Below are 229,512 nucleotides of genomic sequence, written 5' to 3' on the forward strand. Positions count from 1 at the left end.
AGCCTGATGCGTGCCTGCGATGGCGCCGAGCACGGCGGCACGGTTTTGCCCGACGCCAAGATCGCCAGCTTCTCGGCCAGCATTGTCGCGTCGGGTAAGCCCTTCGCCGTGATCAACGGCACCGGCAGGCCGATCGGCGAGGTGACGCCGCAATCGGTGATCGAGTTGCTGGCCGGTATCGAGCATACGAGAGCTGGCGCATGACGGTCACGGCAAGCGCCAGCGAAACGAGGCCGCCGGTTCAGCGCTGGCTGCTGATCTGGGCGCTGGCGCTGGCCGCCGTGCTGGTGGTATTCCTGCTGCAGGAGAGGCTGCCATGGGCGGTCGACTATCCGGCCGATGCGGTCGTTCCCGTCGCTGACTGGGTCAGTGCGCTGATGCGCTGGATCAAGTCGAACTTGTCCTGGCTGACCCGCTCGATCACCGCGGTGCTCGGCGTTCCCCTCGATTTCGCGCTCGACCTGCTGGCCAAGAATTTCAAGATTGGTCACGGTGCCGATGCCTATGTCCTGCCGCGCCTGTCCTGGATCGGCGTCTGCGTAGCCGCCTTCATCGCCGGGCACGCTGTGGGCGGTAGAAAACTCGGCATGCTGGTCGGCGGCTGCTTCCTCTACACCGCGCTGTTCGGCCAATGGACCAGCGCCATGCTGACACTGGCACTGATTTCCATCGCGGTGCCGTTCTGCATCGTCACCGGCCTGTTCGCCGGCATCTGGGCGTGGCGCAAGCCATGGGCCGAGCGGCTGATCATCTCCCCTGCCCTCGATTTGATGCAGACCATCCCGACCTTCGCCTATCTCATCCCGATGCTGCTCCTGTTCGGCAACAGCCCGGTCTCGGCGATGATCGCCACCGCCATCTTCGCCACGCCGCCCATGGTGCGAGCAACGATGCTGGGTCTGTCGCGGGTGCCCTCCGAGATCGACGATTTCTCAGAGATGGCCGGCTGCACGGCGCGGCAGAAATTGTGGCGCGTGCTGCTGCCGTCGGCGCGGCCGACACTGATGATCGGCGTCAACCAGGTGATCATGCTGGCGCTGAACATGGTGATCATCGCCTCGATGATCGGCGCCGGCGGCCTCGGCTATGATGTGCTGCTGGCTCTGCGTGCGCTGAAGGTCGGCGAAGCGATGGAAGCCGGGCTCGCCATTGTGGCGCTCGCAATCGCGCTCGACCGGCTGAGCCAGGCGATCGCGCATAAGCAGGCAAAAGGCCATGTTCAACAGCAGGCGAACCAGAGCTTTTGGCGGCGCTATCCCAATCTGTCGCTGGCCATCGCCATCCTGGTCGTGACGACGCTGCTCGGCCCGTTCGTACCGGCGTTCGCAGCGGTGCCCAAGGAGATCACCTTCACCACCGCGCCACTGTGGAAGGCGGCGGTGAGCTGGGTGACGATCAACTTCTTCGACGTGATCGAAGCGTTTCGCGTGGCGCTCATCCTCAATGTACTGAACCCGCTGCGCGCCTTCTGCGAAGGCTTTCCGTGGCTCGGCGCGGTGGCCCTGCTCGGCCTCGCCGGCTACCAGCTCGGTGGCCTGCGTCTCGCCGCCCTCGTCGCCGCGCTGACCGCCTTCTGCGCCGTCACCGGCCTGTGGGAAAAGACTATGGCGACGGTTTATCTCTGCGGCATCTCGGCCTTCATCGCTTGCCTGATCGGCATCCCGATTGGCCTGATGGCCGCGCGCAGCGACCGCTTCGAAAAGATCGTCACGCCCATCATCGACACGCTGCAGGTGCTGCCGTCCTTCTGCTTCATCATTCCGGTCGTGATGCTGTTCCGGGTTGGCGACGTCACGGCCATGATCGCCACGATCGCCTTCGCCGTGGTGCCGGCGATCCGCTACACCAATCACGGCATTCGCCAGGTGCAGCCGGCATTGATCGAGGCTGCCAAGGTTTCCGGCTGCACGCCGCGCCAGACGTTCTTTCGCGTGCAATTGCCGCTGGCGCTCCCCGAGATCATGCTCGGCGTCAACCAGACCATCCTGATGGCATTGGCGATGATCATCATCTGCGCCATGGTCGGCACGCGCGATCTCGGCCAGGAAGTGTTCATCGCGCTGTCGAAAGCCGATTCCGGCCGCGGCATTGTCGCGGGTCTCGCCATCGCTTTCATCGGCATCGTCGCAGACCGGCTGTTCAATGCCTGGACGGCGAAGGCGCGGGCAAGACTAGGATAATTGTTGAATGTCCAATCCCGGCGAACCGCCTTTTGCCGTACTCGTCTTCGACATGGCCAAGACCGGCCAGCCGGACGGGGAGCACGTAGTTTCGGGGTTTGAGACGCTGGGGGCGGCGACGTCCTACGCCATTGCGCGGGTTCGCGCCTCGGTGGAGGAGTTGCGCAAGCCCGGCATCGCCACTGCTGAGCTTCGCCAGCTCTGGCACCTCTATGGCGAAGACTGTTCGGTGCTGAACGCCGGAGTGCGCGGCAGCGATCTACTCGACGATTTCATTGCGACGCCGTCGATGCCGGCCGAATGCAACTGGCAGGCGCTGGCACCCAGGCTGCGCCGCTTCCGCGCCTCGCTGCTGATCTCAAACGGCAACAACGAATCCGTCTGGGCCGGCGGCTTCTTTCGCTCGACCTACAGGCTGACGCGAGACGGCCTGCTCGAGCGCTTTGGCGACGACGCCATAGCCGCCTTCAAGGCCAAGGGGATCGAGCCGGCGGAGCCGACGAAGCTCATGGTCGCCAATTATTTCGAGCTGCCCGACCCACCCTATCCACCGCCGGGCGCGGCACTGCGATCCTGGAAGGTCGAGGTCGGTTTTGTCTGCCACGACGTGAAGTTCGGTGGCGACGCCGCCGGAATCTTCGCCTGGCCGCGAGAGCCGACCGACTGGGCGCTCAGAAGCATGCAGTTCCTGCTGATGGCCGACATGATGGCCATGCGCGGCGATGGCCCCGACTGGGCCAACGACTGCGAGATACTAACCGCCAAGGTGACGGAGACGGAGGCGCCTCCCGACTATCCGCTGGATTGAAGTGATGATCATCACCTGCCCCGTGGCCGGCACACGCGATCTCGGCCAGGAAGTGTTGATCGCACTGTCGAAAGTCGCGGCATTGTCGCGGGCTGGCAACAACCTGCCATCGACATCATCGCGGTCGGTCTTCGACCCCTGAGCCGCGAAAGCTCAAGCACGGCTCGGATAGACGGTTTCGCCTCTTCTGGAGTTCGCCTCTTCTGGAAATGGCAGGCCGCGCTCCAGCTCTTGACTTTGACGCATTTTCGCGCGGAAAGCTGCTTCATCCTCGACCAGCCTGAGCTTGCTGCCGAATGCCCGATCAGCGCGAACCGCCTTTTACTGTCGTCGTCTTCGACATGGCCAAGACCGGCGAGCATGTGGTTTCGGGGTTTGAGACGTTGGATGCGGCTACGTCCTACGCGATTGCTCGGGTTCGCGCCTCGGTGGAAGAGCTGCGCAAGCCTGGCATCGCAGCAGCCGAGCTCCGGCGGCACTGGCATATCCATGGTGAGGATTGCACGGTGCTGAACGCCAATGTGCGCGGCAGCGATCTGCTTGACGATTTCATCGCAACGCCGGGGACACCGGCCGAATGCGACTGGCGGGCGCTGGCGCCACGACTGCGCCGTTTCTACGCCGCTGTGAACGTCTTCAACAACGATGGCAAATCTATCCGGGTCAGCGGCTTTTTCCGCGCGACCTACCGGTTATGGCACGCTGGCCTGCTCGCACGATTTGGCGACGACGCCATCGCCTCCTTCAAAGCCAAAGGCATCACGCCGGCAGTGCCGACGAGAGTCTCGGTCGACCATCACTTCGAGCAGCCCGATCCGCCGCGCCCGCCGCTCAGCGATATCAGGCCGTTGCTGTCGTGGAAGGTCGAGATCGATTTCGGATGCACCGATGTGAGGTTCGGCGCCAAAACCGACGGCATCTTCGCCTGGCCCGAGGAGCCGACCGGCCGGGCACTCAACGATATGACCCATCTGCTGATGGCTGACAGGCTGTCTATGTACGGCACCGGCCCGGAGGGCGCCTATTATAGCGAATTGGTCTGGGTCAAGGTGACGGAGACCGATGCGGCTCCCGACTACCCTCTGAATTGAAACTGGGCCGGTGCCGGCGCATTGTTTTGCATCACGCCGACCTATTCCGCCGCCACGCCCTTCACCTGGAGATAGCTTTCCATCGAGTCGTCCAGCGCCTGCAGCCAGGGCGTATGGTGCAATGGCGCCATGGTGCCTGTCATCAGCGAGCGGTAGGCGTGGTCGCGGAAGCTCATAATGTCTTCCGCCTTGTGGTGCTCCCACTCCATGAAGGTCTGGTTGACCGCCTCGACGTCGAAGCCGGGATAGTCGGTCTGGTCCATCAATTCCTTGGTGTAGTCGCCCTGGAACCAGATCATCTGCTCGGCGTCTTCCAGCGTCTCTTCGCGTGCCCGCCACTTGGCGCCGTGCTCGGCCATCGCCTGTACCGACGGCAGCTTGATACGGCCCATGATGACGTCGCGGGCGAACCAGGCCTGGGCGTCGAACATGTTGAAAGTGTAGAACTGGTCCTGCATGCCGATATAGGACAGTTTCGGGTTCTTCTCCCACACGACGCCCTCATAGAGCCCGTCCGGCCACATGCGATTGGCGGTCTTCAGTTTCAGCTCTTCCGTGAGGAACGGGAAGGAATGCAGGTAGCCGGTGCACAGGATGATGGCGTCGACGTCCTTGGTGGTGCCATCCTTGAAGTGCGCCGTCTTGCCGACGACCTTCTGCAGCAGCGGTACTTCCTTCCAGTTCTCCGGCCATTTGAACCCCATCGGTTTGGAGCGGTAGCTGGAAGTGATCGATCTGGCGCCGTATTTGTAGCACTGCGAGCCGATGTCCTCGGCAGAATAGGAGCGGCCGATGATCAGTATGTCCTTGCCCTTGAACTCCATGGCGTCGCGGAAATCATGGCTGTGCAGGATACGGCCGTTGAACGTCGAAAAGCCTTCGAAATAAGGAACATTGGGAACCGAGAAATGCCCTGAGGCAACGACGACATTGTCGAACTCCTCGGAGTAGGTGACGTCGTTGGTGCGGTCATGCGCCGTGACGGTGAATTTCCTCGTCTCGTCGGAGAAAGTCACCATGCGCACCGGGCTGTTGAAGCGTACCCATTCGCGCAGGCCTGATTTCTCGACGCGACCCTTGATGTAATCCCACAGCACCGCGCGCGGCGGGTAGGATCCGATCGGGCGGCCGAAATGCTCCTCGAACGTGTAGTCGGCGAATTCCAGGCACTCCTTCGGTCCGTTCGACCAGAGGTAGCGGTACATCGAGCCGTGGACGGGATCGCCGTGCTCGTCGAGGCCGGTGCGCCAGGTGTAGTTCCACAGGCCGCCCCAGTCGGACTGCTTTTCGAAGCACACGATTTCGGGTATCTCGGCGCCCTTGTCGGCAGCCGACTTGAAGGCCCTGAGCTGGGCCAGACCGGATGGCCCCGCTCCAATGACGGCAACGCGCGTTTTCATGGAAGGCCTCCCGGGATGATTTCGACTTTGACGCAGTTCCTATGGGAAAACCGCTTCACGCTTTTCTTAGGATTGCTCTTACGAAACAAATTTCACTCACAGTGACAGTAATTGCCTCTTCGATGCTGTCAACTGGGCTTATGGCGAAACCGCATTTCGCCCCACCAGATTTCCAGCAGAAACTGATGACAGCGCAAATCCTGAGCGGACACCATTCGACTTAAGGGCTTGCTGTCGCGGTTGCGTTTCTGTATCGGCACCGAATATGTTCACCTGGAGTGAAATAAATCACAGGGATTCGGTGGCGAGATGGCGAAGACAAGTTCCGACTCCAAGGCTGGTCCCGCTTCGGCAAAAGCAAAGCCGCTGCCGAAGACCTCCGCTGATGGGAAGGCCATCCGCGCGCCGCTGACGCAGAATCCGCACGCCATTCGCGACAAGCGCGAAAAAGTGCTGGAGGTGGCGATCGGGCGCGAGGTGCGCGCCTTCCGCAAGAAGCTCGGCATCACCGTCGCCGATCTCGCCGTCGCCACCGATATTTCGCTGGGCATGCTGTCGAAGATCGAGAACGGCATCACCTCGCCGTCGCTGACCACACTGCAGGCGCTGTCGAGGGCGCTCGGCGTTCCCGTCACCGCCTTCTTCCGCCGATTCGAGGAAGAGCGCAGCGCCGTCTTCGTCAAGGCCGGCGAAGGGCTAGATGTCGAACGCCGCGGCACCCGCGCCGGCCATCAATACAATCTGCTCGGCCATATCGGCTCCAACACCAGCGGCGTCGTCGTCGAGCCCTATCTGATTACGCTGACCGAGGATTCGGATGTGTTCCCGACCTTCCAGCATGAGGGCATGGAATTCCTCTATATGCTGGAGGGCGAGGTGGTGTACCGGCACGGCAGCAACCTCTATCCGATGAAGCCGGGCGACAGCCTGTTCTTCGACGCCGACGCGCCGCACGGGCCGGAGCAACTGACGAAACTTCCGATGCGGTATCTGTCGATTATTTGCTATCCGCAGAGCGCGGGGTAGTCGGACCGCCGCAGCCCGCTCACCCGGATTGCCCCGAGGGGAGAGGAGTCTGGCGTCAGCGCTGGCGATCTCTTCTCCGCTCGGGGAGAAGGTGGCCGCGCAGCGGCCGGATGAGGGGGCCTTTAGTCCGGCCCGAACCCCGGTGACGTCGCACTGCCATCATCCAGCTTCGACAGCCATTCCACCAATGTCGGCCGATACCGCGTCAGGCCCTTGTAGGTGGCCAGCTCTTCCGGCAAATCCCGGATCACCCGGTGCAGTCGCCTTGCCCATTTCGGCTGTGTCACCAGTTCGTCCATCTTGATCAGATAGCAGCGGATCGGGAAGACGATGCCGTTCGAGCGCGGCAGGCGCCAGAAGCTTTGCAGTTCGACGCGCAGATGCACCTTGTCGCCGACATTTTCGGGCGTCACCGTCGCGCGGTCCGGGCCCCATTTGTGGTAATTCTCCGGACTGGTGTCGAGGCGCGGGTTGATGGTCATCGTCCAGTTGAGACGCCGCGCCGGCTTGCCCTGCTGGATGTTGGTGAGGAACTTCAGCGCCCTGACGAAAATCCCCTTCTCATGCGCCAGCGGCACCGGCGCGTGCCATTCGAAGAAATTCATGCCGATGTCGAAATCGAGCGACCAGTCGGCCTGAGTGGTGACCATGCCGGCGTCCATCCAAAGATTGCCGTCGCGCTGATCGAGAATGCAGAAATCACCCTGGCTCTGGCGGGTGATGTACTCCATCGGCCCGTAAGGCAGTGTCGAGGTGTCGCCGAAGGTGAAGGTGTCGTCGATGCCGAGCGGCCGGTTGATCCAGCGCCAGCGGTCGCCGTCGCGGGTCAGGGTGAAATGCTCGGGATAGCCAAGTGCCTGTTGCTCCATCAAAAGTTCGAGCAGGTCCCAGCCGGCCAGCGTCATATGCGGCAGCGACTGGCAGCGCAGCGGATCGTCGGCCAGCACCAGTGCACGGTCCTGCATCTCGGCGACATAGTGCTCGTCGACGTCGATCAGGTTTTCCAGAACGCTGCCCTTGGGGCCAACCACATGCGGCTCGATGTTGACCGCATACATGTAGGCGTCTTCGTGGAACGGGAACGGAAACCGCCTGATGTGTTCCGGGCTGTTCCTGAAGGTGAAATCGTCGCGAAACGTTTCCTTGCGAAAGGTGATGCCCAAGCTGGCCTCCTATCTTTCCAGGACCAGCGACTTGCCTTCGAAGCGCGACACGCACGGCATGATCTTGCAGCCGGAACGATGGTCTTCCTCGCTGAGCCAGTGGTCGTTGTGGATGAACTTGCCGTCATACGAGACGACGTTGGTCTCGCACTGGCCGCAGACACCGCCGCGGCAGAGATAGGGCGGATCGACGCCGGCGGCCTCGATCGCTTCGAGCAGGCTCTGCTGCTCGCCGACGCGGATGGTCTTGCCGCTAACGGCAAGTGTGACGTCGAACGGCAGGCCGGGCTGGGGTGCCGCGAAATGCTCGTAGTGCACGGTCTCCGCCGGCCAGCCGAGAGCCGCAGCGCGCTCGCGCACCCAGTTGATCATGCCGGCCGGGCCGCAGACATAGAGATGGGTGCCGAGCGGCTGCGAGGACAAGAGACGGTCGAGTTCGATGCGCTCGTCGCGGTCGTCGTGATAGAGCCGGACGCGACGGCCATAGCGCTCCTGCAGCACATCGGCATAGGTGCCGAGCGAGGCGGTGCGGCAGGTGTAGTGCAGCTCGAAATTGCCGCCGGACCCGGCGAGCTGCGCGGTCTGCGCCATGAACGGCGTGATCCCGATGCCGCCGGCAAGCATCAGATGCTTCTTTGCCCTGAGGTCGAGCGAGAACAGATTGACGGGGTAGCTGACCACCATCTCCAGGCCAGGCTTGACGCTCCGGTGCATGAACAACGAGCCGCCGCGGCCGACATCGTCGCGGCGCACCGAGATGGTGTATTCGCGGGTGTCGAGCGGCGATCCCATCAGCGAATAGGGATTGAGCCTTGTGCGGTCGCCATCGCGCATCTCGACCACGACATGGGCGCCGCCGGAAAAGGTCGGCAAAAGCTCACCGTCACGGCGGCGGAAATGGAAGCGCGTCACCAGTTCGTTGACCGGGACGACGTCGCTGACGACGACATCGAGCTTGGTGGTGCCGGTGCTCATGGGAAGACCTCCTCTATGGGAGGGATCTCCGAGCGATCCTCGGCATTTATGCAGACGCCCTGGAATGCTGCCAGCCGTCGCGAATAATGATCGCGCACCAGAAGCAGCAGGCCGCAATGCGCGCAGGTGGCCGGCTGCGTCGTCACATTTTCGGTGATGCCTTTGCAATGCACGCACTGCATGCGCCGCGCCAATGAGCCGCGATGCTCGGTCTGCATGGAGGTATGATCGATGCCGGCTTCGAGCGCCACCTGCATGGCCTGGCCGATCAGCCCTTCGGTGCCGGCGAGATAGAGGCGCAGGCCCATATGCGCGTTGGCAAGCGTCTGCTTCAGCCGGGGCAGCAGGCTGGCGAAGGTTGGCGCGACATGAAATTGCGCGGACTTCAGTGCCTCAAGAGCGGCAACGTGCTTGCCGTCGGCCCCGGGAATGAAGACGATTTCGGCGCCGTCGAAGAAGCCGGGGCGCGACGTCCTTGCCATATCGACGATCGCCAGCGCGCCTTCCGCATCCGCCACGAAAAGATGATGCTTGCCGGGCTGCGGGGACAGGGTTCCGTAAATGGGCCGGCTGATGATCGTTTTGGCTGCCATTCTCTACTTCGTACCTCGAAACCCTCGCTGTCGATTGTGCCTCAGCCTTTCGCCGTGCGCTTGGTCTTTTTGGGATCGTCGAAGGGCAGAGGCTGCGCCGTCGCCCTGATCGAACCGCTCTTGTTGCGGATCTCGAGCTTGGTGTCCTTGACCGCGCAGTCGACGTCGAGGCGGGCGATTCCCATCGATTTCTCGACCAGCGGCGAATACATGGCGCAGGTGACCACGCCGACCTTTTTGCCGTCGCGATAGACCGGCGCGCCCTCATCCGCGGGTTGCTTGCCGTCGAGCAGCACGCCGTAGATCTTGAAGCGCTCCTTGCCCTTGAGGCGGTAATGCTCTTCGGCGCCACGAAAGCCGGTCTTGCCGGGGCTGACGGTGAAGTCGAGGCCGAGCTCCCACAGCGTGTCGCCGGGGCCTTCGTTCTCGAACGGATATTTCTGCGAGTTGTCATAGGGATAAAACAGCAAACAACTTTCGACGCGCAGCATATCGAGCGTGGTGAAGCGGCACGGAATGATGCCGGCGCTCTTGCCCTCGTCGAGGATCCTGTCCCAGATCGTGCCGGCGTCCTGACCGCGGCAGAATATCTCGTAGCCGCGCTCGCCGGTATAGCCGGTGCGCGAGATCATGACGGGAAGGCCGAACAGCTGCGTCTGCATATGATGGAAATAGTTGAGGTCGCGAATGCCCGGCACATGCTTTGAGAGATAGTCGACCGCGGTCGGCCCCTGCAGCGACAGATCGTGCAGATTGTCGTCGAAGCGCAGCGATACGTCGCGGCCGACGGAAGCGCGCTGCAATTCCTCATGGCCGGTGCCGGAGCCGTGCACCACCATCCAGGCGTTCGGCCCGGTGCGGTAGAGGATGCAGTCGTCGGTGAATTTGCCGGCCTCGTTCAGCATGCAGGCATAGGCCGACTTGCCGGGATAGATCTTCTCCACGTCGCGCGTCGTTGCCAGGTCGATGAGGTGTGAGGCGTGCGGCCCGGTGATGTGAACCTTCTTCAGGCCCGACACATCCATCAGCCCGGCCCTGGTGCGGATGGCGGTGTATTCCTCGTCGGCGTCCTTGTCGTAGGTCCAGGCGGTGCCCATGCCGCTCCAGTCTTCGAGCTTCGAGCCTAACGCGCGATGGCGATCCGCCAGGGTCGAAAATCTCCAGGATGCCGTCATCCGCAAATCCTCCGTTCGAAAATTCTATTGTGTTCCCGGCTCCCTGCGCGAGGCGGGAGCATTTGGTCGAATATTGATCGCAAACGTCCTGATGCCGCAATACCCGGAAGCAAATAATTTCATTGTCAGGCAAAATTCGCGGCTGGGGACAAACGGTTAACCCAACGTAAAATCACCTTGACAATTGCTGGATTCGGCCCGAATTTATGAAAAAAATTTCACTCTGTTGAAAGAGGGCAGCGGGCGGCCAATTCGGGGTCGGGCGCTGGAAAAGGGGAAACCGATGTCAGACCTGCAGCAGCGCATCGAAGCGCTGTACCGTTCCGACCTGCGCGGATCCGCGCTCCTGATCATCTGCCTTTGGGCGACGATCCTCTTCGTGCTTGTCATGACATGGCCCTACATCCCGGACACCGGGATCAAGATCGTCGTCGCTATCGCTGCCGCCGCCGTGCTGATCTTTAATACGGCCGCCATCCTGGCGATGGTCAATCACTACAAGGAAGACAAGGACTTCATCTACGGTCTCGACATCAAGAACGCCGACGCGGCCCGCAACCGCAAGTCCTGAAAACAGAACGTCCTGAGGGGTAGAAGTCATGTCGCGCTACACGCCGCCGGAACAAGGCAAGGCCGGGCAGATTTTCGATATCGTGGTCGTCGTGGTCGCCATTTTCGTGGCGCTGTGGCTGCCATTGAAACTCGGCCTGGCGGGTGCGGCGAAATCCATCGACGCGCTCGATGCCAAAACCTGGGAAGCGTTGGGACAGAACCCGACCATGGCCTCGATCTGGGAAAAGCTCGGCTATACGCCGGAGACCGCGCACGACATCATCCAGAACCGCTTCCACTACATCATCGACTGGCCGACGCTGATCATCATGGCGGCGGTGCTGATCGGCTATTTCGTCTTCCTGTTCCGCGCCTCCGACCGCGAATATCGCGACGTCATCAACGAAAAGTTCGACGACAAGTAACGCCAGAGATTTTGGGGAAGCACGCTCATGTGGGTCGCACTCTCTTACGCATCGTGGGGCATCTCGGTCGTGCTTGCGCTGTGGATGCTCTACGACTGGTTCAAGATCGACACGACCTATTCCGAGGAGGTGCTGACTTCCTCGCGCGAAGGCGAGCTTGAAGCCGCTTCCGAAAAACACCGGATCTGAGTGGGGATTGAACAATGACGATCACGCTTGAACCGGCAATACACGGCGACAGGGTTTCACTGCTACGCGTGCTCGGCCCGGCCCATGTCTGGGCGCTTGGCGTCGGCATCGTGCTGGTCGGCGAATTCACCGGCTGGAATTTCTCGGCCGACAAGGGCGGCGCACTGGCGGCGCTGATCGTCTGCTGGGTGGTCGGGCTCTTGTATACTTCGGTCGCCATGATCGACTCCGAGGTGACATCGACGGTTGCCGCCGCCGGCGGCCAATACGCGCAGGCCAAGCACATTGTCGGGCCGCTGATGGCCTTCAACGTCGCGCTGTTCCTGGTCTTTGCCTACACCATGCTGGAGGTTTCGGACGCCATCCTGCTCGGCGACACCATCGTCGCCAAGGCCGGCGTCGAAGGGCTCACCCACAACTCCTTCATTGCCGCCACCATCGTCGTGCTGGCATGGCTGAACTATCGCGGCGTGCTGATGACGCTCAACGTCAACTTCGTCATCACGGCGATAGCCTATGTCTCGATCGTTATCCTGTTCTTCTCGGTCAGCCCCTGGACGCAGGGTGCTGTGCTGAAGCTCAACGAACTGGTCACCCCCGGCAATGCGCTGCCCTATGGCTGGATCGGCGTCATCGCGGCCTTCCAGTTCGGCATCTGGTACTATCTCGGCATCGAAGGCACCACGCAGGCCGCCGAGGAAGTGCGCTCGCCGGCGCGTTCGCTGCCTTACGGCACCATGGCCGGCATGATCACGCTTTTGATCGCCGCCGCCATGACCTGGTATGTCTGCGCCTCGCTGATGCCCTGGGAGTACCTCGGTATCACCTATTATCCCTTGTGGGACGCCGGCAAGCTGACCGGCAGCCCGCTGCTGGAAAACCTGTTGTTCGTCGCCACGCTGCTCGCGGCACTGGCGTCGGCCAATGGCTGTATCAACGATGCGGCCCGCGCGTGGTTCTCGCTTGGACGCGACCGCTATCTGCCGACATGGTTCTCGGCCGTGCACCCGAAATACCGCACGCCCTATCGCTCGATCCTGTTCCTGTTGCCGATCGCGCTCGCCTTCGCCTTCATCGCCGACCTCAACCAGGCGATCACCTTCTCAATCCTGTCGGGCGTGCTGCAATACACCTTCATGAGCATAAACATCATGATGTTCCGCAAAAAGTGGCCGCTGGGCACGATCCGCCGCGGCTATACGCACCCGTTCCACCCGATCCCGGCGATCGTGCTGTTTTGCCTCTGCGTGGTGACCTTCTTTGCGATCTTCCTCGGCTACGGCACGCAGCTGATCGCCATGGTCGCCTTCTACTTCCTGATCTCGCTGTGGTTCCACTTCTACCGTTACCGCTATGTGCGCCGCGGCGACCAGTTCACCATGCCGTGGCCGAAGCCGCAGGGCTATTGACAGGAGAGGGCCTGCCGGTCTGGGCGGGCATGGCGTGACGAGGTGTCTGACGTGACGACAGCATTGCTGGCCGGGGCGGTCGCCGTGGCTCTCGTCCTGCACCTCGCCTGGCATACGCGCGCCAGCCGCAAAAAGGCCAAGGCTGATCTTGCAGCCGAGGCAGCCAGCATCCGGACCGTCATCACAGATGCCGTTGATGTCTCCGATGGCACAGCCGGCGTTGTCACCTGGGCCGGCACATGGAACGGACAGCGCGTGCAGCTGCGCACCATCGTCGACACGCTGGCAACGCGAAAGCTACCGGCGCGATGGTTGAGTGTCACGATCACAGAGCCGGTTGCGGTGCCGGCGACCTTCGACATGATGATGCGGCCGGGTTCGCCGACGACCTTCTCCAATTTCGATCATCTTCAGCATACGCTGCCGAAGGCTCCGGGATTTCCGGCTGAAGCCGTGCTGCGAACCGACCTCAGGGCGGCGCGCTTTCCGCAGAACCTGATCGCCAGCCATCTCGACATCTTTGCCGAAGGCCGCGCCAAGGAACTCTTGATCACCCCGAACGGCGTGCGCATCGTCTGGCTGCTGGCCGAGGCCGAGCGGGCGCGCTACGGCGTGTTCCGGCAGGCCGCATTCGGCGGCGCAAGGCTGGATCCAACGCTGGTCGAGAGACTGCTGACCTCGGCCTCAGTGCTGCGCGATGCCATCAACCGACAGGAAAGGCAGGTCGCATGAGCGCACCCGCACCGACAAACCCGTATCTGGTGCTCGGCGCTGCCATCGTCTTACCGGCCAGCGGCCACGTCATTCTGGGCGTGCCCGTGCGCGGCCTGCAGTTCCTGTTCTTCATGGTGATCCTCGCCTGGGTGACGGCCAAGATCGCGCCGGCCGATGCCAGCTTCGTCGGCCGCCACGCCGGCGGCTTCCTGATCTATGCGCTGTCGATCCTCGATGCCTACAGAATAGCCCGCATCCGCACCGCCACATGGATTCACAGCGCCCGCGACGGCGGCGATAGTTCACAAGGCCGCATCGAGCCGGATACGTAACTACAGGAATATTTTTTTCATACGATTGAATTCGCACGACGCATTCGATACATCATCGTCTAGTGGTAACGTCGGGAGGCTGACATGTGTGGAATCGTCGGACTTTTTCTGAAAGACAAGTCGCTTGAGCCGCAGCTCGGCTCGATGCTGTCGCAGATGCTGATATCGCTCAGCGATCGCGGCCCCGACAGCGCCGGCATTGCCATCTATGGCGCGCCTTCCAGGAATGAAGCCAAGATCACCATCCAGTCCGCGAAGCCCGAGCGCGATTTCCGCGGCCTCGACGCCGAACTCGCGAAGGCCATCGGCGCGCCGGTGAGCATAGCGGTGAAGTCCACCCATGCAGTGTTGAGAACCGCGCCCGACAAGGTCGATGCCGCGCGCGAAGCGCTGCAGTCAATCCGCCCCGACGTGCGCATCATGGGCGCCGGCGAAGCGGTGGAAATCTACAAGGAAGTCGGTCTGCCGGAAGCGGTCGTCGACCGCTTCGACGTCCGCTCGATGACCGGCACGCATGGCATCGGCCATACCCGCATGGCGACGGAATCGGCCGTCACCACGATGGGCGCGCATCCGTTCTCGACCGGCGCCGACCAGTGCCTGGTGCACAATGGCTCGCTGTCCAACCACAACAATGTGCGGCGTGAGCTGGTGCGGGAGGGCATGAAATTCGAGACCGAGAACGACACCGAGGTCGCCGCCGCCTATCTCTCCTCGCAGATGGCGCATGGCAAGAACCTCGGCGAGGCGCTGGAAGGCACGCTGTCCGACCTCGACGGCTTCTTCACCTTCGTCGTCGGCACCAAGAACGGTTTCGGCGTGGTGCGCGATCCGATCGCCTGCAAGCCCGCCGTCATGGCCGAGACCGACCAGTATGTCGCCTTTGGCTCGGAATATCGGGCGCTGACCAAGCTGCCCGGCATAGACAATGCGAGGGTCTGGGAGCCGGAACCCGCAACCGTCTATTTCTGGGAGCATTGAGCCCATGCCGGCAACCAAACTTTCGAAGGCGGCGCAAGACCAGGCGTCCCGGGTCTTCGATCTTGATGTGTCGTCGCTGCGCGAGCTCAACCAGGCGCTTCACAATCTGACGCCCGGCTCCAACGAAACGGCGTGGGAAGTGCTGCACCCGAAGGGCAGCCATTCGGTTGCGGTCGGCGTCGACCAGCCTGTCAGCATCGATGTGCGCGGCAGCGTCGGCTACTACTGCGCCGGGATGAATGACGGCGCTGCCATCACCGTGCACGGCTCGGCCGGACCTGGCGTCGGCGAAAACATGATGTCGGGCTCGATCGTCATCAAGGGCGACGCCAGCCAGTATGCCGGCGCCACCGGCAAGGGCGGGCTGCTCGTCATCGAGGGCAACGCATCCTCACGCTGCGGCATCTCGATGAAGGGCATCGACATCGTCGTGCACGGCAATATCGGCCACATGTCGGCCTTCATGGCGCAGTCCGGCAATCTGGTGGTGCTGGGCGATGCCGGCGACGCACTTGGCGATTCCATCTACGAAGCGCGGCTGTTCGTGCGCGGCAAGGTCGAAAGCCTGGGCGCCGACTGCATCGCCAAGGAGATGCGGCCCGAGCATATCGAACTGCTGCAGGGACTGCTCGACCGCGCCGGCGTCACCGGCGTCAAGCCGTCGGAATTCAAGCGCTACGGCTCGGCGCGCACGCTCTACAATTTCAATATCGACAACGCCGACGCGTATTGAGGCAGCATGACCTACAAGAACCCGCCGACGACGCCGCGCAAATCCGCGACCTTCGACGACTACACGCTTTCCGAAATCCGCCGCGCCGCGGCGACCGGCATCTATGACATCAGGGGCGCCGGGGCCAAGCGCAAGCTGCCGCATTTCGACGACCTTTTGTTCCTCGGCGCCTCGATCTCGCGCTATCCGCTGGAAGGCTATCGCGAGCGGTGCGACACGTCGGTCGTGCTGGGCTCGCGCTATGCCAAGAAGCCGATCGAGCTGAAAATCCCGATCACCGTTGCCGGCATGAGCTTCGGGTCGCTGTCCGGCCCGGCCAAGGAAGCGCTCGGCCGTGGCGCTACGCTCTCAGGCACGTCGACCACCACGGGCGACGGCGGCATGACCGAGGAAGAGCGCGGCCATTCCAAGCAACTGGTCTACCAGTACCTGCCGTCACGCTACGGCATGAACCCCAGGGATTTGCGCCGTGCCGACGCCATCGAAGTCGTTGTCGGCCAGGGCGCCAAGCCCGGCGGCGGCGGCATGCTGTTGGGACAAAAGATTTCCGACCGCGTCGCCGAAATGCGCACGCTGCCGAAGGGCATCGACCAGCGCTCGGCCTCACGCCATCCCGACTGGACCGGGCCGGACGATCTCGAGATCAAGATCCTCGAGCTGCGCGAGATCACCGACTGGGAAAAGCCGATCTACGTCAAGGTCGGCGGCGCCCGCCCCTATTACGACACAGCACTTGCGGTGAAGGCCGGCGCCGATGTCGTCGTCGTCGACGGCATGCAGGGCGGCACGGCGGCCACCCAGGAAGTATTCATCGAAAATGTCGGCCAGCCGACGCTTGCCTGCATCAGGCCGGCGGTGCAGGCGCTGCAGGATCTCGGCATGCACCGCAAGGTGCAGCTGATCGTGTCGGGCGGCATCCGCAATGGCGCCGACGTCGCCAAGGCGCTGGCGCTCGGCGTCGACGCGGTGTCGATCGGCACGGCAGCGCTCGTCGCGCTCGGCGACAACGACCCGCGCTGGGAGGCCGAATACAATGCGCTCGGCACCACCGCCGGCGCCTATGACGACTGGCACGAGGGTCGCGACCCCGCGGGCATCACCACGCAGGACCCCGAACTGATGAAGCGGGTCGATCCGATCGCCGCCGGACGGCGGCTGGCGAACTACCTCAAGGTGATAACGCTGGAGGCGCAGACCATTGCGCGTGCCTGCGGCAAGAACAGCCTGCACAATCTCGAGCCCGAGGATCTCGTAGCCCTCACCATCGAAGCCGCCGCCATGGCTGGCGTGCCGCTGGCCGGCACCAACTGGATACCGGGGAAAAACGGCTTCTAAAAAACACATCAAAATAAGCGAGGAACTATAATGGGGAACGATCTCGCCGCATTCGCCAAAGAGAACGGCGTCAAATATTTCATGATTTCCTACACCGACCTGTTCGGCGGCCAGCGCGCCAAGCTGGTGCCGGCGCAGGCGATCGCCGACATGCAGAAGGACGGCGCCGGCTTCGCCGGTTTCGCCACTTGGCTCGACCTCACGCCGGCGCATCCTGATATGCTGGCGGTGCCGGATCCGGATTCGGTGATCCAGCTGCCGTGGAAGCCCGATGTCGCCTGGGTCGCCGCCAACTGCATCATGGACGACAAGGAGGTCGAGCAGGCGCCGCGCAACACGCTGCGCCGGCTGATCGCGGAAGCCGCCACCGACGGCATGCATGTCAAGACCGGCGTCGAGGCCGAGTTCTTCCTGATCTCGCCAGACGGCAGTGTCATCTCCGACAAATACGACACCGCATCGAAGCCTTGCTACGACCAGCAAGCGGTGATGCGCCGTTACGATGTCATCGCCGAGATTTGCGACCACATGCTGGCGCTGGGCTGGAGCCCCTACCAGAATGACCATGAAGACGCCAACGGCCAGTTCGAGATGAACTGGGCCTTCGACGATGTGCTGGCGACCGCCGACAAGCACTCGTTCTTCAAGTTTATGGTCAAGTCGGTAGCGGAAAAGCACGGCCTGCGCGCGACCTTCATGCCGAAGCCCTTCCAGGGCCTGACCGGCAATGGCTGCCACGCCCATATTTCGGTGTGGGACAAGGCCGGCAAGGTCAACGTCTTTGCCGATAATGCGATGGAGCTCGGCCTGTCGGCCAAGGGCAAGAATTTCCTCGGCGGCATCATGAAACATGCCTCGGCGCTGGCCGCCATCACCAACCCGACGGTGAACTCCTACAAACGCATCAACGCGCCGCGCACCATTTCGGGCGCCACCTGGGCTCCGAACACGGTGACCTGGACCGGAAACAACCGCACCCACATGGTGCGCGTGCCCGGCCCCGGCCGCTTCGAGCTGCGGTTGCCGGACGGCGCCGCAAACCCTTATCTGCTGCAGGCCGTCATCATTGCCGCCGGTCTCGACGGCATCCGCTCCAAGGCCGATCCCGGCAAGCGCTACGACATCGACATGTACCAGAACGGCCACACGGTGAAAGGCGCGCCGAAGCTGCCGCTCAATCTGCTCGACGCGCTTCGCGAATACGACAAGGACAAATCGCTCAAGGCGGCGCTGGGTGAGGAATTCTCGTCGGCTTATCTAAAGCTGAAGCACCAGGAATGGAATTCCTATGCTTCGCACTTCACGCAATGGGAGCGCGACCACACGCTGGACATATAATCGTCCCCGCTGTGCGAGCGACCTCGGAATGACCTGATGAAATATTCGATCTTCTCGCTCGCCCGTGCTGCCCTTTCCGGCCACAAGAATTGGCAGCGCACCTGGCGCGATGCGGCGCCCAAGGACCACTACGATGTGGTGATCATCGGCGGCGGCGGCCATGGGCTCGCCACCGCCTGGTTCCTCGCCAGCGAGTTCGGCATCAGAAACGTCGCCGTGCTGGAAAAGGGCTGGATCGGCTCCGGCAATGCCGGCCGCAACACCACCATCATCCGTTCCAATTACGGCCTGCCCGGCAATACCGGCTTCTACGAGCTTTCGATGAAGCTTTGGGAGCGGATGGAGCAGGACCTCAACTATAACGCCATGGTCAGCCAGCGCGGCGTCCTCAACCTCTATCATTCCGATGCGCAGCGCGACGCTTATGCGCGGCGCGGCAACACCATGCGCATCAATGGCATCGATGCCGAACTGCTCGACCAGGCGGCGCTGAAGAAGATGCTGCCGTTCCTGAATTTCGACCATGCGCGCTTTCCCGTGCAGGGCGGCCTCCTGCAGCGCCGCGGCGGCACCGCGCGGCATGACGCGGTGGTCTGGGGCTATGCCCATGCGGCGAGCGAACTCGGCGTCGACATCATCCAGAACTGCGAGGTCACCGGCTTTGTCCGGGACGGCAACGGCAAGGTGACTGGCGTCGAGACGTCGCGCGGCAAGATCGGCGCCGGCAAGGTCGGCATGGCAGTCGCCGGGTCATCGTCGCGTGTCGCAGCGATGGCGGGCATGCGCCTGCCGATCGAAAGCCATGTGCTGCAAGCTTTCGTCTCGGAGGCGATCAAGCCGCTCATTCCTGGCGTCATGACCTTCGGCGCCGGGCATTTCTATGTCAGCCAGTCCGACAAGGGCGGGCTGGTCTTCGGCGGCGACATCGACGGCTATAATTCCTACGCCCAGCGCGGCAATCTGCCTGTCATGGAAGATGTCTGCGAGGGCGGCATGGCGCTGATCCCGATGATCGGCCGCGTGCGGCTTCTGCGCCAGTGGGGCGGCATCATGGACATGTCGATGGATGGCTCGCCGATCATCGACAAGACGCCGGTCGACGGGCTCTACCTCAATGCCGGCTGGTGCTATGGCGGCTTCAAGGCGACGCCGGGATCGGGCTTCGTCTTTGCCCATCTTCTGGCGCGTGACGAAACGCACAAGGAGGCGGCGCTGTTTCGGCTCGACCGCTTCCAGCGCGGCGCCATGATCGACGAAAAGGGCCAAGGCGCCCAACCGAACCTGCATTGAGGCGGCCGGAACAAGATGCGTATCACCTGTCCTTTCTGCGGCGAACGCGAACTCGGCGAGTTCAGCTATCTCGGCGATGCCAAGCCTGTACGGCCGGCGGCGGGTGCCGGCGAGGATGCTGTCTACGACTACGTCTATCTGCGCGACAATGTCGCCGGCGTGATGGCTGAGAACTGGTATCACGGCGGTGGCTGCCGGGCCTGGCTGAAGGTCACCCGCAACACGCTGACGCACGAGATCTCGGCGGTGGAACCGGCGGCGGGGGCTGGTGCGAGGCAGGTGGCGAAATGAGCTATCCTGTCGAAATCGTAGCCGTCGCGAAAAGCGCCAGCCCCCTACCTCCCCCTTGTGGGGAGGTCGGACCGCAGGTCCGGGTGGGGGTCGGTGCCGCACCCCCACCCCGCTGCTGCGCAGCGACCCTCCCCACAAGGGGGAGGGTGAAGAGCGCGACGGTCCCGCCTGGCATTGGATCGATGAGAGGCCGGCCATCGTGAGTTCCAGCCAATCCCATCGTCTCACATCCGGCGGTCTCATCGACCGTTCCACCCCCCTCACCTTCCGCTTCGACGGCATGACATTTTCCGGCTTCCAGGGCGACACGCTGGCGTCGGCGCTGGTCGCCAATGGCGTCAAGCTGGTCGGCCGCTCGTTCAAATACCATCGTCCGCGCGGCATTCTGACTGCGGGCTCGGAAGAACCCAACGCGCTGGTCGAACTGCGCACCGGCGCACGGCGCGAGGCCAACACCAAGGCCACGACGGCCGAACTGTATGAAGGCCTCGAAGCGGCAAGCCAGAACCGCTGGCCCTCGCTGCGCCACGATGTGATGTCGGTGAACCAGCTGTTCGCACCGATCTTCGTCGCCGGCTTCTACTACAAGACCTTCATGTGGCCGGCAAAATTCTGGGAAATGGTCTACGAGCCGGCGATCCGACGCGCCGCGGGTCTGGGTCGCGCGGCGGTCACCCCCGATCCGGATCACTACGACAAGGCCTGGGCGCATTGCGATGTGGTGATCGCCGGCTCCGGTCCGGCCGGTCTCGCCGCCGCACTCGCTGCAGGCCGCAGCGGTGCGCGCGTCATCCTGTGCGAAGAAGATTTTGCGCCCGGCGGCCGTCTGTTGTCGGATGGCGGCACGATCGACGGTCTGCCGGCCGCGGAGTGGCTGTCGCGCACACTGGCCGAACTCAGCTCAATGCCTGACGTTCGCATCATGACGCGCACGACGCTGTTCGGCGTCTATGACGGCGGCACCTATGGCGCGATCGAACGCGTCAACGATCATCTGCCGGTTCCGCCCGAGCATCAGGTGCGACAGCGGCTGTGGCGCATCGTGGCCAAGCGCTGTGTTGTGGCTGCAGGCGCGATCGAGCGTCCCATCGTCTTTGCCGGCAACGATACGCCCGGCGTGATGATGGCGTCGGCGATGCGGACCTATGTCGCGCGTTATGCCGCGACGCCGGCAAAGCGTGTTGCGCTGTTCACCAACAATGAGGATGGCTGGCGCACGGTCGAGACCGCGCTCACAGCCGGACTGCAGGTCGCGGCGGTGATCGATGCGCGGACTGACGTCTCGCCTGCCCATCGTTCCCTCGCCTCCAGGAACGGCTTCACCGTGCTGCATGGTTCGGTCAGCGGCGTCGACGGCGGCAAGGACGGCGTAAGAAAAATAGCGGTGTCGCTGACCGGCGGCGCGCGCGCCGAGGTCGAGGCCGACGGGCTTGCCGTTTCCGGCGGCTGGAATCCGGCGGTCGGGCTCACCTCTTACCATCGCGGCCGGCCGAAATGGCGAGACGACATCGCCGCCTTCGTGCCGGACGGCGCGCCGCCCGGTATGGTCGCCGCAGGTGCGGCTAACGGCGACTTCGGGCTAGGCGCCTGCCTGCGCGCAGGTTTCGAGGCCGGCGCCGCAGCGGCGCGGGACGCGGGACGCAATGGCAATCCGGGCTCTGCAGCTGTTGCCGGCGACGAGTCCTTCTCACTGACCCCGCTCTGGCACGTCGCCGGCAAAGGCAAGGCCTTTGTAGACCAGCAGCATGACGTCACCGCGTCCGACATCGAGCTGGCGCAGCGCGAGGGTTTTGAATCGGTCGAGCATCTGAAGCGCTACACCACGCTCGGCATGGCGACCGACCAGGGCAAGACGTCCAATGTCGCCGGCCTCGCCATCATGGCGGCGGTGTCGGGCAAATCCATTCCCGAGACCGGCACGACCATCTATCGCCCGCCGTACGTGCCGGTCGCCATCGGCGCCTTTGCCGGCCACCATCGCGACGAAAATTTCCATGCGACGCGGCTGACGCCGTCGCATCACTGGGCGGCCGAACAAGGCGCGATCTTTGTCGACACCGGCCTGTGGAAGCGCGCGCAATGGTATCCGCGCGCGGGCGAGAAGGACTGGCTGGAATCGGTCACCCGCGAGGTCAAGGCGGTGCGCTCGGGCGTCGGCTTCTGCGATGTCTCGACGCTGGGCAAGATCGATGTGCACGGCCCCGATGCCGGCGCCTTCCTCGACCGCGTCTACATCAACACCTTCTCAAACCTTGCCGTGGGAAAAGCCCGCTACGGGCTGATGCTGCGCGAGGACGGCCTCGTCTATGATGACGGCACGACCTCGCGGCTGGCCGAGGACCATTATTTCCTCACCACGACCACGGCGAAGGCCGGGCTGGTGATGCAGCATCTCGAATTCTGCCGGCAGGTGCTATTCCCCGAACTCGACGTGCAACTGACCTCGGTCTCCGACCAGTGGGCGCAGTTCTCGATTGCCGGGCCAAGGACGCGAGACCTGTTGAAGGAAATCGTCGACCCTGCCGAGGACCTTTCGAACGAAGGTTTTCCCTTCATGGGCGTGCGCGAAGTCGCTTTGCGCGGCGGCATCAAGGCGCGGCTGTTCCGCATCTCCTTCTCCGGCGAGATGGCGTTCGAGATTTCGGTGCCGGCGCGTTACGGTGAAGCGATGGCACGCAATTTGATGCTGGCGGGAAAACCGTTCGGCGTGACGCCGTATGGCACAGAAGCCCTCGGCGTCATGCGCGTTGAAAAGGGCCATGTCGCCGAACCGGAACTGAGCGGCATGACGACCGCCGCCGATCTCGGCCTCGGCAAGATGATGTCGACCAAGAAGGATTTCATCGGTCGCGTCATGGCCGGCCGCGAGGCGCTGGTGGCGCCGGACCGGCAGGTCGTGGTCGGCATCAAGCCGATCGACAAGGCGCGCCGCCTGCGCTCCGGCGCGCACATCATCCCGAAGGGCCAGACGCCCGGGCCTGATAACGACCAAGGCTACGTCACCTCGGTCTGCTTCTCGCCGACGCTCGACCAGTGGATCGGTCTCGGCCTTGTCGAGCGCGGCCGCGAACGCATCGGCGAGATCGTCCACGCGCATGATCCGCTGCGCGGTGAAGACTATGATGTCGAACTCTGCAATCCCGTCTTCTACGATCCCGATGGAGGGCGCCAGCGTGGCTGATTTTTCCTGGGATGTTCGTAGCCCGCTCGAGCGCGCGCTCGCTCCTGGCGCTTACGGCGTGCAAGGCGATGCCGGTGTGTCGCTGACCGAGATCCGCAATTTCGACCTCGTCCAGGTGATGGCACGGCGCGGCAAGGCGGGTGATTTGGCCGAGGCCGCGAACGCTCGTTTCGGCGTCGCGGCTCCGGAAACGCCGAAGGCGGTTGGCACCGCGGATGCGACGCTGATCTGGTCGGGACCGGATCAGTTTTTTGTCCTGTCGAAGGGTGGCAGGACTGAGGTGCTCGCTCAGACCTTTGCATCTTCCGCTTCGCTATCCGACCAATCGCATGCACGCGTGCTGATCAGCATCTGCGGCCCCAAGGCGCGCGCCATGCTGGCGAAACTGTCGTCGATTGATTTGCATCCCGATGCGTTTCCGGTTGGCGCTGCTGCCGCGACCTCGATGGATCACACCAGCGTCACGCTCTGGCGTGGTGGTGACAAGGCGGATGGGCAGGCGGTGTTCAACCTCCTGGTGTTTGCGACGTTTGCCGAAAGTCTGTGGCACACGATGTTGGATTCGGCTGCGGAGTATGGTGTGGCTATCGGGCATTCCGAGGAGCTTTAGCTCGATAGTTTCAGGTGTTGGCGCCGCCCTGCCGGGCATTTCTCCCCGTATAGTGACGGGGAGAAAGAAGCTGGCCGCAGCCTCGGCGCTCATCCTGCAACGTTGGCGATTGGCGAAGCCGGCGACGACAGCTTCGCCCGTTTACGGGGAGAAGATGGCGGCAGCCAGATGAGGGGCGGCGCTGGCGTTCGGAAGATGGGTTTGATTGGAAGGGTCTAAACTGCAGCGACCGCGTCGAGAACGCCACCTCCACCTTGCCAAACCCAACCGCGCTGCTATTCTTGCTGCTAAAATAATTTTACACACAGGCAAACTTGTTTCTGTAACCGCAAGGCTGAGATGAGCCAGTCGCCCTACCCTTCAGTGACAGCCGGGCCGCCGCGGCCGAGCCTCATCCTGAGGCCCGGCCAGATCGCGCTGCCGCCGGGCATGGAGCGCCATACTATCCTGGGGAATGGCGCGGTGCTGATCGAGGTCGAGGCCGGCGATACGTTCACCGTGCGCAATGTCGAGGGCGGGCAGGCTTGCGAGTTGCTGGCCTGGGACAGGACCGGCGCCACGGATCCTTCCATCCTCGGCGAAAAGTCCAACAGCAATGCCGCCGGGATCAAGGCGCTTCTGGCCGAGGGCGATGACAGCCTGGCTTCCGTCCGTCGTGGCCTTGAGCGCCGCCAGGTGCAGCTCGACGAGCCCAAGGCGGTGCGTGTGTTCGGTGGCGCAACGCCTGCCGGCACCGAGCAGGCATTCACGGTCACGCGCGACGGCGCGATGCTGATTGCCGCACCCGGCGGGCCGATGCTCGTCGACGGCCATGATACGGCAACGCCGCTCACCGTCCTCGTGCGGCGCAACACCATCCGGCTGAAAACGAAGTCGGAGCTTGCCGATCCGCTCGCCGATCCGGTGCTAGACCTGCGCGTCCATTCGGCGACGGCCGAATCCTATTTCGTCAAGGCGGGCGACTACCTGCAGATCATCGATGTCGACGGCCGCCAGTGCACCGATTTCCAGTGCTTCTCGGCGCGCAAGCTGGACAAGGGGCTGGACCATCCGCTCGACGTAACGACGACGCGCACGCTGATGGGGTCGAGCTACCCGATGCCCGGCCTTCACTCGAAATATTACGACCAGGACATGGAGCCGTTGGTCGAGGTTATCCAGGACACATGCGGCCGGCATGACGCGTTCGCGCTGGCGTGTGCCGCCAAATATTACGACGACATCGGCTATCCCGGCCACACCAACTGCTCGGAGAATTTCAACCGCGCGCTGGCCGACAAGGGTGTCACCCCACGTGCCGGCTGGATGGCGATCAACTTCTTCTTCAACACGGCGATCGACGCCCATGGCGTCATGGTGTCGGATGAGCCGTGGTCGCGCGCCGGCGACTATGTCCTGCTCAGGGCGCTCACCGACATCGTCTGCGTCTCCTCCGCCTGTCCCGACGACACGACACCGGCCAATGGCTGGAACCCGACCGACATCCATGTGCGAACCTATTCCGGCCAGCACAAATTCTCGCGAGCGATCGCCAGACGCATGACGCCCGATTCGGAACCGAAAATGACCCGCGAGACCGCCTTCCATTCAAGCTTCGCCAAGCACACCCGCAACTTCGTGGAATACCGGGGTTATTGGCTGGCCAATTCTTTCGCCAAAGAGGGGCCGATCGCCGAGTACTGGGCCTGCCGGCAGGACGCGGTGATCATGGACCTGTCGCCGCTGCGCAAGTTCGAGGTCACCGGTCCCGATTCCGAAGCGCTGCTGCAATACACGCTGACCCGCGACGTCAAGAAGCTCGGCGTCGGCCAGGTCGTCTATTCCGCCATGTGCTACGAGCATGGCGGCATGATCGACGACGGCACGCTGCTGCGGCTCGGCAAGGACAATTTCCGCTGGGTCGGCGGCGATGACCTGTCCGGCGAATGGCTGCGCGAGACGGCAAAGAAGCTTGGCCTCAACGTGCTGGTGCGCTCGTCCACCGACCAGATGCACAATGTCGCTGTCCAAGGGCCGAAGAGCCGTGACATTTTGCGAGAGGTGGTCTGGACCTCGCCGCTGCAACCGTCGATCGACGAACTCGAATGGTTCCGCTTCGCTGTCGCGCGCATCGGCGGCGGCAATGGCATTCCGGTCGTGGTGTCGCGCACCGGTTATACCGGCGAGCTCGGCTACGAAATCTGGTGCCACCCACGCGACGCCGAAAAAGTGTTCGATGCCATCTGGGAGGCCGGCCAGCCGCACGGGCTGAAGCCGATGGGCCTGCAGGCACTCGACATGGTGCGCATCGAAGCCGGGCTGATCTTCGCCGGTTACGAATTCTCCGACCAGACCGACCCGTTCGAGGCGGGCATTGGCTTCACCGTACCGTTGAAGGCCAAGACCGACGATTTCATCGGCCGCGAGGCTCTGATAAGGCGCAAGGAACATCCGCAGCACAAGCTCGTTGGCCTCGACATCGACAGCAATGTCGCCGTCGGCCATGGGGATTGCGTCCATATCGGCCGCGCCCAGATCGGTGTCGTCACCTCGGGCATGCGCTCGCCGGTGCTGAACAAAAACATCGCTCTGGCGAGGCTTGACGTCACCCACGCGGCAATCGGCACAGAGGTGGAGATCGGCAAGCTCGACGGTCATGCCAAGCGGCTGCCGGCGCGGGTGGTGGCCTTCGCTCACTACGATCCGCAAAAGACCAGGCCGCGATCCTGAGGGTTGCACCCCCGGCCCTTCGCAGGCTCAGGGCGTTCGAAGCTCGAAAGCAATTGGCTTTCCGTCCGCTACCGCGGACCGCTTCTCACCCCACAAGGGGAGAAGGACAAAGCGAGCGTTTCGCAACCGTGATGTGCACGACGCCACAAATCACTTGACGTGAAAGCGCGCCGGATCAATCTTCACTGTTAAGAAAAAAATACGACTGAGTGGAAACACTGGAGTCGTGCGGTCATGTACCGGGGAACAAGCTTCGCGAAGCCGAGGCATCACCGGCCGGGAACACAAAATGGGGAATTCAGACAGATGAGCACGATTACCACTGCCCTGGAGCAGCCCGCTGAAGGCAAGCTGCTCCGCAACATCGACTGGCGCGGCGCCTTCTGGGTGGCGAGCGGCGTTCCTGCCCTTGTCCTGTTTTCGATCGGCGGCATTGCCGGAACGACGGGAACGCTGGCCTTCGGGATCTGGATCGCTTCCATGATCATGGGCTTCCTGCAATCCTTCACCTATGCCGAGATCGCCGGCCTGTTCCCGAACAAGTCGGGCGGCGCCTCGATCTACGGCGCCACCGCCTGGCTGCGTTATTCCAAGTTCATCGCGCCGCTGTCGGTGTGGTGCAACTGGTTCGCCTGGTCGCCGGTGCTGTCGCTGGGCTGCTCGATCGCCGCCGCCTATATTCTCAACGCGCTGGCGCCGGTGCCGCTGTTCACCGAGGCGTCGCCGGACGTCGTCGCCTATATCGCGGCGCATGCCGGAACGGTGCCTGCCGACGCCATCGCCGCGGTGACCGCGGCGGCCACGCCGGCGATCCGCAACTGGACGCTGTTCAGCCACACGCTAGGTCCTGTCTCCTTCACCCTCAATGCCACTTTCTTCATCGGCGCGGTGCTGATGCTGATCATCTTCTCGATCCAGCATCGCGGCATTCTCGGCACCGCCAATGTGCAGAAGTATATCGGCCTCCTGGTCATCATCCCGATGCTGATCGTCGGTGTCGTGCCGATCGTCACCGGCCAGATCAACTGGGCGAACTTTTCGCCGCTGGTGCCGCTGGCGGCGGCTTACGCGCCGGAGCCCGGCTCGTGGAACATTGCCGGCTGGACGCTGGTGCTGGGCGGCATGTTCATCGCCGCATGGTCGACCTATGGTTTTGAGACCGCCGTCTGCTACACATCGGAGTTCAAGAACCCGGGGACCGACACGTTCAAGGCGATTTTCTATTCCGGCCTGCTCTGCATGCTTCTGTTCATCCTGGTGCCCTTCACCTTCCAGGGCGTGCTGGGCCTCAACGGCATGCTGGCGACGCCGATCGTCGACGGCTCGGGTGTCGCCGATGCACTGGCCGGCATGGTCGGGGGTGGCGCATTGATCCACAGCCTCTTGGTGATGCTGATGATCCTGGCGCTGGTGCTGTGCATCATGACGGCAATGGCCGGCTCGTCGCGCACGCTCTACCAGGGCTCGGTCGATGGCTGGCTGCCGCGCTATCTCAGCCACGTCAACGAGCATGGCGCGCCGACGCGCGCCATGTGGACCGATCTCGTCTTCAACCTGATCGTGCTGGCCATCGCCTCGGCCGACGCGACGAGCTTCTTCTTCATCCTCGCCGTGTCGAACTGCGGCTACATCATCTTCAACTTCCTCAACCTCAATGCCGGCTGGATCCACCGCATCGACAACGGCCACATCAACCGGCCTTGGAAGGCGCCGAGCTGGCTGCTCGGCCTCGGCGCCATCTTCGCCTATGTAAACGCCATCTTCATGGGCGCCGGCGCCAAGGTGTGGAACCCGATGGCGCTCTGGGCCGGCCTGATCACAGCCGCCTTGATCATCCCGGTGTTCTGCTACCGGCACTACGTCCAAGACAAGGGCAAGTTCCCCGACCACATGCTGGCCGACCTCGGCATGACGGGCGCAGACCTCTCGGTCAAAAAGGCAGGCATGCTGCCCTACCTGACGCTGGTCGCCGGCCTGGTGGTGATGCTGCTCGCCAACTGGTACTTCGTCATCTGAAAGTGATGGCTTGAAAAGAATGGGCGCGCTTCGGCGCGCCTGTTTCTTTTTATGGCAGGACGTCAGCCGGCCTTGCGAATGGCCCCTTCGGAGCCTTTGAAGAACCGGTTCGGCGGACGCTTCAGGCCGAGATTCTCGCGCAAGGTGGTGCCCTCATACTCGCGCCGGAAGAGCTTTCGCCGCTGCAGCTCGGGCACCACCTTCTCGGCGAAGTCGTCGAGCCCGGCAGGCAGATAGGGGAACATGACGTTGAAGCCGTCTGACCCCTCGGCAAGCAACCATTCCTCCATCGCGTCGGCGATGGTTTTAGGCGTGCCGACGAAGGCAAGGCCGGAATAGCCGCCGAGCCGCTGCGCCAGCTGGCGGACGGTCAAATTCTCCCGGCGCGCCAGCTCGATGACGCGCTCGCGGCCGCTCTTCGAGGCATTGGTTTCGGGGATTTCGGGCAAGGGCGCGTCGGGATCAAAGCCGGATGCGTCGTGCCCCAGCGCGATCGATAGCGAGGCAATGCCGCTCTCGTAATAGACCAGGCTGTCGAGCTTGGCGCGTTTGGCCTGTGCTTCCTCGACACTGTCGCCGACGATGACGAAGGCGCCGGGCAGGATCTTGATGTCGTCGCGCGAACGGCCAAGCTTCTCGGCCCTGCCTTTGACATCGGCGAAGAAGCGCTGTCCGGCTGCGAGATCGGAGTGGGCGGCGAAGATCACCTCCGCCGTTTCGGCTGCCAGCTGCCGCCCGGCCTCAGACGCGCCGGCCTGGACGATGACCGGCCAGCCCTGCACGGGGCGCGCAATGTTGAGCGGGCCGCGCACCGAGAGATGCTCACCCTTATGGTCGAGCACATGCAGCCTCGCGGGATCGAAATAGAGCCCGCTCTCGGGGTCGCGGATGAAGGCGTCGTCGGCAAAGCTGTCCCAGAGGCCGGTCACCACATCGTAGAATTCCCGCGCATTGTGATAGCGCTCGTCGTGCTCGACATGCTCGTCGAGGCCGAAGTTCAGCGCGGCGTCGGGATTGGATGTGGTGACGATGTTCCAGCCGGCGCGGCCGCCGCTGATATGGTCGAGCGAGGCGAAGCGGCGGGCAATGTGATAGGGCGCGTCGAAGGTTGTCGATGCGGTGGCGACAAGGCCGATATGATCAGTGACGGCGGCGAGCGCCGACAGCAGCGTGAACGGCTCGAACGAGGTCACCGTGTGGCTGCGCCGTAGCGCCTCGATCGGCATGTTGAGAACGGCCAGATGGTCGGCCATGAAGAAGGCGTCGAACTTCGCCGCCTCAAGCGTCTGCGCGAAGCGCTTCAGATGGGCGAAGTTGAAGTTGGCATCGGGATATGAGCCGGGATAGCGCCAGGCCCCGGTGTGAAGACTGACCGGACGCATGAAGGCGCCGAGCCGCAATTGCTTGTTGTCTGCCATGGGATGATCACCTGATGCGAATGAGCGTTGCCGCTCCGATATGTAAGCAGGATCGGACGGCTTTGCCGTCCAGGAAAGGAATTCTGTTTTGCAAAACCGGCGCCGCGAAGCATTTTCATACAGGTGGCCGTTCAACCTATTTTGATGAACCCGCCTGGTGTTGAGATACTTGCCTGGGTGCTCGGTGCCACCGGCAAGGAGAAAGCCAGAACGCCGCACGTCAAGCGTACGGCGTTCCAGCCTTTTCCAAGGTGCATCCTGTGCGCCGGCAGCGCCTACTCGGCGGCCAGCGCGAGTGGCGGCCTGTCATTGTCCTGCACCGCCTCATCAGCCGGCTTCCTGCCTTTCTTCGGCTCGCGGCCGAAGAACAGCGCGTAGCCTGCCGGCAGCACCAGGATGGTGAGTACGGTGGCGACGAGGATGCCGCCCATCATGGCGTAGGCGAGCGGTCCCCAGAACACCGCACGCGAGATCGGGATCAGCGCCAGCACCGCCGTCATCGCCGTCAGCACGATCGGCCGGAAACGGCGCACGGCCGAGCCGATGATGGCCTCCGATCGGTCCATCCCCCTGGCGATGTCCTGATCGATCTGGTCGACCAGGATGATCGAGTTGCGCATGATGATGCCGAGCAGCGCGATGACACCGAGGATGGCGACGAAGCCGAACGGCGCGCCGCTGATCAACAGAGCCGCCGCCGCACCGATGATGCCGAGCGGACCGGTGGCCAGCACGAGCATCGCCTTGCCGAAATGCTGCAGCTGGATCATCAGGAGCACGACGATGACGGCCAGCATGATCGGCGCCTTGGCGGCAATCGAGGCCTGGCTTTCGGCGGAATCTTCCGCACCGCCCTGGATCTCGATCTTGTAGCCGGGCGCCAGGCCGGCGCGCATGCCCTGCATGTCATTGTAGAGCTTGGTGACGACATCGTTCGACTGCACGCCATCCGGCAGCGTGGCGCGCACCGAGATGGTCGGCAGGCGGTCGCGCCGCCATTCGACGCCCTGCTCGAGCACCGGCACCACCTTGGCCACCTGCGACAGCGGCACGAAGCCGCCGAAATCGGTCGGGATATAGACCGAGTCGACCGAGGACAGCAGGCTGCGGCTGGCGTCCGGTTCGCGGGCGACGATGGAAACCGTCTCCTCGCCATCACGGAAGTCATCGAGCGGCGCGCCGGACATCGCTGCCTGCAGCATCTGGCGGATGCGTTGCGAGGTGACGCCAAGCGCACGGGCGCGGTCCTGGTCGATGACCAGCTTCATCGCCGGTACCGGCTCCAGCCAGTCGTCATGGACGGCGCCGAGCAGCGGATTTTCGGCGAATTTCGCCTTCACCTGGTCGGCGATGCGGCGCACCTCCTGGCGGTCCGGACCCATGATGCGCATCTGCACCGGCCAGCCGGTCGGCGGGCCGAGGAACAGACGGTCGACCTTGGAACGGATCGAGGGGAAATCCTGCGCCAGGACTGAGCGCAGCTTGAGGATCAGCCGCTCACGTGCCGGCTCGTCATTGGCCATCACCAGAAGCTGCGCATAGTTCGGATTGCGCAATTGCTGGTCGAGCGGCAGGAAGAAGCGCGGCGCGCCTTCGCCGATATAGGTGGCGATGAAGCGCTTGTCCTTGTCGTCCATCATCCGGGCTTCCAGCGCCTTGGCCTGCGTCTCGACCTCCTTGATCGAGGTTCCCTCAGGCAACCAGAGATCGACGAGGATTTCCGGCCGCGAGGATTGCGGGAAGAAGTTTTGTGGGATGAACTGGAACGCCCACAGGCTGGTGGCGAAGGTGACCAGCGTCATCACCAGAACGATGATGCGGTGGCGCACCGCCCAGCCGACCGTGGCGCGCAGCCGCCGGTAGAAGCCGGTGTCGAAGGCGTCATGATGGTTGCCGGCATGCTTGCGCTGCTTGAGGATCATGTAGCCCAGCCACGGCGTGAAATAGACGGCGACGAACCACGACACGACGAGCGCGATGCCGACGACATAGAACAGCGTGCGCACATATTCGCCTGCGGTCGAGGCGGCGAAGCCGACCGGGATGAAGCCGGCGATGGTGATCAGCGTGCCGCTCAGCATCGGGAAGGCGGTCGAGGAATAGGCGAAGCTCGCCGCCTCGATCTTGACCAGCCCCTCCTCCAGCTTGCGCTCCATCATCTCGACGACGATCATGGCGTCGTCGACCAACAGCCCGAGCGCGATGATCAGGGCGCCGAGCGAAATGCGCTGCAGATCGATGCCGAGCTCGTACATGATGGCGAAGGTGGCGGCCAGCACCAGCGGAATGGCGATGGCGATGACCAGGCCGGAACGCCAGCCGATCGACAGCAGCGAGACAGCAAGCACGATCAGCAGCGCCTCGCCGAGCGCCTCCATGAACTCGTTGACGGCGTCCTTGACAACCTCGGGCTGGTTGGAGATCTGGTCAACCGCAACGCCGTAGGGCAGCGCTTCCTCGAAGCGCTTGTAGGTCGCCTCGACATCCGTGCCGACGTCCCTGACGTTGAAACCCTTGGCCATGACGACGCCGACCTGGACGCTTTCGTGGCCGTTGAAGCGGTACTTGCGCTGATAGGGATCTTCGAGACCGGAACTCACGGTGGCAATATCGCCAAGACGTGTCACCTGACCACCGGCGCGCAGGCGCAATTCCCTGATGTCGGCAGCCCTGGTGACATCGCCTTCGACCGAGATGCGCACCGAGCGCAGGCCGGTGTCGACGGAGCCCGCCGGATCGACATTGTTCTGGCCCTTGATGGCGTTCTGCAGGTCGGTCAGCGTCAGGCCGCGTTCGGCCAAGGCCTTGGACGAGACGTCGATATAAAGCTTCTCCGGCTGGTCGCCGATGATGACGGCCTTCTCGACGCCCGGCGTCGTCAGCAGCATGTCGCGAGCCTGGGTGGCGAATTTCTTCAGCTCCGGATAGCTGTAGCCATCGCCGCCGATCGAGTGCAGGGTGATGAAGGTGTCGCCGAACTCGTCGTTGAAATAGGGCCCGAGCAGGCCTTGCGGCAGGTCGCCGGAGATGTCGCCAACCTTCTTGCGCACCTGGTAGAAGGCGTCCTTCACCTCCTCTGCATTGGTGTCGCCCTTGATCTGGACGGTGATGATGGCGCTGCCGGCGCGGGTGTAGGAACGGACGAAGTCGAGGTGCGGCGTTTCCTGCAGCTTGCGCTCGATCTTGTTGACGACCTGGTCTTCCATCTCCTGGATCGAGGAGCCCGGCCAGATCGCCTGGACGACCATGACGCGGAAAGTGAAATCGGGGTCTTCCTTCTGGCCCATGCGCATCAGGCCGAGCGCGCCGGCAATGATGATCAGACCGAACAGGAAGCGCGCGATCGAGGGATGGCCGATGGCCCAGCGCGAAAGATTGAAAGGCTGCTTTTCAGTGCTGTCGGTGGTGGTCATCGGCGTCAGTCCAATTCGTTGATCGTGCGCGCATGCGCTTTGCATGCAGCTAAAATATTCCGATGCTGGCTTCCGGGCGGCGAGGCTTTCCGAGCGGAGAGACACTCATCGCGGTGGGACGCGCGGATCGATGCGGGGGAACTCGATCTTGGCGTCTCGACCATCGGGCGCTCGCCGCCCGGAAACCCTGAATTCGCTTGCCCAGCCCTTTCGCCGAAGCGACGATCAAGCCGGCTTCATGCCTGCGGTCAGCGCAGGGCCTTTGCGGCATCGCCTTCCGCAGAGGCGGCCTGGACCGCATCGCCGGTCAGCTTGACCTTGAGATTCTCGGTCATGAACTGGGTGCCGGCGGCAACGACGACATCCCCCGGCTTGAGCCCGTCGGCGACGCTGACGCCGTCGGAGGTGAACTCCGCAACCTTGACCAGGCGCTCGTGCACCGTCTCGCCGGCGCGGTCGACGGTCCAGACAATCTTGCGACCATCCTTTTCCGCAAGCGCGCTGAGCGGGATCGACACCATCTCCTGCTTCTTGGCCACCGAGGCCTCGATCTTGGCGGTCATGCCAAGCAGCACGCGCGGGTCGTCGGGCAGCGAGACGCGGACGGCAAAGGTGCGCGACTGCTGGTCGGCGCTGCCGGCGACTTCACGCACTTTGCCGGAGAGCGCCAGCGCGTCATCGGACCAGAAGCTGGCCTTGACGTCCTTTCCCGGCTTGAAGGCGGCGATGTCCATTTCGGGAACCGCGATCAGCACTTCCTTTTCGCCGTCGACGGCAACGGTCATCACAGGCGTTCCGGCGCCGACCACCTGGCCGACATCGGCCGAGACCGCCGTGACGATGCCGTTCTCGCTCGCCTTGAGATCGGTGTAGACGACCTGGTTCTGCGCCTGGGCAAGTGTAGAGCGGGCGGCATCGCGCGTCGCTACCGCCTGGTTGTAGCTCAGCGTCGCCTGTTCGAGCTGCGACTTGGAGGTGAAGTTCTTGGCAAAAAGCTGTTCGGCGCGCTTGCGGGACAGATCGACCGTCTCGACCTGCCGCTCGGCGGCGTCGAGGCTAGCCTTGGCGCTCTTGACCGACAACTCATAGTCCGTGGGATCGATACGGGCTAGCACATCGCCTGTCGTCACATGCTGGCCGATGTCGACCAGGCGCTCAGTGACCTTGCCCGAGATGCGAAAGCCGAGGTTCATTTCGGTACGGGCTCGCACCGAGCCGGAATAGGTGAGTTCGCGACTCTTTTCGGCCTGGCCGATCTCGACCACCTTGACCGGACGGATGATGTCCTGGACCTCGGTCTTCTCCTGGCTGCAGGCGGCGAGCCCGAGCGTGGCGACGATCAGGCCGGCGACCGGCAGCTTGCGGATGATGGAACTGGACAAAGACACTTTCGTACTCCCGACTGGAGATGAACGGTCGACACCGGCGCCCGGCGGGCGGCGGCTATTACTTCAGAGCCTTGATCGCGTAATCGATGAGATCGTCGGGCATCGCCCGATTGGTCTTGGCAAGGCACTGCGCCACCATTTGCGGGTGGCACAGAATGACGGTGGCGGCGCCGAAGCAGCGCGATGCGGTGACCGGATCCTGGTCGGCAAACTCGCCGGCCTCGATGCCCTCGCGGATGACCTCGGCAAACAGGTCGTGAATGCTGTCGATATGCTTGTCGATGACGCCCCAGTCGCGCTCGAGCGCGACGATGACCATTTCGTGGACCTTCTGGTCGTCGAGCATGACTTCCAGCGTCATCTTGTACTGCGCATGCACGTAGCGGCGCAGCCGCTCCTCGGCGCTGATCGGCAACCGGGAAATCTCGTAGGCCATGTTGTAGCTGGCGAGGAGCATGCGGCCGCAGACGGCCTGGTGGATTTCGACCTTGGAGGCGAAGAAACGGTAGATATTGGCCGGCGACATGCCGAGTTCGCGGGCGATGTCGGCGACATTGGTCTTGCCGTAACCATAGTGCCGGAACAGGCGTTCGGCACAGTCGAGAATGCGGGTGACATTCTCCTGGCGGGTGGAGTCGGCCATTATGCTGGCGGCTTCGGACATGGCTCTCTGTCGATTTATGAGTGACGAATTTCAACTTTCGTCAGTCGTAAATCGAAAAGAGGGAAGTGTCAATGCGAATTCGACGTACGCGTATAATTTGGTGACAGAGGGTGTGCGCGAACTCGACCTTGCGCGTGCCGTTGCGCTCTGGAACTAAGATCCCTTCGCCATTTCCCGCAGCTGAAACTTCTGGATCTTCCCCGTCGATGTCTTCGGGATCTCGGCAAAAATCACCGCCTTCGGCACCTTGAAGCGGGCGAGCAGCGCGCGGCAGTGTTCGATGATCTCGGCCTCGCTTGCCACCTTGCCGGGCTTCAGCTCGACATAGGCGACCGGCACCTCGCCCCATTTGTCGTCTGCCTTGGCGACGACGCCGCAGGACGCCACGGACGGGTGTTTGTAGAGGGCTTCCTCGACCTCGATCGATGAAATGTTCTCGCCGCCGGAGATGATGATGTCCTTGGAGCGGTCCTTGAGCTGGATGTAGCCGTCGGGATGCATGACGCCGAGGTCGCCGGAGTGGAACCAGCCGCCGGCGAAAGCCTCGTCGGTCGCCTTCCTGTTCTTCAGATAGCCCTTCATGACAATGTTGCCGCGGAACATGACCTCGCCGATGGTCTCGCCGTCGGCCGGCGTCTTCTGCATCGTCTCCGCGTCCATCACCGTCAGGCCTTCGAGTGCGGCATAGCGCACGCCCTGCCTGGCCTTTCTGGCGCTGCGTTCGCCCTTGTCGAGACCGTCCCAGGCGGTGTGCCATTCGTTGACGACCGCCGGGCCATAGGTCTCGGTCAGGCCGTAGAGATGGGTGACGGCAAAGCCGGCATCGGCCATGCCTGACAGCACGGCTTCCGGCGGCGGCGCGGCAGCGGTGTTGAAGGTAACGGTCTGCGGGAAGTGGCGCTTGTCCTCATCGCTGGCGTTGATGAGCACCGACATGACGACCGGCGCACCGCAAAGATGTGTGACGCCGTGGTCGGCGATGGCATCGTAGATCGGCTTCGACCGAACCCAGCGCAGGCAGACATGGGTGCCGGCCTGGACGGCCATTGTCCATGGGAAGCACCAACCATTGCAGTGGAACATTGGCAGCGTCCACAGATAGACGGCGTGCTTGGCCATGCCGGCATGGATGGTGTTGGTGTAAGCCATCAGGGCCGCGCCGCGATGGTGGTAGACGACGCCCTTCGGGTTGCCTGTCGTGCCCGAGGTGTAGTTGAGTGAGATGGCGTCCCATTCGTCGTCGGGCATCGACCAGGCGTAGCCCTCGTCACCGCCGGCGACGAACCCCTCATAGTCGATCGCGCCGATGCGCTCGCCCTTGGGATAGGGTGCATCGCTGGCATAGTCGGGATCGTCATAGTCGATGACCAGCGGCTTCACCTTGGCCAGTGCCAGTGCCTGTTTGACGACAGCGGAAAATTCGCGGTCGACGACGAGCACCTTGGTCTCGGCATGGTCGAGCTGGAACGCAATGACGGCAGCATCGAGCCTTGTGTTGAGCGAATGCAGCACCGCTTTGGTCATCGGCACGCCGAAATGCGCCTCCAGCATCGGCGGCGTGTTCGACAGCATCACCGTGACGGTATCGCCCTTGCCGATGCCGCGCTTCGACAGCGCCGACGCCAGCCTGAGCGAGCGCTTCCAGAAGGTGCGATAGTCTATGCGCTGGCTGCCATGGATGATGGCGATATGATTGGGATAGGTGCTTGCCGCCCGCTCCAGATAGGTGAGCGGCGTCAGCGGCTGATGGTTGGCTGCGTTCTTGCCGAGATCCTGCTCGTAGGGACTGCCCATCCCGTGCTCCCCGAATTTTCATTGTTGAGAACTTCTAACCACAGGTTCCCGCCACGTCACCATCGGCGATTCCCGACCGGGCACATTTGGCGCAATGATCGTCCAGATTCGATGGGCAAAGAGGTATCGTGTACCCACGCCAGTTTGACTTTTGTCGAGAGCCGTGAATAATGTCAGCCGAGGAGACGGCATGGCGATCCGACCGGCAGAACAGCTTATCCACAAGGCCGCATGGCTCTATTATGCCCATGGCCTGCGCCAGGACCAGGTCGCCAGCCAGCTTAACATCTCCCGCGCCTCGGTCGCCATGTATTTGCGCAAGGCGCGCGAGACCGGCATCGTCAACATCTCGACCTCGACGCAGCTGTTCACCGACGACGTGCTTGCGCGCCAGCTCGAGGACGCGCTCAAGCTTTATGCGGTGTGGATCGCGCCGGAGAATGCCTATGTCGTCGACCCTTCGACGGACGTTGCGGTGCTGGCGGCGGGCGTCTTTCTCGAACTGGTCAAGAAGGGCGACCGGATCGGCGTCGCCTGGGGCCGCACCGTCTACACCATCGCCGACGTCATGTCCTATGCCGACCTGCAGGACGTCACCGTTGTGCAGCTCTGCGGCAATCTCGGCGCGCCCTACTCCTACCGTCCCGACCAGTGCACGATGGAGATCGCCCGGCGGCTCAACGCCAAGGGCCTCAATTTCTACGCGCCGCTGGTGCTGACGACGGAATTGCTGGCGCATGGGCTGCGCGCCGAACCGGTGATCCGCGAACAACTGGCCGATATTGCCAACTGCGATCTGGCGCTCTATTCGGTCGGCACCGTCGATGGCGACAGCCATGTCGTCAAATGCGGCGCGCTCAGCCCCGGCGAGATGGGGCTGTTGCGCGAAGCGGGCGCCGCCGGCGTCGTTGCCGGCCAGATCATCGATGCCACCGGCAAGGCGCTCGACTGCAGCTACAACCGCCGCGTCATCTCGGCCTCGCTGTCGTCACTGCGCCAGATCGAAAAGCGGCTGATGGTGGTGCAGGAAGACAGCAAGTTCGAACCGCTGCTCGCCGCGCTCGCCGGCGGACTCTGCACGCATCTCGTCGTCGGCGCCAGCATGGCGCGGCGGCTGCTCGACCATGCCGGAGCCAGTGCGGGGGCAAAAAAGGCTTCCTGACCAACGAAATCCCAGCAGCAGGCGCATTGTCATCAAGGCGTCGCGGCACTCCTGTTCACAGCAACATCAAAGACAGCAAAGCGGACATAGCGACATGAAGAACCTTTGGAATGACGGCGACGCGGAAAGACTGGTTGCCGACTATGCGAAAAAGGGCGTTGCCCGCGACCTCGCGCTGCGCGTCTACACGACCCGGCTGCTCGGCGGCGAGCCGCGGCTGGTGCTGCATGGCGGCGGCAACACCTCCTGCAAGACCAAGGCCACCGATCTCGTCGGCGACGAATGGGATGTGCTGTGCGTCAAGGGCAGCGGCTGGGACATGGGTGTGATCGAGCCGCAAGGCCTGCCGGCGGTCAAGCTCGGCGCGCTGCTGAAGGCGCGTGCGCTGGCCAGCCTCGCCGACGAGGACATGGTGGCGCTGCAGCGGGCGAACCTCATCGACCCCGCCTCCCCCAATCCATCGGTCGAGACGCTGCTGCACGCCTTCCTGCCGCATAAATTCGTCGACCACACGCATTCGACCGCGATCCTCGCCATCGTCGACCAGGCGGACAGCAAGCCGCTGATCAAGACCGTGTTCGGCGACAAGATGGGGTACGTGCCCTACATCAAGCCGGGCTTCGACCTCGCCAAGGTGGCCGCCGATGTCTACGACGCCGACCCCAGCGTCGAAGGCCTGATCCTCGACAAGCATGGCATCTTCACCTTCGGCGACGCTGCGAAGCAGGCCTATGACCGCATGATCCATTATGTGAACGTGGCCGAAGACTATGTGGCGAAGAACGGCAAGCCGAAGGCAGCGAAAGCCGCACTGCCGGCCAAGCTCGCAACGCCGGCAGCGATCGCGCCGATGCTGCGTGGCGCGGTGGCGGTATCGCGTGGCGAAGGCCGCTTCGATCGCATGATCAGCGACTTCCGCACCTCGGATGCCATTGTCGATTTCATCAATTCGGCCGGCATCGCCGACTATGCCGCACGCGGTGTGTCGACGCCGGACCTGTCGATCCGCATCAAGACCGGGCCGATGGCGGTTCCGGCGCCAGACGCCGACAAGGCCGGCGACTACAAGGCCGTCATCAAGAGCCAGGTCGACGCCTTTGCCAACGACTATCGCGCCTATTTCGAAACCAATGACGCGCTGGACGACGTCGAGCGCACCATGCTCGACCCGATGCCGCGGCTGACGCTGGTGCCGGGCCTCGGCATGTTCGGCCATGGCCGCACGCTGAAGGATGCGAAGATCGCATCTGATGTCGGCGAGATGTGGATCGAGGCGGTGCGCGGCGCCGAGGCCGTCGGCAGTTTCCATCCTCTATCGAAGGCCGATCTCTTCCCGCTGGAGTACTGGTCGCTTGAGCAGGCCAAGCTCGCCTCCAACAAGCCGAAGCCGCTGACCGGCCAGGTGGTGCTGATCACTGGCGGCGCCGGCGCGATCGGTGCTGCGACGGCAAAACTGTTCGCCGCCAATGGCGCGCATGCCGTCGTCGTCGATCTCGATGCGGCCAGGGCGGCCGAGGCGGCAAAGGCAGCCGGCAACAATTCGATCGGCGTCGGCGCCGACATCACCAACCCGGCCGAGATGCGCGCCGCCTTCGACAAAGCTGTCGCTGTCTATGGCGGCGTCGACATTCTGGTCTCCAACGCCGGTGCCGCCTGGGAAGGCCGCATCGGCGAGCTCGACGACGCGCTGCTGCGCAAGAGTTTCGAGCTCAACTTCTTCGCTCACCAGTCGGCGGCGCAGAACGCGGTGCGCATCATGCTGGAACAGGGCACCGGCGGTGTGTTGTTGTTCAACACCTCCAAGCAGGCGGTCAACCCGGGTCCGAAATTCGGCGCCTATGGTGTGCCGAAGGCGGCGACGCTGTTCCTGTCCCGGCAATATGCGCTCGACTACGGCGCGCACGGCATTCGCTCCAATGCGGTCAACGCCGACCGCATCCGCTCCGGCCTGTTGACCGACGCCATGATCGCCAGCCGTTCCGGCGCGCGCGGCGTGTCGGAGAAGGAATACATGTCGGGCAATCTGCTCGGACAGGAGGTGACGGCAGAAGACGTGGCGCAGGCCTTCCTGCACCAAGCATTGGCCGAACGCACCACCGCCGATGTGACGACGGTCGACGGTGGCAACATCGCCGCAGCGCTGCGCTAGACATAGACCTGGAGCGGTTCATCGTTCACCAAAACGACGAACCGCTCTCCCGCCTGAAGGACTCCAGGCGGAGAACTGCTTTTGCAGGTCGTGCTGAAAAACTGCTCGAACTGGTCAAAATCCACTCCAATCCTTGGCCTATTGCTCGACCACTTTAGGGCCCACCTTGTGTTTCGCATGCGAGCTCCGACCCTGATCCTTGGTGGAGTTGTCGATGGCTGCGAAGAGACTTCGTGTCGGCTTGCTGTTCGACGGGCGCTCCGCCGAGCATGAGGTGTCGCTGCTTTCGGCAACCAATGTCATAGCCGCGCTGGACCCGGCGAAATACGACGCCGTTCCCATCTTCGTCACCCGCGAAGGCCAATGGCTGCTGAGCAATTTCAAGGACGGCGCGCTGGCGACACCGTCTGATGGGACGCAGCTTTGCCTGGCGCCGGGCGGGCATGGGCGGATGCTGGCGATCCCCGCCAAGGGTGCGCCGCACGACCTGCCTGCCATCGAATATGGTGTTCCGGGTGCTGCACGCCTGCATGGCGAGGACGGCGCGGTGGCTGGTGCGCGTCGGGCGGTCATGATGCAGGGGCAGATTCCTAACAGATATTGTTAGATCTTGTTGGATGCATTATAACGTTGGTATGAAAAACGAACCTATGCGCACCCTCACCATATCCCTTACCGCGCAGCAGATAGCTCGCCTGCAAAGCGCTATCGAAGGTGGCGGTTATGCTTCAAACAGCGAGATTGTCCGCGACGCCCTGCGCTTATGGGAGCAGCGCGAGGAATTGCGCACGCTCGAACTCCAGCACTTGAAGCGGGCCTATGCCGACGGGATGGCCAGCGGCGAGCCAGTGGCTGTCGACCACACCGAGTTCATTCGCAGCCTGAAGGCAGAACGCCGCGCCCGTGGCTAGCCATCGGCTCACACCGCGCGCTTCGCAGGATTTGCGAGACATCTGGCACACCATCGCCGCCGACAATGAAAAGGCAGCAGACAGACTGTTGATGCGCATTTTCGAAAGACTGGAGCTGGCGGCGCAGCACCCCAAGATGGGCAGCGCACGGCCCGAGTTAAGCGCAACGGCCCGCGTGCTCGTCGAAGACCGCTAAATCATCATCTACGAGCCGCAGCCCGATGGTGTTATCGCTGTGGCGATTGTCCACGGGATGCGCGATCCAGACCATTGGTTGTAGGCCGGCAGGCTTACCATCAATATGAAAAGAGCGGCCCATAGCCGCCCTTCGCATCTATCAGACGACCGATCCTACTTCGCGTTCGGGTTCGGCATCCAGGCCGGCATGGCGACATCGGCATGGGCGAATTGCGGCAGCTTGGCCGACAAGTCCTCCATGTTCTTGATGTCCTTGTCGATCAGGTCCTTCTGGGTGATCAGCGTCGGCGGCACGATGACGTTGTGGCCGGGATCTTCACCGGCGAGCAACTGCGCCAGCGCGCGCACCGAGACCTGGCCGACGACGGCAGGGTTGGTGGCGGCGGTGGCGGCCCAGGCGCTGTCGGTCTCGCGCATGGCCGCGATGTCCGAGGTAGAGATGTCGGCGGAGTAGATCTTGATCTTCTTGTTCAGCCCCGCCTCGTCGACGGCGATCTTCACACCCTTGGCGAACTCGTCATAGGGCGCGAACATCACATTGATGTCGGGATGCGCCTGCAGCACCGAGCGCGCCTGGTTGGCGACCGAGTTGGCGATCGGGTTGTCGAGCGTGCCGAACATCGCGACTTCCTTGATGCCGGCATGTTTCTTCTTCACGTCGACCCAGGTCTCGTTGCGGCGGTCGAGCGGCGCGATGCCAGCGACATAGACATAGCCGGCGTTCCAGTTCTCGCCATTGTCCTTGACCGCCTGCTCGAGCGCCAGGCGCGCAAGGTCCTTGTCGGACTGTTCGATCTGCGGGATTTTTGGATTTTCGACATTGACGTCGAAGGCGACGACCTTGATGCCGGCATCGACCGCGCGCTGGGCGGCGTCCTTCATCGATTCCGTCAGGCCGTGCTGGATGATGATGCCCTGCACGCCGAGTGCGATGGCCTGGTCGACCATGTCGGATTGAAGGGCGGCGTCCTGGCGGCTGTCGAGCACGCGCAGATCGATGCCGAGCGCCTTGGACTGGGACTCGACGCCCGAGAGATAGGCCTGGAAGAAATCGCCGGTCGAGAGATAGCGCACCAGCGCGATCTTGACGCCGGGCTTGTCGAACGGCGCCGGCTTGTCGGCGGCAAAGGCCGGGACCTGCATCAGCATTGTTGCGCCGGCCAATCCGAGCGCGACCTTCCCCAAAAGTCGTCTTGTGATGTTCACGTTCTTTCCTCCGTTTGTTGAACCCAAAACTGTCCCGGCAGCCATTCTATCTCCTGCCCCGGCCGGAAAGGGCGAAGGTAAAGACAAGGGCGACGACGAGAACCACGCCCTTGACGAAATCCTGCGTGTAGTAAGGCGCGTTCATCATCGTCAGGCCTTGCAGCAGGATGCCGACGAACAGCGCGCCGATGGCGGTGCCGAAGGCGTTCGGCTTGGCGGCGCCGAGCACCGCGTAGCCGATCAGCGCCGCGGCAACCGCATCGAGCAGCAGATTATTACCCGACGCGATGTCACCGCGTCCAAGCCGTGCGGCCAGCAAAATCCCGCCGATCGAGGCAAAAACTCCTGAAATGACGTAGGCCCAGATTTTGTATGCCTTGACAGGCGCGCCGGCGAGTTCGGCGGCCCGTTCATTGCTGCCCACGGCATACATCATGCGGCCGAAGCGTGTGTATTCGAGGAAGAACCAGATCAGCACGGCGAGCACGATCAGCACGACCACCGAGACCGGAATGAGGTTCGGGATGAAGAAGTCGAAGCGGTGGCGGCCGAGCGCCAGGAAGGCGTCGGAGAATTTGCCGTTGGCGACCGAGCCGTCCGGCATTGTCATACCGGTGGCGATGGAGCGTCCTTCAGTCGGGATGCGCTGGAGGCCGACGAGCAGGAACATCATGCCGAGCGTCGCCAGCAGATCGGGCACGCGCATATAGACGATCAGCCAGCCATTGATGAGGCCGACAAGGGCGCCGATGAGCAGGCAGATGAGGACAGCGACGACAACGTTCTGCTCCAGCACCACCATGACATAGGCAGCCGCCATCATGGCCGATGTGGCAACCGAGCCGATCGAGAGATCGAAGCCGCCGACAACCAGTGTGGCGGTGACGCCCAGCGCCAGCACGCCGGTGATGGCGACCGACTGGAAAATGAAGACGGCACTTTGCGGCGAGACGAACCCGTCGGCGGCGATGGCGAAATACGCGATCAGCCCGAACAGAAGCACGATGAACCCATAGCGGATGGCGTAATCGCGCAGCGTCATTCAGCGCCCGCCGTCAATACCCAACTCAAACCCGTGCACTCCATTCCAACCCTCAGTTCTTCAATCATCGTGGCTCAGGCCGCACTGTGCAACGGCCCGCCCGCGACTTCGGCCAGCAGACGGTCGAGATCGACATCGGCGTTGCGGTGTTCGCCGACCATGGTCTGCTCGGACATCACCAATATGCGATCGGCCGTCTCCAGTGCCTCGTCGAGTTCGGTGACGAACAGCAGCGTGGCGCGGCCATTGGCGCTGGCCCTCAGCTTGGCGGCGATGTCGCGCCTGGCGGAGATATCGACGCCCTGGAACGGTTCGTCGAGAATGAACAATCGGGCGTCCTGCGCCATCCAGCGGGCCACCATCACCTTCTGCTGGTTGCCGCCCGACAGAGTGGTCATCTCGTCCTTCTCCGAGCGGCAGACGATGCCGAGATCCTCGATCTGCCGGCGGGCAATAGTGCGTTCAAGGCCGCGTTTGAGAACTGAAAAACGCGACATGCGCTTGTGGAAGGGCAGGCTGATGTTTTCCTGGATGTTGAAGCCGCCGACGATGCCGTTTTCGCCACGGTCCTTGGCGACCAGAAACACGCCGGCGGCGACGGCTTCGCCGGTCGACGCGGGCGCATAGGGCTTGCCATATAAAGTCATCGTGCCGGACAGCGGTTTGCGCAAGCCGAACAGCGTCTCGGCGAGCGCGGTCTTGCCGACGCCAACGAGGCCGGTGATGGCAACGACCTCGCCGTCGCCGAGCGTCAGCGAGAATGGCCGGGCACCAGGGGCGATGCGCAAGGCATCGACGGTCAGGATCGGCTTGGCAGAACTCCTGGCTTCGATGCGGTCAAGATGGATCTTGCGGCCGAGCATGGCGTTAACGGCACCCTCATAGTCGAGAGGCTTGCTGTCGAAGACGCCTGAGATGACGCCATCGCGCATCGAGACGATGCGGTCGGCCAGCCGCCTGATATCCGACATGCGATGCGAGATGTAGAGGATGGCGACGCCCTGCTCGCGCAAGCGGTCGAGCAGCGCAAACAGCCGGTCGGCCTCGGCGCTGGACAGCGACGAGGTCGGCTCGTCGAGGATCAGCACTTTCGGCTGGTGCGCCATGGCGCGCGCGATGGCCACCATCTGGCGATCGGCCAGCGACAGGTCGCTGATGCGGGCCTTGAGGTCGATGGCGAGCCCCATGCGGTCGGCCACCGCTTTGGCTTCGCGGCGCACCCGGCCGGGGTTGAACAGCAGCGGCGCGCCCTTGCCGCTCAGCCGGTCGAGCGTCAGATTGGTGGCGACATCGAGATCGGCGACGACGCCGTCATTGATGTTTTGGTGCACGGTAACGACACCGGCGCGGATCGCCTCTGCCGGCGTGTTCGGCGCAAAGTTGCCGCCAGCGAGGTGCATGATGCCGCCGTCATGGTCGTAGACGCCGCTGATGATTTTGACGAGGGTGGACTTGCCGGCGCCATTGGCGCCCATCAGCACAGTGATCTCACCGGCATGCAATTCGAGCGAGACGCCGCCAAGCACCTCGATATGGCCGAAGGATTTCCTCAGCCCGTCCACGCGGAACACGGCATCATTGCCCATTCGTTCCTCCCTGACGATGACGCTATGGGCTACGTCATCAATTGTCAACTCGATTGACAATTGCCAGTCAGCTTCCTAGCTTGGCCTCACCGCCATCGCTCCACTATGATTGGAGCGAGCAAGCGGGAGGGTGAGGAATGACTGCGAAATTGCCGTTTGAAGCACTGTCGGTGGAGACGCTTGCAACGCGCCTCGGTACGAACGAAGCGCTGTGCGCCAAAATCGGCAAGGGCCCTTGGAAGGTGCGCGAGGTCGGCGACGGCAATCTGAACCTCGTCTTCATCGTCGAAGGCGGCTCGGGTGCGGCGGTCGTCAAGCAAGCCCTGCCCTATGTTCGCCTCGTCGGCGACAGCTGGCCGCTGCCCTTGAAACGTTCCTTCTTCGAATATCACGCGCTGACGCGGCAAGAGGCGCGCGCGCCGGGTTCGGTGCCGGCGATCCTCCATTTCGACGAAGCCCAGGCGCTGATCATCATGGAATATCTGGCGCCGCCGCACATCATCCTGCGCCGTGCCCTGATCGACGGCCGCGAGTTGCCAAATATCGCCCGCGACATCGGCCTGTTCATGGCCCGCACTTTGTTCCGCGGCTCTGATCTCTCCATGCCGACCAAGGACCGCAAGGCAGACCTGGCGCTGTTTGCCGACAATGTCGAACTCTGCGGCATCACCGAAGACCTGGTGTTTTCCGATCCCTATTTCGACGCCAAGCTGAACCGGCACACCTCGCCGCAGCTCGACGGTCTGGTTGCCGAACTGCGTGCCGACCGCGACCTCAAGGTCGAAGCGCAGCGGCTGAAGCATATCTTCGCCGCCAATGCCGAGACGCTGCTGCATGGCGACCTGCATTCGGGCTCGATCATGGTCACCGACACCGAGACGCGGATGATCGATCCGGAGTTCGCCTTCTACGGTCCGATGGCCTTCGATGTAGGCATGCTGCTCGCCAATTTCTGGATGTCCTACTTCTCGCAGCGCGGCCATGAACAGAAGGGCAAGCGTGACGCCATGCGTGCCTATCTGCTCGGGGTGACCAACGACACCTGGACGGTGTTCCGCGCCGAGTTCTCGCATCTATGGCGCACCGAGCGCACCGGCATGCTTTACCAGAAGAGCCTGTTCGAGGATCAGGGCGACATTCTCGCCTCGGAGCAGGCGCTCGACCATGTGCTGCACCAGATCTGGACCGACCTCTTGGGCTTTGCCGGCATCGAGGTGCACCGGCGCATCCTCGGCCTCGCCCACAATGCCGATTTCGAGACCATCGAGGACGAGGATCTGCGAGCCTCCTGCGAGGCCAAGGCGCTGAAATTCGGCCGTCACATCGCCGTCAACCGGCGCCAGATTCACGGCATGGACGAGGTCAATAATCTGGCCGCTTTGATCGAACGGGAGAGCAGGATTTGAACGTCGGCGAGCGCCACTACCGCACCATCTGGCTGAGCGACGACCAGCGTTCGGTCGAGATCATCGACCAGCGCTGGCTGCCGCACGAGTTCCGGGTCGAGACGATCGGGAGCGTTGCCGGCATCGCCACCGCGATCCGTGACATGTGGGTTCGTGGCGCGCCGCTGATCGGCGTCACCGCGGCCTACGGCGTCGCCATCCAGATGGCGGACGATCCGTCTGACGAAGCGCTCGACGCGGTCTGGGAGACGCTGCACAAGACGCGGCCGACTGCGATCAATCTACGCTGGGCACTGGACGAGATGCGGCGGTTCCTCAGGCCGATCGTATTGGGACAGCGCGCGGAGGCGGCCTATAAGCGCGCCGCGGAAATCGCCGACGAGGATGTCGATCTCAATCGCGCCATCGGCGAGAACGGGCTTGCCATCATCAAGGAGATCGCGGCACGCAAGAAGCCGGGCGAGCCGGTCAACATCCTCACCCATTGCAACGCCGGTTGGCTGGCGACGGTCGATTACGGCACCGCCACGTCGCCGATCTATCTCGCCGTCGAGGCCGGCATTCCGGTCCATGTCTATGTCGACGAGACGCGCCCGCGCAACCAGGGCGCCCAGCTGACCGCTTGGGAGATGGCCGGCCACGGCGTGCCGCACACGCTGATCGTCGACAATGCCGGCGGCCATCTGATGCAGCGTGGCGCGGTCGACATGGTGATCGTGGGCACCGACCGCACCACGGCCAATGGCGACGTCTGCAACAAGATCGGCACCTATCTCAAGGCGCTCGCCGCCTCCGATAATGAGGTGCCCTTCTACGTCGCTCTGCCCTCGCCGACCATCGACTGGACGGTGGGTGATGGGCTGACCGAAATCCCGATCGAGGAACGCTCCGGCGACGAGGTGTCGCTGGTCTGGGGCAAGACGGCGGACGGCAAGATCGCGCAGGTGCGGGTTTCGCCCGAAGCGACGCCGGCGGCAAATCCGGCATTTGACGTGACGCCGGCACGGTTGGTGACAGGGCTGATCACCGAGCGCGGTGTGGCCAAGGCTTCGCGCGAAGGGTTGAAGGCGATGTTCCCCGAACGCGGATAATCTCCCCCCTTGAGGGGGAGATGTCGCCAAAGGCGACAGAGGGGGTCGGCGCGTCCTGACGCGACCTCCCAGCACCGACAGATGATGCTAGCGCTCCAGTCGAACCGACCCCCTCTGGCCTGCCGGCCATCTCCCCCTCAATGGGGGAGATTAGCGCCTCACCGGCTGGCTACCGGATTTCAGCCCTGCAACAAGAATTGCGGCCACGATGGCCGCTGACGGTTGCGGTTCTGGCGAAATCCGGCCAGAAGCATCTAGGCCGGCAACCGGCCGGCCCGCGACGTTGCGCTTGAAACCAGATACGGGAGACTATTGGGTGGCTCGCATAACACTGAGACAATTGCTCGACCACGCCGCCGAATACGGCTACGGCGTACCCGCCTTCAACATGAACAATATGGAACAGGGCCTCGCCATCATGGAGGCGGCCGAGGAGACCAAGTCGCCGGTCATCCTGCAGGCCAGCCGCGGCGCCCGCGCCTACGCCAATGATGTGGTGCTGGCCAAGCTGATCGACGCGCTGGTCGAAATCCACCCCGACATCCCGGTCTGCATGCATCTCGACCATGGCAACAACGAAGCCACCTGCGTCACCGCCATCCAGTACGGCTTCACCTCGGTGATGATGGACGGCTCGCTGAAAGAGGACGGCAAGACGCCGGCCGACTATGCCTACAATTCCGGCATCACCCGGCGCGTCGTCGACATGGCGCATTGGGGCGGCGTGTCGGTGGAAGGCGAGATCGGTGTGCTCGGTTCGCTTGAGAGCGGCGGCGGCGAGCAGGAAGACGGCCACGGCGTCGAAGGCGCCATCAGCCACGACCAGCTCTTGACCGATCCGGAACAGGCGGTCGAGTTCGTCAAGGACACCCATGTCGATGCGCTGGCTGTCGCCATGGGCACCAGCCACGGCGCCTACAAATTTTCGCGCAAGCCGGACGGCGCGGTGCTGGCGATGAATGTCATCGAGGAAATCCACCGCCGCCTGCCCAACATGCATCTGGTCATGCACGGCTCGTCCTCGGTGCCCGAGGACCTGCAGGAGATCATCAACAAATATGGGGGCCAGATGAAGCCGACCTGGGGCGTGCCGGTGGAAGAGATCCAGCGCGGCATCAAGCACGGCGTGCGCAAGATCAACATTGACACCGACAACCGCATGGCGCTGACCGGCGCCATCCGCAAGGTGCTGACCGAAAACCCGAGCGAGTTCGATCCGCGCAAATATCTGACGCCGGCGATGGCGGCGATGCGCAAGCTGTGCAAGGAGCGCTTCGAGCAGTTCGGCACCGCCGGCAATGCCCAGAAGATCAAGCCGCTGCCGGTGGCTGAGATGGCCAAGCGGTACAAGTCGGGCAGCCTTGATCCGAAGTTTGGGTGAAGTACCTGGCGCCTCTTCCTTCTCCCCTTGTGGGGAAGAAAGAAGAGCTCTTGACACAAAAAAAGGCCGGGCGCGAAAGCGGCCCGGCCAAAAGAAGGTCAAGAACCTTCAGAGGGGAACACCGCTCGGTGGAATGGGAGGAAACCGCCAAACGATAATTCCTATATGCGCGTATTCGCGGCATATGGCGACGAACGGCTTTCTAAAACAACGCGGGATGCGGAAATTTCGTTCTTGTCTTCCAAGATTTCAGCCGGCTGAGGCGCCGGTTTCCAGGAGATCGGCGTAGTGCCGGCGCGCCACGTCGGGATGCGAGCGCAGGCGGCTCTTCAGCACATTGGTGCCGACATTGCGAAACAGCGGATTGTCGGGATCGCTGGCCGGACCCCGCGCCTCGGCCGCCAGATCCTCGGGCAGGTTGAGCAGCGGGATCGTGGCGTCGAGCCGGGCGCTGAAGAAGAAGGGCACCGAAATCCGCTCGACACCGGCCGGTGGCGTTACCACGCGGTGGACCGTTGCTCTCAGATACCCGTTGGAGGCCAGCTCGAGCAGTTCGCCGATGTTGACCACCAGCGTGTCGGGCAGCGGATCGACGTCGGCCCAGGCACCGTCATATTCGACCTGCAGCCCCTTGCTCTCGTCCTGCAACAGAAGCGTCAGGAAACCGCCATCCTTGTGCGCGCCGACGCCCTGGTTGTCGCCGGTGGCGTGGCGGCCGGGGTAGCGCACGATCTTCATGCGATGGTTGGGCTCGGCCCGGTAGACGGGATCGAAGGCGTCCTCGGCCTGATCGAGCGACAAAGCGAAGGCCCGGAGCAGCCGGATCGCCACCGCCGTCGCCTTGGCCTGCCATGCGAGTAGCGCCGGCTTCAGCTCGGGCAGCGTGGCCGGCCACTGGTTGGGCCCTTGCAGCCGCGTCCAGGCGGGCACGCCGGGGCCTTGTTCGATGGCCGCGCGTTCGACGCCGATGTCGAGCTGTTCGCGCCAGTCGGCCTTGCCTTTGGTCAGCTCGCCGCCGGCGCGCGTGTAGCCGCGGAACTGCGAGGACTTGACCATTTCAATTGCCAGTTTGTCGGCTTCCGGCAGGGCAAAGAAGCGGCGCGACGCGTCGAGCACTTCTGCGGTATCCGCAGCCGATATGCCGTGGCCGGTCAAATAGAAGAAGCCGACATCGCGCGCGGCCGTGCGCAGGTCGAAGAGAAACGTTCGCCGTTCCGAAGCGCCCTGCTCGAGGCGGCCGAGATCAAGCACGGGTACGATCCTGGGCATGGTCAAGCTCCTTGTTTCGCTGTCACGGTGGCACGCAGGCCGGTCCGATCAAAGCAACGCGCAATCCAATCTCGGCGCCGATAGAGAAAGCCGACGCTGCGTTTGGCAGCCTGCCGGCAAATAACGTTCGTGGCCGCTCATCCGCGCCGGTCCAGCCTGGCGACCAGCCGGTCGCCGACCCACTGGATGCCGCAAACGAGAATGATCAGCACAATGACCACGGCGACCATGACGCTGGTCTCAAAACGCTGGTAGCCATAGCGGATGGCGAGATCGCCGAGCCCGCCGGCACCGATGGCGCCGGCCATGGCCGAAGCGCCGATCAGCGTTACCAGCGTCACCGTGAAACCGGCGACGATGCCGGGCAAAGCTTCGGGCACCAGCACCTCGCGGATGATCGTCCAGCGGTTGCCGCCCATGGCGCGCGCCGCCTCGATCAGGCCGCGATCGACCTCGCGCAGCGACACTTCGGCGATGCGGGCATAATAGGGCGTCGCCGCAATCGACAACGGCACGATTGCCGCCCAGGTGCCGATCGAGGTGCCGACGATCAGCCGCGTCACCGGGATCAGCGCCACCAGAAGGATGATGAACGGCACCGAGCGGAAGCCGTTGATGACGGCGCCGAGCGCGCGGTTCACCCACAGGCTTTCGGCAATGCCGCCGCGCTCGGTGGCAATCAATGCCAGGCCGAGCGGCAGCCCGAAGACGAGCGAGATGAGGCCCGATGCCGCCGTCATCAGGACCGTCTCCCAGATCGAACGCAGCAGAAGTTCAAACAGAACCGGCGACATGGCCAAGCACCTCCACCCGCGCGTCGCGGGCCTTCAGGAATGCGATTACTTTCGACAGATGTTTCGGATCGTTGCCCGCGACCGCAAGGAACAGCGTGCCGACCGGCTGCTGCTGGACATGGTCGATGCCACCATGGACGAGGCGGAACCGTCCCGGCACGGCCACCGCAAGATCGGACAGCAGCGGACCGCGCGCGGCCTCACCTGCGACGTCGACCCTGAGGATGAGCTCGGCGCCGCCTCCGGGAGCAAGCCGGCCGGCAATCTCGGCCGGCAGTTGCGGGCGGATGCCGCCGAGCAGGCTCCTGGTGATTTCGGAACGCGGCTCGGCAAAGACCGACCACACCGGGCCTTGTTCGACGATGCGCCCGGCATCGATCACCGCGACGCGGTCGGCGATCGAGCGGATCACCTCCATCTCGTGGGTGATGAGCAGGATGGTGAGGCCGAGCTGCCGGTTGATGTCTTTCAGCAAGGCCAGGATGGAGCGCGTCGTCTCCGGATCGAGCGCTGAGGTCGCCTCGTCGGACAGCAGCAGCGCCGGCCGCGCGGCCAGCGCCCTGGCGATGCCGACGCGCTGCTTCTGGCCGCCCGACAGCGAGGACGGATAGGCCTTCGCCTTCTCCGACAGGCCGACGAGGTCGAGCAATTCGGCGGCGCGCGCCAGCCGTTCGGCCTTTGGGCGGCCCTCGATCTTCAGCGGCAGCGCGACATTGTCCTCCACGGTCTTGGCCGACAGCAGATTGAAGTGCTGGAAGATCATGCCGATGCGACGCCGCAGCGGCTGCAATTCACGCTCGCCGAGCCGGCCGATCTCGCGGCCCTCGATGAAGACGTCGCCGGAGTCCGGCCGCTCCAGCCCGTTGAGGCAGCGGATCAGCGTCGACTTGCCGGCGCCGCTGCGGCCGATGATGCCGAGGATCTCGCCCTTCTTCACCGTCAGCGAGACGCCGTCGAGCGCAGGCGTCGCGCCGAAGCGGCGCTTGAGGTCGACCAGGCGTACGACATCTTCCTGCCCGGCCGATATATTGACCGGACCGGATGCTTCGGCCGTGACGTGCTGGTTCATCTCACTGTCCGTTTCAACGCTCGACAAATGCGACAGCGGCCCGCTCAACAGCGGGCCGCCTGCTCCTGACAACCAGGCGCCAATCAATAGGCGCTGATCCCGGTGCCCTTGTAGACCTTGTCGAACTCGGCCTTGACCGCCTCGTTCTGGTAGGACGCGACCAGCGTCTTCACCCACGCCTCGTTCTCGTTGCCGGATTTCACGGCGATGAAGTTGCGGTAGGGGTTGTCGGCCACCGGCTCCTGGGCGATGCGGTTGTCCGGGCCGAGACCGCTCTTCAGCGCCCAGTCGGTGTTGACGACAGCCGCGTCGAGATCCTCGACCGAGCGGCCGACAATGCCGGCGTCCAGTTCCTTGATGACGACCTTCTTAGGGTTCTCGGCAATGTCGGCGGTGGTCGCCAGGATGCCGGTGCCGTCCTTCAGCTTGATCACGCCTTCGTTCTGCAGAACGCGCAACGCGCGGCCCTCATTCGAGGGGTCGTTCGGCAAGCCGATGACGGCGCCTTCGGGCAGGTCGGCAACCTTGGTGTATTTCTTGGAGTAGAGGCCGATCGGCCAGACGCCGGTGTAGCCGACGCGCACGATGTGGTACCCTTGGGTCTTGATCTGGTTGTCGAGATAGGGCTGGTGCTGGAAGGCGTTGGCGTCGATCTCGCCGCGCTCGAGCGCCTCGTTGGGCTGGGTGTAGTCGTTGAACACCACGGTCTCGACGGTCAGGCCTTTTTCGGCGGCCTGGGCGACGACGACGCGCCAGACATCCTCATCCTCGCCGCTGATGATGCCGACCTTGATAGACTTCTTGTCCTCGGCGAAGGACGGCGTCGGCTGAGCCAGACCGGCAAGCGTGACGGCCGAGGCAAAAAGTGCCGCAAGGGCAGCTCGCCGGCTGATGGCTGAAAAAAGAAGAGAGCTGGAAGCGTTTCCGCGTTCGGACATTGTCGATCCCTCGTAATCCTGAAGTCATTGCGGCGAGGTGGAATACCAAGCCTTGACGACATCATCGGCAATGCTGCTTGCCGGATCAAAGAACCGCATTTCTTCTCAAACACGAAGCCGGGAATATTCTCTCAAAGATTTCGCAATTGCGAGAACGGTCACGCCGGACCGGTCAGAATGTCTCGACAAAGGGCCGCAGCTCGACCTCGAAGCTCCAGGCGCTGCGATGCTGGCGATGGGTCGCGAGATAGGTCTGCGCGATCGCATCGGGCGACAGCTGGCTGTCCGGTCGCTCGGGCTTCGTCCCGACCGGCTCGATCTGGCCGTCGATAATGAAATGGGCGACATGGATGTTCTTCGGGAAGAGTTCGCGCGCCATCGACTGAGCCAGACCGCGCAGGCCGAATTTCGGCATGGCAAAGCCGGCGGAGTTGGGAAAGCCCTTGATGCTGGCGGAGGCGCCGGTGAAAAGAATCGAACCGGAGCCGCGCGCAAGCAGCCGCCGCGCCGCTTGCTGGCCGACCAGGAAGCCGCCATAGGCGCCGACAAGCAAGGCTTGTTTGACCGCATCGGGATCGACCTCGGCGATCGGGCCGCGCGTGCGGCCGCTGGCATTGAAGACGGCAAGGGCCAGCGGGCCTTGCTTGTCGGCGGCGTCAAACAGGCCGGCGACGGAGGCCGGATCGGCGACGTCGGTTTCGACGGCCAGCGCGCCGGTTTCCCCGACCAGCGCCGCGAGTTTGGCCGTGTTGCGGGCGGCCAGCACCACACGATAGCCTTCCGTGGTGAGAAGGCGTGCCAAAGAGGCGCTCAGGCCCGCACCCGCGCCGGCGATCACTGCGACTTCGGATGCCATGTCGTTTCTCCTTGGCGATGACGTGTTCGTCTCATAGCTGGCGTCTTGAGCGGCGAGACGCAAGAACGGCGTTGCTCGATTTTCGCTGTTCGGTGAAAAACTCTGCCGGCAGGTTCGGAGCAATCGACCGCGGCCAGGGTCTTGCCTGGCGAGACAATCCGTCCGACAGGTGATTGCGTTGGAATCGCAAACGGTGTCGCAAGGGAGTCGACCGTGGAACCAATCTGGGCCGTCGGCCTGATGACCGGCACCGTGCTTGACGGCAATATCGACGTGGCGCTGATCAAGACCGATGGCGAGCGGATCGCCGATTTCGGCACCTATACGCTGGCCCCCTACCCCGCAGCGATCCGTGCCTTGCTGGAGGAGACGCTGCGTCAGGCCCGGGTGTGGAATTTCGACGGGCCGGAGCCGGCGATCTTTGCCGAAGCCGAGGAGGCGCTGACGCGGGCGCAGTCGGCGGCGGTGAAGGACCTTGTCGAAAGCTACGGCCTAACCATAGGCGATATCGGCGTGGTCGGTTTTCACGGCCAAACCGTGCTGCATCGTGCCCCGCAACCCGGGCGGCGCGGCGATACGCGCCAGTTGGGCGATGGCGCGCTGATGCATTCCATTTTGGGCGCCAAGGTCGCCTATGATTTCCGCTCGGACGATGTGCGCGCTGGCGGCCAGGGCGCACCACTGGCGGCTGCCTACCACGCGGCGCTTTTGAGGGAAGCCGACGCCAGCGGGGACACCGCTGTGCTCAATCTCGGCGGTGTCGGCAACGTCACTTGGTGGGACGGCAAGGACAACATCGTCGCCTTCGACACTGGCCCGGCCAACGCGCCGCTCAACGATTTCATCAAGGCAAACGGCCTCGGCGAGATGGACCGCGACGGCGCACTGGGCGCGGCCGGCACCGTCGATGAAGTGCGGCTGGCCAAATTGCTCCAGCATCCGTATCTGACCAAGCCCTATCCGAAATCGCTCGACCGTTTCGACTTCGGCGCCGCCATGGCCGACGGCCTCAGCGCAGAGGATGGGGCGGCGACGCTGACGGCCTTCACCGTCTCGGCCGTCGGCAAGGCGCTCGATTTGTTGCCGCGCCGGCCGAAGCGCCTAGCGGTCAGTGGCGGCGGCCGCCGCAACCCGACGATGATGGCGATGCTGGCGAGGCGCGCCAACGTCGAGGTGGTGCAGGCCGAGACACTGGGCTGGAAAGGCGATGCGGTGGAGGCCGAATGCTTTGCCTTCCTTGCCGTGCGCGTGCTGCGCGGCCTGCCGATCAGCTTTCCCAGCACCACCGGCGTGCCGCGGCCGATGCAAGGCGGGCGGCTGGCAGGTTAGAGCTTCTTCTGCAGGAAGATGCGGCTGCGGCCGATGGGAAAGTCAGGCAGCTCGCCGAAACGCCGGTAGCCTTGCCGCTCATAGACTTTGGCCGCTGTCGGATTGAACGTGTCGATCCAGGCGGTCTGGCAGCCCCGGGCGACTGCTTCGCGCTCGGCAGCGTCCAGCATGTCGCCGGCCATATGCTGGCCGCGCAGGCGTTCGTCGACCCACAGCCATTGCACATAGAGCCAGCCCCAGGCGGTGTATCCCGAAATGCCGGCGACGACAGCGCCGTGCTCGTCACGAACGAAGACCGCGATCGGCTTGCGGCCGGAGGGGCCGACATCGCCGTCATTGAACGCCGTCAGCCGCTCGGCCAGGAAGGCGAGGTCGTCTGACGAGGGGTCGGCAGTGGTTTCAAGCGTCGTCTTCATCCGGGCGGGGCTCGCATGGCAAGCCAAGCTCTAGCGAAGGACGGGATGAGGACGCAAGCTTTACGGCTTGATGGGCGGCGGCGACCGCCATGACCCCGCTGCTGCCGCAACCAGCATCAGCACGGCGGCAACGATCGCGCAGATGGCAAAGCCGAATGTCGAATAAAGCGGCCCGAAGCTGGTGGTGCCGATGAAGACGGCGAGGTAGGTGACCGAGCTGTTCAGGCCCATGATGGTGCCGCGGCGCGACGGATCGAGCGCGGTAAGGCGCATCACCAGCACGTTCAGGCCGAAATGATTGGCAAGGCCCCAGATGGCGATCATAGCCAGGATCAGCACGAAATTGCTGCTTGCGAGCGCGATCGCGACATAGACGACGGCGACCAGCAGATAGGCGAAAGGCATGACGCGCCGTGCGCCGATGCGGTCGATGACGCCGTCGAGGAAGGCCGCGGCGCCGAAGCCGGCGCCATAGGCGAGCGCGGCCAGCGCATTGGCGCTGACGGGCTCGCCCAGATCCTGGTGCAGATGATCGCCGAGAAAGCCGTAGACGCCGTAAAAAGCGGTCATGAAGGCGGTGCAGGCGATGAGCAGCGGCACGATCCCCGGAATGGCCAGCGCAACGAACGGCGACGGCGCCGGGCCGCCCTTCCTGACGTCGCTGAGCGAGGTCATCGACAAGGCAGCAAGCGCAATGGCGGAAAGCACCGCGACGGCGGCGAAGACGGCGCGCCAGTGCACGAGATCGGCAAGCACGGCCGACAGCGACACGCCGGCCACCATGGAGACCGTCCAGCCGGTCAGCACGACGCCGATCGTGCCGCTTTCACGGCCGGGCGGCGCAATTGCCGCTGCACTGGTATAGATGGCCGGCATGGCGACGCCCGCGGCGATGCCGGCGACGGCCTGGGCCGCGACCAGCATGATCACCGTCGGCGCCAGCGCGCTGGCGAGAAGGCCGACCGCCAGCAACAGCAGAGCGCCCTGCAGCATGCGGCGGGCGCCGACGCCGTCGATATAGCGGGCGAGGAACAACGCGCTGGCGGAAGTGCCGAGGCCGAAGGCGGCCGACGCGGCCATCACCGCCGGCACGCTGGTGCCGAAGGATGCGGCGACTGCCGGAGCAATTGGACCCAGGACCAGCGAGTTCGAGCCGATGACGGCGATGCAGCCGGTCAGGAGGTAGGCCAGCGCCGGGATCGGCTGATGGAGCGTTGCAGCTTGATTCGCGTTCGTCATCGGGTCATAATGGCCGAACTGAATTCCGCGACAACAAGGAATTTCGATATGGACGAAGAAACAGATGGGGTTCTGCAGAACAAGGTAGCTCCCCGCGAGCTCGACGCAATCGACCGAAAAATATTAGGCGTGCTGGTCGAGGATGCGACGATCAGCTACGCCGAACTTGGCGAACGCGTCTGCCTTTCGCCGCCGGCGGCGCATGAGCGGGTCAAGCGCCTGCGGCGCAGCGGCGCCATCCGCGGCACGGCTGTGATCATCGACCCGAAGGCGGTGAAGAAGCCGCTGCTCACCTTCGTGCATATCGATACCAAGGGCTGGGGCAAGACACCGGAGCTGATGGCCGTCTCCCAATATCCTGAGGTCGAGGAAATCCATTCGGTGGCCGGCGACACCTGCATGCTTCTCAAGGTCCGCACCGAGGACACCAGGGCGCTCGAAGGCCTGCTGGCGCGTCTCTACGAAACGCCCGGCGTCACCTCGACGCGAAGCTATGTCGTGCTGTCGACCTATCTCGAGCGCCCGGTGCAGCCCGAGATCACGGCGCAATGGCCGACGCCCCGGCATATGGCCACGCCGCTGTACTGATCTGCGCTATCTTCGTCTTGCCGGGGCCACAACAATCCTTCACAAACGGCACCCTATATTGATGCCAGGCATTGATTTGGGGTGACGAGAGGCGCGGCTTGGAATTCGAACTGAAAACCATCGAGGCGCTGGCCCCCGATCAGGCGTCGCTAAGCGCCGCCTCGAAGCTCACCAAGCGCTCGAACTGGCCGCGGCTGGAGAAGAACGAGCAGCAGGCGCTGATCTGGGGCGAATGCCAGGGCTCGGGATCCAACCCCTATCGCACCGTCGTCGACACCGGCGACCACGGCTACAAATGCACCTGCCCGTCGCGAAAATTTCCCTGCAAGCACACGCTGGCGCTGATGTGGATCGCCGCCACGGCGCCGGCCAGCTTCACATCAGCCGAAACAACGCCGGAATGGGTCAATGACTGGCTTGGCCGGCGCAGGAAGACTGCGCCCCCGCCGGTCGACGCAAAGGCTGGCAGGGGCGCGTCTGGCAAGAGCATTGGCGAGGCCTCGCAGGCGGAGGAAAGCACCGTCGATGACGCCGCCGCGACGGAGCGCCGCGAGACGGCGCAGCGCAAGCGGGCGGAAGATACGCGCACCGCGGTGGCAGGCGCGCTGGACGAACTCGACCAGTGGATTGCCGACCAGCTGCGGCTCGGCCTTTCCGCCTTTGCCGACGCCAGCAGCGAGCGCTGCCGCCGCATTGCCGCGCGGCTTGTCGACATGAAGGCGACGGCGCTTGCCGGACGCATCGACGAAATCCCGGCCCGGCTAATGGCGCTGCGCAGCGAGGAACGGCCGGACGCGGCGATCCGCGAACTCGGCAAGCTGGTGCTGCTGGCCAAAGCCTGGCGCTCGGCGCCCGACGATCCCGAGCTGAAGCGACTGGTGTCGGCGTCCGAAACCCGCGACCAGGTTCTGTCCAGTCCCGACGCGAATCAGGTCGACAGCCATTGGGAGGTCGTCGGCGAGAAGATCGAGACCCGCCGCGACGGTCTCGTCAGCCATTCGACCTGGCTGCTCGATCTGAAAAGCCCGACGCCGCAGTTTGCGCTGCTGCTCGATTTCTTTCCGGCTTCGGCCGGCCGCCGCTCGGCGGCGTTCACGCCCGGTGACCGGTTCCACGCCCGCCTGGTATTCTACCCGTCGCGCCAGCCACTGCGGGCCTTGGTGGCGGAGCGCAAGGGCGACGTCGTGTCGGGCGCCTGGCCGGATTTCGGCCCCGACGCTGTCAAGGACCGGCTCGCGGCGCATGCGGCGCACCAGGACGCAGCGCCCTGGTCGACCGATAGCCCGCTGATGCTGCCTGCCGGCGCGATCCTGCTCGATGAGCGCGGCACCGCCTGGTGGCAAGCGGCGCACGACCCGCAAGGGATCGCCCTGCCTGTTAGCGGGACCGTCGATCAGACCGTGCTTGGCCTCGACCTCGCGGCCACGGCAGCGCTTTGGAACGGCGCGCGGCTCGATCTGCTGGCCGCGCAAAGCGGCTTCGGGAGGCTCGATCTGTCATGAACGAGCTCGAACTAACCGGCCTGGCGACGATGCGCGACTGCTGGATCACCGGCGGAACCGCGTTCGATCTGGCGCCAACCGCATGGAAGGAGATCGCGGATAGCGCAAGCCCAGACGAACGGGAGCGACGTCTGCTGGCGATCGCGGCGCAGGCGCTCGATGTCGGCCTGCGGCCGTCGGCGCCGAAGACGCTGAAGCGGCGCCCGCCGCTGCCGAGGCTTGGCCTGCCGCTGCTGCCGGAGCGGTTGCGGCCGCTGTTGCGGGCGGCCCTGAAGAACGCCGCCGATGCGCAGCGCAAGTCGCGTGTCGCGACGCTCGTCGCCAGCCGCGGCTACGTGCTGCATCCGATGGACTGGATGCCGTCGGCATCAGACCAGAACAGCCCTGACATCTATGCGCCGTGGATCGACTGGCAGGCCAGCGTCGAGGGGCTGAAGATTGCCCCGCAGGAGCAGCTGACGGCGCAGAACTGGGATGACTTTTACCCCGCCGCGCGCCGTATCGCGTTGGCCGAGATGCGCCGTCGCGATCCGGCCACGGCCCGCAGCCTGATGGAAGCCAAGGCGACGGGCGAGCCGGCTGAAGTCCGGCTGGCGCTCATCGAACTCATGCATTTCAACCTGACGCCCACGGACGCGCCATTCCTGAAAAGCCTGGCCACCGACCGCTCCGGCAAGGTGCGGGAGCTGGCGGGCCGGCTGCTGGCAAGGCTGGGCGAGCATGGCCGGCCGGGCAACGACGGAGCCGACGACCCCGTTGCCGAACTCGCCGCCTTCATCACAGAAGGCAAATCCGGCTTGATCCGCCGCCGCACCACCTACACGCCGGCAAAGCTCAAATCGCCGGCGCAGGAAAAGCGCCGCGCCGAATTGTTCGAGACCTGCAACCTGGTCGACCTCGCTTCCCGATTTGGGGTCAGCGAACCCGATTTCATTGCAGCCTGGCAATTCGGTGCCGACAAAAATGCGGACATCCAGATCTCACGAATGGTCGCAGCGTCGGGCAGCGACGCTGCCGTAACGCAGATGGCCGACACACTAGTCGCCGGGGGAGGCAAGCCGGCACTATTCGTGCTGCACCTGACACCGCGCCTGGATAGCCGCAGGAAGCGTGTCCTTGTCAGACTGATCCTGAAAGATACGCCGCAGTATATTGGCGCGCTCACCCTTGCCGAGGGCTTCGAAGCCAACTGGCTGGAATGGCCCGACCTGACGAACGGCCAGGGCTTGGCGGCATTGCGTTCGGCTGTCGCCGGCGATGATGACGCTATGAAGCGAACCGCCGACGACCTGCTGGAAACGATGGGCTTTCTGGCCACTGCGGCGACAGCGGAAAAATTGATCGAGCATGTCGTTGCGGCTGGCATGCCGCCGGCGGCAGCCTCGCTCCCTTTCCTGCGCCTCAACGCGGCCCTGACGGGAACCAACACATGACAATCCGGAGAACAGCACCATGAACGCAGCCATCCGCCTCCCTGTCGAGCAGGCCTATGCCGCTGAACTGCAGGCGCTGGCGCGCAATGACGAACGCCAGAAGCCGGCCGGATGGAGCCTGTCGCCGAAGGCCGTGCTGACCTATCTGCTCGGCGGCAAGGCAAGCGACGGCACCGTGATATCGCCGAAATATGTTGGCCGCCGCCGGCTGATGGAAACCGCGGTGGCGACACTCGCTACCGACCGCGCGCTGCTGTTGCTCGGCGTTCCCGGCACCGCTAAGTCCTGGGTGTCGGAACATCTCGCCGCCGCCATCATGGGCAACTCGACGCTAATCGTGCAGTGCACGGCCGGCACCGACGAGAACCAGGTCCGCTACGGCTGGAACTATGCGCAGCTTTTGGCCAAAGGGCCGAGCCAGGAGGCGCTGGTGCCGACGCCGCTCTACCGCGCCATGGAGAGCGGCAAGCTATGCCGCCTGGAAGAGTTGACGCGCATGGGCTCCGATATACAGGATACGCTGATCACCGTGCTGTCGGAAAAGATGATGCCGATCCCGGAACTCAACACGTCGCTGTATGCCCAGCGCGGCTTCAACATCATCGCCACCACAAACAACCGCGACAAGGGCGTCAACGAGCTGTCCTCGGCGCTGAAACGCCGCTTCAATGTGGTGGTGCTGCCGCTGCCCGAGGACATGGCGGAAGAGGTGGCGATCGTCTCCAAGCGGGTCGACGAGATGGCCGGCGGGCTCGACCTGCCGGTGCCGAAAAATGTCGGCGAGGAGATCGCTCGCGTGTTGACCATTTTCCGCGAGCTGCGCTCGGGCGCAACCGCCGACGGCAAGGTGACGCTAAAGACGCCTTCGGGTTCGCTCTCGACCGCCGAGGCGATCGCCACCATGGTCGGCGGCCTCAGCCAGGCGGCGTGGTTCGACAGCGGCAAGCTCGGCGCCGAAGGCCTCGCCGCCAGCCTTGTCGGCGCCATCGTCAAGGACCCGGTGCAGGACAAGGTGGTGCTGGAGGAATATCTCGAAACGGTGCTCAAGAAGCGGCCGGACTATGCCGGCTATTACGCGGCGCTGAACGCAGCGATCTGAGGTCATGAGCGACGTCGCCTATTTCGGCATCCGCCATCACGGGCCGGGCTCCGCCGACAGCCTGGTGCAGGCGCTGCGGGACTTGCAGCCGGTCGCGGTGCTGATCGAAGGGCCGAGCGACGCGTCCGCCCTGCTGCCATTGCTGGCGCGCCCGCAGATGCAGCCGCCGGTGGCGCTGCTCTGCTACCCCGAGGACGATCCGGCCGCGACAAGTTTCTGGCCGTTCGCCGAGTTCTCGCCGGAATACCAGGCGGCGGTGTGGGCGGTGGAGAACAAGGCGGCATTGCGGTTCATCGACCTGCCGTCATCGGCACGGTTCGCGGCACCGGCAACCGACGACACCGACAAAACGGCTGACGCCGACAAGCCCGAACCCAAGGACGAAACCGGTGAGGATGGCGAGCCCGCATCGCATCGCGACCCGATCGGCACGCTGGCTGCGGCCGCCGGCTATGAAGATGGCGAAAGCTGGTGGGCCGACATTATCGAGCAGAATCCGCAGCCGGGTCCAATCTTCGCTGCCATCACCGATGCGATGACGACGCTGCGCGACGGCGAAGGTGCGATCGCGCCGTTCGAGGCCAAGCGTGAAGCGCATATGCGATTGGAAATCGCCGCCGCGCGCAAGGAATTCGCCGGACCGATCGCCGTCGTCTGCGGCGCATGGCATGTGCCGGCCCTGCAGGCCGCGCACACGCAGAAGAACGACCAGGCGCTGATCAAGGGAATTGCCCGGCGCAAAAGCATCATGACATGGGCGCCATGGACCGGGCCGCGTCTTGCGCTGGGCTATGGTTATGGCGCTGGCGTCGTCGCGCCCGGCTGGTGCAAACATCTGTGGCGCACACGAGGGCGGCGCGACGCCGCGACGCTGTGGCTGGCGACGATCGCGGCGGTGCTGCGGGCGAAGGGCCATCTGGTGTCGACCGCGTCGCTGATCGAGGCCGAGCGGCTTGCGCGCACACTGGCTGCCATTCGCGAGCGGCCGAAGCCCGGCTTCGAGGAATTGCGCGATGCCGCGATCGCGGCGCTGTTCAACGGCGAAGCGGTGCTGTGGGCGCTGGTCGAGGCCGAGCTGCTTTTGGGCGCGGATGTCGGCGAGATTCCGCCCGACACGCCGCTGGCGCCGCTGATCGAGGACCTGCAGCGCAACCAGAAGGCGGCGCGGCTGAAGCCGGAGGCGCTGGAACGCGAGCTGTCGGTCGATCTGCGCAGCGAAAGCGGACTGTTTCGTTCGACATTGCTGCACCGGCTGAACGTGCTTGGCGTGCAATGGGGCAGGCTGGCCGACGCCGGCCGCAGCCGCGGCACCTTTCGCGAAAAATGGACGCTGGCCTGGGAGCCGGAATATGCCGTGCGCCTGGTCGAGAACCTGATCTACGGCCCGACTATCGAAAAGGCCGCCAATGGCCGCCTGATCCAGATGCTCGGTGCGGCCGCGAGCCTCGACACGCTTGCCGCCCTTGTCCAGAGCGCCATTACGGCGGATCTGTCGGAGGCCGCGAGCGCCGGCCTTGTAGCGTTGGAGGCGCGCGCAGCGCACAGCAGCGAATGCCTGGAGATGCTGGCCTCGGTGCCGCCGCTTGCCGACATCATCCGTTACGGCGAGGCGCGCAAGACCGAAACCAACCGGCTGTGCGGTTTGTTGGAACGGTTGATCGTCGAGGGCGCGATCGCGCTGCCCTATGCGGTGCGCGACCTGGACGAGCAGGCCGCCACCACGCTGGTCGGTGCTGTGCGCAAGGCCGACACGGCGATCCGGCTGGTCGAGCCCGGCGAAGGCGTGCTCGATGCCTGGCGCAACGGCCTGACCGGCGTGCTGGAAGGTCCGCGCTCGACGGCGCTGCTCGCCGGCTGCGCCGCGCATCTGCTCTATGAAGCCGGCCAACTGTCGGCAGAGGACGCCGCCGGGCTGCTCGGACGCAGGCTGTCGCCGGGGACGCCGGTCGCCCAGGCAGCGGGGTTCTTCGAAGGTTTCTTCAGCACTGCCGGCCAGCGGCTGATCTATGACGAGGGCCTGCGCGGCGCCGTCGATGGGTGGCTGAAATCGCTCGACGAGGACGCTTTCATCGCGCATCTGCCATTGCTGCGCCGCGTCTTCTCCAATCTGGACTCGATGGAGCGGCGGCGGTTGATCGAGGCCGTGCTCGGCCGCACCGCAAGGTTGCCGGCCGGCCTGACGCCGGCGCCGGATGGCGGCGAGGGCTGGCGCCGTCACCTGGAGCGGCTTGGGCCATTGCTGGCGGGCGGAGTGTGACAATGGATGACGAAGCCGAAGTGCCCGAACCCGGCCCGGCATCCTCCGATAGCGGGCGCGAGCGCCGCTGGCGGCTGGCGATCGGCGCCGATGACGAGGCTTCCTCCGCCCTTTCCAGTGATGACAAAAAACTGTCTTCGGCGCTCGATGCGCTTTACGGCGACGGCGCCAATGCCGATGCCGACCCGCGCAAGCGGCGCGGCGGGCTCGGCCGCTCGGCGCCACGCGTGGCGCAATGGATGGGCGATATCCGCTCCTTCTTTCCCGCCCAGGTGGTCCAGATCGTCCAGAAGGATGCCTTTGAGCGGCTGAACCTGAAGCAGATGCTGATGGAGCCGGAATTCCTCAAGGCGATCGAGGCCGACGTCAACCTCGTCGCCGACCTGATCTCGCTGCGTTCGGTGATGCCGGCCAAGACCAAGGACATCGCCCGCACCATCATCGCCGACATCGTTGCCAAGCTGATGCAGCGGCTGGAGCAGAAGACCGCCGAGGCGATCCGTGGCGCGCTCGACAAGTCGCGACGCACCAACCGGCCGCGCCAACGCGACATCGACTGGCCGCGCACCATCTCGGCCAATCTTCGCCACTACCAGCCTGGGCACAAAACCGTCGTGCCGGAAAAACTGGTCGGCTTCATGCGCAAGCAACGCCGGCTGGTCGATCTCGACGAAGTGGTGCTGTGCGTCGACCAGTCCGGCTCGATGGCGAGCTCGGTGATCTACGCCTCGATTTTCGCCGCGGTGATGGCGTCGCTGCCGGTCGTGCGCACCAAGCTGGTCTGTTTCGACACGGCCATCGTCGACCTGACCGAAGAGCTCAGCGACCCGGTCGAGGTGCTGTTTGGCGTGCAGCTCGGCGGCGGCACCGACATCAACCAGGCGGTCGCCTATTGCGCCGACCGCATCGAGCGGCCGACCAAATCCCACTTCGTGCTGATCACCGACCTCTATGAGGGCGGCAACGGCCAGGACTTGCTGCGGCGGCTTGCGGCGCTGGTCCGGTCCGGCGTCAATGTCATCGTGCTGTTGGCGCTGACCGATCAGGGCCGGCCGGGCTATGATCCGGCGATGTCGGCTTCGGTCGCGGCACTTGGCATACCGGTCTTCGCCTGCACGCCGGACCTGTTTCCCGACATGATGGCGGCGGCGTTGCGGCGCGAGGATATCGGCGCCTGGGCAGCCGGCGCCGACATCAAGCTGATCCGCGCCGAGACGGAGCCGAGCAGTCAGGCCTGACTACTCGAACGAATAGGCAAACCCGTCAGTGGAAGCGCTGACGGTCACCTTGGTCATCTTCTCGCCGTCGAGCGACCGGTTCAGCACGCCGCGGCTGAGTTCCGGCAACAGCGTGTTGGTGAGGATGGCGTCGATCATGCGGCCACCGGACTCGATTTCGGTGCAGCGCGCCTTGACCAGCGCCATGACGCCGTCGCCGATCACCAGTTCGGCGTCGTGGCTGGCGCGCAGCCGCCGCGCGATCTTGCCGAACTGATGGCGCGTGATGGCCTCGATCATCGAATCCGAGAGCGGATAGTAAGGGATGGTCACGACGCGGCCGAGGAACGCTGCCGGAAAGACTTTCAGCAGTGGAGCGCGCAAGGCTGCATCGAGGCCGTCGAGCCCCGCCCTCACCGTGCCGTTTTGCGTCCGCTCCATGATGACTTCGGACCCGACATTCGATGTCAGCAGGATCAGCGTGTTCTTGAAGTCGATGCGCCTACCCTCGCTGTCATCCATCATGCCCTTGTCGAAGACCTGGAAAAAGATCTCGTGGACGTCGGGATGGGCCTTCTCGACCTCGTCGAGCAGGATCACCGAATAGGGTTTTCGGCGCACGGCCTCGGTGAGAATGCCACCCTTGCCGTAGCCGACATAGCCGGGCGGTGCGCCCTTGAGCGTCGAGACGGTGTGCGCCTCCTGGAATTCGGACATGTTGATCGAGATCAGGTTCTGCTCGCCGCCATAGAGCGTCTCGGCCAGCGCCAGGGCCGTCTCGGTCTTGCCGACTCCCGAGGGGCCGCAGAGCAGGAACACGCCGACCGGCTTTTCCGGCGCTCCGAGCCCGGCGCGGCTGGTCTGCACGCGCTTGGCAATCATCTCCATGGCGTGATCCTGGCCGACGACACGTTCGGACAGCGTGGTGGCCAGCTTGAGCGCCTTTTCGGTCTGGCTGGACAGCATCCGTCCCGTCGGGATGCCGGTCCAGTCCTGGACCACGGCAGCGACCGCATTGCGGTCGACCGACGGCAGGATCAGCGGCGTCTCGCCTTGCGCGGTGGCAAGCTCGGCCATGAGTTCACGCAGCCGCGCCAGATCGGCGACAGGATCTGACGGCGCAGCTTCGGCAGCCGGCGCTTCGGTCTCGAACGCTTTGGCCTTCGGCGTTTCAGGCTCGGACGTTTCGGCCTTGGGCGGTTCAGCCTTGGGCACCTTGGTCTTTTCTTCGTCCGGCGCTGCTGGTTCGGCATCGGTCTCGGCTGTCGCCACCGCATCGAGCGGCACGCCGTCGCCGCGCAGCCGCGCGCGCAGTTCGAGGATCTCGGCAACCAGCGCCTTTTCGCGCTCCCAGCGCTCCTCGGCGGCGGCGAGCATGGTCCCGGCCTCAGTGAGCCCGGCCTCGACCCGCGCCTGCCGGTCAGTTACTTCGATGCCGATCGCGGCCTCGCGGCCGATGATGCCGCTTTCGACTTCCAACGCCTGGCGGCGCCGCAAAATGTCCTCGACCTCGGCCGGCGTCGCATGCTGCGAGATCGCGACCCTGGCGCAAGCGGTGTCGAGCAGGCTGACCGCCTTGTCGGGCAATTGCCGCGCCGGGATGTAGCGATGCGACAGGCCGACCGCCGCCTCGATCGCCTCGTCCAGAATCTGCACCTCGTGATGCTGTTCGAGCACGCCGGCGACACCGCGCAGCATGAGCACGGCGACCGCTTCCGACGGCTCGTCGATCTTGACCACCTGGAAACGGCGGGTCAGCGCCGGGTCCTTTTCGATGTGCTGCTTGTACTCGGCCCAGGTCGTTGCCGCGATGGTGCGCAGTTCGCCGCGCGCCAGCGCCGGCTTCAAGAGATTGGCGGCATCGCCGGTTCCCGCCGCACCGCCGGCGCCGATCAGCGTGTGTGCCTCGTCGATGAACAGGATGACCGGCGTTTCGGATGACTGAACTTCGTCGATGACCGCCTTCAGGCGCTTTTCGAACTCGCCTTTGACGCTGGCGCCGGCCTGCATCAGGCCGATGTCGAGCATGCGTACGCTGATACCCTGGAGTGGCGGCGGCACGTCGCCCTGGGCGATGCGCAGGGCAAAGCCCTCGACCACCGCAGTCTTGCCGACGCCGGCCTCGCCGGTCAGGATCGGGTTGTTCTGCCGGCGCCGCATCAGGATATCGATGATCTGCCGGATTTCCGGATCGCGGCCGACGACCGGATCGATCTTGCCGTCATGGGCGCGCTGGGTCAGGTCGGTGGCGTATTTGGCGAGGGCCGAATCCCCGCCCGGAACCCGCCGCGGCGCCTCGGCAGTGGGAGCCGCGGCGGCAGTGGCGCCGGCTTCGAGCGAGCCCTCCACCACCTCGGCAAAGCGGGCGATGACCGCGTCGGCGTCGATCTTGTCGAATTCGCCGCTGATCTTCGACACCAGGCCTTCCAGCACCGGCGTCTTCAGGCAGGCGAGCACGATATAGGCGCTGCGGACCTCCTCCATGCGGAATTCCAGCGTCGCCAGGTTCCAGGCTTCCTGGATGGCGTGGAAGATGTGGTCGGAAAACTCCTCGATCGAGGTGGCGCCGTAGGGCAGCTTGTCGACGGCGCGGGTCATGTCGCTGGTAAGCCGGCTGGCATCCAGCCCGGCATCGGCAAGGATCATCTGCACATCCGAGCGCTCGGACAGCACCAGCTGCTCGATGAAATGGACGAGTTCGACGTAAGGATTGCCGCGCAGCTTGGCGCTGTCGGCGGCGGCCTTGAAGGCGCGCAGGCAGACCGGATTGAGCTTGCCAACCAGTTCCTTGCGTTTGAAACCCTGCGACGACCGGCGCTGTTCCATCGAACGTGCTCCTGCAATCTGCCCGTCGACAGCCTGCCACATAAGCAGCCGCTTGACAAAGCGCTTGATGCAGCCGGCCTTTTCCCTTTGTGGAGAGTCCCGCGCCGCCAAATGCAGACAACCACGATTTTTTCTAATCCTATGCGATGCGCTTCACATACGAGGTTGGCCAAGCACGCCATGAATTGCGCCATCCGAGACGCAGTTGCACCGACATTCATTAGCGCTCGTTAACTTTTGAGCGGATGGCGAATTGTGGGAATATGCAACCGTGTGCTAACGTTGGGTCACGTACGGTTTTAGAGCCGGTCGCCGGGGGTATCTGTGATCGATCTCGCACTCTGGCTTGCTCCGCTGGACGGTGAAAATCCGTCAGGCGAAGACTTGCGCAACGATCCGGCTTTTCATGAGCTGGAGCGGCTCACGGAGCCGCAGGTCAAGGTCGTCCATGACGGGCGCAACAAGCCAGCCGCGCAATCGACCATTCCGGTCGACTGGCCTGCCGTGCTCGGCAAGGCCGAGGAGTTGCGTTCGCATGGCCGCGACCTGCGCCTGCTTGTCATTGTCGCCCGGGCGCTGGCCAATGAAGAGGGATTGGCCGGACTGGCACAGGGCCTGACCCTGATTGCAAGGACCTTCGAGACGCATTGGGAGACGATGCACCCGGCGCTGCGGGCCAGCCCCCAACCACGCGAGGCCGCCCTGCGCCGCCTCAACGCGCTGGCCGACCTGCAGAACGGCCAGGAAGGCCTGCTGGCGAACCTCAGGCAGATGGTCTTCTTCGCGCCGCGTCCCATCGGGCCGATCAGTGGACGCGATCTCGAACAGGGTGCGCTCGACGATCGCGTCATGCTTCAGGAAGCGGCGTCGGGATTGAATGCCACGGAGAAGGCAGCGCTGGTCAGCGCGCACGGACAGCTCCTGAACCGGGTGGGCAGCGGTTGTGCCGCCTATCAGGACCATGCCGGTGAACAGATGACGGCGCTCATCGCCGGGGCGCACGCAGCGATCGAGGCGCTCGACGCAGTCGATGCGGCGCTGAATGCCCGCCTCGACAGCAACGGGGCTGCCGTCCCGGACCTGAAGCGGTTTTTGCAGCGCGTGCTGACGACGCTGGAACGCAATACGGCGGTCGAGACCACGGAAGAGGCAGCGACGAAGGGGGCGGCCAGCCCGGCTGCTCCCCCGGCAAGCCCGGCCGCGCCGGTCAGAAACGGTCATGGAGCCGAGACGATGGCAAGCTACGCGGAGACCGGTGCGGGGCTCCCGGACAGGATTTCCTCGCGCGACGATGTGGTGAAGTGCCTCGACCTTGTGGTCGCGTTCTACGACCGCACTGAGCCGTCGAGTCCGATCCCGCATCTCGCCCGCCGGGTGCGCAGGATGGTGCACATGGATTTCGTTGAACTGATGGAAGACCTCGCCCCGTCGGGGCTCAAGGAATTCCGGCTGCTCGCCGGCGTTCCCGACGCCAAGAAGACTGCCCAGAAGGATGAAAGGTAGCAACACATGCCAGCCGAAAGCAAAGCGAAGGTCATCGAGCGAAATCGCGCCCCGCGCGTGCAGATCGCCTACGATGTCGAAACCTACGGCAGCCCGACGACGATCGAACTGCCGTTCGTCATGGGCGTGATGGCCGACCTGTCGGGCGCATCGCAGACCAGGGAAGCGTCCAAGACGGTGCTCGACCGTTCCTTTGTCGAGACCGATGCCAACCGCTTCCCCAAATTCATGGAAGCGCTGGGGCCCAGGGTCAAGGCGCGGGTGAAGAACACGCTGCCGCAGGCCGAGGGACAGGAGCGCGACGAAGAACTGGCGCTCGACCTGACCTTCACCAAGATGGGCGATTTCGCCCCCGACAAGATCGCCGAACAGGTCCCGCAACTGGCCGAAATCCTGAAGATGCGGCGCCAGCTCGAGGAGCTGCTCGGCTTCATGGACGGCCGCGTCGATGCCGAAAAGCGCATCGCCCAATTGCTGAACAACCAGCCGCTGCTTGGCCAGATCGCCGCCCAGGCGCTGTCCGACGACAAGGGTGAGGAATAGATCATGGCCGAACAGCAAAAGACCGCAGCATCCGTCGCCGAGGCCGAGGCCGTCGATCTCGGCGAATTCAGCCAGCTCTTGGAGAAGGACTTCAAGGTCAAGAAGGACGACAGCGAGAAGCTGCAGCAGCTGGTTCGCAACCTGGCTCTGGCGGCGCAGTCGCGCTCCGAGACGACGACGATTTCGTCCAACTCGATCAAGTCGATCAAGTCGTTGATCGCCGGCATCGACAAGATGCTGACGACCCAGGTCAACGAAATCCTGCACGCGCCGGAAGTGCGGCAGATGGAAGGCACCTGGCGCGGCCTCTGGTACCTCATCAACAACACCGAGACGGATCAGAAGCTGAAGATCCGGGTGATGAACATTTCCAAGGAGCAGCTGGCCGATACGCTCGAAGACTATGAAGGCCAGATGTGGGACCAGAGCCCGATCTTCAAGAAAGTCTACACCGACGAGTATTCGATGCTCGGCGGCGAACCGATCGGCTGCGTCATCGGCGCCTACGAGTTCTCCAACCACCCGCGCGACGTCGGCCTGTTGCGCAACATCTCCGGCATCTGCGCCTCGGCGCACACGCCGTTCATCGCCGCCGCCTCGCCACGGCTGTTCCGCATGGACAGCTGGCAGGAACTGCCCAACCCGCAGGACCTGCAGCAGATCGTCTCCAACCCGGCCTACGCCTCGTGGCAATCGCTGCGCGAGAGCGAGGATGCGCGCTATATCGGGCTGACCATGCCGCGCGTGCTGGCGCGGCTGCCCTACGGCTCGGAGACAGTCCCGGTCAAGGGCTTCTCCTTCGAGGAGGAAGTGCAGGGCGATCACAACAAATATGTCTGGATGAACGCTGCCTTCCCGATGGGCGTCAACATCAACCGCAGCCACAAGCTCTATGGCTGGGGCACCCAGATCCGCGGCGTCGAAAATGGCGGCACTGTGCTTAACCTGCCGGTGCACTCCTTCCCGACCGATGACGGCTCGATCGCGATGAAATGCCCGACGGAAGTCGCCATCGACGACCGGCGCGAGGCGGAACTGGCCAAGCTCGGGCTGATGCCGATCCTGCACCGCAAGAACACCGATCTCGCGGCCTTTATCGGCGCCCATTCGCTGCAGGATGACGAGACGCGGGCGGGCCGCCTGGTCGACCCCGACGCCCAGTCCAACGAGCGGCTCTCCGCCAACCTGCCCTATCTGTTCCCGGTCTCGCGCTTCGCCCACTACCTCAAGGCGATTGCGCGCGACAAGGTCGGCTCGTTCAAGGAACGCACCGACATGCAGATCTGGTTGACCGAATGGATCAACCGGTACGTGCTGGCCAACCCGGCCTTCGCCGACGACAAGGCGCGCGCCAAGCGTCCGCTTGCCGCCGCCGAGGTGCAGGTCGACAGCGTGGAGGGCCGGCCGGGCTACTACAACGCCCGCTTCTATCTGCGCCCGCACTACCAGCTGGAGGGCATCAACGCCTCGCTTAGGCTGGTGTCGGAATTGCCGTCCGTGAAGACCTGATTGCAGCAACCAAACCTTTGTTTGAAAGCGGTGGAGAACGAAAATGCCCACAATGAAGATCGACGGTTTTCTGAAAGTTCCGGATATCAAGGGGCCCAGCACACGCGACGGCCATGACGACGAGATCGAAATCCATGGCGTCGATTACAAGATGGTCGCGCCCTACGACCCCAATTCCCTCTCGCGCCGAGGCCGCGTGTCGATGGGCATGATCAAGTTCACCAAGCACTATGACAAGGCCTCACCCTATCTGGCCAAGGCCCTGTTCGAAAACAAGGCGCTGGACGAGGTCAAATTCTCCGCGCGGCGGACCATCGACGGCGAGAGCAAGGACTATCTGGTCGTTACCCTGACCGACGCCTCGATCATGGAATACGACATGTCGCAGGCCGATGATGAAGCCGACCTGATCCAGGAGGAAGTCTCCTTCGCCTACAAGAAGATCAAGTTCGTCTATGACGACAATGACGAAGCCGAAATGGATGTCTATGTCGGCAAGTGACGGGCGAGCAAAGCGCCCTGCCGCCGACAAGGTACAGGCGGGCGGTTCACGGGCCAAGCGCGAGGCGGTACAGCCTTCGCTGTGGGACCGCCTCGTCAACGACCTGCCGGGCCTGAGCTCGGAGATAGACGGGCTCAGGCAGGCTCTGCAGGAGGAGCTTGGCGCAGAGCGCCTGGACGAGCTGCTGGCAGACGGACCGAGGCGCATCGACGCCGATGACGCATTGAACCCCGATCAGAAGCGCCGGCTGCACCGGCTGGCGTTTCAGAACCGGCACCGTGGCGAGCTTGAAAGCCGAGGCATCGTGGTGTCGCCCGATGTGCTGCGCGAGGCCGTGCGGCGCGACATCGAGGCGCTGTTCAACACCGAGCGTTTCGAATCCGCGCCGCTGCTATCCGATCTCGAGGCCGAGCAGATGACCGACAGTCCGACATCGCTGGCCGACTTTCCGGAGGTGCGCCGCAGCGTTGTCAATTATGGCGTGCCGTCCTTCTCCGGCCGGTCGTCGCGCGACTTCGATCGCGATGTTCTGGCACGCGAGATCCGCGCCGTGCTCGCCGCATTCGAGCCGCGGCTGAAGGAGAGCGCGACGAAAGTCACGGTCAACCTCGGCGACAAGACCGGCCTGAAGATCGAGATCGACGCCGTGCTGATCATGACGCCGACGCCCGAGCGCATGCGCCTGCGCACGACGATCAATCTCGACAACGGACTGGCGCGCACCGAGTTCAGGGAAGCCTGAGAGATGGACCGGGTCTTCGTAGAATATTACGAGGAGGAACTGTCCCACATACGCGGGCTGGCGGCGGAGTTCGCCGACATGCATCCGGCGGTTGCCCGCAATTTGTCGCTGGATACGGTGCCGTGTCCCGACCCCTATGTCGAGCGGCTGCTCGACGGCGTCGCCTTCCTCGCCGCGCGCACGCGCCTGAAGGTGGATGCCGAGCGCTCGCGGTTTTCGCGCAGCATCCTCGACGTGCTTTATCCCGATCTCGTCACGCCGGCGCCGGCAACCGCCATGGTGGTGCTGAAGCCCGGCCAGCAGGTGCAGACAATGCTTGCCGGCCACGTCGTCAAGCGCGGCACGCGGCTGGTCTCCAGCCTGCAGGCCGGCCTGTCGACACGCTGCACCTTCACCACCGCGCAGGACATGACGCTGTTTCCGATCGCGATCAGTTCGGTCGGCTATTTCCAGGACCGCAGCGCGCTTGCCGCCGCCGGCATCGGCCCGATCGCCGGCAAGGCCGGCGAAGCGGCACTTCGCATCACGCTGGCGCGGACCGGCAAAGGCAAGCTCGACGAACTGGCGCTCGACCGGCTCGACTTCTATTTCGCCAACCGCACCAAGGCGCCGCTGATCTTCGACGCCATCTTCGGAGTCTGCTCTGGTGTCGGCGCTCGACCGGAAGGCAAGACCAATCCATTGTCGCCGCTACCGCCGCCGGAGATGGTCGGCATTGCCGATGCCGAGGCGCTGATGCCGCGCACGCGGCCGACCTTCGAAGGCTACCGCCTGCTGCGCGAATATTTCATGATGCCCGAGCGCTTCCATTATGGGCGCGTCACCGGCTTGCTGCCGGTCGTGCGCAAATGCCAGGCCGGGCTCGAAATCATCTTCCTGTTCCGGCGTCCGGTGCCCGAACTCGCCGATCTGACGCCGGCGGATTTCGATCTCTTCGCCACCCCGATCATCAATCTCTTCGAGCGCGAGTGCAACATCGTCGAGCTCGACCAGCGCAAGACGCGCCAGGTGCTGCATGCCGACCGCACGCGGGCGCGCGACTTTGAAATCTACCGCGTCATCCGCGTCGAAGACGCCGATGCCGAGGGACCCGACGCGGAGATACCGGAACTCTTCAGCCTTGGGCAAAATCGCGGCAGCGGCTGGGTCTATTCGACGGAGCGGCGGCCGCGCCGGCCGACCGAGGACGAGCGGCGCCAGGGCGTGACGCGGACCTCCTATGCCGGCGACGACGTCTTCCTGGCGGTTTCGCGCCCAGTCAACAGTCAGGCCAACCGGCCGCTCAAGCGCGTCGATATCATGGCGCTTTGCACCAATCGCGACCTGGCCATCCTCGACGACACGCCGACCCTGACGCTGGAAGCCGGCGACCCTGTGGAGACGGTCCGGCTGCTCGGCGCATTGCGTTCGCCGCAGCCGGCGATCCCGGCAGCGCTGCCGACCGGCGCCGACGGCGAGTCGCGCGCCGACGACCTGGCCTGGCGGCTGGTGTCACAGCTGGCGCTCAACTTCCTCAGCCTGGCCAAGGAAGGCCGCGGCGTCGATCCGCTGCACGCGCTGCTCGATCTCTATGCCGAGCGCGGCGACCCCGGGCTCGCCCGCAATGTGCGCTCGATCGTGCGCATCGACTCGCGCGCGGTGATCGAAAGGCTGGCGATCGAAGGGCCGATGTGCTTCGGCCGCGGCACGGAAGTGACGCTGCATGTCGACCAGTCGGTGCTGGCGGGACAGAGCACTCTGCTGCTGTCGGGCCTGCTGTCGCGGCTGTTTGCCCGCCATGCCGGCATTAACGGGTTCGTGCGCACGCGCACGCGGTTGCTCCAGAAACAGGAGGATGTGCCATGGCCGATGACGCCCGGCAATCGCTACCTGATCTAGAGCGAGCCGCAACCCTGTCCGAGAGTTTCGACTTTTTCGAACTGCTGCGCCGGCTCGAACGGCAAGGCGGCCTGTTCGGCCATTCCGGCCGGCCGGACCGCGAGCCGGCAAGGCTCGGCCAGAATGTGCGGCTGTCCTTCGCAGTGCAGGACGTGGTGGATTTCCGCGAGCCGACGGACAAGTCGCCGGCACGCGTCACGGTCAACAATCTCGGCCTGCTCGGACCCGAAGGGCCGATGCCACTGCATCTGACGCGCTGGGTGCTCGATCGCCTGTCGCAACGCTGGTATGCCGGCGCCGAGGCGCGGCAGACGAGCGACACGACCTTCGTCGATTTTGTCAATATCCTGCAGCACAGGATGATCGCGCTCTACTATCGGGCCTGGGCGGATGCGCATCCGGCCGTGCAGGTCGAACGCGGTGTCGGCGGCCGCGTCCGTTCCATGCTGGAAGCGATGGCCGGCATCGGGCTGCCGGGCACGCAGGATGCCGAACTCGATACAGTAAAACTTCGCCAGGCCGCCTCGCTCGCTGCCCAAGTCGACGGCCCCGAGCGACTGACGCTGTTCCTGGCCGAAGCCTTCAAAGTGCCGGTGGTGCTGAAGGAGTTCGTCGCGGCCTGGATGACCATCCCCAAGGCGCTGCAGACGCGGCTTGCCGGCAGCTATGCCACGCTCGGCCGCAGCGCCACCATCGGCCCGCGCAGCTTCAGCCGGCAGAGCCGCATCGAGCTGCGCATCGGCGCGCTCAGCTATATCGATTACAAGGCCTTCCTGCCGGGCGGTGAGCGGCTGAAGCTGTTGAAGCAGGCGGTGCGCGACCTGATCGGCGAGACCATCGATGTCGATCTCAGGATCGTGCTTGCGGCAAAGGCAGTGCCGCCGGCGAAGCTCGGCACCGTCCAGCTTGCCCGCACCACCTGGCTGGCGCGACCGGTCGAAAAGGGGGACGCCGACGACATGCGGTTGCGGACCATCGTCGGCTGGCGGGAAGAGGTGGCGGCATGAGCCTGCTTCTGATTCTCGAACAGGGACCACGCGCGCAAGTCACGCGGCAGGCGCGGCTGGACGAGGGCGAGCTGGTAATCGGCCGCAGCGCCGACGCCGACTGGCAGATCAACGATCCCGACATGTTCGTCTCGCGCGCCCACTGCAAGATCACCAGCAAGCAGGGCGGCTATTTCGTCACCGATACCTCCAGCAGCGGGTTGTTCATCGACGATGCCGCCAGCCCGCTCGGCGCGGGAAATACCGCGCGCCTGCAAAGCGGCATGCGACTGCGACTGGGCGACTATGTGGTGTGGGTCGATTTGCAGACGGCGAAGACCGAGGCGCCGGCCTCCAGGCCTTCAGCGCCTGCCAGTAAGCCGGCGGCGTCGCGGGCGCCGGTCAGCCTCGGCGGCGACGATTTCTTTTCGTCCACCACGGAAGAAGAGCCGGGACGGCCACGCCCTGCCAACCTGCCCGATCCATTCGAAAAGCCGGTGCCCGGCGCATTCGCGCGTGCGCGGTCCGATGAACGCAGCTCGCAGGCGTTCGACGATCCGTTCAGCCTCGACCCTGTGGCAACGCCGGTGGCCGAGCCCACTGACAGAAACGGCGCCAAGCCATCGTTCGACGATCCCTTCGGCCTCGACTCCGCGCCGCGGTCGAGAGAGCCGAGCAGATCCAATCCTGAGAAGCTGCCGGCCTACGATGACGGGTTTGGTTTCGGCCCTGCCGGGTCCACCAGCCTCGACGCCGGCGTGACGGATGGCGGTGCAACCGATGCGCCCTCGCCTGCCCCCTCTGCAGCGCCCTGGGATCTGCCAGTCCGCGCGGTCGAGCCATCGCCACCGCAGCCACCGCCTCCCCCGTCTCCACCGCCACCACGCGCTCCTGTCCGCCAATCCGCGGCGCGGCCGTCAGCCGGACCGTCGGACGCGGAATTGCGCGCCGCTTTCCTGCGCGGCATGGGCATGGACGAGGCCGATTTTCCCGGCGGCGATCCGGTGGCCGACATGGAAAAATTCGGCCGCGAGTACCGGCTGATGATGGAAGGGCTGATGCAGCTTTTGCGCAAGCGCGCCGAAGAGAAGGGCAACGCTCGCGTCGCTCAAACGGTGGTTGGCGCATCCGAAGTCAACCCGCTCAAATTCCTGCCCTCGGTCGACGATGCGCTGGTAACCATCCTGGCCGAGCGCAGCCCCGGTTTCCTCGGCGCCGAGGCGGCGATCAAGGACGCGGTGCGCGATCTGGCGCAGCATCACGTTCGCGCCTGGCGCGGCGTGCAAGGCGCGCTCAAGCGCATGATCGACCGCTTCGATCCGGCGGCGATCGAGCAGGAACTGAAGTCGAGTTCGGCGATCGGCAATCTGCTGACCGGCGGGCGCGGAGCCAAGCTCTGGGAGTTGTACCAGAAACGCCACCGTGAAATCGCTCACAGCGCCGAGACGCGTTTTCTGGGCGAGATCGGCGCTGATTTTCGTGATGCATATGAGGAGGACTGAGACATGATCGACAGACGCGAATTTATCCTTGCCATCGGGGCGACGGGACTGCTGACGGCTTGCCAGAGCGGCCCGCCGAAACCATCCGTCATCACAGTGAATCTTGCCGGCGGCGCCGGCATGAACCCGGGACCGGGCGGCGGCGACAGGCCGGTGACGGTGATGATCTTGCGCCTGAAGAGCACCGGCGCCTTCAACTCGGCCGACTATTTCGCCCTGCAGGGCGGTGCCGGCGCGGCACTTGGCGGCGATCTCATCGGCTCCGACACGGTTTCCGTCGGACCCGGCAAGACCGCATCGAAGACCATCACGGTCGAGCCAGAAGTGGCAGCACTCGGCTTCGTCGCGCTGATCAGGGAACCCGGCGGACGCAACTGGCGCACGACCAAATCGGTTTCGCCGGGATCGAAGTTCACGGTCAATGTGAAGCTCGGCAGCGGCGGGATTTCCGCCTAAAGCGCGTCGCGTTTGAACGGATTCAGGCGACGCGCTTTAGATCTTTATTTTTATGCATGTCGTTCTCTCAAAACCGTGACCACTTTTGAGCGACATGCATGGGCGGCAAAAGTCCGCAAGCCGCGCAACATGATGAGCAGGAAGCAGAGAGTGCCGGCATGAGCGATGCAAACAGGGTGCTGTGGTCGGAGGGACTGTTCCTCCGCACCCAGCATTTCCAGCAACAGGACCGCTTCTTCGAAGCGACGGTGCGCGGCGCCTTGCAGGCCGGGCATCTGCATACGTTCGGCTTTCGAACGCTGACGCTCGATCAGGCACAGCTCGATGCCGGCCAGATCTCGGTGCTCTCGGCACGCGGCATCTTTCCAGACGGGACGCCGTTCGCGATCCCCGAGACGATGGATGCGCCGCGGCCGCTGGCGGTGACGCCGGAGATGGGCGCTGGACCGGTGCTGATAGCGCTGCCGCTCGAACCGCCAGGCGGCGTCGGCTTCGACCCCGCTCACGCCGAGCCGTCCGGCGCGCGCTATCGCGGCCGGATCGTCTCGGTGCGCGACGCCGTGCATGGCGGCTCCGACCCCGAGGAAATCGAGATTGCGCGGCCGCAGGCGCTGTTGCTGACGCCGGGCACGGCCGTCGGCGGTTACACCGCGCTGCCGGTGGCCGAACTCAAGGGCGTGCGCGCCGATGGCGGCGTGGCCTTGGACGACACCTTCCTGCCGCCGACCTTGGTCATCGGCGCGGCGTCCTGGTACAGCCGCCTGCTGCAGGAAGTGGTCACCGGCGTCGACCAGATCGCCGAGGCGCATGGCAAGATGGTGCTGGGCGGCCCCGGGCGCAGCGTCGAGGATCTTCTGATCCTGAACCTGGTCAACGCCGCGCGGCCGCGGCTGGCGCACATGCTGGCGCAGGACGTGTTCCATCCGGCCGAGGTCTACATGGAACTTGCCGGCCTTGCCGGCTCGATGGCGACCTACGGCTCGAGCGCAAGGCGGCTCGGCGAACTGCCCGTCTATGACCACATGGCACCGGGCCCCGCCTATTCGGCGCTGGCCGACGCGCTGCGTTCGCTGATCCTCAGCCTGCGCTACATCGAGCCGAAATCGCGCGCGCTGCCGGTCATGCGCCATGCCACCAATGTGTGGAAGATCCGCATCGACAACCCGAAACTTCTGGTGGCGAGCCGCATCGTGGTGCGGATCGGCTCCGAACTGTCGGAGGATGCCTTGCGCAAGATTTTCGTCAACCAGGCGACCGTCGGCTCGGCCAGCGAATTCGAAGGGCTGTGGAAATCACGCCTGCCCGGCATTCCGCTAAAGCCACTGCATTCGCAGCCGCGCGAAATTCCCTATGACGGCGACCGGCTGTGCCTCGAACTCGACCAGAAAAGCGAGCACTGGGCTTCGCTTCTCGAAGCGCCCGGTTTTGTGATCGGCGTTTCGGGCGTGCTGCCCAGCGAACCGCAGGTCGACTGCTACTCGGTCAACAGGTGAGATGATGAGCAGGGACGATCCATTCGGACTGTCCGAGGATCGGGAGCGGACGCGCATTCGGCTGAGCGGAGCGCCAACGCCGCGCGCCATGCCGCTGCCGGCGTCGGGCGTCACCGCGAAGCGCTCCGCGCGCGCGCATCCGAACGTGCTCGTCAATGCGTTCTCGCCGCTGCTGGAGTTTGCACCCGAACTGGAAAACGCGCAGCCGCCGGAGAACCCGGAAGCCCTGCGCACCAGGCTGCTGGAGGAACTCGTGCGCTGCCGCGACGCCACGATGGTGCAGGGCTCCTCGCTCGAGCGAGCCGACCAGGCGGCATGGCTGGTGGCTGCGTTGCTCGACGATCTGGCGCTGAATACGCCGTGGGGCGGAGCCAGCGCATGGCCACGCCAGCCGCTGGTGGTGATGCTGCGCGGCGACGTCGATGCCGGCGCGCAGTTCTTCGCCCGGCTCGAAGAGCTTGAACGCCATCCCAATCGCGACCGCGAAATGCTGGAGTTGCAATATCATTGCATGGCGCTCGGCTTCCGCGGCAAATATCGCGTGCCTGGCCGCTCCGGCGACCGTTCGCTCAATGCGGTGCGGGTGGCCGCGGCGCGTTTCCTGCGCGACAGCGACGCCGAAGGCGCACCGCTTTCGCCCAACTGGAAAGGCGTGATCGCCTCCGACGAACCGCAGCGCTTCATCGTGCCGATCTGGGTGATGGTTGCGGCGGCGGCGGTGATCGCGACAGCCATCCATATCGGCCTGTCGATGAGCCTGAGCAGCCAGGCGGTCGAGCTTTCGGCGCTGGTGCGCGCACTGCCGCCGCCGACGCGTACGGATGTCACCCGCGCTTCGCCGAAGGTCGACGCGCCGCCGCCGGTGGCGGTCGATTTCGCGCTGCTGCCGGAATTCCAGGCGGCGGCGCCGGATGAGCTCAAGAGAGCGCTGAGCGGCACGGAGAGCGTGTCGCTGGCGCGGCTGGTCATCCAGGCCTCCAATCCCGAACTCTTCCAGTCGTCGCGAGCACAGCTGACAGACGGCTTCGATCCGCTCATCGCCTCGGTCGCCAAGGTGATCCTCGAGAATCAGGAGTTGATCGGCGATATCACCGTGGTCGGCCACACCGACGGCGTTCCCTTGCAAAAGACCAACCCACTGTCCACCAACCAGCGGCTGTCTGAAGCCCGCGCCGCGGAAATTGCCGATATCCTAGTTCAGAACGGCGTGCCTAAGGAGCGCGTGCGCTCCGAAGGCCGGGCCGCCACCGATCCGGTGGCCGACGACGGCACACGCGAAGGGCGGGCCTTGAACCGCCGCGTCGAAGTGCTGGTCGAAAAGAGGCTGTGACATGTTCATCCTGCGCTTCCTCTGGGCGGTCCTGACTTCGCGTTTCCTGTGGACGCTGATCGGCCTGGCGCTGCTGTCGCTGATCATCTGGGTATTCGGCCCGATCGTACGGGTCGGCGACTATGTGCCGATGGCGTCGGAGACGGTGCGCATCGTCATCATCGCTCTTCTGGTGATCTTCTGGCTGATCTGGCTGATCGTCGCGCAGCGCCGCGCAATCCGCGCCAACCGCATGTTCGTCGCCGAGATTTCCGCCCCGGTCGAGGAAAAGCGGCTCAGCCCGGGCGAGGAAAACGTCGCCGCGGTCGGCGCCAAGTTCCAGGACGTCATGGTCGAGTTGAAGCGCCGCAAGCTCGGCGGCCGCAAGTTCCTGCGCGAGATGCCGTGGTATGTGATCGTCGGCCCCCCGGCGACCGGCAAGACGACGGCCTTGCGCCAATCCGGCCTCAACTTTCCGATCGACCTGACCGACGATCTGCAGGGCATCGGCGGTACCCGCAACTGCGACTGGTTCTTCTCCGAAAACGCAGTGATGATCGACACCGCCGGGCGCTATGTCCAGCAGGAAAGCCAGCCCGATGTCGACGCCGTGGAATGGCTGGGTTTCCTCGATCTGTTGAAGAAGCATCGTGGCCGTCGTGCGCTGAACGGCGTCATCGTTGCGCTTGGGATCGACGCGCTGTCCGAGGGCGACGAAGCCGTCAAGGCGCATGGCCGCAAGATCCGCAGGCGCCTGGCCGAGCTCGAAGAGCGGCTGGAAATCCGCCTGCCAGTCTATCTGATGCTGACCAAGGCCGATCTGATCAGAGGCTTCGAGGCTTTCTTCGGCGGCCTGTCGACGGCGGCGCGCGAACAGGTATGGGGGACGACCTTCCCGCTCGATGCACGCGTCGACGCCAAGATGATCGCGGGCGAAATCACGACGCTGTCGAGGGAGCTGGAAAAGCGGCTGGTGCCGCGGCTGGAGGATGAGGACAAGCTGGCCGAACGGGCCGAGATCTTCCGCTTTCCCGCACAGCTGCAAAGCCTGTCCGAGCCGATCCAGGTGCTGGTCGAGGCGATGTTCGGCGAGAGCCGCTACGAGGAGGCAGCCTGGCTGCGCGGCCTCTATCTCACCTCGGCGACCCAGGAAGGCGCGCCGATCGACCGGCTGACCGCGGCGCTCGCCTCCTCCTTCGGCCTGCCGGCACGACGCACGATGCCAACGCAGCGCTTCGAGAAGCGCAGCTTCTTCCTCAAGAACCTTTTGACCGAGGTGATCTTCAAGGAGGCCGGGCTCGGCACCTTCGATCCGCTGGCGCAGCGCCGCCGCAGCTGGATCTGGCGCGGTGCCGCCGCTGCCAGCGCGGCTGCGGCCATACTCGCCGGCGGCCTGTTCACCTGGTCCTACTACGACAATCGCAACGCCATCGCCGCGCAAGCCGGCCAGTTCGAAGCACTGCAGGCGCCGCTGACGTCGACCGCCGCGACGCCCGCCTCGGTGCTGCAGCCGGCTATGGACGTTGCCCTGACCGCCATGGACGAAGTCGCCAATGCCAGGACTGCGCCTCCCAACAAGGCACAGGACCTGCTCGGACCATCGGCTTCGGCCGAGATGATGCGGGCGCAGACCGACACCTATGACCACGCTCTGCGCAACGTGCTGGAGCCGCGGATGGTGGCGTTGCTCGAAGCGACCATGTGGCGGCAGATCCGCGATCCGGACTTCATGCTGGGGGCGCTCAAGACCTACCGCATGATGACCGGCCTGTCTCAGATGGACTCCGACTTCGTCGAGAATTGGTGGGTGAACGACCTGCCCGAATTCGCGCCGGCCGCGCCCTTCCCGACCGCCGATGCGGAAGAACACCAGTTGGCCGCGATCCGGCGCATGGCGGTCGACGACAGCTACATCGCGCCCGACCAGGCGCTGGTCGCCGAAGCGCTGAAAACGGTCTGCACGATCTCGCTGCCGGCGCGGGCCTACAAGCAATTGCTGGCCGATCCGGCGGTGGCCGGATTGAAGGAATGGATCCCCGCCAATTTCGCCGGGCCGAACGGCGCCAAGGTGTTTTCGCGACGCTCCGACAAGACGCTGCGCGTCGGCATATCAGGCGCCTTCACCTATGACGGCTTCCACGACGCGATCCTCGACCGGGTCGAGGATGTGGCCGCCCAGGCGGCACTCGACCGCGCGGTGTTTGCCGGCGGTTGCTCGGAAAATTCCGAGACCTCGGTGTCGGCGCTGTCGGAAGATATCCTGAAGCTCTACTATGACGATTACATCGCGCAGTGGGACAGTTTTTTGCGCGACATGCGGCTGGCGCCGCTCAGCGACCTCAACATTGCCAGCGAGAATCTGAAAGACCTTTCCAGCGCCGATTCCGCGCTGAAGCGGCTGCTGACGGCGGTGGTCCAGGAGGTCGACCTCACCCGCTCGGACGAGGCGCCGACCGACGACAAGGCGGCGGCGAAGGGCGGCTCGAAACTGCTGGGCAAACTCGGCAAACTGGGCAAGATCGTCAAGACTGGCGCCAAGCTGCTGCCGCGCGCAGGATCGGCCAGCGAAGTCGACCTGACCGGCACGCTGGTGGCCGAACACTTCAAGCCGCTCAAGAGCACGATTGCCGAGGTCGACGGCCAGCCGCCGGCGCTCGATGCCGCGGTCGTTGCGCTGACGGCGCTGTCCAATGTGCTGCAAACGGTGACCGCCAATCCCGACCCGCAGGACGCGATCAAGAAACAGGGCGGGCTGGCCGAACTGACCGGCGCCGTCGCCCGCCAGGCACAGATCCTGCCCGACCCGGTCAACACCTGGCTGAGCGGCATTGCCGGCGACACCAGCGGGTTGACGCAGAAGGCCGTGGCCTCCGAGCTCAACGCCATCTGGCGCGCCGATATCCTGCCCTTCTGCCAGGCCGCGCTCAACGACCGCTATCCGTTCAGCCCAGACAGCGCCGTCGACGTCAATGTGCGCGACTTCGCCCGCCTGTTCGGACCGGCAGGGATGATCGACGGCTTCATCAACGACCATCTGATCAGCTATGTGGACACCTCGGCGCAGCCTTGGAAATGGCGTGCCGATTTCGGCCTCGACCCATCGGCGCTCGCCGCCTTCGAGCAGGCGCGGCGCATCCGCGACGATCTCTTTCCCGGCGGTCAGGGCCCGGTGATGGCGTTCACGCTGGAGCCGACCGACCTGTCGCCCAACGTCACCCGCGTGACGCTCAACCTCGACGGCCAGAACCTGGTCTATTTCAACAATGCGACGCGACCTCAGCCGATGACGTGGCCCGGCAAGGACGGCACCGGCGTCATCTCGCTCGCCTTCCAGCCGATCGACGGCTCGCCCGAAATCATGCTCAACGAGACCGGCAGCTGGGCGTGGCTGAGGATGCTGCGCGGCGGCCGCTTCACCGGGACGTCGCTGTCCGATGTCTACAGCCTGCGGCTGGGGACGAAAGGCATGTACGCCGATTTCAAGCTCAAGGCGGCGAGTGTCGAAAATCCCTACAACCTCCAGATGTTCAAGAAATTCTCATGTCCGCCGCAGATCTGATCCTGCCTGGCTTCTACGGCAAAATGCCCGCCACCGGCGACTTCGTCAGCCGGCGGCTGACGGGCGAGTTCGTGCGGCTTTGGGACCGCTGGCTGGCGCAGCATCTGGTGCCGCTGTTTGGCCAGGACATCTGGCCGCCGGCCACGGCGCTGCGGTTTCTGGCCGGCCCGAACTCCTTCGGCGCGTCGGCGGGCATCATCCTGCAGAGCGCCGACAAGGTGGGCCGGAAATTCCCCTTGAGCGTCGTTGCCCTGCTACCCGAAGCGCCTGTCGCGCTGACGCATGCCGAGGCATGGTTTGCCGGAATCGAGGAGGCCGCCACCGCCGCCCAGCAGGGCGAGCTGACGCCCGAAGAACTGGATGCAGCTTTGACGGCACTGCCGATGCCACAGGCCGAGCCGGGCGAAGAGCTGATCGCCGACATGGTGATGTGGACGGCGCACTCCGACATTTTCGACATCGGTCCGCACGCGCCGCAACCGACGCTGGAGACAATCCTCGCCGGCAGCTGGGAGACCAGCTGATGGGAGCGCAACTCTGATGTTCGTCAGCCAGAACACCACCCCGTTTCTCGCCGAGACTTTTCCCTATCAGGACAAGCATTGCGTGAAGTTCTGCGTCGCGGTCGTTCGCGCGACATACGATGTCGATGAGCAAGGCAACTGCACGCCCAGCACGACGCAGTCACCCTTCGTCTACGCCGATACCCACTACGGCGATCCCGAGACAACGTCGGTACGCGTCGAAAGTGATTTCGTTCCGGTCAAGCCAAAATGCGAAGTGCTGCTCGACGCCCAGGCGGTCGCACCAATCGGCCGTCCAATGGAATCGATGGAAGTTGCGCTGATCGGGCCCGGCATCGACAAACGCGCCATCCTCACCGGGCAAAGACGCTGGTTCAAGACAGGTCTGGGTGTGCAGGCCTCACGGACTACGCCCTTTGTCAGCATGCCTCTCGCGTGGCATCTCACTTTCGGGGGAACTGACAGGACAGATCCCGAGAAGCCGCACGGCGATGGCGTGAACCCTATCGGCACCGGCTTCCTGGTGAGCCAAGCCAATCCCGAGGGTGTCCTTTTGCCGTGCGTGGAGCACCCGCAATCACGTGTCCGCATCTGGAACGACCGCGTGAAGCCGATCGGCTTCGGCCCGGTGCCGCGCTTCGCCAAACAGCGCGCGCAATATGCGGGCACCTATGACAAGAACTGGCTCGACAATATTTTTCCCTACTTGCCGACGGATTTTGATGATCGCTATTTCCAGGCGGCGCCACAAGATCAGTGGCTTGATCTGCTCAGTGAAGGGATGGTTTTCGGCTGCCTGGGGATGACTGAAAGAGGGCGCTTCGCGGCTAGGTTGCCAAGGCTCTCCGTGCCCGTCCGGTTTGTCTACGAAGACCGCATTGAGCGCAAGACCCTCGTTCCCGACACGTTGAACATCGTGCCGCACGAAGGCAAAATCGTGTTAGTGGGCCGGGTGAGCACGAAGGTTCCGCGCAAATTCGTGAAACTGCAGCAGGTGGAGATTGGCGTTAATCTCATCCCGGATGATGATGACAAGCCACACTACGCTGGACTGGGCGTGGCAATTGAAGCCCTGAAAAACCAACGGCGCCTGTCATGAGTTGGGTCTCCTGCATCAGCCTAGTGACACCGGTTGGCTACAGCGCCGCCAGTTCGATCGCGGCCATGCGGGGAAAAATAGCCGCATTCAACGAGCTGAGCTATCATGATGCGGAAGGCGAGCCGATCATCGGCGCAACAGTCGACGCCTTGCCGCTCAAGCTGCGAGGTCGCGAGCGCATCTCGGCGCTGGTCAAACTCGCATTCGAGCAACTCGATGCCGACACCGTGACCGGTCTGCCTTGGGGGCAGATGCCCCTTCTGTTGTGCACGCGTGAGAACGAAATGCCTGGTGGCAGGCTCAAAGGAATTCTGGCGGGAATAACACTACCGGACGGACGCGGGCTGACGGGACCGAAGCTGCTGCATATCGCGGGCGGCCCTGTCGCGGTTTTCACCGCATTGTCCCATGCCGAGACGCTTTTGAAGAGCGAAGGATATCCCGCATGCATCATCGTCGCCGTCGATAGCCTGGTGGATGCGCGCACATTGTCGTGGCTTGATCTACATCAGCGATTGAAAACCAGTGCAGTCACCGACGGACTGGTTCCTGGTGAAGCTGCCGGGATCCTGGTGGTGACGCGCGATGCCGCTTCTTTGACCGCGATCAGCATTCTCGGCATCGGTTTTGGCGTCGAGGGGTCGACCTTGTTCAACGAGACGCCCTTCCGAGCCGACGGCTTGAGCGCCGCCCTGAAGGCCGCGCTTGCCGATGCCGGCGTGCCTATGCACAAAGTCTCGTTTCGCCTGTCCGACGTTGCGGGTGAAAGCTACGCTTTCGAAGAGTTGGTGCTGGCACAGATGCGCAATATGCGTGAAGTCCGGCCCTGCCAAGACGTTTGGCACGCAGCGGATTGCATTGGCGACAGCGGCGCCGCCGCCGGCATCATCCAGTTCGCCTGGGCCGAGCAAGCCTATGCGCGCAACTATGCGCCGGGAAAGCTCGCCGCGCTTCACGCAAGCTCTTGCTTCGGCCCAAAGGCCGCAGCAATTGTGGCACCCAGAAGGCCTAGTTGACCGATGACAAAGGACGTCTTCGCCGAGAAGTGGGAAATCGCCGGCAAGAACGGCATGAACAAGTCATTGGCGCGCTTTCCCGACGTGTGTCTGTCACCGCCTTCGCCGCCAGCCGGGCCTATCCCGGTTCCTTATCCTGACACGTCGTTTTCGAAAGACCTCCAAGAAGGGTCCGAGACGGTCAATATCGGCGGCAAACCCGCCGCGCTCGCCCAAAAGTCCTATTACAAATCGTCGCCTTTGGGCAACGAGGCGGCCACCCGGAGCTTTGGCGCGTCTGTCGTCACCCACCAAATCACCGGCAAGACCTACTTCCAAGCCTGGGCGATGACGGTGAAGTTCGAGGGCAAGAACGTTTGCCGGCATATCGACATAACAACAAGCAATCACGCCTCGCAGATCGGCGCAACGCCACCGGCGCCTACGAATGAAACCCAGGACATGAAACAGGCCAAGGCGGCCATCCAAGCCGGCAAATGTCCCTGTTGCGGCAACCCTTTGCATAAGTGGCAGAAGGACCCCAAGACCAAGAGACCGTATCGGGTGATGACGGCGGGCGCCTTCTGGCGAAAGCAGATCAGCTTGATCAAAGTGCCGGACAAGCAGGCCGAGAAAGATACACTAACTGAGACCCTCGAGCGGATGAACAGAAGAAAGACCAGGCAGCGCAAGAAAAGAAAGGACGGCCAGCCGAGTTGCCCAAATGTCCAGACGAAGGAGAACCAGGGCTGCGCACTCCATTTCGACATACCTCAGCATCGCGATAAGATTACGCGACATCGTCCGACCGTGAAGCGACCACTTGGTCCAACAGCGGCCCAGGCAGCGGGCGACGCCTTCAGCTCGAAGAAGAAGAGCGCGGTTCTGAGTATCTGGAGCAAGATGAACCCGACGAATCCGATTCCCGCTGCTTATCCCCCTCCAAACAAGCCACCACCTAGCAAACTAAACCACAAGACGCCGCGCATGGCAGGTGGTTGCAACGATCAAGGAAACGTCGTTCCCCAGCACTACATGAACACCAAGGCGTGCAACGATATCGAAGATGACCAGAGCGAACTGGAAAAGGTCGCGAGCCTAATTTATTGAGTAGACATGGAACACTATCCAAAGATCGCCAACACCGCATTCGAGGAACTCAGCTATGGGTTTCATCCCAAGTCGTTCGACCTCTATGCGTTGGACCTAGCCCGCCTCGAAACGAGCACACGCGCATGGGAGCGGATAGCAGCGGTTCTGCTAGGATGCACGCGCGGAAACTTTTCAAGGCTTCCGGAACTCGGCCCGTTGATGCGAGACAATCCGCTTTACCTACTTTGGCATGCGATCGCCAACATTTCCGGTTATGCCGGCACACTTCAGTCGGTGCGGCAGACTTTCGATCATATCGAGGACAAAAGCGGAGACAATTTCCTCTATTTCCTGGCAATTGCACTGGGAGCTACATCCAACCTCTCTGCGGTCGACTACCTTATGGAAGCGCACAAACGAGCTGGGGACATCGAGCCGCTAAGACAGATCGAGCAGGAAATATCCTTCCTTCTTGAAGCCGAGGATGGCCCATTGATGGCGGGTTCCATGGAGGAAGTCTTGACGGACGAGGGCTGGGTCGAGAGAGCTAACCGCGAGAGATATTTCGACCAAGTGAAGCAGGCGCGCGATGCGGTGCTAGAGCGCGTAGGCTCCAAGGATATTCCGATCTATGGAGGCGAGGCGATCGACATCGCCAAGATTGCGAAGCGCATGTATCGCAACTTGAAACAGGACGAGGAGCGGGAGCAAAGGCTGGCACGGGAAGCGACGCTGTTCGAGGCTACCACAGGCATCAATTGCTCGAAAATGTTCGATAGAAACGGCAACTTGAAATCGTTGCAGGCTGCCGGAATCCTCGAGACATTTTTCGACAGCGATGAGATCGGGGGCTTCAAGGCGGGGCAGAGATATTTTTTCGGTCACCCGATAGGGATCTGAGCAGTTCCACGCGTGTGCGGAGAGATCGCTGCTGCAAGGTTGGCCCTATCCGAAAAATCCACTCGCCTTGGCCCACTCCATGACTTTGTCAGCCAGCGGGATTTTTTGCTCGCCATATTCGAAGCGGTGGACAAATTCCAAACCGGCTTCGGCTGGGTCAATGGTGAACAAATCATCTTCTTGCGCAGCGTCGGGGAAGAGCTCCAGAAAAGCCGCACCCGCTGCGGCGGCCATCGCGGGTTCGCGCATGCGATCGACGAGCCAGTTGAGTTGGGTCTTGTCGTTGAGCATCCCAACTGCGCGGACAGCCGCCGGGTTCGCGGCGCGCATCAGACCTCCCAGCCAGGACCGGACTTCCCTCGACTGCGTTGTATTGATCAAAGTACGCAGCGCGGTGAGTGCGTTAGCGTCGTCTGATGCGGCTACGGCCTCAAGATCGGGCCTAACCCGCTCCCCAAATCCAAGCTCTGCGAGTGCGACACCGGCCCAGAAGCGTACCTGGGCATCGCGATCATCGAGCAGCGCCGCGACAACCTGGACAAGCTCGATATGTCGAAGTCTCGCCGTGAGCCTAAGACCGATACACCGCGTCTCTGCGCCAGAGTCCTTTAGCAAACGCAAAAGCGTTCTGCCGGGGTCCATCTTGTGCACGTCGATCGCGTGAGCGGCAAGTTGCCGCTTAACGGGATCCTCGTGCGACACCCACTGTCTGACCCACCTCGCGATCTTGTCCGCTCGATGGATTTCCAACGCGCCAACAAAGCCGTAGGCTGCGTTCCTTTCAGCGCGGAAGAATTCAATCGACTCGTTCAGGCTTTTTTCGTCTTCCAGCTCAATTGCCAGCCATGCACACGTGAAAAGTTCGCCTTTGTCGGGAAAATCGGCCCATTGTTCGATGGCAAATGGCCAAGCCGCCGCGCCGGCGATCCGCAGCGCGTCTAGATGCACCTCAAGCCGGTCGCCAAAGCTCTTTGCCACCTGAACGTCCGGCGGGTCTGCATTCAGCAGCGTATCTCTTTGCGCCCAAAGGAATGCCACCAATTCGACATGCTGACGGAGCACGTCATCAGCCACCCTGTTGGGCCGCGCCTGCGTTGTGACCTGTGGCCCAGTCATCAGTTCAGATTCACGGAGCCACCGCGGATATTGTTCGCACCGCTAGCATGGCTCACGATGTATTTTCCGCGAAGCGAGATATGTCCATCACTGTCAAGTATGAGACTGGACTTTCCGCAGCGAAGTTCGATCCTCTTCGAGGCCTTCAGTCGGACATATTCACCATCGCTGATAACGCGCTGGGCCGCGCGCTTGCGGGCTGGTTCGATGATCGGTCCCATGATGAGCGGACGTCTCGGGTCGCCGTCCTGAAACAGCAACGCCACTTCTGATCCTATCATAGCCTGATTGAGCTCAACCAGGCTTCTGGCCCTCAGCGCCACATCCTCGGGATTGCCGGGAAATACAACCAGCGGACCCTGATCGTCGAAACCAAGGAACAGCCCGATGACCACCCCATAGATACGCTCGACAACTTTGCTCATCGCGACCTCAATTCTCGTTGATCTTCGAGCCCTTCAGGATGATGTCACCCGAGGCCTTGGCGTTGATCTTACCAGATGCCTTCAAGAAAATGTCCTTTCCCTCCACAACGATCGTGCCATCCTTTTTCATGACAACCTTCGAACTTCCGCATGTTAGGGTGATGTCGTCCGCCGCTTCGATCGACAGGCTTTTGCCAGACTTTGTAACCGAGTCTTCCTTGATGTCGGTAAGGCTACCCTTTGCAATCTTGAGCATGAACCCGCCACCAACTTCAGTGGAGTCATTCGACGTGATTTTGGCTGTGCGCGAAGCGCCTACATCGGTGGCCTGTGACGCGGCGATCGCGACGGTCTGGCCAGCACCGATGCTGATGCTCTGATCGGCGCCGATGGTCCAGGTATCGCTCGTGCCTATGTTGTGCGTCTGGCTGATGCCCACGGTCATTGAGCGTGTCGCGCCGATGGTATTGGTCTGCACCGCACCCACGGTTCGGGTCTCGGAGGCCCCAACGGTATCGACCCGCGCCGCGCCAACAGTCACCGTCTGCACGATCGCCACGGTCTGCGTGTGATTAGCGCCGATCGTCTCGGTCGAGTTGGAGCCGATGCTTATCGTCTCGTTCGAACCCACCGTCAGCGAGCGGTTGACGCCGACGGTCTCGGTGTCGTTGTTGCCGATATTGGTGGTCTGGTCGACGCCGACCTTGACCGTCTTGTTGTTGCCGACGTCCTCGTCGAGGTTGTGACCGACGGAGTGCTTGGCGTCGTGGTCTATGCGGTCGGACTGGTCGTGCTGGACCAGCTTCTGGCGATCATTCTTGATCAGAAGGTGATGGTCCTTCTGCGCCTGGAAATTGACCAGTTCGGAGCCGGCCTTGTCCTCGAACATCAGCTCGTTGTAGCCGCCACCGCCCTTCGACGAGTTGGATTTCCAGCCCGACTGCGTGGCGTTGCCGGGCAGCCCGTAGGGCGGCATCTGCGAGGCGTTGTAGACCCGGCCGGTGATGATCGGCAGATCCGGATTGCCTTCGATGAAATCGACGATCACTTCCTGGCCGATGCGGGGAATCTGGATGAAGCCCCAGCCGCTGCCGGCCCAGGTCTGCGACACGCGCACGAAGCAGGAGCTCTTCTGGTCCTTCTTGCCCAGGCGGTCCCAGTGGAACTGCACCTTCACCCTGGCATATTTGTCGGTGAAGATTTCCTCGCCGGACGGACCGACGACCGTCGCCGTCTGTGGCCCGCGCATGATCGGCCGCGTCGTGATGCGCGGTGGCCGATAGGCGACTGAAGTCGGCGCCACGCCGAGCACGACCTTGAAATTCTCGCCATCGGTGTCGACGCCGGCGCGGTAGCCCGGATCGAACAGCCGGTATTCGGCGCTGACGACCAGATACTCCTTGTTCTGGTCTTTGCGCGGAAAGCCGTCGAGCTTGAAGGTGCAGCCGGAGAACAGGCCGCGCACGGTGCCGACGGCGGCAATGCGCATATGCGCCGCCTGGATTTCTTCGCGCCTGATCGCCGCCAGGCTGTCGCCGCGGCCGACTTCCAGATGCGCGCCGGGGTGGCGATAGTTCTCGCCGGCAGCCTGCTTGTGGCCGAAGGGCTGTGCCGACTTCGCCATCAAATCGGCGGCGGGCTTCTCGAAATCATAGTCGGTGTGGGCATAGGCGCCGGGGCGCACCGCGCTGCCTGGAATCCAGTCGGTGATGTACTCGACGTCGCGGCGCGAGCCCTGCCCTTCGAACTGATAGAGCACCGTCTCATAGCCCGGCGCTGGCTTCAGCTTGCTCATGGCGTCGGCCAGGATCAGTGTGTGCTCACCCTCGGCATGCTCGAAGAAGTACATTATGCCTTCATGCTCGAGCAGCCGCTGCACGAAATCGAGGTCGCTCTCGTCGTACTGCACGCAATATTCGCGCGGCGGATAGGAGCCCTGCAAGCGCTTCTCGAACTTGGCGATGCCGCCATATTTGGAGAAAATCTCCTCCACGATCTCGACGGCAGTCTTGTCCTGGAAGATGCGGCAGTCGGTGGTATTGCCGAGGAACCACAGCCACGGCCTGACGACCGCCTCATAGTGAGCCAGCCGATCTTCGATGCGGGTAAGGCGAAACTCGGCGATGAGGCCGCTGAACCAGCGCTTGGGGTCGGCCTCCCCTTCGATCGAAACGGTGCCGCCCAGCATCTTCAGCGGGTCGACATCGGCATTGGTCGAGACAAATCCAACGGTGTAGGCAAGGCAGCGGCTGATCTCGTCGCGGCCGACGAGATGCGTAAAGGTCAACAGCTCGGCGCCGACCGGCGTCTGCACAAGCGCGGCGCGTTGTTCACTCGGCATGGGTCGTGCCCCTCCTGAGCGCTAGTGTGGCAGGTTCGAAGCCCTTCTTGTGTTAACGACCTCACGTTCAGGGATATTTCGCAACTTGCCACCCAAGCCATGTTGAGCCTACCACATGTTCTATGGCAGACCAAAGAGGACAAGCGGCAGGCCGTTGCTGTTTGCGCCGCTTTCGCCAGTGTGAAACGCCGCTCTCCCGCTGTGCCCGCAAGCTGCTAGACTGTGGCACATCGGATCAATGGAAACGGCAGCGGTCGACGGTCCATAGCGCATGTTCATCAGTCTGCAGATCAGCAATGTCGATGTCCTGCCTGCCGGGCTGCCGCCCGGATACGCATCGCGCGACCGCGGCTTCGAGATTGGGCGGGAGAACTGTGCCTGGACCTTGCCCGATCCGGACAAGTTCATCTCCGGCCGGCATTGCGAAATCCGCTACGAAGGCGGCGCTTTTTTTCTCCACGACGTCTCGCGCAACGGCACATTCGTCAACGGGTCGAGCCAGCGCCTGACCGACCCGCACCGGTTGGCGCAAGGTGACCGGCTCCGGATCGGCCGCTATATCGTCTCGGTATCGATCGATGACGGGAACCCAGCCTTCGGTGGCCATGGTTCGACGCAACGGCAGATGCCCGTTGGATCCTTTCCAGACCATGCCGCATCGCCACGGTCACCGACCGCGCCGCCCGCTTCGCTCTCCAGCCGGCCGCAGCAAGCCGACGAGATCCTGCGCGCGATTGCCGCCGGCGCCGGCATTCCGCCAGAGGTGCTTTTGCTGCGCCAGCCGCAGGAGGTGGCCGGCGAGATCGGCGCGGTGCTGCGCATCGTCGTCGACGAACTGGTGCTGCTGTTGAAGGCGCGCGCCGCCGCGAAAGTCCTGGCCAAGACCAGCGACCGGACCATGATCAATTCCGCCGACAACAATCCGCTGAAGTTCGTGCCCGGGACAGACGAAATCCTCGACATCATGTTCGCGCGGCGTAGATCCGGCTATCTCGATGCCCGGCACAGCATCGAAGACGCTTTCCACGACCTCAAGACGCATGAATTCGCAACCTTCGCCGCCATGCAGGCGGCGCTGTCGCGGTTGCTTGACGATCTGTCGCCCGAGGCGATTGCGAAAAAACTGCCGCCATCCTCCTTTGCCTCGAAGAAGACGCGCGCCTGGGACGCACTGGTCGCGACCTGGCGGGCCAAGGAGGAAGCGCACGAGAACGGCATGCTGGACATATTCCTCACCTATTTCAGCGAAGCCTATGCCAAGGCCGCCAAGCAGAAGACCGGCAAGGGCTAAGCCCGCGCACTTCTGAAGACACCGTGAAGGCCGACCCGGGCACCGGCCGGCGACCAAAATTGCGCCGGGTTTCCATCGCAACCTTCTGAGACTACGATCACATACGACGATTGAGCACGCGGGTACGGTTGGTCGACCTCGGGGGTCTGCGGCACATGTCATGTCACGGCGAGATAGCGTCCTGCGGTCCGCGTTTGCGCGGACATGGCGCTGTGCGTCGCGGCGCGCGGGCGTAGAGGCAGGGATCGGCGATGAGCTCGAAGGATGATCCTTTCGATCCGACCGGCAAAACCGTCATCCGCCCCAGCCGCCCCAATCCCGGCCGCAAGCAAAAGACGGTTCTCGCCCGCGATGCGCCGGCCCCCGGCAGTACGGTGATCGCCCCTGCCAGCGTCCCCGAACCCACGGTTTTCGATCCCAACGCCGGCCGCCAGCCGCCGTCCGACGTCACGGGGACGGTGATCTATCAGGGAACGCCCTTCGCCAACGCGCCGGCCGATCCGCCCGTTCACGGCTCAGCCGGGACGGCGGGGAAAACGCCATGGGATGCGCTGCTCGGCGCCAGCGATGCCGTCGATTATGGCGCGGCCAACCCGATCGTCGCTGCCGCGGCGCCCTTGCTGATACTGCTTGGGCATCTGCGGCTGATGGCTGTCGAAAGACCGGCCGAGCCGCTGGCGCAGCATGTCGCCGGCCTGATCGAGGATTTCGACCGCAAGATCGCCAGGACCGATACCTCGGAAGAGGATGCGCGCATCGCCAGCTATGTGCTTTGCGAAACCGCCGACGATATCGTCGCCAATCTGCCCGGTTCCAGCCGGGATGCGTGGGCGCAGCACGCCATGCTGCAGCGCTTCTTCCAGGTCAAACCCACCGGCGCCGGTTTTTTCCAGGCGCTGAACACGGTGCTGGCGACGCCGGAACCTCATCGTAATCCCATCGAGCTGATGCATGTCTGCCTGTCGCTTGGCTTCGAAGGCCAGTATCGCGGCCAGCCGCGCGAGAGCCTCGAACGGGTCCGCCGCGACGTCTACGAGACATCAGCCTATTTCCGCGTCCTCGGTGACGACGACATCTCGCCGCGCTGGCAAGGCTTGTCGGTCACATCGGCGCAAGGCTCCAGGCGGGTTCCGCTCTGGGCCATAGCCGCTGCAACCGCGGCAGTTTTGACCGCAGCCTTTTTCACGCTGCGCGTGCTCATCACCAATGATGGCGAGGCTGTTGCCGGCGAGTTGCTGGCGCTCAATCCGGCGACGCCGGTCACCATCGAGCGCACCGGTTTCGTGCCGCTGACCGAGGAGGTGAAAGTCGTCGCAGCGCCAACGACGATTGCGCAGGTCGATCGCATCCGCACTGCCTTGGCCAAGGAGATCGAAGGCGGCGGCGTCAGCGTCGGCACCAAGGGTGATTTCATCATCGTGGAAATCAGCAACGCCCTGCTGTTCCAGTCGGGACGAGCCGAGGTCAAGCCGGAGTTCGAGCCGGTGGCCGCCAGCATCGCGGCGGCTCTCGACGCGGAGCGCGGGCCGATCCGGATCGTCGGCCACACCGACAACGTCAAACCGAAGAAGACCAGCGTCTTCAAATCGAATTTCGACCTCTCCGTCGCACGTGCCCAGTCGGTGGAAAAGATGATCGCAGCGCATTTCAGCGATCCGTCGCGGACAAAGGTCGAGGGCAAGGGCGAGGACGAGCCCATCGCCGACAATGCAACGCCGGACGGCCGCGCCAAAAACCGCCGTGTCGATGTAATGATCCCGCGGGAGGAGATGCTGTGACCGGCTGGCTGCTGCGCATCTTCAGCGCGCTCGCGCTCGCCGGCTTTGCCGCCGCGGTCTGGTACGCCGGCCCGTTAATCCGCTTTGCCGGCGCCCGGCCGTTGGATCCCATCTGGCTTCGGGCAGCGATCATCGGCATCGTCGTCGGAACGGTGGCGATCATCTATGCAATCCGGTTCTGGCGCAGGCGCAAGGCGCAGAAGGCGCTGGAGGCCGCCATGGCCAGCGCCGAGGATGACGGCAGCGATGCAAAGGTGCTGGAAGCTCGCATGAACGAAGCAGTCGCGACGCTCAGGCAGTCGAGCGGCAAGCGCAACTTCCTCTACGACGTCCCCTGGTACATCGTCATCGGCCCGCCGGGCGCCGGCAAGACCACCGCGCTGGTCAATTCCGGCCTGAACTTTCCGCTTGCCGGGTCGGGCCAGGCGCAGCCGGTGGCGGGTGTCGGCGGTACGCGCAATTGCGATTGGTGGTTCACCGACGAGGCGGTGCTGATCGACACGGCCGGGCGCTACACGACGCAGGATTCCCATGCATGGACCGACAGCAAAAGCTGGCTGGCGTTCCTGTCGCTGCTCAAGCGGCACCGGACGCGTCAGCCGATCAATGGCGTCATCCTGGCGATCAGCCTTGCCGATCTGATGGCGGACGGCGAGCAGGCGGCCCGTGTCGCCAAGATCCGCAGCCGCCTGCAGGAAATCCACGAGGTCCTGAAGGTCCGCTTTCCCGTCTACGTGCTGTTCACCAAGGCCGACCTGGTCTCCGGATTCATGGAATATTTCGGCGGTTTCGACGAAGCACGCCGGAGCAAGGTGTGGGGCGCGACCTTCCAGACCGCCGAGCGCGGCCTGAACATGGTCGCAGAAGCGCCAGCCGAATTCGACGCGCTGGTGAAGCGCCTGACCGAAGAGATGAGCGAGCGGCTGCAGGCGGAGACCGATCCGGTCGCGCGCATCGCCATTTTCGGCTTCGCCGCGCAGCTCGGTGCGCTGAAAGGCCGGATCGTGAATTTCCTCGAGGGCGTTTTCGAGCCGACGCGCAAGCAGCTGAACGCCCCCCTGCGCGGCCTGTATTTTTCTTCCGGCACGCAGGAAGGCACGCCGATCGACCAGTTGCTGGGCAGCATAGGCCGCAGTTTCGGCAGGAATGCCCAGGCGCATCTTTCCGGCACCGGCAAAAGCTTCTTCCTGCACGATCTGTTGAGCCGCGTCATTTTCGCCGAGTCCGGCTGGGTGTCCTATGACAGGGCGGCCGACAGGCGCGTTGCGATCGCCCGCTACGCCGGCCTGACAGCGATCGCGGCCATAGCGATCGCCGCGCTTGGCGTTCTCGGCCTGAGCTTTACGACCAACAAATCGCTGGTCGCCGCGACCGGCCAGGCGGCAGGCCAATACCGCGCGACAGCCGCGCCGCTGCTGGCCAGCACGACGGTGTTGGATGCCGACCTCGAAACCGTCATCGGCGCGCTCGATGCGCTGCGCGGCCTGCCGGCCGGCTACGATACGAGAGACCAGCCCACCCCGGCCACGGCGACGTTCGGCCTCAGCCAGCGTGAGCGTATCCTTTCGGCTTCCGAGACTGCCTACCGGCAAGGGCTGGAGCGGATGTTCCGCTCGCGCCTGCTGTTCCAGCTCGAACGCACGATCGAGGCCAGGATGGCCGATCCGATGGCGCTGTACGAGCCGTTGAAGATTTACCTGATGCTGGGCGGCAAGGCGCCGAAAGTGGATGACGAGCTGGTCGTCACCTGGCTGAAGCGGGACTGGGAACAGAACCGCTATCCCGGCGCCCACAATCGCGACGGCCGGGCGCAACTGGAGAAGCATTTGCGCGCCATGCTGGCGCTCGACGATGACCAGGATCCCTCGTTCGAACTCAACCGCGCGCTGGTCGAATCCGCCCAGCGCTCGCTCGGCCGCATGAGCCTTGCCGATCGCGCCACCGCGCTCATCCAGTCGGCCACCTATGCGGCGGCGCTGGACGATTTTTCGGTGTCATCGCAAGCCGGCGCGGAGGCGCCGATGCTGTTCGAGCGCAATGACGGAAACGATCTCGCCGGCCTTCGCGTCCCCGGTCTCTACACCCATGCCGGCTTCGACTTCTATCTGGCGCAACTTGCCAGGAGCGCGCAGGCGCTGGTCGACGATCAATGGGTGATCGGCTCGAGCGGCGAGCAAGGCGGTTTCGACCAGGAATTGCTCAAGCTCGGCCCGGAGCTGCTCGATCGCTATGGCAAGGGCTTTGCGGCGGCGTGGAACGAGGTGCTCGACAGGTTGAAGTTCAAGGAAATGGCCGCCGACAAACCGCAATATCTGGCGCTGTCCGCAGCGGGATCACCGAGTTCGCCGCTGATGCAGCTGTTCGAGGCGATCGCGCGCGAAACAGCTTTGACGCAAGAGCGCAATCCGGCTGCGCCGTCTCAAGACAGTGGCCAGGAAATCGCGGCACGCGCCAAGGGCCTCGCCCGCATCGGCATCGAGCTTGCAGCGCGCAAATCGCAGAGCAGGGCCGGGACCGCCTTTGTCAGTACGCAGAACCAGGATCCCGGCGCCAACATCGAAGCCCAGTTCCGGTCTTTCCAGGCTTTGGTGGCCGGGGCGCCGGGGCAGCGGCCGCTCGACGCCCTCACCCAGAATTTCCGCGAAATCTATCAGAGCGTGCGGCTGGCCGCCGATGTCCCCGCCCAGACGGACCAGGCCAACGCCAATCTGCAGCTGCAGATCTCGACGTTACGCGCCAATGCTTCGCGGCTGCCGAAGGCGCTGGCCAGGATGGTGAGCGCGGCGGCGGACGATTTCGAGGGCACCGTCGCCGAAACGTCGACCACGCGTCTCAACGAGATGCTGGAGGAGACCGTCGGCCGTCCGTGCGAAGAGGTGATTGCCGGGCGCTTTCCATTCGCCCCCGCCGGCACCGACGATGTCGCCATGGCGGATTTTGCCAGATTGTTTTCTCCGGGTGGGGTTCTCGACCGGTTTTTCGCGCAGAACCTGGCGTCGCTGGTCGACATGAGCGGCCAGGACTGGGACTGGAAACAGGACACCAGGTTCGGCCGCAATCTGGCGAAATCGACGCTGAAGAACTTTCAGCTCGCGGCACAAATCCGCGCGGCTTTCTTTCCGCTCGGCGGGCCGGTGCCGTCGATCAACATCACCTTCACGCCGCTGTCGCTGCATGGCGATGCCGACATGGCGCTGCTCAATATCGACGGCCAGGTGCTGCAGGCCACCCAAGCCGGCAACACGCCGGGCCTGATTCCGTGGCCGGGCAAGACCGGTTCGGCCAGTCTCAGCCTGACGCCGGAGCTGCCCGGCCGCGAGTCCGCAATCAAGTTCGACGGTCCCTGGGCGTTGAAACGATTGCTGGACAAGGGGCAGGTCACCGCCAATGGCGACAGTCTCGAAGCGCATTTCCTCATCGGCGGGCGCGATGTCGCCTACACGATCAAGACCGGGGAGGACGGTAATCCGTTCACGCTGCCGGCGCTCTCCGCGTTCAGCTGTCCGAAGGCTTTCTGATTGCATGGCAGGACCAAAGATTGCAGGACGCAGAGACAGCGGCGGCACCACACCGTCCGTCATCAGCGGCTTAGATTTCGATACTCTAATGAATGGGGCTGTGGCAGACTGGCCAGGCACGTCAGCCAAGGCGTTGCGGAGCGTAGGCAAGTGAACGATGCCGCCTTTGAGAGCTACGGCGTGAGCCACAAGGGCTGCGTGCGCGACCACAATGAGGACAGCTTTCTGGTCGAGCCGCAGATCGGCCTCTGGGTGGTGGCCGACGGCATGGGCGGGCACGAGGCCGGAGAAGTCGCTTCGGCAAGCATTGTCGAGCATCTGGCGACGATCGGCATCGCCAGTTCGGCGCCGGATCTGCGCGCCCGCTTTGAGGATCGGCTGAACCGGGCGCATGCCGAGATTCGCCGGATTTCGCGCTCACGCGGCGTGACCATCGGCTCCACCGTTGCCGCACTGCTGGCCATGGACGGCAGGTTCGCCTGCCTGTGGTCGGGCGACAGCCGCGTCTATCTCGTGCGCAACGCCGCGATCTCGCAGATTTCGCGCGACCACACCGAGGTGCAGGAACTGCTCGACAGCGGCGCGATCAGCGCAGCCGAAGCGGAGAACTGGCCGCGCCGCAACGTCATCACCCGCGCCATCGGCGTCAACGACGAAATCGCCATCGACTTCCAGCAGGGAGAGACCCTTGCCGGCGACATCTTCATCCTCAGCACGGACGGGCTGACGGCGCATGTCAGTGACGCGGAAATTGCGGCAGCAGTGCTCTCGGCAGCGCCGCAGGCTGCCTGCGAAAAGCTGCTTTCCATGGTGCTTGAGCGCGGCGGCACCGACAACGTCACCATCGTTCTGGTCAAGATCAGAGACAAAGGCAATGGCCTGTCCCGAGCAGGAGGCCACGACCGATGAGCTCCGACGACAAGACCCGGCTATTGCCCAACATGGCGGATACCAGCGTCGGCACGCAGCTCAGCGGCATCTACGAGCTCGACGAACGCATCGCGTCGGGCGGCATGGGCGAAGTCTATCGCGGCCACAACATCCAGACCGGCGATCATGTCGCGATCAAGATCGTGCTGCCGGAATTCGCCCGCGATCAGACGATCCTGTCGCTGTTTCGCAAGGAAGCCTCGATCCTCAACCATCTGTCGCATGACGCGGTCGTGCGCTACCACGTCTTCACCATAGATCCCGGCATCGGGCGGCCCTATCTGGCGATGGAATTCGTCGACGGCCAGTCGCTCTACGACATCATGCGCGGCGGGGCGATGGCGACTCCGGATGTGCGCAAACTGTGCCACCGGCTGGCCTCGGGCCTGAGCGCCGTGCACCAGGCCGGCGCCATCCACCGCGATCTTTCGCCCGACAACATCATCCTGCCGGGAGGCCGGGTCGAGCGGGCAAAAATCATCGATTTCGGCATTGCGCGATCGGCCGCGGTCGGTGGCGAGACGCTGATCGGCGGCAAGTTCGCCGGAAAATACAACTATGTTTCTCCCGAGCAGCTCGGGCTCTATGGCGGCGAGGTCAGCGAACAGTCCGACATCTACAGCCTGGGGCTGGTGCTGGCGGCGGCGCTGCGCGGCAAGCCGATCGACATGGGCGGCTCGCAATACGAGATCGTCGAAAAACGGCGGACCGTGCCTGATCTCTCCGGCATCGATGCCGATTTCAGGGACATTGTCGAAGCGATGCTGCAGCCTGACCCGGATGATCGACCGGCCAGCATGGCCGAAATCGCCCGGTTGACGCGCGACGACAGCGACGCGACCTTGCCGCCGGCCTCGCTTGCGCCCCGGCCCGGCCTGCCGCGAACCGGGCAAACCGCCGGGCCTGTTTCGAAGATCGGGGACTCGCCGGCCCAAGGCTTCGGTTCGGCCCCGCCAAGCGGCACGGCGGAGCCGTCTTTCGTGCCGCACGTGCGCCCAGCGCACCTGTCGCAGCCGAAACCGGCTGCTGAAACTCCCAGACGAGCAAGCACACCGCCGAAGCGTGCTACTACAGGCAGAAATCTGACGATCGCGGTGCTGTCGGCGGTGGCCGTGGTATCGCTTGGAGGGCTCTATGCATCGGGTATCGTGGGATTCGGAGACCGGCCTCGCGTCACCGACACCGGCAAGCCGCTCCAACCCGAACTGACAAAGCCGATCGTCGCTGACAAGCCCGTTCCGGACACTGCGCCGGTCGAGAAGACGGTGCCAAAGACGCAACCAGCGGAGACTGCGGCTGAAGATCAGGCCAAAGCGCCGGTCGAGCCGCAGCCGACGCCACCAGTCGCGTCGAGCGCTACGGCCCCGCAGCCGGCCGAACCGACCGACAAGACCGTCGCGCTGCAACCGCCATCCGGCCCGTCGAAGCCCGATGCCGCGAAGAACCCGGAGCCTGTCAGCACGCCGGTAGAGCCCAAGGCGACAGCCCCAGAGCCAGCCACGCAAACACCTGAACCGACGGCCGAGGCCCCCAAACCCACAGCACCGACGCCGCAACCCACCGCTCAACCGCCCGAGCCCAAGGCGCAGGCGCCTGAACCGACCGCGCAGGAGCCCAAGCCGGACATGCAGGCGCCTGAACCGACCGCGGAGCCTAAGCCGAGCCAGCCCGATATTGCCAGCGGCGAGCAGGCCGACAAGCCGGCAGAGCCCGTTGCCATGAACGTGCCCAAGCCGGAGGTGCCGCCACCGGCCGATGCGGCCGCGGAGCGGGTCACCTGGGTACGCGCCTTCAATGGTGGTGACTGTTTTTTTGCGACGGTGACGTCGGCCGCCGACAAGGGTGTCGCGATCGAGGGCTTCGGCACGTCGGTGCCACCCTTCGAACAGTTGCTTGGGGAATTCCAGGCGAAGTTCCATGTCGAGCCGGATATCAGCGTCCGCCTTATCCAGCCCCCGCAATGCGGGATCACCGGCTTCCTGCGTTTCATGGGCGCGAGCACGGCCGACAGGCCGCAGCTTGTCCTCGACCAGACATCGGTGCCGGACGGCTCGCCGATCGACGGCACGCTGGTGACGCATGGCGGGCTGGTGTCGAGCGTGTTCCTGATCGACCACAGGGGCATCGCCTTCAACCTCGACGACCATGTTGTCGTACAAGCCGACAAGGCGACCTTCTCGATCCCGATCGGGCTCGGCGCCGCCGACAAGGCGGCTGGCAAGGCGTTGCCGCAGATCATCATGGTGATCACCGGGCCGCAGGACATTAAGGCGGCGGACTTCACAACGCCGACGCCGGCCTCGGTGCTGTTGCCCAGGATACTCGACGAGATCGGCGCCAGGAGTTCGGCATTTTCGGCGACCGCCAAATATTTCCGCCTCGGCGGCTAGCACGACGCCGATGCAACGTCGTCGCCGAGATCCCGTCCTGCTTGCCCGGAACGTGCGGGTGAAGCTCGCCGCGAGCGCGGTCGCGACGCTGTTGCTGGCGCTTCTTTCCACCGGGCAAGCGCGCGCCGAATTCACCGTCTGCAACCAGACGCTCGACGTCGTCAATCTTGCCGTCGGCCAGAAGGTCGACGATGCCGACCAGACCGATGGCTGGTGGACCATCGGCGCCAATCAATGCGTCAACGTCATCCGCGAGGAGCTGACCAACCGCTACATCTACATCTACGCGACGGATGTGTTCGGCCACGCCATTCTGGCAGGCTCCACCGACATGTGCATCGAGCGGCGGCGGTTCTCGATCCGCGGCATCGATGAATGCTGGCAGCGCGGCCATATCGCGGCGAAGTTTCTCGAAGTCGACACCCAGGAACAGGTGCGCTGGACCTTCTTCCTGACCGGAAGCGCGCCGTGACGCACAGCATCGACACCAGCTTCAAAGCAAAGAAGCAGGCGCGCGCCGCGCTGCGCAGGCGCAGGATCTGGCTCGGGCTGGCGGCTGGCCTGGCGACAATCGTCCTCGCCGCGATCGCCACCGGCTTTTATCTTACCGCCGACTACTGGTCGTTCGGCGACGAAGACGAGGAACTGCACGCCGTCGAAGGCTCGGACGACGTGCCGGCCGACGCATCGGTCTACGTGCCGGCCATCATCGACCTTGCCGGCGACCCGATGTGGATCACACTGGCGCCGGAGGCGGGCGCTGCCAAGAGCCGCGGGATGCCGCGCCCGGCGGAGCTCGACCAGGCCGGCATCTCCCCTCAGATCATGGTTCTCTCCGACGTGATGCTGAGCGCCAGCGAAAAATTCATGACGACGATCCCCTCGACGCAAGAGGATTTCGCTTTCTTTCAGGCGCAGCGGAAGACTGCGGTCGCGCCACCCGCCGAACCCAGCGATCCGCAGAATGACCTGCAGAACGATCTTCAACCATCGCCCGGCGCGGACGGGGCTCCGGCGGCCTCCGGCCCAGCTCCTGACCCGCAGGTCGCTCCGGGTGCATCGGCGGCGGCCGATGACCCCGAGGCCGGCTGGGGCGAGACCATCGATGAGGGCGAAGCAGCACTCCCCGCCTTTCAGAAGACACCGGTCGAAAACAACACCAGCGTTGCCACCGTCAGCTCGGAATACCAGCGCTTCGAGGCGACCGAGGACATTTTCGTGAAAATCCTCAACGACCGCAGCCTGGACAGCGTGGCGCTCGATGCGCATTTTTCCGCCGACGACGCAAAGCTTGCCGGCGAGGGGCTGAAGGCGCTGTTCGACAAGGACGGCCTGCAGCCTGGCTATGTCGTGGCGATGCGCGGCTTCAGGCCGACGCGCGAGACCACGACGATGTCGCTGATGCAGGTCTCGATCTACGCCAGGAACGTCTTTGTAGGCACGCTGACACGCAACGCGGCCGGCGCCTTCGTGTCGGGCGTCGACCCGTGGGTGCGCGAGGACCTGTTCAATTATTCGGGCGCCGAGACCGAAGGCACGCAGAAACGGCAATACCGCCTGCTCGACGCGATCTACTCGACGGCGGCCCGCAACAATGTGCCGAGCGGCGTCATCGGCGAAGCCATCATGTATCTGTCGCGCGGACAGGATCTGGATGCTTTCGCCAGCGAGGACCAGCGCCTTGTGCTGATCTATTCGCAGACGCCGCGTGGCAAGAACGAGACCGACGGACGGGTGCTCTATGTCGGCATCCAAGGCACGCAAAAGAGCCTCGATTGTTTCGTTTTCCAGCAGAGCGACGGCCAGTTTTCCTGCGTCTCGGGCGATGACCAGGTGCGCTCGCTGACGGTGGCCAACGGCATGGTGACGCCGGTCAACGGAGTCATGACGTCGACCTTCGGGCCGCGCAAGCATCCGATCCTGGGCGTTGTTCGCATCCACAAAGGCGTCGACTGGGCAGCACCCGTGGGGACCCCGATCGCCGCAGCCTTCGACGGCGAGATCATCTTCCAGGGCGACGGCGGCGGCTACGGCAATGTGGTCAAGATCGCCCATGGCGGCGGCCGCGAGACGCGCTACGCGCATATGTCGAAATTCGCCATTGCCAGCGGTGTCGGCACCAAGGTGAAGGCCGGCGACATCATCGGCTATATCGGCACCACCGGCCTGTCGACCGGGCCACATTTGCATTTCGAACTCTACCAGAGCGGTCAGGCGATCGATCCCCTCGGAACAGTGACCGCTGCAATCGCCGTCACTTCCAGCGATCCCGCCGTCGAAACGCTGACCGACCGTATCGTCCACGTCGAATCGGGCGGTAGCGCGCGGGCCAAGAACCCGCTGTCTTCGGCGACAGGCGCCGGCCAGTTCATATCCAAGACCTGGATCCGGATGATGAACACCTATCGTCCCGAACTCGCGCGATCGCTGTCGACCGCAGACCTGCTCGCTTTGCGCTACGACGCCACCATCTCGCGTGAGATGGTGCGCAATCTGGCGCGCGAGGGCGAAGCCTATCTCAAGGCGCGTGGCCACCAGATCACCGCCGGCCGGCTCTATCTCTGCCATTTCCTCGGTATGGAAGGCGCCCATCAGGTGCTGGCGTCGCCGGGATCGGCGCAGTTGAGCGCCGTGCTCGGCTCGTCCGTTATCCAGGCCAACCCGTTTCTTGCCGGCAAGACCGCCAGCTACGTCGTCGACTGGGCGGAACGGAAGATGGGCCGCAAATTGCCGACGCCCGCCACCACCGATGCGGGCCAGCAGACGACGACGGAAGTCCGCCAGACATCGCCGGAGTTCGAAAAATACAAGCAGGCGATAACGGCACTGGTCGGCTCGATCCAAAATGCTCTTGAGCCGGGCTAGAGCTGGCAGTTCGCCCCGGCTTTCGCCAAGCCGATTGGTTCTGAGGCCGGCGAATGGTATGTTTGCGGATATTTGGGAAGGTTTTTGGGTCCTTGTGAACCAAAACTGTGGCTGGGATCACATACGCCCAACAGCCATTTTGGCAGAAGCGATACACTCGCTGGTGAAATTTAGCATGCGCAGCCATCAATAACGCGCCCCATTGGGGCGGAGGGCCGATCCCATGAAAGCGTTTGCCGTCCTTTTGAGCGGAATTGTTCTGTTAGTGCTGACCGCGCTTGGCACCGTCCAGGCGGCGGCGCCGGATGCCGGTGGCGTCAAACGCGTCGCGCTGGTCATCGGCAACAGCAAATACGTCCATGCCGTCGAATTGCCCAATCCGGCCAATGACGCGCATCTCATCGCATCGACGCTGCGCAATGCCGGCTTCGAGGTGATCGAGGGTGTCGACCAGGACAATGCCGGCATGCACAGCCTGATCAGCAAATTCACCGAGCGGTCCTACGATGCCGACCTCGCCGTAATCTTCTACGCCGGCCACGGCATGCAGGTGGACGGCAAGAACTTTTTGATCCCGGTCGACGCCGAACTGACGTCACCTGCCTATCTCAAGACCCGCACCGTCCAGATCGACGACTTCATGGCCGCATTGCCACCCGACCCGGCGGTCGGCGTCATCATCCTCGATGCCTGCCGCGACAATCCGCTGGCACGCACACTGGCGGCCGCGATGCCGAAGACCCGCTCCACCGCGCTGGGCACCGGCCTGGCGCCGATCGACCCTAAATCAGAGGGCGTCGGCACCGGCGGCATCCTGATTGCCTATGCCACCGACCCGGGCGCCATCGCCTTTGACGGCAACGGCGTCGACAGCCCCTACTCGACCGCGCTCGCCAGGCACCTGACCGAACCCGGCGTCGAGATCCAGAGCGCGCTGACGCGGGTGCGCGGCGAAGTGGCCGAGACCACGCAAGGCCGCCAGCGGCCATGGCACAACGCATCGCTGGGCCGCGAGGTCTTCCTTGGCAAACCGGCCGCCCAAGCCGCGCCGATGGTAAGACCGGCCGCCGATGACGCGAACGCCGCGGCAGCGCCCGCCCCTGCTCTCGTCACCAGCGAACCGCCTTCGTGGGAAGTCGAGCAGCGGCTTTGGGACGAGGCCTCGAAGCGCAACACCGCGCCATTCTACGAAGCCTATCTCGAACAGTTCCCGAATGGCCGCTTCGCGACGGTGGCGCGGCTCAACATCGACTCGCTGAACGATCCGAAAGCCCAGGAACGGGAAGTCGCCGCGCTTGCTGCCGAAGAAGCGAACTCGGGTTCTGCCGTACGCACCTCGGTCGGCATTTCGGACGACATGAAGAAGGTGCTGGGCACCGAGGCGACGGAGAACGCGATCGGTCTCGATCGCCAGGGCCGCATCGACCTGCAATTGCGCGTCGAGGCGCTGGGCAACGAGCTTGGCCGCGTCGACGGCAATATCGGCGCCAAGACCCGGCAAGCGATCGGCGACTGGCAAGAGGGGAACGGGCTGCCTCCGACCACCTTCCTGACGCGCGAGCAACTGGCGTTCCTGGTTGTCCAGACGGATCCGATGATGGAGGCCGTTCGTGCCAAGCACGAGGCCGACCAGGCCGGCGTGGACAAGCAGAAGAAACAGGTGGTGCAGAAGGCCCGCACGCTGAAGCCGGTGGCGGAAAAGCCACGCAAGAAGCAGTACGCCCAGAAGCCGCGCCGGCAACAGCAGTTCGTGCAGAAAAGGCGCAACCGCGAGGTCGTGCGCGAGGATGAACCGCCGCCGCGGGACAACAATGATTTCCTGACCAAGGCGCTGATCTTCGGCACCGGCGTAGCGGTCGGCGGCGTGCTCAAGAACTGATCGATCATGTCAAACAATAAAAGCGCCGCGTGTCCGTTGGACGCGCGGCGTTGTGTTTGACGACGGCCGGAAGACGCACCCGCGAAGCTACTGCGCCTTGATCCGCATCTCGACCCGCCGGTTGACGGGATCGTAGGGATCGGGATTGCGTGGATTGGCCTCGCCGAGACCGACCGCCTTGATGCGGGTGGATTCGATGCCGTTGGATTCGAGGAAGGCGGTGACCGATTGCGCCCTGCGCTGCGACAGGCCTTCATTGTAGGTCGCCGAGCCGGATGCGTCGGTATAGCCTTCGACGACGAAGGACAGCTTGCTCAGCCGATCGTCCTTCAGCGCCTTGGCGAATTCGTCGAGTTCGCTGCGCGCCTTGGCGTCGAGCTCGGACGAATCCAGGCTGAAATTGATCAGCATATCGAGGCCGGTCTTCTCCGGAGGCTTTTCTTTCTGGCTGGTCTTGCTCTTGCACTCGTCCTCGGTGCCGACACAAATCCCGCGTGCCGCGCCGTGATCGATAGCGCCGGCAAAGAACTTCACGATGTCTTCCGATTTCTGAAGTGGGTCGGCATAGACGTGCGTCGAGAAAAGCACGGTCGCCAATGCCAAGACTGAAATGTGCCGCTGCATAACGGTTACTCCCGTTTCGAGCATCCGATTTTCACTCAGGCCCGATCCATGGATCCGGGCCAACTCTTCCTGTTCGACAATGATCTGTCGAGATCACGGTCGGCTGTGGAATATACCAAACCGTGAGGCGTTTGTCTGTGAACAACGTCATGGACATGTGGTGGTCGACAGCCTTGACCCGCGCCTCGCAGGCGGGTTGAGTGAGGGCTGGGGGAGGATAACAGCAGCGATGGTCAACGGGCTTCGATTCCAGACCGCACGCGATCTCTTCGCCGCGAACACGGCTGTCGCCCGGGACATGACGGCTGTTCCGACCGACCAACCCTCGCTCGAGTTCTGCCGCCGGCTGATGGCCGGGCGCATCCCGGAGGAAGCGATTACCTTTTGCGCCTATCTCCTGCCTGACCGGGCCGCAATCTGGTGGGGCCATGAGTGCCTGGGGCATCTGACCGAGCTGCTCGAAGAGCAGGACCTCGCAACGCTGGCACTGATCCAGGAGTGGGTCGGCGACCCCAACAATGCAACCCGCCGGGAGGCTGTCGCCGGGGCGGCGATGACGCAGCAGCACACGCCTGCCGGCTGGATCGCGCTAGCGGCGCAACGGCACATCAATGGCCTGACGCCGCAGACCAACGGGTCGAGGCTGCGGCCGCTGCCGGCTGCGCATGCCGTCAATGCCGGCATACTGGCCGGACTGGCGCGGGTTGCGGTGGCGGACCGTTTCTCCGTGCTCACCGCCTTTGTCGAGATGGGCATCCATCTGGCCGAAACCGAGGCGCTGCGCCGAGCCTGATTGCTCCTAGATCATGACGAGATTTAGTTGAAATCTGATCTTTGATCTAAAATCGGTACCCGTTTTTTGGGTCATGCTCTAAATTAACTTGCGGCGGTTTCATTTGCAGCCGTTTTGCGCCCATTTGCCGAGCGCCACCTTGAAGCGCGTGCCCAGCGGGTGTTGCAGGCGCAACACCGAGACGTCATTGGTGACGTAGGTCTTGGCCTGGTCGCACAGCCGCTCCTCGGTCCATTGATGACAGTTGCTGCACTGGTTGTCCCAGACGGATTTTTCCAGGCCCTCGACGGGACTGAAGTGCGGCTTTCCCTGAATGAGCTGGGCGATGCTCTTGCCGTCGATCGCCGGGTCGCCAAAATTGACCGGAACGTCGAAAAGGACTGGCGCGTCCGAGCCCAGCTTCGGAATTTCCTCACGCAGCTGTTCCAGCGCCTGCTCGCCGGCGTCCGTACCCGGCGGATTGGCGGCCGCGCCGGTGCGCGCCTGCGTATCGCCTTCGGGCGCAGCCGCGCCGGAATCGCCGACGATCAGCGGCGCCTTGAGATCGACCTTGTGAAGCACGACATCGGTGGTCAGCGAAACGTTGACCCAGGGCTGCTGGCGTCCGGCTGTGGCCTTGAACACATCCGACGTAACCCGGTTCATCGCTTCGGTGATCGAGACGTTGACCTCGCCGATATGGGCAAGCAGCGCCGCCGAAAATGGCGAGTGCTCGCCCGGTCCGTCATAGGCGAGCTGGTTGGGACTGGCAGCGAAGGCGACCAGCGTGCCGGCGCCGCCATTCTCGATCGGTACTTCGGCAAGGCCGCTGCTTGCCGTGCTGTCGCCGCCAGTCTCCTTGGCAAGCACATCGGCGAGCGGGTTGTCGCGGCAGGCGTCGAGGAACACCAGCCTGATGCTGGTCTCGCGCGACATCTGCCGCAGGATGAAGTCCACCTGCACGGCTTCGAAGTCGAGCGAGGTCTCGTCCTCCAGCGCCGCATCGACAGGCAGCAGGTAATTCCTGCCCGAGACCTGCAGGCCATGACCGGCATAGAAGAACAGCGCGATATCGGCGCCACGCACCTGCCGCGCGAATTGCGCGATCTTTTCCTGCGTCTGCGCCTTGGTGAGATCGAGGCCGGAGACGATTTCGAAGCCCAGCCCCTTCAGGCGATCGGACATTGCCTGCGCATCGTTCACCGGATTGGGCAGCACCGGCGCGTTCCGGTAATGGGAATTGCCGAGCACCAGGGCGATGCGGCGTTCGGCACTGGCCGCGGTCATGGTAATGGTCATGGTCAACGCAAGCGCCAGCACGGCGAGGCCGATGCCGCGCATGAAGTTGCCGCAACTTGCAATCATGTCCAAACGCACCGGATTCCTTTTCGGTTGACGGGCCTTCTCAGTTAAGGACCGGCTCAGTTGGAGAGCGGCGTGGCGGAGAACTCGATCCGCCGGTTCAGCGCCTTGTTCTTCGGCGTATCGTTCGGCGCCACCGGCTTTTCCTCGCCATAGCCGGAAGCCGTGATCTGCGCCGATGGAATGCCCGCAGCGATGATCGCGTCGGCGACCGCCTTGGCGCGCCGTTCCGACAGGTTCTTGTTGGCCGTCGGCGAGCCGTCGGAATCGGTATGGCCCGAAACCTCGACCTTCAGTTTCGGACATTTGCCGACGACGCCGACCACCTCGGCCAGCAGTGGGCGGCTCTTTTCATCGAGCCGAGCGCTGGCTGGGCGAAAATAGACGGCGCCGGTGCGCGACAGCACCTCGAACCTGTTCAGGCATTCATCGTCGCTGAAGGACGTCTTGCCTGCATCTGTGGCGACCGGCCCGGCATCGGCTGGGGCTGCGGCGGCGACGGCAGGCGCCGCCGCCGGCTTGGCCCCATCAGCGGTGAAGACGAAGTCGAACGACACCGAAGCCGTCGGGACGATGCTGCTGACATTGGCCGCCTGCTGGAGTTTTTCGATGTTGGGCAACAGGCCGAAATCCTCGACATGCACGGCGACCGGCGCCTCCGAGGCGATCGACACCATGCTGTCGGTGATCATGGTGACCACGACATTGGCCTCAAGGTCCTTGTCGACGCCGTGCAGGCTCAGGCGAAACGGGATATGCGCGCTCATGCGCCGTTTGGTGGCGAGATCGGCAAAAGCGGCGGGATCGACTTTCGCCGTCACTTCCGCCGTCGGGAATTTGAAGGTTTCGAAGAACAGGAAGCGCATGCGGACATTGCGAAGGTCGATACCGGTGTCGACCGAGTTGAGGTCGAACGTGACCTTGGCGGCGCCATCCGATGTCAGCGTGCCCGAGAGGTTCCTGATCTTGTTGGTTTCGACAATGGTGTTCTTCTTCACCGATTGATAGGTAAGTGTCGAATTCGCCGGATCGAGCGTCCAGTTCAGCTGCGCGTTGGCCGCGTGCGGCGCAAGCAGCAACAGACCGAACACCACGACCACCAGAGCGGGCGGACGCCAGCGCTGCGACGGCTTTCCATGCCTTACTAATCCGACGACCCCGAACATGCATGTCCCCCGTGACAACACATTTCAGTTGCGATGACGGCGGTCGAACGCCGTGACCTCAGCCAGCATAGAGCGTTAGCCGCGGCTTAGCGAGTAGCGGAGGCGTGATATCGCCGTTGCTTGCTCGGACAGGCCCCGGTTACCGGCTGGCCCACAGCACCCCACGCTCGAAGATGGTGCGCATTTGCGGGACGGAAAACTCATCCGCGGTGTGGCCGAGCGCGCTGAAGAAGACGCGGCCCTTGCCGTAGCGGCGCTTCCAGACCACGGGCATGACGACGCCGTCGATGAAGTCGAGATGCTCACCGCTGAACGTCGTCGTCGCCAGCACCTCGTTGCTCGGGTCGACATGCATGTAATACTGCTCGGAATGGTAGGCGAAACCCTCGATACCCCTGACGATCGGATCGTCGCTGATGATGTCGACACGGTAGTCGATGATGTCGCCGGGGTGCGCGACCCATTGGCCGCCGGTCATGAACTGATAGTTCGGCTCGTTGCGAAAACTGTCGCCCATTGTGCCGTGGAAGCCGGCAAGGCCGGTTCCGCCGCTGACGGCGGCGGTGAGGTTTTGCAGCTCCGGTTTCTCGATCGTCGACATGGTGATCACCGGCACGATCAGATCGATGACCGGGAGCTGCGGATCGGCGAGCGCGGATGTGCCCTCTTCTATCCGCACCTCGAAGCCATGCCCGGTCAATATCTCGCTGACGACAGCGGCGCTGCGGGCCGGCGTGTGACCCTCCCATCCGCCCCAGAAAATCAGTGCCGTCTTGCTCATGCTCGTCTCTCCTTTGGTCGGCAATATTGATAGGCAAGCGGAACGCTTTTGTCTTCCCTTCCATGATGGGCATTCTGGGGCGGGCATTTCTGGTCGGAAATCACGACCCGGCGATGAATTCCGTGGATGAGGACCGATTGGCCGCGCTGGCGTCTTGTTTCAATGCCGGGCTGCACTCAAATCAGCTGTCTTCGCGTTTGCGCAGACATCGGTCCGATCCGCCGCAACCAGCCGGAGCCTTCCGGGGAGACCGCTCTATGAGTTTCGACCAGACGACTGTCGCCGCTTATCTGGAAGTCATCACCATCAACCTTGTGCTGTCTGGCGACAATGTCGTGGTGATCGGCATGGCGGCCGCAGGCCTTGCCAAGGCGTTGCGGCAGAAGGCGATCGTCGCCGGCATTGCCGCGGCGGCGGTGATCCGCATCGTCTTTGCGGTGATCGCGGTGCAGCTGCTTGAAATTCCGGGCATCATGCTGGTCGGCGGCATGCTTTTGTTCTGGGTGTGCTGGAACATGTTCCAGGAGTTGCGCTCGGCCGGCGACGGCGAGGACGTCGACACTGAAGCCGCAGCACTTGCGACGGCGCGGCCGGCCAAGGCGCTGCGCACCGCGATCCTGCAGATCGTCGTCGCCGATGTCTCGATGTCGCTGGACAATGTGCTGGCCGTGGCGGGCGCCGCCGCCCACGACATGAATGCGCTGGTGTTCGGTCTCATCCTGTCGGTGGTTCTGATGGCGGTCGCCTCGACGCTGGTGGCGGCGCTGCTTGCCAGGTATCGCTGGATCGGCTGGCTCGGTCTGGCGATCATCGTCTATGTCGCGGGAAATATGACTCTGGACGGCATCGAGCAGATGAGAACGGTCGACTTCCACGCGCTGCTCTCGCCAGCTGCAAGTTAGATCCCTCCTGGCGATCGAACGATATCGAAAATCCGCCCGGGATTGAGGATGTTGTGCGGATCGAACGCCGCCTTCAGCCGGCGCATGGCCGATATCTCGGCGTCGCTGCGCACGAGGTTCAGCCATTTCTTCTTGTCGAGGCCGATGCCGTGCTCGGCCGAGACGGCGCCACCGCATGCCGCCACGCCGCGATAGATAATCTCATAGGCGGCCGCCGGTTCCGTGGTGTCGACCTGATAGTGCAGATTGCCGTCGCCGAGATGGCCGAAGACGTAGATCTCGGCGCTGCTGTCGACGGCGTGGATCGCGGCTTCGGCGTTGCGCAGGAAATCCGCCATGGTCGCCAACGGGATGCTGATGTCGACGCCGATCATGCCCTCGATCGCAAACAGGAAGCGGTTGGCCTCTTCGCGCACATCCCATAGCGCACGGAATTCGCGCGGCGACTGCGAGACGACCACGTCGGCGACGATGCCGTCTTCGACCGCCTGCATCAGCACCGAAGCGAAACGCTCGCCGTCCAGCTCGGCCTGGTTGCCCTGGATCTCGGCCAGCACGTAAACCGGCGCGCCGGCCGGCAGCGGCGCCGGCGCCGCCATGCCGGCAATCATGGAGCCGTAGAGCGGCGAGAAATTCACCTCATAGGCTGACAGCAAGGGACCGAGCCGCTGCTTGAGCAGGTCGAGCAGCGCAATGGCCGCCCCCAGCGAGCCAAGCGCGCAGAATGCGGCAACCTCGGTGGCGGGCTTGGGATGCAGCCGCAGGCAGGCGCGAGTAACCACGCCCAGCGTGCCTTCGGTGCCAATGAAAAGCTGGTTGAGATCGTATCCCGAATTGTCCTTGGCCAGGCCACGCAACGAAGTCAGGATCGAGCCGTCGGCAAGCACGGCCTCCAGCCCCAGAACCTGGGCGCGGTACATGCCGTAGCGCAGCACGCGAATGCCGCCGGCATTCGTGGCGATGTTGCCGCCGACCGTCGCCGTGCCGCGCGCGCCGATATCGACGCCGAACATCAGGCCGGCTGCATCGGCCGCTTCCTGCACCATTTGCAGCGGCGCGCCGGCCTCTGCCATGATGGTTGCCGCGGCGCGGTCGGGCGCTTCGACCGCGGTCATGCGCTCCAGCGACAGCACCGCTTCGCCCGGCTGCACGCGCGCGCCGCCGGCCAGCCCGGTGCGGCCGCCATGGACGACCAGCTTCTGGCCGATACCACTGCATAGGCGCAGGATTTCGGCGACGTCGGCGGCGTTGCGCGGACGCAAGACCAGTTCGGGCTGGCCGCCGCCCTTGCCGGAGAGGTCGTCGCCATAGCGCGGATCGATAGCATCGCCGATCACAATCGCGGCGGCATCGAGCCGACGATATAGCTGGGAAAGAAGCCGATCGATCTGTTGTGTCATGGTGCCTGGACTTTTCAGCGCTCTTTGTGACCGAGACTTTGATGCGCGACAATTTTCGCGTCAATTGAACAAATTTACGCACGGTATAATCTGTCATTGCGCGTTGAACCCACTGACGTTTCCTGTAAATTTCGTCTGCCGTTGCGTGGCGGACGCGCCGGCTGCAGGACCGTGGGCAGCGTCAAGGGATGACCGAGGTTCTGGCGCGTGCCAGACGAGGATTGAATGCCAATGACGCACAAGACGATGGAGGATTTCGCCCGCTCCTGCGGCGTCTCCAGGCCGACGCTGTCGAAATATTTCGACGATCCGACCAGCGTCAAGCCGGCAACGCGCAAGCGCATCGAAGAGGCGTTGCGGTCGTCCGACTACCAGCCCAATCTGTTTGCCCGCAACCTCAACCGCAAGCGCACCCGCGCCATCGGCATTGTCGTACCGACGGTCACCGATCCCTTCTATTCCGAAATGGTCAGCCGCATCGAGCTCAGGCTGCGCGACGAGGGCTACTGGCCGATCGTCATCTCCTCGCATGGCTCAACCGAGCTCGAAATGGAGGCGACACGTACCATCCTGTCGCTGAAAGTTTCGGGCGCGCTGATCGCGCCGCTCGGCTTGCGTTCGGACCGGCGCACGCTGGAGAAGCTGACCCAGACAATGCCGGTCGTCTATTTCGATACCTATCTTGAAGGCGGCACGCCCTTTGTCGGCAACAACAATGCCCAGAGCGTCTCGACCATCGTCGACTATCTCTGCCGCTCCGGCGACGCCCCGATCTATTTCGACATCCCGCATGTCAATCACAATTCGCCGGAGCGCCTGAACAGTTACGTCGCCGCGATGCGTCAGCTTGGCCAGGAGCCGGTGGTTATCGGCAACACCCGAGACTACACATGGGATTTCGAGCGCATCGGCTACGAGCAGATGGAACAGATGCTCGGGGCCAGCGGCCTGCCGGGCAAGACCAGAGGTCTGCCCGGCAAGACCGGGGGTCTGCCCGGCAAGACCATACTGTGTGCGAATGACCGCCTGGCCTTCGGCGTGATGGCGGCAGCCTTCGCGAAAGGGCTGAAGATCGGCCGCAAGGCCGATTGCGACCTGCGTATCGCCGCCCATGACGACCATCCGCTGAGCCGCTACACCTGCCCCGCACTGACCACCATCGCGCAGGATTTTGCCGCCATGGCGGGGCGCAGCGTCGAGACACTGCTCGCTTTGCTCAACGAGGATACGGCAAACGTCGCGCCGAAGGTCAGCCTCGACGCCGCCCTGGTGATGCGTCAGTCCGCTTGAGCCTTTCCAAAGGCAGGATCGAAGCTTCGCCACGCGGCAATGGCGGCGGCAACCGCCTGTCTCGCTGCCGGGCCGTGACGGCCCATCGAGACGAAGCCGTGGATCTGACCGGGCCAGTGTTCCAGCACGACCGGCACGCCGGCCTGCTGCAGACGCCTGGCATAGGCCTCGCCTTCGTCGGCGAGGATGTCGTGACCGGCGATGGCGATGAAGGTGGGCGGCGCACCGGCGAGGCTTTCCGCCTTCAGCGGTGAGGTACGCCAGTCGCCGATGTCGGCGGCATTGCGGATATAATGGTCGCGGAACCAGGCCATGGTCGAGGCGGTCAGGCCAAAGCCTGCGGCGAAGCGGCGATAGCTGTCGGCCGTCTGCCCGGCATCGGTGTTGGGATAAAACAGAAGCTGCGCTGCCGGCGGATTTTTGTCCCCCCGCGTGAGCAGGCCGAGCACCGTGGCGAGATTGCCGCCGGCGCTGTCGCCGGCAACCGCGATGCGGGCAGCGTCGATGCTGAGTTCGTCCGCGGCGCTTTGCATGAAGGCAAGTGCCGCTCGGCAATCCTCTATTGCCGCCGGGAATTTGTGTTCCGGCGCCAGCCGGTAGTCGACGGAAACGACGACAGCGCCTGCCTCGTTGGCGAACCAGCGGCAGATCTCGTCATGCGAGTCGAGATTGCCGATTACCCAGCCGCCGCCATGGAGATAAAGCAGCGCCGGAGCGCCTGCCGAAGGCGCGCCCTGCCCGCGATAGATCCTGAGCCTCAGCGGACCGCCGGGTCCTGCAATGATGCGCTCGCTGATCGACGCGACCAGCTCGCGCTCGCCTTGCAGGGTCGGGAAGCCTTCATTGTAGGCGCGGCGCGCCTGCTCAGGCGTTCCCGTTTCGAACGGCGGCGCGCCGGCCTGGCTGCCGAGCTCGAGCACATGCCGGGCCTCCGGATCTAGGGGCGACGGGGACGGTGGCGATGGCGTCACGGGCGAACCTCCGTCAGGCAAGCAGGGTTGCGGCTTCGTCTTCGCCAAGCAGCGGCGGCTGGTCGACCGTGCCGTTGACGGCAACCGAGCCACGGCTTTCGCCCGAAGCCAGGATCGCCTCCATGATCTCAAGCACATGCAGCGCCAGCTCACCGGAGGCGCGCGGCTTTCTGCCCGTGGCCAGCGCGCGCGCCAGATCGGCGACGCCGAGCATGCGGTAATTGGCGCGGTCGGGCGCGGAATAGGGCCAGTTGCGGGCGCCGTAGAGTTCGCTCTCGCTGGCGAAAACGGCCCAGTCGGCGCCACGTTCCGACAGCGAGACCGTGCCGCCGAACGTGTCGGGATCGGGCAGCCTGAGCGAGCCTTCGGTGCCGTGCAGTTCGATCGGATGGTTGGAGTGTTTGAACACATCCCATGAGGCGCCGAAGGTGACGGTGGCGCCCGAGCGGAATTCGAGCAGCGACATTATGTTGGTCGGCGTGCCGACCTTGAATGTCGTGTTCTTGAACGGCCCGTCGGCCGTGATCAGCCTCTCCTCCTGGCCGCGCGTCGCCATCGCCATGACGCGCTCGACCGGCCCGAGCAGATTGACCAGCACGGTCAGGTAATAGGGACCCATGTCGAACACCGGACCGCCGCCGGGCTGATAATAGAATTGCGGATTGGGATGCCAGTGCTCCATGCCCCGTCCCATCATGAAAGCGGTGCCGGTCACCGGCTTGCCGATCGCGCCGTCATCCATCAGCCGGCGCGCGCGGCGGCCGGCTGCACCCAGGAATGTGTCCGGCGCCGAGCCGATCAGCAGGCCGCGCTTCGCGGCCTCGGCGACAAGGCGGCGGCCGTCGGCGGCAGAGGTTGCCAGCGGCTTTTCGGTGAAGACATGCTTGCCCGCCGAGAGCGCTGACAACGAAATATCGAAATGCGCCGCGGGGATTGTCAGGTTCAGCACGAGGTCGATATCGGGGTCGGCCAGCAGCGCGTCATCGCCCAGGGCACGGATGCCGTATTCCCTGGCGCGCAGCTCAGCCATGTCAGCGGAAATGTCGGCGCAGGCGCGTAGCTCGACACCACCGAAGAGCGCTGCATTGCGCAGATAGATCATCGAGATGTTGCCGCAGCCGATGACACCGATGCCGAGCTTTGTCTCTGATCTTCCGTGCATTTCCAGCTTTCCTCCCAAGCCAAGGGCATGCTGCGCAACCGTTGCAGTTCCCACGACCCCCCGCAATCCGCTATACAGGACTTTAAATGTTGACGCGCGTAAAATTTTTATAGAGCATGTGAGAGTTCTGGCGCAGGATTGGGAGGCCGCCAGCGTGAGGAGGAGAACATGACCGGCATGAAAAACGGCCGACGGCCGCTGCGAAGCCCGTGGGTCATGCGCGCTTTCCGTCGCGCATCAGAGACCGGGATGGGTTCAGGCATAGATCACCTTGGCCCCGATCCTATCAAGCTCGCTGCGTATTGGACCGGGCAGGCCATCGTCGGTGATCACCACATCGACGGCCGACAGCGAAAATGCCTTGGACGTCCCGCTGACGCCCCATTTGCTCGAATCGGCGAGCAGGACAACGCGCCGGGCCATGCGAACGAGGTTTCGCTTCGTTCGCGCCATGTCTTCGTTCACGTCGACCACATCCAGTGACGAGTCTATCGCATGCGCTCCAACAAAGACCTGATGCGCTACCAGGCCGCCGAGAGCCGTATCGGCATCGGTGATCAGCGTGCTCACCGTGTCGGGATAGACCCGGCCGCCGATCATATGAACGTCGAGCCCGGGACGATGCATAAGATGCTGCACGATATTCATGGCCGTGGCCGCGACCACGACATTGCTGAGCGGCGGTAACTGCATGGCAAGCTGCATCAAGGTCGAGCCACCGTCGAAGATGATCGACTGGTTGTCCTCGAAAAGGTCGAGCGCCGCCCGGGCGATGCGCTTCTTTGCGTCGAGGTTCGTTTGCATCCGCCGCGCGAACGCGGCCGTCGTCGAATCGGTGGTCCGGGTCACCGCTCCTCCACGGGTCTTGGTCAGCAGTCCCTTGCGGTCCAGTATTTCGAGGTCGGAGCGCACCGTGACCTCCGACACGCCAAACCCGTCCGACAGGTCCTTGATGCGAACCTGTCCGCTGCGTTGCACCTCGCCCAGGATCGATTGGCGTCTCTGCTCCGACAACATTGCCCTGCCCTTGCCTGCCTGCGCCGAGCAATCGCGCCGGCCTCGGCTCACCTTACCGGAAATATGCAGATTCGAAAGCTTTCGAAAGATTGTTTTTCTTTTTTCTTTCGGAAACACTGGATCGAGCATTTTTAAATCAACCGATCAGGGAATTTTGGACTCATGAGCCTAGGAACCAAGGTGCGCCTCGCGCGCCTCTTCTCGCATCCATCGGGGAACCTTTTTGGCGGCGCGGTCGACCACTTCGTCGGCTATGGCGACGTGCGCAAAGGCGGCCTTGCCGACCTGCCGGGTGCGCTCGCACGCGTCATGGCGGGCAAACCCGACTACGTCAGCATCCAGCCTGGCACCGCGCGCCATCTGTGGCCGCAATATGCGGGCAAAGCTTCCCTGGTGATTCAGGCGGGCTGCTTCACTGCGGACGATCGCATCAGCGAGTTGATCGCAACGCCCGAGGACGCGGTGCGCGCGGGGGCCGATGCGTTGGCCGTGGCCATTCCGGTGCGCGGCGCGACGGAGGGCAAATACATACGCTGGCTGACCGATTCGGTGAATGCGGCGGCCCGCTACGGCATGCCTGTGGTGGCGCATATCTACCCTCGCGATTTCACCGACGGGGCAAAGATCGTCTTCACGCCCGACGAGATCGCCTATGCGGCGCGCATCGGTTACGAGTCCGGCGTCGACGTGATCAAAATCGGCTACACCGGCGATTTCGAGTCGTTCCGGGAGACCGTCCGGACCTGCCCGGTGCCGGTTGTCATCGCGGGCGGTCCAAAGACCGATACGCTGCTCGGCGCGCTTCAGCAGACGGCGGACGCCATCCGTGCCGGCGCGCGCGGCGCCGTGGTCGGCCGCAATCTCTGGGGGCACGGCGATCCGGAGAAGGCAGCGCTTGCCTTTCGCGGCGTCATCCATGACGGCCTTTCGGCGCAAGACGCCCTGGCGAAGGCGGGCGCCTGAACGATGCCCACCATCCCCTCAATCCTCGGCTTCGGCGCTATTGCGATCGACGACATCGTCTACGTCGATCAGCCATTGTCGGCGGGCAAGGGTAAGGTTCTGCAAAGTACCCGCGCCTTCGGGGGAAATGTCGCGACGGCGCTGGCCGCCGTCGCGCGGCTCGGCGGAACCGCCGGGTTCGTCGGATGGCTGGCCAGTGCCGCGGACAACGCGGTGCAGCTCGATCTCGTGGCGAGCGGTATTGAAACCGCATTCGCGCCGCGCCATCCCGACGCGCGCCCGGTGCACTCGCGGATCACCGTCGGCTCGGACGGGGAAAGGTTCATCGCGTATGACGACGATGCGATGCTGGGCACCGCTCCGGACTTTCCGGACGATATCCTCAGCCGCGCAACCGTCCTGATCGTAGATAGCTATGCGACCGGGTCTCTGGATGTCGTGGCTCGGGCTCGCGATCTCGGCCTTGCGATCCTCGGCGATATCGAATGGAGCAGCGGCCCCGCCACGGAGCGGCTGATCGCGCTCTGCGACCATCTCATTCTTCCACTTAGCTTTGCACGGACTGCCACGGGGCGCCGATCGCCTGCCGAGATGCTCGATGCCTTGTGGTTGCCGTCGCGGTCCGCGGTGGTTCTGACCGATGGCGGCAGGGGTGTGTACTATCGCGGCCGTGAAGAGACAGGTCTCTGGCACCTGCCCCCGCACCGGGTTGCGGTCGTCGACTCCACAGGCGCGGGTGACTGCTTTCATGGCGCCTATGCCCATGCGTTGACGCGCGGAGCCGACACCGCGGGCCGGATCGCATTCGCGGCCGCGGCGGCGGCCGTTTCGATAACGGGGCGTGGCGGGCGCGAGGCGCTTCCGACCGAGGAGCAGGTCACGCAACTCCTGGCATCGGCGAACGCGCCGTCAGCAGTCGACCTGAAAAATGCGCATGTGGATGCTGGAGCATGACCTGAAACGATCCGACGAAACATTTCGCAGGCGAACACAAGCCCAGGAGAATCATAAAAATCAGGGCTTATACTTGTGGAGGGAGGAATATGGCAGAAGTCATTCTTGAGAAGATCTGCAAAACCTACGGGAACAGTTTTCGCGCAATCGACCAGTTGAACCTGTCGGTCAAGGACGGCGAGTTCTTGATCCTCGTCGGGCCTTCCGGCTGCGGCAAATCCACGGCGTTGCGAATGATCGCGGGGTTGGAAGACATCACCAGCGGCAGCCTTCGGATCGGCGGGGTCGACGTCGTCGACATGCCGCCCAAGGACCGCGACATCGCGATGGTGTTCCAGAGCTACGCGCTCTACCCGCATATGACGGTATCCGAAAACATCGCCTTTTCGATGCGGCTGGCAGGCAAGCCGAAGGCCGAGCGCAAGAAGCGCGTGGACGAGATCGCCAAAACTCTTCAGCTGACGTCTTTGCTGGACAGCAAACCCGCGAACCTGTCAGGCGGGCAGCGTCAACGGGTTGCCATGGGCCGCGCCATGGTGCGCGAGCCGGCCGCCTTTCTCATGGACGAGCCGCTTTCCAATCTGGATGCGAAACTGCGTGTGCAAATGCGCGCCGAAATCACCAGCCTGCAAAAGCAGCTCGGCGTCACGACCATTTACGTGACCCACGATCAGATCGAAGCGATGACGATGGGCGACAGAGTCGCGGTGTTGAAAGGCGGTGTGCTGCAGCAGGTCGACACACCCAAGAGGCTCTATGAATCGCCGGTTAACGCCTTCGTTGCCGGCTTCATCGGCTCTCCTTCGATGAACCTTTTCGAGGCGACCCTGAAGGGCGGCGAGCTCGCTTTTCGCGACTTCGCCGTCCGGCTGCAGGATGCAGCCTTCGTGCGCAGGCCGGCCTTGAGGTCGTATGCGGGGCGCAAGGTCGTGTTCGGGATCAGACCGGAGGATCTTTATGACAGCAGCCTTGAATCCGGTCGCAAGTATCAGACGATACCGGCCAGGGTGACCTCGATCGAGGAACTCGGCTCCGAACAGATCGTCCACATGAACATCGACGCGGTCCGGGTGGACTCCGGCGATCCGGATGCGGTGGACGATTTCGGCCTGGCGTCGAACGCGGTGGCGAGGTTCGAGCCGATCAGCGCCGTCCGCTCCGGCTCGGAGATCCGGTTGGCCGTGGATGATGCCAAGTTCCATTTCTTCGATCCCGAAACGCATCTGGCGATCTGAAGATCTGCGGAAGACCGCGGGCGGGAGCGAGGTGCCTGCGGAAGATACAAGAAGGCTTCTGAATGAACAGACGATCGTCCGCATTGTGCGGCCGATCTTGAAGAAGGAGGAGAAAATGATGTTTCGGATACGACCCGCGATGCTGAAAATAGCCGCGGCCGCATGGTTGCTTGGTGCAACCGGCGCCATGGCGGACACGACGCTGGAATTCACCCAATGGTGGGAGCCCGAATTGCCGGCCGGATCGCTCAGGGCAATCATGAACGACTTCGAGGCTGCAAACCCCGGCATCAAGGTGACGCTGGTCAGCGGTCCCTATGCGACCACGCGAGACCAGATCTCGGTCGGCGCCGCAACCGGAACGCTTAGCGACGTCGTCGGTCTCGACGGCGCCTGGGTGAACAATCTGAACGCGCAGGGTGCGCTGGCCGACATGAACCCGATGATGGATGCGAGCGGGTTCGACAAGACCCAGGTCGCGGATATCATCAAGGTGGACGGCAAGGCGGTGATGTTTCCCGTGGCTTCGTTCGTCTATCCGGTCTTCGTCAATCTGGACCTCGCCGCCCAGGCAGGCGTCACCAAGCTGCCGTCGACCCGCGCGGAGTTTCTCGAAGCCGCCAAGAAGATGACCCATGCCGACAAGAACCAGTATGGCTGGGTGCTGCCGCTGTCGCTGCAAACGCCGTCCGGTGTCCAGAACGACCTGATGTCGTGGGTCTGGGCCTCGGGTCAATCGATGATGGTTGAAGGCAAGCCGGCTCTCGAGGGCAAGCCGGTCGTCGATATGCTCACCTTCGTCAAATCGCTGAACGACGCCGGCGTCATCTCGCCCGGCATTGCCACCAAGACCGAGCAGGAAAAGGTCGAGGAATTCGTCAACGATCGGGCCGGAATGATGATCGACTCGCTTGCGCATGTGAACCTCATCCGCAAACGCAATCCCAAGCTGAACTTCGACCTCATCCCGGTCCCAGTAGTGGCGGACTACAACGGCAAGCGCGGCCTTCCCTATGCCTCCTGGGGCATCGGCATCTCCGCCGCCTCGAAACATCAGGATGAAGCCTGGAAGCTCGTCCAATATCTGATGAGCGAGAAGGTGAATGCCAAGCTCGTGTCGCTTGCAAACGCCTTCCCGGGGAACGTCAACGCCAAGCCCGATTTCGTGACCTCGGACAAGGCTTTCGCCAAGGCTTTCGAAATCTTCAAGACCGGCTATCTCGCCAACGAGTTCACGGGCCTGCCGGTGGCTGAAGACCTGATGACCCAGTTCGACGTGGAGGCTCAGAAGATGCTTGCCGGCGAGCAGTCTCCGGAACAAGCCGCAACCAACGCTCAAAAGGGCTGGATGGCGAAATTCTGAGCGGCCCATTGCCCGTTTGCTATCTTCCACCGGGTGTCCCGGCCTCGGCCAGGCCACCCGTCAACAACGGATCGGCAATTTGAGATGGACCTGTTTTTGAAGCGCACCTTCCTCCTGAAGGCACATCCCAGGGGTCGCACATGACCGGGCAGCAGCGCTCCCACCATCGACTGAAACGAGCGGTCGCACCCTATCTCTATCTGTCACCATCGCTCCTCATAATCGGCCTTCTGATGCTGCTGCCGATGGTGACGGTGATTGGCTATTCGTTCCAGAACAGCGCGGTGCTGCGTCGCGATCCGTCCTTTGCCGGACTGAAACACTACCAGGCGATCTTTGCCGATCCGGTGTTCTGGGCCTCGCTGTGGCACACGCTCTACTTCACCTGCATGAGTGTCGTCTTCCATATGACCATCGGCATGGTCTTCGCACTCATGCTGAACAGCGACCGCATCAATCCGACGCTGCGCAACATCCTGCGCGTGCTGTACATACTGCCCTGGCTGTTCACCGCGGTGATTATCGCGGTGATCTGGCGCCTGCTGCTTGAGCCGAATGGTGTCGTGAACAGTGTTCTCATGCAGATCGGCATCATCGGTTCCAAGGTCGAGTGGTTTTCCTCGCCCGCGACCGCGCTGCACGCCGTCACCTTCGCCAATATCTGGGCGGGCTACCCGCTTTTCATGGTCAGCCTGCTCGCAGGCTTGCAGGGCATTCCCAAGGATTTCTACGAGGCCGCCGATATCGACGGCGCGAAGGCCTACCAGAAGCTGATCTTCATCACCATTCCGCAGCTGATGCCGATCATCATCAGCATCTCGCTGCTCGACTTCATCTGGACCATGCAGGTCTTTCCATTGATCTGGATAACGACGGGTGGCGGTCCGATCTACTCGACCGAGGTCCTCAGCACCTACACGTACAAGCTGGCGTTTTCGAGCTACAACCTGTCGCAGGCCTCGGCGAGCGCCGTGGTCATCCTGCTGATCTCTCTCGGCCTGACGCTATTCTACATCCGCTATCAAAAGGCTCGGTAGTCACATGAGGAAAAGACACACACCGAAAGACAGGCTGATCACCGCCGCGCTCCATGTCGCGCTTGCCGCAGGCCTCTTGTTCGCGGCCTTCCCGATCTACTGGATGCTGAGCAGCTCGTTCAAGTCGAATACCGAAATCTTCGCCCTGCCGCCAACCGTCCTGCCGAAGGCCTTCACGCTGGAAGCGTATGCGGCCATCCTTGGTGATCCGGTAAAGCTGCGCTTCTTCTTCAACAGCTACTTCGTCGCCGGAGCGGTGACCGTGCTGACGGTGCTGATCGCCTTGCTGGCAGCCTATGGGTTCAGCCGTTTCAATTTCCGCGGCAAGGGCAGCCTCAACACTCTCATCATCAGCACGCAGACGATCCCGCCGATCACGCTTTTGATCCCCTTTTTCGGGCTTGTCGTCTCGTATGGCATCTTCGACACCTATGTCGCGCTGATCCTGACCTATCTGGTGTTTACGCTGCCCTATGCGATCCTGCTGATGACGGGATATCTGAACACCTTGCCCCGCGACCTCGATGAAGCGGTGGCTGTCGACGGCGGCACCAGTTGGACCGCGCTGTGGCGGGTGATCGTGCCGATTTCACTGCCCGGTATCGTGGCGACGTCGGTCTACACCTTCCTGTTGTGCTGGAACGAATTTCTCTTTGCGCTGACGCTGACGAAGTCAACGTCCATGCGCACCGTCCCGATCGGCATCCAGCTGTTGATGGGACAACACGCCTTCGAATGGAACCAGATGATGGCGATGAGCGTGCTCGGCTCGCTGCCGCTCCTGGTCATCTACCTGGTTGCCCAGAGGTTCTTCCTCGCCGGCATGACCGCAGGGTCGGTCAAATAGGATGTCCCTCCAACGGAGAGTGGAATCAAGAAACGAAAGGATGACCGTGAAAGACCTGAAAGTCGGTTGCCAGACCTTTACCTGGGAAATGCTCGGCGACCGTTTTGCCGGCAGCCCGGACGATCTGCTCAAGGCGATCGCCCATGGCGGCTATGCCGGCATCGAGATCACCGACACGATGATCGGCCGCTATGCCGGCAAGCCAACGGAGTTCGCCGCCGCGCTGAAGTCATCCGGGCTGACGCTCGTCTCCTTCGCCTTCGGCTCCAAGAGCGGTTTCACGCTTAGGGATGAGATCGGCGCCGACCTGGAGACCGCCAAACGCTGGATCGACTTCGCCGCCGCCTTTCCCGGCGCGCTGGTGTCGATGGGCTCGGCCACGATCGTTTCCGACGGGCCGCGCGACGACAAGTTTGCCATCGCCGCCGAGGTCTACAACAAAGCCGGCGAGCTCGGGCGCGAGGCCGGCGTCCAGGTCGCGGTGCATCCAAGCTCGCATCACAACACGCTGCTGTTCGACCGCGCCGACTATGATCGCATCTTCGGGCTGGTCGACGCCTCGCTGGTCGGCTGGGTGCCGGACACCGGCCACATCTTGCGCGGCGGCCAGGACATGGCGGATACGCTCACCACTTATCGCGACCGCATCCGCTATGTGCATCTGAAGGATGTCGACGCGAATGGAACCTGGGCGATGCTCGGCAAGGGCGTCTGTGACACGGCGAAGGTGATCGAGATCGCTGGTGCTGCACCCAATTTCAACGGCTGGCTGGTGCTGGAGGAAGAGTCCGAAACGGCCGCCGCCGACCCTGCCGGCGCCGTCAAAACCAACCGCCAGACAATGCGCGGCTACGGAGCCTGAGACGATGACGACGAACAAGCCCCTGTCCGGCCCCGCCGCAATTGCCGCCCTGCCGCGCAACCGGCTTATCGGCGAGTTTTCGCTGTGGTCGGCCGACCTCGCCAATATGGAGCGCGATTTGAAGCGCATCGAGACCCATGCCGATGTCCATCATATCGACGTCGCCGATGCCCGCTTCACCCCTGGCTTCCTGTTCTTCCCGGACCTGGTGGCGCACATCGCCAAGCTCACCGCAAAGCCTATCCATGTCCATTTGATGGTCGAAGCCGAGATCGTCGAGGAACAGACGCGCCAGTTCATCGAGGCCGGCGCCGACCTGATCAGTGTGCACGCCGAAAACGGCGAGACCGGTCTGCGCGCCGTGAAACTGGCGCGTGAACTCGGGGCCGAGGCCGGCGTGGTGCTGCGGCTGGAAACACCGGTCGCGGCCGTCACGCCCTTCCTGCCGGAAGTGGCGTTCGTGACGCTGCTCGGCACTTCCATCGGCGTCAAGGGCCAGAGCCTGTCCGATCAAGCGTGTCCGCGCCTGATCGAGGCGCGCGCGCTGATGCGCAAAGCCGGCCGCGAGGCCGACATCGTGCTCGCCGCCGATGGCGGCATCCGCCATGAGACAGTGCCTTTGCTGCGCGCCGCAGGTGCGCAGACCGTGGTGCTGGGCTCGCTGGCCTTCGGCGATCCCGACCTTGCCCGGCGCATGGCCTGGCTGCACGGGCTGGAGGTCGCCGCCTGATGAACAAGATTGCGCTCGCCTTCGATCTCGGCGGCACGGCGCTGCGCGGTGCGCTGGTCGAAAGCGATGGCAATATCGTCGCCCATGCTTCAGCGCCGACGCTTGCCGGTGCGGGATCGGAGGCGGTGATCGGCCAGATCGTCGCTCTGGCAGGCACGCTGCTTAGGGAACACCCGCAGGCAAAGGTCGCCGGCATCGGCGTCGGAGCACCGGGACCGCTCGACCCCAAGGCGGGGATCGTGATTGCGCCGCCGACGCTGGCCGGCTGGCACGACGTGCCGCTGATCGACATTCTGGGGCAGCATTTCGGCTTGCCGGTGCGGCTGGAGAATGACGCCAATGCGGCGGCGCTCGGCGAATGGCGTTTTGGCGCCGGACGTGGCAGCGGATCGCTGGTGTTCGTGACCGTATCGACCGGCATTGGCGGCGGCGTCGTCGCCGATGGCCACATCTATCACGGCAGGCGCGGACTGGCGGCCGAGATCGGCCACATGACCATCACCGGTGAAGGCGACCGCTGCTTTTGCGGCGCCATCGGCTGCTTCGAGGCCGTTGCCTCCGGAACCGCGCTCGGCCGCCGCGCCACGCGACTGACCGCGCCGGGCGACGGCTCGCTCTTACGACGGCTGTCAAATGACGGCGACGTCTCGGCCAGGCATGTCGTAGAGGCTGCCAAGGCCGGCGACGCCAACGCTCTCGACCTGATCGAGGCGGAAGCACAATGGCTGGGCATCGGCTTCACCAACCTGCTTCATCTCTATTCGCCCGATCTGATTGTCATGGGAGGCGGCCTTTCCAACGGGTTCGACCTTCTGGCACCGTCGATCAGAGCGGTCATCCAGCAGCGGGCGATGCCGGCCTATCGCGACGTGCCGATCGTGCAGGCTGAACTCGGCGACCGGGCCGGGCTGATCGGCGCCGCCAGCCTGATCCTGTGGGAAGGCGAACCGGGTGCGCCGCTGGCGATGGCGCAGGACGACAAGGACAGAGGCGCGACAGCCGATGCCACGGAGGCACGCCATGGCTGAACTCGAGCTGCGCGGCGCGCGCGAAGATGGTGAATGGTCCAGTTTGAATGCAGCGCCAAGGTCCCCGAAGAGGACCCCTACCCTTCGCGATTCCAGCTGGCGTATTTTCGGATCGTTTGCCGCTTGTCTTCCGACAAGCCAACAAGGAGATTCTCCTCGAGATAACCTTGCCGGATGAGATTGGCGAAGACCTGTATTAGCTGTGAATAGCGATAGTCGAACATCTGGTTGATCTTCCGTCGCTGCTGCCGCAGAAAGTCTTCGACATCCCATATTTGGGAAGGCGTTGCCGCAACGTGGGCCCTGCTCTTGAGTTCAGCCAACGTCTTGTCGAGCGCCACCTTCAGCGCTGCGTCATAGGCAGTGCGGGCGACTTTCTTTTCGGACGGAGACCATTTCTCACCAGCGGTCATCGACTGTCTCTATCGTGTTCGCGGCGGCCGTCATCCGGTAACCCTGGGACGCAGGACCCCGCCTTTGGGACCAATCTACTTTCCGCAATGGTGATCGTTGACCTTGTTCAGCGCATTCGCGTCCGGCCCGACCCGGTCGTAAGAGCACGGGCCGGCCGCCGTGGTGATCAGCATTTTGTCATAGTAGCGCGGGCCGCCGAACAGGGCGTAGATGAGGTCGCGATGGGCGGGGACGTAGCGTTCGGGTTCTGGCTGACGATGGCGATGCTTGTCTTTGGCGACAGCCGCTGTGGACAGGCTGCAGCCGACAGCGAGAGCGAGCATGCAGGTCGCAAAGATCTTGGTGGTCATCGGCAGTACCCCTTCTGACGGTTCGGAATCGCAGCATATCCAAAAGCGCCTGCCGAACAAAGGTTCCCTCGCCGGCATTGCCGGCCGGTGCCGAAATCAGCCCGCACTGCGCGCGCGCCGCCGTTCGGCTGCAACCAGGAGGTCGACGAAAGCGCGCACCTTGGCCGGCCTGAAGCGCGCCGGCGGGAAGACGGCATGGATGCCACCGGACGGCAAGGTCCAGTCCGCGAACACCCGCACCAGCCGGCCGCGCGCAATGTCGTCGGCGACACTGTAATCCGGAAAGATGCCGAGGCCGATGCCGGCCAGCACGCAGGACAGCACGCCTGGTGTCTTGTCGCAGCTGACGACGGGGTTGAGTTCGGCCAGCACCGTTTCCGTGCCCCTCGAGAACAGCCATTGGCCGACCCCGCGCAACTGGGCGTTGCCGACCCAGGGCAGCGACTTCGCCTGCCTGGGGCTGGCTTCCCCAGGCAGCCTGGCGGCCAGTTCCGGGCTGGCGACGACGAATTGCTGCAGGCTGCCCAGCCGCCGCGCCAGATTGCTGGAATCGGCAAGCCAGCCGACGCGGATGCCAAGATCGATCTGCTCGTCGACCAGGTTGCTGACCGCATCGTCGAAGATCGTCTCGACCCGCATTTTCGGGTATTTTCTGATGTAGGCGGCGATGGTCGGCGCCACGACCTTCTCGCCATAATCGAGCGGCGCCGTCAGCCGCAGCGTCCCCGTCGGCTGCGCCGCTCGCTGCGAAATGTCGCCATAGGCTGCCTCCGCCTCGCGCAGGATGATCGCGGTCCGGTCATAGAACAGACGACCCTCTTCGGTCGCCGTCACGCGCCGGGTCGTGCGCCGCAACAGCGTAGCGCCAAGCTCTTCTTCGAGCTTGCCGACCTGATGGCTGACCACAGCCTTGGCAACATCGAGACGGTCGGCAGCGGCCGTGAACGAGCCGGTCTCCACCACGGTGGCGAAGTAGACGAGCCGGTTGAGATTGAGGAGTTCGGTCACAGGCCGCTCATTGTCTGATTTTATCAGACAGTTTGTATGATTGATCGCTATTTTTCGCAAGCGGTCCAGCTGTCATCTATCGGGCAACAGAATGAGGCCGCCATGACCAATGCAACCCTAACCTATCTTTTCGACCCGCTCTGCGGTTGGTGCTATGGCGCCACGCCGATGCTGGATCGACTGGCCGCCGGCGGGGCCGCACTCGATCTGTTGCCGGTGGGGCTTTTCTCCGGTGCGGGCGCGCGGCCGCTGGATGCAGGTTTTGCCGCCCATGCCTGGGACAATGACCAGCGCATCGCGCGGCTGAGCGGACAGCGCTTCAGTCAGGCCTATCTCGACAATGTGCTCAATGTCAGCGGCACCTTGCTCGATTCTTCCGCTGCCACCATGGGCATCAACGCCGCCGGACTGGACGACTGGCGCCAGCGATTTGCGGCACTGAAGGCGATCCAGCATGCCCGCTACGTCGACGGCCGCGATATTGTGACGGTTGACGGCGTCGCCGCGGTACTGGCCGACGCCGGCATGAGCGACGCGGCAAAGCTTTTGAAAGCGCCGACGCAGGCGTTTCTGGCGAAGCATGACGACCTGGTCAGCCGCGGGCGGGCATTGTTCCAGCGGCTGCATGCCAATGGCGTTCCCGCGCTCGCGGTGATCGGCCAAACGGCGCCGCGCCTGATCGGCGCCAACGCGCTGTTCGGCAGCTACGACAATCTCGTCGCTCACATCGAGGCGGCGTAGTCCCAGAAATTCTCCCCAGACGAAATTCTCCCCAGACGAAAGGAAAATCCCCATGAAAATCGCACTTATCGGCGCGTCCGGCCAGGTCGGCTCGCGCCTGCTCAAGGAACTCTCCGATCGCGGTCACAGCATCACCGCCATTGCCCGGCATCCAGACAAGATCGCGGCACTTCCGGGCGTGATTGCCAAGAAGGGCGACGTCTTCGACAAGGATGGCCTTGCCGCCCTGATCAAGGGTCATGACGCGGTGATCTCCTCGGTGCATTTCCTCGACAGCGATCCCGATACGCTCATCGCAGCCGTGCGTGCTTCCGGCGTCAAACGCTACCTCGTCGTCGGCGGCGCCGGCAGCCTTGAGGTTGCGCCCGGCAAGCGCCTGGTCGACACGCCGACCTTCCCTGATATCTACAAGGCCGAGGCGCAGAAGGGCGCCGACTTCCTCGACACGCTGCGGACGGTCGACGATCTCGACTGGACCTTGCTGTCGCCTTCGGCGCTGTTCGTCGCCGGCGAGCGCACCGGCAAATACCGCATCGGCAAGGACACGCTGCTGACGTCAGACAAAGGCAGCAGCATTTCCTTCGAGGACTATGCCATCGTCATGGCCGACGAGATCGAAAAGCCGGCGCATATCAAGCAGCGCTTTACCGTCGGCTACTGAGCGCACTTCATTGACAGGCGGGCCACTCGACGGAGTGGCCGGCGCCGGTTCCTATCGACGATAGTGCCATCGGAGCCTCCGATGGCACTATCGCTTTCTTCCGTTTCCACTCCTGCCGCCGGTCTGCGAACTCTCGCCCGGAGCGGTTCAGGACAGGAACGGAAACATGGCAGACATCGCAAAATCGAAAATCATTATCGTTGGCGGCAGCTCCGGAATGGGGCTGGCGTTGGCAAGGCGGTGCCTGGTCTCAGGCGCCGAAGTCATCATCGTCGGCCGCAGTGAAGCCAGGCTCAAGCGTGCCGGCGAGGCGCTGCAGAACCCTTCCGCTTTGAGCGCCGTCGCGGCCGATATCGCCAGGGAGGATCAGGTCGCTGACCTGTTCAAGCGAATTGGCCGGCTCGACCATATCGTCAGCACCGCCGCCGACATCGAAGGCGCCTATGAGCTATTGCCTTCAGTCGACCTGAAGGCGGCGCAGCGGGTCGTCGAAAGCAAATTCTACGGGCCGCTGCTGCTCGCCAAGCATGGCGCGCCGCAGCTTTCGGCCAACGGCTCCATCACCTTCACCTCAGGCATTGCCGCCTACCGGCCGGCGGCGCGCGGCTCGGTCGTTGCCGCCGTCAACGCTGCGCTGGAAGGGTTGGTGCGGGCGCTGGCGGTCGAGCTGGCGCCGGTCCGTGTCAACGCCGTCTCGCCGGGCTGGGTCGACACGCCGATCTGGAGTTTTGTGGCCGGCGACAAGAAGCACGAGACGCTCGATGCAATGGCCAGGCGCCTGCCGGTCGGCCGCGTCGGACAGCCGGACGACATTGCCGATGCCATCGCCTTTCTGATGGGCAACGGTTTTACGACAGGGACGGTTCTGCATGTCGAGGGCGGTCACCGGCTGATCTGAGCGCAGCGAAATTCCTGGCCGCGGCCGCCAGCAGCAGTTTCAGCGCCGGCGGCTGGACGCGCCGGCGGCGCCAGATCATGACCAGCGACGCCGTGCGGGCCGGACCCGGCCATGGCAATTCGACGATCTCGCCGCGATCGAGCGCGTCGGCAACGGCCAGCCGCGGCACCAGGCTCACGCCGACACCAGTCGCCACCAGGCCCCCAATGGCGCCGATGCTGCCGACTTCGGCGGCAAGTTCTGGCGCTGCAATCTCGGCAAAGGCAGTGTCGAACAGATGCCGGTAGACGCATCCGGTTTCCGTCACCACGAAACTCATCGCGGCGAGCGCGGTTAGGTCGTTCTGTCGCGATGCGGCCGCATGCTCAGCTGATGCGACAAGGACCAGCGGCTCGGCCGATATCGTGCGCCGGGCCAGACGTTCGTCCAGACCGCCCTTGTCGAAACAGAAGGCGACGTCGATCTCGCTCTCTTCGAGCTGCCGCAGCAGGGCATCGCTGCCGGCGATTTTCAGCCGCAGACCGATCTCCGGGTGGTCGCCTCGAAAGGCCGCCAGCCATTGCGGAAGTCTGACGGTCGCAATCGTCTCCAGCGCGCCGACCGTAACCGTTCCGGCGGTCATTCCCGTCGTTGACTCGACGGCAATACGCGCCTCCTCCGCCAGTTGCAGAATCTCTTCCGCATAGGGTTTCAGCGCGTCGCCGGCCGTTGTCAGGTCGAGGCCGTGGCGCGAGCGGATGAAGAGGACGACACCAAGTTCGCTTTCCAGCGACTGGATCTGGTCGCTGACGCTCGACTGCGCCAGATGAACCTCCCGCGCTGCGCGGGTGATGTTGCGGTGCCGCGCCACGGCGAGGAAGGTCTTGAGCAATCGTGGGTGCATGCCGTTTCCGGATCTGTCTCTGTTCGACATTTCGGGCTTGGCTGGTCCATTTGCAACCCTGTTCCATTTGCAACCCCGGTCCATTTGCAACCCCGGTCCATTTGCAACCCATTGACGCCGGCGTCATCTGGTTGCGGCAGACCGAAGGGCCAGAATTTCGCGGCAATGACCCGCAAGTTTTCCCACGGCCGGCGCGGTGGCCCAAGAGATCGCCTCTGGCAGATCGCATCGTACGTATGCTCTATGCCAAGCTGATTTCCAGCACCGATGGAAGGACCGACATGCCCCGCCCGCAAGGAACCATCGCCCCGATCCTGACGCCGTTCGAGAACGATGGCCGCATTGCCCGTGACCTTTGGATCTCACACGCCAAATGGGCGCTGGGCCAGGGCGCGCATTTCCTGTCGCCGTTCGGCACCACGGGCGAGGCGCTGTCGCTCTCGCTCGACGAGCGCATGCAGGCGCTGGAATGGCTGGTTGCATCAGGCATTTCGCCGGGGCGCATGATGCCCGGCACCGGCGTCACCGCACTGCCCGAAACCGTCGAACTGTCGAAGCACGCGGTCGGCCTCGGCTGCGCCGCCGTGATGGTGCTGCCATCGTTCTTCTACACGGCCGCCGGGGACGATGGCCAGGCGCGCTACTACAGCGAGCTGATCGAAAGGGTGGCCAACCCGGCGCTGAAGATGATCCTCTACCACATCCCGCAGAACTCCGGCGTGCCGGTAAGCCCTGCCCTGACCGCCCGGTTGAGCGCGGCGTTTCCAGAGACGGTCGTCGCCTACAAGGATAGCGCCGGCGACTGGAACAACACGGCGGCGGTGATTGCCGCCGCACCCGACGTCGCGGTGTTCCCCAGCTCGGAGGCGCAACTGACCAAGGGGCTCGCCAGTGGTGCTGCGGGCTGTATCTCCGCGACCGTCAATCTCAACGCTGCGGCCATCCGCGCCCTCTACGACGCGACGATCGCCGGCCAAGACGTCACGGAAGCGGACGCCGCGATCAGGGCGTTCCGCAAGGTGATCCAGGATGCAGGCCTGATCCCGGCAATGAAGGCCGTGCTGGCGGTGCGCTCCGGCGACAAACGCTGGCTCAACCTGCGCGCGCCGCATGAGAATGCGACGCTGGAAAGCGGCAAGGCGCTGCTCACTGCGCTCGGTCCCGCAGCCGATCACATTGGCCGAGGTCACGCATGATGGCGGTTGGCGCAACCCACATGCTCGCATCTTTTCAATCGGCCTAAAGTGACGAGCCTGCCGCCTCTAACGCCGACACGGGCTTAAGCGGTCGCGGACGATCAGCCCCTTTCAGGCACAGTGCGATACCGCCATTGGCCCTTGAACGGTCAAAATCGAGGCGTACCATCGCGGTATCTGAAACTGAGTCTGTTTTCATTCGTCTGGGCTAATGTCCGGATCGGATTGGGTATTTTCCTTGGCAATGGATGCAACCCGCGGCGCAGCGATGCGCGGCAAATCGTTTGCCCATGTGGCGGAGGCGTCCTGGGGCAAGGGCCTCAGCACGCTGCTGCGCATCGTGCGCATGACGCTGCGCCATCCTTGGCAAGTTGCGATCACCATCGCCTCGACCTTCATTGCCGCGACGCTGCAGCTGTTCATCCCGCGCCTGCTCGGCCACGCCATCGACCAGGCGCAAGGCGTGATGGCTGGAGGCGGCGGCGCGGCGGCTGAGCAGGCGCTGTGGACGACGGCGATCACCTTGCTCGTCGTCAGCATTCTGCGCGGCCTCTTCACCATGGCGCAGAATTATTATGGCGAGGCCGTTGGCCACCGCACCGGCTATGAGCTGCGCCTGGCCTTCTACGAGAAGATCCAGCGGCTGAGCTTCTCCTTCCATGACCGGGTGCATACCGGCGACCTGATTACGCTTGGCCTGCTCGACCTCGACGGCGTGCGCATGTTCTTTTCCACCGGCATATTGCGCGTGGTGCTGCTCGGCGTGCTGATCGGCGTCGGCTCCTATCTCCTGATCAGCACCGATCTCGAGCTCGGGCTGCTCAGTCTGAGTTTCGTGCCGTTCGTCGCCTGGCGCTCCTCGGTCACACAGCTCAGGCTGCGCAGCACCTGGCTGACGCTGCAGGAGCGGCTGTCAGTGCTGAGCCGGGTGATGGACGAGAACCTCGGCGGAATCCGCGTCGTGCGCGCCTTTGCGGCGCAGCGGCATGAGCTGGAAAAATTCGACCGCGCCAAGAAGTCGGCGCTGGAGCTTGCCGACCAGCGCGTCGACATCCGCGTCTCTAACACCAGCGCCATGAATTTTTCCTTCCTGGCGGCCATGGGCCTGGTGCTGTGGTTCGGTGGCCAGAAGGTGATCGCGGGCCAGATCAGCGTAGGCACGCTGGCGCAGTTCCTCACCTTCATGACCATCCTGCAGATGCCGGTGCGCCAGCTCGGGCTGATGGTCAACTCGTTCGCCCGCGCCTCGACCTGCGGCACAAGGCTGTTCGAACTGCTTGACGCCGAACTTGACATCGAGGATGCGCCTGATGCCAAGGATCTCGTGGTCACCGAAGGCTTGCTGCGCTTCGACAATGTCGGCTTCCGCTACGCGGGCGCCGGCGGCCGGCCGGCGCTGTCGGGCATTTCCTTCGAGGCCAGGTCCGGCGAGACCGTCGGCATTGTCGGCCCGCCTGGCAGCGGCAAGTCGACCATCGCGCATCTGATCCCGCGCTTCTACGATGTGACGTCAGGCGCGATCACCATCGACGGGCAGGATATACGCGAGGTCACGCTGCAATCGTTGCGCAAGGCGGTCGGCGTCGTGCAGCAGGACGCCTTCCTGTTCACCACCTCGATCGAAAACAACATCGCCTATGGAAATCCCTGGGCGCGCGAGACCCGCATCGGGCAGGCGGCTGAATACGCCCAGTTGCACAATTACATCATCGGGCTTCCGGCCGGCTACACCACGGTCGTGGGCGAGCGCGGCTCATCGCTTTCCGGCGGCCAGCGGCAGCGCCTGACCATCGCCCGCACCCTGATGCTGCGGCCTTCGGTGCTGGTCTTCGACGATTCCACCGCGGCTGTCGACGCCGGCACCGAGCAGCGAATCCGCACCGCGATGAAGCGCTTCGCCAAGGACCGCGTGACGCTGATCATCTCGCACCGGCTGAGCTCGCTGATGCATGCCGACCAGATCCTGTTCGTCGAGAATGGCCGCATCTCCGAGCGCGGCACGCACCAGGAATTGTTGGCGCTGGGTGGACGCTACCGCGCGCTTTACGACCTGCAGCTGCGGCCGGACGACGATTTGCCCGTGGCGGTGGGAGCCGCATGATGTCGACACAGAACGACGACCAGAAGGAAGACACCAGCCGGCGGCCCACAAGGGCCGTCGTCGGTTCGCACCGCGACGAGGAAGAGGTCTTCGGCAAGGTCTACGATCCGCGCATCGTGCGCCGCATCTGGAGCTTCGTGAGACCGTATCAGGGCCGGATCTTCATCTCGGTCGCCGCCGTTTTGGTGTTCACTCTGACGCAATTGGCGATCCCGCTGGTCATCCGTTACGCCATCGACCACGGCATGGCGGCGGGCAAGGCCGACAGCTCCGTCATGAACTGGGCGATCGGTGCCTTCGCCCTGATCATCCTGATCAACTATGCCGCCAGCTATATCCAGGAAAGCGTCGTCGGCAAGGTGGCCGAGAATGTGCTGTCGGATTTGCGCCGCGCCATGTTCAGCCATCTGCAGCGCGTCTCGCTGAGCTTCATGGACAAGACCGAGGTGGGCCGGCTGATGTCGCGCCTGCAGGGCGACGTCAATTCGATGCAGGAATTCCTCGAGACATCGGTCATGTCGGTGGGCGACATCGTGCTTCTTTTCGGCATTGTCAGCGTGCTTTTGTGGCTCGATTTTCGTCTCGGCCTGTTGACGCTGTCGACCATGCCGGCGCTGTTCATCGTGCGCCTGTTCTGGCTGCCGCGCGCCAAGGTCGCCTTCATGGCCGCGCACGAAACCAATTCGATTGCCAATGGGGCGCTGGCGGAAGGCATCCATGGCGTGCGCACTGTGCAGAGTCTCGAACGCCAGCACGTCAATTTCGACCTCTATGACGAGAAGGTGCTGGCCAATCTCAGGGCTCACCTGACCTCGGCCAAATATGCGCAGGTGATGGTGCCGATCGTCGACACGCTGACCGGCATTGCGATGGCGACGGTCATCGTCGTCGGCGGTTCGATGGTGCTGTCGCACAGCCTCGACATCGGCGTCATGGTGGCGTTCCTGTTCTACATCCAGCGCTTCTTCGACCCGATCCGCTCGCTCACCATGCAGTACAGTGTCATGCAGCGCGCCATGGCGTCGGGCCAACGCATCTCCGAAGTGCTGGACGTGCCGGTCGACGTTAGCGACAAACAAGGCGCGGTGGCGCTGACGCGCGACATGGACGGTTCGGTCGAGTTCAGGAACGTCACCTTCGGCTACCGGCAGAACCAGCCGGTGCTGAAAAACATCTCCTTCCGCGTCAATCCGGGCGAGACGGTTGCGCTTGTCGGCCCGACCGGTTCGGGCAAGTCGAGCTGCATGGCGCTGGTGCACCGCTTCTATGATGTCTGGTCGGGCGAGGTGCGGGTCGGCGGCCACGACGTGCGCGACGTGACGCAGGATTCGCTCGGCGACCAGGTGGCGATGGTGTTGCAGGAGCCATTCCTGTTTTCCGGCACGGTGCTGGAGAACATCCGCTACCACAAGACATCGGCTACCCGCGAGGAGGTGGTGCGCGCGGCGCAGGCCGTCGGCGCGCACGACTTCATCGAGCATCTGCCCGATGGCTACGACACCGAGCTCGAACAGCGCGGCGGCAATCTCTCGCTCGGCCAGCGTCAGCTGATCAGTTTTGCACGCGCACTGGTCGCCGATGCGAAAATCCTGGTGCTCGACGAGGCCACGGCGAGCATCGATTCCTACACCGAGATGCTGATCCAGAAAGCGCTGGTCACGCTGCTGGAAGGCCGCACCGGGCTGGTCATCGCGCACCGGCTGGCGACCATACGCGGCGCCGACCGCATCATCGTCTTACAGAACGGCGAGATCGTCGAGAGCGGAAATCACGAGCAGCTGATGGCGGCCAAGGGCCTCTATGCCAGGCTCTACAACATGAACTACGCATCGTTCGACGATATTGCCGAGGAAGACATAGGCGCGCCGGCCGGCAAGGCGACGTGAGCTGCTGCCGGTTCAGCTCGACTGGAAATGGTGCGGGGCCCAAACTCGTCGTCGACCAATTCGGCTTCAGATGACGACACGTTTCAGCTCGCCTTCCAGCGTAAGCCCGGCGTCACGCCTGCCGCGCGTTCAGGTGGAGGAGCGGCCGGCCGGCTAAAGGGCAATCCCGCGTAAATTCTGAATTCTACGCGCCGCCTGGCGCGCGATGCACGCGCAGCTTGCGCCTGAACCTCAGCAAACGCCGTCATGATGGCTTTCGTTCCTTAGCCGTCGGATGAAAATCGCCGGGGAACAGGAAGGCTTGCTGGGAGTTTAGTTCTCCGAGCCGCGCCGTGAACGGCGCGGCAGCGAAGGAGACGGCATATGGGCCTGGGTACCATTCTTATTATCATCCTGATCATCGCGTTGCTCGGCGGCTTCAGCGGCCTCGGCGGCGGCCCGTTCTACGGCACTGGTTACTATGGCGGCGGTGGCCTCGGGCTGGTGCTGATCATCGTGATCATTCTGGTTGTTCTCGGGCGAATATAGCGTCGCCATTGGCGGCCGCCGAGTTTCTACGGCGGCCGCGTTTTCGCCTGACATTGAGGTTTGAAGACATGGCAGCTGAAGACATTGCTGGTCCAGAAACACTGGGCCGGCGTCGGCGCGAGCGAACGCGACGAGCTGGGATATCCTAATGTGGCACTATCCGAAGGCGCCGGGCGTAATGCTGCAGACCCCACCCGCCTGGCGGCCGTGGCGTTCATCGAGGCGGATCGGACGCTTCGAGAAACCCAGGACGGCGACCAGGCGAGTTCGGCCTTTCTCGCTCTTGTCGACAAGGGCAGCATCGGCCCGAAGGCAGCAATGGCAGGCACGCCTTACGCCTGAACGCGGTCAACCCGCCGTAGTTCCGTCAGCAGAAACACCACCAGCACGCAGCACAGGATGCCAAGCGACGATGGCAGTCCCTGATGTCCGGTCAGTTGCATCGCCAGCCCGGCCACCGGGGAGCCGACGATGCCGCCTGTGCCCCATACGAACGCAAAGGCGGCATTGCCGGCGATCAAGGCTTGACCGGTGAAACGCTCGCCGAGCTGGATCAGTGACAGCGTGTAGATCCCGAACGAGACACCGCCCCAAACGAAGAAGAGCAGCCAGATAAGCCATGTAGCGAAGAGCAATGGCAACAGCAGGCAACCGGCCAGGCAAGCCAGGACACAGAACAGCATCATCGGCTTCGAGCCAAACCGTTCGGCGGCGCGCCCAAGCACGACCTGCAGCACGGCATTGCCGGCGATGAAACAGGTGATGAGCGAAGCGATGCGCTGCTCAGTGCTGCCGAGCGCGGCACCATAGACCGCGAACAGCGAAAGCAGGACTTGCTCGAAGGCGGCAGCCGTGAAGACTGCGAACAAGAGCAGCGGCGCCAGCGCGAAGAAGCCGCCGACCGACACCGCTTCGCCCTCACGCGGCATGTCGGGCAGGCGCGGCGCGACGGCAAGCACGATCAGGCCGCAGACCAGGAAAGCCGCGCTGCCGATGATGAAGGGCGGCCATCCTTGCGTGCCGACCAAGCCTAGCGACAGCGGGCCGAGGCCGAAGCCGGCCGAAACGATCGACGAATAAAGGCCCATGATGCGGCCTCGGCGTGCGGCGGGTGTGATCGAGACCAGCCAGGTTTCGCTGATCACGTAAAGCGGATTGGCAAAGAAGCCGAGCAGGAGGCGCAACGGCATCCAGGCCCATACATCCTGCGTCCAGGCAATCGCGATCAGGACGGTTGCTGCCAGGATCGAACACACAACCGCAAGGCGGGCCGCACCCACCCGCCGGACCAGCGCCGGCGTGAAGAGCGATGATACAATGAAACCCAGAGGCGTCATCGCGGCCGAGAGGCCGATAAGGCCCGGTGTCGTCCCTTGCCGTTCCAGGATGAAGCTGAGCAGCGGATACGTCAGCCCCTGTGCTATGGCGAACACCGTAACTGTCGCGATGATGCCGGCCATCGCGGCCCATGCGATGCGGTTCTCCGGCGGTGACGTCGCGTCTTCGGCGCTCATGCCGACTTCGAAGCAGGATCGGCACGTTCCGGCAAGTGCAAATGCCGGCAAAACGCCGCGGTACGCCCAAACAGGCGGGCGGGTCTTATCCGCGACATCAGCTCACACTTGCCAGAAGCGTTTGACGATTTCGGCCTCGACCTGGCGTCTGGTAAGACCGATATCGTGGATCAGGTGCGGATTGGCCTCCGCCATCTGCTTGAGGTCCCAGCGAAAGCGTATCCGCTCGCGCCAGGCCGCGATCATGCCCCGCGGGCCCGTCGGACGCCGGCCCGATGACACCGCCTTTTCCGGCAAGGCTGCACGAGCAGAAGCAAGGGTATCGTTCATGGCAACCTCCATTCGGTTTGAGGAGCGACAGCCCTCGGCTTGAAAGAGGTTGAATTCTGCCGCATGCGGACGGCGCCGTAATTAAGCGCAGCCAAATAGTTCTCAAAAGTTCCAAAGCAGTTAGAGCACCTCGCCGATTCATAGAAACGACGAGGTGCTCAACTCTTTGTTTTGACGCCATACGTCCGTGAAGCGCTCCGCGCTTTCCCGTGGGAAAACCGCCTTCACACCTTTCCTGGAATTGCTCTATAGATGCGCGTTATGCAGGGATCGCGCTTTGCCTTTGGTCCGTTCGTGCTTGATCCGGGTGCGGGAACGCTCCTTCGGGACCAAGTTCCCGTCGCCGCCGGCCACCGCGGACTGCAGCTGCTGGCGGCGCTCGTCGCCCGGCCCGGCGAGATCGTGGCCAAGGCCGAGTTGATGGATGCGGCATGGCCAGGCACCGCCGTTGAGGAAGGCAACCTCACCGTCCAGATTGCGCAATTGCGCAAGCTGCTGGGTCCGGCCACGAACGGCGGAGAATGGATATCGACCGTTCCGCGCGTCGGCTATCGCTTCGCCGGCGCCATCGAACAGCTCGGCGACGAGAAGCGACAGGCTTTGCCGCTGCCCGCCAAACCGTCGATAGCCGTGCTGCCCTTTGCCAATTTCAGCAACGACCCCGAGCAGGAAGCCTTCGCCGACGGGTTGACCGAAGACCTGATCACCGACCTGTCGAGGATCGGCGGCCTGTTCGTCATCGCGCGCAACTCGACCTTTGCCTACAAGGGCAAGGCGGTGGATGTGCGCGAGGTCGCCAGGGAACTTGGCGTGCGCTATCTCTTGGAGGGCAGCGCCAGACGCGCCGCCGGGCGCGTGCGCATCAACGCCCAGCTGGTCGACGCGCTGAGCGGCGAGCATTTGTGGGCAGACCGCTTCGATCGCGGCCTGGAAGATATTTTTGCCGTTCAGGACGAGGTGACGGCCAAGATCGTCGAGGCGCTGCTTGGCCGGCTGCGCGCGCCGCTGCCGCGCAACCGGCCCCGAAATCTCGAGGCCTACGATCTGTGCGTGCGAGCCCGCAACCTGATCGACGTCTCGCCGGAGACGGCGCGCGAAGCGCATCTGTTGCTGACGCGCGCGCTTGCGCTCGATCCGGACTATGCCGAAGCCTATCGCTGGCTTGCCATGAACCACTGGATGGGATGGGTGCATTGGGGAGAGCCCATTGAGCCTGCCCGCGGCCTTGCCCTGGAACTGGCGCGCAAGGCTGTGGCGATCGATCCCAACGATGCCGGCTGCCACTGGGTGCTTGCTAACCTGCTTGCCTATGAGCGCAGATTCGACGAAGCGGATGTGGGATTTGCCAAGGCGTTCGAGCTCGACCCGAACGAGGCCGATGCCTGGGCGACATTGTCCGACATCGCGGTCCTGGCCGGGCGCGTCGAGGACGGCCTCGACTATATCAGCAAGGCGTTCCGGCTGAACCCGTTTCCGGCAAGCTGGTACTATCTGACGCTCGGCCAGGCGCAATATGCGGCGCGCGACTATGAAGCCGCCGTCGAGACGACGCGCCGGGACGAGACGTATCGGACAAGCTCGCGCCGTTTCCTTGCGGCAAGCCTTGCGCAACTCGGCCGGATCGACGAGGCGCGCGCCGAGGTCGACCTGTTCCTTGTCGCGAACCCACATTTCACCACCCGCCACTGGGTCGAGACGGAGCCGTTCCGCGACACGGCCACGCTCGACCATTTCGTCGATGGCTTCCGAAAGGCCGGACTTCCGGAGTGACGGACCGGCGTGCTCGATCGATGCAGGCACCGTCCGTTGCGGCTCAACTGCCAATGTTTGCAAGTCGCGAGGCCGCTGACCGATCTTGCTTCCGCGAGCAGTCATCCAACAGCGATTGCAGCGAAGCGGCGCGCGAAACCTCTGTCACGGTGAAGCCGGCTGGAACGGCCAACGATCGATCCGGCCGCGGGTGAGCGCTGGGTGGCGGCGGGCGACTACCTGTTGCGCTCTCGTCTGCAATGCCGGCATCGCGGTCGCCGTGGGCAATGATCGGCTTGCCTCGTTGAGCTTTCAGCGACGCGCTCCGACAACTCGCGATGATTTTTCTAGATGCCGGATGATTTTTCTAGATGCCGTTTGTCGAAGCACGATCTTTTCCGAAAGCCGGTTCCCACTTTTCGGGATCATGCTCTAGCGGCTGTCTGTTTCTTGTTGCTCGCGTGATCGGAAGTCACGCGCACAACCTGATTATCTGAGCGCCCTTTAGCTTTCCTTGTTTGAGGTCGGCGGCGGGAGTAATAGTCGCCACGGAATTGCGAGGAGGAAGAGATGACGCTGAACTTCGACCCGAAGGCGAAGGCCACGGCGTTGTACCATGGCGAATTCCGACCGATGTTCATTGGCGGCAAGTGGGTCGCGGCGCAGTCCGGCCACGGCATGCAGGCACTCAATCCGGCAACAGGCGAGGTGCTGGCGACAGTGCCGCGCGGCGGGGCTGCCGATATCGACTCGGCGGTGGCCGCCGCGCGCGCGGCCTTCGAAGGCCCATGGTCCAAATTCTCGCCCTACGAGCGGCAGTGCGTGCTGCTCAGGATCGCCGATCTCTTCGAGACGCATTGGGAAGAGCTCAGCGTTTCCGACACGCTGGATATGGGGCTGCCGATCACGCGCACGCTCGCTAACCGGCGCCGCGTCATCGGCATGCTGCGCTTCTATGCCGGCATGGCGACGGCGCTGCATGGCGAGACGATCGACAATTCGATTCCCGGCGAGATCGTCACCTTCACCCGGCGCGAGCCGGTGGGCGTCGTTGGTGCGATCATTCCCTGGAACGCGCCGACCGCCGCCTCGATCTGGAAGATCGCGCCGGCGCTGGCGACGGGCTGCACCATCGTGCTGAAACCGTCCGAGGATGCGTCGCTGACGCCGCTGCTGATCGCGCAACTGATGCAGGAAGCCGGCGTGCCCGACGGCGTCGTCAACGTCGTCACCGGCACCGGGGCCGAAGCCGGTGCGCGGCTCGCCGAACATCCAGACGTCAACAAGATCGTTTTCACCGGATCGACGCTGACCGGCCAGGCCATTGCGCGGGCAGCCGTGGCCAACCTCAAACGCGTTTCGCTGGAACTCGGCGGCAAGTCGCCGATCATCGTCTGCCGCGACGCCGACATCGACAAGGCTGTTCCGATCGCGGCGATGGCGGTGTTCGTGCATTCGGGCCAGATCTGCATTGCAGGCTCGCGGCTGTTCGTGGCGCGCGAAATCCATGACGAGTTCGTCCGACGGCTCGCCGATTTCGCCGGCAGACTGCGAATCGGCCATGGCATCGAGGCCGAGACGGAAATCGGACCGCTCATCAATGCCAGGCAGGCAGCCAAGGTGGAGGGCTATATCAGGGCCGGCAGCGACGAAGGCGCCGAACTGGTCGCCGGCGGCTCGCGGCTGACCGGCGAGCTCTACGATGGCGGCAACTTCATTGCGCCGACGGTCTTCGGCGCCGTGTCGGACCAGATGACCATCGCGCGCGAGGAGATTTTCGGCCCGGTGATTTCGGCGATGCCCTTCGACACGCTCGACGAAGCGGTGGCGCGTGCCAATGCGACGCCCTATGGCCTGGCCGCCGGCATCTTCACCACGCATCTGGGCACCGCGCACAAGCTTGCCCGCCGCGTCAAGGCCGGCTCGGTCTGGGTCAACATGTACCATGCCATCGACCCGGCGGTGCCGTTCGGCGGCATGAAGATGTCCGGCTATGGCCGTGAGGGCGGCATCGAGCATCTGCACGAGTATCTGGAGACCAAGTCGGTCTGGATCCAGACTGACTGATATTCGCGCGGCGTACTCTGCGAAATCACGATGAAACCAAAACGGCCAGGACGGCGGCGCAGTCACCGGCTTTGACCAGGCCGGGGAAATGCCGCGCCGCCAGAATGCCGGACATTTTTGCCCGGATTTCCTGCGGAGCGATGCCGGTGCGGCCGGTGGAATGGATGCGCCCCAGCACCGAGCCTTCTTTCACAGGCTCGCCGAGATCGACCATGGTTTCGATCATGCCGTCGTCCTCGGCGAAGGAGAAGCAATCGCCCGACGGCATGTCGAGCCACTGCGTCGGGCTCTTCTCTACTGCACCGGCGACAATGCCGGCATGACGCAGCACATTGCTGATGCCGCGCCGCGCAATCCGCACCGTCTGTGCGCGCGAGGTGCCGCCGCCACCAAGCTCGGTGCTGACGAAGACCTTGCCCATTTCCTCCGCCGCCGTGTCGTACATGCCGACGGAGTCGATCTCGATCATGCGCATCGAGAACGGAGCCGCGAATGCGGCGACCGCGTCGAAGGCTTTCTGCTCCAGTGCCTTGTCGGGCACCGTGTGCGCGGCACAGAAGGGCACGAAATCCAGCGTCCTGCCGCCGGAGTGGAAATCGAAGACGAGGTCGGCGCGCGGCAGCAGTTCGCGTTGAAAGTAGTCGGCGATCTTCTCGGTCACCGTGCCGTCGGGGCGGCCGGGAAAGCTGCGGTTCATATTGCCCTTGTCGATCGGCGACGTCCGCGTGCCGGCGCGGAAGGCCGGATAGTTCATCGCCGGCACAATGATCACCGTGCCGCTGACCTGTTTGGGATCGAGCGTGCGGGCAAGATCGTAGAGCGCCAGCGGCCCCTCATACTCGTCGCCATGGTTGCCGCCGGTGAGCAGCGCGGCCGGCCCCTTGCCGTTGCGGATGACGCAGATCGGGATCATCACCGAGCCCCAGGCCGAGTCGTCGCGGCTGTAGGGCAGGCGCAGGAAACCATGTTGCACGCCGTCCTTGTCGAAATCGACGGTCGGCGCGATCGGAGATGGGCGGAGGCTAGGCATCGGGCTCAATTCTTCACCACCAGTTTGCGCGGTACATTGGCGAGGCACTCTACACCGGTTTCGGTGATCAGGATGGATTCGGTGATTTCCAGTCCCATCGTCTCCAGCCACAGGCCGGTCATGAAATGGAAGGTCATGCCGGGCTTGAGTTCGGTGCGGTCGCCGGGGCGCAGGCTCATGGTGCGTTCGCCCCAATCCGGCGGATAGGATAGGCCGATGGAGTAGCCGGTGCGGTTGTCCTTGACGATGCCGTATTTCTTCAACACGGCGAAAAAGGCATTGGCGATGTCCTCGCAGGCATTGCCGGGTTTCGCCGCCGCAAGCCCCGCCTCCATGCCTTCCAGCGTCGCCTTCTCGGCATCGAGGAATTCCTGTGTCGGCTTGCCGAGAAAGACGGTGCGCGACAGCGGGCAATGGTAGCGGTTGTAGCAGCCGGCGATCTCGAAGAAGGTGCCCTCGCCCGACTTCATCGGCTGGTCGTCCCAGGTGAGATGTGGCGCCGAGGCGTCGGCGCCCGACGGCAGCAGCGGCACGATCGCCGGATAGTCGCCGCCGACGCCATCGACACCGCGCGTGCCGGCATCGTAGATCTCGGCGACCAGATCGCATTTGCGCATGCCGACCTGGATCTTGTCGACGATGCGCTGGTGCATGGCTTCGACGATGCGGGCCGCCTTGCGCATATAGTCGATTTCAGTCGGGCTCTTCACCGCGCGCTGCCAATTGACCAGCGCTGTCGCGTCGACGAAGCGGGCGTTGGGCAGGTGCTTCTGCAACGCGGCGAAGGCGGCAGCCGAGAACCAGTAATTGTCCATCTCGACGCCGACGGTCAGCTTGCCCCAGCCGCGATCACTAAGCACGCTTGCCAAAAAATCCATCGGGTGGCGCTCGGTCGACTGCACGTAGTGGTCGGCATAGCCGACGATGTTGTCATGCGCGAGATAGGCGGTGCGCTTGGCGCCATTGGCATCCTGGCCGCGACCGTACCAGACCGGCTCGCCCGATGGTGGCACGATCACCGCCTGATGCACATAGAACGACCAGCCATCATAGCCGGTCAGCCAGGCCATGTTGGATGGGTCGCTGATAACAAGCAGATCGACGCCTTTCCCCTCCATGGCTTTTCGCGTCTTGGCGAGGCGATCCGCAAATTCGGCGCGCGAGAATTTCAGGTTCGGTTGCATTGTTCTTGGTCCTCGTTTGTTGGGGTCCTGGAGCCCGTTTTCACTTCGTTGGATCCGGCTCCAGGAATTTTTTGCTTGAGCATGATCTGATCGGAAAACCGGTTTCCACTTTTCCGGATCATGCTTGCGGCCAGCATCAGCTCTCGAAAACGGTTCCGGCATTGGCCGCCCGCGCCCGGTCGCGAGCGAGCGTGGCGATCGCCGTATCCTGCACGCCGGTGCCGGTGAGGTCGGCGATGGTGATGTCGCTGGCCGAGCGCCTTCCGTGCCGTTCGCCGGCGATGATCTGGCCGAGTTCGGTGACCTCGGCATCGGCTCCCATCACGCCCGATGCGATGGCGTGATGCAGTTCTCCCAGACGCCGTGTCTGCTTGGCGCTGTCGGCGACATAGAGATCGGCCATGCGCAGGATCGCCGGCGCGATCTCGTTCTTGTGTTCGGCATCCGAGCCCATGGCGGTGATGTGCTGCCCGGCAACGACAAAGCCGGCCTTGATCAGCGGCTCGGTCGACGGCGTGGTGGTGACGATGATGTCGGCGCCGATGGTTGCTTTGGCTGCATCCGGCTCGGCGCGCACGAGAATACCTAGTTTTTCGCGCAGCGCGCCTGCGGCCGTCTCCGCCTTGACCGCATCGCGCGCCCAGATACGTGCCTCGGCGATCGGCCGCACCAACATGAGCGCTTCGAGTTGCAGCCCGGCTTGCACGCCGGCGCCGAAGATTGCGGCGACGGACGAATCCGGCCGCGACAGATGCTTCGCCGCGACGGCCCCGGCAGCAGCGGTGCGGACATCTGTGAGATAGCCATTGTCCAGCAGCAGCGCCTCGACCACACCGGTTCTTGCCGAGAGCAACACCATCATGCCGCCCCCGCTGGGCAGACCGAGCTTCGGATTGTCGAAGAAGCCGGAGCTTATCTTAACGGCGAAACCGTCTATTCCAGGCACATAGGCCGACTTCACATCGACCTCGCCGCGCTGCTCGTGAATGTCCAACCGCAGGATCGGCGGCATCGCCACCGGCAATGTGGCGAGCGCGCGGAAAGCGTTTTCGACGCAGGCGACCGCGTCGAGATCGAGCGGCACGATTGTGCGCAGTTCCTTCTCGGTGAGGATGGTCATCGGACTCATGTGTCGCGCTCCGTACTAGCGCGCACCACGAAGGATAGTGTTCCGTCACACCCCCCTCTGGCCTGCCGGCCATCTCCCCCGCAAGGGGGGAGATTGGACTGCACTCCTGCCTTCGCCAATCTCCAGCGCAGCAAGAATAGCGACCGCATCGAAGCTGCCGATCTCCCCCCTTGCGGGGGAGATGTCCGGCAGGACAGAGGGGGGTGGGCGGGAATTCGGCGTGGGAGAGTTTTCATGCCGCGCGCTCCGCGATTGCGTCACCGCAGACGATCTTGCGATGCGTGTTCATGTCGATATTGCGGCCCGAGAGGAGAACCACCACCGGCCCGGTCGCCCTGACCTTGCCGGCGAGTAGCGCAGCGATGCCGACCGCGCCGGCGCCTTCGACGATCTCGCGCTCCTGTTCATAGGCATGCCGGATGCCGGCGGCGATCTCGTCCTCGGTGAGCAGGATGACGTCGTCGAGCAGATCGCGGCACATGGCGAAGGTCAGCCGGTTGTCGAGACCGATGCCGCCGCCGAGCGAATCCGCCAGCGTCGGCAACTCCTCGACCTCGACCGGACGGCCGGCATCGAGGCTGGCCTTCATCGCCGCGCCGCGCGCCATCGAAACGCCGATGATTTTTGTCCCGGGGCTGACGCCCTTGACGGCGGCGGCGATGCCCGAGGCGAGTCCACCACCGGAGAGCTGCACTAGGACGAGAGCGGCATCCGGGACCTGCTCGATCATCTCCAGTCCAAGCGTGCCTTGCCCGGCGACGATGGCGGGATGGTCGAAGGGCGGCAGCATCACCAGTCCCTCCTGCGCCACCAGCCGTTCGACCTCCTGCTGCGCCTCGTCCTGACTGTTGCCGATGATGCGGACATCCGCGCCAAGCCGACGGATTTCGTCGAGCTTGTTGCCCGGCACCAGTCGCGACATGCAGATCACCGCACGCATGCCTTCGAGCTTCGCGGCATGGGCCAGCGCACGGCCATGATTGCCGGTCGACGCCGCGACCACGCCGCGCGCCTTCTCCTCGGCGCTCAGCGAAGCAACGGCATTCGAGGCGCCGCGCAGCTTGAAGCTGCCGGTGGTCTGGCGGTGTTCAAGCTTGAGGTGGACGGGGATGCCCAGTCGTTCGGAAAGGCTGTGAGATAACCCTGTCGGCGTGCGTTCGATTTTGCCGGCAACTCGCTCCCGGGCGGCACGAATATCGTTAAGGGTGACTGTCGTCATGATCGTCAATCGCGCGGCAAAGGCAGCGTCATCAGACGGCCAAATTCGGGATGCGACGTCCCGTCGCCACACAACCGCAAACAATTCCAGGCGCTGGCCTGATTGCTGGTGACGACCGGGCGGTCGATCGCCTGTTCCATGCCGGGAACCGCGAGCGCTCCGCGCAATGCGGTGCAGGACACGAACAGTGCATCGGCCTGCGCATGCGTCGCCTCACGAGCCAGGTCGACGATCGCTGCCGGCGCAATGCGCGCCATCTCGCGATCGTCCTCGAAACCGAGACAGGTGAAGCTGAGGATATCGAAGCCACGTGCGGCGAAGTAAGCCGCCATCGGCCTGGAGGTTTGGACGGTGTAGGGGGTGAGGATGCTGATCTTTTTCGCGCCCAGCACCTGCAGCCCGCGCAGGCCGGCCATCGGCGGCGTGACCACAGGAACACCCGGCTTGGCAGACTGGATTGCGGCCTCGATTTCAGCGTCGCCAATCACCACCGAGGCCGAGGTGCAGGAGTAGCAGATCGCGTCGAGGTTTTCGTCGGGCAGGATCAGCGCCGCGCCCGCCGCAAGCTCCGGCTGCATCTTGCGGAGATTCTCGGGTGTGGTCGGATTCTTGTAGGGAATGCGCGCGACATAGACGCCGACCCGCTCGCTCGCCACCATGCGGCGGAAATCCGGTTCGCTGGTGTGGTCGGTGGCAAGGATGATCAGGCCGACGCGCTTTTCCAGCGGGCGCGCATCGAGCGCCGGCATTGTCGGCGTCAGCCTGATTTTGGGCAGCGGTTTCATCTTGAGAATTACCTTTCGATCTTGCCGTAGCGATGTTCCAGCCAGCGCAGCAGCACGACCGAGAAGAGGCTGATGACGAGGAAGAAGGCGCCGACCAGCGTGATCGGCTCGATGTAGCGATAATAGGTGTTGGCGACGCTCTTGGCCTGGTTCATCAGCTCCAGAACGGTGATCGCCGACAGCAGCGGCGTCTCCTTGAACATGGCGATGAAATAGTTGGCCAAAGCCGGGATCATCGGTGGGATCGCTTGCGGAATGATGATGTTGGTCCAGGTCTGCGTGGCGCTCAGATTGCAGGCCTTGGCCGCCTCCCACTGGCCGCGCGGCACGTTGTCGATACCGGCGCGATAGACTTCCGCCGTGTAGGTGCCGTAGTGCAAGCCGAGCCCGATGACGCCGGCGACCAGCGGCGGCAACAGGATGCCGAAATCCGGCAGCACGTAGAAGATGAAATAGAGCTGCACCAGAAGCGGCGTGCCGCGGATGAATTCGGCCGCCCAACCAACGGTGCGCGACAGCGCCTTGTTGGGCGAGCGTCGTGCTAGCGCGATGCCCAGACCCACGACAGCGGCCAGCACGGAGCCGAGCAGCGTTGCCAGGATGGTGATCTTCACGCCCTGGATCAGCGTCGGCAGGATCTCCCAGACGAAGTTCCAGTCCCAATCCATCAGGAAGCTCCGGCCATCAGACGCGCACCCCGTCGAGGCCGCGCGCCATGCGGCGTTCCAGAGAACGCACGCCCCAGGAGATGATCAGCGCCAGGGCGAAATAGATGATCAGGATGGTGGTGAACGGCGCCAGCGTGTTGCCAGTCTGCGAGCGCACGACCTGCGCCTGAAAGGTGAGATCGGCGAGCGAGATCAGCGACACCACGGAGGTCGCCTTGAGCAGCTCGATGGCGTTGTTGCCGAAGGTCGGCAGCATGACCAGCAGCGCCTGCGGCAGGATGACATGGCGCATACCTTGCCAGCGGCCGAGGTTGAGCGCGATGCAGGCTTCATATTGTTCGCGGCCGACCGACTGGATGGCGCCGCGTACCACCTCGGCCGCATAGGCGCCGACATTGAGGCCCAGCGCCAGCACACCCGCCTGCAGCGGGGTCAGTTCGAGGCCGATCAACGGCAACACGAAATAGGCAAAGAACAGCTGCACGAAGATCGAGGTGCCGCGGAAGAATTCTATATAGGCGGTGGCCAGCCAGCGCAGCGCAAAGAAGCGCGACACGCGGCCCATGCCGGCGAGGAAGGCCATGATCAGGGCGAGCACCGACCCCATCAGCGTCAGCTCGATGGTGACAAGCGCTCCCTGCAATATCAGGCCGAGGTAGCCGGACCACTGGGTCATTCGGGTTCCAACGTTGGCGGTTAGCTTCCTTCTCCCCGTTCACGGAGAGAAGATGCCAGTCCACCCTCCGAAGCTGCAGCGCAGCTGCTGCGGAGGACGGGCAGGCAGATGAGGGGCAGCGCTAAATTCTCAGAACCTGGCGCCGCCCCTCATCCGGCCCTTCGGGCCACCTTCTCCCCGTGAACAGGGAGAAGGCAAAAACGGCGCTATTTCGCCGCGCAGAGCTTGTCCCGCGTGGTCGACATCGCGGCTGCGGCCGAGAAGCCGTAGGGCTCGATGATCTTGGCGAACTCGCCGGATTTCTTCAGCTTGGCGAGCTCGACATCGAAGGCATCGCGCAGGGCCTCATCGCCTTTCTTGAAGGCGGCGCCGTCGCAATAGACCGGCGCGCCGACCACCGGGGCGATGACTTCGAGGTTCGGATCGTTGGCTTTCTTGACGAGGTCGTTGATCGACAGGACGGGAAGCGAATAGGCATCGATGCGACCGTCCTGCAGCATCTTCAGGCCGCTCTGGCCGTCCGGCACGACGATGACGCGCTCGCGCGGCACGCCGGCGTTGAGCGCCAGCTTCTCCTCGGTGCCGCCACCGGGCGCGCCAATGGTGGCTGACGTGTCCTTGGCGACGTCCTCGTAGCTCTTGAAGCCCTTCGGATTGCCCTTCTTCACCAACATCGCCTCGGCGTCGCATAGCACCGGCTCGGAATAGACGACCGCCGCGCAACGCTCCGGCTTCATGAACAGGCCGGCGGTGACGACGTCGAAGCGGCCGGCCTGCAGGCCGGGGATCATCGCGCCATATTCGGAGATCGAAGCGACGATGTCGGCAACACCGAGACGCTTGAAGACCTCGCGCGCCACGTCGGGCGCCGCACCCGAAACTTTGCCGTCGGCGGCGACCGCCGTATAGGGCGGCTCGTTGGCGATCGCGACGCGGGCAAAGCCCTGCGCCTTCAATTGCTCGAGCTTGCTGTCATCGGCCGAACCGGTGCTCGACGCGGCGAGCACCGCCGTCAGTGCGAGACCGGCGACGCCGGCCAGAATGCCAAGTTTCTTCATTGTTCCCAACTCCTTGTTGTCTTCTTGGTTTTGTCTGGGGCGGTCTTCCGCCCCGCAAAGCGGTCAGACACGATGTCCGGCTGCGATGATCTTCTTCAGGAAGCCTTGCGTGCGCTCCTGCTTTGGATGGCGGAAAATCTCGTCTGGTTTGCCCTCTTCGACGATCTTGCCGCGGTCGAAGAACAGCACGCGGTCGGCGAAGTCGTGGGCAAAGCCCATCTCGTGGGTGACCAGCAGCATGGTCATGTCGGTCTCTGCGGCGAGCTTGCGCATGACATTCATCACCTCCTCGACCAGCTCCGGATCGAGGGCCGACGTCACCTCGTCGAACAGCATGATCTTCGGCGACAATGCCAGCGCACGGGCAATCGCCACGCGCTGCTTCTGGCCGCCGGACAGCTGCGCCGGCATCGACTTCGCCTTGTCGGCCATGCCGACCATGTCGAGCAGTTCCATGGCCCGCTTTTCAGCGGCGGCGCGAGGCGTGCCCTTGGTCAGCATCGGCGCCAGCGTGACGTTATCCATGACGCATTTGTGCGGAAACAGATTGAACAGCTGGAAGACCATGCCGATCTTCTGCCGCATCTTGGTCAGGTGCCGCTCGTCGGCGGGCAGCAGCTGGCCGTTGCGCTCCATGTGATAGAGCTGCTCGCCATCGATCTGGATATGGCCGCCGTCGATCTTCTCCAGCGTCATCAGGATTCGCAGGATCGTCGTCTTGCCCGAGCCGGACGGGCCGATCAGCGCCAGCTTCTCGCCGGGCATGACCTGCATCGACAGGCCGTCCAGTACCTTGAACGAGCCGAAGCTCTTCGAAATGGCGTCGACCTTGATGATGGGTGAGGACAAATGAATTTCCCCTGCTGGAGAAGCCTGTGCCCTTAACGATGCGGAACGCGCCAAATCATGTCAATTGGGAAAATAAAATCATGACAATATTTCCGGCACTGCATGATTCCAGAGCAATTCCCGCTTAGATTGCGAGCAGCAGATGCTCCGGATCGCCAAGCAGCAACTTGGTGACAACGCCGAGGCCGGCGCGCAGTTCCCCCTCGGTGGTCGAGCCGAGCGAGATGCGCACCGCCGGATGCCAGGGCGCATCCGAGATGCGGAAGGAGGTGCCGGGCGCGATCGCCACGCCTTGCAGGCGGGCCTGGGCGACGAAGCTTTCCTCGGCACGGTCCGCGGGCAGTTGCAACCAGACATGCAGCCCGTCGCGCCTGGCGCGATAACCAACCCCGCCCAGCACCTCGGCTGCGATGTCCTGGCGGCGGCGCAATGCCGCCCGCTGCCAGCGAACGAGTTCCATCGCCGTGCCGTCGGTCACCCATTTGGTGGCGATCTCGGCCACCAGCGGCGTCGCCATCCAGTTCGACACCAGATGCCGGTTGGCAACGGCGGCGACATAGCGGTCGGGCGCCGCGAGATAGCCGATGCGCAGGCCAGGTACGGTGATCTTGGTGAAGGAAGTGACGTAGAGCGTGCGCTCCGGCGCAAAGGCGGCGACCGGCGGCGGCCGGTCCTCGATCAGCGGACCCAGCACATCGTTCTCGATGATGGCGATGTCGTGCTTGCGCGCGACCGCGGCGATCTCTTCGCGCCGCCGAGCGTCCATCAGCGTCGCCGTCGGGTTGATCACCGACGGTTGCACGAATACCGCGCGAATGTCGGTGAGCCGGCAGACCTCGTCCAACGCCTCCGGGATCAGGCCATTGCCGTCGATCGGCAGGCCTTCCAGGTTGAAGCCGAGATAGCGCGCCAGCGGCACCAGCGTGTGGTGGCCGATGGCCTCGGTGGCGACAGTCGATCCCGGCGGCGCAACGCTCATCAGCGCCACGGTCATCCCGGCGGTCGCGCCATTGGTCAGGCTGATATTCTGTGCGGAGGTGTCGAGCCCACACAGTTTCAGCCATTCGACAGCCACCGCGCGGTGACGCGGGAACACCATGTTGGGCCGGAACGACAACGCCGAACTGGATGGCAGGTTTTCGGCCAGCCAGCCCAGCGCCTGCTTCAGCCGCTCCAAATGCATCGGCTCGCAGACCGGCTTCAGGATTGACAGATCGATGACCTCGCCGAGGCGCTCCGGCAGATAGGGCGGCTCCGGGTCGCGGCGCTGCGTCTGGACAAAGCTGCCACGGCCGATCTCGCCCGAAATCAGGCCGCGCCGGATCAGTTCTTCGTAGGCGCGGCTGACCGTCTGCACCGACAGTTTTAAATCGTCTGCCAGCCTTCGATGCGTTGGAAGCCGCGCGCCCTTGGCCAGCCGCCCGTCATGAATGGCGCGGGCGAACTGGTCGGCCAGCGTTTGATAGGCTGGCCGGCGGATGAGCGCAGGGTCGGGTTGCCATAATGTCATGACTTAATAGAGATCGAAATCAGTGCAATTGACAATCGAAATAATGCGCCGTCATGGTGATGCCGACAAAAAGCGGACGCCGATGACATCAAAACTCGACGCGGTCGACCTCAGGATACTCGACGCCATCCAGCGCGACGGGCGCATCACCAAGCTGGCGCTGGCCGAACAGGTCGGGCTGTCGCCGACGCCGTGCTGGATGCGGCTGCGCAAGCTGGAGAAGGCAGGCATCGTCTCGGGCTACCACGCCAGGATCGGCATGCGCGTGGTGGCGCCGGTCGCCACCGTGTTGATGGAGGTGACGCTGGCCAGCCATCGCCAGGCCGATTTCGACCGCTTCGAACGCGTCATCCGCGACATCCCCGAAATCGTCGCCTGCTGGTCGGTGGGCGGCGGCGTCGACTATGTGGTCAAGGTGATGACGCGCGACATCGACGCCTATCAGCGGCTGGTCGACGGCCTGCTGCAGCGCGAGATCGGCATCGACCGCTACTTCACCTACATCGTCACCAAGACGGTGAAGGACGAAATCGTGCTACCGATAGCCGACCTGTTGCCGGCGTCGGCATAAGCCCGGAGAGAATGTCTGTCGGGGCGGCACAATAGAGAGACTCTCTCTCCTTCAGGGCGTCGAAACAGTCTCTCTGTCTGCATGTGACGGATAGTCTTCCCGCATCGTCCGATCCGGGAGGCCTCGACCATGTCCGCGCATTTTGCCCGCTCGCATCGCCATGAGGCACTCGACCGCCTCTCCGACCGCCGGCTGCTGCGCGAGCTTGCCTATGTCGATGGGCATTGGACCGCGAGCGAAGCGGCCGAAAGCTTTGAAGTCACCGATCCGGCCACAGGCGCGACGGTCGCGTTTGTCGCCGCGCTCGATGCGCAGCAAACGACAAGGGCAATCGGTGCCGCCGCGCGTGCCTTCCCGGCTTGGCGGTCACTGCTGCCGCAGGAGCGGTCGAGAATTCTGCGAAAATGGTTCGAGCTGATCATCGCGGCGAAAGACGACCTTGCCCTGCTGATGACTTTGGAACAGGGCAAGCCGCTGCAGGAATCGCTCGGCGAAATCGACTATGCCGCCTCTTTCCTCGAATGGTATGCCGAAGAGGCAAAGCGCCTCAATGCCGAGAGCGTCACCAGCCATCTGCCGAATGCCGAGATGATGGTGAGGCGCGAGCCGCTCGGTGTCGTCGGCGTCGTCACGCCTTGGAATTTTCCGGCGGCGATGCTGACCCGCAAGGCGGCGGCCGCCCTTGCCGCCGGCTGCACCATCGTCGCGCATCCTTCATCCGAGACGCCGCTGTCGGCGCTGGCGCTGGCGGAACTTGGCGAGCGCGCCGGCATGCCCGCCGGTGTCTTCAACGTCATCACCGGAAGGGCTGCAACCATCGTCGGCCGCATGTGCGAAGACCCGCGCGTCCGCGCCATGAGCTTTACCGGCTCGACGGAGATCGGCCGGTTGATCGCGGCACAGAGCGCGCCGACGATGAAGCGGCTGGTGATGGAGCTTGGCGGCCACGCGCCGCTGATCGTCTTTGCCGATACCGATCTGGACAAGGCGGTGTGCATCGCCATCGATGCCAAATTCGCCACCTCCGGCCAGGACTGCCTCGCCGCCAACCGCATCTACGTCCAGCGCCCCATCTACGATCGCTTCTGCGCCGCCTTCGCCAGGCGTATCGAGGCGCTGCGCACCGGCAACGGCCTTACCAACAAGATCGACATCGGGCCGCTGATGCATGAGCGTGCCGTCGCAAAGGTCGAAGAGCAGGTCGCCGATGCCATCGCTCGTGGCGCGCGCTGTCTCACCGGCGGCAAGCGGCATCAGGCCGGGCCGCTGTTCTACCAGCCGACGCTGCTGGCCGACGTCAGCGACGAAGCGCTGATCATGCGCGAGGAGACCTTTGGGCCGGTCGCCGCCGTCACGCCGTTCGACAGTGAGGACGAAGTGATCGCCCGTGCCAACGCCACAGAATATGGCCTGGTCGCCTATGTCGTTACCGAGAACGGCGCCCGCCAGCAGCGCCTGGGCCGCGCGCTCGACTACGGCATGCTCGCTATCAATCGCGTCAAGATCACCGGCGCGCCGATCCCATTCGGCGGCGTCAAGCAATCCGGCATCGGTCGCGAAGGCTCGCGCCATGGGCTCGAAGCTTTCACCGATCTGAAGTACCTCTGCCTGGACGTCGCATAGTCCGTCCGGCCATCCCTCAAGGAGTCAAAAATGCTCAACCAGTCCAACGAACTCAACGCCTGGGATCGCGACCATTTCTTCCATCCTTCGACCCATATGGGCACGCATGCGCGAGGCGAGAGCCCGACCCGCATCATGGCCGGCGGTGAAGGCGTCACCGTCTGGGACAACAATGGCAAGAAGAGCATCGATGCCTTTGCCGGTCTCTATTGCGTCAATGTCGGCTATGGCCGCCAAAAGATCGCGGATGCCATCGCCACCCAGGCGAAAAACCTCGCCTACTATCATGCCTATGTCGGCCACGGCACCGAGGCCTCGATCACGCTGGCCAAGATGATCATCGACCGCGCGCCGAAGGGCATGAGCAGGGTCTATTTCGGGCTCTCCGGTTCGGACGCCAACGAAACCAACATCAAGCTGATCTGGTACTACAACAACGTGCTTGGGCGGCCGGAGAAGAAGAAGATCATCTCGCGCTGGCGCGGCTATCACGGTTCGGGCGTGATGACGGGATCACTGACCGGGCTCGACCTGTTCCACAATGCCTTCGACCTGCCGCGCGCGCCGGTCCTGCACACCGAAGCGCCCTACTATTTCCGCCGCGCCGACCGCTCGATGAGCGAGGAGCAGTTCTCGCAGCATTGCGCCGACAAGCTTGAAGAGATGATCCTGGCCGAAGGTCCCGAAACCGTCGCCGCCTTCATCGGCGAGCCGATCCTCGGTACTGGCGGCATCGTGCCGCCGCCGGCCGGCTACTGGGAGAAGATCCAGGCGGTGCTGAAGAAGTATGACGTGCTGCTGGTCGCCGACGAGGTGGTGACGGGCTTCGGCCGTCTGGGCACCATGTTCGGCTCCGACCATTACGGCATCAAGCCGGACCTGATCACCATCGCCAAGGGCCTGACCTCGGCCTATGCGCCGCTGTCGGGCGTCATCGTTGCCGACAAGATGTGGCAGGTGCTGGTGCAGGGCTCCGACAAGCTTGGCTCGCTCGGCCATGGCTGGACCTATGCGGCGCACCCGATCTGCGTCGCCGCCGGCGTCGCCAATCTCGAACTGATCGACGAGATGGACCTGGTGACAAACGCCGATGAGACGGGCGCCTATTTCCGCGCCGAACTGGCCAAGGCCGTCGGCGGTCACAGACATGTCGGCGACGTGCGCGGCGATGGCATGCTGGCGGCAGTCGAATTTGTCGCCGACAAGGACGACCGGGTGTTCTTCGATGCTTCGCTCAAGATCGGGCCGCAGGTGGCGACAGCACTTGCCGCCAGCGGTGTCATCGGCCGCGCCATGCCGCAGGGCGACATCCTTGGCTTCGCGCCGCCGCTCTGCCTGACGCGTGAGGAAGCCGACATCGTCGTTTCGAAAACCGCCGATGCCGTCAACAGCGTGTTTGCCAACCTCTGAGATCGACGATGAATGCCATGACCAAGACCCTCCCCGCCACCATGGCCGCCGTGCTGCTCACCGGGCATGGCGGACCGGAAAAGCTCGTCTATCGCACCGATGTGAAAGTGCCTGTGCCTGCCGCCGGCGAGGTGCTGGTCAGGGTCAGCGCTTGCGGTATGAACAACACCGATGTCTGGGTACGCCAGGGCGCCTATGGCACGGAGGAGGACGCTGCCGCCGTGTCGACGTGGCGGCGGCAAGGCAACACGCTTACCTTCCCGCGCATCCAGGGCACCGACACGGTCGGCACCATCGCTGCCGTCGGCGAAGGCGTTTCCCCGGGCCGTATCGGCGAACGGGTAATGGTCGACTTTTCGATCTACAACCGCGACGACGATTCGCTCGCCGACATCGACTATATGGGCCACGGTCGCGACGGCGGGTACGCCGAGTACCAGACGGTGCCGGGCGAGAATGCGCATGTCGTCGATACTGACATGAGCGACGTCGAACTCGCCACCTTCTGCTGCGCCTACCTCACCGGCGAGCAGATGCTGGAGCGCGCCGGGCTGAAAACCGGCGAACGCGTGCTGGTCACCGGCGCCTCGGGCGGCGTCGGTTCCGGCATCGTGCAGCTGGCGCGGGCGCGCGGCGCCATTCCCTACGCCGTCGTCGGCAAGGGCAAGGAGCAGGCGGTGCGCGACATCGGCGCCGAAGCGGTTATTACCCGTGGGGTTGCCGATCTTCCCGCCGCCGTGAATGAAGCCACTGGCGGCCAGCCGATCGATGTGGTCGCCGATCTCGTCGGCGGCGCGATCTTCAACGACCTCTTGCGCATCCTGAGGCCCGAAGGCCGCTACACCACCGCCGGCGCGATTGCCGGTCCGGTTGTGCAGCTCGATCTCCGGACCATGTATCTGAAGCAGCTGCAACTGCACGGATCGAGCCAGGGGACGCGCGCCGACTTCCGCCGCATCGTTGGATACATCGAAGCGAAGAAAATCCGGCCGCTGGTCGCCGGTGTCTACAAACTGTCCGATTTCCACAAGGCGCAGGCCGACTTCATCGCCAAGGATTTCGTCGGCAAGCTGGTGGTTGTGCCGGACGCCATGTGGAACATCCGCGCATAACGGCTCTCAACGCTCCTACGTCAGAGCGCGTCGTAAACGGCATCAATCAATACCTTGCGGCGTGGATCGACGTCGTCGAAACCCAGCATGCGGTTGGTGACGTAGCCGAATCCGACGCCGGCGCCGGGATCGGCAAAACCGAGGGCGCCGCCCCAGCCGCCATCGCAGCGACGCGCGGCTGGCATAGGCGGCGTCGTCAAGTTGAAAGCCGGCGGCGAATTGCCGGCGCTTGAGACATAGCGCGCATGAGCGAAATCATCGCAACGAATGCATCCACAGGCCGGCAACCAGACCCTGCATCTTGACAGACGAGGCGAAAGCCAAAAGAGTGAAACCGGTTTCACTGGGGACCGCCGGTGCATTTCGATCTGTCCATTCTGCTCCCGCATCTGGGTTTTCTGGCGCGCGGCGCCGAACTTACGGCGGCGGCTTGCGCGCTGTCGCTGGTGGGAAGCGTCGTCATGGGCGCGTTGGTGGCGATCGCACGCACCTCCGCCTCGGCACTGCTTCGACGGATCGCCTTCGTCTATGTCGATCTCTTCCGCAATGTGCCGTTCATCGTCCAGCTGTTCTTCTTCTATTACGGCCTGCCCGAGCTCGGCATTTACATCGATGCCTTCACCACCGGCGTCGTGGCCCTTTCCATTGCCGGCGGCGCCTATGCCTCAGACATCATTCGCGCCGGCATCCTCGCCATCGACCAGGGCATCATCGAGGCCGCTGAAGTGAGCGGCCTGTCCAGGCGCAAGATCTTTACCCGCATCGTGCTGCCGATTGCGCTGCGCACCTCCGTGCGACCGCTCGGATCCGTGCTCATCAACATGATCCTTACGTCCTCGATCCTCTCGACCATCACGCTCAACGAGCTCACCGGCTCAGCCCAGATCGTCGTCTCGCAGACCTATCGGCCCTTCGAGGTCTATGTGGTGCTGCTCTGTGCCTATGCGGCCCTGACCTATCTGGTCTCGCTGGGCGTCACCCTGCTCCACCGCCATCTCAATCGGGACATGATGGAGGCGGTCGACTGATGCGGTTCAGCGACTTCACCTCCTACGACCTGATCCTGCTGGCGCAAGGTCTCGGCACCAACATCGCGCTGTTTCTCGTCACCTCTCTGATCGGACTGCTGATTGGCCTGAGCTGGGCACTGGTGCGGTTCTACCGTGTGCCGGTTCTGGCCCAGGTCGTCACCTTCCTGTCGGAGCTGTTGAAGAACTCGCCGGTGTTGGTGCAGCTGTTCCTGGTGTTCTTCGGCCTGCCGGCCCTGTTGCATATAAGGGTGACGCCGGTCACCGCAGCGACCATCACTCTGTCGGCGAACACCGCGGCCTTCGTCTATGTCATCGCGGTCTCGGCGATCGAGTCGATCGAACGCGAGCAGGTCGAGGCCGCGCGTGTCTTCGGCCTGACCCGGTGGCAGGTCCTGCGCCATATCGTTTCGCCCCAGGCTGCCGCCTTCGCGGTCGGCCCGCTCGTCGCGCTGCTGGTCAACCAGCTTCAGGTGACGTCGCTGATTTCTGTCATCGGCGTCGTCGACCTGACCAAGATCGGCCACATCCTCAACATGCGCACCTTGAAGCCGTTCGTGGTCTGGACCGTCGTCGGGCTGCTCTACTATGGCGCGGCAAAGCTGGTCGCCCTGCTTGGCGAGCGTCTTGAAAACCGCCTGCGGGCGCACAGCGCCTGGCGGGGGCTTTAACATGCTCAAGATCGAAAACGTGCACAAAGCGTTCGGCGAGGTCACTGTGCTGGACGGCGTCGACCTGACGATCGCGCCCGGCGAAGTGGTCTCGATCCTCGGGTCGTCGGGGTCCGGCAAGTCGACACTGATCCGTTGCATCAACGGCCTCGAAAAGCTGAAGTCGGGCCGCATCACGGTCGACGATTTCGATGTCAGCAAGCCGAAGGAGCTGGCCGAGGCGCGCAAGCGCTCAGGCACCGTCTTCCAGCTGTTCAACCTCTATCCGCATATGAGCGCGCTTCAGAACATTACGCTCGCCCCGATCGAGGTGCTGAAGATGCCGCGCCCTGAGGCCGAGGCGCTGGCGCGCAAGCTGCTCGAGTCCGTCGGCCTCGCCGATCGGGCCAACGCCTACCCGGCGCAGTTGTCGGGCGGGCAGCGCCAGCGTGTCGGCATCTGCCGGGCGCTCGCCATGCAGCCGCGCTATCTGCTGCTCGATGAAGTCACCAGCGCGCTCGACCCGGAAATGACTTCCGAGGTGCTGGCCATCCTGGCAAAGCTCGCCGCGCAAGGCACGACGATGCTGTTCGTCACCCACGAGATCGAATTCGCGCGCGAGATTTCCAACCGCATCGTCTTCCTCGACAAGGGCAGGCTGGTGGTCGATCTGCCGACGGATCGTTTCTTCGCCGCGGACGGCGGCCGGGCGCAGCCGCGGGTTGCGCAGTTTCTCTCCAGGATGCGCAAGGACTAGGAATGCTGCTGTTAGCCAACAACGAAGCATGGCCGGGATTCGAGACCTCGGTGCAAATGCTGCGCGATGGCGCCGTCAGCCTGGACGCGATGGTTGCCGGCATCGGCATGGTGGAGAAAGAGGTCAAGGTTCGAAGCGTCGGCTATGGCGGCTGGCCGAACATGCTGGGCGAGATGGAGTTCGACGCCGGCGTCATGGATGGCAATACACGAGAGGTCGGTTCAGTCGGCGCTGTGCCAAGGACCTTGGCGGTCGCTGCCCTGGCGCACCAGGTGATGAAGCGCCTGCCGCATGTGATGCTGACCGGCGAAGGGGCGCGGCGCTTTGCCAGCGAAATCGGTTTTGCCGAAGACGAAGTCTTGTTCGAGGACTCTAAGCGCGTCTGGTGGGAGCGGCTGCAACAGGAACTCACACCGCAACAGCTGGCGAAATTCCCCGATATCGATCTGGCGCCGCTCAGCCGTACTATAACCGATCCCGAGCGCGTCCGCGACACCACCGTCTTCCTGTCGGCGGATGCGCGGCGCGGCATCCATGCCGCGACTTCGACCTCGGGCTGGGCCTGGAAATATCCGGGCCGGCTCGGCGATTCTCCCATTCCCGGCGCAGGCTTTTACGCCGACAGCCGCTATGGTGCGGCGGCGTGCACCCATACCGGCGAGATGACGATGCGCTGCACGACCGCGCGGACCGTCGTGCTGGCCATGAAGCTTGGCCGATCCTTGTCGGATGCGGTCGCGCTGGCGGTCGAGGAACTCGGTGAACTCGACACCGGCTTCCTAGCCGGCGTGGTCATCCACGCCGTCGACGCCGAGCAGAACCATGAGGTGGTAAATTTTAGATGCGAGGGCGAGGTCCGCTACTGGCTCTGGAAGGATTGCATGTCCGCACCCGAATTGCGGGCAGCAAAGCGTGTCACTTGAAAATAAGGAGAGGAACCATGAAGACCCTACTGCGTGCCTTCGCTGCGCTGGCCATCGTGGCCGGTTCGGCATTTCCAGCCCTTGCAGGCATGATTGACGACATCCGCTCACGCGGCACCATTCGCATCGGCGTATCGCTCGGCGGCGAGCCGATCGGCTTTCGCGATGCACAAAACAACCCTGTCGGCTACGATGTCGATGTCGCGACGCTGCTGGCGCAAAAGCTCGGTGTGCCGGTCGAGTTCGTCGACGTCTCGGGCGATGCGCGTATTTCCATGCTGGTGTCGGGACAGATCGATGTCGCGGTCGCAAACACCTCTGCAACGCTCGAGCGGGCCAAGACCGTCAACTTCACCATCCCCTACAACCGGGCCGGGCTGCGCGTCATCGTCCAGAAAGATGCCGGGATAACCGACCTCAAGGGGCTCGCCGGCAAGAAGGTTGTCGTCGGCCGCGGCACCACGGGCGAAACCTTCCTCAAGGCGGCCGTGCCGGACGCAGAGCTCGTCTATGTCGACCAGTTCGCGCCCGACGGGGTTCTGCAGCTGCAACAGAAGCGCGTCGATGCGGCGATCGAGGATTCCTCGTTGCTCGATTACCTCGCGACCAAGACACCGAGCCTGGTGACGCTGCCAGGCCTCTATTCCAACGATCCGATCGGCATCGCGGTCGCCAAGGGCGATCCCGAATTCGTCCGGTGGCTCGACATGTTCGTGTCCGACTTCATCCAGTCGGGCACCTATGAGACGACCTACAAGAAGTGGTGGGGGCCGGACTCCAACCCGCCGGCGCTCAACCCGCTGTGGTGACACCCACTACCGGTAACCGATCGGCGCACAGTCGAGGCGCCGTCGCAACGATCGCCGACGTCGCGCGGCTGGCAGGCGTGTCGCGCGCCGCGGCCAGCCGTGCGCTGTCGAGCGGACCGCGACCGGTCTCGGCGGACAAACGCGAGCGTGTCGTGCAGGCCGCCGCCCAGCTCGGCTACAAACCCAATCTCCTGGCGCAAAGCCTGACCACCAAGACCGTCAATCTGGTTGCCGTCGTGGTCAACCACATTCACGACCTTTCAGATCTCGACCTGTTCGACCGGCTGCTCGACGCAATCCAGTCGATCGGCAAGCAGGTCATCCTCATCCGCATCGGCTCGGCGGACGGGGTCGAGGATTTTCTGCGCAACGGCGTTGCCTATCATGTCGATGCCGCCGTGGTGTTCTCCGACTTTGCCGATGCAGCGACGGTGCGGCGCATGTTTCGCTCGGACCTGGTCATCATGCTGAACGGACTGCATGACGATCTGTCACCCACCGTCATTCCCGATGAAGGCGTCGGCATCGCCGAGGCCGTGGCGGATGCGGCGGCCAAGCGCGCGCGCACGGCCAGCCTGCTGACCGGCCGTTCGTCCTCGCGGGTCGAACAGCTGCGCATCGGCCACTACCTCGAAGCGTTCCGGCATCATGGAATTGAACTGCTGCAGACGGTCCAGGGAGACTATTCCTACGAGTCGGGCTATGCGGCAGCCGCCGGCCTGACGGGACGCGGCTGTCCCGATGCGGTCTTTTGTACGTCCGACGCGATGGCCATGGGTGTTCTGGATGTCTGCCGGGCGGATTTCCCCGACAACCGGCCCAGCCGCTTCCGCCTCTATGGCTTCGACAATGTGTCCCTGACCAATTTCGACGCCTACCCGATATCGTCAATCGGCTACGACAAATCAGACTATGTGGGTCATATCGTCGGCGCCCTCTCCAATCCGCAGGTCTTCATGCCCGGCCAGCCGCCTGTCGTTATATTGACCCGGCTGATTTCGCGCTTGACCGCGTAACTAGCGCCGATGTTGGACTGCTTGTCCGGCGTCGATCTCCCAGAGATCGAACGGAGATCGCGCCGGACAATGTACCGGCGCCTACTGCAATTTCGCCTGCAGCGCGTTGACGTCGTCGGTTGTCATTTCACCGTCGGTCGTCACCTTGCCGTCGACGATCTTCCACAGCCGGAACGGACCGGTGATGTCGCCATATTTGTCGAAGCTGACCGGACCGATGACGCCTTCATAGCGGATCGGCTTGCCGTCCTTGATCAGGCCGAGCGCCTTGGCGAACTCGTCCTTGCCGGCATAGATCGGTGTGCCGGCAGGATCGACCGCCTTGTACATGGCATCCTTGATCTTGGCTGGATCCTCGGAACCGGCAATGGCAATGGCGAGACCGACAATGGCGCCGGCATCATAGGAACGGTCGGCTGCCGGGTTCGACGGTTCGATGCCCGAAAACTCCTTGTAGTTTTTCAGGAAATAGTCGGTGGATGCCGTCGGGCTGGTGCCGGAAGAGGTACCATAGGCATCCTTCAGATAATCGGCGCCGACGGATTCGATGAAGTCCGGGCTGTTCATGCCGTCATTGAGCAGGAATTTCTGCACGCCGCCCTGCGATATCCAGGTGCGGGCGACCGTTGCGCCGTCGACCGGCGTGCTGACGAGGTAGAGTCCGTCCGGCTCGCCTCCCATCGCCGCCGTCACTTCCGAAGCATAGCTCGACTGCTTTTCATTATAGGGCGTGTCGGAGACGATGGTGCCGCCGAGCGCTTTGTAGGCACGCGAGAATTCGGCCACCATGTTGACGCCGAAGTCGTTGTTGACATGGATGATCGACAGTTTCTTGAAGCCCTTGTCGATGGCGTATTTGGCGGCGGCCACGCCTTGCAGCGCATCCGACGTGATGGTGCGGAAGAAGATGCCGTTGGTCTTGCCGTCGCGGCCAAGGGCGGTCAGCGTCGGCGAGGACGAAGCCGGCGACACCTGCACGATCTTGGCCGGCCCGGTGACCGAGGTCAAAATCGGGATCGACACCGAGGAGATGATGCCGCCGATGATCACCGGCACCTTCTTGACCTGTACCAGCTGGGTCGCGGCATCGACCGCGATATTGCCCTGGCTCTGGCTGTCGCGCGTGTCGGTTGCGAGATCGCAGCCGCGTACGCCACCGGCTTCATTGATGTCGCGGAAGGCCATTTCGACGGACTTCGCGCCGGCCTGGCCGTATTCGCCGGCCGGACCGGTGAGCTCCATGACCAGGCCGACGGTGATCTTGCAGTCCGCTGCGTGTGCGGCGCCGGCCATCGTCACGAGAGCCAGTGCTGTGGTGATTTGAAGTATCGTCTTCTTCATTGCCGTTCCCCTTTTCTTGTTTGAACTTTTGCCTGTTCAGCCTTCCGGCGCCTGCAGCCAGGTCTCATGCAGATGCCGCCATTCGACGCCGTTTGGTGCCGATGAACTGGTGGTGAAGACCGCACTGGACTGCCGGCGACTGTGTTTGCCGGCGCGCAGTTGCGCCTCGATGTAGAAGATGACGATCGTGTCCGCGTCCTGCCAACCCGGCCTGATGTCCTCGATCGATATGGCAAAACCGTCGTCGCAAGTGGCGCGGCTTGTCCGGACATGATCTACGACCGCGTCGCGATCGAGGATCTGGCCATTCGGCGCCACCATGGTGAGGCCTTCGCCCATGACAGCCTCGAAGCGGCCGAACTCCACAGCGTCGGCTCGCGCGGCGACAAACCAGTCGACGATGAAGCGATGCAGGTCGATGATTTCAGCGCTGGCACGCGAAAAAAGGGAAGGCTCTCCGCTCATTTCTTCCCCGCATTGAGGTTGTAATGCATGATCGAGCCGTGGCGGCCATGACGGTCGCGCTCCAGCGCGTAGACATCGCCCGCGAGGCCGGTGCCTTGTGCGATGGCGGCAGCAATCCGCGCGCGATCGTCGGCGTCGAGCGCGACGTCCATGATTTTCGTATTGGCCAGCGCATGTGCCTGGTTGCGCGCACCCACAATGACGGCCGCGACCTGCGGCTGCTCGAGCACCCATGCCGAGGCGATGGTGGCGATGTCGACGCCGTGGCGATCGCCGACCGCTTTCAGCGCCTTGAGCAGGGACTGGAACAGCTCCCAGCCGCCGAAGTCGTCGATGATCAGCTTGTATTTGACCAGCGAGCGGTTTTCGAGCGGCGTGGAGGGCTCGGCCACGCCAAGCCATTTGTCGCTGAGGAAGCCGCCCGCCACCGAGCCGTAGCAGAGGAAGCGGACACCGTTCTTAGCGGCAAGGTCCGCAAGGCTGTTTGCCGGCCGCTGGTCGAGCACTGAATATTGCAGTTGCTGGCTGACCAGCGGGATGCCCGCGGAGAGGATTTCGGCTAGCCTCGGCGTATCGAAATTGGTGGTGCCGAGATTGCGCACCTTGCCTTCCAGCCGAAGCTCGTCGAGCCAACCCATCGCCTCGACGTAACGAGGCTGGTCATAATCCCACCAGTGAAACTGCACAAGATCGATCCGCTCCGTCTTCAGCCTGCGAAGCGACTGATTGACGATGCCCCTGATGTAGTCGCGGCTGATGCTTGCCAGTCGTTCGAGGTCCGGCACCAGCTTGGTGTGCACCTTCATCCTGGCCGCAACATCGAGACCGCGATCGCGCGCCAGCCGCAGGCGCGCGGCGCCGATCAGTTCCTCGACGCCGGTGTAGATGTCGGCGCAATCATAGGTCCAGATGCCGGCATCGAAAGTGGCGATGAGGTCGGTCACGGCCTGCCTGCGGTCGATAGCGCCATGGCCGCCGGCCAGCTGCCAGCCGCCGCGGATGACGCGCGAGATCGTATAGCCGGGGCTGAGTTCGACGGTCCTGGCGCTCATCTTTTGTCGGTCTCCTTCGGCAGCGGCACAGCCGTGGTTTGGGCATGGCTGAACCGCCGCTTGGCCAGCCTGACGATCCGCAGCCGGCTGGCGCAATTGGGATCGGGACAGGCGATCTCGGCATCCGAGGTCATCCAGTCATTTGCATGCGTCGGGCGCTGCTTTGCCGCCAGGAGCGGCAACACGGCGGAGATCGAATAAATCGAAAAACCCTGCCCCGCCGGCAGCGACAGCATTTCGCCCTTGAGTTCGAAATAGTCGCCGGCCCTGGCGCCGCAATAGACCGGCTTGCCCTCGGGGATGACCGCTTCGACGCGCAGATCGAAGAGTTCGAAACTGTCGTCGGCCATTCAGGCCTCCACCAGGCTGAAGGTGATGTCACAGGCGCCGTTGCGGCGGATGACGCCGCAGGCGGCGGCAAACTGATCGCGCTCTCCGGCAAGCACTTGCGCGACCACGCTGCCGGCCAGCCAGCCGATCGGGAACAGCAGCCGCGCCCCCTGCCCGTAGTACAGGCCGATATCGAAGATGGCATTGGGATTGCCGCCCCACACGCGTGGCGGCACATAGGACAGCACGATATCGCCGGGCTGCGGCGTCAGCGTTGCATTCTCCGGTGGCAAAGACTGGGCATAGGCCTGGCCGTGGAGATCGGCTGACGGAACCGGGCACGAGATTTCCGGTCCTGTCCACATCGCATGGATGCCTGGGATGATGCGTGGCTGCGCCAGATACGCCAGCAGGAAGGCGGCATTCTCCGGCGCCTTTTCGGGCAATAGCAGCGCCGTCACGGAAAGCTTCGAGCGTGGTTCTGTGATGCCGATGGCGGGCTTGGGCATGTCAGTCCTTCGCCGATTGAAGTTTGTCGCGCAGGAAGGCGAAGGGGCGGCTGATGTCGGCTACCAGCGCCTCGCGCGCCGCTTGCGCATCCTGTTTGGCAAGTGCCGCGACAATTCGACGATGATAGTGGGCGGTATCAACCTCGCCTGCCTCGGAGAAGGCATAGATGGCGACGCGGATGCAGGGACCCGATTGAAGCCAGAGGCTTTCGATCATCGGGATCAGCACAGCCGAGCCGCAGCAGCGGTAGATCTCAAAATGGAAGCTCTGGTTGAGCGTCGCTTCGCGATCGATATCCTTCTTGTGCTTCAGGGCCCGCATCTCGTCCCACTCGCCCAGCATGGCTTCGATCGATGCGATCTGGCGCGGGCTCATGCGCCTGGCGGCAAGCGCTATCGCTTCGCCTTCGATGAGGGAGCGGGCACGCAGGAGGTCGTCGATGCGCTCCAGCGTGATCGGCGGCACGCGCACGGAACGGTTGGGCAGCGCCTCCAGCGCCTTTTCCGTGATCAGCCGGCCGAGCGCTTCGCGTACCGGCATGGTCGAGGTGACCAGCGCATCGGCAAGACCACGGATGGTCAGCACCTGGTTTGGCTCGAAAAGGCCACCGATCAGAGCACGGCGCAACTCGGAATAGACGCGATCCTGCACCGTCTCGCGGCCGACCGGCGTAAGCTGGGCTGCGATCGTCTCGTTGTTCTTTTCGATGGCAGCCTTCTGCATTACCGGCATTTGCCCCGTTTTCGGCTTGCGAATGAAATTAAAGCCGAATAGCGTGATCAAAGCAAGTGTGATCACAAATCAAAAATCAGGAGGCGACAACGATCGTCTTCGGCCAGAGGGTTTGATGAGCGATGCAGCGGAGCGCCAACGGCAGGAGACCCGTGCGCCAGTTCTGACGGCACGAAACGTCGTCAGGCGTTTTGGCGGCCTTGTCGCCGTCAACGATGTCTCGTTTGATGTCAAAGCGGGCGAAATCCTCGGCCTGATCGGGCCGAATGGCGCCGGCAAGACGACGATGTTCGATCTGTTGGCGGGCAGCATATTGCCAACCAGCGGCGATATCCTGCTCAATGGCACGCGCGTCTCCGGCGAAGCCGCTCATCTGCGTATCGGCCGTGGTCTTGGCCGCACCTTCCAGATCCCGCGCCCCCTGCCCAATCTGACGCTGATCGAAAACATCATGCTGGCGGCGCAGGGCCAAGCCGGCGAAAAATTGCTCGCCAACTTCGTCACGCCGTGGCGAGTGGCGGCACAGGAAAGAGCAGCCAGGGCAAAGGCACTCGAGCTGCTCGAGCTCGTCTCGCTCGCTCGGCTGGCGCACGAACCGGCGCGCGTGCTTTCCGGCGGTCAACGCAAGCTGCTCGAACTCGCCCGCGTCATGATGGCCGATCCGGCGATCATCCTGCTCGACGAACCGGCCGCCGGCGTCAACGCGACGCTGCTCGAGATCATCATCGACCGCATCCGCGACATCAACGCGCACGGCATCACCTTTCTGCTGATCGAGCACAATATCGACATGGTGACGCGGCTCTGCCATCGCGTCCTCGTCATGGCGAGCGGCCAGTTGCTCAGCGAAGGCACGGCGGAAGAGGTCGCCCGCGACCCGCGCGTCATCGAGGCCTATCTCGGAGGTGCGGCATGAGCGAAACTGTCCTCAACGTCCGCAATCTCGAGGCCGGCTATGAGCCCGGCGTGCCGATTGTGCGCGGCGCCTCGATCACCGTCGGCAAGGGGGAGATCGTCGTCGTGCTCGGCCCCAACGGCGCCGGCAAGTCGAGCTTCATCAAGGCGATCGCCGGCCTTGTCCCGATCACCGGCGGCACCGTATTTCTGGACGGCAAGGACATCACCGCCGCTCCCGCGCACACCATGGTTCGGCTCGGCCTGGCCTTCGTACCGCAGACGGAGAACATCTTCCCGCTGATGTCGGTCGAGGACAATCTGAAGGTCGCCTGCGGCATCCTCGAGCGACGCGAAATCCCTGCCCGCATCGAGGAAATGTATGCGGCCTTCCCCGACCTCGTCCGCCAGCGCCGCACCGCCGCCGGCAATCTGTCGGGCGGACAGCGGCAGATGCTCGCCGTCGCACGTGCGCTGATCGTCCATCCCAAGGTGCTGCTGCTCGACGAGCCATCGGCCGGCCTCTCGCCGAAATTCGTATCGATGGTGTTCGAGATGCTGGCCGGCATCCGCAGGTCCGGCGTCACCATCCTGCTGGTCGAACAGAACGCCAAGGCAGCGCTGGCCATCGGCGACCGCGCCTATGTGCTGGTCGAAGGCAAGGACCGGCACGAGGGTGTGGCGTCCGAATTGTGGAACGATCCTGTCGTCGCCGAACTCTATCTCGGCCAACGCCCTCACGCCGGCAAGGGAGGCGCGGCATGAGCCTGCAATTTGTCGTCGATGGGTTGCTGACCGGTTCGATGATCGGCCTCGGCGCCATTGGCGTGACGCTCACCTATTCGATCCTGCGCTTCTCGAACTTCTCCCATGGCGACTTCATGGCCTGGGGCACCTATGCGACGCTCGCCGTCGTCAGCACCATCGGCGCGATGTTCGGCAAGGTGGAGCCCATTGGACCGCTGTCCTTCGGCTGGTCGCTGCTGGTTGCGCTGGTTGTCGGCATGACTTTCACCGCCCTGCTGGCGCTGTTGCTCGACAAGGTGCTGTTTTCGCGGCTGCGCTCGCAGGGGCAAGCCATCATCGTGGTGATGGCGAGCTTCGGCGCCTCGATGGCGCTGCGCAGCCTGCTCGAATTCACCTTCAGCTCACGCCCGACCTATTTCAGCCGGGCGATCCAGATCGCCATGCCGGTCGGCTTCGGCATCCGCATCACGCCCGATCAGATCGCGCTGCTGCTGCTGACCGCAGTGCTGGTGCTCGGCGTGCATCTGTTGATGACACGCACGCAGACCGGCCGCTCCATGCAGGCGCTGAGCCAGAATGCGGCCCTGGCCCGCATCGTCGGCATCGATGTTGCCTCCGTGGTGCGCGTCACCTGGATCATCGGCGGGGCGCTGGCCTGTGTGGCCGGCGTGATGATCGGCATTCTGGTGCAGATCCGCCCGTTCATGGGCTTCGACATGCTGCTACCGATGTTCGCCGCCGCCATCCTGGGCGGCATCGGCAGCATACCGGGCGCCGTGCTCGGCGGCCTGATCATTGGCCTTGCCGAAGCCGGTGCGGTGCAGCTGATCGGCGCCGAATGGCGCGCCGCAATCTCCTTCATCATCCTGATGGCGGTGCTGTTCGTGCGGCCGATCGGCCTGTTTGGTGTGAGGGAACGCTGATGGACCTGCTCGGCTACGGCGCCTTCTTCCTGACCACCGCACTGATCTTTTCGCTGGTCACACTGGGGCTCAATCTGCAGTGGGGGCTGACTGGCCTTTTCAATGTCGGTCTTGCCGGTTTCGTCGCCATCGGCGCCTATACATCGGCGCTGCTCACGACCCCGGACGATGCCGCGCGCTTCGGCGGCTTCGGTCTGCCGATCCTGGCCGGCTGGGCGGGCGCCATGATCGTCGGCGGTATCGCCGCAGCAATTACCGGCATGGCCACGCTGCGTCTGCGATCAGACTACCTGGCGATCACCACCTTCGGCGTCGCCGTCGTCGTGCAGCTGGTCGCGCTCAACGCGCAAAAACTCACGGGCGGCCCGTTCGGCATCGGTTTCATCCCGCGCCCGTTCGGCGGCCTTGCCGAAACGCCGCTGTTGTTCAACGTGTCGAACCTCGCCGTCGTTTCGGCTGTGACGCTGATCGCCTATCTCGCTCTGGAGCACCTGTCGCGCAGCCCCTGGGGCCGCGTGCTCAAGGCGCTGCGCGAGGACGAGCGAGCGGCGATTTCGCTGGGCAAGAGCGCGCGCTTCTACCGCGTCCAGGCCTTTGCCGTCGGCGGCGCCATCATGGCGCTGGCCGGCGCTTTGCAGGCGCATTTCACCGGCTTCATCGCGCCCGATAACTATCTGCCGATCCTGACCTTCCAGGTCTGGGTGATGCTGATCGTCGGCGGCTCGGGCAGCAATGCCGGCGCCATTGCCGGCAGCATCCTGGTCTGGGCGATATGGGCGGGGTCGGGCACGCTGACCAGCGTGCTGTTTGCGCCCGAGCAGCAAGCACGCGCGGCCTCGCTGCAGATCGTCGCCATCGGCGTCGTGCTCTGCGTCATCCTGCTGATCCGGCCGAACGGATTGTTCGGCGACCGGCCGCGCCGGCCGAAGCCCGGCAAACAGACAAAGGCGGCGGCCAGCGAGAACGAGGCCGGACCATGAATGCCATGATCCGGCAAGACGTGCATGGCGTTTCACTCTGGCATGCCGTCAGCCGCAACCGCCGCGACCGGGGCACGCTGCAAGGCGGGCTCGACGTCGATCTCGCAATCGTTGGCGGCGGCTTTTCCGGCCTGTCGACGGCATTGCATGCCGCCGAGAAGGGGCTTTCGGTCGCGGTCCTCGAAGCCGAATTCATTGCCTGTGGTGCGACCGGCCGGAATGCCGGCTTCGTCGTTCCGAACTTTGCCAAGCGGGATCCAGACGACATCATCACCGAACTCGGACCCGAGCGCGGCGGGAGGCTGATCGATTTCGCCGCGGGAAGCGCTGACCTGGTCTTCGGCCTGATCAAGCGGCATGGCATCGAATGCGACGCTGTGCAGAATGGTTGGATCCAGCCGGCGCATTCGTCCGCCGCGCTGGAAAAGACGCGATCGCGCGCCGAGCAATGGGCGGCGCGGGGCAGGCCGACCGTAACGCTCGATGCCAAGGCGGTCACGACGCTCACCGGTATCGGCGGCTACGCCGGCGGTTGGATGGATAACTCGGGCGGCGTCCTCAATCCGGTCGAGTATGCGCGCGGCCTGGCCGATGCCGCCGAAAAAGCCGGCGCGCGGATCTTCGAGCAGACGCGCGTCGCTTCCATCGACCGCGCTGCGGATGGCTGGACCTTGACGACCGCATCCGGCGCCGTGCGTGCGGGCAAGGTGGTGATCGCCACCAACGCCTATGGCGGGGCACTGAACCGGACACTGGCGCGGACCTATATCCCGCTGAAAGTCTTCCAGATCGCCACTGCGCCGCTGTCGCGGGCCATACGCGCGCGCCTGCTGCCCGGCGGCCAGGGCGTTGGCGACACCAGGCGCAACCTGTTCACGTGCCGCTTCGATGGCCAGAACCGGCTGATCAGCGGCGGCATGCATGTCGTCGGAGCCGGCGCTGAGACGCGCATGCCGCAAACGATTTGGCGACGGCTCGCCAGGCATCTCGATTTGCCTGACCTGCCGCCGCTTGCCTACAGCTGGACAGGCGTGGCGGCGGTGGTGCCGGATTTCCTGCCGCGTCTCATCGACCTCGGCCCGGGCCTGATCGCCGGCTTCGCCTGCAACGGTCGCGGCATCGCCATGACCACGGCAATGGGCAAAGTGCTGGCGGACTGGGCGAGCGGAACGGACGCCCGATTTCTGCCGCTCCCCTTCGCACCGCCAGCGCCGATCCCGCTGCACAACCTCGTGCGCTATGCACCGAATATGCTGCTCCCCTGGAGCATCCTGCGCGACCGGCTGGATTAGACAGCCAAGCCAGGTGATCCTCCTGCCGGCGCGCTCACAGCGACCCGAAAAGGACCGCCACACCTTCCGCAATCGATGACCGTGGTGGCCCAAGAGGATATAGTCAGATCCCCTCCCCATCCAGCCGCATCTACTCCGCAGCCTGAACCCGATTGGCCTGGATGACCGCCCGGATCTCGGACCGGCAGGAGCCGCAATTGGTGCCGGCCTTCAGGGCGCCGCCTATGGCTTCGACTGTCGCGCACCCGGCTGCCACTGCCGCCGCGATCTGGTTGACCCCGACGCTGAAACAGGAGCAGACGGTCGCGCCCGCATCGGGCCGATCGGCGCCGGCGCGACCGGCGACGATCCTGAAGCGTTCGCGTTGGCTGGTGTGAACCTCCTGGAGTTGCTGTGCCGCCCAACCCCGCGAAACCGCCACCGGTCCCGACGCGATAAACAAAGCCCCGGCGAGGTGCTGGTCGTCGAAGGCAGCAATACGATGCTGGCCGGTATCGCGGTCGTGATAAGCGAGCGTATCGGCTACGGGAACATCGAAAAGCGAACCAGCAAAACCAGCCCAGTCGATGTCGTCGTCAGCAAAGGCAAGCTCCACCCGCCAGCCGCCCTTGCATTTGGCCACGGCCCAGTAATCTGCTGCGACCGCCACCGGCTTGCGGCGCACCACGGCGAAGCCGAAGGCTCTCGCGGCGAACTTCTCGATGCGGGCGCCGACATGTTTCAGCGCAGGCTGACCGGAAACCGGATCGGTCAGAGGCGCGGTCAGCGTGTCGAGCCGGCCTTTTGCCGAAAACTGGTCAGTCCAGTGCATCGGCGCAAACACGCTGCCCTGGCGCTGGCGTGCCGTCACCAGCGCGCGCACCAGCACATCGCCGCGCGGGCTGGAGACGCGCACGATGTCGGCGTCGCCAATGCCGTGATGCGTGGCATCCGCGGGGTGGATCTCGACGAAGGGCTCGGCCATGTGCTGGGAGAGACGTGGGCTTTTCCCAGTGCGGGTCATCGTGTGCCAATGGTCGCGAACACGGCCGGTGTTGAGGATCAGCGGATAGTCCGGGCTGGTGCGTGTCTCGACGATGGGACGAATGGCGATGAAGCGGGCCTTGCGGTCGGGATTGTAGAAATTGCCGTTGGCGAAGAAGCGGGTGCTGGAAGGGTCAAGTCCCGCTTGAACACCCCCCTCTGTCCTGCCGGACATCTCCCCCGCAAGGGGGGAGATTGGCAGCTTTGACGCCGGCATATCTTCTGCATCGTTGGTAATTGGCGAAGGCCGAGGCGACGGCTGATCTCCCCCCTTGCGGGGGAGATGGCCGGCAGGCCAGAGGGGGGTGGCTGTGCTCGGCGCCGGCCACTGGAACGGAGCCAATTCTTCATAGGCGTCGGCATCGATCGCACCATAAGCGCCGATATCGAAATCCCGCGCGCCGTCATTCTCGAAACCCGACAGCGCGGCGTGTTCGGCGAAAACCTCCGCCGGCGTCACATGCGCAAACGCCTCGCCAAACCCCATCCGCTTGCCCACCTCGGCAATGATCTGCCAATCCGGCCGCGCCTCGCCGGGCACCGCAAGAAAGCTGCGCTGGCGCGAGATGCGGCGCTCTGAATTGGTCACGGTGCCGTCCTTCTCGCCCCAGGCGGCGGCGGGTAGCCGCACATGGGCGTGACGCACGGTGTCCGTGCTCGCCAGCACATCCGAAACCACGACAAACGGGCAGGCCTTGATCGCCGCCTCGACGGCATCGGCATCCGGCATCGAGTCGACCGGGTTGGTGGCCATGATCCACAATGCCTTGATGCGGCCGGCGGCGATCGCCTGAAACATCTCGACCGCCTTCAGACCGGGCTTTGGGGCGACGGCCGGCGCATTCCAGAAACGCTGCACGCGGTCACGGTGCTCGGGGTTTTCGATCTCCATATGGGCGGCCAGCATATTGGCCATGCCGCCGACCTCGCGGCCGCCCATGGCGTTGGGCTGGCCGGTCACTGAAAACGGTCCTGCCCCAGGTTTGCCGATGCGGCCGGTGGCGAGATGGCAGTTGATGATGGCGTTGACCTTGTCGGTGCCCGAAGACGACTGGTTCACTCCCTGGCTGTAGACAGTGACGGTTTTCGCAGTCGCGGCGAACAGGTTGTAGAAGCGGGTGAGCTCGTCCTCGCTCAGGCCGGTGGCGGCGGCAATGCCGGCAAGGTCGAGCGCCGATGCGGCGAAGAGAGCTTGGCCGAAGCCGGTCGTGTGTGCGGTCACATAGCCGCGGTCGAGTGCGTTGTGCTGGCCGAGCCAGGCGAGCAGACCAGTGAACAAAGCAACGTCGCCATCCGGCGCGATCGCCAGGTGAATGTCGGCGATATCAGCGGTCATGGTGCGGCGCGGGTCGACCAGCACGACCTTCATCTCCGGTCGTTTTTCCCGGGCCGCCGCGATGCGCTGGAAGAGCACGGGATGGCACCAGGCGAGATTGGAGCCGACCAGCACGATCAGGTCGGCGAGCTCGAGATCCTCGTAGGTGCCGGGCACGGTGTCGGAGCCGAAGGCGCGGCGGTGGCCGGCAACCGAGGAGGCCATGCATAGCCGCGAATTGGTGTCGATGTTGGCCGAGCCGATGAAGCCCTTCATCAGCTTGTTGGCGACATAGTAGTCTTCGGTCAGCAACTGGCCGGAGACATAGAAGGCGACGGAGTCAGGACCGTGCTCGGCGATGGTTTGCGAAAAGGTCGAAGCGACGCGGTCGAGCGCCTCGTCCCAGCCGGCACGGCGACCGTGGATTTCGGGGTAGAGCAGCCTGCCGTCGAGGTCGATGGTTTCGGCCAGGGCCGAGCCCTTGGAGCAGAGCCGGCCGAAGTTCGCTGGATGGTCGGGGTCGCCGCGGACGCTGACTTCACCGTCCGCGGCGACTTTCGCCAGCACGCCGCAACCCACCCCGCAATAGGGGCAGGTGGTCCTCACCTCGCGCGCTTCGCCCAGTTCCATGCTTCAGGCCGCGCGGCTGGCCAGCGCTTTCAGCGCAATGAACAGGAGCTCGCCCTCGATCCGCACAGGAATGGTGCGCACGGCGCCCTCGTCGGCGCCGAGCGCCTTGCCCGTCTCCAGCGAGATGACCCAATTGTGCAAGGGACAGGTGACGGCGGTGCCGTGGACGATGCCTTGGCTCAGCGGCCCACCTCTGTGCGGGCAATGATCGTCGATGGCATAGACCTGATCGTCCTGCGTGCGGAAGACGGCGATCTTGCCCTCGGGTGTGTCGACGCAGCGCGCGCCACGCCGCGGGATGTCGGAGAGTGAGCCGATCGATATCCAGTCCATTTTGATCACTCCGCCGCCTGCGCAAACCCGACAGAAGCCATTGGCCGGAACTCGTGCTTGTCCTTGCCGGAGACGCGTTCCGACCACGGGTCGACCTGGGCGAATTTCTGGCTGAAGACGAAGCGCTCGTAATAGGCCTTGCGCTTTGCACCGTCGTCCATGATCTGGCGCTTGATCTCGGGGATGCCGATGCGCTTGGCCCATTTGTAGATGCGCTCGAGATAGCGGCCCTGCTCGCGATACATCTGCGTCAGCGCCACGATATGCTCCAGCGCCTCGTCCTCGGTCTTGACCAGGCCAAGCACTTCGGTGCCCTTGATGTCGAGGCCGGCGGCGCCGGCGAAATGGATCTCGTAGCCACTGTCGACACAGATCACGCCGACATCCTTGCAGGTCGCCTCGGCGCAGTTGCGCGGACAGCCCGACACCGCCATTTTGACCTTGGCCGGGGTCCACGAGCCCCACATGAATTTCTCGATGCGAATGCCGAGGCCGGTCGAATCCTGCGTGCCGAAGCGGCACCAGTCGGAGCCGACACAGGTCTTCACCGTGCGCAGGCCCTTGGCGTAAGCATGGCCTGAGACGAAGCCGGCCTGGCCGAGATCGGCCCACACCGCCGGCAGATCCTCCTTGCGGATGCCCAGCATGTCGATGCGCTGGCCGCCGGTGACCTTGACCATCGGTATCTCGAACTTGTCGACGACGTCGGCGATGGCGCGCAGTTCGGCGGCGTTGGTGACGCCGCCCCACATGCGCGGCACCACCGAATAGGTGCCGTCCTTCTGGATGTTGGCGTGGACGCGTTCGTTGATGAAGCGCGACTGATAGTCGTCGGCGTAATCGTTCGGCCAGTCGCAGACGAGGTAGTAGTTGAGCGCCGGCCGACATTTTGCGCAGCCGCAGGAGGTCGTCCATTCCAGCTCCTGCATGACGGCGGGAATGGTCTTCAGGCTCTTGGCGATGATCAGCCGGCGCACCTCGTCATGGCCGAGCGTGGTGCAGCCGCACATCGGTTGCACGGCGGCCGGGTTGTATTTGTCGCCGATGGTCAGCACCATCAGCTTCTCGACCAGCCCGGTGCACGAACCGCAGGAAGCCGATGCCTTGGTGTGGGCGCGCACGTCGTCGAGCGAAGCCAGGCCCTTGGCCGTGATCGCGCCGGTGATCTTTCCCTTGCAAACGCCGTTGCAGCCGCAGATTTCCGCATCATCCGGCAAGGCTGCAACGGCCGCCATAGGGTCCAGCGGGGCACCCCCCTGGTAGGACTGGCCGAAGATGAGCGTGTCGCGCATCTCCGATATGTCGGTCTGCTTCTTCTTGAGATCGTTGAACCAGGCCCCATCCGCCGTCTCGCCATAAAGCACGGTGCCGATGATGCGGTCGTCCTTGAGCACAAGGCGCTTGTAGACGCCGGCGGCGGCATCGCGCAGCACGATCTCCTGGCGGTCCTCGCCTTCGGCGAAGTCGCCAAGCGAGAACAGGTCGATGCCGGTGACCTTGAGCTTGGTCGGCGTGTCCATGTGGACGAAGGCCGCTGCCTCGTTGCCGGCCAACTGGTTCGCGGCAACGCGCGCCATCTCGTAGAGCGGCGCGACCAGCCCGTAGACCTGGCCGTTGACCTCGGCGCATTCGCCGAGCGCGTAGACGTCGGGGTCGTTGCTGCGCATGCCGGCATCGACGACAATACCACGATTGACGGCTATGCCGGCCTCCTTGGCCAGCGCCGCATTCGGCCGGATGCCGACCGCCATCACCACCAGCGTTGCCGGGATGATGGTGCCGTCGGCAAGCTCCACCTGCCCGACCTTGCCGTTGCCGGTGATCGCCTGGGTGTTGGCCTTGGTGATGACCTTGATGCCGCGCTGTTCCACCGCGCGCTGCAGGAGATAGCCGGCGGCTGGATCGAGCTGACGCTCCATCAATGTCGGCATGACATGCAGCACGGTGACGTCCATGCCTTGGGCGTTCAAACCTGCTGCCGCCTCCAGCCCGAGCAGGCCGCCGCCGATGACCACGGCCTTGGCGCGCGACTGGGCGGCAAGCATCATGGCCTGAACATCGTCGAGGTCGCGATAGGTCAGCACGCCCGGCAGATCGTGACCGGGCACCGGAATGATGAAAGGCACTGATCCGGTGGCGATGACGAGCTTGTCGTAAGGCTCGGTGACGCCGTGGTCGGAGGTGACGGTCTTGGCCGCCCGGTCGATGGCGACGATCTTGTGACCCTTGTAGAGGGTGATGTTGTTGGCGATGTACCAGCCGTCGCCGTGGATGATGATTTCCTCATAGGCCTTTTCGCCGGAGAGAACCGGCGACAGCATGATGCGGTCGTAGTTCACCCGCGGCTCGGCGTTGAAGATGGTCACGGTGTAGCGGCCCGGCGCCTGTTCGAGCAGATGCTCCAGCATGCGCCCAGGGGCCATGCCGTTGCCGATGATGACGAGCTTTTCGGTCATGGCGTTACTCCGCGGCTTCGACGAAGCGATGACGTTCATAGAGGAACTTCAGCACCGCTTCGCGGCAGCGCAAAAAGGTGCGGTCGGAAGAGAGTTCGACGCGGCGACGCGGCCGTGCCAGCGGCACCGCAAGCACCTCGCCGATGGTCGCCGCCGGACCGTTGGTCATCATGACGATGCGATCGGACAACAATACCGCCTCGTCGACATCGTGGGTGATCATGATCGTCGTCGAGCCGAGCCTGGAATGGATGTCCATGACCGCGTCCTGAAGATGGGCGCGCGTCAGCGCGTCGAGTGCACCGAACGGCTCGTCGAGCAACAGGATCTTCGGCTCCATGGCAAGCGCCCGGGCAATGCCGACGCGCTGCTTCATGCCGCCCGATATTTCGGCCGGCCGCTTGTCCTTGGCATGGGCCATCTGCACGAGATCAAGATTGCGCATGATCCAGTCATGCCGTTCGGTCCTGCTCTTGGAACGACCAAAGACTTTCGACACCGCCAGGCTGATGTTTTCGTAGACGGTGAGCCATGGCAGCAGGCTGTGGTTCTGGAACACCACGGCGCGCTCGGGTCCGGGGCTGTCGACCTCCTTGTTTTCAAGCAGCACGGCGCCGGCGGAAACCTTGGTCAGCCCGGCGATCAGATTGAGCAAGGTCGACTTGCCACAGCCGGAATGGCCGATGATGGAGACGAATTCGCCCTTGTCGATGGTCAGCCTGATGTCCTTGAGCACCTCGCTGACCTGACCGCCGCGGGCAAAGGATTTGTCGATATGGTCGAGCTTCAGATAGGCCGTCATCGCCCTCTCCTCACTTTGCCGTTGTGCCGCGGGTGACGAAAGCGCCGACCGCAGCGACCAGGCGGTCGAGGCAGAAACCGGTGACGCCGATATAGGCGAGCGCGACGATGATGTCGGGCAGCCGCGACGAGTTCCAGGCGTCCCAGATGAAGAAGCCGATGCCGACGCCGCCGGTCAGCATTTCGGCGGCGACGATGGCGAGCCAGGACAGGCCGATGCCGATTCTGAGGCCGGTGAAGATGTAGGGTGCGGCGGCCGGAACCATGATCTTGACGAAGAATTCGAACTGGTTGAGCCGCAAGATGCGTGAGACGTTGCGGTAGTCTTCCGGAATGTTTCGCACGCCGACGGCGGTGTTGATGATGATCGGCCAGATCGAGGTGATGAAGATAACGAACAGCGCCGACGGGCTGGAATCGCGGAAAGCAGCCAGCGACAGCGGCAACCAGGCCAGCGGCGGCACGGTGCGCAGTATCTGGAACACCGGATCGAGGCCACGCATGGCCCAGATCGACTGGCCGACCAGGGCGCCGAGCGCGACGCCGACGATCGCCGCCAGGCCGAAGCCGATGGCGACGCGCTGCAGAGAGATCAGCACCCGCCACGCAAGGCCGATATCCTGCGGGCCGTTGTTGAAGAACGGATGCGCGATCAGGTCATAGGCCTCGTTCCACACCTGGCTGGGCGGCGGCAGGCTGGCGGTCGGCGACGAGCAGGCGATCTGCCACACGACCAGCATGAAGGCGATAACGATGACCGGCGGCACCAGGGCGGTGGCCAGCCTGCCGGCGATCGCGATCGGGTCGAAGCGGCGCCGCGCTTTGGCGGTGAAAGCGATGACCGCGGCAGGCTTCGCGGGGAACGCCTTCACCGTGGTTTCCTCAATGGCTTGGATGGACATGTCTGAGTATAACTCCGGGGTCGATGCGGGCGACAAGCGGCGAAGCGCCGTTGCGCTGGGGGCGACAAACGGCGCAACGCGCCGTTTGCGCCGGTCAAGCCGATGCCTTGATCTTCAGGCTGTCGAGATAGGCCGACGGGTTGGCCGGGTCGAAAATCTTGCCGTCGAAGAATGTCTCGACGCCACGCGACGACGAGGCCGGAATATCGGCTGCGGCAACGCCGAGATCCTTCGCCGCCTCGCGCCAGATATCCTCGCGATTGACCTGATCGACCAGCGTCTTGATGTCGGTGGTCGGCGCGAATTTTCCCCAACGGATGTTTTCGGCGAGGAACCAGCTGTCGTGGCTCTTGTAGGGATAGGAGACGCCACCCTTCCAGAATTTCATGTAGAGGTCAGTGCCGGTGGCCACGCGGCCATTGCCGTAGTTGATGTCGCCCTTGAGGCGGCCGATAATGTCGGCGACAGGCACGTTCATCCATTGCCGCTTGCCGATGATGGCGGCCATCTCGTCCTTGTTCTCCGTGGCCTCACACCATTGCTGGGCCTCCATGACGGCCATCACGATCGCCTTGGTGGCGTTCGGGTATTTGTCGATGAATTCGGCGCGGAGGCCGAGCGCCTTTTCGGGATGACCCTTCCACAGTTCGCCGGTGGTGGCGGCGGTGAAACCAACGCCCTGGTGGACGAGCTGTTCGTTCCACGGTTCGCCAACGCAGAACACGTCCATGTTGCCGACTTTCATGTTGGCGACCATCTGCGGCGGCGGCACGACAATGGTCGAGACGTCCTTGTCGGGATCGATGCCGCCGGCGGCAAGCCAGTAACGGAGCCACAAATCATGGGTCCCGCCCGGGAACGTCATGGCGGCCTTGATTTCCTTGCCGGCCGCCTTCTTGGCGGCGAAGGCGTCCTTCAGCTTGGAGGCGTCGAGCCCGACACCGGTGCCGGCGTATTCCTGCGCAACCGAAATGCCCTGGCAGTCGTAGTTGAGCCGCGCCACGATAGCCATCGGCATCGGCTGGTTGTTCTGCGTCACCTTGCCGGTGTGCATGAGATAGGGCAGCGGCGTCAGGATGTGAGCGCCGTCGATGCCGTTGGCTTCGCCGCCGAGCATCAGATTGTCGCGCGTCGCGCCCCAGGAGGCCTGCTTGATCACCTCGACGTCGGGCATGCCGAACTTGGCGAACAGCCCCTTCTCCTTGGCGATCATCAGCGGCGCCGCGTCGGTCAGCGCGATGAAGCCGAGCTTGGCGCCGGTGACCTCCGGAGCGGTCGTGGCGGCATAGGCGCCCGAGGGGAAGAGCTTGCGGGCCGCCACGAACAGGCCGGCCGTCATGGCGCTGCTGACAAGAAAATCGCGGCGCGTCACATCCTTGAGCGATGTTCCCGTCCCGATCCATTTTCCTATTTTTTCTTTCATCGTGATCTCCGGTTGAACGCTTCGTCGAGTGGCCCAAAACAAAAAAGCCGCCGTCCAGGCCTCGCGCGTCCGTACATCCGGGATCGCGTCGTTGACCTGAGCGGCAGCTTTGCCTGTGGTGCCCGCCATTGGACGCCTGTTCCGTGACCCGCGAAGGGTCTGGCTAATTCAAAGCAGGAACCGTGCCAGTTCTGAGTGAAACGAAAAACCTAAATGAAATCAACATTACGCGCCAGACGCCGGCACGTGAGGCGACATCGCAAGCAGGTCAAAGATTGTTCATTACAGCAATCGCACGCACATTTTTTGTGCAATGCACAAGAATGGCGCGAGAATGATCAGGCTTCCGCGCGAGCGACTTTCTGGCGCGCTATATAGCCGTCGATCTCGTCGGGGTCGAAGGTCTGACCGTCGAAGAAGCCGTCCGGCCCAAGCACCAAGCCTGCCCCAGTCGCACCGACAGCCGTGGCGACCTTAAGCGCGCCCTCGACCTTCGCATTGGCGCCGGGAAGTGCAACGCCAAGCGGCTTTAGCGCCGAGCGGTAGAGGTCCGGACGGTAGCAGTCACGGGCGATAGCAAGGTTTTCCGGCGTGTGCTCGACATGCCCCCAGCGCACCATCTGCGTATAGAACCACAGCGCATGGCTCTTCCACGGAAAGTTCGCCGCCTTGTCGAAGGGCAGGAAGAAGTCGTCGACATCCAGTTCGGCGCCGCCGCCCAGTTCAAGATGGCCGGTCAGGATCGGCATCTGGACAGCTGGTGGCAGGCCCAGGAAGCCAGCTTGAGCCATCACACCAGCCAGTTCGGCGTGGTTGCCCGGATCCTGGCACCAGCGCGCCGAATGATGCAGCGCGCGCAGCAATGCTGCCAGCGCGACCGGGTTCTCCTGCGACCAGGCCTTGCGCACGCCGATCACCTTCTCCGGACTGTTGCGCCACAGCAGCGCCTTGACGGTGACGATATGGCCGGTGCCGGCGGCGACCGAGGCGCTGTTCCAGGGCTCGCCCACGCAGTAGCCGTCGATCCGCCCGGCGACCAGCGCATCGGCCATGAAGGGCGGTGGCACGATGACGATCTCGATCTCGCGCTCCGGATCGATGCCGCACCCGGCAAGCCAGTAGCGCAGTTCGTAATTATGCCCCGAATGCGGGTGCACCACGGCAAAGCGCAGCGGATCGCCGCCAGCCCCGGCGCGGTCGCGAATGAAGGCACCGAGGGCTGCGCCCGCGCGCGCGGGCTCGAGATCGGGTATGGCGCCGTGTGCCGCCATGCCTTCCCAGACGGCGTTGGAGATGGTGATGCAATTGCCGCCAAGCCCGAGCGAAAACGGCACGATGGTCTCGGAAGCAAGCGGCGTCAGCCCGAGATTGCAGGCGAGCGGCATCGGCCCCAGCATGTGCGCCAGGTGGAAATGGCCGATGGCAATGCGGTCGCGGATGTTGGCCCAGGAGGTCTCGCGGTGCAGTGTGAGATCGATGCCCTCGCGCGCGGCAAATCCAAGCTCACCCGCCGCAACCAGCACGGCACTGTCGAAGAGCGGCATGAAGCCGGCGGTGATCTGGTGCTCGGCGCTCATGCTCATTCGTCCTCCGACGGCCCGAGCAGCCCGGCGGCAGTCACCAGGCTCTGGGCAATGTCGCCGATCTTGCGGTTCTGGTTCATCGCCGTCTTGCGCAGCAGCGTGTAGGCGGCCTCTTCGGTCAGGCCGCGCGACTTCATCAGGATGCCCTTGGCACGGTCGATCACCTTGCGGCTCTCAAGCTCGCCTCGAACCTCTTCCAGCTCGCGCGCCATGCGCGAGAAAGCGTTGAAGCGGCTGACCGCCATGTCCAGAATCGGCTTGACGCGCTCTTGCCTGAGGCCGTCGACGACATAGGCCGAAACGCCGGCATCGACCGCCGCTTCGATCGATGCCTGGTCCGATCGGTCGACGAACATGGCGATCGGCCGCTTCACCGCACGCGACAGCTGGAACATGTTTTCCAGCATGTCGCGGTTCGGGTTTTCCAGGTCGATGACGATGACGTCCGGCTCGATCTCGGCGATCCGCCGCGCAATGCCGGTCACGTCGTGGATGACGGTGACCCGCTCATGGCCGGCCTCGCGCAAACCTGCCTCGATGATCGCGGCGCGGATACGGTTTTCGTCGATGACCAGGACGGCGAGTGAGCTGCGGACCATGCGCGCATTGTGGGCAAGGTCGCAAAATTGTGCAATGCGGCATGGTACCAGGCTCCCGCCGCGGAGCAACCGACGACCGACAATGACCCGGTCTAGGTGGTCGGGACAAGGAATGCAGCGCAACGCTGGCACTGGTGATGACAGCCTTGCCGGTCGCCTGGTGCCCTACCCAACGGTCTAGGTGCGATGAGACTTGCACCGCAACATCGGCTTGTTAAAGGTGGGGGCAACGACGGACATAGCTGTCCTTGCTCGCCGATCTGACCGGAAGGTTACCGCACGATGCTGCTCATGAAACGACGATTGGGGGCCAGGGAGCCGGCGCGCCCAGCACGGCGTCCCGGGAACCTGACGGCGATGTTCGTCCTGATAGCCGGGCCGCTCGTCCTTGGCATCGCCCTCCTGCTGGCTGGCCCGGCACAGGCGCAGTCACCGGCCGCCGTCGCGCCCGACAAGGTCAAACAGCTGTTCGAGCTTCTCGACGATCCGTCGGTGAAGGCCTGGGTGGCCGAGCAACGAAATCCGGCCGCTGGATCAACGGAAGCGCCTGCCGAGACTAGCGCTCCGCCGGCCGACGCCGTGGCCGCACCGGGCCAGATGAATACTATGGCATCCTCGACGCTCGATCGGATCAAGCATCACATCGAAAAGATCGTGCGAACCTTGCCTTCGCTGCCGGACCAGTTCGCGCGCGTCCGGGCCAATACCATGGACGATATGTCCAGCAAGGGCCCCGTCAGCATATTGGTGCTGATTGCGATCTTTATCGCTGCCGGCCTGGCGCTCACCTGGGCAATATACAAGCTCACCCGTCCATTTCGTCTTTGGATCATCGCGCAACCCAGAGATACGCCCATCGGGCGGGCCAAGAAGATCGGCGGCCGCACGCTTTATTCCAGCATGATGATCGGCTCGTTCGCGCTGGGCAGCGCCGGTGCGTTCATGCTGTTCGACTGGCCAGCGCTCATCCGCGAGATTGTGCTGACATTTCTGATGGCTGCGGTCTTTACGTGGGCTGTGCGCCTATACGTGATGGCCACACTCGTCCCTTCTTTCATGGAGGTCGAGCACGCCATCGAGGTTCGTGCCCTGCCGATCACCGACGGAGCTGCTGACCATTGGGCTTATTGGCTGCCCCGGATCGTCGGCGTTTTCGCCTTCTTCGCCGCCGCGTTTGTCCTCTTGCCGGGTCTCGGCATAGACCAGGACGGAATGATGGTCCTGTCCGTCGGCGCCGATTTCATATTGCTGTTGCTCTTCCTGCTGGCCATTTGGCGTCGGCCAAGAACGCAGCGAGACGGCGCGCGCCACAGCGGTCACACGGCAGTGACATGGTTGTTGACGGCTTATTTCGTCGTTCTGTTCCTCGAACGCATTGCCGGCCTCTACACATTCTTCTGGTTTACCTTCACCGCATTCTTCCTGCCTTTGGCAATTGTGCTGACAGAGCGCGGGGTTAATTTCGTCCTGCGGCCCGGTTCGGAAGATGCCGGCCGGCCGACGATCCCGGCGGTGACGATCGCTGTCATCGATCGCGGTATCCGGATGATTTTCATCCTCGCGGCGGCTTACCTTCTCGCACGCGTACTGGGCCTGGACATGCAATCCATGCGCGGCAGCGATACGACCACCATGCTCATATTGCGCGGCTTGATCAACGTCGTGGTCATTGCCCTTGCTGCCGATTTCGGCTGGTCGATCATCAAAGCCTTGATCGAACGAAAGCTGGGCGTCGCGATACCGCAAGCGGTGGTGAGCGAAGAAGACATCCTCACCCTCGATCCGCATCAGGCGCGGCTGCACACGCTGTTGCCGATCATCCAGAACATTCTGCTAGCAGTGATCATCGTGATGGCGGTGCTGATGATGCTCGCTTCGATCGGCATCCAGATCGGCCCGCTGATCGCCGGCGCCGGCGTCGTCGGCGTCGCCGTGGGTTTTGGCGCGCAAACCATCGTCAAGGACGTGATCTCTGGCGTGTTTTATTTGCTCGACGATGCTTTCCGTGTCGGCGAATACATTTCATCGGGCAGCTACAGGGGTACGGTGGAGAGCTTTTCGCTGCGCTCGGTGAAGCTGCGCCACCATCGTGGTCCGCTGTTCACGATACCTTTCGGTGAACTCGGCGCCGTGCAGAACCAGAGCCGCGACTGGGTCACCGACAAATTCAACATCACCGTTGGCTATGACACCGATATCGACTTCGCCCGCAAACTGATCAAGCGAATTGGCCTGGAACTGGCGGAAGATCCGGAGTTCAAACACTGGGTGATCGAACCGATCAAGATGCAGGGCGTGCAGGAGTTCGGCGAGTACGGCATCGTCTTGAGGGTCAAGGTCACGACCAGACCTGGAGGCGCCTTCAGCATGAAAGGCAGGTTCTTTTTGCGCCTCCGACAGGCCTTCAAGGAGCAGGGCATCGAACTCCCATTCCCGACCGTCCACGTCCAGGGGCTGCAAGACCCGCATGCGACAGAGAATGCGCCTTTAGAGATCACACCTGAATTACGAATGGCCGTCGCCCAGTCGCACACCAATCGGCGCAGAAAAAAAGCCGGCACAACGGAGTAGGACGCCGTGATACCCGCCGGTCGCAACACGGCTTTCCGCGCAATGCCTGGACCCACGACGCTAGTCGGAACTGCCGATAGCGGTGACGCGATCGCCGCCAACCAGCACCAGCGTGGCGTTTCTGAGGCCAAGCTTGACGAAAAGAGCAGATACGCTGGCCTTTCCGCGAGGCTCAGAGCGCAATCCAGGCGGTCTTGAGGTCGACAAATTTCTCCAGCGCATGCAGCGACTTGTCACGGCCGAAACCGGACTGTTTGACGCCGCCAAGCGGCACGGTGATATCGGCTCCGCCATAGGTGTTGACGTGGACGACACCGGCGTTGATGGCGCGCACCATGCGATGGGCCGTGGAAAGATTGGCGGTCCACACCGCCGAGGCAAGTCCGTAGACAGTGGAGTTGGCGAGATGCACCGCCTCCTCCTCGGTCTCGAAGCGCATCACGCCGAGCACCGGTCCGAACACCTCCTCGCGCGCCAACTGCATCTCTTGCGTCACGTTCTCGAAGATCGTCGGCGCCATGTAGCTGCCGCCGGTCTCGGTCAGTATCCGTTCGCCACCGGCGACGAGACGGGCGCCTTCGGCTTGCGCCATGGCGACGAAGCCGAGATTCTTGTCCAGCTGTTCGGCGCTCGATACCGCACCGATATCGCTGGCGAGATCGAGCGGGTCGCCGACCTTGAGCCGCGTGGTTGCCGAGACAAGTTCGTCCATGAAAAGATCATAGACCGACGACTGGACGAGCAGACGCGAGCCCGCCACGCAGACCTGGCCTGAATTGCGAAAGATGCCGTTGGCCGAGACGACCGCCGCCTGCTTCAGGTCCGGAGCGTCGGCAAAGACGATGTTGGGCGACTTGCCGCCAAGCTCGAGGAAGACCCGCTTCAAATTGGAACGGGCGGAGTATTCGAGCAGCCGCCGGCCGACCGGCCCCGATCCGGTAAAGGCGATGGCGTCGACATCCATGTGGAGGCCAAGCGCTTCGCCGGCGACAGCACCATGCCCGGTAACGACGTTGAACACGCCTTCGGGAAGTCCAGCCTCGCTTGCGAGTTCGGCCAGCCGCAGCAAGGTCAGCGAGGCGATCTCCGGCGGCTTGACGACGACGCTGTTGCCGGTGGCCAGTGCGGGCGCAATCTTCCAGGCGCCGATCATCAGCGGGAAGTTCCACGGCACGATGACGCCGACGACACCGAGTGGCTCCCTGTGGATCAGCCCGAGCACATTGTCGGCCGTCGGCGCGATCTCGCCATAGACCTTGTCGATCGCCTCGGCGTAGTAGCGGATGGTGCCGGCCGCCGACAGTGGCTCGGCCTTGTAGGCCATGCCGATCTCGGTGCCGTTGTCGCGCACGCCAAGCACGACCAGCTCGTCGACATGTTCTTCGATCAGCTCGGCAAATTTCGTCAGCACCTTCTTGCGAAAGGCAGGGGCGGCGCGCGACCATGAACCCTTCTCGAATGCTTTTCGCGCCGATCGGACCGCGCGATCGATGTCGGCGGCATTGCCGTCGGCGATGCTGGCAAAAGGGCGGCCGTCGATCGGCGAAATCACCGCCAGCGTCGCGCCGCTCGTCGCTGCGGCCTGTACGCCATCGATAAACAAGCCCCGCTCGCCGATCTCCGTCTTGCGCAACGCGTCGATGGCATTCTGGCTGATCATTGGTGGCGGACTCCCAGGGAAACATACAACGTGGTTGGCGCTCGGAATTCCCAGCCGCGAAACACCGGCACCTTGCCCGGCACCAGGCTGAGATCGGGGAAGCGCAGGAGCAGCAGCCTTAATGCAAGGCACATCTGCTCGCGCGCGAAAAACCGGCCCGAACAGAAATGATGACCAAAGCCGAAGGCGGCATGATTGCCTTCCCTGCGGTTGATGTCGAAGCGGTCTGGATCGGCAAAGCGGCTCTCGTCGCGGCTTGCCGAGGAGACAAGTGCAGCGACCGCGGCGCCGGCAGGGATCGTTACGCCGCCAAGCTCGACCGCCCGCGTCGTCTGCCGCGTCTGGGTGCCGATCGGCGCCACCCAGCGCAAGCCTTCATCGACAGCCCTGGGCACAAAGGTCTCGGGATCGGCGAGCACCTGCCGCAATTGTTCGGGATGCGCAAGCAGGCCGGCGAGGATCGAACCGGCACCATGTCCGGGCTCCTGCATGCCGCCAAGCAGGATGACCTTGATGCTTGGCATCAAGAAATCGATCGGCCGCGTCGTGCCTTCCGGCATGCCGTCATGCAGCATATGCGACAGCGCCGATTCGTCGGGTGCGCGCGCCAGTCTATCCAGAGTCGGCCGGATGGCTGCGCCGACCTCGGCGCTGATCGCGTCGGCGATCTCTTGCCGCTTCGGGTCGTTCTCGAAATTGATGGCGCCCTGCGCAAGGCCATAGAACCAGCGGCGCAGCGTCGGCATGTCGATGTCGGCAAGGCCAAGCGAGCGCGCCAGGCTGAGCGTCGACACCGGCTCGAAATAATCCGCCATCAGCTCGGCGGAGCCTTGTTCGGCGATCCGGTCGAGAAAAGGTTCGGCAATCGACCGTACGAGATCGCCGGCATAGGCGGCGACGGTGCGCGGCCGGTATTTCGGATCGACGCCTTGGCGCAGCTGTCTATGCGTTTCGCCGTCGGTGGTCAGGATGGTCGGCTTGCCGAACGAGCGTTCGACCGGAGACGTACCGACGACGGCGGAGAAGATGTCGGGTGACTTTGCGACGGTCTCGACGTCCTTCCAGCGGGTGACGAACCAGAGATTGACCGCCGGCACGAAAGCGACAGGCGCACTGCGCCGCAGTTCCGCATAGATCGGATACGGATCGGCTTCCAGCGCCTCAACGGTGATGCTCTCGGCAAAGCTCAACGCCGTTACTCCCTTGCGATGGAAAGGGGCGGCGCCGAACGCGCTACCCCCTTGTCCTTTGTCCTAGTCCTTCAGCGGCACGCCGAGATTTTCGAAGGCAACCGGATCCCGGCTCTTCAACGCACCGGCAAGCAGCAGGCCGACCACCGCGGCAATCAGCACCAGCCCCGGCAGCAACACGCCAAGGAAGCCACCGGCCCCGGACAGGCCACCGAAATTAATGACGATCAGGTAGATGATGACGACGAAAGCGATGAAGGCCAGCCCAGGCAGGAAGGTGGTCTTCAGCGCATTCTCCTGCGTCGACGGGTTGGCGCGGAAGTACATCACCACGGCGAGCGAGGCCACCGCCATCATGACGATGACTCCCAGCGTCGCGACATTGGTCAGCCAGGAAAACAGCGCCAGAACCGGATCGAGGCCGAGTATCGCGAACAGTCCGATGACGATCGCTGCCAACACGCTCTGGATGACGGAAGCGACATGCGGGCTCTGGTGCACTGAATGCGTCACGCCGATCGCTTCAGGCAACAGCTTCTCGCGGCCCGAGACGTAGATGTAGCGGGCAACCGCGTTGTGGAACGCCAGCACGCCGGCAAACAGGCTCGACACGAACAGGATGCCCATGGCGTGCGACAGCATGGTTCCGGCGTAGCGGTCGGACAGGCCGAACAGGAAAGTCGTCGGATCCTGAAGCGCCTGCAGTGCCGGCAACAATTTGTCGACGCCGGCGCCGACCGCCATCAGCCAGGCCGTGACCATGTAGAAGACGCCGATCAGCAGCACGGAGAAATAGGTGGCGCGCGGAATGGTCACCTTGGGGTCGCGGGCTTCCTCGGCGTAGATCGTCGTCGCCTCGAAACCGATGAAGGCGGCGAAACAGAACAGGATGGCGATGGCGGGCGAGCCGCTGACGATCTGGCTCCAGCTGAACGGCGCCGCAGAGAGACCACTGTCGCCACCGGTCTTGAGGATGGCGAGGTCTAGCACCAGCACAACGATGTATTCGCACAGCACCAGCACCGTCAGGATCTTGGCCGACAGGTCGACCTGGCGGTAGCCCAACACCGCGACGATGGCAACGGCGATGAAGCTCCACACCCACCAGGGCAGGTCGATGCCCCAGCCGGCGAACAGGCCGGCGGTCGCGGCCCCCAGCAGGCCCATGACCCCGATCTGCATGGCGTTGTAGGACAGGATCGCGATGATTGCGGTTGCGCCGCCGGCAAAACCGCCCAGCCCGCGCGCGGCATAGGCATAGAAGGCGCCGGCATTGCCGACATGGCGCGACATGGCGACGTAGCCGACCGCAAACAGCAGCAGCAACACGGTCACGATAAGATAGGTGCCGGCAAAGCCCGCCCCATTGCCCATAAGCATGCCGAGCGGCGTGCCGCCGGCGACCGCGGTGAGCGGCGCCGCCGCCGAAATCACCATGAAGGTGATAGCGCCGACGCCAAGACTGTTCTTGCGCAGCCTGTTGGCGGGCACCTGTTCCGAAACTGCTGACATTTGTCCCTCCAGTCTTACGAACCCCTGGGTTCGCGGCCGCTCGGCCTGTTCCCTGAATGCCATTGGTTCATTATTTGAACCCTTATTTTGAATATAGACTTGCAAAGAATGCGGATGCCTGTCAAGTTAATTCACACATTAAGTTTCTATCCGAGCGGGAGGCTGGATGGGTACGGTCGGCAAGGCGATTTCACTTCTGGAGCTTTTCACGGCGGACGAGCCCGAGCTCGGACTTTCCGATCTCGCGCGGCGGTGCGCCTTGGACAAGGCGACGACGCGGCGGCTGCTGATGGCGCTTGGCGGCCATGGCTTCGTCGAGCAGGATGCCGGCACGCGGCACTATCGCCTCGGCGCCGGCCTGTCGCGGCTGGCGCGTATCCGCGAAGCCTGCTTCCCGTTCCTGCAAACGGCAATTCCCGTGGCGCAGGATTTGGCGGGTTCGACAACCGAGACGGTGCATCTGTCGGAATTCGGCGTCGACAGGCTGATCACCGTTTATGTCGAGCATTCAAGCTGGGCAAACCGGGTGAACATCGATGTCGGCCAGCTTCTGCCGCTGCATTCCACCGCCTCCGGCATCGCCTATCTCGCCTTCGCCGACAACGCGACCGTGAAAGCATGCCTGACAGGTTCGCTTGAGGCCTTCACCGATCATACCCTCGTCGAGCCGGCCGCCATTTCAAAGTCGATCGGCGAGGCGCGCGACCGCGGCTATTCGATCTGCGACCAGGGCCATGAGGACGGCGTGATCGGCGTCGCGGCTGCAATCCGCGCCGCCGATGGTCTTGCGCTGGGGACAATTGCGGTGGCAGCCCCGAAGGCCAGGACGACACCGGCTACGATCGTGGAACGAGGGCTTGCGGTTGTGACCGCGGCACGGGAGATTTCGATGCGCCTCAATGGCGAAAACCTGCAAACCCTGAGGAGGCAGGCCTGATGTCTGCAGATATGGCGACGCCCCGCATCCTGGTCATCGGCACGGGCGACACCAAGACCGACGAACTGCTGTTCATGAAAGCGTGTATCGAGGCATCCGGTGGCCGCGCCGTGATGATGGATGTCAGCGTGCTGGGCGCCCCCGCCTATAGTCCCGATCACGACAAGCATGCCGTTGCGCGGGCCGCTGGCGTGACGATGGCCGAAATCGTCTCGAGCGGCGACGAAAACACCGCCATGACATTGATGGCCGTCGGCGCCGTTCAGCTGGTGCGCCAGCTTCACCAGCGCGGCGAGATCGACGCCTTCATCGCCATCGGTGGTTCGATGGGAACCGATTTGGCGCTCGATGTCGCGCTGTGCCTGCCGCTCGGCGTGCCGAAATTCGTCGTCTCGACCATCGCCTACTCGCATCTCATTCCGCCCGAGCGCGTCGCGCCCGACCTGATGATGATCCTGTGGGCAGGCGGGCTCTACGGCCTCAACACCATCTGCAAGCTGGTCCTTTCCCAGGCCTGCGGCGCGGTGGTCGGTGCGGCGAGGATCGTGCTTGCATCCCGTGCTTCGGCCCCGGCGGTCGGACCGACCATCGGCATGACTTCGCTGGGCAGCAGTTGCCTGCGCTATATGAAGACGCTGAAGCCGGCGTTGGAGCAGCGCGGCTATGACGTCGCAGTCTTTCACACGACCGGGATGGGGGGCCGGGCCTTCGAATCGATCGCCAGCCAGGACCATTTCTGCGCGGTGTTCGACTTCAGCCTGCAGGAGATCACCAATCATATTGCCGGTTCGGTCGTCAGCTCCGGCGCCGACCGGCTCGAGAATGCCGGCGCCCGCGGCATTCCGCAGATCGCAGCCCCTGGCGCCGTAGACATGGTCGATTTGCCGACCTGGCAGGCGCTGCCGACAAAGTTCGCGCAGCGGCCATTCCATGCTCATAACAGGTTGATCGGCTCGATCACCGTCGATGCCGCCGACCGCCGTGAAGTCGCCAGGACCATCGCCGCCAAGCTCGGTGCGTCGAAGGGGCGCTCCGCTTTCATCCTGCCCTCCGGCGGCATCCAGGAATGGGATGCGCAGGGCGAGCCGCTGTACGAACCCGAAGCCCTCGCGGCGTTCACCGATGAGATGCGTAAGGCCATTCCCGCCGGCGTCGAGTTCCACGAGATCGACGCCCACATCAACAGCGACGAGTTCGTCGGCAAGGCGCTCGAAATCTTCGACCGCTGGGTCGAGGAAGGCATCATCCCGCGCGGCATGCCGGCCAAGGGAGTGGCTGCGTGAGCGCTGTTCCTGCCCAGGCGCTCGTCCTCGATTTCGGCGGCGTCGTCACCCGGACCCTTTTCGAGACCCATGCCTTGACCGAACAGGCGCTCGGCCTCGCGCCGGGAACGCTGCAATGGCACGGGCCGTTCGACCCGGATTCAGATCCGCTGTGGCGCTCCATGCAGGCCAACGACATCAGCGAGCGCGATTATTGGCGCACCCGCACCAGCGAAGTCGGCCGGCTCGTCGGCGAGGACTGGGAGGCAATGGAGACATTCGTCCAGCGCGCACGCGGAGCCGAGCCGGAAAAGATCGTGCGGCCCGAAGCCGTCCGCGCCATCCGGACCGTGCATGCGGCGGGATTTCGCCTGGCGATCCTGTCCAACGAGCTAGATCTGTTCTATGGCGCCGGCTTCCGTCAGCGGCTGCCGCTGCTCGAGCTGTTCGACACCATCGTCGACGCCACCTATACCCGCATCCTCAAGCCCGATCCGCGCGCCTATGCCTTGGTGACCGAGGCGCTTGGCCTGCCTGCCCGCGCCTGTGTGTTCGTTGACGACCAGCAGCGCAATGTCGATGGCGGCCGTGCCGCCGGCATGCGCACCGTTCATTTCGACGTCGCGCGGCCGGCACTTTCCTATGCCGAGGCCCTCGGCCATTTCGATCTCATCTCCTGAGACATTTGCGGAGCCTTGCGATGCGCGAGATCAATTTCCTCACCGAGAAAAACGCCAAGCCGATCTGGCATCCGATGGCACACCCGGCCGAGATGCGGGCCAACCCGCCAAAGGTGATCATGAAAGGCGAAGGCGTGATGGTCACCGACATCGACGGCAACACCGTGCTCGATGCGGTTGGCGGACTGTGGAACGTCAATCTCGGCTACTCCTGCGACCCCATCAAGAAGGCCATCGCCGACCAGCTCAGCGCCCTGCCCTACTATTCCGGGTTTCGCGGCACGTCGACCGGCCCATCGATCGAGCTCGCTTACGAACTCAGCGAATGGTTCGAACCGGAAGGCATGGTGCGGACCTTCTTCACCTCGGGCGGCTCGGATTCGGTCGAAACCGCACTGCGGCTCGCCCGCCAATACTGGAAGATCCGCGGCCAGGGCGACCGGACAAAATTCCTCGCGCTGAAGAAGGGCTATCACGGCACCCATTTCGGCGGCGCGTCAGTCAACGGCAACGCCAATTTCCGCCGCAACTATGAGCCGCTTATGCCCGGCGTCTTCCACATTCCCGCACCCTGGACCTTCCGCAATCCGTTCGATGAGACCGATCCGGCGCGGCTGGCCAAACTGTGCGCCAAAGCGCTGGAGGATGAGATCGCCTTCCAGGGCGGCGACACCATTGCCGCCTTCATCATGGAGCCGGTTCTCGGCGCCGGCGGCGTCATCGTTCCGCATGACAGCTTCATGCCGCTGGTGCGCGAGATATGCGACCGCCACGAAATCCTGCTGATCGCCGACGAGGTGGTCACGGGCTTCGGTCGCACCGGCGCCTGGTCGGGTTCGCGGCTATCCGGCGTGAAGCCGGATTTCATGACCATCGCCAAGGCGATCACCTCGGGCTATTTCCCGCTCGGCGCCACCTTGATCGGCGCCAAGGTCGCCGACGTCTTCGAGGCCGACAAGACCAGCTTCGGGGCGATCGGTCATGGCTATACCTATTCCGGCCATCCTGTCGGCTGCGCGGCAGGGCTGGCTGCACTTGCCGAGACCAAACGGCTTCGCCTGGACGAGAACGCAGCCGCGCGCGGCATCGAGCTCGCGGCGACGCTGGAGGGGCTAAAAGCCAAGCACGCGATCGTCGGCGACATCAGGTACAAGGGCCTGATGGCTGCGCTAGAGCTGGTCTCCGATCGCACGACGAAAAAGCCGGTGGACAAGAAGACCATGGCCGTGGTTTCGGAAGCCACTTATGACGCCGGCGTCATGCTGCGCGTGTCCGGCAACAACATCATCCTGTCGCCGCCGCTGATCATCGGCGCCGCCGACGTGGCAAAGATCGGCGAGGCCATCGATGCAGGTCTGTCGAGGGCCTGATAGACCCGCTGACGCAATGGAGTTTGGTACGCAATGACCCAATCTGAGAAGAACCCGAGCGAGGAAGCGCTCGTCAAGCGGCGTGCCCGCCTGCTCGGCGCGAAATCGCAATTGTTCTACGACGAGCCCGTGCACCTGGTGCGCGGCGAAGGCGTCTGGCTCTACGATGCCGACGGCCGCAAGTATCTCGATGCCTACAACAACGTCGCCCATGTCGGCCATTGCCACCCGCATGTGGTCGAGGCCTTGTGCCGTCAGGCAAGCCTGCTCAACACCCACACACGCTATCTGCACACCGCAATTCTCGACTATGTCGAGCGGCTGACGGCGACCTTCGATGCAAGCCTCGCCACCGCAATCCTGACCTGTACCGGCAGCGAGGCCAACGACATAGCGCTGCGCATGGCGCAGGCCGCCTCCGGCAATATGGGCATCATCGCCACCGACGCCACCTATCATGGCAACACGGCGGCGGTTTCGCAGCTCAGCACGCGCATGCCTCCGATCCGCGGCCGCGCCCCCCATGTCAGGCTGGTGCCGGCCCCCGACAGCTATCGCCATCCCGATGCGATGGCCAATGGCAAGGCCTTCGGCGACGCCGTGCGTCAAGCGATCGCTTCGCTGGCACAGGACGGCATTGGCCTGTCTGGCATCATCTTGTGTCCGCTGCTCGCCAATGAAGGTTTCTCGGCTCTGCCCACCGGATTTTTCGACGACGCCTTGGGGGCCGTGCGCGAAGCCGGTGGTCTGGTCATCGCCGACGAAGTGCAGCCCGGCTTCGGCCGCACCGGCAGCCATTTCTGGGGCCATCAGCGCGCCGGCTTCGTCCCCGACATCGTCACCATGGGCAAGCCGATGGGCAATGGCCATCCGATCGCGGCCGTGGTCACCACCAAGGAGATACTGGCGACCTTCCGCGACGCTTTCCGCTACTTCAACACCTTTGGCGGCAACCCGGTCTCCTGCGCGGTCGCCAATGCCGTCCTCGACGTCATCGAACAGGAAAACCTTGTCGCCAACGCGCAAGACGTCGGTGCCTGTGCGCTTGGCCTGCTGCGCCCGCTGGCCGATCGGCATGAGTGCATCGGCGAGGTCAGGGGGGCCGGACTGTTCTTCGGCGCCGAGCTGGTCCACGACCGCGACACGCGCGAACCGGCGCCCGACATTGCCGAGCAGGTCGCCAATCGCATGCGCCATCGCGGCGTGCTGATGGGCAAGACCGGCATCCACGGCAATGTGCTCAAGATCCGCCCGCCCATGCCGTTCTCGCGCGACAATGCCGAGTTCCTGATCGGCCTGCTGGACGAGGTGCTGGGTGAAGTCGGGGGAGTGCCGGCGTGAATTCTGTTTCCACCCAATGCGAGCCCGAAACGGCAGCCGATGTCACGGAGCTCGCCAGGCGTGCGCTCGAACATTGGGGCGTCCGCAACTCTGAGCCGGAACTTCTGAAGCACCGCGAGAACGCCGTCTTCCGCGTGCGGCTGCCGGATGGCCAGCCGGCAGCCATGCGCATCCACCGGCTCGGCTACCACACGGACGCCGCGCTGCGTTCGGAACTGCAATGGATGGGCTTCCTGCAATCCGCCGGCGTCGCCACGCCGTCTTGCGTCGCAACACAGGCCGGCGATCCGTTCGTGCTTGTCAGCACGGCCACCTCGGCGCAGCCCCGGCAGGCCGATTGCCTGAGCTGGCTGGAGGGCCGCGCCGTGGGCGCACGCGGCGTGCCACTGGTCTACACGGCCGACCAGTCGATCCAGATCTTCACGGCGATCGGGCGGACCATCGCCCATATGCACAATGTCACTGCCTCGTGGACGCCGCCCGCGGGCTTCGCCCGCCATGCCTGGGACTTCGACGGCTTCTTCGGTGCGAACCCGGTCTGGGGCCGGTTCGAGACCTCGCCCTTTCTCGATGGTCCTCGCCGCGCGCTGGTCTTGCAGGCGCGCGACAAGGCAGTGAAGGCGCTGTCGGAACATGAGCGCAGCGCGCGCAATTTCGGCATCATCCACGCCGATCTGGTGCGCGAAAATGTGCTCATCCATGACAGCGCGGTGCGCATCATCGATTTCGACGATTGCGGCCATGGCTGGCACATGTACGACCTTGCCGTCGCCCTCTACCAGAACCGCGAGGAGGCGATCTACCCGCTGATCGAAACCGCTTTGCTTGACGGCTACCAGCAAGAGCGTGCGCTGACCCCGCAGGACATCGCCGCATTGCCTCTATTCGCCGCCTTGCGTGCCTTCGCGTTTCTTGGCTGGGTGCAAAGCCGCGTCGAAGGCGACATCACCAGGGATGTCGGCTTGCGCATGTCGACCATCGCAGCCGATGTGGTGATTGACTACTTGCGCGGCGAACAGCCCAACTGACGAGCCGATGAGAGCCATCAGCTCTTGGCGAAATGGATGCTGACCGTTCCCGAGCTGCCGAAGTCGGCGACGATCGTATCGCCGGGCCGCGCCTCGACCGGGCGCACGAACGATCCGGACAGCACCACCTCGCCGGCCGCGATGGACATGCCGTAGCGGGCGAGCCTGTCCGCCAGCCAGGCAATGCCCATCGCGGGATGGTTGAGCACGCCGGCGCCAAGCCCGGTCTCCTCGACCTCCGCATTGCGCGAGACGATGGCGCCGATCCAGCGCATATCGACTTCATCGGGTCGTTGCGGCCGGCCGCCGATGACAATGCCGGCATTGGCGGCGTTGTCGGAAATCGTATCGAAGAAAGTGCGCGCCTTCTTTGTCTCGGCATTGACGCGTTCGATGCGCGTGTCGAGGATTTCGAGCGCCGGCGTGATATAATCGGTGGCGTTGAGCACGTCGAAGATGGTCACGCCTGGGCCCCTCAGCGGGGCCTTCATGACGAAGGCTATCTCGGCCTCGACGCGCGGCTGGATGAAGCGGCCGACGGGTATCGTCGCGCCGTCGTTGAAGAACATGTCGTCGAACAGCACGCCCGAATCCGGCGTGTCGATTGCGAGCGCATATTGCATCGCCCTCGATGTCAGGCCGATCTTCCAGCCCTTCGGGGTCAGCCCGGCATCGGTCTTGCGTTTCACCAGCGCTGCCTGGACGCGATAGGCGTCCTCCATCGTTGCCTCGGGAAAGTCGAGGCTGAGCAGACGGATCTGGCGGCGCGAACGCTCGGCTTCGAACAGCCTTGCCGCGGCATCTTCAACTTGCTCGGGGGTCACGATGCTACCTCGTCGACGACGCCGTTGCGGAGCACGCCGATGCCGTCGGCTTCGACTTCGATCACGTCGCCCGGCTTCAGCCAGATCGGCGGGTCGAAGCGGGCGCCGGCGCCGGTCGGCGTACCGGTGACGATGATATCGCCTGGCACCAGCGTGGTGAAGGTGGAGACATAGGCGATGATCTTGCGGAACGAGAAGATCATCCGGCTGGTGCGGTCCTGCTGGCGCAATTCGCCATTGACGCGGGTGGTCAGCGCGATGTCGGCAATCTGCGCCTCGTCGGTGAAGGGCACCAGCCACGGACCGAGCGAGCCGGTGCGGTCGAAATTCTTGCCCTGCGTGACGTTGAACTTGGCGTGCCGTACCCAATCGCGAATGGTGCCTTCGTTGCACAGGGATAGTGCCGCGATATGGTCAAGCGCATCCCTCTCGGCGATGCGTCGTCCACCCTTGCCGATGACGATGACGATCTCGCCCTCATAGTCCAGCTGGGGCGATTCCGGCGGCCGCACCAGCGGCGCGTCGTGGCCGACGAAGGAGCGGGGGAAGCGGATGAACAGCGACGGGTTGGAAGGCGCGGCCTGGCCGTCCTTGTACTCTTCGTTGCGGTCCGGGTAGTTGACGCCGACGCAGATGATCTTTTCCGGCGACGGCACAGGGATTTCATAAGCGATGGCGCCGACTGGAAAATCGACGGCGTAGGCTTCGGCCTCTTCCGCCAGCCGCCGTAGCACGCCGGCCTCGATCACTTCGCGCAGCGTCGGCCACTGGCTGTGCCGCGCCGACAGGTCGACGACGCCCTTATCTGTGACCACGCCATAGCGCGTCTTGCCGCCGACGGTGAAGGTGGCGAGCCGCCCATGTGCAGTCATCCCGGTCTCCGTCAGGTTCGCGTCTGTGGTCACGGTGCGATGATCGGCGACGCCGTCAAATCCGGTTGGCGTGCGGCCGCGCCGGCAAAGGTGCTGCCCTCCTCGAACCAGCTTTTCGGCGCCGGCGCGCCCCATAGCGTCTGGCGCTGCGGGTCCTTGAGGTCCCATTTGATCGGCTCCAGATCCGGATCGACCGTCTGGTAGTCCGAGCAATAGATCTCGATGCGGTGATTGTCCGGGTCGCGGACATAAAGGAAGAAGGCGTTGGAAATGCCATGCCGGCCTGGGCCGCGCTCGATGTTTGCGAGGTAACCGGTCGTCGCCATCAGATCGAGCAGGTCGATGATGTTGAGCGGTGTCGGCACCCAGAAGGCGACGTGATGCAGGCGCGGACCCACACCGTTGGTGAAGGCGATGTCGTGGACACCGCCCTTGCGGTGCGTCCAGGCCGCCCACAGCTTTCCGCTACTGGCATCCTCGGTGTATTCGGTGACGCGGAAGCCAAGCTCGTTGTAGAAGGCGACGGACTCGTCGACATTGGGCGAGAAGCAGTTGAAGTGGTCGATGCGCAGCGGCTTCACGCCCTTGTAGAGCGCATATTTCTGATGAATCGGCGGCAGCCTTTCCATTTGGGCAAAGAACTCGAGCGGAATGCCGTGCGGGTCGCGGGTGCGGAAGGTGCGCGACTGGTACGGTCGCTCGACCCACTCGACCGGCAGGCCTTTTGCCTTGAAGAAATGCTCGGCCTTGTCGAGATCCTCATCCGAAAAAACCTTGAAGCCGAGATCGCGGGCTTCGGCGCTGCCGGCCTTCTTCAGCACGATGCAGTGGTGTCCGCGCTCTTCCAACGCCCTTAGATAGATGGCTTCCGATGTCTCGTCGGTAACCTGCAGGCCGAGCGTGTCGACATAGAAGGCGCGGGATTTCGCAAGGTCGGTGACCGCCAGTTCGACATGGCTGAGGCGCACGATGTTGAAGGCGGGATAGAGGTTTGGTTTGGGCAGTGGCATCCGATGTCCTCCGGTCAGCCGCCGAGTTTCTGGATCGCGTGCGCTGAAGTGGCGAAGGCGATGTTCTTCGTCTCCATGTAGAAATCGAAGGAATGGTCGCCGCCGTCGCGGCCGATGCCGGAATTCTTGACGCCGCCAAACGGCGTCGGCAAATGCCGCACATTCTCCGAATTGACCCAGATCATGCCGGCGTCCAGCGCATCGGTGAAGCGGAAGGCGCGGGTAACATCCGACGTCCAGAGATAGCCGGTCAGGCCGTATTGGGTGTCGTTGGCCAGCGCCAGCGCTTCGGCCTCGTCCTTGAAGGAAATGGCGGTCAGCACCGGCCCGAAAATCTCTTCCTGGGCAATGCGCATCCTGTTGGTGGCGCCGGTAAACAGCGTCGGGCTGACATAGCAGCCACCGCCCGGACCGGCGAACTTGCCGCCGCCGGCGGCTACCACCGCGCCTTCCGATTTGCCGATCTCGATATAGGAAAGCACCTTTTCCTCGTGCACCGGATGGATCAGCGGACCAACCACCGTTTTGGGATCGAGCGGATGGCCAACCTTGATGCGCTTTGCCTTCTCCGCAACCAGATCCGTGAATGTGTCGTAGACCGAGGCTTCGACCAGAAGCCGCGACGATGAGGTGCAGCGTTCGCCGTTGAGCGAGTAGATCATGAACACGGCCGCATCCGCCGCACGTTCGAGATCGGCGTCGGCGAAGACGATCACCGGGTTCTTCCCGCCCAGTTCGAAATGCACGCGCTTCAGCGTATCGGCGCCCTGTTTCATGATCATCGAGCCGGTGCGGCTCTCACCGACAAAACCGATCGCCTTGATGTCAGGGTGCTCGGTCAGCGCCTTGCCGGCGTGCTCGCCGAGGCCGTTGACCAGGTTCCACACGCCTTTCGGCAGGCCGGCCTCCTCGGCGATCTCGACCAGCAGGCGAGCGGTCAGCGGCGAAAATTCGGCCGGCTTGTGGACGACGGTGCAGCCTGCCGCCAGCGCCGGCGCGATCTTCCATGTCGACAGCATGAACGGCGTGTTCCACGGCGTGATGATGCCGACCGGGCCGATCGGCACGCGCGTGGTGATGTTGACCTGGCCTGTCGTGCGCAGCGTCTCGCCGTCGCGCGCTTCCGGCGCGCGGTCGGCGAAGAAGCGGAAATTCTCGGCGCCGCGCAGCGCGGCCTTGGCCATGAATTTCAGCGCCTGGCCGGTGTCCATGCACTCGACGAAGGCGATCTCCTCGGCGCGCGCTTCGATCGCATCGGCTATCTTGTGCAGCAGCTTCTTGCGCCCGTCGCCCGGCATGGCGGCCCAGGCCGGGAACGCCGCCTTTGCCGCCTTGGCGGCGCGGTCGATATCGGCGGCGCTGCCACGCGCGACCTTGGCCAGCGGCTTGAGATCGACCGGCGACATGGCCTCGAAGGTCGAGCCATCCACCGCCGGCACCGCTTCGCCGCCGATCTGGTTCAGCACGCCGTCGCGCTTGAAACAGGCCAGATAGGCCTCGGCCTTTTTCAGATTGCCTTCGAGGTCGGACATATCAGCTTCCGTCACTTGCCGCGCAGTCGCGGGTGGATTGCATTTTTCTTCCAGCTCAGGACCGGATCGATTTCCCTGATCTCCAGGGAAAGAGCGAAATGCGGGGTCTCGAACAGGGGGGCGAGGTATTCGCTCACGGCGGAGAAGACCGCCTCCCCGGTTCGTCTCTTGTCCTCGGCACTGCGGCCGGTTCCAATGCGAAACGACATGTCGAGAAAGGCGTTTTCCGGTAAGCTGTCGGCGATCGCATAGGCCTCCGCGCGGAAGGCCCGCACCCGCACCGCGCCGGTTTCAAACAGCCCGGTGCCGAGCACGGTGCGCAACACCAGCGCGCACAATTCGCTCATGTCGACCTTGGCATCGAGGTTGGCCGAATACTCGATGGAAAAGTGAGGCACCGCGTCTCGCTCCCCGTATTGTTCCACTGCTGTAGTTAACGCGTTAATTACATGCAGCATCACTGAAGTCAAGCCTTGCATCCAAGTTGAGGCGACGATACGGGATGGAAAGGTCAGGTTTTGGCGTGCGGTCCCGCCGACCGCCCGCATCATTGGGGACGCTGCTTCTTGCTGCCTGAAAACACCCGTCGTTCTCTGCCGATGGCGCTGCTCCATGCCCGCGAAGTGGTGATGGCGCGGTTTCGTCCAATGCTGGCGGCGCATGATGTGACCGAACAGCAATGGCGCGTGCTGCGCGTTCTGAGCGAGGCCGGCCCTGTCGAGGCGACGGAACTTGCCGATCGCGCTTCGGTGCTGCCGCCCAGCCTGACACGCATCATCAAGACGCTCGAGGGCCGAAAATTCATCACCCGCAACAAGGCGGAAGGCGATGGCCGCCGTGTCGTGCTGACGATCGCCCCGGCGGGTTCCGCCCTGATCGATGCCTTGTCGCCGGAACGCCTCGTCATCTACCGCGACATCGAACAGCGCTTCGGACATGAGAGGCTCGAGCAATTGCTCGATCTGCTGGAGAGCCTGATCGCCGGCGAGAGCTGATTGCTGCGGCTCAGCCGCCAAAGCTGCCAAGCCGCGTCGGCTGCGTGTAATTGCGGTCGACATAGAGCAAGGCCGAGCCGCCGCTGCCGTGCCTGACGTCGATAACGCGGCCGATCATGACATTATGCGTGCCGACGATGTGCACATCCTCGATCTCGCAATCGAAATTGACGATCCCATCGGACAGCGCTGGCGTCCCCGAGGTCAGCGTTTGCCAGCGCGCCGCCGAATAGCGTGCCTCCATGTCCCTGGTCGCGCCGGCGAACTTGCCGGCCAGGTGCATATGGTCATGCGTCAGCACGTTGACGCAGAAGCGCCGGTTGGCGAGAAACATGGCCGCCTGCGTCGAGCGGCCGTTCATGCACACCAGCAGTGTCGGAGGTTCGTCCGACACACTGCACATGGCGGTGGCGGTGAAGCCGCCGCGCCCGGCCGGGCCATCTGTCGTGACGATGTTGACCGGCGCGCAGACCCTTGCCATGGCGTCGCGGAAATCGGCCTTCGAAATCTGCGTGGCCATCTGACATCACCCCGCCGATGAAGCGAGCGGATTGAGCCAGGTATCTCCCGTCCAGCCATTCTCGTCATAGTCGGCCATGCAGGTATCGACCAGTTCTTCCATGGCCTTCAGCCGGCCGCCGCGTTCGGCGCCCTTCAGCACCTGCAGCCGCACCTCTTCCGGCGCACCGGCATAGTTGAGTTCGTAGAGCGCGTGGCGGCCGCCGAACTCGGTGCCGGTCGCGTCCCACAACAGTTTCATGATCTTGATGCGCTCGACATGGCCCATGTCGTTGGAACCGCGCACATACTGCGCGAGGTATTTGTCGATCTCGGGATTGTTGAAGTCGCGCACCGATGACGGCAGGTAGATCAAGCCGGAGGCGATCACCCGGCGCACCGTGTCGATGACGCGCGGATAGGCTTCCGACATGAAAGTCCGGTAGGCAAGGGCTGCTTCCAGGTTGGGCAGGACAGCGCCATTCGCCCAGGGGATCGGATTGTAGGCCATGGCGTTGGAAAAGCTCCAGAACATGTGCCTGAGCGCGATGACCTCGCCCAGCGCCGCCTGGTTGCCGCGGAAGGCATCGCCGCCGGTGGCGCGCAGCGCCTTTGCCAGCAGGCCGGCGAGGAAGTCGAGCTTGACGGCAAAGCGTGTGCAGCCCTGGAAGCAATAGCCATGCATGAAGCCCGAAGCCGGATGGAAGGACAGGATTTTCTGCGCCTCGCGCAGCACCAGCACGTCCTCCCAGGGGATGAAGACATTGTCGAGCACCAGGATGGCATCGTTCTCGTCGAAGCGCGACGACAACGGATAGTCGAACGGAGCCGCCGCCGTGTTGGCCGTCTGCTCATAGGAGACGCGGCAGAACATCTTTACCCCCGGCGCATTCATCGGCACGATGAACATGACCGACAGCGACGGATCTTCGGTGACCGTCGCCGAACTCTGCGCCAGGAAATTGTAGTGGGTCAGCGCCGAGGACGTCGCCACCACCTTGGCGCCGGAGACATAGATGCCGGCGTCGGTCTCCTTGGTGATGTGGACGAAGACATCCTTCACCTGTTCGGCCGGCTTGTGGCGGTCGATCGGCGGGTTGACGATGGCGTGGTTCATGAACAGCACGGCTTCCTGCGCACGCTTGTGCCAGGCGAGCGCATTGTCCTTGAACGGGCCGTACCAGTCGGCATTGGCGCCGAGCGTGTTCATCAGTGCCGCCTTGTAATCGGGCGTGCGGCCCATCCAGCCATAGGACATGCGTGACCACTCGGCGATCGCGGTCTGCTGGGCCGCGAGTTCGCCGGAGGATTTGGCGACGCGGAAATATTTGTGCGTGTAGCCGCCCGAACCAGTATCGGTCGGCGAGGTCAGCGTGCCCCGCCGCTTGGGATCGTGCAGCGCATCATAGAGGCGCGCCAGCGACCGCGCCGAATTGCGCATCGCCGGATGGGTGGTGACCTCGGCAATGAGCTCGCCGTTGATGTAGACCTCGCGGCCGTCGCGCAGGCTCTCCAGATACTCGGCCCCGGTGAACGGGCGCCCATTGTCGGCACGAAAGTCTTCCGATCGCATGATGTTCCTCCACTTATGGCATCAACTCTAGCGCTCCTGGCAAGGATCGGTTAGGACGTAACGGCAAAACCGATTGGACTTTTTCCGGCGCTATGAGCCTCAATTCCATTCCTGATTTCTTTGTCTATGGCGAGCCGGTGCGGCCGCTTGATGTCGGCTTCCTGCATGTCGAGACGGTGCTTGCGCGCAGCAACATACATCTCGGCCAGGTTGCCGCGCACAAGCATCCGCAAATGGGCCAGATCACCTACTGGACCAGCGGCTCCGGCACCTACCGCATCGAAGACCAATCCTGGGACTTTTCGGCACCGGCCGTCAGCTTCGTGCCGAGCACCATCGTGCATGGCTTCTCGATCGGGCCCGGCACCGACGCCATCGTCGTTTCGGTCGCCGATGATGCGCTTGCGGCAATAGCCGCTCACAGCCTGCTGCCATTGGACCGGCCGGTCTTTGCCGATAGCCTTCCTCAGCACGTCGCGTGGAAAAGGCTTGCGGCGGTGCTGGAGATGCTCGCCACGGAATATGCCGAGGCGCAGGCCGGGAGTGACAAGACCCTGCCGGCGCTGATTGCCGTCGCGCTCTCCCACATCGCGCGCCTTGGTCCCGAGGTGAAGGATGCCACCGGTTCTTCCGATGCTGCATTGGCGCGCGGCTTGCGCTGTCTGGTCGATGCGCATTTCCGCGACAACTGGCCCGTCGACCGCTACGTCGAGGCGCTGGCCACGACACCGCATCTTCTCGACAAGGCCGCCCATACGGTGCTTGGCAGCGGCGTCAAGCGACTCATCGGCGAGCGACGGTCGCTGGAGGCCAAGCGCTTGCTGCTGTTCACCGTGCGCACCGTCGAGGACATCGCCTACGAAATCGGCTTCGAAGATCCGGCCTATTTCTCACGCTTCTTCCGGGAGCGGGTTGGCCAGGCTCCCGCCGCCTGGCGCCGCGCGCAGCTGGGGCAGAGTTGAAGCTTCGGCGCCGGCCAGGATCAGGCGGTTTGGGCCGACACGCCGGCCAGGCACGGCGCCGCCGAGTTGATCCACCTGTTGATAGGTGTTGCCGCGCAGCATCACCCCGCGCACGGCGCGGCGCATCGAGATGATGTCGCCGCGAAACTTGCTGGTGTTTTTTCGTCGCTTCCAAACGGTTCGTTATTTGAACCACCATTTTATGTGCTATGAGCGGACTGCAAGGTGGATTGGCTTCCGTCCCATGCGAAGTATCTTGAGGATGCACGATGAGCACAGTCGGCAAGGCGATATCGCTGTTGGAGCAGTTCACGCTCGGCGAACCGGAGATCGGCCTGTCCGAGCTCGCCCGCAAAACCGGCCTCGACAAGGCGACGGCGCGGCGCCTGCTGATGGCGCTGGCCGACCACCGCTTGATCGAACAGGAGCCGGCAAGCCGCCGCTACCGGCTCGGCGCCGGCCTGTCGCGGCTGGCCCGCTTTCGCGACGCGCATTTTCCCTTCGTGCGCGTGGCAGCACCTGTGGTTCGCGAGCTGGCGCTGGAAACCGGCGAGACGGTGCATCTGTCGGAATTCAGCGCCGGCGCACTGCTGACGGTCAATGTCGAGTTGTCGGCAAAGGCCAACCGGGTCAATGTCGATGTCGGCCAGGTGCTGCCCTTGCACGGCACCGCCTCCGGCATCGCCTTTCTCGCCGCTTCGCCTCGGGAAGCGGCCGAGGCCTATGTCGACAAGCCGTTGCCGACCTTCACGCCACACACGGTGACGCAGCCCGACAGGCTGATGAAGGCGATCCGGCTTGCCGCCAAGCGCGGCTATTCCTCGAGCTCCCAAGGCTATGAAGAAGGCGTGCACAGCATAGCCGCGGCAATCCTCGGCTCCGATGGGCGTCCTCTCGGTGCGCTCGCGGTGGCCTCGCCTGTGTCACGCGCCGATGACAGCATGGCAGCCAGCCAAGGCGAAGCGGTGATCCAGGCGGCGCGGCTGATTTCAGCGCGCCTGGCCGGCGAAGCCTGACATCTCTACCGTCGCAGGGGAGATGATTAGCGGGTTAAGTTCCCAGCGGCGCACCGGCCTTGCCGCGAGACCGGAACGCTTCGTCTGGGACAGGCGGCTGGAGCGCAGCAAGGAAGAATTGTTGTCGCCCGCCCGCGCGTCGCCCACGATCTCGGAAATCGCCTTTGCCTGCGGGTTCAATTCGAGTGCGCATTTTTCGCGCGCATTCGAGAGCCGGTACGATGTGGCCCGCGGGAGTTGCGCCAGAGGCTGAGGGCGGTGGTGCATTAAGGGGTGGGCCGTTTGCCGGATCTTGGAGAGCGCCGTAGCTCGCCGAAAGCCGGCATCCGGCAGCAAGTTCTACATATTGGCAGCGGTTGGCCGCACGATCACTTCGTTGACGTCGACGCCATCGGGTTGATCAAGCGCAAAACGGATCGCCCGTGCAATGGCGTCCGGTGTGAGCGACTTCTGCCGCCATTCTTTCAGAGCCGTGGCGACCTGAGGATCGCTGATATCGTCGCCCAGTTCGGTTGCGGTCACTCCGGGGGAGATGATCGTGGCGCGGATGTCGTCATGCTCCTGCCGCAGCCCCTCCGTGATTGCCCAGACGGCATATTTCGTGCCGCAATAGACCGCCGCGGTGGGCAGCACGATATGCGCGCCGACCGAGGCGACATTGACGATATGCCCATTCTTCTGGGCGACGAAGCGCGGCAGCACCGCGGCGATCCCGTTCAGCACGCCGCCGATGTTGACATTGATCATGCGAGACCACTCATCGCGCTTCAGCGCGGCAAGCGGCGACAGCGGCATGACGCCGGCATTGTTGACCAGCACATCGATCTGCCCGAATTCGGCATGAGCGGCATCGGCAAAGGCGTCGAAATTCGCCGCGTCAGTCACGTCGAGTTCGCGCCACGCGACGCCTTTGCCTATTTCTGCGGCCAGCGCCTTGAGCCGCTCGGTGCGGCGGGCCCCGATGAACAGTCTGGCGCCGGCACCGGCAAGTTCCCGAACCGTCGCTTCGCCGATGCCGCTGGAGGCGCCGGTGATGAGTACAACCTTGTCTTTAAGTCCCGTCATGATCGTTCCTTTTTCGCTGCGGTGACGGGGAGATAGATGGCGCGAACTGGCAAAGGCCGGTAGCGTGATCGTCCAAAGAGTTTGCACGATCCTCCAAATGAACTCGAAATGCCTTGCAACATTTCGCGCCATGAAGATTTATGCGGCATGGAGAAAATCAATGAACTCGCCGAGCTGATCACCCGCTTTGCGCCGAAATCTGGCATGGCCGGCACTGCGGTGCCGCGGCTGTCGCTCATTCGCGCCAACCAGCCCAGTGCACCCGTGCCTGCGGTCTACGAGGCGTCGCTTTGCATAATCGCCCAAGGATCGAAGCGCGTCTCGCTGGCCGACCAGAGCGTGGTCTATGACGCATCGAGCTACCTGCTCGTCTCGGTCGACCTGCCGCTGGTCGGGCATGTGTTGGAGGCGAGCCCGGCGGCGCCCTACCTCTGTTGCAAGATAGATTTTGATTCCACCGCGCTGGCCGAACTGCTTGTGAAAGAAGGACGTGCATCCCCCAGCAGGGATCTGCCGGTGTTAGCTGCCTATCCAAGTGACTCCGACCTGATTGATGCCGCCTGTCGGCTTGTCAGGCTGCTCGATCGCCCCGAGAGCGTCACCGTGCTGGCGCCGCTGATCGAACGCGAAATCCTTTACCGGCTCCTCACCGGACCGCACGGTGACACGCTTCGCCAGATGGCGTCGGTGGACAGCCACTTGAACCAGGTCAGCCGCGCCATCGCCACGATCCGCAATCATTTCCAGGCACAACTGCGCATCGAAGAGATTGCGGCGGCATCAGGCATGAGCGCGTCGTCCCTTCATGCCCATTTCAAGGCGATTACGCGCATGACCCCGCTCGAATACCAGAAGCAGCTGCGCCTGCAGGAGGCGCGAAGGATTATGCTCGCCGGCGGCGCAAACGCAGGCACGGCCGGGTTCGCGGTGGGCTATGACAGCCCTTCGCAGTTCAGCCGAGAATATCGTCGCCTGTTCGGTGCGCCGCCCCGGAAAGATATTGACCGCCTTCAGGCGACACCCAGTTCGGCTGCGGCTTATTGAGTTTTCCGAGCGGCATGCGCCAGCCATGGCTGGTCAGGAGCCAGCCGCCTCCAGGTGGCGAAGCGTCCGATCATGCTCGGTAGAACTCCCGGTACCATTCGACAAAGCGCGGAACCCCTATTTCGATCGGGATTTTGGGCTTGAAGCCGGTCGCCTCCTCGAGCGAGCTGACATTGGCGAAAGTTGCCGGAACGTCGCCTGGCTGAAGTGGCATGAGGTTGCGGTTTGCCTTGCGTCCCAGCGCGTCTTCGAGCACTTCGATCAATCGGTTCAGTTGAACGGGCGAATTGCCGCCGATGTTGTGAATCCTGAACGGGGCGTTGCTGGTCGCTGGGTCTGGCGCGACACTTTTCCACTCAGGATTGGGTGTCGCGGGTTGCTGCATGACGCGGATAATACCTTCGACAATGTCGTCGATATAGGTGAAATCCCGCTGCATGTTGCCATAGTTGAAGACCTCGATCGGCTCGCCGGCGAGGATAGCCTTGGCGAAGATGAACAGCGCCATGTCCGGCCGCCCCCACGGACCATAGACGGTGAAAAAACGCAGCCCGGTGGTCGGCAGTCGAAACAGATGGCTGTATGTGTGCGCCATCAGCTCGTTCGCCTTCTTGCTTGCGGCGTAAAGGCTGAGCGGATGGTCCGCCGGATCGTGCACGGAAAACGGCATGCGGGTGCTGCCGCCATAAATCGAACTCGACGATGCATAGACCAGATGGCCGACGGAGGCCTGCCGGCATCCTTCCAGGATGTTGACAAAGCCGCTGAGGTTGCTTTCCACATAGGCGTGCGGATTGCTGATCGAATAGCGTACGCCGGCTTGCGCCGCGAGATTGACGACAACCTCCGGCGCGGCCGAGAGGAAGAGCTCCGAAATACGGTCCCGCTCCGTGAGATCGGCATGCTCGAAACAAAAATTCGAAAACGCTTTCAGCCGCTCGAGACGAGCCTGCTTCAGGCTGACGTCATAATACTCGTTCATGGAGTCGAGGCCGATAACCTGGCGTCCTTCGGCAAGCAGCCTCAGGCAAAGATGAAACCCTATGAACCCGGCTGCGCCGGTGATCAGTATCGGCCTGCTTGATGTCACTGCATATCCTAGCGTTAATTTCAGGCGAGCTTTACAAGCTCCAGTATTTTATGTTGTCGGGAACTTCATTGGGCTTGATGGCCGACTTGACATCGAACAGTGTCCCCCCCGGCCTGATCATTTGAAAAAGACGCACTCTTTCGTTGGTGAGATATTGCCTGTGAGGCACCGCCAGAACAAGCGCCTGCAAATCGTTTATCTCATCGAGCGGCAGGATTGTTTCGCCGTGATCACGCCGAGCGGTTTCGACATCGGCAAGGGGATCATGGACTTTGGGGACAATTCCGAACTGCCTTAGTTCCTTGACCATGTCGAAAACGCGGCTGTTGCGCAAATCCGGCACGTCCTCCTTGAATGTCAGCCCGAGAATGCCGACAGAAGCCCCTTTGACGGGCGTGTCAGAACCAATCAGCCGTTTGACAACCTGCTGGGCAACGAAGGCCCCCATGCCGTCATTGATGCGACGTCCGGCGAGGATGATCTGCGGATGGTAACCTTCTGCCTCGGCCTTGGCGGTCAGATAATATGGATCGACGCTGATGCAGTGGCCGCCGACGAACCCCGGTTTGAAGGGAAGGAAGTTCCATTTCGTCGACGCAGCATCAAGAACATCCTGCGTCCGGATATCGAGCCGCTCGAAGATCATTGCCAGTTCGTTCATCAGCGCGATGTTCAGATCGCGCTGGGTGTTCTCGATAACCTTCGCTGCCTCGGCCACCTTGATCGACGGGGCGCGGTAGACGCCGGCATCGATGATACGGCCATAAACGTTCGCGACGCGCTCCAGCGTCTCGTTATTCTCGCCGGAGACGACTTTGACGATCTTTTGCAGCGAGTGTTCTCGATCGCCGGGGTTGGCGCGTTCGGGCGAATAGCCGAGGGCAAAGTCGCGGGGATGTCGCAGGCCGGAAACCTGCTCGATGATCGGCCCACAGAAATCTTCGGTCACACCTGGATAGACTGTCGACTCAAAAACGACGACGGCGCCTTTGCTCACCGCCTCGCCGACGAGTTCGGACGCCAGTTTCAAAGAAGCTAGATCGGGAGCGCGATTTGCGTCGATAGGGGTTGGCACGGCAACGATGAAGAAAGTAGCGCCTTTCAACATCTCCCGATCGGTGGTCAGCCCTATCGAGGTCTCCTTGAGCGCCGTTGCGTCAACTTCCCCCGTACGATCGACGCCGCCACGCAATTCCCCGATCCGACGCTCGCTGATGTCAAAAGCTATGGTGCCGGGGAAAACCTTCCCAAAGGCAATGGCTACCGGCAGGCCGACATAACCCAGGCCGATAACTGCAATGCGTTCGGACATCCGTGGGGTTCCTCGAGCCACCTGTTGAGCCGACGTGCTTGTATGGCAGCCTGTTGGCCAATTCAACGATGCTCTATCGCGAAGAGGAATGTCTCATGAAAAATGGCCGTTGCCATTTTCATGTTGCCATCGCCGATGCCATCGATGTTGTGGATAAAATCCAGCAGGACCGAGTTTCGAGCCACTCTCTGCTGCGGATTGGGGTGAACCGTCAGGTTCTGCCGGCCACCTACGCAGCGGCGGCCCTGACGACAGGGCTGATATTCTCTGCTGCCAATCCATAGGCCACTATCGGCCTCAATCGTGCCTTCTGATCAAATCAAATGCCCGGATCGGAATTCGCATCGGCACCGAGCGGATCTGCGAAATTTCAGTTTGGTCCTTGTGCATTGGCTGCGGACACGTCGTATCCTGCGTGTGGCGACCGATATCTGGTCGATCAGCATTTGCCTGGGAGCAGAAATTGGCCAGACTCTATGACAGCCGCAGACGCATTCTCGTTACCGGGGGCGCAGGGTTTATCGGCTCGCATCTTATTGACCGCCTGTTGGAACGAGGCGACGAAATCTTGTGTGTCGACAACCTTTTCACCGGATCAAAGCGCAATATCGACCATTTGGCCAAGCATCCCCGCTTCGAATTCATGCGCCATGACGTGACCTTTCCGCTCTACGTCGAAGTCGATGAGATTTACAACCTGGCGTGTCCGGCCTCGCCTGTTCACTACCAGTACGACCCGGTTCAGACGATCAAGACCGCCGTGCACGGCGCCATCAATGTTCTTGGACTGGCAAAGCGGCTGAAATGCAAAGTCTTTCAGGCCTCCACCAGTGAGGTCTATGGTGACGCGTCTGTTCATCCGCAGCCCGAGAGTTACTGGGGCAATGTAAACCCGATCGGGCCGCGCTCATGCTACGATGAAGGCAAACGCTGCGCCGAAACGCTGTTCTTCGACTATCACCGACAACATGGCTTGTGGGTCAAGGTCGCGCGGATTTTCAATACGTTCGGGCCGCGCATGCACCCGGCAGACGGCAGGGTTGTCTCAAATTTCATCGTGCAGGCGCTTCGTGGTGAACCGATAACCATTTTCGGCGACGGCTCACAGACAAGGTCGTTTTGCTACGTCGACGACCTGGTGAGCGGCATGCTGCGCCTCATGGATACGGGGCGGGAGGTGACCGGTCCAGTAAACATCGGCAATCCAAGGGAAGTAACGATCAGGCGCTTGGCCGAACTGACGACGCAGATGACCGGATCAGGTTCGGATATAATTTACCGCGATCTTCCGCAAGACGATCCGCGGCACCGCCAGCCCGATATCACCCTTGCCAAAAGGCTTGTCGGCTGGGAGCCGACGGTGACTTTGGAAGCCGGGCTGCAACAGACGATCGACTATTTCAAAGCCCTGCTGCCGAAGGTTTCCACAAACTCGCCTTGACCCGGCACCGCAGTGCAACCGTCAAGTCTGACCGATCACCGTCGTGGTAGCGACGCCTTTTGCAGTCGACTCCGGTAGGCTTGAAGTTTTTTGAATTCTAATTATTTTAAGCTTGAAATTATATGAAGAACCCCATGGCTCTTCATCCGTCCGAGCCGGACACCGGCATTTGGCGGAGAGCAGAAGGAGGAGGAAGATTTGCCGTCGTTCCGGGATAAAACTCCATGAACACAGCACGATTTTCCGAGAGTGTCACAGGCAAGATCGTCGATGGCGTTCTCGTCGTCACGATCGAAAATCCGCCGGCCAACGCGCTGTCCTTCCATGTCAGGGCCGGACTGATGGCTGCGCTTGGGCGTGCGGCGTCGGATGAAGTGTCTGCCGTGGTGCTGACCGCCATTGGGCGCACCTTCATCGGTGGCGCCGATATCAAGGAATTCGGCAAGCCCGCTATCGAGCCCACACTGCCTGAAGTGATCGAAGCGATCGAGAGCTTCGCGAAACCGGTCGTCGCGACAGTTGGCGGCGCGGCGCTCGGCGGCGGCTGCGAGATTGCGCTGGCCTGCCACTACCGGGTGGCCAGCAAGGCGGCCAGCTTCGGCCTGCCCGAGGTCAAGCTCGGGTTAGTGCCTGGGGCCGGCGGAACCCAACGCCTGCCCCGCCTCATCGGCACGGTCGCCGCAATTGACCTGATCGGCACGGGTCGGCCCGCAAATGCCGACGAAGCTCTCGCTCTCGGTCTGATCGATACCATTGCCGACGATCTTCCCGAAGGCGCGCTCGATGTCGCCCGCCGTCTCGTTGGCCAACCGCTGCGGCGCACGGGCGCGCTTTCCGTCCCGCGCTCGCAACCTGAGGCCGACGCGGCAGCCGCAAGAAAGGTGCTTTCCCGCAGCCGTGGACAGATCGCGCCTGCAGAAGCCGTGAGACTGGTCCGGGCCGCGTCCACGGCCAGACTTGAGGACGGTCTTGTGCACGAACGCGCGACCTTCCTGCGCCTCCGGGATTCTCGCGAGGCGGCAGCGTTGCGCCACGTCTTCTTTGCCGAGAGGCAAGCCAGCAAAGTCGACAGGCTAGAGGGTATCACGCCTCGCAAGGTCGTGACCGTCGGTATCGTCGGAACCGGCCTGATGGGTGCAGGCATCGCGGTCTCGGCCTTGAATGCCGGCTATCGCGTAATCGGCATCGAGCAGACCGACGACGCCGCGGCAAAAGGATACGAGCGGATCGCCGGCCTTCTCGACAAGTCGGTCCAATCCGGCCGACTCACCGATCATGGCCGCAGGGAGGCGCTGAGCCGGTTTGAAGCGACCAGTGACGCCGGCAGGCTGGTGCAGGCCGATCTGGTCATCGAGGCAGTGTTCGACGATCTCGCGGTAAAAACCGAACTCTTCCGGAAGCTTGATCGTATCGTCCGCCCCGACGCCATACTGGCGACCAACACCAGCTACCTCAACCCCGACGAGATCGCCTCGGCAACCGCCCGGCCCGAACGGATCGCCGGCCTGCATTTTTTCTCCCCGGCCAACGTCATGCGGCTCACCGAAGTGGTGGATTGCGCGGCGACGGCGCCCGATGTGCTCGCCTCGGCTATCGCGTTCGTCAGGAAGCTCGGCAAGCTGCCTGTCGTGTGCGGCGTTACCGAGGGTTTCATCGGCAACCGCATCTATTCGGCCTACCGCCGCGAGGCGGAGTTCATGGTGGAGGATGGCGCAGCACCGGAAGAGGTGGATGCCGCGCTGGAGGCCTGGGGCTTCCCGATGGGGATCTTCGCGGTCAACGACATGGCTGGGCTGGAGATAGCCTGGGCGCGGCGCAAGCGACAGGCTGCGATGCGCGATCCGCAAGCACGTTATGTCGAGATCGCCGACCGGCTGTGCGAGGCCGGCCGCTTCGGCCGCAAGACCGGGCGCGGCTGGTACGATTATTCCGACGGCGAGCGCAGGAGCGACCCGCAAGTGGCCGCGCTGATCGAGGCCGTTCGGGCGGCCAAGGACATCGTGCCGCGCCGCTTTTCGCCCGATGAGATCGTCACGCGCTTGCTGGCGGCAATGGCCGAAGAGGGCAAGGCCTTGCTTGCCGAAGGCATCGCGGCGCGTGCCTCCGACATCGATCTGGTGATGATCAACGGCTATGGCTTCCCGGCCCACAAGGGCGGGCCGATGTTCCACGCCGGAGACATCTGACGGACAAGCTACGACAGCTTGGCTACGACGGCGCGCAGTGCCTGGCCGAAACGCCTGACCTCGTCGACCGTGTTGTAATGGACCAGCGAGGCGCGGATGGCGCCGCTGTCCATCGACAGGTTGAGACGCTTCATCAACCGGGGCGCATACATATGGCCGTCGCGGATGCCGATCTGCATCTCAGCCATTTCCTCGACGATCCGCTGCGGCGACAGCTTGCCGATGTTGAAGCAGAAGGTCGGCACGCGCTCGTTGATGCGGGTCTCTTCCGAAACCCCGTAAATGGTCGCGCCGCAAGCTTTGAGCACCGCGAGCATCTCACGCGCCAGGAGCACTTCGTAGTCGCGGATAGCGCCCATGCCGGCAACGATGTTGTCGCGCCGCGAGCGGTTGTTGGAGGGCGCCAGATTGCGGCCGATCAGTTCCAGGTACTGCACTGCGGCATCCATGCCTGAGACGTTCTCGTAGATGAAGGTGCCTGCCTCGACCTTGTAAGGCGGCTCGTCGGGGATGAAATCCTCGCGGAAGGTCGGCAGCCGCTTCAGCGTTTCGAAGCGGCCCCACAGAAAGCCCATATGCGGCGAGAAATTTTTGTAGCCGGAGCAGACGAGATAATCACAGTCCCAGGCCTGCACGTCGATCAGCCCGTGCGGTCCGTAATGCACGCAGTCAAGGAACACTTCGGCGCCGGCCGCATGCGCGATCGCGGCCACCGAAGCGACGTCGACGATCGAGCCGATCGAATGCGCGGTCACCGTGCAGGCGACGAGACGGGTGCGATCGGAAACCAGCGGCTTGAGGTCGTCGACATGCAGGTTGCCGTCCTCGCGCATGCGCCACCATTTGAACTTGGCTCCGGCGGGCTCCAGCGCCAGCCACGTGGCGATGTTGGCGTCGTGGTCCATATCGGTGATGACGATCTCGTCGCGCTCTGTGTCCTTGGCCAGCATCTGGCCGATGCCGAGGCTGACCAGGCGAATGAACGAGGTGGCGTTCATGCCGAAGCAGATTTCCGACGGACTGTAGGCGTTGATCAGCAAGGCCACGCTCGTCCGAGCATCCGCAACCGATTGGTCGACCGTGACCGAGCGCCCATAGCGACCACCACGCTGCACATTGTGCGAGACCAGGTGATTGGTCACCGCGTCGAGCACGCTCTGCGGGATCTGCGCGCCGGCGGCGTTGTCCATGAAGATGAAATCACCGGCGCGCTGCAAGGCCGGAAACATGGCGCGGATGGGGTCGACCGGAAAGCCGCCGGCGGCTTGGGAATTGCTCAACTGTATCTCCTGCGAATGGCTTGGGAAGCGGGACGGTTGATGAGGTCAGCGCGTCTTCTCGGTCTTGAAGCGGTCTTCGAGCAGGCTGACGAGGCGGACCATCGGCCAGAGGAAGATGAGATAGACCAAAGCGGCGCCGATCAGCGGCGAGGGATTGGCATAGAGCGACTGCGCGTTGGTCGCTTCCTTCAACAGTTCAGGCAGCGCAACGGTGGAAGCGAGCGACGTGTCCTTGAACATCGAGACGCAATTGCTGGTCATCGGCGGGATGACGACGCGGATCGCCTGCGGCAGCACCACCTTGCGCAAGGTCAAAAGGAAAGGCAGGCCGAGCGCCTGTGCTGCCTCGAATTGGCCTTTCGGAATGCTCTCAATGCCGGAGCGGAACACTTCTGCTGAATAGGCCGACATGATGATGGCGAACGCCGTCACGGCGGAGGCCCAGGACGACAGACGGATGCCGAGGAAGGGCAGCGCATAATAGATCAGGATCAGCACCACCAGCACCGGCAGGGCGCGGAAGATGTCGGTGTAGCCGACCGCCAGCCAGCGCAGCGGCTTCGGCGCATAGAGCCGCAACAGGCTGATCCCCAGGCCGATGGGAATGCCGATGCCGATACTCAAAATGCCGAGCAGCAGCGTGTTCAGGAAGCCACGCAACAGCGCCGGCAGGCTGGACATTATCACGTCAGGATTGAAGAAGGTGTCGATCAGCGACATGGGAGCGTTCCCGAACCCCAGAGCAAAGGATGCTCAAGTTAAAACCAATCGACCTTGCCTCCGATGAGGCTATCCGTGTGGCAGCAGGCGCCGGAGCGTGAAATGAATCGTGCCGGCCTGGGAGCCGGCACGATTTAAGTGCATTGCCGGTCAGGCCTTGGGCAGCGGCATTTCCTTGACCGTCGAGGAATCGGCTGGCGCGTCGCTGCCGAACCACTTCTTGTGGATCGCGGCCAGCGTTCCGTCCTTCTTCATCGCGGTCAGCGCGTCGTTCAGCTTGCCGAGCAGCGGATGGTCCTTGCTCATCATCAGGCCGTACTGTTCGCCGGTCTTGATGCGCTGCTTGACCTTCAGGTCCTTCATCTTGGTGAAGGAGTATTCCATGCCCGGAATATCGCTGACGGCGGCGTCCACGCGGCCCGCGCTGAGGTCGAGCAGCAGATTCTGCTGCGTGTCATAGCCCTTCACGTCGCTGTAGCCGTCAGCCTCCTGATGCGCCTTGACCCAGGTCTCGCCGGTCGAGCCTGAAAGCACGCCGACGATCTTGCCCTTGAGGTCGGCCTCGGTGTTAACAGCGCTATCGGTCTTCGTCGCAATGCCCATGTCGGAGTCATAATAGGGCTGGGTGAAGGACAGCGTTTTCAGTCGCTCCGGCGTGATGGTGATCGAGGAGATCGCGACATCGATGCGATTGGAACTGACAGCCGCGAACAGCGCCTGGAAGCCGAGGTCGGCAATGTCGGTGGTCATGCCGGCACGCTTGGCCGCTTCGTTGACGATGTCGACTTCAAAGCCCTCGAACGTGCCGCTCTCGTTCTTGTATTCGAAGGGCGGATTGGTCGGGTAGGCGCCGACATTGAGCACATCGGCGGCAAAGGCGGTGGCCGGGCCGGCAGCGATGCCGATCGTGGCGGCGAGAAGAAGCAGGTTGCGACGAGTGAAGCTCATTTTGTGTTCCCTCTGGTTGTGATCGGGCGGGTTTGCTCCCGCACGGTTTGTTGCCGTCCCACCTCCCAGCGGGGCGTCAATTCATGGCGGCGACCATGCGCTCGAGCGCGGTCGCTATCTGGTCGCGTTCACGGCACACGCACATCCGCAGGAAGGCCGCTGCCGAATTTCCAAAGAGGTGGCCGGGAGCCAGCCCGACGCGCGCCGTCTCCAGTATCCTGGCGCAGGCCTGCCGGGCGTCGCTTTCGCCGTCCATGGCAAAGAAGGCATACATGCCTCCGCGCGGTTTCGTCGGCAGGATGATGCCGGGAATCTGGGCCAGCCTGTCATAGGCAAGGTCGAGGCCGGTTTTGATCCGCTGCCTGATCTCCTCGACCAGCGGCTCGCCTTGGCGGATGGCGGCGACAGCGCCTGCCTGGATAGGCGCGGCGGTGCCGCTGTTGATGTACTGCGTCATGGCGCCAAGCTGGTCGGCCACCCCCGACGGATGCGTCAGCCAGCCGATGCGCCAGCCGGTCATCGCCCACGCCTTCGAAAAACTGTTGACCGACAGCACCCGGTCGCCATCCTCGGCGATCTGCAGGATGGAAGGAGCAACATTGCCGTCGAAATAGAGCCGGCCATAGACCTCGTCGGAGATGATCCAGATGCCGGTGCGCCGGCTGAAGTCGAGCAGCGCCTGCATCTCCTCGCGCGACGCGGTCCAGCCGGTCGGGTTGGACGGCGTCGACAGGAAGATCGCGCGCGTGTGCGCATCGCAAGTGGCGAACAGCCGGTCGAGATCGAGATGCCAGTCGCCCTTGAAGTCGAGCGAAAACGGCCTTGGCTCGCCGCCCATCAGATGGATGGCGTTGTGGATGTTGGGCCATTGCGGCGCGACATAGACGACGTTGCTGCCGGTATCGACCAGCAGTTCCAGCGCCAGGTACAGCGCCTGCATGCCGCCGGGCGTGACCGTGGTGCGCGCAATCGGGATCGTCCGGCCGTGAATGCGCGTTTGGTATTCCGACAGCGCCTCGTTCAGTAGGGGGTGCCCACGCATGTTAGGGACGTAGAACGTCTGGCCTTCATCGAAGGCGGCCTTCGCCGCGTCGCGGATGAAAGCGGGCGTCACCATGTCGCCTTCGCCGTACCAGAGCGCGATCACGTCGCCCAGTTCTCGGGCGCGCACGGCAAGGTTGGCAATGTTTTCGGTGTGCAGGTCACGGATCTGGGCACGTACGCCGTCGAAAGCATAACGCGCGCTGGACGATGACTGGGGCAGTATGAACGACAAGGACTGAAACCCCTCCCACCCGGAGCACCGCGACGGACTGCCCGGCAAGCCCCACCGGCACGACAGTCGCCATCGAGTTTGGATGCTATCCAATGTGCTGCGCTTTTCAAGGAAAAAGTTTTAAGCTTAAAAAGTTTTTGCCCGATCCCGCCCGTCTACCGCAGCTCGGCGCGCGCAGCGGTGCAGTTGGCCGCAGCGCCGGCGCCAAGAAACATCGTATCGCTGGCCAGCACGAAGAAGCTCGCGCCGATAGCGGCCCACTGGCTGATCGTCTGTGGGCTGGCGCAAAATATACCCGATGTCCTGCCATGCGCGACGGTCGCGCGGATGATCCTTGTGATCGCCTCATTGAGCTTGTCCACGCCTTTCGGCCCGATCGCATCGATCGACACGGAGAGATCGCCGGGGCCGACGAAGACCACATCGATGCCGTCTATGGCCGCGATCGCCTCGATGTTGGCCAGCCCCTCCGATGTCTCGACCTGGACCGCGACGACCACCCTATCATTGGCCGCGGCCAGATATTCGGGAATGCGATAGCCATAGCCGGCCGCGCGGCCAGGCCCGACGCCGCGCTCGCCCAGCGGCGGATAGCGCGAGGCTTTCACCGCCGCCTCGGCCTGAGCAGCGGTCGAGACGCGCGGCACGAGCACGCCTTGTGCGCCGCTGTCGAGCGCCGCCTGGATAGCTTCCGGCGCATGACCGGGAACACGCACCATGGCCGGCACGCGATGCACGTCGGCCGCGCGCACCATGGTTTCGATCGTGTCGCGCGCGATCTGGGCATGTTCCCAGTCGATGCAGACGAAGTCGAGGCCGGTGAGCGCCATCACTTCGACGGCGACGGGATGGGGAATAGCGGCGAAGGAGCCGACGAGATTGGTCTTGCCGATGCACTTCTGACGGAACGCGCTCATATCCATCCCCTTTTCCCCTCCAAATTCATATCCGCAATCGGCGGCGAGGCGAAGCTATTTCAGGCTTGAAATATTTTTGCGCGGGCCTAGCGTGTCGGTCTCCCGCCACGAGTTCCCATGATGATCAAAACGCATCCCCTGCACGGCTCGAACAAACTGAAGCTCGGCGTCTTTTCGACCAATGCCGATGGCGGTCTGGCCATCACCGATGTGCCGGAACGCTGGACGGCAAGCTGGCAGGACAATCTGACGGCGGCGCAGATCGCCGACCGCGCCGGGCTGGAATTTATGCTTCCGATCGCGCGCTGGCGTGGCTTTGGCGGCCGCAACAAGGTGCGCGAATGGTCGTTCGAGACCTTCACCTGGGCAGCAGCTCTGGCCGTGGCCACCGAGCAGATCGGCCTGTTCATGACCGTGCATGTGCCGCTGGTGCATCCGCTCTATGCCGCCAAGGCGCTGGCAACTGTCGACCATATCAGCCAGGGCCGCGCCGGTCTCAACATCGTCTGCGGTTGGAACCCGAAGGAATTCGGCATGTTCGGCACGCCTTTGGTCGAAAAGGGCTACGACCAGGCCGCCGAATGGATCGAAATCCTGGAAAAGCTCTACGCCTCGGACCAGCCTCTGGACTATGAAGGCACCTACTATCGCCTCAAGGAGGCGGTGAGCCGGCCGGCGAGCCTGCAGGTTCCACGCCCGGTGACCATGAACGCTGCTTTCGGTGGCCCGGGCCGGGATTTCGCCGCCGCCCGATGCGATTATCTGTTCACGACCTTTTCGGAAATGAGCGATGCCGGCAAGCATGTCGCCGACATCAGCGAGCGGGCCGACAAGGTTGGCCGCAACGTCGGCGTCTACACGGTGGCGCATGTCGTCTGCCGTCCAACCATGGAAGAGGCGCAGGCCTACTACACGCGCTATGCCGTCGATCTGGTCGACCACAATGCGGTCGATGCTCATATGGCAGGCAAGAAGGAGTTCTCGCAGTCGCATGACCCGCATGCCTATGACCGCTACCGGCAGCGTTTCGCCGGCGGCGCCGGCACCTACCCGCTGGTTGGAACGCCGGAGACGATTGCCGCCGAGATGGCGGCAATAGCCGGGCATGGCTACCAGGGCATCGCGCTGTCGTTCGTCAACTACACCCAGGAACTGCCCTATTTCTGCGACCACGTATTTCCGCTGCTGAAGCGGGCGGGGCTGCGCTGCTGATCAATCCGGGAATAACGAATTCGTTAATCCGGAATGACGGCGGTTGCCTGAATTTCGATCTTGGCGCGATCTTCCACCAGCGCCACCACCTGCATGGCGGCCATCGCTGGGAAATGCCGGCCGATCACCTCGCGATAGGCCTCGCCTATACCCTTGAGATTGCCGAGATATTCGGCCTTGTCGGTGAAATACCAAGTCATCGCGGTGATGTGCCGTGGCTCCGCGCCGGCTTCCGCCAGCACGGCGACGATGTTTTGCAGCGTCTGCCGCACCTGGCCGGCGAAATCGTCGGTCTCGAACTGGCACTGCCCGTTCCAGCCGACCTGTCCGCCCACGAAGACGAGCCTGCCGCGCGCAGCAATGCCGTTCGCGTAGCCGACCGGTTTCGCCCAGCCCTCCGGCTGCAGGATCTCGTGCATTTTTCAAGCCTCCCCGGTATTCTTAAAAACCAAATCTCAAAATCAAATACGTCGCCGTCAGGCCGCGCCCATCACCTGCCGTGCGATCACCACCTTCTGCACATCGGATGCGCCCTCGTAGATGCGCAGCGCGCGGATCTCGCGATAGAGGCTCTCGACGATGTGGCCCTTGCGGACGCCGTCGCCGCCATGCAGTTGCACAGCCTTGTCGATCACCTCTTGCGCCTTGTCGGTGGCGAACAGCTTGGCCATCGCCGCCTCGCGGGTTACACGCGCCGCGCCCATGTCCTTGGTCCAGGCAGCGCGGTAGACCAGCAGCGCCGCGGCATCGACGTCCAGCGCCATGTCGGCGATATGGCCTTGTACCATCTGCAGCTCTGCCATCGGAGCGCCGAAAAGTTTGCGCTCGGCCACCCTGCTGATGCTTTCGTCCAGCGCCCGGCGGGCAAAGCCGAGTGCCGCCGCGCCGACCGTCGATCGGAACACGTCAAGCACCGACATGGCGATGCGGAAGCCGTCTCCCGGTTTGCCGATCAGCGCCAAAGCCGGCACCCGGACCTGATCGAAGGAAAGCCGCGCCAGCGGATGCGGCGCGATCACTTCAAGGCGCTCGGCAATGCCAAGCCCCTTGGTATCAGCAGGTACGAGAAAGGCGGAAAGTCCCTTGGCACCCGGTGCCTCGGCGGTGCGGGCAAAGACGACGTAGAGATCGGCAATGCCGCCATTGGAAATCCAGGTCTTCTCGCCGCTGAGGATATAGAAGTCGCCATCGCGGCTCGCCATCATTTCGGTGTTGGCGACATCCGACCCGGAGCGTGGCTCCGAAAGCGCGAAGGCGGAAATCGTCTTGCCGGCCCTGGTCTTTGCCAGCCATTGCTGCTGGTCGGGTGTGCCGAACAGGCTGAGCGCGCCGGTGCCGAGCCCCTGCATGGCGAAGGCAAAGTCGGCCAACCCGTCATGGCGCGCCAGCGTCTCGCGGGTGATGCACAAGGTGCGGACATCGAGCGGTCCCGGATTGTCCGTATCGAGCGCCGTCGGCTTCAGCCAGCCGTCGCGGCCAAGTTTCGCCACCAGCTCGCGGCAGGCGGCATCGACGTCATGGTGATCGACGGGCAGGTTCCTGGCGCACCATGCTTCCAGCCTTTCGGCCAGTTCGCGGTGGCGATCTTCAAAGAACGGCCAGCTGAGGAAGCTCCTGTCTGCCATCAATTCCCCTCGAACACCGGTTTTTCCTTGGCCACGAAGGCCTTGTAGGCGCGCTCGAAGTCACCCGTCTGCATGCAGATCGCCTGCGCCTGCGCTTCCGCTTCGATTGCCTGGTCGAGGCCCATCGACCATTCCTGGTTGAGCTGCGTCTTGGTGATGCCGTGCGCGAAGGTCGGGCCGGAGGCGATGCGCGCCGCCATCTCGAGCGCGTCGGCCTCGAGCACTGCGGCATCGACCAGCCTGTTGTAGAAGCCCCAGCGCTCGCCTTCCGCCGCCGTCATCGTGCGGCCGGTGTAGAGCAATTCGGCGGCACGGCCCTGGCCGATGATGCGCGGCAGGATCGCGCACGCGCCCATATCGCAGCCGGCAAGCCCGACGCGGGTGAACAGGAAAGCGGTCTTGGCCTCCGGCGTGGCGATGCGGATGTCGGCGCTCATGGCGATGATGGCGCCGGCGCCGACCGCGACCCCGTCGACCGCCGCGATGATCGGCTTGCCGCAATTGAGCATCGCCTTGACGAAATCGCCGGTCATGCGGGTGAAGGCGAGCAATTCCTTCATGTCCATCTTGACCAAGGGGCCGATAATGTCGTGGACATCGCCGCCCGAGGAGAAATTGCCGCCATTGGGCAGGAACACCACGGCGTCGACGTCGTCGGCATAGACGAGATCGCGGAACGTGTCGCGCAGTTCCGCATAGCTGTCGAAGGTCAGCGGATTCTTGCGCTCCGGCCGGTCGAGCCGCACCCTGGCGATCCTGCCTTCGACTTCCCAAAGGAAGTGCTTCGGCTTGAGGCCGGCCATCGAACTCATTCGCGTCCCTCCCAGTTGCTGCGGAACGAGGTCAGCATGCCGGTCAGCCGGCGCGCATCCTCCTCGCTGACCTTGGCCAGCAATTCTCCGATCCAACCCTCATGCGCCGCGGCCATTGCGGCAAAAGATTTGGAACCCTCGTCGGTCAGTCGCACCATGGATGTGCGGCGATCGCCATTGCGGCGCGCGCGCGCGACCACCCCTTCCGAAACCAGCCGGTCGACAATGCCGGTGACATTGCCGTTGGATACCAGCAGGAAGCGCGACAGATCGCTCATCAGCATGCCTTCCGGCGCGCGGTAGAGGGCGGCCATGACGTCGAAACGCGGCAGTGTCGTATCGAATTCCTTCTTCAGGCGCTCGCGCAGCTCGGCCTCGATCGTGCGCGAGGCGCGCAGCAGCCTGATCCAGAGACGCAGCCGGTCCTTGCCGGGTCCCGACGGCGCGGGCAATGGGCCGGCTACCATGTTTCGCCTCCTGAGATCGAAATCGCTTGTCCGGTAATCGACGCAGCCGCATCGCCGCACAGCCAGAGCACCGTCGCGGCAACTTCCTGCGGCTGGATGAAACGGCCTTGCGGGTTGGTCGAGGCAAGGCTCGCCCGCGCCTGCTCGACTGAGCGGCCGGTCTTTTCGACGACGCGCTGAATGGAGTCCGCCAGCATGTCGGTCTCTACGAAGCCCGGGCAAACGGCGTTGACGGTCACGCCGGATTTCGCCGTCTCGGCCGCCAGTGCCCGCATCAGCCCGACCACCCCATGCTTGGCCGCCACGTAGGGCGCGACATAGGCGTAGCCTTTCAGCCCTGCGGTCGAGGCGACGAAGACGATCCGGCCCGCCTTGCGCGCGGCCATGCCGGCCAGCGCCGGCTTCACCGTCAGGAAGGCGCCGGTCAGATTGACGTCGAGCGTCCGCTGCCAGTCGGCAAGCGAGGTCCTGTGCGCCGGCGTGCTGCCGGCCATGCCAGCATTGGCGACGACGATGTCGAACGGGCCGCGCACGGCTTCCGCTTGCGCGTAGAGCGAAATCATCGCCGCCTCGTCGGTGACATCGGCTGACATGGCGTGGATGCGGTCGTTCTCGCCGGCCAACTTGGCAAGCTCGGCGTCGCGCCGCCCGCATATGGTCACCTCGATACCGGCTTCGGCCAGCACGAGTGCGATGACCCGGCCGACGCCGGAGCCGCCGCCGGTGACCAAAGCATGCTTGCCGGGGATCGTCGAGGCCGTCGTCATACTTTCAACCCCGCCGCCGCATCGCGCTCGGCCAGCCGGTAGATCTGGTCGCGTCCGGGCAGATAGGGATCCGGCCATTTGACACCACGATCACCGAGCGTCACGGCGGCATGCAGCGTCCAGTAGGGATCGGCGAGATGCGGCCGTGCCAGGGCCACTAGGTCGGCGCGGCCGGCCATCAGGATCGAATTGACATGATCCGGCTCGTAGATGTTGCCGACCGCCATCGTCGCCATACCGACCTCGTTGCGGATGCGGTCCGAGAATGGTGTCTGGAACATTCGGCCATAGACAGGTTTAGCGGCAATCGAGGTCTGGCCTGCCGAGACGTCGCAGATGTCGACGCCGGCTTCGCGCAGCATCCGCGCGATCTCCACCGCATCGGCCGGCGTCACACCCTCGATGCCGACCCAATCATTGGCCGAAATGCGCACCGAAATCGGCTTTCGCGCCGGCCAGGCGGCGCGCACCGCATGGAAGATTTCCAGGGGATAGCGCATGCGATTTTCCAGCGAACCGCCATACTCATCCGTGCGCTGGTTGGTGACCGGCGTGATGAAGGACGACAGGAGATAGCCGTGCGCGGCGTGGATCTCCAGCATGTCGAAGCCGCAACGATCGGCCATTTCGGTGGAGGCCACGAACTGGTCGCGCACCAAATCCATATCGGCGCGGTCCATGGCTTTCGGCACCTGGTTTTGCGGCGACCATGCAATCGCCGAGGCCGCCATGACCGGCCAATTGCCCGAGGAGAGCGGCACGTCGGTGCCCTCCCAGCCGACACGGGTCGAGCCCTTGGCCCCGGAATGCCCGATCTGGGCGCAGATTTTAGCCTCGGTCTCGGTGTGGACGAAATCGACCAGCCGCTTCCACGCCACCTCATGTTCGGACGCATAGAAGCCGGGACAACCGGGCGTGATGCGTCCTTCCGGGCTGACGCAGGTCATCTCGATATAGACAAGCCCGGCGCCGCCCTTGGCACGCTCGGCATAGTGGGCGAAATGCCAGTCGGTCGGGCAGCCATCGACTGCCTTGTATTGCGCCATCGGCGAAACAACGATGCGGTTGTTGAGCTGCATGTCGCGCAGCTTGAATGGCGCGAACATCGGCGCCCGGCGCTGCCTGTTGCCGCCGGCTCCGGCCTGGCGCTGGAACCATTGCTCGGCGCTTTCAAGCCATTTGGCATCGCGCAGCCGCAAATTCTCGTGGCTGATGCGCTGCGAGCGGGTCAGCAGCGAATAATTGAACTGTACCGGATCGAGGCCGAGATAGCGCTCGACCTCCTCGAACCACTCCAGCGAATTGCGCGCCGCCGACTGCAGCTTCAGCACCTCGGTGCGGCGCGCATCCTCATACTTGCGGAAGGCGGCGTCGAGGTCCGGTTCGGTTTTGACATATTCGGCCAGCGCCACCGCGCTTTCCAATGCGAGCTTGGTGCCGGAGCCGATCGAGAAATGTGCCGAGGCCGCCGCGTCGCCCATCAGCGCCAGGTTCTTGTAAGACCAGCGTTCGCACAGCACGCGCGGGAAATTGATCCAAGCCGAACCTCTGATGTGATTGGCATTGGTCATCAGCGCGTGGCCGCCGAGATTTTTCTCAAAGATGCGCTCGCAGACGGCGATGGATTCCTGCTGCGACATGGCGCCGAAGCCGAAGGCAGCCCAGGTCTGTTCGCTGCACTCGACAATGAAGGTCGCTGTCTCGCTGTCGAATTGATAGGCGTGCGCCCACACCCAGCCATGCTCGGTCTTCTCGAAGATGAAGGTGAAGGCGTCGTCGAATTTCTGGTTGGTGCCGAGCCAGACGAATTTGCATTTGCGGGTGTCGATGTCGGGCTTGAAGACTTCGACGAAGGTGTTGCGCGCCCTTGAGTTCAGCCCATCGGCGGCGACGACCAGATCATGCGTCTCCATATAGGGCTGAGGGTCGGCGATATCGCTCTCGAACATCAGCCTCACGCCAAGTTCGCGCGCGCGTCGCTGCAGCAGGATCAGAAGCCGCTTGCGGCCGATGCCACAGAAACCGTGGCCCGACGAGACCGTGCGCACGCCGTCATGGATGACGGCGATGTCGTCCCAATAGGCGAAATGCTTCTTGATCCAGACAGCGCTGACCGGGTCGTTTTTGGCAAGGTTGTCGAGTGTTTCGGCCGACAGCACGACGCCCCAGCCGAAGGTATCGTCGGCGCGGTTGCGCTCGAACACCGTGACCTCGTGGGCGGCGTCCCGCAGCTTCATTGAAATGGCAAAGTAGAGGCCGGCTGGTCCGCCACCGAGAACCGCAACCTTCATCCGTGCGATCTCCTCTTCGCTTGCTGCATCTCAAGTATCGCGCCGGAGATGAAATATTTCAAGCTTAAAGTTTCATGTTGGAACGATTGCTGAACACGGGTGGCGCGCCTGCGGGTTGGCCCCGCAAGCGCGCTCTGGAAATCACTTCTCCGGGTTCTTCGGGCTCCACAGCACAGTCTCGGCACCTTTCTCATAGGCCATCCCGTCGGGATAGCTGATCGCCTCCAGCTGCAGCCCCCATGGCGCCTGGAAATACAGAATGGTCTGGCCGGCCGCCGGACCTTCCTTGACCGGCAGCGGCCCCATCCGCGTCTTCACGCCCTTGCCGTCGAGATAGGCTTTCGCCGCAGCGACATCATCGACATACATGGCAATGTGGAAGCCGCCGATATCGCTGTTCTTCGGAGTCAAATCCTTCTGGTCAGGCGCGGTGTACTTGAACAGCTCGATGTTCGATCCATAACCGCAACGCACCATGGTGACCTGCTCGATGACAGCCTTCGGATCGACGCCCAGAAGATCCTGCATGAAGGTGCCCTTGTCATCGGCGAACGGACCGAACGACATCGCCTTCTTGCAGCCGACGACTTCGGTGAAGAAGTCGACTGCCTGCTTCATGTCGGGCACCGTGATGCCGGTGTGGTCGTGGCCGCGCATGCCGGGGATCGCATCGGCCGAAGCCGTTCCCATCGAGCAGAACAGGATCGCGGCAAGCATCGTGCCGCGGGCTGCGTAATTCATATTACCCTCCGTTCGCGGGCTGATTTTGCCCTCATGCACGTCCGAAGCCCGCTGTTCGGCGTGGTGGGTGAACAGTCCTATGCCGGCGCTTTCGTTGCTGGCCGCAACCAGTCCGCGTCGACCTCAGGCAGTGGGATGGCGGCAAGCAGGTCGCGCGTGTAGGTCTCCCTGGGATTGTCGAACAGCGCATCGGTGGCGCTCGCCTCGACGATCCTGCCCTCGCGCACGACGATCACTTGTTGGCACAGCCGCCGGATGACCGACAGGTCGTGGCTGATGAAGGCGACGGTCAGCCCCATCTCCGCCGCCAGTCTCTCCAAAAGGGTGAGGATCTGCGCCTGCGTCGATACGTCGAGGCCGGAGACGATCTCGTCGGCCAGCACGAATTTCGGCGACAGCGCCAACGCGCGCGCAATTCCGACGCGCTGGCGCTGGCCGCCCGACAGTTCATGACGATAGCGACTAGCGAAGCTTTGCGGCAGGCCGACGCGATTCAATGCCTCGGCGACGCGTTCCCTAAGCCTGTCGCCAAGCCCATTCTGCTTGAGCGGCGCGGCAATGATGCCGGCGATGGTGCGACGCGGGTTGAGCGACGACATCGGGTCCTGGAAGATCATCTGCAGGTCGCGGCGCAGAGGTCGCAGCTCTGCATCCGGCAGGTGGGCGATATCGCGGCCCTCGAAATGGATGCTGCCGACGCTCGGCTCCAGAAGTCTGACAAGCGTGCGGCCGAGCGTCGATTTTCCGGACCCGGATTCACCGACGATGCCGGTCACCAAGCCCCTCGGCAAATCGAAATCCAGGCCTCTCAAAATCTCGGCCAGCGGCGCGCGCCCGATCAGCGGCTTGCGGGTCATGTCGGGCAGCGCCACCTTCAGCCCGCGCACGGAAAACAGCGGCTCAACCATGCGGCCGCCTCCACGCCTGGTCTGCCGCGCCGATCTCGGCGGCAAGCCCGGCCAGCACGGTCTCGTCCACCGGCTTCAGCGAGGCAAAGGGATCCGTATAGCGCGGCGTAGCGGCCATCAATGCCCGCGTATAGGGATGCTCAGGCGCGGCGAAGAGAGCGGCTG

204 protein-coding genes and 1 pseudogene (2 of these 205 only partly in view) are annotated in these 229,512 nt (G+C 63.7%); 115 read left to right on the forward strand and 90 right to left on the reverse strand.

What is annotated here, in order from left to right; genetic code table 11:
* The 5 genes from ACYG9R_RS04440 to ACYG9R_RS04460 all read left to right on the forward strand — a co-directional run.
* Positions 1-204, forward strand: partial view of a quaternary amine ABC transporter ATP-binding protein gene (locus ACYG9R_RS04440; RefSeq protein ID WP_023823486.1) — the final stretch only. 876 nt of this gene lie to the left of the window's left edge; 204 of the gene's 1,080 nt are visible here — the last part of the coding sequence; the start codon falls outside the window, past its left edge; it ends in the stop codon at positions 202-204.
* Positions 201-2,180: an ABC transporter permease gene (locus ACYG9R_RS04445; RefSeq protein ID WP_023823487.1), complete on the forward strand. Its 1,980-nt coding sequence runs from the start codon at positions 201-203 to the stop codon at positions 2,178-2,180. Before ACYG9R_RS04440 ends, ACYG9R_RS04445 begins: the two co-directional genes overlap by 4 nt.
* Before the next feature lie 7 nt (positions 2,181-2,187).
* Positions 2,188-2,988, forward strand: coding sequence for a hypothetical protein (locus ACYG9R_RS04450; RefSeq protein ID WP_023823488.1), 801 nt, complete (start codon positions 2,188-2,190; stop codon positions 2,986-2,988).
* A 4-nt stretch (positions 2,989-2,992) separates the two neighbouring features.
* Positions 2,993-3,130 (forward strand): hypothetical protein, encoded by a 138-nt coding sequence (locus ACYG9R_RS04455; protein ID WP_023823489.1) that lies wholly within the window; start codon positions 2,993-2,995, stop codon positions 3,128-3,130.
* A 154-nt stretch (positions 3,131-3,284) separates the two neighbouring features.
* The gene (locus tag ACYG9R_RS04460; protein ID WP_023823490.1) at positions 3,285-4,079 is read left to right on the forward strand and encodes a hypothetical protein; all 795 of its coding nucleotides are present in this window, start codon (positions 3,285-3,287) and stop codon (positions 4,077-4,079) included.
* A 41-nt stretch (positions 4,080-4,120) separates the two neighbouring features.
* On the opposite strand, the gene ACYG9R_RS04465 is transcribed toward ACYG9R_RS04460, so the two are convergent.
* The gene (locus ACYG9R_RS04465) at positions 4,121-5,479 is read right to left on the reverse strand and encodes an NAD(P)-binding domain-containing protein (RefSeq protein WP_023732161.1); all 1,359 of its coding nucleotides are present in this window, start codon (positions 5,477-5,479) and stop codon (positions 4,121-4,123) included.
* A gap of 309 nt (positions 5,480-5,788) precedes the next feature.
* Between ACYG9R_RS04465 and ACYG9R_RS04470 the strand changes: the two genes are divergently transcribed.
* Positions 5,789-6,505 carry a helix-turn-helix domain-containing protein gene (locus ACYG9R_RS04470; RefSeq protein WP_023823491.1) on the forward strand — a complete coding sequence of 239 codons (717 nt, stop codon included), beginning with the start codon at positions 5,789-5,791 and terminating at the stop codon, positions 6,503-6,505.
* 122 nt (positions 6,506-6,627) lie between these two features.
* On the opposite strand, the gene ACYG9R_RS04475 is transcribed toward ACYG9R_RS04470, so the two are convergent.
* From ACYG9R_RS04475 to ACYG9R_RS04490, 4 genes are read right to left on the reverse strand one after another with little or no spacing between them, the layout of a single operon-like run.
* On the reverse strand, positions 6,628-7,668 hold the full coding sequence (locus ACYG9R_RS04475; RefSeq protein ID WP_023687065.1) for a heme-dependent oxidative N-demethylase family protein: 1,041 nt from the start codon (positions 7,666-7,668) through the stop codon (positions 6,628-6,630).
* Positions 7,669-7,677: 9 nt separating this feature from the next.
* Complete coding sequence (locus ACYG9R_RS04480) at positions 7,678-8,643, reverse strand: PDR/VanB family oxidoreductase (RefSeq protein ID WP_023687064.1); 966 nt, start codon at positions 8,641-8,643, stop codon at positions 7,678-7,680.
* Positions 8,640-9,236 carry a dimethylamine monooxygenase subunit DmmA family protein gene (locus tag ACYG9R_RS04485; protein WP_023823492.1) on the reverse strand — a complete coding sequence of 199 codons (597 nt, stop codon included), beginning with the start codon at positions 9,234-9,236 and terminating at the stop codon, positions 8,640-8,642. Before ACYG9R_RS04485 ends, ACYG9R_RS04480 begins: the two co-directional genes overlap by 4 nt.
* A gap of 41 nt (positions 9,237-9,277) precedes the next feature.
* Complete coding sequence (locus ACYG9R_RS04490; protein ID WP_023823493.1) at positions 9,278-10,411, reverse strand: aminomethyltransferase family protein; 1,134 nt, start codon at positions 10,409-10,411, stop codon at positions 9,278-9,280.
* A gap of 283 nt (positions 10,412-10,694) precedes the next feature.
* On the opposite strand from ACYG9R_RS04490, the gene ACYG9R_RS04495 reads away from it, so the two are divergent.
* The 16 genes from ACYG9R_RS04495 (at position 10,695) to ACYG9R_RS04570 (ending at position 28,516) form a co-directional block, all read left to right on the forward strand.
* Positions 10,695-10,982 carry a hypothetical protein gene (locus tag ACYG9R_RS04495; protein ID WP_023668544.1) on the forward strand — a complete coding sequence of 96 codons (288 nt, stop codon included), beginning with the start codon at positions 10,695-10,697 and terminating at the stop codon, positions 10,980-10,982.
* Between the two features lie 28 nt (positions 10,983-11,010).
* Positions 11,011-11,388, forward strand: coding sequence for a hypothetical protein (locus tag ACYG9R_RS04500; protein WP_023668545.1), 378 nt, complete (start codon positions 11,011-11,013; stop codon positions 11,386-11,388).
* Between the two features lie 27 nt (positions 11,389-11,415).
* Complete coding sequence (locus tag ACYG9R_RS04505; protein ID WP_023668546.1) at positions 11,416-11,577, forward strand: hypothetical protein; 162 nt, start codon at positions 11,416-11,418, stop codon at positions 11,575-11,577.
* 14 nt (positions 11,578-11,591) lie between these two features.
* Positions 11,592-12,986, forward strand: a complete 1,395-nt coding sequence (locus ACYG9R_RS04510) for an APC family permease (RefSeq protein WP_023668547.1) — start codon at positions 11,592-11,594, stop codon at positions 12,984-12,986.
* A 42-nt stretch (positions 12,987-13,028) separates the two neighbouring features.
* The gene (locus ACYG9R_RS04515; RefSeq protein ID WP_023704841.1) at positions 13,029-13,718 is read left to right on the forward strand and encodes a hypothetical protein; all 690 of its coding nucleotides are present in this window, start codon (positions 13,029-13,031) and stop codon (positions 13,716-13,718) included.
* Entirely contained in the window at positions 13,715-14,032 is a 318-nt protein-coding gene (locus ACYG9R_RS04520) for a hypothetical protein (protein WP_023668549.1), read from the forward strand. The genes ACYG9R_RS04515 and ACYG9R_RS04520 overlap by 4 nt, the downstream gene beginning before the upstream one ends.
* 84 nt (positions 14,033-14,116) lie before the next feature.
* Positions 14,117-15,013: a class II glutamine amidotransferase gene (locus ACYG9R_RS04525; RefSeq protein WP_023668550.1), complete on the forward strand. Its 897-nt coding sequence runs from the start codon at positions 14,117-14,119 to the stop codon at positions 15,011-15,013.
* A 4-nt stretch (positions 15,014-15,017) separates the two neighbouring features.
* Complete coding sequence (locus ACYG9R_RS04530; RefSeq protein ID WP_023668551.1) at positions 15,018-15,746, forward strand: GltB/FmdC/FwdC-like GXGXG domain-containing protein; 729 nt, start codon at positions 15,018-15,020, stop codon at positions 15,744-15,746.
* Positions 15,747-15,752: 6 nt separating this feature from the next.
* Positions 15,753-17,081 (forward strand): FMN-binding glutamate synthase family protein, encoded by a 1,329-nt coding sequence (locus ACYG9R_RS04535; protein ID WP_023687061.1) that lies wholly within the window; start codon positions 15,753-15,755, stop codon positions 17,079-17,081.
* 30 nt (positions 17,082-17,111) lie between these two features.
* Positions 17,112-18,419, forward strand: coding sequence for a type III glutamate--ammonia ligase (gene glnT, locus ACYG9R_RS04540; RefSeq protein WP_023668553.1), 1,308 nt, complete (start codon positions 17,112-17,114; stop codon positions 18,417-18,419).
* A 36-nt stretch (positions 18,420-18,455) separates the two neighbouring features.
* A complete protein-coding gene (locus ACYG9R_RS04545; protein WP_023668554.1) occupies positions 18,456-19,709 on the forward strand; it encodes a sarcosine oxidase subunit beta family protein in 1,254 nt (417 codons plus the stop codon).
* Positions 19,710-19,724: 15 nt separating this feature from the next.
* Positions 19,725-20,000 (forward strand): sarcosine oxidase subunit delta, encoded by a 276-nt coding sequence (locus ACYG9R_RS04550; protein ID WP_023704839.1) that lies wholly within the window; start codon positions 19,725-19,727, stop codon positions 19,998-20,000.
* Positions 20,001-20,199: 199 nt separating this feature from the next.
* Complete coding sequence (locus tag ACYG9R_RS04555; protein ID WP_023823495.1) at positions 20,200-23,181, forward strand: sarcosine oxidase subunit alpha; 2,982 nt, start codon at positions 20,200-20,202, stop codon at positions 23,179-23,181.
* The gene (locus tag ACYG9R_RS04560; protein WP_023823496.1) at positions 23,174-23,791 is read left to right on the forward strand and encodes a sarcosine oxidase subunit gamma; all 618 of its coding nucleotides are present in this window, start codon (positions 23,174-23,176) and stop codon (positions 23,789-23,791) included. Before ACYG9R_RS04555 ends, ACYG9R_RS04560 begins: the two co-directional genes overlap by 8 nt.
* 339 nt (positions 23,792-24,130) lie before the next feature.
* Complete coding sequence (locus ACYG9R_RS04565; protein ID WP_023823497.1) at positions 24,131-26,500, forward strand: DUF1989 domain-containing protein; 2,370 nt, start codon at positions 24,131-24,133, stop codon at positions 26,498-26,500.
* A gap of 306 nt (positions 26,501-26,806) precedes the next feature.
* Positions 26,807-28,516: an APC family permease gene (locus ACYG9R_RS04570; RefSeq protein WP_023692164.1), complete on the forward strand. Its 1,710-nt coding sequence runs from the start codon at positions 26,807-26,809 to the stop codon at positions 28,514-28,516.
* A 62-nt stretch (positions 28,517-28,578) separates the two neighbouring features.
* Here the strand turns inward: ACYG9R_RS04570 and ACYG9R_RS04575 are convergent, their stop codons facing one another.
* From ACYG9R_RS04575 to ACYG9R_RS04595, 5 genes are all read right to left on the reverse strand, one after another.
* Entirely contained in the window at positions 28,579-29,934 is a 1,356-nt protein-coding gene (locus ACYG9R_RS04575) for an LLM class flavin-dependent oxidoreductase (protein WP_023823498.1), read from the reverse strand.
* Between the two features lie 275 nt (positions 29,935-30,209).
* Positions 30,210-33,347, reverse strand: a complete 3,138-nt coding sequence (locus tag ACYG9R_RS04580; RefSeq protein WP_023696637.1) for an efflux RND transporter permease subunit — start codon at positions 33,345-33,347, stop codon at positions 30,210-30,212.
* A gap of 248 nt (positions 33,348-33,595) precedes the next feature.
* A complete protein-coding gene (locus ACYG9R_RS04585) occupies positions 33,596-34,735 on the reverse strand; it encodes an efflux RND transporter periplasmic adaptor subunit (RefSeq protein WP_023729264.1) in 1,140 nt (379 codons plus the stop codon).
* 58 nt (positions 34,736-34,793) lie between these two features.
* Positions 34,794-35,399, reverse strand: coding sequence for a TetR family transcriptional regulator (locus ACYG9R_RS04590; RefSeq protein ID WP_023729263.1), 606 nt, complete (start codon positions 35,397-35,399; stop codon positions 34,794-34,796).
* Between the two features lie 153 nt (positions 35,400-35,552).
* Positions 35,553-37,193, reverse strand: a complete 1,641-nt coding sequence (locus tag ACYG9R_RS04595; protein ID WP_460221809.1) for an acyl-CoA synthetase — start codon at positions 37,191-37,193, stop codon at positions 35,553-35,555.
* A gap of 190 nt (positions 37,194-37,383) precedes the next feature.
* Here ACYG9R_RS04595 and ACYG9R_RS04600 point away from each other — a divergent pair, with 190 nt between their 5' ends.
* The 5 genes and pseudogenes from ACYG9R_RS04600 (at position 37,384) to ACYG9R_RS04620 (ending at position 41,611) form a co-directional block, all read left to right on the forward strand.
* Positions 37,384-38,355 (forward strand): sugar-binding transcriptional regulator, encoded by a 972-nt coding sequence (locus ACYG9R_RS04600; RefSeq protein WP_023823499.1) that lies wholly within the window; start codon positions 37,384-37,386, stop codon positions 38,353-38,355.
* Positions 38,356-38,449: 94 nt separating this feature from the next.
* Complete coding sequence (locus ACYG9R_RS04605; protein ID WP_023823500.1) at positions 38,450-40,504, forward strand: bifunctional aldolase/short-chain dehydrogenase; 2,055 nt, start codon at positions 38,450-38,452, stop codon at positions 40,502-40,504.
* Between the two features lie 214 nt (positions 40,505-40,718).
* Positions 40,719-41,060: pseudogene (locus tag ACYG9R_RS04610) on the forward strand (D-alanine--D-alanine ligase A); the annotation flags it as partial.
* 94 nt (positions 41,061-41,154) lie between these two features.
* On the forward strand, positions 41,155-41,415 hold the full coding sequence (locus tag ACYG9R_RS04615) for a ribbon-helix-helix domain-containing protein (protein WP_023823503.1): 261 nt from the start codon (positions 41,155-41,157) through the stop codon (positions 41,413-41,415).
* On the forward strand, positions 41,408-41,611 hold the full coding sequence (locus tag ACYG9R_RS04620; protein ID WP_023668570.1) for a type II toxin-antitoxin system RelE/ParE family toxin: 204 nt from the start codon (positions 41,408-41,410) through the stop codon (positions 41,609-41,611). Before ACYG9R_RS04615 ends, ACYG9R_RS04620 begins: the two co-directional genes overlap by 8 nt.
* Before the next feature lie 155 nt (positions 41,612-41,766).
* Here the strand turns inward: ACYG9R_RS04620 and ACYG9R_RS04625 are convergent, their stop codons facing one another.
* From ACYG9R_RS04625 to ACYG9R_RS04635, 3 genes are all read right to left on the reverse strand, one after another.
* A complete protein-coding gene (locus tag ACYG9R_RS04625; protein ID WP_023823504.1) occupies positions 41,767-42,819 on the reverse strand; it encodes a substrate-binding domain-containing protein in 1,053 nt (350 codons plus the stop codon).
* A 46-nt stretch (positions 42,820-42,865) separates the two neighbouring features.
* Entirely contained in the window at positions 42,866-43,861 is a 996-nt protein-coding gene (locus ACYG9R_RS04630) for an ABC transporter permease (RefSeq protein ID WP_023668572.1), read from the reverse strand.
* A gap of 74 nt (positions 43,862-43,935) precedes the next feature.
* A complete protein-coding gene (locus tag ACYG9R_RS04635; protein ID WP_023823505.1) occupies positions 43,936-45,447 on the reverse strand; it encodes a sugar ABC transporter ATP-binding protein in 1,512 nt (503 codons plus the stop codon).
* A 137-nt stretch (positions 45,448-45,584) separates the two neighbouring features.
* On the opposite strand from ACYG9R_RS04635, the gene mtnK reads away from it, so the two are divergent.
* From mtnK to fba, 3 genes are all read left to right on the forward strand, one after another.
* The gene (gene mtnK / locus ACYG9R_RS04640; protein ID WP_023668574.1) at positions 45,585-46,853 is read left to right on the forward strand and encodes an S-methyl-5-thioribose kinase; all 1,269 of its coding nucleotides are present in this window, start codon (positions 45,585-45,587) and stop codon (positions 46,851-46,853) included.
* Positions 46,850-47,944: an S-methyl-5-thioribose-1-phosphate isomerase gene (mtnA, locus tag ACYG9R_RS04645; RefSeq protein WP_023668575.1), complete on the forward strand. Its 1,095-nt coding sequence runs from the start codon at positions 46,850-46,852 to the stop codon at positions 47,942-47,944. Before mtnK ends, mtnA begins: the two co-directional genes overlap by 4 nt.
* A gap of 316 nt (positions 47,945-48,260) precedes the next feature.
* Positions 48,261-49,325 (forward strand): class II fructose-bisphosphate aldolase, encoded by a 1,065-nt coding sequence (fba, locus tag ACYG9R_RS04650; protein WP_023820973.1) that lies wholly within the window; start codon positions 48,261-48,263, stop codon positions 49,323-49,325.
* Between the two features lie 249 nt (positions 49,326-49,574).
* On the opposite strand, the gene ACYG9R_RS04655 is transcribed toward fba, so the two are convergent.
* From ACYG9R_RS04655 to ACYG9R_RS04675, 5 genes are all read right to left on the reverse strand, one after another.
* Entirely contained in the window at positions 49,575-50,594 is a 1,020-nt protein-coding gene (locus tag ACYG9R_RS04655; protein WP_023823506.1) for an isopenicillin N synthase family dioxygenase, read from the reverse strand.
* Positions 50,595-50,731: 137 nt separating this feature from the next.
* Positions 50,732-51,388 (reverse strand): methionine ABC transporter permease, encoded by a 657-nt coding sequence (locus ACYG9R_RS04660; protein ID WP_023668578.1) that lies wholly within the window; start codon positions 51,386-51,388, stop codon positions 50,732-50,734.
* Positions 51,369-52,457 carry a methionine ABC transporter ATP-binding protein gene (locus ACYG9R_RS04665; protein ID WP_023729258.1) on the reverse strand — a complete coding sequence of 363 codons (1,089 nt, stop codon included), beginning with the start codon at positions 52,455-52,457 and terminating at the stop codon, positions 51,369-51,371. The genes ACYG9R_RS04660 and ACYG9R_RS04665 overlap by 20 nt, the downstream gene beginning before the upstream one ends.
* An 83-nt stretch (positions 52,458-52,540) precedes the next feature.
* The gene (locus ACYG9R_RS04670; protein ID WP_023668580.1) at positions 52,541-53,395 is read right to left on the reverse strand and encodes a MetQ/NlpA family lipoprotein; all 855 of its coding nucleotides are present in this window, start codon (positions 53,393-53,395) and stop codon (positions 52,541-52,543) included.
* A gap of 172 nt (positions 53,396-53,567) precedes the next feature.
* Entirely contained in the window at positions 53,568-54,251 is a 684-nt protein-coding gene (locus tag ACYG9R_RS04675) for an SDR family NAD(P)-dependent oxidoreductase (RefSeq protein WP_023668581.1), read from the reverse strand.
* A gap of 213 nt (positions 54,252-54,464) precedes the next feature.
* Here ACYG9R_RS04675 and ACYG9R_RS04680 point away from each other — a divergent pair, with 213 nt between their 5' ends.
* Positions 54,465-55,580, forward strand: a complete 1,116-nt coding sequence (locus ACYG9R_RS04680; RefSeq protein WP_023709179.1) for an anhydro-N-acetylmuramic acid kinase — start codon at positions 54,465-54,467, stop codon at positions 55,578-55,580.
* Here ACYG9R_RS04680 and ACYG9R_RS04685 read toward each other — a convergent pair.
* The gene (locus ACYG9R_RS04685; protein WP_023692175.1) at positions 55,577-55,996 is read right to left on the reverse strand and encodes a GNAT family N-acetyltransferase; all 420 of its coding nucleotides are present in this window, start codon (positions 55,994-55,996) and stop codon (positions 55,577-55,579) included. The two genes, ACYG9R_RS04680 and ACYG9R_RS04685, sit on opposite strands and share 4 nt — an antisense overlap.
* Positions 55,997-56,056: 60 nt before the next feature.
* Positions 56,057-57,235 carry an MFS transporter gene (locus ACYG9R_RS04690; protein WP_023823507.1) on the reverse strand — a complete coding sequence of 393 codons (1,179 nt, stop codon included), beginning with the start codon at positions 57,233-57,235 and terminating at the stop codon, positions 56,057-56,059.
* A 48-nt stretch (positions 57,236-57,283) separates the two neighbouring features.
* Between ACYG9R_RS04690 and ACYG9R_RS04695 the strand changes: the two genes are divergently transcribed.
* The 6 genes from ACYG9R_RS04695 (at position 57,284) to ACYG9R_RS04720 (ending at position 65,352) form a co-directional block, all read left to right on the forward strand.
* Positions 57,284-57,823 carry an Lrp/AsnC family transcriptional regulator gene (locus ACYG9R_RS04695; protein WP_023687041.1) on the forward strand — a complete coding sequence of 180 codons (540 nt, stop codon included), beginning with the start codon at positions 57,284-57,286 and terminating at the stop codon, positions 57,821-57,823.
* 98 nt (positions 57,824-57,921) lie between these two features.
* Positions 57,922-59,325, forward strand: a complete 1,404-nt coding sequence (locus ACYG9R_RS04700; protein ID WP_023823508.1) for an SWIM zinc finger family protein — start codon at positions 57,922-57,924, stop codon at positions 59,323-59,325.
* A complete protein-coding gene (locus ACYG9R_RS04705; protein ID WP_023823509.1) occupies positions 59,322-60,758 on the forward strand; it encodes a DUF5691 domain-containing protein in 1,437 nt (478 codons plus the stop codon). Before ACYG9R_RS04700 ends, ACYG9R_RS04705 begins: the two co-directional genes overlap by 4 nt.
* Before the next feature lie 19 nt (positions 60,759-60,777).
* A complete protein-coding gene (locus tag ACYG9R_RS04710) occupies positions 60,778-61,857 on the forward strand; it encodes an ATP-binding protein (protein WP_023823510.1) in 1,080 nt (359 codons plus the stop codon).
* A gap of 4 nt (positions 61,858-61,861) precedes the next feature.
* Entirely contained in the window at positions 61,862-64,114 is a 2,253-nt protein-coding gene (locus ACYG9R_RS04715; protein WP_023823511.1) for a DUF5682 family protein, read from the forward strand.
* 2 nt (positions 64,115-64,116) lie between these two features.
* On the forward strand, positions 64,117-65,352 hold the full coding sequence (locus ACYG9R_RS04720) for a VWA domain-containing protein (RefSeq protein WP_023823512.1): 1,236 nt from the start codon (positions 64,117-64,119) through the stop codon (positions 65,350-65,352).
* Here the strand turns inward: ACYG9R_RS04720 and tssH are convergent, their stop codons facing one another.
* Positions 65,353-68,157 carry a type VI secretion system ATPase TssH gene (gene tssH / locus ACYG9R_RS04725; protein WP_023823513.1) on the reverse strand — a complete coding sequence of 935 codons (2,805 nt, stop codon included), beginning with the start codon at positions 68,155-68,157 and terminating at the stop codon, positions 65,353-65,355. It lies immediately after the preceding gene.
* 324 nt (positions 68,158-68,481) lie between these two features.
* Here tssH and tssA point away from each other — a divergent pair, with 324 nt between their 5' ends.
* The 17 genes from tssA (at position 68,482) to ACYG9R_RS04810 (ending at position 88,749) form a co-directional block, all read left to right on the forward strand.
* On the forward strand, positions 68,482-69,660 hold the full coding sequence (tssA, locus tag ACYG9R_RS04730; protein WP_023701537.1) for a type VI secretion system protein TssA: 1,179 nt from the start codon (positions 68,482-68,484) through the stop codon (positions 69,658-69,660).
* A 6-nt stretch (positions 69,661-69,666) separates the two neighbouring features.
* Positions 69,667-70,203: a type VI secretion system contractile sheath small subunit gene (gene tssB, locus ACYG9R_RS04735; protein WP_023673718.1), complete on the forward strand. Its 537-nt coding sequence runs from the start codon at positions 69,667-69,669 to the stop codon at positions 70,201-70,203.
* Between the two features lie 3 nt (positions 70,204-70,206).
* Positions 70,207-71,712, forward strand: coding sequence for a type VI secretion system contractile sheath large subunit (gene tssC / locus ACYG9R_RS04740; protein ID WP_023682611.1), 1,506 nt, complete (start codon positions 70,207-70,209; stop codon positions 71,710-71,712).
* 52 nt (positions 71,713-71,764) lie between these two features.
* Positions 71,765-72,214, forward strand: a complete 450-nt coding sequence (locus ACYG9R_RS04745) for an Hcp family type VI secretion system effector (protein WP_023673716.1) — start codon at positions 71,765-71,767, stop codon at positions 72,212-72,214.
* Positions 72,201-72,956, forward strand: coding sequence for a type VI secretion system baseplate subunit TssE (gene tssE, locus ACYG9R_RS04750; protein WP_023687033.1), 756 nt, complete (start codon positions 72,201-72,203; stop codon positions 72,954-72,956). The genes ACYG9R_RS04745 and tssE overlap by 14 nt, the downstream gene beginning before the upstream one ends.
* A gap of 3 nt (positions 72,957-72,959) precedes the next feature.
* Entirely contained in the window at positions 72,960-74,834 is a 1,875-nt protein-coding gene (tssF, locus tag ACYG9R_RS04755; protein ID WP_023732193.1) for a type VI secretion system baseplate subunit TssF, read from the forward strand.
* A complete protein-coding gene (tssG, locus tag ACYG9R_RS04760) occupies positions 74,798-75,841 on the forward strand; it encodes a type VI secretion system baseplate subunit TssG (protein WP_023673712.1) in 1,044 nt (347 codons plus the stop codon). Before tssF ends, tssG begins: the two co-directional genes overlap by 37 nt.
* A complete protein-coding gene (tagH, locus tag ACYG9R_RS04765; RefSeq protein ID WP_023673711.1) occupies positions 75,838-77,322 on the forward strand; it encodes a type VI secretion system-associated FHA domain protein TagH in 1,485 nt (494 codons plus the stop codon). The genes tssG and tagH (ACYG9R_RS04765) overlap by 4 nt, the downstream gene beginning before the upstream one ends.
* 3 nt (positions 77,323-77,325) lie before the next feature.
* Positions 77,326-77,778, forward strand: a complete 453-nt coding sequence (tssJ, locus tag ACYG9R_RS04770; protein ID WP_023673710.1) for a type VI secretion system lipoprotein TssJ — start codon at positions 77,326-77,328, stop codon at positions 77,776-77,778.
* Between the two features lie 158 nt (positions 77,779-77,936).
* Entirely contained in the window at positions 77,937-79,271 is a 1,335-nt protein-coding gene (tssK, locus tag ACYG9R_RS04775; protein ID WP_023823514.1) for a type VI secretion system baseplate subunit TssK, read from the forward strand.
* Between the two features lie 4 nt (positions 79,272-79,275).
* Positions 79,276-80,601: a type IVB secretion system protein IcmH/DotU gene (icmH, locus tag ACYG9R_RS04780; protein ID WP_023823515.1), complete on the forward strand. Its 1,326-nt coding sequence runs from the start codon at positions 79,276-79,278 to the stop codon at positions 80,599-80,601.
* Position 80,602: 1 nt separating this feature from the next.
* On the forward strand, positions 80,603-84,139 hold the full coding sequence (tssM, locus tag ACYG9R_RS04785) for a type VI secretion system membrane subunit TssM (RefSeq protein WP_023823516.1): 3,537 nt from the start codon (positions 80,603-80,605) through the stop codon (positions 84,137-84,139).
* Positions 84,121-84,663, forward strand: a complete 543-nt coding sequence (tagF, locus tag ACYG9R_RS04790; protein WP_023726336.1) for a type VI secretion system-associated protein TagF — start codon at positions 84,121-84,123, stop codon at positions 84,661-84,663. The genes tssM (ACYG9R_RS04785) and tagF overlap by 19 nt, the downstream gene beginning before the upstream one ends.
* A 16-nt stretch (positions 84,664-84,679) precedes the next feature.
* Positions 84,680-85,762 (forward strand): DUF2169 family type VI secretion system accessory protein, encoded by a 1,083-nt coding sequence (locus tag ACYG9R_RS04795; protein ID WP_023823517.1) that lies wholly within the window; start codon positions 84,680-84,682, stop codon positions 85,760-85,762.
* Between the two features lie 149 nt (positions 85,763-85,911).
* Positions 85,912-86,778 carry a hypothetical protein gene (locus ACYG9R_RS04800; RefSeq protein WP_155923223.1) on the forward strand — a complete coding sequence of 289 codons (867 nt, stop codon included), beginning with the start codon at positions 85,912-85,914 and terminating at the stop codon, positions 86,776-86,778.
* A gap of 3 nt (positions 86,779-86,781) precedes the next feature.
* Positions 86,782-87,867: a DUF4150 domain-containing protein gene (locus tag ACYG9R_RS04805; protein WP_023823519.1), complete on the forward strand. Its 1,086-nt coding sequence runs from the start codon at positions 86,782-86,784 to the stop codon at positions 87,865-87,867.
* A gap of 6 nt (positions 87,868-87,873) precedes the next feature.
* Positions 87,874-88,749 carry a hypothetical protein gene (locus ACYG9R_RS04810; protein ID WP_023823520.1) on the forward strand — a complete coding sequence of 292 codons (876 nt, stop codon included), beginning with the start codon at positions 87,874-87,876 and terminating at the stop codon, positions 88,747-88,749.
* A gap of 45 nt (positions 88,750-88,794) precedes the next feature.
* Here ACYG9R_RS04810 and ACYG9R_RS04815 read toward each other — a convergent pair whose 3' ends face one another.
* Genes ACYG9R_RS04815 through ACYG9R_RS04825 form a run of 3 tightly spaced genes read right to left on the reverse strand, consistent with a single transcriptional unit; the run spans position 88,795 to position 92,631 of the window.
* Complete coding sequence (locus ACYG9R_RS04815; protein ID WP_155923225.1) at positions 88,795-89,823, reverse strand: hypothetical protein; 1,029 nt, start codon at positions 89,821-89,823, stop codon at positions 88,795-88,797.
* A 41-nt stretch (positions 89,824-89,864) separates the two neighbouring features.
* Positions 89,865-90,290 carry a DUF6484 domain-containing protein gene (locus ACYG9R_RS04820; RefSeq protein WP_023823522.1) on the reverse strand — a complete coding sequence of 142 codons (426 nt, stop codon included), beginning with the start codon at positions 90,288-90,290 and terminating at the stop codon, positions 89,865-89,867.
* A gap of 7 nt (positions 90,291-90,297) precedes the next feature.
* Positions 90,298-92,631: a type VI secretion system Vgr family protein gene (locus ACYG9R_RS04825; RefSeq protein ID WP_023823523.1), complete on the reverse strand. Its 2,334-nt coding sequence runs from the start codon at positions 92,629-92,631 to the stop codon at positions 90,298-90,300.
* A gap of 271 nt (positions 92,632-92,902) precedes the next feature.
* Here ACYG9R_RS04825 and tagH (ACYG9R_RS04830) point away from each other — a divergent pair, with 271 nt between their 5' ends.
* The 8 genes from tagH (ACYG9R_RS04830) to ACYG9R_RS04865 all read left to right on the forward strand — a co-directional run bounded on the left by tagH (ACYG9R_RS04830) (position 92,903) and on the right by ACYG9R_RS04865 (position 107,282).
* A complete protein-coding gene (tagH, locus tag ACYG9R_RS04830; RefSeq protein ID WP_023823524.1) occupies positions 92,903-93,922 on the forward strand; it encodes a type VI secretion system-associated FHA domain protein TagH in 1,020 nt (339 codons plus the stop codon).
* A gap of 251 nt (positions 93,923-94,173) precedes the next feature.
* Positions 94,174-95,700, forward strand: a complete 1,527-nt coding sequence (gene tssL / locus ACYG9R_RS04835; RefSeq protein WP_023823525.1) for a type VI secretion system protein TssL, long form — start codon at positions 94,174-94,176, stop codon at positions 95,698-95,700.
* Positions 95,697-99,218 (forward strand): type VI secretion system membrane subunit TssM, encoded by a 3,522-nt coding sequence (tssM, locus tag ACYG9R_RS04840; protein WP_023823526.1) that lies wholly within the window; start codon positions 95,697-95,699, stop codon positions 99,216-99,218. The genes tssL and tssM (ACYG9R_RS04840) overlap by 4 nt, the downstream gene beginning before the upstream one ends.
* Before the next feature lie 150 nt (positions 99,219-99,368).
* Positions 99,369-100,127, forward strand: coding sequence for a PP2C family protein-serine/threonine phosphatase (locus ACYG9R_RS04845; RefSeq protein ID WP_023687014.1), 759 nt, complete (start codon positions 99,369-99,371; stop codon positions 100,125-100,127).
* The gene (locus ACYG9R_RS04850; RefSeq protein WP_023823527.1) at positions 100,124-102,538 is read left to right on the forward strand and encodes a serine/threonine-protein kinase; all 2,415 of its coding nucleotides are present in this window, start codon (positions 100,124-100,126) and stop codon (positions 102,536-102,538) included. The genes ACYG9R_RS04845 and ACYG9R_RS04850 overlap by 4 nt, the downstream gene beginning before the upstream one ends.
* A 10-nt stretch (positions 102,539-102,548) precedes the next feature.
* On the forward strand, positions 102,549-103,010 hold the full coding sequence (locus tag ACYG9R_RS04855) for a DUF1036 domain-containing protein (protein WP_023667922.1): 462 nt from the start codon (positions 102,549-102,551) through the stop codon (positions 103,008-103,010).
* On the forward strand, positions 103,007-105,403 hold the full coding sequence (locus ACYG9R_RS04860; protein WP_023823528.1) for a M23 family metallopeptidase: 2,397 nt from the start codon (positions 103,007-103,009) through the stop codon (positions 105,401-105,403). Before ACYG9R_RS04855 ends, ACYG9R_RS04860 begins: the two co-directional genes overlap by 4 nt.
* Positions 105,404-105,626: 223 nt before the next feature.
* On the forward strand, positions 105,627-107,282 hold the full coding sequence (locus tag ACYG9R_RS04865) for a caspase family protein (RefSeq protein WP_023823529.1): 1,656 nt from the start codon (positions 105,627-105,629) through the stop codon (positions 107,280-107,282).
* An 87-nt stretch (positions 107,283-107,369) separates the two neighbouring features.
* On the opposite strand, the gene ACYG9R_RS04870 is transcribed toward ACYG9R_RS04865, so the two are convergent.
* Positions 107,370-107,906 carry an OmpA family protein gene (locus ACYG9R_RS04870; protein WP_023714865.1) on the reverse strand — a complete coding sequence of 179 codons (537 nt, stop codon included), beginning with the start codon at positions 107,904-107,906 and terminating at the stop codon, positions 107,370-107,372.
* A gap of 229 nt (positions 107,907-108,135) precedes the next feature.
* Between ACYG9R_RS04870 and ACYG9R_RS04875 the strand changes: the two genes are divergently transcribed.
* A complete protein-coding gene (locus tag ACYG9R_RS04875) occupies positions 108,136-108,699 on the forward strand; it encodes a DUF6931 family protein (RefSeq protein WP_023735648.1) in 564 nt (187 codons plus the stop codon).
* A gap of 99 nt (positions 108,700-108,798) precedes the next feature.
* Here ACYG9R_RS04875 and ACYG9R_RS04880 read toward each other — a convergent pair whose 3' ends face one another.
* From ACYG9R_RS04880 to ACYG9R_RS04890, 3 genes are all read right to left on the reverse strand, one after another.
* Entirely contained in the window at positions 108,799-110,043 is a 1,245-nt protein-coding gene (locus ACYG9R_RS04880) for a caspase family protein (protein WP_031194609.1), read from the reverse strand.
* 56 nt (positions 110,044-110,099) lie between these two features.
* Entirely contained in the window at positions 110,100-111,206 is a 1,107-nt protein-coding gene (locus ACYG9R_RS04885; protein WP_023804396.1) for an OmpA family protein, read from the reverse strand.
* 139 nt (positions 111,207-111,345) lie between these two features.
* The gene (locus ACYG9R_RS04890; RefSeq protein ID WP_023699774.1) at positions 111,346-111,987 is read right to left on the reverse strand and encodes a ThuA domain-containing protein; all 642 of its coding nucleotides are present in this window, start codon (positions 111,985-111,987) and stop codon (positions 111,346-111,348) included.
* A 257-nt stretch (positions 111,988-112,244) separates the two neighbouring features.
* On the opposite strand from ACYG9R_RS04890, the gene ACYG9R_RS04895 reads away from it, so the two are divergent.
* Positions 112,245-112,889 carry a YjbE family putative metal transport protein gene (locus ACYG9R_RS04895; RefSeq protein WP_023699775.1) on the forward strand — a complete coding sequence of 215 codons (645 nt, stop codon included), beginning with the start codon at positions 112,245-112,247 and terminating at the stop codon, positions 112,887-112,889.
* On the opposite strand, the gene ACYG9R_RS04900 is transcribed toward ACYG9R_RS04895, so the two are convergent.
* Entirely contained in the window at positions 112,886-114,289 is a 1,404-nt protein-coding gene (locus tag ACYG9R_RS04900; protein ID WP_023823531.1) for an FAD-binding oxidoreductase, read from the reverse strand. The two genes, ACYG9R_RS04895 and ACYG9R_RS04900, sit on opposite strands and share 4 nt — an antisense overlap.
* A gap of 225 nt (positions 114,290-114,514) precedes the next feature.
* Here ACYG9R_RS04900 and ACYG9R_RS04905 point away from each other — a divergent pair, with 225 nt between their 5' ends.
* Entirely contained in the window at positions 114,515-115,579 is a 1,065-nt protein-coding gene (locus tag ACYG9R_RS04905; protein WP_023834883.1) for a LacI family DNA-binding transcriptional regulator, read from the forward strand.
* Here the strand turns inward: ACYG9R_RS04905 and ACYG9R_RS04910 are convergent.
* From ACYG9R_RS04910 to ACYG9R_RS04920, 3 genes are all read right to left on the reverse strand, one after another.
* Positions 115,567-116,499 carry an alpha/beta hydrolase gene (locus ACYG9R_RS04910; protein WP_245260036.1) on the reverse strand — a complete coding sequence of 311 codons (933 nt, stop codon included), beginning with the start codon at positions 116,497-116,499 and terminating at the stop codon, positions 115,567-115,569. The genes ACYG9R_RS04905 and ACYG9R_RS04910 overlap by 13 nt on opposite strands.
* Before the next feature lie 64 nt (positions 116,500-116,563).
* Positions 116,564-117,712 (reverse strand): Gfo/Idh/MocA family protein, encoded by a 1,149-nt coding sequence (locus ACYG9R_RS04915; protein WP_023823534.1) that lies wholly within the window; start codon positions 117,710-117,712, stop codon positions 116,564-116,566.
* A gap of 255 nt (positions 117,713-117,967) precedes the next feature.
* Positions 117,968-118,729, reverse strand: a complete 762-nt coding sequence (locus tag ACYG9R_RS04920; RefSeq protein WP_023686999.1) for a DeoR/GlpR family DNA-binding transcription regulator — start codon at positions 118,727-118,729, stop codon at positions 117,968-117,970.
* Between the two features lie 162 nt (positions 118,730-118,891).
* Here ACYG9R_RS04920 and ACYG9R_RS04925 point away from each other — a divergent pair, with 162 nt between their 5' ends.
* From ACYG9R_RS04925 to ACYG9R_RS04965, 9 genes are all read left to right on the forward strand, one after another.
* A complete protein-coding gene (locus tag ACYG9R_RS04925; RefSeq protein WP_023692211.1) occupies positions 118,892-119,692 on the forward strand; it encodes a beta/alpha barrel domain-containing protein in 801 nt (266 codons plus the stop codon).
* Between the two features lie 3 nt (positions 119,693-119,695).
* Entirely contained in the window at positions 119,696-120,646 is a 951-nt protein-coding gene (locus ACYG9R_RS04930) for a PfkB family carbohydrate kinase (protein ID WP_023823535.1), read from the forward strand.
* A gap of 89 nt (positions 120,647-120,735) precedes the next feature.
* Positions 120,736-121,881 carry an ABC transporter ATP-binding protein gene (locus ACYG9R_RS04935; protein ID WP_023686996.1) on the forward strand — a complete coding sequence of 382 codons (1,146 nt, stop codon included), beginning with the start codon at positions 120,736-120,738 and terminating at the stop codon, positions 121,879-121,881.
* A 115-nt stretch (positions 121,882-121,996) separates the two neighbouring features.
* A complete protein-coding gene (locus tag ACYG9R_RS04940) occupies positions 121,997-123,244 on the forward strand; it encodes an ABC transporter substrate-binding protein (protein ID WP_460221810.1) in 1,248 nt (415 codons plus the stop codon).
* Between the two features lie 140 nt (positions 123,245-123,384).
* Positions 123,385-124,281 carry a carbohydrate ABC transporter permease gene (locus tag ACYG9R_RS04945; RefSeq protein WP_023823537.1) on the forward strand — a complete coding sequence of 299 codons (897 nt, stop codon included), beginning with the start codon at positions 123,385-123,387 and terminating at the stop codon, positions 124,279-124,281.
* 4 nt (positions 124,282-124,285) lie between these two features.
* Positions 124,286-125,128: a carbohydrate ABC transporter permease gene (locus ACYG9R_RS04950; RefSeq protein ID WP_023745614.1), complete on the forward strand. Its 843-nt coding sequence runs from the start codon at positions 124,286-124,288 to the stop codon at positions 125,126-125,128.
* A 40-nt stretch (positions 125,129-125,168) separates the two neighbouring features.
* Positions 125,169-125,990: a sugar phosphate isomerase/epimerase family protein gene (locus ACYG9R_RS04955; RefSeq protein WP_023823538.1), complete on the forward strand. Its 822-nt coding sequence runs from the start codon at positions 125,169-125,171 to the stop codon at positions 125,988-125,990.
* A 4-nt stretch (positions 125,991-125,994) separates the two neighbouring features.
* Positions 125,995-126,720, forward strand: coding sequence for a ribulose-phosphate 3-epimerase (locus tag ACYG9R_RS04960; RefSeq protein ID WP_027050141.1), 726 nt, complete (start codon positions 125,995-125,997; stop codon positions 126,718-126,720).
* Complete coding sequence (locus tag ACYG9R_RS04965) at positions 126,720-127,748, forward strand: ROK family protein (protein WP_023823540.1); 1,029 nt, start codon at positions 126,720-126,722, stop codon at positions 127,746-127,748. Before ACYG9R_RS04960 ends, ACYG9R_RS04965 begins: the two co-directional genes overlap by 1 nt.
* A gap of 77 nt (positions 127,749-127,825) precedes the next feature.
* On the opposite strand, the gene ACYG9R_RS04970 is transcribed toward ACYG9R_RS04965, so the two are convergent.
* The 3 genes from ACYG9R_RS04970 to ACYG9R_RS04980 all read right to left on the reverse strand — a co-directional run bounded on the left by ACYG9R_RS04970 (position 127,826) and on the right by ACYG9R_RS04980 (position 129,520).
* A complete protein-coding gene (locus ACYG9R_RS04970; RefSeq protein WP_023823541.1) occupies positions 127,826-128,161 on the reverse strand; it encodes a hypothetical protein in 336 nt (111 codons plus the stop codon).
* Positions 128,162-128,236: 75 nt separating this feature from the next.
* Positions 128,237-128,512, reverse strand: a complete 276-nt coding sequence (locus ACYG9R_RS04975) for a hypothetical protein (protein WP_023729215.1) — start codon at positions 128,510-128,512, stop codon at positions 128,237-128,239.
* A gap of 96 nt (positions 128,513-128,608) precedes the next feature.
* Positions 128,609-129,520 carry a LysR substrate-binding domain-containing protein gene (locus ACYG9R_RS04980; RefSeq protein WP_023699792.1) on the reverse strand — a complete coding sequence of 304 codons (912 nt, stop codon included), beginning with the start codon at positions 129,518-129,520 and terminating at the stop codon, positions 128,609-128,611.
* 102 nt (positions 129,521-129,622) lie between these two features.
* On the opposite strand from ACYG9R_RS04980, the gene ACYG9R_RS04985 reads away from it, so the two are divergent.
* From ACYG9R_RS04985 to ACYG9R_RS04995, 3 genes are all read left to right on the forward strand, one after another.
* Complete coding sequence (locus ACYG9R_RS04985) at positions 129,623-130,261, forward strand: DsbA family protein (RefSeq protein ID WP_023823542.1); 639 nt, start codon at positions 129,623-129,625, stop codon at positions 130,259-130,261.
* Between the two features lie 52 nt (positions 130,262-130,313).
* Positions 130,314-130,922 (forward strand): NAD(P)-dependent oxidoreductase, encoded by a 609-nt coding sequence (locus ACYG9R_RS04990; protein ID WP_023738386.1) that lies wholly within the window; start codon positions 130,314-130,316, stop codon positions 130,920-130,922.
* Between the two features lie 166 nt (positions 130,923-131,088).
* Positions 131,089-131,820, forward strand: a complete 732-nt coding sequence (locus tag ACYG9R_RS04995) for an SDR family oxidoreductase (protein WP_023709993.1) — start codon at positions 131,089-131,091, stop codon at positions 131,818-131,820.
* Here ACYG9R_RS04995 and ACYG9R_RS05000 read toward each other — a convergent pair.
* Positions 131,771-132,703 (reverse strand): LysR family transcriptional regulator, encoded by a 933-nt coding sequence (locus ACYG9R_RS05000; protein ID WP_023738385.1) that lies wholly within the window; start codon positions 132,701-132,703, stop codon positions 131,771-131,773. The genes ACYG9R_RS04995 and ACYG9R_RS05000 overlap by 50 nt on opposite strands.
* 281 nt (positions 132,704-132,984) lie before the next feature.
* Between ACYG9R_RS05000 and ACYG9R_RS05005 the strand changes: the two genes are divergently transcribed.
* The 5 genes from ACYG9R_RS05005 (at position 132,985) to ACYG9R_RS05025 (ending at position 138,756) form a co-directional block, all read left to right on the forward strand.
* On the forward strand, positions 132,985-133,899 hold the full coding sequence (locus ACYG9R_RS05005; RefSeq protein ID WP_023738384.1) for a dihydrodipicolinate synthase family protein: 915 nt from the start codon (positions 132,985-132,987) through the stop codon (positions 133,897-133,899).
* A gap of 268 nt (positions 133,900-134,167) precedes the next feature.
* Positions 134,168-136,000, forward strand: coding sequence for an ABC transporter ATP-binding protein (locus tag ACYG9R_RS05010; RefSeq protein WP_245260393.1), 1,833 nt, complete (start codon positions 134,168-134,170; stop codon positions 135,998-136,000).
* A complete protein-coding gene (locus tag ACYG9R_RS05015; protein WP_023726296.1) occupies positions 136,000-137,886 on the forward strand; it encodes an ABC transporter ATP-binding protein in 1,887 nt (628 codons plus the stop codon). Before ACYG9R_RS05010 ends, ACYG9R_RS05015 begins: the two co-directional genes overlap by 1 nt.
* Before the next feature lie 363 nt (positions 137,887-138,249).
* Complete coding sequence (locus ACYG9R_RS05020; RefSeq protein WP_023667887.1) at positions 138,250-138,414, forward strand: DUF3309 family protein; 165 nt, start codon at positions 138,250-138,252, stop codon at positions 138,412-138,414.
* 84 nt (positions 138,415-138,498) lie between these two features.
* A complete protein-coding gene (locus ACYG9R_RS05025; protein ID WP_352738642.1) occupies positions 138,499-138,756 on the forward strand; it encodes a hypothetical protein in 258 nt (85 codons plus the stop codon).
* Here the strand turns inward: ACYG9R_RS05025 and ACYG9R_RS05030 are convergent.
* Both ACYG9R_RS05030 and ACYG9R_RS05035 read right to left on the reverse strand, forming a co-directional pair.
* Positions 138,747-139,928: an MFS transporter gene (locus ACYG9R_RS05030; RefSeq protein ID WP_023823544.1), complete on the reverse strand. Its 1,182-nt coding sequence runs from the start codon at positions 139,926-139,928 to the stop codon at positions 138,747-138,749. The two genes, ACYG9R_RS05025 and ACYG9R_RS05030, sit on opposite strands and share 10 nt — an antisense overlap.
* A gap of 102 nt (positions 139,929-140,030) precedes the next feature.
* Positions 140,031-140,258, reverse strand: coding sequence for a DUF1127 domain-containing protein (locus ACYG9R_RS05035; RefSeq protein WP_023823545.1), 228 nt, complete (start codon positions 140,256-140,258; stop codon positions 140,031-140,033).
* 252 nt (positions 140,259-140,510) lie between these two features.
* Between ACYG9R_RS05035 and ACYG9R_RS05040 the strand changes: the two genes are divergently transcribed.
* Both ACYG9R_RS05040 and ACYG9R_RS05045 read left to right on the forward strand, forming a co-directional pair.
* Entirely contained in the window at positions 140,511-142,028 is a 1,518-nt protein-coding gene (locus ACYG9R_RS05040) for a winged helix-turn-helix domain-containing tetratricopeptide repeat protein (protein WP_031194617.1), read from the forward strand.
* 549 nt (positions 142,029-142,577) lie between these two features.
* Positions 142,578-144,074 (forward strand): aldehyde dehydrogenase family protein, encoded by a 1,497-nt coding sequence (locus ACYG9R_RS05045; protein WP_023823546.1) that lies wholly within the window; start codon positions 142,578-142,580, stop codon positions 144,072-144,074.
* Between the two features lie 25 nt (positions 144,075-144,099).
* On the opposite strand, the gene doeB is transcribed toward ACYG9R_RS05045, so the two are convergent.
* The 10 genes from doeB to ehuR all read right to left on the reverse strand — a co-directional run bounded on the left by doeB (position 144,100) and on the right by ehuR (position 154,182).
* Positions 144,100-145,104, reverse strand: a complete 1,005-nt coding sequence (doeB, locus tag ACYG9R_RS05050) for a N(2)-acetyl-L-2,4-diaminobutanoate deacetylase DoeB (protein ID WP_023823547.1) — start codon at positions 145,102-145,104, stop codon at positions 144,100-144,102.
* Between the two features lie 5 nt (positions 145,105-145,109).
* Positions 145,110-146,288: an ectoine hydrolase DoeA gene (doeA, locus tag ACYG9R_RS05055; RefSeq protein WP_023823548.1), complete on the reverse strand. Its 1,179-nt coding sequence runs from the start codon at positions 146,286-146,288 to the stop codon at positions 145,110-145,112.
* A 136-nt stretch (positions 146,289-146,424) separates the two neighbouring features.
* Positions 146,425-147,417 carry a cyclodeaminase gene (locus tag ACYG9R_RS05060; RefSeq protein WP_023823549.1) on the reverse strand — a complete coding sequence of 331 codons (993 nt, stop codon included), beginning with the start codon at positions 147,415-147,417 and terminating at the stop codon, positions 146,425-146,427.
* 232 nt (positions 147,418-147,649) lie between these two features.
* Positions 147,650-148,636 carry a hydroxyectoine utilization dehydratase EutB gene (gene eutB / locus ACYG9R_RS05065; protein ID WP_023735670.1) on the reverse strand — a complete coding sequence of 329 codons (987 nt, stop codon included), beginning with the start codon at positions 148,634-148,636 and terminating at the stop codon, positions 147,650-147,652.
* 5 nt (positions 148,637-148,641) lie between these two features.
* The gene (gene eutA / locus ACYG9R_RS05070; RefSeq protein WP_023747990.1) at positions 148,642-149,421 is read right to left on the reverse strand and encodes an ectoine utilization protein EutA; all 780 of its coding nucleotides are present in this window, start codon (positions 149,419-149,421) and stop codon (positions 148,642-148,644) included.
* 8 nt (positions 149,422-149,429) lie between these two features.
* Complete coding sequence (ehuD, locus tag ACYG9R_RS05075) at positions 149,430-150,089, reverse strand: ectoine/hydroxyectoine ABC transporter permease subunit EhuD (RefSeq protein WP_023709687.1); 660 nt, start codon at positions 150,087-150,089, stop codon at positions 149,430-149,432.
* Positions 150,090-150,105: 16 nt separating this feature from the next.
* Positions 150,106-150,765, reverse strand: coding sequence for an ectoine/hydroxyectoine ABC transporter permease subunit EhuC (ehuC, locus tag ACYG9R_RS05080; protein WP_023667875.1), 660 nt, complete (start codon positions 150,763-150,765; stop codon positions 150,106-150,108).
* Between the two features lie 206 nt (positions 150,766-150,971).
* On the reverse strand, positions 150,972-151,823 hold the full coding sequence (gene ehuB / locus ACYG9R_RS05085) for an ectoine/hydroxyectoine ABC transporter substrate-binding protein EhuB (protein WP_023682674.1): 852 nt from the start codon (positions 151,821-151,823) through the stop codon (positions 150,972-150,974).
* A gap of 63 nt (positions 151,824-151,886) precedes the next feature.
* Positions 151,887-152,672, reverse strand: a complete 786-nt coding sequence (ehuA, locus tag ACYG9R_RS05090; RefSeq protein WP_023682675.1) for an ectoine/hydroxyectoine ABC transporter ATP-binding protein EhuA — start codon at positions 152,670-152,672, stop codon at positions 151,887-151,889.
* A gap of 124 nt (positions 152,673-152,796) precedes the next feature.
* Positions 152,797-154,182, reverse strand: a complete 1,386-nt coding sequence (gene ehuR / locus ACYG9R_RS05095; protein WP_023823550.1) for a MocR-like ectoine utilization transcription factor EhuR — start codon at positions 154,180-154,182, stop codon at positions 152,797-152,799.
* An 82-nt stretch (positions 154,183-154,264) separates the two neighbouring features.
* Here ehuR and ACYG9R_RS05100 point away from each other — a divergent pair, with 82 nt between their 5' ends.
* From ACYG9R_RS05100 to ACYG9R_RS05115, 4 genes are all read left to right on the forward strand, one after another.
* Positions 154,265-154,753 (forward strand): Lrp/AsnC family transcriptional regulator, encoded by a 489-nt coding sequence (locus ACYG9R_RS05100; RefSeq protein WP_023823551.1) that lies wholly within the window; start codon positions 154,265-154,267, stop codon positions 154,751-154,753.
* 129 nt (positions 154,754-154,882) lie between these two features.
* Positions 154,883-156,376 (forward strand): NAD-dependent succinate-semialdehyde dehydrogenase, encoded by a 1,494-nt coding sequence (locus ACYG9R_RS05105; RefSeq protein ID WP_352446748.1) that lies wholly within the window; start codon positions 154,883-154,885, stop codon positions 156,374-156,376.
* Between the two features lie 30 nt (positions 156,377-156,406).
* A complete protein-coding gene (locus ACYG9R_RS05110; RefSeq protein ID WP_023823553.1) occupies positions 156,407-157,786 on the forward strand; it encodes an aspartate aminotransferase family protein in 1,380 nt (459 codons plus the stop codon).
* Between the two features lie 8 nt (positions 157,787-157,794).
* Entirely contained in the window at positions 157,795-158,898 is a 1,104-nt protein-coding gene (locus tag ACYG9R_RS05115; protein ID WP_023823554.1) for an alcohol dehydrogenase family protein, read from the forward strand.
* A 20-nt stretch (positions 158,899-158,918) separates the two neighbouring features.
* On the opposite strand, the gene ACYG9R_RS05120 is transcribed toward ACYG9R_RS05115, so the two are convergent.
* Complete coding sequence (locus tag ACYG9R_RS05120; protein WP_245260037.1) at positions 158,919-159,083, reverse strand: hypothetical protein; 165 nt, start codon at positions 159,081-159,083, stop codon at positions 158,919-158,921.
* Positions 159,084-159,254: 171 nt separating this feature from the next.
* On the opposite strand from ACYG9R_RS05120, the gene ACYG9R_RS05125 reads away from it, so the two are divergent.
* From ACYG9R_RS05125 to ACYG9R_RS05150, 6 genes are read left to right on the forward strand one after another with little or no spacing between them, the layout of a single operon-like run.
* Positions 159,255-159,926, forward strand: coding sequence for an amino acid ABC transporter permease (locus tag ACYG9R_RS05125; RefSeq protein WP_023823556.1), 672 nt, complete (start codon positions 159,255-159,257; stop codon positions 159,924-159,926).
* Positions 159,926-160,597 carry an amino acid ABC transporter permease gene (locus ACYG9R_RS05130; RefSeq protein WP_023667866.1) on the forward strand — a complete coding sequence of 224 codons (672 nt, stop codon included), beginning with the start codon at positions 159,926-159,928 and terminating at the stop codon, positions 160,595-160,597. The genes ACYG9R_RS05125 and ACYG9R_RS05130 overlap by 1 nt, the downstream gene beginning before the upstream one ends.
* 1 nt (position 160,598) lies before the next feature.
* Positions 160,599-161,333, forward strand: a complete 735-nt coding sequence (locus ACYG9R_RS05135) for an amino acid ABC transporter ATP-binding protein (RefSeq protein WP_023710015.1) — start codon at positions 160,599-160,601, stop codon at positions 161,331-161,333.
* Positions 161,334-161,335: 2 nt separating this feature from the next.
* Entirely contained in the window at positions 161,336-162,256 is a 921-nt protein-coding gene (locus ACYG9R_RS05140) for an isoaspartyl peptidase/L-asparaginase (RefSeq protein WP_023723327.1), read from the forward strand.
* 17 nt (positions 162,257-162,273) lie between these two features.
* Positions 162,274-163,065 (forward strand): transporter substrate-binding domain-containing protein, encoded by a 792-nt coding sequence (locus ACYG9R_RS05145; protein WP_023710016.1) that lies wholly within the window; start codon positions 162,274-162,276, stop codon positions 163,063-163,065.
* Positions 163,059-164,081: a LacI family DNA-binding transcriptional regulator gene (locus tag ACYG9R_RS05150; RefSeq protein WP_023710017.1), complete on the forward strand. Its 1,023-nt coding sequence runs from the start codon at positions 163,059-163,061 to the stop codon at positions 164,079-164,081. The genes ACYG9R_RS05145 and ACYG9R_RS05150 overlap by 7 nt, the downstream gene beginning before the upstream one ends.
* A gap of 81 nt (positions 164,082-164,162) precedes the next feature.
* Here the strand turns inward: ACYG9R_RS05150 and ACYG9R_RS05155 are convergent, their stop codons facing one another.
* The 6 genes from ACYG9R_RS05155 to ACYG9R_RS05180 are packed head-to-tail and all read right to left on the reverse strand — an operon-like array spanning position 164,163 to position 168,502.
* Positions 164,163-165,422: an ABC transporter substrate-binding protein gene (locus tag ACYG9R_RS05155; protein WP_023692246.1), complete on the reverse strand. Its 1,260-nt coding sequence runs from the start codon at positions 165,420-165,422 to the stop codon at positions 164,163-164,165.
* A gap of 36 nt (positions 165,423-165,458) precedes the next feature.
* Positions 165,459-165,887 carry a hypothetical protein gene (locus ACYG9R_RS05160; RefSeq protein ID WP_023823557.1) on the reverse strand — a complete coding sequence of 143 codons (429 nt, stop codon included), beginning with the start codon at positions 165,885-165,887 and terminating at the stop codon, positions 165,459-165,461.
* The gene (locus ACYG9R_RS05165; RefSeq protein ID WP_023823558.1) at positions 165,884-166,939 is read right to left on the reverse strand and encodes an aldo/keto reductase; all 1,056 of its coding nucleotides are present in this window, start codon (positions 166,937-166,939) and stop codon (positions 165,884-165,886) included. Before ACYG9R_RS05165 ends, ACYG9R_RS05160 begins: the two co-directional genes overlap by 4 nt.
* Positions 166,936-167,289 (reverse strand): TIGR04076 family protein, encoded by a 354-nt coding sequence (locus ACYG9R_RS05170; RefSeq protein ID WP_023682686.1) that lies wholly within the window; start codon positions 167,287-167,289, stop codon positions 166,936-166,938. The genes ACYG9R_RS05165 and ACYG9R_RS05170 overlap by 4 nt, the downstream gene beginning before the upstream one ends.
* The gene (locus ACYG9R_RS05175; RefSeq protein WP_023667857.1) at positions 167,290-167,778 is read right to left on the reverse strand and encodes a DUF3830 family protein; all 489 of its coding nucleotides are present in this window, start codon (positions 167,776-167,778) and stop codon (positions 167,290-167,292) included.
* A gap of 1 nt (position 167,779) precedes the next feature.
* A complete protein-coding gene (locus ACYG9R_RS05180) occupies positions 167,780-168,502 on the reverse strand; it encodes a GntR family transcriptional regulator (protein WP_023686960.1) in 723 nt (240 codons plus the stop codon).
* A 124-nt stretch (positions 168,503-168,626) separates the two neighbouring features.
* Here ACYG9R_RS05180 and ACYG9R_RS05185 point away from each other — a divergent pair, with 124 nt between their 5' ends.
* From ACYG9R_RS05185 to ACYG9R_RS05205, 5 genes are read left to right on the forward strand one after another with little or no spacing between them, the layout of a single operon-like run.
* Entirely contained in the window at positions 168,627-169,427 is an 801-nt protein-coding gene (locus ACYG9R_RS05185; RefSeq protein ID WP_023686959.1) for an ABC transporter ATP-binding protein, read from the forward strand.
* On the forward strand, positions 169,424-170,170 hold the full coding sequence (locus ACYG9R_RS05190; protein ID WP_023686958.1) for an ABC transporter ATP-binding protein: 747 nt from the start codon (positions 169,424-169,426) through the stop codon (positions 170,168-170,170). The genes ACYG9R_RS05185 and ACYG9R_RS05190 overlap by 4 nt, the downstream gene beginning before the upstream one ends.
* Entirely contained in the window at positions 170,167-171,075 is a 909-nt protein-coding gene (locus ACYG9R_RS05195) for a branched-chain amino acid ABC transporter permease (RefSeq protein WP_023682690.1), read from the forward strand. The genes ACYG9R_RS05190 and ACYG9R_RS05195 overlap by 4 nt, the downstream gene beginning before the upstream one ends.
* On the forward strand, positions 171,072-172,055 hold the full coding sequence (locus ACYG9R_RS05200) for a branched-chain amino acid ABC transporter permease (protein WP_023823559.1): 984 nt from the start codon (positions 171,072-171,074) through the stop codon (positions 172,053-172,055). Before ACYG9R_RS05195 ends, ACYG9R_RS05200 begins: the two co-directional genes overlap by 4 nt.
* On the forward strand, positions 172,052-173,347 hold the full coding sequence (locus ACYG9R_RS05205) for an NAD(P)/FAD-dependent oxidoreductase (protein WP_023686956.1): 1,296 nt from the start codon (positions 172,052-172,054) through the stop codon (positions 173,345-173,347). The genes ACYG9R_RS05200 and ACYG9R_RS05205 overlap by 4 nt, the downstream gene beginning before the upstream one ends.
* A 130-nt stretch (positions 173,348-173,477) precedes the next feature.
* Here ACYG9R_RS05205 and ACYG9R_RS05210 read toward each other — a convergent pair whose 3' ends face one another.
* The 8 genes from ACYG9R_RS05210 to ACYG9R_RS05245 form a co-directional block, all read right to left on the reverse strand.
* The gene (locus ACYG9R_RS05210) at positions 173,478-176,315 is read right to left on the reverse strand and encodes a nitrate reductase (protein WP_023823560.1); all 2,838 of its coding nucleotides are present in this window, start codon (positions 176,313-176,315) and stop codon (positions 173,478-173,480) included.
* 3 nt (positions 176,316-176,318) lie between these two features.
* Entirely contained in the window at positions 176,319-176,648 is a 330-nt protein-coding gene (nirD, locus tag ACYG9R_RS05215; protein WP_023686954.1) for a nitrite reductase small subunit NirD, read from the reverse strand.
* A gap of 5 nt (positions 176,649-176,653) precedes the next feature.
* Positions 176,654-179,104 (reverse strand): nitrite reductase large subunit NirB, encoded by a 2,451-nt coding sequence (gene nirB / locus ACYG9R_RS05220; RefSeq protein ID WP_023708118.1) that lies wholly within the window; start codon positions 179,102-179,104, stop codon positions 176,654-176,656.
* Between the two features lie 4 nt (positions 179,105-179,108).
* Positions 179,109-179,906 (reverse strand): ABC transporter ATP-binding protein, encoded by a 798-nt coding sequence (locus ACYG9R_RS05225; protein ID WP_023682696.1) that lies wholly within the window; start codon positions 179,904-179,906, stop codon positions 179,109-179,111.
* A 10-nt stretch (positions 179,907-179,916) separates the two neighbouring features.
* Complete coding sequence (gene ntrB, locus ACYG9R_RS05230; RefSeq protein WP_023682697.1) at positions 179,917-180,807, reverse strand: nitrate ABC transporter permease; 891 nt, start codon at positions 180,805-180,807, stop codon at positions 179,917-179,919.
* Between the two features lie 94 nt (positions 180,808-180,901).
* The gene (locus tag ACYG9R_RS05235) at positions 180,902-182,230 is read right to left on the reverse strand and encodes a CmpA/NrtA family ABC transporter substrate-binding protein (RefSeq protein ID WP_023667844.1); all 1,329 of its coding nucleotides are present in this window, start codon (positions 182,228-182,230) and stop codon (positions 180,902-180,904) included.
* Positions 182,231-182,568: 338 nt separating this feature from the next.
* Complete coding sequence (locus tag ACYG9R_RS05240; RefSeq protein WP_031199262.1) at positions 182,569-183,807, reverse strand: CmpA/NrtA family ABC transporter substrate-binding protein; 1,239 nt, start codon at positions 183,805-183,807, stop codon at positions 182,569-182,571.
* A 2-nt stretch (positions 183,808-183,809) separates the two neighbouring features.
* Entirely contained in the window at positions 183,810-184,412 is a 603-nt protein-coding gene (locus ACYG9R_RS05245; RefSeq protein ID WP_023667842.1) for an ANTAR domain-containing response regulator, read from the reverse strand.
* A gap of 282 nt (positions 184,413-184,694) precedes the next feature.
* Between ACYG9R_RS05245 and ACYG9R_RS05250 the strand changes: the two genes are divergently transcribed.
* The gene (locus ACYG9R_RS05250; protein WP_245260038.1) at positions 184,695-186,983 is read left to right on the forward strand and encodes a mechanosensitive ion channel family protein; all 2,289 of its coding nucleotides are present in this window, start codon (positions 184,695-184,697) and stop codon (positions 186,981-186,983) included.
* Between the two features lie 172 nt (positions 186,984-187,155).
* On the opposite strand, the gene ACYG9R_RS05255 is transcribed toward ACYG9R_RS05250, so the two are convergent.
* The 3 genes from ACYG9R_RS05255 to ACYG9R_RS05265 all read right to left on the reverse strand — a co-directional run bounded on the left by ACYG9R_RS05255 (position 187,156) and on the right by ACYG9R_RS05265 (position 191,345).
* A complete protein-coding gene (locus ACYG9R_RS05255; RefSeq protein WP_023818585.1) occupies positions 187,156-188,643 on the reverse strand; it encodes an aldehyde dehydrogenase in 1,488 nt (495 codons plus the stop codon).
* The gene (locus tag ACYG9R_RS05260; RefSeq protein WP_023823563.1) at positions 188,640-189,833 is read right to left on the reverse strand and encodes a cytochrome P450; all 1,194 of its coding nucleotides are present in this window, start codon (positions 189,831-189,833) and stop codon (positions 188,640-188,642) included. Before ACYG9R_RS05260 ends, ACYG9R_RS05255 begins: the two co-directional genes overlap by 4 nt.
* Positions 189,834-189,896: 63 nt before the next feature.
* Complete coding sequence (locus tag ACYG9R_RS05265) at positions 189,897-191,345, reverse strand: APC family permease (RefSeq protein WP_023823564.1); 1,449 nt, start codon at positions 191,343-191,345, stop codon at positions 189,897-189,899.
* A gap of 166 nt (positions 191,346-191,511) precedes the next feature.
* Here ACYG9R_RS05265 and ACYG9R_RS05270 point away from each other — a divergent pair, with 166 nt between their 5' ends.
* From ACYG9R_RS05270 to ACYG9R_RS05295, 6 genes are read left to right on the forward strand one after another with little or no spacing between them, the layout of a single operon-like run.
* On the forward strand, positions 191,512-192,282 hold the full coding sequence (locus tag ACYG9R_RS05270) for an IclR family transcriptional regulator (RefSeq protein ID WP_352446547.1): 771 nt from the start codon (positions 191,512-191,514) through the stop codon (positions 192,280-192,282).
* Positions 192,282-193,565 (forward strand): Tm-1-like ATP-binding domain-containing protein, encoded by a 1,284-nt coding sequence (locus ACYG9R_RS05275; RefSeq protein ID WP_023823565.1) that lies wholly within the window; start codon positions 192,282-192,284, stop codon positions 193,563-193,565. Before ACYG9R_RS05270 ends, ACYG9R_RS05275 begins: the two co-directional genes overlap by 1 nt.
* Positions 193,562-194,224, forward strand: a complete 663-nt coding sequence (locus ACYG9R_RS05280) for an HAD family hydrolase (protein WP_023820914.1) — start codon at positions 193,562-193,564, stop codon at positions 194,222-194,224. The genes ACYG9R_RS05275 and ACYG9R_RS05280 overlap by 4 nt, the downstream gene beginning before the upstream one ends.
* A gap of 20 nt (positions 194,225-194,244) precedes the next feature.
* The gene (locus ACYG9R_RS05285; protein WP_023823566.1) at positions 194,245-195,594 is read left to right on the forward strand and encodes an aminotransferase class III-fold pyridoxal phosphate-dependent enzyme; all 1,350 of its coding nucleotides are present in this window, start codon (positions 194,245-194,247) and stop codon (positions 195,592-195,594) included.
* Between the two features lie 33 nt (positions 195,595-195,627).
* A complete protein-coding gene (locus tag ACYG9R_RS05290) occupies positions 195,628-196,935 on the forward strand; it encodes an aminotransferase class III-fold pyridoxal phosphate-dependent enzyme (protein WP_023823567.1) in 1,308 nt (435 codons plus the stop codon).
* Positions 196,932-197,963: a phosphotransferase enzyme family protein gene (locus ACYG9R_RS05295; RefSeq protein ID WP_023823568.1), complete on the forward strand. Its 1,032-nt coding sequence runs from the start codon at positions 196,932-196,934 to the stop codon at positions 197,961-197,963. The genes ACYG9R_RS05290 and ACYG9R_RS05295 overlap by 4 nt, the downstream gene beginning before the upstream one ends.
* 17 nt (positions 197,964-197,980) lie before the next feature.
* On the opposite strand, the gene hpaH is transcribed toward ACYG9R_RS05295, so the two are convergent.
* From hpaH to ACYG9R_RS05320, 5 genes are read right to left on the reverse strand one after another with little or no spacing between them, the layout of a single operon-like run.
* Complete coding sequence (gene hpaH / locus ACYG9R_RS05300; protein ID WP_081726824.1) at positions 197,981-198,787, reverse strand: 2-oxo-hept-4-ene-1,7-dioate hydratase; 807 nt, start codon at positions 198,785-198,787, stop codon at positions 197,981-197,983.
* Positions 198,784-199,659, reverse strand: a complete 876-nt coding sequence (locus tag ACYG9R_RS05305) for a fumarylacetoacetate hydrolase family protein (protein WP_023823570.1) — start codon at positions 199,657-199,659, stop codon at positions 198,784-198,786. Before ACYG9R_RS05305 ends, hpaH begins: the two co-directional genes overlap by 4 nt.
* A 29-nt stretch (positions 199,660-199,688) precedes the next feature.
* A complete protein-coding gene (gene hpaD, locus ACYG9R_RS05310; protein WP_023667829.1) occupies positions 199,689-200,669 on the reverse strand; it encodes a 3,4-dihydroxyphenylacetate 2,3-dioxygenase in 981 nt (326 codons plus the stop codon).
* Positions 200,670-200,683: 14 nt separating this feature from the next.
* Positions 200,684-202,201: a 5-carboxymethyl-2-hydroxymuconate semialdehyde dehydrogenase gene (gene hpaE / locus ACYG9R_RS05315; RefSeq protein WP_023823571.1), complete on the reverse strand. Its 1,518-nt coding sequence runs from the start codon at positions 202,199-202,201 to the stop codon at positions 200,684-200,686.
* Positions 202,202-202,212: 11 nt separating this feature from the next.
* The gene (locus ACYG9R_RS05320; protein ID WP_023695203.1) at positions 202,213-202,599 is read right to left on the reverse strand and encodes a 5-carboxymethyl-2-hydroxymuconate Delta-isomerase; all 387 of its coding nucleotides are present in this window, start codon (positions 202,597-202,599) and stop codon (positions 202,213-202,215) included.
* A gap of 201 nt (positions 202,600-202,800) precedes the next feature.
* Between ACYG9R_RS05320 and hpaR the strand changes: the two genes are divergently transcribed.
* Positions 202,801-203,196, forward strand: coding sequence for a homoprotocatechuate degradation operon regulator HpaR (hpaR, locus tag ACYG9R_RS05325; RefSeq protein WP_023704722.1), 396 nt, complete (start codon positions 202,801-202,803; stop codon positions 203,194-203,196).
* 10 nt (positions 203,197-203,206) lie between these two features.
* Here the strand turns inward: hpaR and ACYG9R_RS05330 are convergent, their stop codons facing one another.
* Both ACYG9R_RS05330 and ACYG9R_RS05335 read right to left on the reverse strand, forming a co-directional pair.
* Positions 203,207-203,716: a flavin reductase gene (locus tag ACYG9R_RS05330; RefSeq protein WP_023823572.1), complete on the reverse strand. Its 510-nt coding sequence runs from the start codon at positions 203,714-203,716 to the stop codon at positions 203,207-203,209.
* A gap of 6 nt (positions 203,717-203,722) precedes the next feature.
* On the reverse strand, positions 203,723-205,267 hold the full coding sequence (locus ACYG9R_RS05335) for a 4-hydroxyphenylacetate 3-hydroxylase N-terminal domain-containing protein (RefSeq protein WP_023823573.1): 1,545 nt from the start codon (positions 205,265-205,267) through the stop codon (positions 203,723-203,725).
* A 92-nt stretch (positions 205,268-205,359) separates the two neighbouring features.
* On the opposite strand from ACYG9R_RS05335, the gene ACYG9R_RS05340 reads away from it, so the two are divergent.
* The 3 genes from ACYG9R_RS05340 to ACYG9R_RS05350 all read left to right on the forward strand — a co-directional run bounded on the left by ACYG9R_RS05340 (position 205,360) and on the right by ACYG9R_RS05350 (position 207,498).
* Positions 205,360-206,229 (forward strand): helix-turn-helix domain-containing protein, encoded by an 870-nt coding sequence (locus tag ACYG9R_RS05340; protein WP_023823574.1) that lies wholly within the window; start codon positions 205,360-205,362, stop codon positions 206,227-206,229.
* 269 nt (positions 206,230-206,498) lie between these two features.
* Positions 206,499-207,245 (forward strand): IclR family transcriptional regulator, encoded by a 747-nt coding sequence (locus tag ACYG9R_RS05345; protein ID WP_023823575.1) that lies wholly within the window; start codon positions 206,499-206,501, stop codon positions 207,243-207,245.
* Between the two features lie 22 nt (positions 207,246-207,267).
* Entirely contained in the window at positions 207,268-207,498 is a 231-nt protein-coding gene (locus ACYG9R_RS05350) for a helix-turn-helix domain-containing protein (protein WP_023708113.1), read from the forward strand.
* An 86-nt stretch (positions 207,499-207,584) separates the two neighbouring features.
* Here the strand turns inward: ACYG9R_RS05350 and ACYG9R_RS05355 are convergent, their stop codons facing one another.
* Positions 207,585-208,310 (reverse strand): SDR family oxidoreductase, encoded by a 726-nt coding sequence (locus ACYG9R_RS05355; RefSeq protein ID WP_023682721.1) that lies wholly within the window; start codon positions 208,308-208,310, stop codon positions 207,585-207,587.
* Between the two features lie 147 nt (positions 208,311-208,457).
* Between ACYG9R_RS05355 and ACYG9R_RS05360 the strand changes: the two genes are divergently transcribed.
* Entirely contained in the window at positions 208,458-209,354 is an 897-nt protein-coding gene (locus tag ACYG9R_RS05360; protein ID WP_023823576.1) for an AraC family transcriptional regulator, read from the forward strand.
* A gap of 70 nt (positions 209,355-209,424) precedes the next feature.
* Here the strand turns inward: ACYG9R_RS05360 and ACYG9R_RS05365 are convergent, their stop codons facing one another.
* Positions 209,425-210,444: an NAD-dependent epimerase gene (locus ACYG9R_RS05365; protein ID WP_032885815.1), complete on the reverse strand. Its 1,020-nt coding sequence runs from the start codon at positions 210,442-210,444 to the stop codon at positions 209,425-209,427.
* Positions 210,445-210,475: 31 nt separating this feature from the next.
* The gene (locus tag ACYG9R_RS05370) at positions 210,476-211,756 is read right to left on the reverse strand and encodes a nucleotide sugar dehydrogenase (protein ID WP_023823578.1); all 1,281 of its coding nucleotides are present in this window, start codon (positions 211,754-211,756) and stop codon (positions 210,476-210,478) included.
* A gap of 95 nt (positions 211,757-211,851) precedes the next feature.
* Here ACYG9R_RS05370 and ACYG9R_RS05375 point away from each other — a divergent pair, with 95 nt between their 5' ends.
* The 3 genes from ACYG9R_RS05375 (at position 211,852) to ACYG9R_RS05385 (ending at position 215,383) form a co-directional block, all read left to right on the forward strand.
* Positions 211,852-212,040 carry a hypothetical protein gene (locus tag ACYG9R_RS05375; protein ID WP_196813576.1) on the forward strand — a complete coding sequence of 63 codons (189 nt, stop codon included), beginning with the start codon at positions 211,852-211,854 and terminating at the stop codon, positions 212,038-212,040.
* A 179-nt stretch (positions 212,041-212,219) separates the two neighbouring features.
* Positions 212,220-213,197, forward strand: a complete 978-nt coding sequence (locus tag ACYG9R_RS05380) for a UDP-glucuronic acid decarboxylase family protein (RefSeq protein WP_023823580.1) — start codon at positions 212,220-212,222, stop codon at positions 213,195-213,197.
* A 224-nt stretch (positions 213,198-213,421) separates the two neighbouring features.
* Complete coding sequence (locus tag ACYG9R_RS05385) at positions 213,422-215,383, forward strand: 3-hydroxyacyl-CoA dehydrogenase NAD-binding domain-containing protein (protein ID WP_023823581.1); 1,962 nt, start codon at positions 213,422-213,424, stop codon at positions 215,381-215,383.
* 8 nt (positions 215,384-215,391) lie between these two features.
* Here ACYG9R_RS05385 and ACYG9R_RS05390 read toward each other — a convergent pair whose 3' ends face one another.
* From ACYG9R_RS05390 to ACYG9R_RS05410, 5 genes are all read right to left on the reverse strand, one after another.
* Complete coding sequence (locus ACYG9R_RS05390; protein WP_023823582.1) at positions 215,392-216,663, reverse strand: cysteine desulfurase-like protein; 1,272 nt, start codon at positions 216,661-216,663, stop codon at positions 215,392-215,394.
* Between the two features lie 45 nt (positions 216,664-216,708).
* Entirely contained in the window at positions 216,709-217,383 is a 675-nt protein-coding gene (locus ACYG9R_RS05395) for an amino acid ABC transporter permease (RefSeq protein WP_023667812.1), read from the reverse strand.
* 150 nt (positions 217,384-217,533) lie between these two features.
* Positions 217,534-218,331 (reverse strand): ABC transporter substrate-binding protein, encoded by a 798-nt coding sequence (locus tag ACYG9R_RS05400; protein WP_023682726.1) that lies wholly within the window; start codon positions 218,329-218,331, stop codon positions 217,534-217,536.
* A gap of 76 nt (positions 218,332-218,407) precedes the next feature.
* Positions 218,408-219,607 carry a pyridoxal phosphate-dependent aminotransferase gene (locus ACYG9R_RS05405; protein ID WP_023823583.1) on the reverse strand — a complete coding sequence of 400 codons (1,200 nt, stop codon included), beginning with the start codon at positions 219,605-219,607 and terminating at the stop codon, positions 218,408-218,410.
* Between the two features lie 155 nt (positions 219,608-219,762).
* Complete coding sequence (locus ACYG9R_RS05410) at positions 219,763-220,524, reverse strand: HpcH/HpaI aldolase family protein (protein ID WP_023686922.1); 762 nt, start codon at positions 220,522-220,524, stop codon at positions 219,763-219,765.
* Positions 220,525-220,644: 120 nt separating this feature from the next.
* Between ACYG9R_RS05410 and ACYG9R_RS05415 the strand changes: the two genes are divergently transcribed.
* Positions 220,645-221,736, forward strand: a complete 1,092-nt coding sequence (locus tag ACYG9R_RS05415) for an LLM class flavin-dependent oxidoreductase (RefSeq protein WP_023823584.1) — start codon at positions 220,645-220,647, stop codon at positions 221,734-221,736.
* Positions 221,737-221,759: 23 nt separating this feature from the next.
* Here the strand turns inward: ACYG9R_RS05415 and ACYG9R_RS05420 are convergent, their stop codons facing one another.
* The 9 genes from ACYG9R_RS05420 to ACYG9R_RS05460 form a co-directional block, all read right to left on the reverse strand.
* Positions 221,760-222,155, reverse strand: a complete 396-nt coding sequence (locus tag ACYG9R_RS05420) for a RidA family protein (protein WP_023667806.1) — start codon at positions 222,153-222,155, stop codon at positions 221,760-221,762.
* 57 nt (positions 222,156-222,212) lie between these two features.
* Positions 222,213-223,361 (reverse strand): acyl-CoA dehydrogenase family protein, encoded by a 1,149-nt coding sequence (locus ACYG9R_RS05425; RefSeq protein ID WP_023820899.1) that lies wholly within the window; start codon positions 223,359-223,361, stop codon positions 222,213-222,215.
* Complete coding sequence (locus ACYG9R_RS05430) at positions 223,361-224,173, reverse strand: enoyl-CoA hydratase family protein (protein ID WP_023820898.1); 813 nt, start codon at positions 224,171-224,173, stop codon at positions 223,361-223,363. The genes ACYG9R_RS05425 and ACYG9R_RS05430 overlap by 1 nt, the downstream gene beginning before the upstream one ends.
* Entirely contained in the window at positions 224,170-224,640 is a 471-nt protein-coding gene (locus tag ACYG9R_RS05435) for a MarR family winged helix-turn-helix transcriptional regulator (protein ID WP_023667803.1), read from the reverse strand. Before ACYG9R_RS05435 ends, ACYG9R_RS05430 begins: the two co-directional genes overlap by 4 nt.
* Positions 224,634-225,407: an SDR family NAD(P)-dependent oxidoreductase gene (locus ACYG9R_RS05440; protein ID WP_023820897.1), complete on the reverse strand. Its 774-nt coding sequence runs from the start codon at positions 225,405-225,407 to the stop codon at positions 224,634-224,636. Before ACYG9R_RS05440 ends, ACYG9R_RS05435 begins: the two co-directional genes overlap by 7 nt.
* Positions 225,404-227,698, reverse strand: a complete 2,295-nt coding sequence (locus ACYG9R_RS05445) for a bifunctional salicylyl-CoA 5-hydroxylase/oxidoreductase (protein ID WP_023823585.1) — start codon at positions 227,696-227,698, stop codon at positions 225,404-225,406. Before ACYG9R_RS05445 ends, ACYG9R_RS05440 begins: the two co-directional genes overlap by 4 nt.
* Positions 227,699-227,839: 141 nt before the next feature.
* Positions 227,840-228,439, reverse strand: a complete 600-nt coding sequence (locus ACYG9R_RS05450) for a VOC family protein (RefSeq protein ID WP_023823586.1) — start codon at positions 228,437-228,439, stop codon at positions 227,840-227,842.
* Between the two features lie 77 nt (positions 228,440-228,516).
* Complete coding sequence (locus tag ACYG9R_RS05455; RefSeq protein WP_023823587.1) at positions 228,517-229,347, reverse strand: ATP-binding cassette domain-containing protein; 831 nt, start codon at positions 229,345-229,347, stop codon at positions 228,517-228,519.
* On the reverse strand, positions 229,340-229,512 hold the 3' end of the coding sequence (locus ACYG9R_RS05460) for an ABC transporter ATP-binding protein (RefSeq protein WP_023823588.1). Its footprint extends 706 nt past the window's final position; 173 of the gene's 879 nt are visible here — the last part of the coding sequence; the start codon falls outside the window, past its right edge; it ends in the stop codon at positions 229,340-229,342. Before ACYG9R_RS05460 ends, ACYG9R_RS05455 begins: the two co-directional genes overlap by 8 nt.

The organism is Mesorhizobium sp. RSR565B (assembly GCF_054719465.1).

Bases quoted from the DNA above. Each gene is read 5' to 3' on its own strand.
- ACYG9R_RS05185 (WP_023686959.1), top strand. From the start codon at position 168,627: ATGAGCGATGCAGCGGAGCGCCAACGGCAGGAGACCCGTGCGCCAGTT.
- tssC (WP_023682611.1), top strand. From the start codon at position 70,207: ATGGCCGAACAGCAAAAGACCGCAGCATCCGTCGCCGAGGCCGAGGCC.
- ACYG9R_RS05370 (WP_023823578.1), bottom strand. From the start codon at position 211,756: ATGTCCGAACGCATTGCAGTTATCGGCCTGGGTTATGTCGGCCTGCCG.
- ACYG9R_RS04545 (WP_023668554.1), top strand. From the start codon at position 18,456: ATGAAATATTCGATCTTCTCGCTCGCCCGTGCTGCCCTTTCCGGCCAC.
- ACYG9R_RS05145 (WP_023710016.1), top strand. From the start codon at position 162,274: ATGAAGACCCTACTGCGTGCCTTCGCTGCGCTGGCCATCGTGGCCGGT.
- ACYG9R_RS04915 (WP_023823534.1), bottom strand. From the start codon at position 117,712: ATGCACGGAAGATCAGAGACAAAGCTCGGCATCGGTGTCATCGGCTGC.
- ACYG9R_RS04530 (WP_023668551.1), top strand. From the start codon at position 15,018: ATGCCGGCAACCAAACTTTCGAAGGCGGCGCAAGACCAGGCGTCCCGG.
- ACYG9R_RS04805 (WP_023823519.1), top strand. From the start codon at position 86,782: ATGACAAAGGACGTCTTCGCCGAGAAGTGGGAAATCGCCGGCAAGAAC.
- ehuC (WP_023667875.1), bottom strand. From the start codon at position 150,765: ATGACCCAGTGGTCCGGCTACCTCGGCCTGATATTGCAGGGAGCGCTT.
- ACYG9R_RS05140 (WP_023723327.1), top strand. From the start codon at position 161,336: ATGCTGCTGTTAGCCAACAACGAAGCATGGCCGGGATTCGAGACCTCG.
- ACYG9R_RS05285 (WP_023823566.1), top strand. From the start codon at position 194,245: ATGCGCGAGATCAATTTCCTCACCGAGAAAAACGCCAAGCCGATCTGG.
- ACYG9R_RS04510 (WP_023668547.1), top strand. From the start codon at position 11,592: ATGACGATCACGCTTGAACCGGCAATACACGGCGACAGGGTTTCACTG.
- tssF (WP_023732193.1), top strand. From the start codon at position 72,960: ATGGACCGGGTCTTCGTAGAATATTACGAGGAGGAACTGTCCCACATA.
- ACYG9R_RS05290 (WP_023823567.1), top strand. From the start codon at position 195,628: ATGACCCAATCTGAGAAGAACCCGAGCGAGGAAGCGCTCGTCAAGCGG.
- ACYG9R_RS05330 (WP_023823572.1), bottom strand. From the start codon at position 203,716: ATGGCCACGCAGATTTCGAAGGCCGATTTCCGCGACGCCATGGCAAGG.
- ACYG9R_RS04615 (WP_023823503.1), top strand. From the start codon at position 41,155: ATGCGCACCCTCACCATATCCCTTACCGCGCAGCAGATAGCTCGCCTG.
- ACYG9R_RS04875 (WP_023735648.1), top strand. From the start codon at position 108,136: ATGGTCAACGGGCTTCGATTCCAGACCGCACGCGATCTCTTCGCCGCG.
- ACYG9R_RS05410 (WP_023686922.1), bottom strand. From the start codon at position 220,524: ATGAGCGCGTTCCGTCAGAAGTGCATCGGCAAGACCAATCTCGTCGGC.
- ACYG9R_RS04630 (WP_023668572.1), bottom strand. From the start codon at position 43,861: ATGACGCTGCGCGATTACGCCATCCGCTATGGGTTCATCGTGCTTCTG.
- ACYG9R_RS04575 (WP_023823498.1), bottom strand. From the start codon at position 29,934: ATGGCAGACAACAAGCAATTGCGGCTCGGCGCCTTCATGCGTCCGGTC.
- ACYG9R_RS04960 (WP_027050141.1), top strand. From the start codon at position 125,995: ATGACGACGAACAAGCCCCTGTCCGGCCCCGCCGCAATTGCCGCCCTG.
- ACYG9R_RS05235 (WP_023667844.1), bottom strand. From the start codon at position 182,230: ATGAAAGAAAAAATAGGAAAATGGATCGGGACGGGAACATCGCTCAAG.
- ACYG9R_RS05020 (WP_023667887.1), top strand. From the start codon at position 138,250: ATGGGCCTGGGTACCATTCTTATTATCATCCTGATCATCGCGTTGCTC.
- ACYG9R_RS04600 (WP_023823499.1), top strand. From the start codon at position 37,384: ATGGCGATCCGACCGGCAGAACAGCTTATCCACAAGGCCGCATGGCTC.
- ACYG9R_RS05455 (WP_023823587.1), bottom strand. From the start codon at position 229,347: ATGGTTGAGCCGCTGTTTTCCGTGCGCGGGCTGAAGGTGGCGCTGCCC.
- ACYG9R_RS04495 (WP_023668544.1), top strand. From the start codon at position 10,695: ATGTCAGACCTGCAGCAGCGCATCGAAGCGCTGTACCGTTCCGACCTG.
- ACYG9R_RS05375 (WP_196813576.1), top strand. From the start codon at position 211,852: ATGAAAAATGGCCGTTGCCATTTTCATGTTGCCATCGCCGATGCCATC.
- ACYG9R_RS04450 (WP_023823488.1), top strand. From the start codon at position 2,188: ATGTCCAATCCCGGCGAACCGCCTTTTGCCGTACTCGTCTTCGACATG.
- ACYG9R_RS05000 (WP_023738385.1), bottom strand. From the start codon at position 132,703: ATGCACCCACGATTGCTCAAGACCTTCCTCGCCGTGGCGCGGCACCGC.
- ACYG9R_RS04975 (WP_023729215.1), bottom strand. From the start codon at position 128,512: ATGACCACCAAGATCTTTGCGACCTGCATGCTCGCTCTCGCTGTCGGC.
- eutA (WP_023747990.1), bottom strand. From the start codon at position 149,421: ATGAAACCGCTGCCCAAAATCAGGCTGACGCCGACAATGCCGGCGCTC.
- mtnK (WP_023668574.1), top strand. From the start codon at position 45,585: ATGACTGCGAAATTGCCGTTTGAAGCACTGTCGGTGGAGACGCTTGCA.
- ACYG9R_RS05360 (WP_023823576.1), top strand. From the start codon at position 208,458: ATGGAGAAAATCAATGAACTCGCCGAGCTGATCACCCGCTTTGCGCCG.
- ACYG9R_RS05305 (WP_023823570.1), bottom strand. From the start codon at position 199,659: ATGACTGCACATGGGCGGCTCGCCACCTTCACCGTCGGCGGCAAGACG.
- ACYG9R_RS05005 (WP_023738384.1), top strand. From the start codon at position 132,985: ATGCCCCGCCCGCAAGGAACCATCGCCCCGATCCTGACGCCGTTCGAG.
- ACYG9R_RS04500 (WP_023668545.1), top strand. From the start codon at position 11,011: ATGTCGCGCTACACGCCGCCGGAACAAGGCAAGGCCGGGCAGATTTTC.
- ehuD (WP_023709687.1), bottom strand. From the start codon at position 150,089: ATGGATTGGGACTGGAACTTCGTCTGGGAGATCCTGCCGACGCTGATC.
- ACYG9R_RS04945 (WP_023823537.1), top strand. From the start codon at position 123,385: ATGACCGGGCAGCAGCGCTCCCACCATCGACTGAAACGAGCGGTCGCA.
- ACYG9R_RS05345 (WP_023823575.1), top strand. From the start codon at position 206,499: ATGAGCACAGTCGGCAAGGCGATATCGCTGTTGGAGCAGTTCACGCTC.
- ACYG9R_RS05120 (WP_245260037.1), bottom strand. From the start codon at position 159,083: ATGCCAGCCGCGCGTCGCTGCGATGGCGGCTGGGGCGGCGCCCTCGGT.
- ACYG9R_RS04665 (WP_023729258.1), bottom strand. From the start codon at position 52,457: ATGAACCAGCACGTCACGGCCGAAGCATCCGGTCCGGTCAATATATCG.
- ACYG9R_RS04710 (WP_023823510.1), top strand. From the start codon at position 60,778: ATGAACGCAGCCATCCGCCTCCCTGTCGAGCAGGCCTATGCCGCTGAA.
- ACYG9R_RS05445 (WP_023823585.1), bottom strand. From the start codon at position 227,698: ATGAAGGTTGCGGTTCTCGGTGGCGGACCAGCCGGCCTCTACTTTGCC.
- ACYG9R_RS05195 (WP_023682690.1), top strand. From the start codon at position 170,167: ATGAGCCTGCAATTTGTCGTCGATGGGTTGCTGACCGGTTCGATGATC.
- ACYG9R_RS05165 (WP_023823558.1), bottom strand. From the start codon at position 166,939: ATGAGCGCCAGGACCGTCGAACTCAGCCCCGGCTATACGATCTCGCGC.
- ACYG9R_RS04655 (WP_023823506.1), bottom strand. From the start codon at position 50,594: ATGCCCAGGATCGTACCCGTGCTTGATCTCGGCCGCCTCGAGCAGGGC.
- ACYG9R_RS04930 (WP_023823535.1), top strand. From the start codon at position 119,696: ATGCCCACCATCCCCTCAATCCTCGGCTTCGGCGCTATTGCGATCGAC.
- ACYG9R_RS05210 (WP_023823560.1), bottom strand. From the start codon at position 176,315: ATGGAACTGGGCGAAGCGCGCGAGGTGAGGACCACCTGCCCCTATTGC.
- ACYG9R_RS04635 (WP_023823505.1), bottom strand. From the start codon at position 45,447: ATGGGCAATGATGCCGTGTTCCGCGTGGACGGGCTGAGGAAATCCTTC.
- ACYG9R_RS04580 (WP_023696637.1), bottom strand. From the start codon at position 33,347: ATGACCACCACCGACAGCACTGAAAAGCAGCCTTTCAATCTTTCGCGC.
- ACYG9R_RS04715 (WP_023823511.1), top strand. From the start codon at position 61,862: ATGAGCGACGTCGCCTATTTCGGCATCCGCCATCACGGGCCGGGCTCC.
- eutB (WP_023735670.1), bottom strand. From the start codon at position 148,636: ATGACGACAGTCACCCTTAACGATATTCGTGCCGCCCGGGAGCGAGTT.
- ACYG9R_RS05155 (WP_023692246.1), bottom strand. From the start codon at position 165,422: ATGAAGAAGACGATACTTCAAATCACCACAGCACTGGCTCTCGTGACG.
- tagF (WP_023726336.1), top strand. From the start codon at position 84,121: ATGTCCGCCGCAGATCTGATCCTGCCTGGCTTCTACGGCAAAATGCCC.
- ACYG9R_RS04520 (WP_023668549.1), top strand. From the start codon at position 13,715: ATGAGCGCACCCGCACCGACAAACCCGTATCTGGTGCTCGGCGCTGCC.
- ACYG9R_RS05255 (WP_023818585.1), bottom strand. From the start codon at position 188,643: ATGATCAGCCAGAATGCCATCGACGCGTTGCGCAAGACGGAGATCGGC.
- ACYG9R_RS04570 (WP_023692164.1), top strand. From the start codon at position 26,807: ATGAGCACGATTACCACTGCCCTGGAGCAGCCCGCTGAAGGCAAGCTG.
- nirB (WP_023708118.1), bottom strand. From the start codon at position 179,104: ATGACCGAAAAGCTCGTCATCATCGGCAACGGCATGGCCCCTGGGCGC.
- hpaE (WP_023823571.1), bottom strand. From the start codon at position 202,201: ATGTCCGACCTCGAAGGCAATCTGAAAAAGGCCGAGGCCTATCTGGCC.
- ACYG9R_RS04605 (WP_023823500.1), top strand. From the start codon at position 38,450: ATGAAGAACCTTTGGAATGACGGCGACGCGGAAAGACTGGTTGCCGAC.
- hpaR (WP_023704722.1), top strand. From the start codon at position 202,801: ATGGCGCTGCTCCATGCCCGCGAAGTGGTGATGGCGCGGTTTCGTCCA.
- ACYG9R_RS04900 (WP_023823531.1), bottom strand. From the start codon at position 114,289: ATGACACAACAGATCGATCGGCTTCTTTCCCAGCTATATCGTCGGCTC.
- tagH (WP_023823524.1), top strand. From the start codon at position 92,903: ATGTTCATCAGTCTGCAGATCAGCAATGTCGATGTCCTGCCTGCCGGG.
- ACYG9R_RS04825 (WP_023823523.1), bottom strand. From the start codon at position 92,631: ATGCCGAGTGAACAACGCGCCGCGCTTGTGCAGACGCCGGTCGGCGCC.
- ACYG9R_RS05225 (WP_023682696.1), bottom strand. From the start codon at position 179,906: ATGACGGCCTATCTGAAGCTCGACCATATCGACAAATCCTTTGCCCGC.
- ACYG9R_RS04870 (WP_023714865.1), bottom strand. From the start codon at position 107,906: ATGCAGCGGCACATTTCAGTCTTGGCATTGGCGACCGTGCTTTTCTCG.
- tssJ (WP_023673710.1), top strand. From the start codon at position 77,326: ATGATCGACAGACGCGAATTTATCCTTGCCATCGGGGCGACGGGACTG.
- ACYG9R_RS05130 (WP_023667866.1), top strand. From the start codon at position 159,926: ATGCGGTTCAGCGACTTCACCTCCTACGACCTGATCCTGCTGGCGCAA.
- ACYG9R_RS05245 (WP_023667842.1), bottom strand. From the start codon at position 184,412: ATGGTCCGCAGCTCACTCGCCGTCCTGGTCATCGACGAAAACCGTATC.
- ACYG9R_RS05160 (WP_023823557.1), bottom strand. From the start codon at position 165,887: ATGAGCGGAGAGCCTTCCCTTTTTTCGCGTGCCAGCGCTGAAATCATC.
- ACYG9R_RS05035 (WP_023823545.1), bottom strand. From the start codon at position 140,258: ATGAACGATACCCTTGCTTCTGCTCGTGCAGCCTTGCCGGAAAAGGCG.
- ACYG9R_RS04505 (WP_023668546.1), top strand. From the start codon at position 11,416: ATGTGGGTCGCACTCTCTTACGCATCGTGGGGCATCTCGGTCGTGCTT.
- ACYG9R_RS04920 (WP_023686999.1), bottom strand. From the start codon at position 118,729: ATGTTGTCGGAGCAGAGACGCCAATCGATCCTGGGCGAGGTGCAACGC.
- ACYG9R_RS04470 (WP_023823491.1), top strand. From the start codon at position 5,789: ATGGCGAAGACAAGTTCCGACTCCAAGGCTGGTCCCGCTTCGGCAAAA.
- ACYG9R_RS04995 (WP_023709993.1), top strand. From the start codon at position 131,089: ATGGCAGACATCGCAAAATCGAAAATCATTATCGTTGGCGGCAGCTCC.
- ntrB (WP_023682697.1), bottom strand. From the start codon at position 180,807: ATGTCCATCCAAGCCATTGAGGAAACCACGGTGAAGGCGTTCCCCGCG.
- ACYG9R_RS05135 (WP_023710015.1), top strand. From the start codon at position 160,599: ATGCTCAAGATCGAAAACGTGCACAAAGCGTTCGGCGAGGTCACTGTG.
- ACYG9R_RS04970 (WP_023823541.1), bottom strand. From the start codon at position 128,161: ATGACCGCTGGTGAGAAATGGTCTCCGTCCGAAAAGAAAGTCGCCCGC.
- icmH (WP_023823515.1), top strand. From the start codon at position 79,276: ATGAGCAGGGACGATCCATTCGGACTGTCCGAGGATCGGGAGCGGACG.
- ACYG9R_RS04850 (WP_023823527.1), top strand. From the start codon at position 100,124: ATGAGCTCCGACGACAAGACCCGGCTATTGCCCAACATGGCGGATACC.
- ACYG9R_RS05240 (WP_031199262.1), bottom strand. From the start codon at position 183,807: ATGAGCGCCGAGCACCAGATCACCGCCGGCTTCATGCCGCTCTTCGAC.
- ACYG9R_RS04675 (WP_023668581.1), bottom strand. From the start codon at position 54,251: ATGGCATCCGAAGTCGCAGTGATCGCCGGCGCGGGTGCGGGCCTGAGC.
- ACYG9R_RS05440 (WP_023820897.1), bottom strand. From the start codon at position 225,407: ATGACGACGGCCTCGACGATCCCCGGCAAGCATGCTTTGGTCACCGGC.
- ACYG9R_RS04720 (WP_023823512.1), top strand. From the start codon at position 64,117: ATGGATGACGAAGCCGAAGTGCCCGAACCCGGCCCGGCATCCTCCGAT.
- ACYG9R_RS05015 (WP_023726296.1), top strand. From the start codon at position 136,000: ATGTCGACACAGAACGACGACCAGAAGGAAGACACCAGCCGGCGGCCC.
- ACYG9R_RS04880 (WP_031194609.1), bottom strand. From the start codon at position 110,043: ATGATTGCAAGTTGCGGCAACTTCATGCGCGGCATCGGCCTCGCCGTG.
- ACYG9R_RS05250 (WP_245260038.1), top strand. From the start codon at position 184,695: ATGCTGCTCATGAAACGACGATTGGGGGCCAGGGAGCCGGCGCGCCCA.
- ACYG9R_RS05340 (WP_023823574.1), top strand. From the start codon at position 205,360: ATGAGCCTCAATTCCATTCCTGATTTCTTTGTCTATGGCGAGCCGGTG.
- ACYG9R_RS04990 (WP_023738386.1), top strand. From the start codon at position 130,314: ATGAAAATCGCACTTATCGGCGCGTCCGGCCAGGTCGGCTCGCGCCTG.
- ACYG9R_RS04925 (WP_023692211.1), top strand. From the start codon at position 118,892: ATGAGCCTAGGAACCAAGGTGCGCCTCGCGCGCCTCTTCTCGCATCCA.
- ACYG9R_RS05350 (WP_023708113.1), top strand. From the start codon at position 207,268: ATGATTAGCGGGTTAAGTTCCCAGCGGCGCACCGGCCTTGCCGCGAGA.
- ACYG9R_RS05180 (WP_023686960.1), bottom strand. From the start codon at position 168,502: ATGCAGAAGGCTGCCATCGAAAAGAACAACGAGACGATCGCAGCCCAG.
- tssE (WP_023687033.1), top strand. From the start codon at position 72,201: ATGTCGGCAAGTGACGGGCGAGCAAAGCGCCCTGCCGCCGACAAGGTA.
- ACYG9R_RS05205 (WP_023686956.1), top strand. From the start codon at position 172,052: ATGAATGCCATGATCCGGCAAGACGTGCATGGCGTTTCACTCTGGCAT.
- tssK (WP_023823514.1), top strand. From the start codon at position 77,937: ATGAGCGATGCAAACAGGGTGCTGTGGTCGGAGGGACTGTTCCTCCGC.
- ACYG9R_RS05040 (WP_031194617.1), top strand. From the start codon at position 140,511: ATGCGCGTTATGCAGGGATCGCGCTTTGCCTTTGGTCCGTTCGTGCTT.
- ACYG9R_RS05450 (WP_023823586.1), bottom strand. From the start codon at position 228,439: ATGAATTACGCAGCCCGCGGCACGATGCTTGCCGCGATCCTGTTCTGC.
- ACYG9R_RS05275 (WP_023823565.1), top strand. From the start codon at position 192,282: ATGTCTGCAGATATGGCGACGCCCCGCATCCTGGTCATCGGCACGGGC.
- ACYG9R_RS04890 (WP_023699774.1), bottom strand. From the start codon at position 111,987: ATGAGCAAGACGGCACTGATTTTCTGGGGCGGATGGGAGGGTCACACG.
- ACYG9R_RS04865 (WP_023823529.1), top strand. From the start codon at position 105,627: ATGAAAGCGTTTGCCGTCCTTTTGAGCGGAATTGTTCTGTTAGTGCTG.
- ACYG9R_RS04695 (WP_023687041.1), top strand. From the start codon at position 57,284: ATGGACGAAGAAACAGATGGGGTTCTGCAGAACAAGGTAGCTCCCCGC.
- doeB (WP_023823547.1), bottom strand. From the start codon at position 145,104: ATGCCTAGCCTCCGCCCATCTCCGATCGCGCCGACCGTCGATTTCGAC.
- tssG (WP_023673712.1), top strand. From the start codon at position 74,798: ATGGCCGATGACGCCCGGCAATCGCTACCTGATCTAGAGCGAGCCGCA.
- ACYG9R_RS04535 (WP_023687061.1), top strand. From the start codon at position 15,753: ATGACCTACAAGAACCCGCCGACGACGCCGCGCAAATCCGCGACCTTC.
- ACYG9R_RS05105 (WP_352446748.1), top strand. From the start codon at position 154,883: ATGTCCGCGCATTTTGCCCGCTCGCATCGCCATGAGGCACTCGACCGC.
- tssB (WP_023673718.1), top strand. From the start codon at position 69,667: ATGCCAGCCGAAAGCAAAGCGAAGGTCATCGAGCGAAATCGCGCCCCG.
- ACYG9R_RS05030 (WP_023823544.1), bottom strand. From the start codon at position 139,928: ATGAGCGCCGAAGACGCGACGTCACCGCCGGAGAACCGCATCGCATGG.
- ACYG9R_RS05425 (WP_023820899.1), bottom strand. From the start codon at position 223,361: ATGGCAGACAGGAGCTTCCTCAGCTGGCCGTTCTTTGAAGATCGCCAC.
- ACYG9R_RS04445 (WP_023823487.1), top strand. From the start codon at position 201: ATGACGGTCACGGCAAGCGCCAGCGAAACGAGGCCGCCGGTTCAGCGC.
- ACYG9R_RS04455 (WP_023823489.1), top strand. From the start codon at position 2,993: ATGATCATCACCTGCCCCGTGGCCGGCACACGCGATCTCGGCCAGGAA.
- hpaD (WP_023667829.1), bottom strand. From the start codon at position 200,669: ATGCCACTGCCCAAACCAAACCTCTATCCCGCCTTCAACATCGTGCGC.
- ACYG9R_RS04460 (WP_023823490.1), top strand. From the start codon at position 3,285: ATGCCCGATCAGCGCGAACCGCCTTTTACTGTCGTCGTCTTCGACATG.
- ACYG9R_RS04595 (WP_460221809.1), bottom strand. From the start codon at position 37,193: ATGGGCAGTCCCTACGAGCAGGATCTCGGCAAGAACGCAGCCAACCAT.
- ACYG9R_RS05415 (WP_023823584.1), top strand. From the start codon at position 220,645: ATGATCAAAACGCATCCCCTGCACGGCTCGAACAAACTGAAGCTCGGC.
- ACYG9R_RS04795 (WP_023823517.1), top strand. From the start codon at position 84,680: ATGTTCGTCAGCCAGAACACCACCCCGTTTCTCGCCGAGACTTTTCCC.
- ehuB (WP_023682674.1), bottom strand. From the start codon at position 151,823: ATGAAGAAACTTGGCATTCTGGCCGGCGTCGCCGGTCTCGCACTGACG.
- ACYG9R_RS04485 (WP_023823492.1), bottom strand. From the start codon at position 9,236: ATGGCAGCCAAAACGATCATCAGCCGGCCCATTTACGGAACCCTGTCC.
- ACYG9R_RS04985 (WP_023823542.1), top strand. From the start codon at position 129,623: ATGACCAATGCAACCCTAACCTATCTTTTCGACCCGCTCTGCGGTTGG.
- glnT (WP_023668553.1), top strand. From the start codon at position 17,112: ATGGGGAACGATCTCGCCGCATTCGCCAAAGAGAACGGCGTCAAATAT.
- ACYG9R_RS04685 (WP_023692175.1), bottom strand. From the start codon at position 55,996: ATGAAGACGACGCTTGAAACCACTGCCGACCCCTCGTCAGACGACCTC.
- tssH (WP_023823513.1), bottom strand. From the start codon at position 68,157: ATGGAACAGCGCCGGTCGTCGCAGGGTTTCAAACGCAAGGAACTGGTT.
- ACYG9R_RS05060 (WP_023823549.1), bottom strand. From the start codon at position 147,417: ATGAGTCCGATGACCATCCTCACCGAGAAGGAACTGCGCACAATCGTG.
- ACYG9R_RS05175 (WP_023667857.1), bottom strand. From the start codon at position 167,778: ATGCCCAAGCCCGCCATCGGCATCACAGAACCACGCTCGAAGCTTTCC.
- ACYG9R_RS04955 (WP_023823538.1), top strand. From the start codon at position 125,169: ATGACCGTGAAAGACCTGAAAGTCGGTTGCCAGACCTTTACCTGGGAA.
- ACYG9R_RS04905 (WP_023834883.1), top strand. From the start codon at position 114,515: ATGCCAATGACGCACAAGACGATGGAGGATTTCGCCCGCTCCTGCGGC.
- ACYG9R_RS05270 (WP_352446547.1), top strand. From the start codon at position 191,512: ATGGGTACGGTCGGCAAGGCGATTTCACTTCTGGAGCTTTTCACGGCG.
- ACYG9R_RS04810 (WP_023823520.1), top strand. From the start codon at position 87,874: ATGGAACACTATCCAAAGATCGCCAACACCGCATTCGAGGAACTCAGC.
- ACYG9R_RS05115 (WP_023823554.1), top strand. From the start codon at position 157,795: ATGAATGCCATGACCAAGACCCTCCCCGCCACCATGGCCGCCGTGCTG.
- tagH (WP_023673711.1), top strand. From the start codon at position 75,838: ATGAGCCTGCTTCTGATTCTCGAACAGGGACCACGCGCGCAAGTCACG.
- ACYG9R_RS04935 (WP_023686996.1), top strand. From the start codon at position 120,736: ATGGCAGAAGTCATTCTTGAGAAGATCTGCAAAACCTACGGGAACAGT.
- ACYG9R_RS04820 (WP_023823522.1), bottom strand. From the start codon at position 90,290: ATGAGCAAAGTTGTCGAGCGTATCTATGGGGTGGTCATCGGGCTGTTC.
- ACYG9R_RS05395 (WP_023667812.1), bottom strand. From the start codon at position 217,383: ATGTCGCTGATCGACACCTTCTTCAATCCTGACGTGATAATGTCCAGC.
- ACYG9R_RS04965 (WP_023823540.1), top strand. From the start codon at position 126,720: ATGAACAAGATTGCGCTCGCCTTCGATCTCGGCGGCACGGCGCTGCGC.
- ACYG9R_RS05265 (WP_023823564.1), bottom strand. From the start codon at position 191,345: ATGTCAGCAGTTTCGGAACAGGTGCCCGCCAACAGGCTGCGCAAGAAC.
- ACYG9R_RS05435 (WP_023667803.1), bottom strand. From the start codon at position 224,640: ATGGTAGCCGGCCCATTGCCCGCGCCGTCGGGACCCGGCAAGGACCGG.
- ACYG9R_RS04940 (WP_460221810.1), top strand. From the start codon at position 121,997: ATGATGTTTCGGATACGACCCGCGATGCTGAAAATAGCCGCGGCCGCA.
- ACYG9R_RS04565 (WP_023823497.1), top strand. From the start codon at position 24,131: ATGAGCCAGTCGCCCTACCCTTCAGTGACAGCCGGGCCGCCGCGGCCG.
- ACYG9R_RS04895 (WP_023699775.1), top strand. From the start codon at position 112,245: ATGAGTTTCGACCAGACGACTGTCGCCGCTTATCTGGAAGTCATCACC.
- ACYG9R_RS04525 (WP_023668550.1), top strand. From the start codon at position 14,117: ATGTGTGGAATCGTCGGACTTTTTCTGAAAGACAAGTCGCTTGAGCCG.
- ACYG9R_RS05190 (WP_023686958.1), top strand. From the start codon at position 169,424: ATGAGCGAAACTGTCCTCAACGTCCGCAATCTCGAGGCCGGCTATGAG.
- ACYG9R_RS05355 (WP_023682721.1), bottom strand. From the start codon at position 208,310: ATGACGGGACTTAAAGACAAGGTTGTACTCATCACCGGCGCCTCCAGC.
- tssM (WP_023823516.1), top strand. From the start codon at position 80,603: ATGTTCATCCTGCGCTTCCTCTGGGCGGTCCTGACTTCGCGTTTCCTG.
- ACYG9R_RS05400 (WP_023682726.1), bottom strand. From the start codon at position 218,331: ATGAGCTTCACTCGTCGCAACCTGCTTCTTCTCGCCGCCACGATCGGC.
- ACYG9R_RS04550 (WP_023704839.1), top strand. From the start codon at position 19,725: ATGCGTATCACCTGTCCTTTCTGCGGCGAACGCGAACTCGGCGAGTTC.
- ACYG9R_RS04590 (WP_023729263.1), bottom strand. From the start codon at position 35,399: ATGTCCGAAGCCGCCAGCATAATGGCCGACTCCACCCGCCAGGAGAAT.
- ACYG9R_RS05010 (WP_245260393.1), top strand. From the start codon at position 134,168: ATGCGCGGCAAATCGTTTGCCCATGTGGCGGAGGCGTCCTGGGGCAAG.
- ACYG9R_RS04690 (WP_023823507.1), bottom strand. From the start codon at position 57,235: ATGACGAACGCGAATCAAGCTGCAACGCTCCATCAGCCGATCCCGGCG.
- ACYG9R_RS04745 (WP_023673716.1), top strand. From the start codon at position 71,765: ATGAAGATCGACGGTTTTCTGAAAGTTCCGGATATCAAGGGGCCCAGC.
- ACYG9R_RS04480 (WP_023687064.1), bottom strand. From the start codon at position 8,643: ATGAGCACCGGCACCACCAAGCTCGATGTCGTCGTCAGCGACGTCGTC.
- nirD (WP_023686954.1), bottom strand. From the start codon at position 176,648: ATGGACTGGATATCGATCGGCTCACTCTCCGACATCCCGCGGCGTGGC.
- ACYG9R_RS04950 (WP_023745614.1), top strand. From the start codon at position 124,286: ATGAGGAAAAGACACACACCGAAAGACAGGCTGATCACCGCCGCGCTC.
- ACYG9R_RS05110 (WP_023823553.1), top strand. From the start codon at position 156,407: ATGCTCAACCAGTCCAACGAACTCAACGCCTGGGATCGCGACCATTTC.
- ACYG9R_RS04465 (WP_023732161.1), bottom strand. From the start codon at position 5,479: ATGAAAACGCGCGTTGCCGTCATTGGAGCGGGGCCATCCGGTCTGGCC.
- ACYG9R_RS04855 (WP_023667922.1), top strand. From the start codon at position 102,549: ATGCAACGTCGTCGCCGAGATCCCGTCCTGCTTGCCCGGAACGTGCGG.
- ACYG9R_RS05100 (WP_023823551.1), top strand. From the start codon at position 154,265: ATGACATCAAAACTCGACGCGGTCGACCTCAGGATACTCGACGCCATC.
- ehuR (WP_023823550.1), bottom strand. From the start codon at position 154,182: ATGACATTATGGCAACCCGACCCTGCGCTCATCCGCCGGCCAGCCTAT.
- ACYG9R_RS04670 (WP_023668580.1), bottom strand. From the start codon at position 53,395: ATGTCCGAACGCGGAAACGCTTCCAGCTCTCTTCTTTTTTCAGCCATC.
- ACYG9R_RS04490 (WP_023823493.1), bottom strand. From the start codon at position 10,411: ATGACGGCATCCTGGAGATTTTCGACCCTGGCGGATCGCCATCGCGCG.
- doeA (WP_023823548.1), bottom strand. From the start codon at position 146,288: ATGCAACCGAACCTGAAATTCTCGCGCGCCGAATTTGCGGATCGCCTC.
- ACYG9R_RS05170 (WP_023682686.1), bottom strand. From the start codon at position 167,289: ATGGCCGACGACAGTTTCGAACTCTTCGATCTGCGCGTCGAAGCGGTC.
- ACYG9R_RS05045 (WP_023823546.1), top strand. From the start codon at position 142,578: ATGACGCTGAACTTCGACCCGAAGGCGAAGGCCACGGCGTTGTACCAT.
- ACYG9R_RS04705 (WP_023823509.1), top strand. From the start codon at position 59,322: ATGAACGAGCTCGAACTAACCGGCCTGGCGACGATGCGCGACTGCTGG.
- ACYG9R_RS05335 (WP_023823573.1), bottom strand. From the start codon at position 205,267: ATGCGATCGGAAGACTTTCGTGCCGACAATGGGCGCCCGTTCACCGGG.
- tssL (WP_023823525.1), top strand. From the start codon at position 94,174: ATGAGCTCGAAGGATGATCCTTTCGATCCGACCGGCAAAACCGTCATC.
- ACYG9R_RS05430 (WP_023820898.1), bottom strand. From the start codon at position 224,173: ATGAGTTCGATGGCCGGCCTCAAGCCGAAGCACTTCCTTTGGGAAGTC.
- ACYG9R_RS05385 (WP_023823581.1), top strand. From the start codon at position 213,422: ATGAACACAGCACGATTTTCCGAGAGTGTCACAGGCAAGATCGTCGAT.
- ACYG9R_RS05420 (WP_023667806.1), bottom strand. From the start codon at position 222,155: ATGCACGAGATCCTGCAGCCGGAGGGCTGGGCGAAACCGGTCGGCTAC.
- ACYG9R_RS04660 (WP_023668578.1), bottom strand. From the start codon at position 51,388: ATGTCGCCGGTTCTGTTTGAACTTCTGCTGCGTTCGATCTGGGAGACG.
- ACYG9R_RS04885 (WP_023804396.1), bottom strand. From the start codon at position 111,206: ATGTTCGGGGTCGTCGGATTAGTAAGGCATGGAAAGCCGTCGCAGCGC.